Genomic DNA, 210,919 nt, shown 5'->3' with positions numbered 1-210,919 from the left:
TGAAATCGCCAAAATACTTGGTGATCGCCGCCGTCAGCGTTGTCTTGCCGTGGTCAACGTGACCAACAGTCCCGATGTTCACGTGCGGTTTGTTACGTTCAAACTTTGCCTTTGCCATGCCTGCGGCGCCCCTTGGTTGCGGCCACCGGGTCAAACACGACGGCCAAGTTTCACTCCGCGCGCCGTTTATTGGGTTGTGCGCAGGAAATCAAGGCCCCTATGCAGGACAACCAATCCGGGTCGGACAATGCACCGGAAAAGACGGTTCAGGACTTGAACCAGCCCTCCTTGTAATTCTGGCGTGTAAGATAATTCTGAACCTGCTTGGCTGCGTTGCGGGTAAGTCCCCGCATTTGTTCCTCGGGTGTTTGTGTATAACCCGACCCCACAAGTGAATCGCCGGAAAAGCTTTCAATAACAGTAATTTGCTCGACCTTTTCGTTCAGCTTCTTACCGGCCGCGTCATCCCAGACCGTCAGATTGATGATGAGGATCGATTTCGGGCTTGCAACCAGAGGTATGCCGGGTTGGGCCAGCACGTAGCCTTCCAGGCTGATGCCGAAGTGATAAAGCTTGTCGCCCTCATAGCGGCCGAACCTCTCGTCGATCGCTTCTTTCATGATCTTGATAAATTCGTCCTTGTCGGCCTCGCGAGAAGCGGGCCCCTTGGTCAGCTTGGGCGCGACGACAATGTTATGCCCTAGAGAGAAATTTCCCAATGGAACCGGTGGCTTATCCAGGTCATTCGAATTGGTGCAAGCGGTGATAAACGCCAATGCGACAAACAGAAAAACGATACGGAACATTAGCGACCCTCAAGCATGATTTATCGCAATGAGATAGCTCAGGCGGGTGCGGCGTGCAATCATTTGAATGCCGCAGCTATTTTCCTATATTGAAAAGGCAATAGCGAGAGGGTGATGATGACGTCTGCGCAACTCCCCGTTCATGTGCCGTTGGTGACACGACCGATGGGCATTCTGGCCTCGCTGAATGCGGCGCGGCGCAATCTGTTGGAGATCCTGCCAGAAATCGCCACCACGCAGCCGATGGTCTCGGGACGTACAGCCAAACGCTGGCATATGGTGATGGACCCCGGCGCAATCCGGCGCATCCTATTGGAAAATATTGATAATTACCCGAAATCTCTGGTTACAAAAAACCTGCTGAAACCCGCGATTGGTGACTCTCTTTTTATTGCCGAGGGCGCGCACTGGCGCTGGCAGCGACGGGCGGCGGCGCCGGCGTTCTCGCATCGCAACGTCGCTGGCCTTGCGCCGGTGATGTCGGTGGCGGCCGAACATAGCCTTGCGCGGATCGAAGCGGCAGGGTCGCGCGCCGTCGACATGTATGAGGAAATGATTCGGTCCACATTTGAAGTTATTGGAAACGTTACATTTTCCCGAGGGTCGCATTTCGATCCCGACGAGGTCCACAAGGCAATCGACGCCTATATCGACGCGGCCGGGCGGCTGTCGTTGTTTGATATTCTGGGCTTTCCCGATTGGGTGCCACGTCCGGGGCGGATGGTGACCGGCAAGCCTTTGCGGCAGATGAAGGCGCTGGCAGATGAGGCGGTCGAGGCGCGCAAAACCGGTGGCGGGCGTGGTGAAATACCTGATCTGCTCGACCTGTTGCTTGAGGGCGAAGACCCTGAAACCAAAAGGAAAATGAACACATCCGAACTGCGCGACAACCTGTTGACCTTTATCGTGGCAGGGCATGAAACGACGGCGTTGACGCTGAGCTGGGCGCTCTATCTTTGTGCCTTTGATCAGGAGGTGCAGGACCGCGCGCGGGCGGAGGCGCAGGGGGTGTTACGGGGTCGAACCGCGACGGTTAACGATTTGGAATCCCTGCCTTTTATTCGAATGATTGTGGATGAGACGCTGCGCCTTTATCCGCCTGCCGGAATCCTGTCGCGCACGGCGCAGGGGCGTGATGAGCTTTGCGGGCGTGAGGTGCTGCCTGGCGATACTGTGATGATCCCGATTTATGCGCTGCATCGCAACCGGCTCTTGTGGGATGATCCCAATGCGTTCAAACCAGAAAGATTCAATGATCGCAAAGATATAGAGCGCTATGCTTATCTTCCTTTCGGGGATGGCCCGAGGATTTGCATCGGGTCGAGTTTCGCGCTTCAGGAGGCGGTGATCATTCTGGCAACGTTGCTTGGCAGGCGCCGATTCCACCCGGTAGTGGGGCGCGACCCCAAGCCGGTGATGATCCTGACGTTGCGCCCGGAAGGCGGCGTCTGGCTGACCTCGGAGCCGGCATAGGTTAACGGCGGCGCACGGTGGATTTTCGTGAGGGTGACTCGCGGCTGCTGCCCGGCTGTCAGGCGTATGACATCGGATTCCTGAATGTATGAACGGCTGTTAAGGTCAATGCGGCGTTCGGCGTCGCGCAAAGGCGAGGAGTCGGCCCACCCGGCATCGTGATTTCGAACCGCGCGATCAGGGCGCTATGCTGCACCGGCCAAATGAACCGAAAAGGACAATATCATGACCCGTCTGACCGCCAAGGATTTTGCCCCCGAGCTTCTGGAGCTTTACGATTTTTATGCCCATGGGATAATCACCAAGCGTGAATTTCTGAACCGCGCCGGAAAGTTTGCCGTGGCCGGAATGGCCGCGCCCGCGATATTGGCGGCGATGAGCCCGGATTATGCGATGGCCGAGCAGGTGCAATTCACCGACCCGGACATCGTGCCGGAATATGTCACCTACCCTTCGCCTGACGGGCATGGCGAGGTGCGCGGATATCTGGTGCGGCCAGCCGCCGCGACCGGGCCGGTGCCGGGAGTTGTGGTGGTGCATGAGAACCGCGGGCTGAACCCATACATAGAGGATGTGGCGCGGCGCGTGGCCAAGGCAGGGTTTGTGGCGCTGGCGCCGGACGGGCTGAGTTCTGTCGGGGGATATCCCGGCAATGATGATGCCGGGCGCGATTTGCAGCGCACTGTGGATGGCGAAAAGCTGATGAATGATTTTTTTGCCGCGATTGACTGGCTCAAAGCGGCGGACTTCACCACTGACAAGGTGGGGATCACCGGGTTCTGTTATGGTGGCGGTGTTGCGAACGCGGCGGCGGTGGCGTTTGAGGATCTGGGCGCGGCGGTGCCGTTTTATGGCCGCCAACCCCGCCCCGAGGATGTTAAGCGGATCAAGGCGCCGGTGCTTTTGCATTATGGCGAGCTGGATACCCGCGTGAACGAAGGCTGGCCCGATTATCAAAAGGCACTGGATGCGGCGGGCGTGACCTATGAGGCGCATATCTATGAGGGGGCCAACCACGGGTTCCACAATGACAGCACCCCACGTTACGACGAAGCAGCGGCAGAGCTGGCCTGGGCGCGCACGATTGCTTGGTTTGAGAAATACCTAGGCTGAGGGGCGCGGCCCTGCTGGTTGATGTCTGATATGGGAAAAAAGCAGACATCGAGTTGAAACGCCGCGCCCGAACCATGGGGGCAGTTCGGGCGCGGCGCAAACCATGTTTGCGCATTCAGTGCGGCATTCGAGCGGCATTCGATATGTCAGTTCCGGGCTCGAAGTGGTCCCACGCCAGCAATCAACTGAATTTGTAGTCTTTCGGGAAACCATAGGGCGGGCGTTTGCCGACCCCTGCCCGTTTGCCTAGCCATTCGGTCATGTCGGGTTCGTGGCGGGTCTTGCCGCCGCCCATTTCCCAGCTGAGCCCCTGCTCCCAGACAAAGGTGACAAGATCGCTCAGGCCGCCATCGAGTTCGAGGGCACCCTGACGTCCACGTGCCAGATTGTATTTCTGCAAGCGCACGCCCTTGCCGCGCCCCATCTCGGGCAGTTCGGAAATCGGGAAGACCAGAAACTTGCCATTTTGCGAACAGATCGCGACGTGATCCCCCGCCACCGGTTTGCAGATGGCTGCAACCGTTCCCTTGACGTTGAGCACCTGTTTGCCCGAACGGGTCTGGGCGATGATCTCATCTTCGGGCACGATAAAGCCGTTGCCTTCGGCGGAGGCGACCAGAAGCTTTTCGCCGGGACGGTGGATGAACAGCGTGACGATTTCGGCCTCGTTGGGCAGATCAACCATCAGGCGCAAGGGTTCGCCCATGCCGCGCCCGCCGGGCAGGTTGGCGGCGCTGAGGGTGTAAAAACGCCCGTTGGAGCCCATCGCAACCAGACGATCGGTTGTTTCGGCATGGAACAGGAAGCGGCCCTCGTCGCCATCCTTGAATTTCAGCTCGCGGTCGAGGTCGATATGGCCCGACATGGCGCGAATCCAGCCCATTTTTGAGCAAACAACCGTGATCGGCTCTTTTTCGATCATCGCTTCGAGAGGCACTTCTTCGGCCTCGACGGCTTCGGCAAATTGGGTGCGGCGGGCGCCGATCACATGCGCCTTGCCAAATGTCTTGCGCACCTGTCTCAACTCGTCAGCGACGCGATCCCATTGCAGGGTTTCACCTTCGAGCAAGTCGTCAAGTTCGGCGCGCTCTTTCATCAGGGCATCGCGTTCCTTGACCAGCGCCTCCTCTTCAAGACGGCGCAAGCTGCGCAGACGCATGTTGAGGATGGCTTCGGCTTGAACGTCCGAGAGACCGTTTTCACGCCCCGCAAAGCTGTGTGGCAGCGCGCGGGTGCCGTCGTCGCTTTCGGCCAGAACGCCGCTGGCCAGAGCTTCGGCGTCGGCCACCAGGGCAAGTTTGGAAACGTCCACGCCATCAAGCGGGGAAACATAATCGGCTTCATCGAGCGCGCGGGCGATGGTTTCCTGATGCGGGCGGCTCCAATCCTCATACATCAGGGCCGCTTTGGGGTCGTCATCATAGCGGATGATGTCAATCACACGATCCAGATTGAGGAAGGCGGTGATCAGGCCTTGCAGCACTTCGAGCCGGTTGTCGATCTTCGCCATGCGATAGCGCGAGCGGCGGATCAGAACCTCGCGGCGGAAATCGAGGAAGGCGCGCAGCACTTCCTTCATCGAGCAGACCTTGGGCGTGACGCCGTCGATCAGCACGTTCATGTTGAGCGAAAAGCGCACCTCAAGATCAGAGTTGCGAAACATCATGTTCATCAGAACGTCCGGATCGACGTTCTTGGAGCGCGGCTCAAGGATCAGGCGGATGTCTTCGGCGGATTCGTCGCGCACATCCGCGAGAATCGGGATCTTCTTGAGTTGAATGAGTTCGGCGATCTTCTCGATCAGTTTGCTCTTTTGCACCTGATAGGGAATCTCGGTGATGACGATCAGCCATTGGCCGCGCCCCTGCTCCTCGATCTCCCATTTACAGCGCAGACGGAAGCTGCCCCGCCCGGTGCGATAGGCGTTGGCGATGTTTTCACGCGGCTCGACAATCACCCCGCCCGTGGGGAAATCGGGGCCGGGCACGAAATTCATCAACGTGTCATCGCGCGCGTCGGGGGTTTTGATCAGATGCAGGCAGGCGGCGATCAGCTCGTCGATGTTATGCGGCGGAATATTGGTCGCCATGCCCACGGCGATGCCGGTTGAACCATTGGCCAGAAGATTGGGGAATTGCGCCGGCAGAACGCTGGGTTCTTCCAGGCGACCATCATAGTTGGGCCGAAAATCAACCGCGTTTTCGCTCAGCCCTTCGAGCAGCGCCTCGGCAAAGACGGTCATGCGGGCTTCGGTATAGCGCGACGCCGCCGGGTTATCGCCGTCGATGTTGCCAAAGTTGCCCTGCCCGTCGACCAGCGGATAGCGCACCGCGAAATCCTGGGCCAGGCGGGCCATCGCGTCATAGATCGCAGCGTCGCCATGCGGGTGGAAATCGCCCATCGTATCGCCCGAGATCTTGGCCGATTTGAGGAACCCGCCGGTCGCGCTGAGGCGCAGGCGGCTCATCGCATAGAGGATGCGGCGGTGCACCGGCTTCAGACCATCGCGGGCATCGGGCAATGCGCGGTGCATGATGGTCGACAGCGCATAGGTCAGGTACCGCTCGCCAATCGCGCGGCGTAACGGTTCGGACACCTCGGTGCCTGCTTCGTCGTCTCTTTCGTTCGGATCATCAACCAAATCGCTCATGCCCGCTGTTTAGCGGGCGATGGATTCGCCAGCAAGCGCGATTGCCCGCGGCGTTGGTTTATTCGTGCAGGTCAGGAAATCCGGACTGGATTTTGACTGTAGGTGTGTGCAAAATACGTCTTATTGCCACTTGCGGGAAATTTTATGGGTTCTTCCCCCTGTGGAAGGAACGATTCTGCTGTAATTGAGTTCTAATTGGTAAGGTAATTGGGGGTTTTGCCATGTGGCGTTTTATTGTCGTAACTTTTGGATTTCTGGGATTTGCGTTCTATCAGCTGAGCGGCGGTGCAAATTATGTGCCCAAAGACGGCTCGCGCCAGCATGCAGCGCAACGCGCGCAAGCGATCAAGACCACCGCGCTCCCAGGCGCGCAGAAAGCGACCCACAATGCGCCACAAGTGACAACGAACCCCGTGATCATTCTGCGCAACCCGCAAACATCAGGACAAGATGCAAGTGGTGCTGGCGACGCGCGCCTTGTTCTGGCTTCGGCCAACCCGGAGCTTGCCACGACTAACGCGGGCAAGCGCGCTGAATTGACTTTGAGCGGTGCGACAGAGGCCATCACAGGGGCCAACGGGGCGGTGCCTGAAGTGGCCACCGTGGCGGCAGATCCAGACAAGATCGCCCGGCTTGTTGCCGCCGCCGCGACCAATGCCCGCGTACCCGCGCCCCCCGCCGAGGTGGACAGAAGCAATGTGGGTTTGTCGGCGGATCAGGAGTATCGCCTGGTCAAGGCGGCGCGCGTCAACATGCGTTCTGGGCCTGGTACGGATTATGAGGTTGTTGATCAACTGACCCAGGGGACCGAGGTGGCGATTCTGCATGACGATGGCTATGGTTGGGTTGAACTGCGCGTGCTTGAGAGCGGGCAAGAAGGCTGGATGGCCGACTACTTGCTGGTGTCCGCGAACTGACCCCTTGGCATCGGGCCGCAGGGCCGACCGCGTGAAACACATGTTGAAAGGCCCCGGCTTTGGTTCGGGGCGTTTTGCCGTTTGCCGCGCCACAAGGCCGAGCCGCCCGCGCCCAAGGCAGACAATGCGGCGTCGGAGGTCTTTTCTTGTTCAGAAAGACGCAGGAAGCTCCTAAATCGTTTCGCGATAAACTCGCAATTCAAGTTCATCACGAAACCCTTTAGGGAGACTGCGTGGACACGAAAGGCGCGGCATGACTGGCAAATCCATTCTCATCACCGGGTGTTCCTCGGGCATTGGCCATGACGCGGCACTTGGGCTGCAGGCGCGCGGTTGGCGGGTCTTTGCCAGCTGTCGCAGCGCCCAGGACTGTGCGCGGCTTCGCAACGAAGGACTGGAAAGCGTGGTGCTCGATCTTGCCGATCCCGAAAGCCTGCATGCCGGGCTGGCAGAGGTGTTGCGCGCCACCGGCGGCACGCTTGATGCACTCTACAACAATGGCGCCTTCGCGCTGCCGGGCGCGGTCGAGGATTTGCCGACCGAGGGCTTGCGTGCGGTGTTTGAGACCAACCTCTTTGGCACCCACGAGCTGACCCGCGCGGTGATCCCCGTGATGCGCGCCCAGGGGCATGGGCGGATCGTCAATTGCTCGTCTGTGCTGGGCATGGTGCCGATGGCCTGGCGCGGCGCCTATGTCGCGTCGAAATTCGCCCTTGAAGGTCTGAGCGATACGCTGAGGATCGAGATGCGCGACACGGCCATTCATATCATTACACTGGCGCCGGGGCCGATCACCTCGCGCATCCGCGAAAACTCGATCCCGCATTTCGAGCGCTGGATCGATTGGGAGAAAAGCCCGCGCGCCCAGCAGTATCGCGACGACCTGAGACCGCGGCTTTATGAGAAACGCGACCGCGATTTCTTTGAGCTGCCCGCAAGTGCAGTGACGAAAAAGCTGATCCATGCCCTTGAGGCGACGCGCCCGCGTCCGCGCTATCACATCACCAACGCGACCCGCCTGATGGGCGCGGCGCGCAGGATCCTGCCGACAAGACTTCTGGATTGGCTGATCGCCAAAGGATGAGCCGGGCGCAGGCTTAACAGCGCAGAAATCCGGCGCAATTGTGCACGCCCCGGCAATTCGCCCCTTCGCATTTGAGCGCCCAAGCCTTACAAGTCACCACAAGGTTTAAACGAAAGGATGTCCCCATGGCCAATGATCCGCTCTTCTGGGTGGTTGCGATTGCCTGTCTTGGCGTGCTGGTCATCCTGATGATCGGGGTGGGCGGGTTTGCCAAAGGTGGCGAATTCAACCGCAAACACGCCAACAAGATCATGCGCTGGCGCATTGCGGCGCAGGCCGTGGCAATTGCCCTCATCCTGCTGTTCGTCTGGTTCAGATACTGAAAGGAGCCTGCCTGATGGTGGTTTTGTCTAAAATCTATACCCGCACCGGCGACAAGGGCGACACCGCACTGGGCGATGGCACGCGTCGGGCCAAGCACGACCTGCGTGTCAGCGCCTATGGCACCACGGATGAGCTGAACTCGACGCTCGGACTGGCGCGGTTGCATGCCACGGGCGATACCGATGCCGCGCTGGCGCGTATTCAAAACGACCTGTTTGATTGCGGCGCCGATCTCTGCCGCCCGGATCGCGAAAACGACGCCACGGCAGAATACCCACCGCTCAGAATGGTCGATTCTCAGGTTTCGCGGCTGGAGCAAGAAATTGATGCGATGACCAAGGTGCTCGAACCCCTTCGCAGCTTCATTCTGCCCGGCGGTTCACCGCTGGCCGCACATCTGCACCTCTGCCGCACGGTGGCGCGCCGCGCCGAACGGCTATGCGTTGACCTCGCCTGCCACGAAGACGTGAACCCTGCCGCAACCAAATATCTCAATCGGCTGAGTGATTGGTTCTTTGTCGCGGCACGCATGGCCAATGACGACGGGCGCAACGATGTCTTGTGGGTTCCCGGCGCCAACAGATAAACGCGCCATTCCGCTTCATCTTGCCGAAAATATCCAAATCCGCCCCTTGCCCCATGCGCCCTGCCCGCCGACTGGCCACCCCGTCGGCGGCCTGCCCCCAGAGACGCGCGAAGGCGGCAGGGTGGGCAAGTGCCACGCTCCCGCGAACGCCCCGATCGAGCGGGTGGGCGCCGCCCGAGCGCGTCTCTTTGTCGCTTCCTTGTGAAACAATTCGTCGCGAATGCAGGCGCAAAAGCGGGGAACGCCGCGTCTGTTCGCGCTAACGAGGCGATTTTTCCCTGTCTCAGCGCGCCCCGAGACTGTAACAGAACCAAGAGAGCCTGAATCGCCCGCCAACGGGTGACAATGCAGATACGAAGGAGACCGCTGGAATGAAGGTGCTTGTGCCTGTCAAACGCGTGATCGACTATAACGTGAAAGTCCGTGTGAAGGCGGATGGTAGCGGAGTTGATCTTGCCAACGTGAAAATGTCGATGAACCCGTTCGACGAGATTGCCGTGGAAGAGGCGATCCGCCTGAAAGAAGCGGGCAAGGTCGAAGAAGTGATCGCCGTATCCATCGGCGTGAAACAGGCGCAGGAAACGCTGCGCACGGCGCTGGCCATGGGTGCGGACCGCGCCATTCTGGTAGTCGCTGCGGATGACGTGCATAACGACATTGAGCCGCTGGCCGTCGCCAAGATCCTGGCGAAAATCGTCGAAGAAGAACAGCCGGGCCTCGTGCTTGCTGGCAAACAGGCGATCGACAACGACATGAACGCCACCGGCCAGATGCTGTCGGCCCTGCTGGGCTGGAGCCAAGCGACCTTTGCATCCGAACTCGACGTGGACGGCGACAACGCCAAGGTCACGCGCGAAGTTGATGGTGGTTTGCAGACCATCAGCGTGAAGATGCCAACCATTGTGACGGTTGATCTGCGTCTCAACGAGCCGCGCTATGCAAGCCTCCCGAATATCATGAAAGCGAAGAAAAAGCCGCTGGATGAGAAAACCGCGGCGGATTACGGCGTTGACGTGACACCGCGCCTCGAAGTCGTGAAAACAAGCGAGCCGGAATCGCGCAAAGCTGGTGAAATTGTCGGCTCGGTTGACGAGCTGGTGGCGAAACTCAAGGAAGCGGGGGCAGTATAATGGCAGTTCTTCTTCTTGCAGAAGTCAACAATGGCGAACTGGCGATGGACGCCACCGCCAAGGCCGTAACAGCAGCAAAAGCTCTGGGCGACATCACGGTTCTGGCCGCTGGTGCCAGTGCTGCGGATGCGGGCAAAGCCGCTGCGACAATCGACGGTGTGTCGAAGGTTCTGGTGGCCGAGGATGCCTCACTTGGGCACCGTTTGGCAGAATCGACCGCAGCACTTATCGTCAGTCTTGCGGGGGATTATGAGCATATCGTGGCCCCTGCGACCACCGACGCAAAGAACGTGATGCCACGTGTGGCAGCGCTTCTTGATGTCATGGTGATCTCGGATGTGTCGGGCGTCGTTGACGCCAACACGTTTGAGCGCCCGATTTATGCCGGTAACGCCGTGCAAACAGTGAAGTCATCGGACGCCAAGAAGGTCATCACCTTCCGGACCTCGACCTTTGATGTTGCCGGAACCGGCGGGTCGGCTTCGGTTGAAACCGTGTCGGCGGCGGCTGATCCGGGGCTTTCGAGCTGGGTCGAAGACAAGGTCGCGGCGAGCGATCGCCCGGAACTGACCTCGGCGGGTGTGGTTGTGTCCGGGGGCCGTGGTGTCGGCTCGGAAGACGATTTCAAACTGATCGAGCAACTGGCTGACAAGCTGGGCGCTGCGGTGGGTGCGTCCCGCGCGGCCGTCGATTCGGGCTATGCACCGAACGATTGGCAAGTTGGTCAGACCGGTAAGGTGGTTGCACCTGATCTCTATATCGCCGTGGGTATTTCGGGCGCTATCCAGCACCTTGCGGGGATGAAGGACAGCAAGATCATCGTCGCCATCAACAAGGACGAGGAAGCGCCGATCTTCCAGGTGGCCGATTATGGTCTGGTGGCGGATCTTTTCACCGCTGTGCCGGAATTGATCGAGAAGCTCTGAACCACGCGAGGCGGGGAACACCCCGCCCTGCGACATTACGTGAGGCCCGCCCGGAAACGTGGCGGGCCTTATTGTTCGGGGGCACCCAGCAACGGCGCAAGCCTATCGATCAGCGCGCGCGCCGCCTCGGTATGGGCGGCGGGGCCAAGCATGCCGCGCGCCGCAGGGGCCTCAAGTTCGCTGAACACCATGCCCTCGACGCCACGTGTCAGCGCCGCCGGGCTGGCCACGACTTCGATCACTGCGGCGACACGCGGGCGCAATCGCTCAATCATCCAGCGCTCGATCGCGAAGGGATCGGCGCGCGCATCGGTCAAATCGGTGCTGTTCTCAGGCGCGTGATCGGCAAACCACAAGAGCACGGCATGCGGCCCGATGCGCGCCAACAACAACTCCATCCGCGCCAGCCACGCCTTTTGTACTTCGCCAATCACCATCGCAAAACGATCCGGCGCATTCGCCGCCAGGCTACCCAGCATGTGCCGGGTAAAATGGAACTCGGTGAAGTCGATTTCGCGAAACACCGATTGCATCATTGCCGATGCGCGCAGGAAGCGGTCATTGCGGCGCGGATGCACCGAATAGTAGCGGTTCGACAGGTTGTTTGCGCCGGTCACCTGCACCACGCAATGGTGCGCCTTGGCCGCCGCGGCCAGTATCGTGGTATCGTTGAGGAAGACATCGACCCCGGCGTTCGTCTGACCGAAATTGACGCAAGAGATGCCCGATGCCTGTTCCACCAGATCGGGAAACGGAGTCGCAATAAACTTGCCGTAGGTTTCAGTACCGCCGAGAAAAACGATGAAATCGCCCTCTGTCTTGCGGGCCGGGCCACGGAACACAAGACGGCTTTCGCCATAGTGACACGGGTCATAGTCAAGGGGCCCACCGCCCCCCATGTTTTCATAGGACATTTTACCCACCAAATTTATCTCACCCGAAGCCAGATTCGCAGAAAGCCGTTTCTGAAACGCTAATGCGCGGAATTGACGCGAGTTTTAACGAACCCTTTGGCGCTGGCAGCGGATTTCGCGGCGCGCGGCCTCTTGCGGAAAGCGGCGGCACCCGCCTATGGTTGGGGCGAATTTGGCAGATAGGGCAGCGGCATGGAAATCAAGAAGGTCGGCGTAATCGGGGCGGGGCAAATGGGCAACGGGATCGCGCATGTGATGGCGCTTGCCGGGTATGATGTGCTGCTCAACGATATCAGCGCCGAGGCGCTGGAAGCCGCCTTGGCGAAGATCGAAAAGAACATGGGTCGTCAGGTGGGTCGCGGGTTGATCACTGACGCGGAAATGGCCACCGGCATGGCGCGCATCAAGGCAACGCAGGATCTGCCCGAATTGGGCCAAAGCGATCTGGTGATCGAAAGCGCGACCGAGAATGAAGACATCAAGAACAAGATTCTTGCCTCGCTGGCGCCGCATCTGGCGGATCATACGATCCTGACCTCGAACACCTCGTCGATCTCGATCACACGGCTGGCCAGCCGCACCGACCGGCCGGAAAAGTTCATGGGCTTTCATTTCATGAACCCGGTGCCGCTGATGAAGCTGGTTGAGTTGATCCGGGGGATTGCGACCGATGCGGCAACCTATGACTCGTGTCTGGCGGTGGTTGAAAAGCTGGGCAAGACGGCGGCGAGCGCCGAGGATTATCCAGCGTTTATCGTCAATCGTATCCTGATCCCGATGATCAACGAGGCTTGCTATGCGCTCTATGAAGGGGTGGGCAATGTCGCCTCGATCGACAATGCAATGAAGCTGGGGGCGAACCATCCGATGGGGCCGCTGGAGCTGGGCGATTTCATCGGATTGGACACCTGTCTTGCGATCATGCATGTGCTGCACGACGGCTTGGCTGATACAAAATACCGCCCCTGCCCGCTCTTGACGAAATATGTCGAAGCGGGTTGGCTGGGCAAGAAGACCGGACGCGGGTTTTACGACTATCGCGGCGATATGCCGGTGCCAACGAGGTGAAGGGATGCGCACAAGACCTGATGAGCTGACCGAGGTTACGCTGCCGGATGGGCGGGTCACGGTGGACGAGCATGGCTATCTGACCGATCCGAACCTTTGGAGCAAAGGGTTTGCCGAATATGCCGCGAAGGCCGAGGGGATCACCCTGACGCCGCGACATTACGAGGTGATCAACTTCGTGCGCGCCAGTCAGGAGGAGCATCGCATCATCCCCGATCAACGCTTTGTTCTGAAGTTTTTGGGGCATGGCGAGACGCTGAGCAAATCCGAGGCCAAAGACGCGCTCTATGAGTTGTTTCCCCAAGGCTATGTCAAACAGGTCTGCAAGATCGCCGGGATGAAACAGCCGCGCGCCTGGTCGACTGGATAAGGCCACTTACGGCGCGCGCACGCAGCGCGCCATATGCCGCGACGTCAGGGTTTACCTGCGCGTCATCGGCGCGTTTTGCTGGCACCATGAGCGAGCAAATCACCATCGAAACACAAGGCGGCAGGATTGCCGGGCGATTATTTCGCGCCCCTGCCCCGCGCGCCGTTGCGGTCTTGAACCCGGCCACGGGGGTGCCACAAGCCTATTACCGACATTTCGCCGCGTGGCTGGCCTCAGAGCAGGGTGTGAGCTGTCTCACCTATGATTATCGCGGCTTTGGTGCGTCAGCGGACGGGCCGGTGGGCAAGGTGCGTCTCAGCATGGCCGATTGGGGCATTCACGATCAACAAGCGGCGCGCGATTGGCTGGTTGCGCAGGCGGAGTTTGAGGGTGTGCCGCTCTGGGTGGTCGGGCATTCGCTGGGCGGTTTCATGCTGGGCTATCAAACCGGGTTGGAGGGGATTGCACGTGTGATCGCGGTGAGTTCGGGGCCGATTCATGTGTCGGATCATCCCTGGCCGTATCAGGCATCGGCACGGTTTTTCTGGTTTGTGCTGGGGCCGGTGCTTTTGGCGAGTATGGGGTATCTGCCCGGCAAGCTTTCTGGGCTGGGGGCGGATGTGCCGGGGCCGGTGTTTACCCAGTGGAAACGCTGGTGCACGACGCGTGGGTTTCATCGGGTCGACAAAAGCCTGCCACCCTATGATGCGAGCGCTCTGAGCGCGCCGCTGCGCAGTGTGGCGCCGAGCGATGACGTGATGATCCCGCCCACCGTCGTTGCACGCCTGGGCGCGCTTTACCCGCAATCGGCGCAGACCCATGAGGTGCTTGACCCAGCGCAATTCGGGCTGAGCAAGGTCGGACATCTGGCGGCATTCGCACGACGCAACAGCGCGCTTTGGCCTGCGATACTGGGGACGCAAACGGCGGTTTGAAATAGGCGCGGCGCGCGGTAAGCTGGTGTCGGGAGATTGGCCATGTTCGCACGTTTGTGTCTTGCAGTAATGTTGTGCGGCGCTGGCGCGCTTTCCGCTCTGGCGCAGGAAGGACGCGAGGCGTCTGAGCTGATCCTCGAAAGTTATGGTGTGTATTGCGGTAGGGAAGGCCCGTCGAGCAAGGTGGCGGCCCCCGGAACCGTGCTGGGCTATATCCAGGTTACCGACGCCGACGCGCAAGCAACGGTGGTGACAACGCGGGTGCCGGCGGCGATGGGCATTGCCTTTGGCGTGGCGTTACGGGTGGCGCCGGATCAGTCGGGGTTTTCCGCCGAGTTTCGTGTCACCCACCCCACCGCAACGCCGGGCGCGCGGATTACTGAACGATGGATCAGCAGGTTTTCACCCGACGAGCCGACGCTCAACCGGTTTCGATTTGAATTTGCCGAAGAGTTGAATATCGGACTTTGGGTGATGGAGGTCTATCACGAAGAGGCGTTGCTGTTTCGTCAGGCCTTTGAGGTGGTGCCGCAAGACGCGGCCGCTGATATCCTGGCACAGTGCGCAGGGTTTGCGCCGGTGTCGTGATCTGCGATTGCAATGCCCCGGAAAATTGCCCATGAACGCCCGACCCGGAATGATTGCCCGAGGAGACCCGTCGATGAGTGCCGAAAAACCAACCGTTGTTCCCGCCGATCCCCGTCAGATTGCTGAGTGGCTGGAAGCGGACGAGATCGTTCTGGTCGATGTGCGCGAACCATCGGAATATGAGGTGGAACATATTGCGGGGGCGCTGTTGCTGCCTCTATCCAGCTTTGAGGCCGATCTGTTTCCGACCCTTCCGGGCAAGAAGCTGGTGTTGCATTGCGCGGTTGGCAAGCGTTCGGAAGCGGCCGGGAAGATGCTTTTGAACGAGGGCCATACCGGCGTGATCCATATGACGGGCGGGATGGATGCCTGGAAGGCGGCGGGGCTGGCGACCGAAGTGCAGCTGACTGCGCCGGGTGAACCCACCACGCCGGGGCCGGTGTTTTTATGCCCCGCGCCCGGTGAGGTGTTGCGCGATGAGTATCTGGAACCGCTGGGCATCACCCTGCCCGATCTGGCGCGTGCCATAGGGGTGTTTGAGGGGCGGTTGGCCAGCCTGCTGAAAGGCGAGGAGAAGATCACGGTGGAGCAGTCGCTGCGGCTGGCGCGGTATTTTTCGACTGCGGCGGATTTCTGGGTGCGTTTGCAGATCGAGCACGACATGGAACGCGCCCGCCATGCGGTGGGTGAGGATATTCGCCGCTCGATCACGCCGCGCACACAGGCGGGCTGATCGGCGCGGTTTGGCTTAGCCCATAAGGGCGCGGCGGATCAGATTGAGGCCCGCAATCAGCAGCACAACCAGCGTGGCGCGACGAAACAGCACCTGATCAATGCGGTCGTGCACCATGAAGCCGAGCGCCATGCCCAGCAGCGCAGGCACGCAGAGCGCGATGGAAAACGGCAATGTTTCCCAGCGCATCACGCCCGAGCCGATATGCGCGAAAAACAGAACCAGAGTGCCAACGCCATAGAGCACACCCTGAATGCGCACCGAATCATGCTTGGGCGTATCGAGCGCGGTGAGATAAAGCACCGTGGGTGGCCCCCAAGTGCCGGAAAAGCCGCCGATCAATCCAGAAAACGCGCCAACTCCGGCCTCGATCGCAGGTGAATTGCGCTTGAGGTGCGGTCGCCATCCCAAGAGTTGCAAGGCCGTGAACCCCACGACCGGCACGCCGATCATCAGCAGCATCGTCGCAACCGGAAGCACGCGCACCAGTTGCGCCGAGAACACCAACGTGACGGCAAGCGCGCCCACGAACACACGATATTCGACAACCGAACGCCAGGCCTCGCCGAGACCCTGGCGCAACCCCTGCCAGAGATTGGCCAGCACGGTGGGCAGGATCAGCCCCGCAAGCGCCAGATCCGGCGTGACCAGGCTTCCCAATAGCGCGATCATGATCATCGGCAGGGCAAACCCCACCATGCCTTTGACCACACCCGCCAAGAGGGCCACGCCAAAGCAGAGTGCAAAGGTGAGCGGGGTGACCAGGGTGAAGAGACTATCCATGATGCCCTCATAAAGGCTTGCAAGGGCGCGTCAAACCATACTGCGCCGCGAAGGGTTTCGTGCGGGGGATGAGAAAGCGGGCTAAAAGCCGCGTTTGATGCCTTGGCAATGGGTTTTCGGCAATGCCAAAAGGGCCGGGTTGCAACTATTGTTTCTATTTGGTTGCGCAAGAATTGAACGGAGTTACGCCGCTTTGCAGCAATGATGTTGCGCTGCACCTGCAAAATGTTTTAATCACCCAAGTGAAACACGAAATAACCCGCAACACGCCCAAGGATTTGGACACTCTCGCCATGACAGATATTCTCTTGCCTGATCTTCTGACTCTCACCCGCGCCGCTGTTGCCCCCGCCGAAGCGGTTCTGGATAAGGCGCTTGGCGCTCTGCGTGAAAAGGTGAGCGAAGCGGGGCGCGTCTCGAACAGCTTGATTGAAGAAAATCAGGTGGCGGCGCATGGGGTTGCGTGGCTGGCGACATATGTCGAGGCGCTGCGCCAGATGCAGAAATGGGCCGAAAAGATCACCGAGGTGGGCAAGTTTGGTGAGGTTGAACAGCTGATCCACCAGATCGCTTTTGGCGAATACCTGCACCAGATCGCCGGTGGCATTGCAATGAACCAGGGCGAGGTTTTCCGACTGCAAGAGCTGGGGCTTGGCTGGGACGCATTGGCGGGGTTCCAATGCGATGAAGTGCAAAGCCTGATGGCGCGCGGTAATACACAGGACGCGCGCACGCAGTTGGTTGCCTTGATGCAGGAACGCGCGGCCGAGATCACGGTGGGGGCCACCGGGCTTGATGAAGAGCTTGAGATGATCCGCGAGCAGTTCCGCCGCTATGCCGTTGAGAAGGTGGAACCCTTTGCCCATGACTGGCATCTGAAGGACGAGTTGATCCCGATGGAGGTGATCAACGAATTGGGCGAGATGGGCGTATTCGGGCTGACCATCCCCGAGGAATTTGGCGGGCTGGGTCTGTCCAAGGCGTCGATGGTTGTGGTCAGCGAAGAGCTGAGCCGGGGCTATATCGGGGTGGGATCGCTGGCGACCCGGAGCGAGATCGCAGCCGAGTTGATCGAGGGCGGCGGCACGGATGCGCAGAAAGAATATTGGCTGCCGAAAATCGCCAGCGCGGAAATTTTGCCGACTGCGGTGTTTACCGAACCCAATACCGGCTCGGACCTGGGGGCCTTGCGCACCCGCGCGGTGAAGGAGGGCGATGATTACCGGATCACCGGCAACAAAACCTGGATCACCCATGCGGCGCGCACCCATGTGATGACCCTGCTCGCGCGCACCGATCCCGAAACGACGGATCACAAAGGGCTGTCAATGTTTCTGGCCGAAAAGACGCCCGGCACCGACGAAGCCCCCTTCCCCACCGAGGGGATGACGGGCGGCGAGATCGAGGTTCTGGGCTATCGCGGGATGAAGGAATACGAGCTTGGCTTTGATAATTTTGCCGTGAAGGGCGACAACCTCTTGGGTGGCGTCGAGGGGCAAGGCTTCAAGCAGTTGATGAAGACCTTTGAGGCGGCACGCATTCAGACGGCAGCGCGCGCCATTGGTGTGGCGCAATCAGCGCTGGATCAGGGGATGCAATATGCCCAGGACCGCAAGCAGTTCGGCAAGGCGTTGATCGAATTTCCGCGGGTGTCGAGCAAGCTGGCCATGATGGCGGTGGAAATCATGGTGTCGCGGCAGCTGACCTATTTCAGCGCCTGGGAGAAGGACCACGGCCAGCGTTGTGATCTGGAAGCAGGGATGGCAAAGCTCCTGGGCGCGCGTGTGGCCTGGGCGGCGGCGGACAACGCCTTGCAAATTCATGGCGGCAATGGTTTTGCGCTGGAATACAAGATCTCGCGGATCCTGTGCGATGCGCGGATCCTCAACATCTTTGAGGGAGCGGCGGAAATTCAGGCGCAGGTGATCACGCGGCGTTTGCTGGGGTGAGCCTGCTCTTGTTGCGCGGTTGAATGCATAAGAGTTGGGGGTTTCACCCCCAAGCCCCCAGGATATTTCCGGCAAGATGAAGCAGGGGCGGCGCGGCTCAGGGCGCATGTCGGCGGGTTTCTCCGTCTCATGAATGCGCTTTGGGGGGCTAGGTCTTAGAGAGGGTGAGAAATCGTCGGGAGCGCTCTTGACCTTCCAGTTACAGGAATCCCTATGTAAGCGGAAACATCGAAGGATTTTTCCGCATGGGCGCGCTGCATGATTTGAAACTGTCGATTGACGGGATGAGCTGTGCGTCCTGCGTTGGTCGCGCGAAATCGGCGCTTGAAGGCGTTGATGGTGTGAACGAGGTGGAGGTCAACCTGGCGAGTGAGCGCGCGCATATACGCTTTGGCGCGCCCGCCGACCCCGGAATCATCGTCGCCACACTCGATAAGGCCGGTTATCCGGCACGACTGGCGCGCGCGGTGCTTGAAATTGAAGGCATGAGCTGCGCCTCCTGTGTTGGACGGGTCGACAAGGCGCTGGCGGCGCTTCCGGGAGTGGTGGAGGTGAACGTCAACCTCGCGTCCGAGACTGCGACGGTGCGCTACCTCGAAGGCATGCTGACGCCCGCCGAGTTGCGCAACGCGGCGCGCGAGGCGGGTTATCCGGCGCGGCTGCGCGAGGGCGGCGAGGCGCCGGATGCGGGCGCGCGCAAGGAAGCGGAGGCGGGCGAGCTGCGGCGTGATCTGATCATTGCCGCCGCGCTGACGCTGCCGGTGTTTGTCGTGGAAATGGGGGGGCATCTTTTCCCTGCGCTGCATCACTGGATCGCAGGCACGGTGGGCCAGCAGGCCAGTTGGGTGGTGCAGTTCCTGCTCACCACGCTGGTTCTGATCTTTCCGGGGCGGCGGTTCTATACCAAGGGCTTTCCGGCACTGTTGCGCGGCGCGCCCGACATGAATTCTCTGGTCGCCGTGGGCACGTCCGCCGCCTATCTCTTCTCGGTGGTGGCAACTTTCGCGCCCGCCCTGCTGCCCGCTGCCAGCCGCGCGGTCTATTACGAGGCAGCGGCGGTGATCGTGGTGCTGATCCTGCTCGGGCGCTTCCTTGAGGCGCGCGCCAAGGGGCGTACCGGGGCGGCGATTGCCAAGCTGATCAACCTCGCCCCCAAGACCGCGCTGGTGCGGCGCGATGGGCAGGAGAGCGAGATTGATGCCAGCGAGGTCGTTACCGGCGACACGGTGATCCTGCGACCCGGTGCGCGGGTGCCGGTGGACGGTGAGGTTTTGAGCGGCGAAAGCCATATTGACGAGAGCATGATCACCGGCGAGCCGATCCCGGTGGACAAGCATCCCGGCGATCCTGTTACCGGCGGCACGATCAATGGCACGGGCGCGCTCGAGCTCAGGGCCACGGCGGTGGGGCGCGATACCACGCTGGCACAGATCGTGCGCATGGTGGAAGAGGCGCAGGGCGCGCGGCTGCCGATCCAGGGGCTGGTCGACCGGATTACGCTCTGGTTCGTGCCTGCGGTGATGGTGTTGGCGGCTCTGACAGTGCTGATCTGGCTGATCTTTGGCCCCGCCCCGGCGCTTAGCCATGCGCTGGTGGCAGGTGTGGCGGTGCTGATCATCGCCTGCCCCTGTGCCATGGGGCTGGCCACGCCGACCTCGATCATGGTGGGCACCGGGCGCGCGGCGGAAATGGGGGTGCTGTTTCGCAAAGGGGATGCCTTGCAGGCTTTGCAGGGCGTCGAGATGGTGGCCTTCGACAAGACCGGAACATTGACAGAAGGGCGCCCGGTGCTGACCGACCTGATACTGGCCGAGGGGTTTGAGCGCGCCGAGGTGCTGCGCCTTGTCGGGGCGCTCGAAGGGCAATCCGAACATCCCATCGCACGCGCCATCGAGGCGGCAGCAAAGACCGAGGCGGGGGTCCTGCCCGCGGTGAAAGAGTTCGGCTCGCTGACCGGCTTTGGCGTGCGCGGCAACGTCGAGGGGCGCGATGTGCTGGTCGGTGCCGCCCGATTGATGGCGCGCGAAAACATTGACACCAATGCGCTGACGGACCAGGCCGAGGCGATGGCGAAGGCGGGCAAGACGCCGCTCTACGGCGCGATTGACGGTCAGATCGCAGCCCTTGTCGCGGTAGCCGATCCGCTCAAATCCACCACGCGCGCAGCGCTGGCGGCGCTGCACGCCATGGGCCTCAAGACCGCGATGATCACCGGCGATGCGCGCGCCACGGCCGAAGCCATCGCGCGCGAGGCCGGGATTGATCATATCGAGGCCGAATGCCTGCCGCGCGCCAAGGTCAAGGCGCTGGAGGGGCTTGGCGCAAAAGGCAAGGTGGCTTTTGTCGGCGACGGGATCAATGACGCCCCGGCCCTGGCCGCAGCGGATGTCGGCATTGCCATCGGCACGGGCACGGATGTGGCCGTTGAGGCCGCCGACGTGGTGCTGATGCGCGGCGATCTCGGCGGCGTGGTCAATGCCTTTGCCGTCAGCCAAGCGACGATGCGCAATATTCGTCAGAACCTCTTCTGGGCATTCGCCTATAATACCGCGCTGATCCCGGTTGCGGCAGGCGCACTCTATCCTGCTTTCGCAGTTCAGCTGTCGCCGATGCTGGGGGCGGGTGCGATGGCGCTGAGCTCGGTTTTCGTCGTCAGCAACGCGTTGCGCCTGCGCCGCTTGACGCCACAGATGAAGGAGACATGACATGAACATCGGAGAAGTCGCCGAAGCCAGCGGGCTGCCCGCCAAGACCATCCGCTATTACGAGGATATCGGGCTGATCACGCCCATGCGCGCAGGCAATGGCTATCGCTCGTTTCGTGAAAGCGATCTGCACAAGCTGAGCTTTCTGGGGCGCGCCCGCTCCTTGGGGTTTTCGATCGAAGACTGCCGCAACCTGCTGGCGCTTTATGAAGACCGCACCCGTGCCTCGGCGGATGTAAAGGCCATTGCGCGCGAACATCTCGCCCGGATCGAGGCCAAGCTGAGCGAGTTACGCCAGATGAAAGATACGCTTTCGCATCTGATCACGGCCTGCGCCGGGGATGATCGCCCCGATTGCCCGATCCTGAGCGATCTCTCCGCGCCACCCGCCACGAAACCCTGATCGCCTTCATCTTGCCAGAAATATCCCGGGGGGTATGGGGGGCTGGCCCCCCATGGGCGCGCGCGGCTTGCCAGCCGCCCCCGGCTTGAGTATCCCAAGGTCGGAGCAACCCCGAAAAAGGCAGGCAACATGAGCAGACACGTCGATCTTCTGATTATCGGCGGCGGCATCAATGGCTGCGGCATTGCGCGCGACGCAGCGGGGCGCGGGCTTTCGGTTGTGCTGGCCGAGATGGGCGATCTCGCGCAGGCCACCTCATCTGCCTCGACCAAGCTCTTTCATGGCGGGTTGCGCTATCTCGAATATTTCGAATTCCGCCTGGTGCGCGAGGCGCTCAGGGAACGCGAGGTGCTACTCGGCGCCATGCCTCACATCGCTTGGCCGATGCGCTTTGTGCTGCCCTTGGCGCCGGAAATGCGCTTTGAAGGGGAAACCCCGGCGTCGCGGCTGATTGGCCGATTTATGCCTTGGATGGGCGGGCGGCGGCCGGGCTGGATGATCCGGCTGGGGCTGTTTCTTTATGACCACATGGGCGGGCGCAAGATTCTGCCCGCAACCCGTGCTCTTTCGTTGGAAAACACCCCGGAAGGGGCGCCGCTCAAGGATCATCTGACGCGGGCCTATGAATATTCCGATGTCTGGGTGCAGGATGCGCGGCTGGTGGTGCTGAATGCGCGCGACGCGGCGGCGCGCGGTGCAGAGGTGATGACGCGCACCAAGGTGGTGGCGGCCCAGCCCGACAACGGTGCCTGGCGCGTCACGCTTGGCAATGGCGAAGTGATCCGTGCGCGCGCACTCGTCAATGCGGCGGGGCCTTGGGTGGGCGATGTGATCGGCGGGGTGCTCAAGCTGGACACGCAAGAGCGGGTGCGGCTGGTGCGCGGCTCGCATATCGTTACGAAGCGGCTATTTGACCACGATAAATGCTATTTCTTTCAAGGGCCTGACGGGCGCATCATCTTTGCCATTCCCTATGAGCAGGATTTCACCCTGATCGGCACCACCGATGTTGACCATGACAATGCCGAGACTGCGCCGATCTGCACCGAGGAAGAGGCCGATTATCTGCGCGCCTTTGCCGGACAGTATTTCAAGCGCCCGCTGGAGCGCGAGGATATCGTTTGGACCTATTCGGGAGTGCGCCCGCTTTATGACGACGGGGCCAGTTCGGCGACGGCGGCGACGCGCGAATATGTGCTGCGTCTTGATACCAGCACGGGCGCACCGGTTCTCAATGTGTTTGGCGGCAAGATCACCACCTATCGGCGGCTGGCCGAGGCGGCCATGGGCAAGCTTGGCGCGGTGTTCGAGGGGCTGCGCGGGGATTGGACCGCCGGCGTTGCGTTACCCGGCGGGGATTTCCCGGTGAACGGCGTAGCCGGGTTGATCGCGGCGTTTCGTGCGGCGCAGGATTGGGCCAATGAGAAGACGGCCCAGCGCATCATCCGGGCTTATGGCAGCGAGGCACAGGGCATTTTCGCGAATGGGCCGGGCGAGGATTTCGGCCATGGCTTGCGCGGGGCCGAGGTGGATTGGCTGATTGCGCGCGAATGGGTGCGCTGCGTCGAGGATCTGCTTTGGCGGCGCTCCAAGCTGGGGTTGCATTTCAGCGCAGAGGAGCGCGCGCATCTAGCCGCGTATATTGAGACGCAACTGTCCGCTTGAAACGCTTATCTGCGCCCTGCCCCGATAAGGTGCAGGACGCCAGTTTGGCTCAACTCTTGCCACCCTTGATGTCTTGCCACGGGCGCGCCTTCTGACCGCGATATTTTACCGTGAGATCAAGCGGCGTGTCGTTTTCGTCGTAAACCCCGAGAACAATTCCGCGCCGCGCGCTTGCGGTGCGCATTTCGATAAGCTGCGCCTCGGAGCGGGTGGTGCGCTGTGATGGGCGCCGGGTCCATGCGAAAAGCTTATCATAGAGCGCCTGGATCACCTCGGCGTGTTCATCACTGTCGCCCAGATCGGTGAGTTCGTCGGGATCGTTCTCCAGATCGAACAGAAGCGGGCGATAGCCGCCTTCGCAATGCACCATTTTCCAGCGCTTGTCGGCGATCATGAACATCACCGCGTCGCGCACCGATGCATTCATCAGCTTGGCGATGGGTGAGCCGGAGTAATCGTATTCGCAGATGACGTACTCGCGCTCGGTTTCGGCCCGTGTGCCATGCAGGATTGGCAGCAGGCTTTCGCCCTCAAGGATGTGGCCCACGGGTTCGCCCCCGGCGACATCGAGAAATGTGGGCGCAAGATCAATGCTTTCGACCAGCGCATCGCAAACCGTGCCGCGTGTCGCGTCGGCCTCGGGGGATGGGTCATAAATGATCAGCGGCACGCGGGTTGAGGCGTCGTGAAAGAAGGTTTTCTCGCCAAGCCAGTGATCGCCCAGAAAGTCGCCGTGATCCGAGGTGAGCACGATCATCGTGTCCTGCATCCGCCCGGTTTCTTCCAGCCATTCGAACAATCGGCCCATCTGATCATCGACCTGTTTGATAAGGCCCATATAGGCCGGGATCACCGCCTCGCGCACGTCCTGACGCGAGAAGGTTTGCCCCACTTTGGTGTCCATGAAGGCCTTCAAGACCGGGTGGGCGTTCTGACGTTCCGTGTCCGAGCGCACCACCGGGAGGACATGTTCGGGGCCATACATGCTGGCATAGGGTTCGGGCACGATATAGGGCCAATGTGGCTTGATATAGCTGAGATGACAGCACCATGGGCCATCATGGCTTTGCATGAAGTCGATGCCGCGGCCCGTCATATAAGGGGTTTCGCTGTCTTCTTCGTCGATATTGGCCGCCATCGGCGAGTTCTTCAGAAACCAGCCGGAGAGCACGTTGCCATCGGCATCGAGACCGGAATTGGCAAAGTCATGCCACGGGTTATCGGCGTCATAGCCCTTGGCCTTGAGCCATTTGTTGTATTCCTTGGCACCGTCGGGATCATAGGCGCCATCGGGGCCTTCGGGCAGCATGCCATCGTCACGCTCAAACACGTCAAAACCGCATTCGGCAACGCGCGCACCGATGAAGGAATCCGGCTCAAGCCCGAGGCGTTCCATACCTTCCTTGTCCGCGCGCATGTGGGTTTTACCGACCAGCCAGCAATCCATCCCCGCCTTGCGCAGATGGTCGCCCATGGTCATTTCACCGACCTTCAGGGGGATACCGTTCCAGCTTGCGCCGTGGGAGTGGACATAGCGCCCTGTGTAGGTGCTCATCCGGCTTGAGCCGCAGATCGGCGATTGAATGTAGGCGCGCGTAAAGCGCACGCCTTTTTGCGCCAATCGATCGATATTCGGCGTTTGAAGATGCGGGTGGCCGTATGAGCTGAGGTAATCCCAGCGCAATTGGTCAAACATGATGAACAGGATGTTTTTCGGTTTGGCCATGATGCTCGATCCTTGGGCTGGGGGACTGCGCCAGCATAGCCAGAGAACCTGCACATGTTAAAGGGTGTGATTTGCTCGGGCTTTCGCACCCCCGGGCTAAAGCCAATGGCAATGCCTGCTGTGCAGCGCCCACCTTTGGGCGGGCGCTGCCTTTCTTACTATAAGACCTTACGCTTCAGCGTGTTCCCACGGGCGAGTGAACGCGCCGAGGACTTTACTGATGTCATCATCGCTTGCGCCGCCTGCTGTAACTTGCGCCACCAAACCGCGCTTCTTGTCGTCGACCACGGACGTTACGCGCGCGGCCGATCCGGCCTCTTCCAGTGCGGCGTTATAGACGCGGGTAATCGCGCGTTTGCGCAGATCAGGCTTGAACACCTTGCCGACGGCGGTTTTGGGAAGTTCATCCAATATTTCCACATGCTTAGGATAGGCCGCACGTTCATGGATGTGCTTTTTGGCGTGTTCGTTCAGTTCTTCTGTTGTAACGCTCGCTCCGCCGATCAGTTCGACATAGACGCAAGGCACCTCACCTGCGTGCGCGTCAGGCTGACCGATGGCACCGGCGAACGCCACCGCCTGATGCGCCAGAAGTGCATCTTCGATCTCGGCGGGGTCGATGTTGTGGCCACCGCGAATGATCAGATCCTTGGCACGACCGGTGATCCAGAGATAGCCATCCGGGTCGATCCGGCCCAGATCGCCTGTGCGCAAATACATCCGGTTGCCCATCTCGTGATAAAGCTCACGATTCTTGGCGTCTTCCGTGTAAGTGGCGCCATCGTTCACGCCGGGATTGCTGACGCAAATCTCGCCCACTTCGTCAGCGGCGCATTCCACCGGCCCCGCATCGCCATCATGACAGATACGAATGTCGGTATAAGGGAAAGGAATGCCAACCGAGCCGACTTTCTTTTCGCCATCGATCGGGTTGCAGGACACCAGACAGGTTGCCTCGGTCAGCCCGTAGCCTTCGATGATCTGAATGCCGGTAGATTTGGTAAACCGGTTGAACAGCTCAAGCGGCATTGGCGCGGAGCCGGAGAACGCATTGACCACGGTGGAGACATCGGCATCAACCGGTCTCTGCATCAGCGCCGAAACAGCGGTGGGCACGGTGATGATAAAGGTGATCTTCCAACGCTCGCAGAGCTTCCAGAAGTTATCGAACACGCCATCGCCGCGATAGCCTGCGGGGGTCGGGAAAACTACATGTGCGCCCGATTTGATCATCGCCATCAGGATCACATGGCACGCAAAGACGTGAAACAGCGGCAGCGGGCACATGATGTTGTCGCGCTCGGTATAGAGCAGTTCGTCGCCGATCCAACCGTTGTAGATGATCCCGGAATTCTTGTGCTGGGCGACTTTGGGCATGCCGGTGGTGCCGCCGGTGTGGAAATAGGCCGCGACGCGGTCTTCCTTGATGTCCTCAAAGGTCAGCGTCTTGGGCTGTTTGGCGATCTCGGCATTGAAGCGCAGAACGGTGGCGTGATGGTTGCTCTCCACCTTGGGGCGCACAAACGGCACGATCCAGCTTTTGGGTGGCGTCAGATAACGGTTGAGATCAACTGTCAGTATGGTGTGGACATTGGGCGCATGGCGCACCGCTTCGGCGGTTTTCTGGGCAATGTCGGTTTTGGGGAAAGCATGCAGCGTGACAACCACCTTGGCCCCGGTCTCGCGCAGGATCGCGCCGATCTGTTCAGGCTCAAGCAGCGGGTTGATCGGGTTGGCAATGCCCGCCACCATCGCGCCGATCAGCGCAACTGCGGTCTCAGTCGAGTTCGGCATCACCAGCGCGATCACATCATCCTTTTCCAGCTTGAGCGAGCGAAAGAGGTTGGCAGCCTGTGCCACCTTGTCGTGAAACTCCTGCCAGGTCAGCGTTTCGGCTTTGTCATCGGGGCCGGAGAGAAGCTGATAGCTTATCGCCGGGCGCTGACCAAACTTGTCAGTGGTGCGGCGCAGCATGTCATAAACCGTGACCGGCATATCGCGCTCTTCCCACGGCATTTCATTGGTGACGTCCAGACTGTCCTGTAGTGTGGCAAATGTCATGTATTTCCTCCCCTTTGGCCCTGTTATAGGCATTGTCCCTAAGCCGCGACGGCTTTTCCCTTGGCCGTATTCTGGAAGGCTTTGACCATATGCGCAAGGGTACTGGCAGGATGGTTTTACAGGCTTGCGTTACGTCAACATCTTGGTTGATGCCGTAAGCAGTTTTGACAGTCTCTCCGCGCAAAGCCTTGCCCCTGCGAGAGCGAGACCATAGGGCTGAACCGCAGAGACGCGACAGGGAGTTTTGAGCGATGAAACTGGCCAGTGCCACCTATCCGCTAAGCTGGTTGGAAAGCTGGCAAGCTTATGAGGACAAGATCAGCGCTTGGGTGGCCAAGGCCGCCGGAGATGGCGCCGATCTGCTGGTCTTTCCCGAGTATGGCGCAATGGAGTTGGCCGCGCTGGATGGGCCTGAGGCGGCAGGCTCGCCGCAGGGGTCGATTGATGCGGTCGCAGAATGGCTTGGGCCAGCGGTCAGGCTTTTTTCAGCACTGGCGGCGGAACACGGCGTGCATATCCTGTCGCCCTCGGCGCCGGTGCGCGAGGATCAACGCGTGGTGAACCGGGCCGGGTTGTTCACACCCGGCGGCGCGATCGGTTGGCAGGACAAGCAGATCATGACGCGGTGGGAACGCGACGATTGGCGTATCGCACCCGGCGGGCCGCTGAAGGTGTTTGAAACCGAACTTGGCAAGATCGCCGTCCTGATCTGCTATGATGGGGAATTTCCTTTGCTGGGCAAGGCGTTGGCCGATGCAGGGGCGGAATTGATCCTGATCCCGTCCTGCACCGAAGCGCGCGAAGGCTATGCAAGGGTGCGCATCGGGGCGCGGGCGCGCGCGATGGAGTTGCAATGTGTGACGGCGATGGCATCTCTGATTGGGGCCGAGCCACGGCTTTATGCGGTTGAGGAAAATACCGGTGCCGGCGGCATCTTTGGCCCACCGGACAAGGGCTTTCCGGCCGATGGCATTCTGGCTCAGGGCAAGCTTGACGAGGCGGGCTGGACCATGGCCGATGTCGATCTGGGCGCCCTCGCCCGGGTACGCAGCGATGGCAATGTGCTGCACCTTTCGCATTGGGCCGAACAGGTTGCGCGTGTCGCACAGGTTGCACACGTGCCGCTCCGCTAACAATGGCCCTTGAAAACCTTTAGAAAAGAGCGCATCTAGGCCGCGCCCGCATCCGGGCCCGCTTTTGCAGCGGCCCGCGCGGTTGCGGGAAGTATATCAAAGGAGAAACCATGGCCAAGGAAGAACTGCTCGAATTTCCAGGCGTCGTGAAGGAACTCCTGCCGAACGCGACATTCCTGGTCGAGCTGGAAAACGGCCATACGATCATCGCACACACGGCAGGCAAGATGCGCAAGAACCGCATCCGCGTTCTCGCAGGCGACAAGGTGCAGGTCGAGATGACGCCCTATGATCTGACCAAGGGTCGGATCAACTATCGCTTTAAATAAGCACGCGACGTCCGCGTTGCGACAGGTAAGCTCCGGTTTGCGGACAAGATGCGGACGCGTGAAAACGACATGAAACTCATTCTCGGATCGGGCAGCCCACGTCGCAAGGAATTGCTGGCGCAGATCGGCGTCATACCCGATGACATTCGTCCGCCCGAAATCGACGAAACCCCCGCAAAGGCAGAACTGCCCCGGCCCTATTGCGCGCGCATGGCGCGTGAAAAGGTTCTGGCGGTCAAGACCGAGGACGGGGATATTGTTCTGTGCGCCGATACCACCGTGGCAATGGGCCGCCGGATTCTTGGCAAGCCCGAGGATGAAGCAGAGGCGCGCGCCTTTCTGAGCGCCCTGTCGGGGCGGCGACACCGGGTGATCACGGCAGTCGCCGTGCGTCTTGGGACACGGATATGGGAGCGTGACGTGGTGACACATGTGAAGATGAAACGCCTGTCTGCGGCCGAGCTGGACGGCTATCTTGCCAGCAACGATTGGCGCGGCAAGGCCGGGGGCTATGGCATTCAGGGTCCGGCCGGGGCGCTGATCCCGTGGATTTCGGGCTCGTTCACCGCCGTGGTCGGCCTGCCGCTGGCAGAAACCGCCGGGCTGTTGCAGGGCGCGGGCTATCCGGTCTGGAGCGCGACATGAAGGGGCGCCAGATCATCCTCGATCATATCGGAGAGCGTGAAGCAGCCGCGCTTATGGTTGACGGGCGGCTCGACGATCTGCTGATCGACACGGAAACACCGCGCCCCGGCACGATTTATCGCGCAGTGGCAGAACGCCCGCTCAAGGGGCAAGGCGGGCTGATCGTCGCTACCCCCGATGGGCCGGGGTTTTTGCGCCAGGTGAAGGGAATTTCACCCGGACAGTCGCTTTTGGTGCAGGTGACGGGCCACGCCGAGCCGGGCAAAGCCCTGCCGGTGACGCAGAAAATCCTGTTCAAGAGCCGGTTTGCCATCGTCACCCCCGGCGCACCGGGGCTCAATATTTCACGCGCCATTCGCGACGATGACCGGCGCGACACGCTCATGGTCATCGCCCGTGAGGAAATGGCGAACAGTGCGTTCGGGCTGATCCTGCGGTCGGCCTGTCTGACCGGCGAAGACGATGAGATCGGCGAAGACATCGCCACCATGGCCGCGCTGGCCGAGCGGGTTCTGGGCGATGCTGAGGGTGCGCCCGAAATGCTGCTTGAGGGCGACGGCCCGCACGGGCTGGCCTGGCGCGACTGGTCCGAGCCCGCCGACGTGGTGACCGAACCGGGCGGCTTTGAGGCCTGCGGCGTGCTAGACGCGCTGGAGGCGTTGAGAACACCTCAAGCCCCCCTGCCCGGCGGTGGCTCGCTTTTTATCGAACCAACACGCGCTCTGGTGGCTGTGGATGTGAACACCGGCGCAGATACCTCGCTGGCGGCAGGGCTGAAGGCCAATCTTGCCTGCGCGCGCGAGTTGCCGCGCCAGTTGCGCCTGCGCGGGCTTGGCGGGCAGATCGTGATCGACCTGGCACCTATGCCCAAGAAGGATCGCCGCGTGTTCGAGGCGGCTCTGCGCAAGGGCCTGCGCGACGATGGCATCGACACCGTTCTGGCCGGGTATACGCCGCTGGGACATTATGAATTGCAACGCAAACGCGCCCGTCAGCCGCTGGATGAGCTGTTGTCATGAGTTGTCCGATCTGCGCCTCTGCGAGCGACCCCAAGTATCGCCCCTTCTGCTCGCGCCGCTGCGCCGATGCCGATCTGGCCAAGTGGCTGAACGGCGCTTATGCCCTGCCCTCGCAGGATCAGGATGATGTTGCTGACGCTTTGGAGGCCGCCGCTTTGTCCGCCCCTAAGGATCCGCCGAAACCGCATTGATTTTTTTACGCAATCCCTCTGGACAGTGCCCCCGCCCTCTTCTAGAACGCCAGCACCCAAAGCGGCCAGTCGACAAGACCAACCGCAGACCCGTGCCCGGGTAGCTCAGGGGTAGAGCAGTGGATTGAAAATCCTCGTGTCGGTGGTTCGATTCCGCCCCCGGGCACCATCGCTTCCCAACCGAGCCGCTGACAACTGCCAGATAGTGGGGCAAAAAGACCTTCGATATCTCCTATCAGTTCTATATCCAGGCCTTCTGGGTCGTCAGTTGGCTAGGTTACGACTGAAGTGGTCCCAGAAAATCGGACAGTTGGCCGAGGTGTATTCCTAACCTTTCGTGACAGACATGCACGCGTTCACACCACGGAAAATCCCGGATTAATACAGTAAGACCGCTATCTTCTTGAGCCAGCCGACTCTAAAGTCTGGCTATTATCCGCAGTTTTTTCTTTTCAGGCCATCGCCTGCACATTTCAGGAGGAGCGACAATGAAGCACAGCATTCTTTCCGCAGTTGCAGCATGTGCCCTGGCCACCACCGCCATGGCCGACACCCCGCAACCCATGCAACAGAACAATTCCAACGCCGTCTGGTTCGAGAACTGGACCGGACTCAGCAATGCGATCTGGACCATCGCCCAACCGGATGGGCAGATCATCACGATCCGCGCGAAAACAGGTACCCCGGTCTTTCAGCTGGCGGGGGGCAATGTGATCGATGGCATCTACCGCTACGAGCTGACGGCGGCCACGGAGGAGGAAGTGGAGATCAAGAGCCAGTTTGACAGCGGCCGCGAAGCCGCGCGCACCACCAGCTTCAAGCCGCTTCAGTTGTCAGGCCGCTTTCACGTTCAGCGTGGCGCGATCATGATACCCGAAATCATGCGGGAAAACGACGAAGGATAGTCCACCCTCCGCCCTGTACCGTTTCCTACCCATAAGCCGCCGGAGGGTGGATTCTCCGGGCCGCAAGTCGTTCAGGATAACGCGCCTGAGTTCGTTTTCGGGCGGCAAGACTACGCTTGATAGTTAAGCGCACCAATCACATTGGTCGAATAGCCCTGAGACAGAATGTGGCGCGGACCGGGGTACCCTGAGCGGTCGGCGGTCCTGCGCCGGAACGATCTAACGCTCGGATACCAGCGCCGCTTCGACCTGCACTAGCCGCGCCATCAGAGCCGCATTCTGAGCACGCAATGTCGCGACCTCGTCCAGCCGGGCTTCTTGCGCGAGCGTATACAGCGTCAATTCCTCGACCTTTTTCAAAAGACGCATCTGCATATCAGTCATATTGAGCCCCTCTGCATTGATCTGCGACGCCGAGGGGACATCCGGGAGGTGCGAATGTATGTCAATAAAGGCCTGAACCTCGCTCAGCGGCTTGAGATCGTAGTCTTTGGAAAAAACGTAATCGGGCACGTTGAGCTGCGTACCAGAAGAGGCGAAGTAGTTCCCCTCGATCGTCATGTCGCCCTGGGGCGTCAGCCGCATCTCAATGTCCGAGCCGCCGCCCGGTGCGGTGGTGATACGAAACTCTCCGCCCAAGTTCTGGAAGTTCCACTGCCGCCCCGTGTCGGAACCTGCGGTGATGGTAGTGTCCTCCAATGCAAAGAACACCTGACCCTGGTTGCGCAAGGTAAGCAGACCGCGGGGCGCGGTGGTTCCGCTGGTTTCTACCAGCAGGCCCGCGGGAGCGGTTGGATCGACCGGGGTGCCCAGGCCCGTACGTAACACGTGCAAGGGGGCATCAGGCGTATCAGTGCCGACACCGAGATCGCCACTGACCAGTGCATCACCTCTGACATCGAGCGGCGCCCGCACATCGACGCTTCCAAGCCCGTCGTTGGTATTGATACCGACCCCTGTGGGATTCACCACCAGCATCCCGTTCTCGACACCCGGGAACATCCGGAAAGGCAGTCTATTGTTGGGCGCGTCACGGATGATAAAATTGGTGGAGTTGCCCACAAGGTCCCACTCATAGCCGCCGTTTGCGGTCGTCTCGAGCCGAATCCATGAATCGAAGGTCTCGCGGATATGCAATGGCCCCTCCGGCAGCGCCGTGCCCAGTCCGACGTTACTGTTGCTGTCCACCCAAAGCGCACTGGTCGCTGCGCCTGCGGCTATACGGAACGGGTTGCTGTTGTTTGTAATGTCGCGGATCTGGAAGTATTCGTCGCCGCTCGCCGTCGGATCATTGATTGTGATTTCCCAATCGTTGGTGGGAAAGGGCGAATCGGAATCGTCCTCGAAAATCAACTGGACGGAGTCTTCCTTGAGGACGAGTGTTCTACCCGAGGCACTAGTGTAGTCGTTGCATTCAACACCAACACAGAGGAAACCGTCAATCGACCCGGTGCCAGAGTGAAATACTTCGGCTTGCAAGACGTTGGGAGAAAGAAGCGCGCCGGCGATGGTTGTAATGGCCAAGGATTTACTAAGTGTTTCGTGCATAATGTGCTTCCAATTTATGAGTGTATCCAAAAAATATAGTAATCATGCTCACTATACGACCCTAGCTTAGGGCTTTCTGGCTTGTAAAACAAATTTCAGAGATCTGGCGTAAAGCGGGGATCAGTCAGGCGCCTGTTTCGATTGGAAGAAGTGGTCTGGCAGGCTGTTGGCGGACGAGACATGTCGGCTGAAAACGCTGGCGATTGAAGGATCAGGCTGATTTAGCCACCTTCTCAGACGCAAACGCGAAGTTGGCCCAACATCCGAGGAATGCGAGCGTTTTTTCCAACGGCCAGAGGCCACAATTGTGCGCGCAATGAAAACCCAGATCACGACGCGCTTCGAATAAAGCCTCGCCCGGCATGCGGGAAGCCGTGTGAAAAACCGCATCTCCCAGCAGGGGGTATCAGAGAATACTCGGCCCTTCTTCGGGGTTCTGCGAAAACAGGGCGCGACACCACACCGTCGTCAACACTTCGGCGACTTGCTGCACGTCCGTGGCATAGCTGCGCAAATAGGGATTGTCCTTTACATATATCTCCCTGAGCACCTCATCTGCCATCCCGATGATGAACCGCACCGCCAGAACATTTGCGGATGAAATCAATTCGGACGGCGAAACCCCTTTGTGGCGCGCAAGATCCTTGAGAAGGATCTGAGCATAACGATGGTTCAGGAAATCCCGTGAATGGGACAGTTCGGGGCGATCGTGCATCAGAGATTCCTGCCCCGAAAGAATTCTCGCGTTTGTCTGATAGCACAACAAATAGAACAGGTTCATTGTATAGATTTTCTGGTAGGAGGATGTCCCCTTTTTCGAGCGCGGTCGTCTCGCGCGCATCAGCGCGAGATAGGCCCGCCTGACAGCCCAGGCCGCGTCGGACCTGTTCTTGAAGTGAAGATAGAAGGTTCCTCTTGCCAGTCCGGCGGATTTCACGATTTCTTCGATCGTGAGCTGCTCATACCCCACCTTTTCCATCTGCTCGGCAGTCGCGGCCAAAAGGGCCAATCTCGTGCGGTGCCGCTTGGGCGCATCCTGCGAGTTATCGGCGCGCTGCTTGAGAACGCTGGAGAGATGAAAAACACCGCTTGGCGCCCCGGAATGTGCGGTCTGATCGGAGTCCGACAATGCAGATTCCATACTGGATTTGCTGAGCTGCTTCATCGAACTTCCAGTCTAACCGGTTTGCAAACCTATCCTCAGGTTATCGGCTTTGGCAGGCAAAAGACCCGCCAAAGCCGGATTGGGATCAACATTTAATGCCAAAGACCATCTTTTGCATCCCATGAATTTTCAGATGGATTATCCGGGTCGGATGGAATCCTGTTCTTTTGGATTTTCCGGCTCGGGGTGCGCGGGAAATCCGTTACATAGGCGACATATCGCGGGATCTTGAAGGCCGCCAAGCGCTCCTTGCAATGGGCGATGATCTTCTCGGGCGAGACATCCGTTTTGCTCAGACCTTGCTTGAGGAGGATGTAGGCCTTTACCTCTTCGCGGCGGGTGTCGTCAGGCACGGCCACAACGGCGGCCTCCTCGATCTCGGGCAAGGTACAAAGCGCCGCCTCGACCTCTCTTGCGGCGATGTTTTCGCCTGCCCGTTTGATCATGTCCTTGGTGCGCCCGACGATATAGTAATAGCCGTCCTCATCCTGACGGAAGACATCCCCTGTGCGAAACCACTTGCCGCGGAACGACGTGGCGTTTGCTTCGGGGCGCTTGTAATATCCCATCAGGATCGAGCGGCCGGAAACCCAGAGTTCGCCGCTCTCCCCTTGTTTGACATCGTTTTCCTGCTCATCGACGATGCGCAATTCGCGAAACGGGCCGGGAAGTCCGCAGGTCGTTTCCAGAGATTTCGCTTCGGCACTCAGCGGGACAATCGTCGCAGATCCGATCTCTGTCATGCCATAGCCTTCGCGCGCGATCACATTGAAACGCTCTGCGATTTCTTTGCGGGCTTCCTTTCTCCAGCCATAGATGCTGACATATTTGAGATTGACCTTGTCATCCTGCGGCGACGGCGCGCGCGCCTTGAGCGCCGGTTCAGGGAAGATGCAGTAGTTGATGTCATATTCTTCAAGCCAGCCGTAAAATGACGACAGGCTGATCTTGCGTGCGACATAGGCTGTCGCCCCGATTTTCATGGTCATCAGGAACTGCCACATCGGGTCCATGTAAAAGAACGGCGCCCAGATGAGGGTGTTACGGATATTCCCGCCGGCGTTTCTGAATTGCGCCGCAAAATGACCGATCAGCACCCAATAGTCATGGGTCAGCATACAACCCTTGGGAAAACCCGTGGTGCCGGAGGTGTACTGAATGTTCAGCAGATCGCTGCGATAGACCGGCGTGGGGGGCAAAAACGGCAACGCGCCGCGCTCGCGCAGATCCGACCAGCTTGAGCGCCCTTCAACCGGGTCGCCGTGAATGATCACCTGCGCGCCCGAGATCAGCGGCAGCTTGTCCTCGATCGCCTCGAAATTCGCCAGCAGATCATGGTCGATGACAAGAAACTGCGAGTCGGAATCCGACAGGACGAAGTGAAGCTCCTCGCTGGTATACCCGGTGTTGACCGGGATCATGACGGCACCGATGCGCCCCAACGCGACCCAGGTAATCGGGAAGGCAGGCACGTTCGGCAGCATCATCGCCACATGGGTGCCTTTTCTGACCCCAAGCGCGGACAGGCTGGAAGCCATCCTGTCCGCCGCTTCATCCAGTTCGCGATAGGTGAGTGTCTGACCCTCGTCAAACCACACACCAAGTACCGCGTCCCCTTGGGCCTCGGCGCGCTCACGCACGAACGCCCCAAGGGTTTCGGGATAGTCGGCGCCCTCCAGAGTCTTGCGCAGGTCGCGCATTTCCTTAGAACCGGCATCCATTTCCATATCACTTCTCCTGTGATCGCTTTTCGAATTCACCGCGTGCCATTCAGTCTTGCCCACCCTTGTCGCCAAGCGGCGTTGCAGTCGTTCCCGGCTTGCTGAGGTACGCGGCTCTTTGAAGGCGGTAGAGATGCGCGGTCAGGGCCTGTGACTCGGCTTTCGGCAGATCGAGAGAGCGCTTGAAGACTTCCATCTCAACGCGCACGGCAATCGGGGGATGCGACGCAATCTTGGCGGCAACCTCCATTGCGCGGTCCATCAGGGCCTCGGGCTCCACGATCTCGTTGATCAGATCATGCTTGAGCGCATCCTCGGCGCTCAGCGGCTCGCCCGTCAGCAACATCCACATCGCCACAGCCGTCGGAAGATGGCGGCCAAGCTGGGTCGAGCCGGATGCGCCGCCCATGCCATAGGCGATCTCGGGAAGCCCCAGGCGACCGTTGGGAACAGAGATACGAATATCGGTGTGACACATCAGGTAAATCATCCCCATACCCATGGCCGGGCCATTGATGGCGCCAACGATGGGCTTGAAGCGGTCAATCATCTTGACTTCCCGTTCCCAACCCGGACGTTCGTCATAGTCATCGGTGCTGGACGGCCAGAAATGCGCATCGAGATTCTTTTCGAGCGAGCCATATCCCCATGGGTTCTTGATATCGTCCCCGCCACAGAATGCGCGCTCCCCTGCCCCGGTCAGGATGCCGACATTCACCGACGTATCCGAGAGGAAGCTTTTCAGGTGATCGTGGAATTCGCGATGCATCCGGGGCGTGAGGGCGTTGACCGGCGGGTTGTCGATGGTGAAAACCGCAATGTTCCCGTGCTTTTCATATTTCATGGTCATGATCCGATTATCCTTCGTTCTGGGTGTTGTGTTATTCTTGGTTAAGCTGGGCCGCTCGACGCCGCAGCTTCTCTGCCAGTGTCATTGCGATGGTCGTCACCACGATCAGAATGCTTGCGACCGCAGCTACGGTTGGGCTGAATTCCAGATGCAGATCTGCCCAGATTCGCATCGGTAGGGTTTGTTTGGCGCTCAACAGAAACTCGGCAATGATGAGTTCATCGAACGAGACAAAGAAGGCAAAGACAGCCGCCGCGACGATCGAGGGAAGCAGACTGGGGAAGGTCGCGGTAAAAAACGCCTTGACCGGCCCGGCGCCCAAGGTCCGCGCGGCGCGCTCCAGATTCTCGTCAATCTGGCGGATGGCCGACCCGACAATCAGATAGACAAACGGCATCGCAATCATCGAATGGGCGCCAACCAGCGCGACTTCACTATCCGTGAACCCCATCCTGACCGCGAGAATGAATATCCCCAGCGCGATGAAGATATGGGGAATGATGATCGGCGCAGTTATGAAATAGCTGACCACCACCTTGCCCCTCTGAACGCTCCGCGTCAGGGCAAGCACCGCCATGGTTCCGACAACCACCGACACCAGGCTTGAGAATATCGCAATCTTGAACGACAGCAGGGTCGCGGCGACCCAGGCCGAGTCATTCATATATGCGCGATACCAGCGCAGGCCGATGTTCTCGGGCGGGAAATTCAGGAAGTCGTTGTTGCTGAGCGACATTGGCACGATCAGGAAGATCGGAAAGATCAGGAACAGGACCACCAGACAGAAAATGACCAAAAGGACGACTCTTGAGGTTTTTGAAGCTACATTATCCATGATCGATCACACCATCCGCTTGATAAGTTGGCGCCCGAGAAGGCGAATGACGACAACCAGCACCAACGTTCCCACCAGCAAGAGCAGCCCCAGAGCCGACGCAAACCCCCAGTTCAGCCTTTCGACCTGAAATTCGATCAGGTTGCCGATCAGCTTGTCGCGCGGCCCGCCAACCAGGGCCGGAGTGATGAAGAATCCCATTGAGAGCATGAACACGATCAGCGCGCCGGTGATGGTGCCTTCGAAACTGAGCGGAAAGAACACCCGAAGCATGGCCTGGCGCGGCTTGGCGCCGAGAATTCTTGCGGCCCTGATAAGCCCCATGTCGATCTCGGTCATGCTGCTGTAGCAGGTGATGATCTGTATCGGCAGCAGGATTTGCACCATGGCAACAAAGACGGCCGTGGAGGTATAGAGCATCTGTGCCGGCGTCTCGATGAAACCCAGCCCCAGCAAGGCGGTATTTATCACGCCGTCACGGCCAAGCATGACCATCCAGGCGTAAGAGCGAATGAGAATGCTCATCCACATCGGCACGAAGATCAGGAATATCAAAAGCACCTGCGTCTTCTTGGGTTGCAGGTTTATGAAATAAGCAACCGGGTAGCCAATGATCGCAGTTGCCAAGGCCACCAACAGAGACAGCTTCACGGTTTTCCAGAAAACTGTCAGGTAAACGGATCTCTCATAAATCCGTTCGAAATGTTTCATGGTAAATTCCGGGTCCATCACGCTGGAACGGATGATGTCGAGGGACGGAACCAGAAAGAAGAATACGAGCAGCGCCATGGCAGGCCACAAGAACCAGGTGCGTCTGACAAATTTGTACATTTGGGCTACCCCGCTCGGCTAATGAACTCGGCTGAAGAAGATGACTGGCGCATTCGCCGCCAGAGATTGGGAAAAGGTGCCCGCATTATTCCAACGCGGGCACCTCGGGATGTTATTCGAGCATCCACTCGTCCCAGCGCTCGCGCAGCTCGTCGATGTTGTCCTTCCAGAACTCCTCGTTCGCTACGAACTGAACATTGGCGTTCGCCTCAAAGGTCGGCATCTGTTCGGCAAGCTCGGGAGGCAGCTTGTCGAACAGGCCCGGCGCAAAGTTCGGATAGGGCAGTTTCTGAAGATATTGCAGCTCCAGCTCGGGGCGCATCGTCCGCAGACGCACATAATCATAAGAGGCATCAAGATTTTTCGTGCCCTTGATTATCCCGACATAGGATGTGTGCAGCGCACCGCCATTCCAAACGATCTCGACTGGAATGCCACTGTCGCGAAGTGCTCCGACACGCCCGTTATAGGTGGTCGTGTAGTAGACTTCGTTATCCGAAAGAAGCTGGACAGATTGCGCGCCGGAATTCCACCAGACCTGGATACTTGGACGGATTTCATCCAGTTTTGCAAACGCCCGGTCGATGCCTTCTTCTGTCGCCAGAACGTCATAGATTTCACCCGATGGCACGCCATCGGCCAGCAACGCGAATTCAAGGTTGTATTCGGGGCGCGCGCGAAGCGACCGTGGGCCGGGGAACTTCTCAGTGTCCCAGAAATCCGCCCAGGAGGTCATTTTTGTCCCCTCCGGGGTCTTGTCGGTGCGCTGAACCAGAACGGTCGAATAGCTCGCCGCGACGACACCGTATTGACCGCGCGCAATCTCGGGCAGGGTGTTGTCCGGGTCCAGTTTGGAATAGTCGATTTCTTCCAGCAGGCCCTTGCTGACGGCGATGGGATAGTCGGAGGCAGAAATCTCGGACACGTCCCAGATCGGGTCGCCTGCGCGCACCATCGCTTCGATTTCCGCCATTCGTGTGGCTTCCGCTGCCACGTGGCTCATCTTGATGCCGCTCTCCTTCTCGAAGATCGGCATGAAAATTTCCTTGACGGCATCTCCGACAACGCCGCCCGATCCGCTCATTACGAACGTGTCATCGGCGGCCGAAACGGCATGAGCCGTAAATCCCAAAGCCAGCGCAGTGGTCAACGCAGAGGCTGTAGACAAGAATCCTTGAGGTCGCATAGTGGTCTCCCATTGGTTGATGAATTTTTTGCTTTTGGTTGCCTGCATTTAGGGGGCACTGCCCGCATCCTGCTCCAGCGGCAGAGCGTCGCTGATCAGGAATCCGAAGGTGTGTTGTTCGTGGAGGCGCAATTGACTGGATCCGGGTCCACGATGCTCCTGGAACTGCATGGTTTTGCCACCAGGAAGCGCAATCGTGTAGTGAACCAGATCACCCTGAAAAAGAACTTCTTCAATCGTGCCGGTGAATGAGACAGTGTTTTCGCTGTCTTCTGTTGGTCTGAATACCTTTTCGGGACGTATGCTCAGCAATCCGGACTGGCCGAGGTTGAGCTTGCTCGAACTGACCGACAGCCCGATTTCCGGGATCGAGATCGAGCTGGTATCGTCCCGTTGAAATGACAGGATGTTGGTTTTGCCGATGAATTCCGCGACAAAGCGGCTGTTGGGCGCATCATAGATCCGGTCGGCTGTATCCAGCTGGATAATGCGCCCCTTGTCCACCACGGCGATCCGGTCGGAAAGTGCAAGCGCTTCGCTTTGATCATGCGTGACGAAGATGATCGTGCATCCCAACTGGGCCTGATACTCCTTGATCTCGACCTGCATCGCCTGACGCAGCTTCAGATCCAGAGCGCCCAGAGGCTCGTCCATCAACAAAATCGGCGGCTCAAAAACAATGGCCCGCGCAAAGGCGACGCGTTGCTTCTGCCCGCCCGAAAGCTCATTGGGCATCCGGTCGGCAAGATTTGACAGCTGAACCATCTTCAAGGCGGCGTCTACCCGCCGTTTCTGTTCGCTCTTGTCGACCTTGCGCAGACCGAGCGGGAAAGCAACGTTTTGAAAAACGCTCATATGGGGAAACAGCGAATAGCTCTGAAACACCATCCCGACGTTTCGTTGCTCGGGCGGCAAGCCGACAACGGAATGTCCGCCGATCTCGATATCGCCGCGACTGACCTCGGTAAAGCCTGCCAGAACGTTCAAAGCTGTCGTTTTCCCCGACCCGCTGGCCCCGAGAAAGGTCATTATCTCACCGGGTTCAACAGTAAGGTTGAAATCCAGCAAGGCATCAACCGAACCGTATGTCTTGCTTACTCCGTGATAACTCACCGACGCTCCGGGCATTGCTGAGATCCTTTTATTAAACTTGGCAGTCGCGGATTGACGACACTGTCATTACTGACACCAACGTCATTACTGACAGCCTTGTCACTTTTGAGATTTGAGTCAATACAGTTTTTTGTATCTGCCCTTTATCGCGCCCCCGGTGCCAATACTCACCAACTGCCCGGCGGGGATATCGGGCAGAATATGCAGGCCCAGCGCGCTTGTGCTTGGACAGGCACCTGCCCCGACAAGATCAACAGGCATAGGGCATCGCAGCCCCCCCCGGGTCGCCCGAATCCCTCGCATGCCCTACCGTTCCGTCTTGGCGGAAAAACTCCTGCACTGGCGCGATTTCCCCCGGCTCTGAGCCACAAGCCGCTTTTTGCGCGACTGCCCCTTTCGCTTTCCTGCGAATCCATTATTGTGACTGCCATCATACCTTCACCGGGAAACCTCTACTGGGGGGGCGGATGTCTCGCACGATCGATTATGGCAGCCTGATGCACCGTGCGATGCGCGGTCTTATTCAGGAAGTACTTCAGGATGTGGCCGAAAACGGCCTTCCCGGTGCGCATCATTTCTTCATCACCTTCGACACCACCCATCCGGGTGCCAAGCTGGCGGATTGGCTGCGCGAACGTTACCCGTCCGAGATGACCGTGGTGATGCAGCACTGGTTCGACGGGCTTGAAGTGAGCGACGAAGGCTTTGCCATCACGCTCAATTTCGGTGACGCGCCCGAGCCTCTCTATATCCCCTATGATGCGATCAAGACTTTCGTCGATCCTTCGGTCGAATTCGGCCTGCGCTTTGAAACCCATGATGACGAAGAAGAAGACGATACCGACGATCACGAACCGATCGAGGTGGACGACGAGGGAAAAGAAAGCCATGACGCCGAAGTCGTCAGCCTCGACAGCTTCCGCAAGTAGCGCCGCGTTCCATTGATCTTCGCCCTGACCGCCGCCATTGTACGCATCAACCAGCGGCAAAGGGCAGAACCATGAACAAGACACGAATCGAAAGCGACAGTTTCGGGGAAATCGCCGTTCCGGCCGACCGCTATTGGGGCGCCCAAACCCAACGCTCCATCGCCAATTTCCCTATCGGCTGGGAGCGCCAACCGACCGCAATCGTGCATGCGCTCGGCGTCATCAAACAGGCCTGCGCACGCATCAACCTCGCGCATGGGCGTCTCGATCCCCAAACCGGCGAAGCAATTATCAATGCCGCCACCGAAGTGGCCACGGGCGCGCTAGACGATCATTTTCCGCTGGTCGTGTGGCAAACCGGCTCGGGCACCCAATCGAACATGAATGCGAACGAGGTGATCGCCAATCGCGCCATCGAGACGCTTGGCGGCAAACTCGGCAGCAAATCGCCAGTCCACCCCAACGATCACGTCAACATGGGCCAAAGCTCCAACGACACCTTTCCAACTGCCATGCATATCGCCGCCGCCACCACCGCGCGCGAGGTGCTCTTGCCGGGCCTGGAAAAGCTGCATGACGCGCTCAAGATCAAACAGGACGCCTTTGCCGATATCATCAAGATCGGGCGCACCCATACACAGGACGCGACACCGCTGACACTGGGTCAGGAATTCTCGGGCTATGTGCATCAGGTCGCCATGGCGATTGCACGGATCAAATCCGCCCTGCCCCATATCTATGAACTCGCCCAAGGCGGCACCGCCGTCGGCACCGGGCTCAACACGACCGAAGGTTGGGATACACAGGTAGCGGGCGAAATCGCCACCATCACCGGCCTGCCCTTTGTCACCGCGCCCAACAAGTTCGAAGCTTTGGCTGCCCATGACGCGATGGTCGAACTCTCGGGCGCGCTGCGTACGGTGGCAAGCTCGCTGTTCAAGATCGCCAACGATATCCGCTTTCTCGGCTCCGGCCCGCGCGCCGGGCTGGGCGAATTGATCCTGCCCGCCAATGAGCCCGGCTCATCGATCATGCCCGGCAAGGTCAACCCGACCCAATGCGAGGCCCTGACCCAGGTTTGCGCGCATGTCATGGGCAACGACGCCGCCGTCGGTTTTGCCGGAAGTCAGGGCCACTTCGAACTTAATGTGTTCAAACCAATGATCGCCTATAACGTGTTGCAATCCATGCAGCTTTTGGGTGACGCGGCCTCGGCGTTTACCGACAATCTGGTGGACGGGCTCAAAGCCGATGAAACCCGCATCGACACTCTGATGAAATCAAGCCTGATGCTTGTCACCGCGCTGGCTCCTGAAATTGGCTATGACAACGCCACCAAGGTCGCCAAGACCGCGCATGAAAACGGCACCACCCTGCGCCAGGAGGCGGTGCGCCTCGGCTTTGTCGATGAAGCGACCTTTGATCGCATCGTGCGCCCCGAAAAAATGGTGGGACCAACTTCATGAGCAAGGTCATCAATCTCAACAAGGCGCGCAAAGCCAGTGCTCGGTTGAATAAATCGGCGCAAGCCGATGAAAACGCGGTGAAATTTGGCCGAACCAAGGCTCAGAAATCGCTTGAAAAGGCGCGCGCAGAGAAAGCGGCGCGCGCTCTCGACGGCAAACAGCGCGACGAATGAGCCGACCCGTCAAACATTCCCTCAGCCTGCGCGGGCATCGCACTTCGGTCTCGCTGGAAGAGGAATTCTGGCAGGCTTTTCGTGACATCGCAGCCGAACGCAGTCAGCCCCTGAACGCGCTTGCCGCCGAGATCGATGAAGCCCGCGGCCTCGATGGCGGTCTCGCTTCTGCGATCCGGCTATTTGTTCTGCGCCACTATCGCAATCGGGCTTAGAGAGGGCAGTCTGCCCAGCTCACGCCGCAGTTCAACCCGCCTTCTCTTCCACTTCCGCCGCCAGCGATTCCGCGCGCGCGGCCAGTTCGGCCAGACTCTCGGTAAGGCTTTCAGGCACCACCGCCACCTCGACACGCTCAGGCTCGGGCGCAGGTGTTTGATGCAGACGTTGCAACTCGCTTTCCAGATCGGCGACCTGATTTTGCATGTCGCGCAGCTTGTCTTCCACACCGGCGGTCTTGTCGGCCAGCATCAACCCGGCCATGAGCAGCATACGTGCCTCGGGAAGGCGCCCCGTATGCTCGGTCAGGGTGGTGGCTTCGTCGTTCAGCATCCGAGCGGCTGATTGCAGGTAATGCTCCTCGCCCTCCTGACAGGAAACCTCGAAACTGCGCCCGCCAATGATGATTTCCACTTCCGGCATTATGCGCTCTCCTCTGCTTGCAAGAGCGGTTCAAGCGCGCTCAGGATCGCGGCGCTCTCGGCCGTGTCGGCGGCCCGCGCCGCGCGCAAACCTTCAAGTTCGGCCAGCATCGCCTTGTTGATCAGATGCGGCTCGCCCACACCCTGTTCATTGGCCTCGCGCAGCGCCCCGTTCGAGGCGCGCAGTTGTTCATTGGAGGCGCGCAGCCGTTGTAGTTCGGCGTCAAGTTTGGTCAGCGTCGCGCTCTGTTCGGCGGTGCGCGCTTCGAGGACGGCAATCTTGTTGTCCTGGCGCTCGTGTAATGCCTTGATCCGCTCCTCAAGCTGCGCCGCTGCAAGCCGTTCCTCTTCCAACTCGGCGCGCGCGCGGGCCAATTCTTCTTCGGCCACGCTGCTGTCGGGCGCTGTGCCCAACGGCTCGATTCCCTTGGCAATCCGATCAAGCGCGGCCGTTATCCTGCGCTCAAACTCCTCTACCTGGTTCATGCCCCACTCCTTCTTGTGTCGTGCATCTGACATGCACTCACCGCGACCGCCGCGTCCCGGCAGTCTCAAGCCACCGGGCTTTTCGGGCATACGGCTGCCTCACCGCGAATCAAGCCCCTTGCCGGATTGCTTCAACTTTAATGCCTTTCGCCTTGTTTCCAAACAAGGAAACCGGTTTCCTGCCCGCAAACTGGCAAGCCCTTGCCGCTTCATGGGTCTTTTGCCCCTGTTGCGCCCCTGTCCGAGCCTGCTAAGGAATGCCCCAAACCCCATCAATCGAAGGATTCCCGCCTTGGATATTTCTGCTCTTCGCGCTGCCAACCCCGATCACTGGATGCGCGCCGCTGCCATCCGCACGCTCACGCTCGATGCCGTCGCCGCCGCCAACTCCGGTCACTCCGGCATGCCGATGGGCATGGCAGACGTTGCTACGGTGCTGTTTGGTCAGCATCTGAAATTCGATGCCGCCAACCCCGAATGGCCCGATCGTGACCGCTTCATCCTTTCGGCCGGGCACGGCTCGATGCTGCTCTATTCGCTGCTCTATCTCACCGGTTATCCGGAAATGACCCTTGAGCAGATCAAGGACTTCCGCCAATGGGGCGCGATCACCGCAGGCCATCCCGAATATGGCCACGCGCCGGGGATCGAAACCACCACCGGCCCGCTCGGTCAGGGCCTCGCCAATTCGGTCGGCTTTGCCATGGCCGAAGAGATTCAGCGCGCCCGCTATGGTGCCAAGCTGGTCGATCATCACACCTATGTCATGGTCGGTGACGGCTGCCTGATGGAAGGCATCAGCCAAGAGGCCATCGGCCTCGCAGGGCGCCATCAGCTCTCCAAGCTGATCGTGTTCTGGGACAACAACGACATCACCATCGACGGCAAGGTATCGCTGTCTGATTGCACCGATCAACCCGCGCGTTTTGCCGCCTCGGGCTGGCATGTGCAGCAGATCGACGGTCACGATCCGGCCGCCATCGACGCCGCCATCACGGCGGCCAAGAAATCCGATCAACCCTCGATGATCGCCTGCAAGACCCACATTGCCCTCGGTCACGCGGCCCAGGACACGTCCAAAGGCCACGGCGCGCTTACCGATCCCGATGAAATGGCCGCCGCCAAACAGGCCTACGGCTGGACCACCGGCCCGTTCGAGATTCCAAGCGAGATCAAAGCGTGGTGGGAAGCCGCAGGCCAGCGCGGCGCAAGTGAAAACGCCGCATGGCAAACCCGCCTCGCCGCACTTTCTGAAAGACGCCGGGGTGAATTCACCCGCGCCTATGCCCGCGACGTGCCAAATTCGCTAGCGGCCCGCGTGCGCGCCTTGAAAAAGCAGATCTCGGATGAACGGCCCAAGGTCGCCACCCGCAAATCCAGCGAAATGGCGCTGGAAGTGATCAACCCGATCATGTCCGAAACCGTCGGCGGCTCGGCGGATCTGACCGGGTCCAACAACACCAAGACCGGCGATCTCGGCATGTTCGACATCGACAATCGCAAGGGCCGCTACATCTATTGGGGCATCCGCGAACATGCCATGGCCGCCGCGATGAACGGCATGGCGCTGCATGGCGGCGTCCGCCCCTATGGCGGCACCTTCTTCTGCTTCACCGATTATGCCCGCCCGGCGATGCGGCTGGCCTCGCTGATGAAAATTCCCACCGTGTTCGTGATGACCCATGACAGCATCGGCGTGGGCGAAGACGGCCCCACCCACCAGCCGGTCGAACATCTGGCGATCTGCCGCGCGACGCCCAATTCCTACACCTTCCGCCCCTGTGACACGGTCGAGACCGCCGAGGCGTGGGAACTGGCGCTGACCACCAAGGAAACGCCGTCGGTTCTGGCGCTCACCCGTCAGGGCCTGCCGACTCTGCGCACCATGCACAAAGCAAAGAACCTTACCGCCCAAGGGGCCTATGTGCTTGCTGATTCGACGGGCAAACGTCAGGCGATCCTTCTGGCCACCGGTTCCGAGGTCTCGGTGGCGATGGAGGCGCGCGACTTGCTCGAGGCCGAAGGCATCGGCACCCGCGTGGTCTCGATGCCGTGCTGGGAGTTGTTCGAGGAACAAGACGAGAGCTATCGGCGCAAGGTTCTGCCCGGCGGCGCCGCCGTGCGCGTGGCTGTCGAGGCCGGCGCGCGCCTCGGCTGGGATCGCTGGCTTGCGGGCGAACGCGGCAAGGCGGCCAAATCCGGCTTTGTCGGCATGGAAGGCTTCGGCGCCTCCGCCCCGGCCGAAACCCTGTTCGAGAAATTCGGCATTACGGCGCAAGCCGTCGCCGAAAAGGTCAAATCGCTCCTCTGAACCGGTTGGTAAACATCGCTCAGGCGGCCCCGCATATCTTGCCCGGGGCCGCTTGGCACCTCAGAATCGAGCAACGGGATTTGCCCCATGTTTGCACCTCTTATCCTTCTCTTCGTGTCGCTTCTCGGTTCTGTTTTCGCCCTGCTGAACCCCCAATGGTTCGATTTTCTTCTTCTGGGCATCCCCTGCACATTGGCCAGCCTCTTTCTGCTGATCCGCGCGATCGTTCGCCAGGCCAGCGACCGGCGCGAGCGTGCAAAGAACTGGGTCATCCTCGATGGCTCGAACGTAATGTATTGGCGCGACAACATCCCCAAAATCGAAACCGTCCGGGAAGTCGTGTTACATTGTCAGGCTCTGGGTAAGGCCGTCAGCGTCGTTTTCGATGCCAACGTGGGCTATCTGATCGCTGACAAATATCTCGACGATCCCGTTTTGGCCCGGATGCTGGGGCTGCCCGAAAAACAGGTTCTCGTGGTTCCCAAGGGAACGCCCGCCGATCCCATCATCCTGCAAGCCGCACGCGAGTTCAGCGCCCGCATCGTGACCAACGACCAATTCCGCGACTGGGTTGATGATCATCCCGAACTGCGCGCCCCCGGCCTGCTGATCACGGGCGGCTATCGCTCGGGCACACTCAGCCTCGACATGCCGCCGCAAACCTGAGTGCGTCGCCGCCTCAGGCTTTCCCTTTGAAAACCGCCTGCCACGCCGGCCCAATCACCCGCGTTCCCAGCGGCAACAGCACAATCCCGACAGCAAGCCCCAACACCGCATCCATCGCCGCCGTCAAACCCCATTTAAGCGCCCCGAGGTAAGACCCGCTCATCCCGCTCACCACGCTCTCAACCGTTTGCCTGATAAACTCATAGGGCAGATGCCAGCCCAACTCATGCGCGCCGTGAACGATGATCGAGCCACCAACCCAAAGCATCGCCGCCGTGCCAATCACCATCAGCGTCGCCAGAAACCCCGGCATTCCCGCGACAATCGCGCGCCCCAGCCGCCGTGTAATCCGCATCCGCCCGCCAGTGCTCATCAACAGGCCCAGATCGTCCATCTTCACGATCAGCGCGACACTGCCATAAACCGCCACCGTGATGCCGATTGCAACAACTGCCAGCGTCGCCGCCTCAAACCAGATCGTGCTTTGCGGAATCGTCGACAGCGCGATCGTCATGATCTCTGCGGACAAGATGAAGTCGGTCTTGATCGCCCCCGCAACCTTTTCCTCTTCCAGATGCAGCGGATCACCCTTGCCCGGCGCCCCGAGATCTCCGACCTCCTCATGCGCAAAAAGCTTGTGCCAAATCTTTTCGGCCCCCTCAAAACACAGGTAAGACCCACCCAGCATCAGCAAGATAGGGATCAGCCAAGGTGCAAAATTCGACAGCAAAAGTCCGGCAGGCAAGAGGATCAACAACTTGTTGCGAATTGATCCAAGCGCGATACGCCCAACAATTGGCAACTCGCGGCTCGGCGCGAACCCCTGAACATAGGCCGGCGAGACAGCAGCGTCATCAATCACCGCCCCCGCCGTCTTGGCCCCTGCTTTCATGGCCTGCGCCGCCACATCATCGACCGAGGCCGCCGCCACCTTGGCAATCGCCGCTACATCATCCAGCAGCGCCAGAAGTCCACTCATACTCTCACCTCACAAGATTTGCAGACAGACTAACTGATCCCGTCAGGGATGAGTAGACCGACATTCCCCCACTTATACCCTCAGATCATCTCCATCGCCCCGCTCGTCGCTTCCAGCACGAAACGCTCCCCGGCCTTGACCACCTCGGCAATCTCTCGCCGCTGATCTACGCTCAAATACCCCTCCTCTGGTGCCGCCGCGATCAGCCCCAGCGCGCGCTCGCGCGCGGCCTCGAATGCGGTGCGCCGCCCCGTCTTTTCATAGTCATCGCGCCCCTGTCGTAAAAACACCCCCGGCACATGCTGCTCACGACACAGCGCCAGCGTTTGCGCACTGTCCAGGAAATGCCCGCCGACGCGAATGCCCATCACCTCGCCCCAGTTCATCGCCGCCTCGCTCACCTCCGGCGGCGTCAACAGCTTGCGCAGCATCGCGCCGGTCTCATCATCCAGAACCGCCTGAACCGGTGAAAACACCGTGGCACATTCCAGTTGCCCGACGCCGCCCAGAATATCCGCCCCCGCCATGGCCACGGCCTGCCCCAACATGGCGCGTTCGGCGGCGCCTTGCACATCCACATCCGGCGTGTCCGATCCCGCGCCATAGGTATGGGCAAGCAAGCCAAACCCTTCCTTCATCACCTGAATGGCCATGCCCGCCATCTGCACGCTCTCGGGGCAAGACTGCAGAGCCGATCCCGTCCCCATGTCGAGCGTGAACATCAAAGGCGTCGCAATCACCGGCGTACCGGGGGCCAGCACATGCGCCAGCGTCACCATCGCCACGATCTCGGCGCTCGCCATCAACACCATCCCGGCAGAGGTCAGCGGCGCCGAGCCCCCGGCCGAAGGCAGCGAACAGGCATGAATCGGCATTCCCAATCGCCCCGCCTGGATGATGCATTCGGTGTCCATGAACTTGAACTCAAGCGGCGTAAAACTACAGGTGATGCAGCTTGCGATCGGGCGCGCACGAAACGCCTCCTCCCCGCCTGCCGCGATCACGGCAATCTTCATGTCAAACTCGACGTTCTCCTTGCCATATGGCTGAAGCCAGCAATGTTTGGTGGTCCTCTGGATCATCTCGCCAAAGCTGTGAATATCCGCCGTCATCTCCGGCACGCCATGCACGAAGGGATGCGCCACAAAGCCCACCTGATCCAGCCCCTCGGCCACCGCCCCCATCTCGCGCACCGCCTTGAAATCGGTGTTGCGATAGCTGGCATCGCGCGGATCGACATAGCCATGCGCTCCGGTGCCCGTGCGCATGATGAATTGTCCGTCACCACGTGGCAGCGCCAAGTCGCGCGCCTCAACCTTGCCACATAGCCGCGCCTTCTTTGGCGTCTCGCGCAGCGCTTCCTCGATCAGAGCGCGCGGCAGCCGCAACCGATCGGCCCCACCGCCCTCAGTCGCACCCGCTTTCAACAATGCTGCCCGCGCACCGGGATGAATCACCACCACGCCATAGTCTTGCAACAACGCCAAACTTTGCGCGCGAAACTGCTCGATATCGCCTTGCGACAAGAACCGCCCGTGGGCCCGCCCGGGCCTTTCCCCCACATGAAATGCATCCGGCACAACCGGTCCTGTCCGCTGCACCTTGCGGCCACGTCTCTTGGGTTTTTGGTCAAATGTTTCCACTGTCATGATCGTCTCCATCGCTGAATCATCAATCGATGGCACACACCGTTTCGGCTCACTGCGGGCCCACTTGAGCTGCCAAAACGCTACGCTCCCTTCCCCGCCCCGGTCAAGCTTCACGCATCTTTGTACCTTCATCTTGCCCGAAATATCCCGGGGGGTGTGGGGGGCTGGCCCCCCACTTCTTTCTGCGGTGTGGGGGGCTGGCCCCCCGCTTCTTTCTGCGGTGCGGGGGGCCAGTGCCGCACCGCTCACGCCACGTGCCACACCCGCCGAAATGTTAGCGCAACCCCTCGAAGTTACCGCTAACACGCTGAATTACGCCGAAAAACCACGGCTCGCCCCCTTTCCGCGCGCGCTCAAACACTTTATGGCAAGCACAAATTCCAGCCACCCAGAGGAGCATTCCATGTCCATCAAAGTCGGCATCAACGGGTTTGGCCGCATTGGCCGTTGCACATTGTCCCACATCGCAGGCAGCCGCGATGATATCGAGGTGATCAAGCTCAACGCCACCGGCCCGCTGGAAACTGCCGCTCACCTGCTCAAATATGACAGCGTGCATGGCCGCTTCCCCGGCACGGTCACCCTGGGCGATGGCACCATGGATCTCGGCCGCGGCCCGATCGAGATGTTTTCGACCTATGACCTGAACGAGCTCGACTGGTCGGGCTGTGACGTGGTCCTCGAATGCACCGGCAAATTCAACGACGGCACCAAGGCCGACGTGCATATAAAGAACGGCGCGCGCAAGGTGCTGCTTTCGGCACCGGGAAAGAATGTCGACAAGACAATCGTTTACGGCGTGAACCACGACCAACTCACCGCCTCCGATACGATGATCTCCAACGGTTCCTGCACCACCAATTGCCTCGCGCCCGTGGCCAAGGTGCTCAATGACGCGGTCGGCATCGAATCCGGCATCATGACAACGATCCATGCCTATACCGGGGATCAGCCGACACTTGATCGGCGTCACAAAGATCTCTACCGCGCCCGCGCTGCCGCGATGTCGATGATTCCCACCTCCACGGGCGCCGCCAAGGCCCTAGGCGAAGTACTCCCGGCGCTGGCGGGCAAACTTGACGGCTCGGCGATCCGCGTGCCCACCCCCAATGTCTCGGCGGTCGATCTCACCTTCACAGCGGGCCGCGATGTGAGCGAAGACGAAATCAACGCCATCGTGGCCGAGGCCGCCGCAGGCCCGATGAAGGGTGTGCTGGGCTATGAAGACGCCCCACTTGTCTCGATTGATTTCAATCATTCCCCTGAAAGCGCAATCTTCGCCCCCGCCCAGACCAAGGTGGTCGGCAAGCGCCTGGTGCGCGTTCTGAGCTGGTATGACAACGAATGGGGCTTCTCGTGCCGCATGGCCGATGTCGCCGTGGCCATGGGCCGTCTCTGAACCCTCCCCGATGCGGGGCGCGCCCGCGCGCGCAAACTTGCACCAACCGGCCTGCTGGGGCATACCCTCGGCAGGCCGTTTTCATTTCGAGGCAGGAAACCATGAACAACCAGATCGCCATCGGGCTCGGCCTTCTGATCCTGGGCTTGCTGGGGCTTGATTATTACTTCTACGATTCCGAAGGCATCCTGTTCTTGTTGCGCAAACAAGACGACCTTATCGAATGGATGGCGTTCTGGCGCTGAACCGAAACCTCGCGCAAGATCTTTCGGCCAAGACGTTGAATTTGCGATAAAAAGCGCACCCTCACAGGCCGCTTCGCAGCTCAGGGCGTTTTGAATTCAAGTTGCGCTGCACCGAAAGGTAAAGCCGCCTCAGCCTGCAAACTTGGCCAGCAACCGTTCGTTCACCGCAGGCGGAACGAACTTGCTCACATCGCCATCCAGCCGGGCAATCTCTTTCACCAGCCTTGAGGCAATCGCCTGACGGCGCGCATCGGCCATCAGGAACACGGTCTCGATGGTGTTGTTGAGCGCCCGGTTCATGCCGACCATCTGGAATTCATATTCGAAATCCGCCACGGCGCGCAGCCCACGAATGATGATCTGCGCGCCAACATCCTGGGCGCAATCAATCAGCAGGTTCTCGAACGGGTGCGCCACGATCTCAGTGTTGGTCTCTTCTGAAAGCCCCGCACATTCCGCTTCGATCATTTCGACGCGTTCCTCAAGGCTGAACAAAGGCCCCTTGTCGCGGTTGATCGCCACTCCGATCACCAACCGATCCACCAACCGCGCCGAGCGGCGGATGATGTCGGTATGGCCTAATGTGATAGGATCAAAAGTCCCCGGATACAGGCCCACACGCATGCGCTCCCCCCCATCTGGCTGCGGTCACGTAATATTGTTACGCCGCAATGCAGCAATGCGCAACGATTCTCAAGTCGAAATTACCAACGGCCGCTGTTTAAAGCCGCCTATCGGAGCTTCAATGGCCCATGATCATGCCTTCCAGCGCATTTTTCTCCATCGCCAATTCATCCATCCGTGCCTTGACGACATCGCCAATGGTCACGATCCCGACCAATACGCCCTTCTCAACCACGGGCATGTGGCGAAAGCGCCCGTTGGTCATCATTTCCAGAACCTGATCGGCGCTTTCCGCCTTGGTACAGCTCACCGGATTGCGCGTCATCAACTCGTTCACCTTCTCGTCAAGGCAAACTGCGCCGCGTACCGCCAGCGAGCGCACGATATCGCGCTCAGACAAGATGCCCAGAACATCCTTGCCGTCCTCCGAGACGATCAGCCCCCCGATACGCCGTTCGGCCAGGGTTCCTGCCGCTTGCGCCACCGTGGCGTCGGGTTTCACGGTGATCACCTCATGATCCCCTTTCGACTTCAGAATCTGCTGAACGAGCATTGGCTATCCCTCCGGTGTCGCGTCGCTTTCCACCAGCGTTGCCGGGATGTGTGGAACTGTCAAGCCAGAGCGCGATCCCGCCGCGACCGCGCGCCACCCCGCGCATGGCCACCCCGCCAACACACCATCGGCAACCCTGCTATCCCGCTGACAACCGCCCAGAAATCAGACGAGCCGTTCCAGCCGTTCAACCTCGCGCGCCACCCCTTCACTCAGAAGGGCCGCAAACCGGTTGAGCCGCTCGACCCGTGCATCATCCTCGTGCCGGATCAGATAGAAACTCCGCGTCAGGCTGATTTCATGTTCCAACACACGCCTCACACCGCTTGCCGACGGCAGCGCAAAATCATGCACCACCCCCAGACCGCCGCCTTGCCTGATCCAGTTGAACTGCACCGAAACGGAATTGCTGGCCAAATGCACCCGCTCAATCCCGAGCGAGCCGAGATAATCCAGTTCGGCATCGAAAATCATGTCGGGAATATAGCCGATCATCCGGTGGCCCTTGAGGTCGCTGACGTGGTTCACAGCCCCATGCGCACGCAGGTATTGCTTAGAGGCCGCCAGATGCAGCTTGTAATCGGCCAGCTTGGTCACCGTCAGCCGTCCGGCGGTCGGATGGCTCACCCCGATCGCCATATCCGCCTCGCGACGGCTGAGGTTGAACACCCGCGGCAACGCCACGATCTGCACATCGAGATCCGGGTTGGCCTCGGCAATCCCGGCACAGACCTGCGGCAACAGATAATTCGCAGCCCCGTCCGGCGCCCCCAGCCGGATCTGCCCCGAGAGCTGCGCACCCTGCCCGGCCAGCGCCTCGGCGCCCTCTAGCATCGCCATTTCGGCCCGTGCCACATGCGCCTGCAATCGTTGCCCCTCGGCGGTCAACACATAGCCCTGCGGCGAGCGGGTGAACAACAACGCCCCCAGATCACGCTCCAGCCGCGCAATCCTGCGACCCAATGTCGCCGGATCCAATCGCAGTTCCTTACCCGCCCCGGACAGGCTCTCGGCGCGCGCCACTGCCAAAAAGCATTTCAGATCATCCCATTGCGGGTCCATCAGTACCTCACCGTCATCCCATTTTGCATTTTTGCAAGATGTCCTTTGGTAACTTGCCTCTTTTCCCGGCAATTATGCAAGGCTATCTTGCCGGCAGAATATCAGAGGAGAGACCCATGCAAGAGATGACTCACTATATCGACGGCGCGCACGTCAAAGGCACGTCCGGCCGCTTTGCCGACGTCATGAACCCCGCCACAGGCGAAGTGCAGGGCAAATGCCCGCTCGCCTCGACTGCCGAAGTCGAACAAGCGGTCGAAATCGCCGCCGCCGCCCAGCCCGCATGGGGCGCCACCAACCCCCAGCGCCGCGCCCGTGTGCTTATGAAATTCGTCGATCTCTTGAACCGTGACATGGACAAGTTGGCCGAAGCGCTCAGCCGTGAACATGGCAAAACCCTGCCCGACGCCGCTGGCGACGTGCAGCGTGGCCTCGAAGTGGTGGAATACTGCATCGGCGCGCCGCAGCTTCTCAAAGGTGAATTCACCGACTCCGCCGGCCCCGGCATTGATATGTATTCGATGCGCCAGCCGCTCGGCGTCACCGCTGGCATCACGCCCTTCAACTTCCCGGCGATGATCCCGCTCTGGATGTTCGCCCCGGCCATCGCCTGCGGCAACGCCTTCATCCTCAAACCGTCCGAGCGTGACCCCTCGGTGCCCCTGATGCTGGTCGAGCTGTTCGAAGAAGCCGGCCTGCCCAAAGGCATCCTGCAAGTGGTCAATGGTGACAAGGAAGCCGTCGACGCTCTGCTGCACAACCCCACAGTGCAATCCATCGGCTTTGTCGGCTCCACGCCGATTGCTGAATACATCTATGCCACCGGCTGTGCCAACGGCAAACGGGTGCAGTGTTTTGGTGGTGCCAAGAACCACATGATCATCATGCCAGATGCCGATATGGATCAGGCCGCTGACGCTCTGATCGGTGCCGGTTATGGTGCTGCGGGCGAACGCTGCATGGCGATTTCGGTGGCTGTTCCCGTGGGCGACGAAACTGCGGATCGTCTGATCGAAAAGCTGGTCCCGCGTATCGAAAAGCTGAAAGTCGGCCCCTATACCGGCGGCAATGATGTCGATTACGGCCCGGTTGTCACCGCAGCCGCCAAGGCCAATATCGAACGCCTTGTGCAAACCGGTGTCGATCAGGGCGCCACTCTGGTCGTCGATGGCCGTGGTTTCTCGCTTCAGGGCTATGAAAACGGCTATTTCGTCGGCCCGCACCTTTTCGACAACGTGACCGCCGATATGGACATCTACAAAACCGAAATCTTCGGCCCTGTCCTATCCACCGTGCGCGCCCAATCGTATGAAGACGCGCTCAAACTGGCGATGGATCACGAATACGGCAACGGCACTGCGATCTTCACCCGCGATGGCGACACCGCGCGCGATTTCGCTGCGCGCGTCAATGTCGGCATGATCGGTATCAATGTACCGATCCCCGTGCCGCTGGCCTATCACACCTTTGGCGGCTGGAAGAAATCGGTATTCGGTGACCTCAACCAACACGGCCCTGATGCGTTCAAATTCTACACGCGCACCAAAACCGTGACCTCGCGTTGGCCGTCGGGTTTGAAAGAAGGCGGAGAATTCCACTTCAAAGCAATGGACTAACTGCAATCTCCATTCGACGCCCGATATTAAACCGGGTATGAAGAACCCGCCGGAGTTTTCCGGCGGGTTTTTTTTGCATCTGCGGGCCTATCTCAGACCGCATTCAAACGACGGGTCCATGCCGGTAAGCTATTCAATTCAATCCGATCAAGGCTATGTCCTCTCAATCTACGAGGGCGAAGTTACCCTTTCTCAAGTGCTTGAAATGTTTCAGTCTTACAAAGCAGAGCCCGGTTTCGATCTGCGCCTTGCCCATTTGTCGGATCTGTCGCGCCTCAAAGGCTCGGATGTGGGGTTTTCCGAAATTTTTTCGCTGTTTTCTCATTATGCCCGCATCTATTCCGAGGCCGGGCAAACAATGCACACCGCGATATACGCCCCGGATGAAACCGTATTCGGTCTCAGCCGGATTTTTGAGAATTTGGCAGAAACATCTCATGCCATCGAGGCGCGATTGTTTGATGATCTCGAAAGCGCCCGCACCTGGGCCAGCAACATCCTAACGGCCCCTGCCAAACCTGGCGCGGCCGTCTGATCACTTGCGCCGCGCGCCCCAACCTGCTCAAATCGACGGGCGCGCGCTGGCATGAGGGACCATATGACCGACCCCACCCCAGATTTCACCATCGGCATCGAAGAGGAATACCTGCTGGTCGATCGCGACAGCCTGGCGCTGGCGCCCGCCCCGCCCGAATTGATGGAGAAATGCGCCGCCGCGCTCAAAGGTCAGTTCTCCCCCGAATTCCTCGAATGTCAGGTCGAGATCGGCTCAAAGGTTTGTGCCAATGTGGGCGAAGCGCGCGACGACCTGCGCCACCTGCGCCGCACCGTTGCCAAATGCGCTGCCGAGCATAATCTCGCGCCCATTGCCGCCTCCTGCCACCCGTTTTCCGATTGGCGCGATCAACACCACACCAAGAAGGACCGCTACAACGAATTGCGCGACGATCTCGCCGGGGTGGTGCGCCGGCTGCTGATCTGCGGCATGCATGTACACGTCGGCCTACCCGACAACGACATGCGCATCGACGTCATGAACCAGCTCTCCTATTTCCTGCCCCACCTTCTGGCGCTCAGCTGTTCCTCCCCCTTCTGGCAAGGCGAAGACACCGGCTTAAGCTGTTATCGCCTCACGGTTTTCGACAATCTTCCACGCACTGGCCTGCCGCCCAAATTGGACGGTTGGGGCGAATACGAACGCTCGGTCAAGGCGCTCGTCAATCTCGGAGTGATTGAGGACAGCTCAAAAATCTGGTGGGATTTGCGCCCATCGTCGCGCTTTCCCACGATCGAGGCGCGGATTTGCGATGTCTCGCCCCGGCTGGAAACCACGCTGACGCTGGCGGCAATGATCCAATCGCTCACCCGCATGCTCTGGCGCTTGCAACTCAAGAACCAACGCTGGCGGCTTTACGACAACTTCCTGATCTCGGAAAACCGCTGGCGTGCACAACGCTACGGCATCCGCGAAGGGCTGATCGATTTCGGCGCGCGCGAAATCATCCCCTTTTCTCAAGTGCTTGACGACCTGATCGCGCTCGCAGGTGAAGACGCCGAGGCGCTCGGCTGCCGCGCCGAACTGGATCATGCCCGCAACATGCTGATGGATGGCACATCCTCAGACCAACAACGCGCCGTGTTCAACGATGCGCTCGCAGCAGGCAAACCCCGCGAAGACGCGCTCAAAGACGTGGTGCGCCACCTGATCGAAGAATTCCACTCGGATTTGTGACCGTCTACATCGAAAGAATTCGCCTTCAAGCCTCTGCAATAGTCTTGTAAGATTCCTGAATTAAACACCCGTTCAATTCCACATAAGGGAGCCGCGACATGGATTTTGCACTTTCCGAAGAACAAACCCTGATCTTCGACATGGCCAAAAGCTTTGGCGAAGAACATATCGCGCCCTTTGCGCGCGATTGGGAAGTGGCCGGTACCATCCCCAAGGATCTCTGGCCAAAACTGGCCGAGTTGGGCTTTGGCGGGCTTTATGTCTCGGAAGAATACGGCGGCTCCGGCCTCTCGCGGCTTGACGCCACGCTGGTGTTTGAAGCGCTCGCCATGTCCTGCCCCGCTGTTGGGTCGTTCCTGTCGATCCACAACATGTGCGGCGGCATGATCGACAAATTCGGCTCTGAGGAAACCAAGGCCAAATGGCTCCCCGATCTCTGCTCGATGTCCAAGATCTTCTCCTATTGCCTGACCGAACCGGGTTCCGGCTCTGACGCCTCGGCCCTGCGCACCCGCGCCAACCGCACCAATGAAGGCTACAGCCTCAACGGCACCAAGGCATTCATCTCGGGCGGCGGCTACTCCGACGCCTATGTCACCATGGTGCGCACCGGCGACGATGGCCCCAAAGGGATTTCCACCGTGGTGGTTGAAGACGGCACCACCGGCCTCTCCTTCGGCGCGTTGGAACGCAAGATGGGCTGGCTCGCCCAGCCGACCTCGCAGGTCCAGTTCGATGATTGCTTGGTGCCCGCCGACAACCTGATCGGCGAAGAGGGCAAGGGCTTTACCTATGCCATGGCCGGGCTTGATGGTGGCCGTCTCAACATCGCCGCCTCCGCCCTTGGCGGCGCGCAAAACGCGCTAGACCTCACCCTCGCCTACATGGCCGAGCGCAAGGCGTTCGGCAAATCCATCAATCAGTTCCAGGCCCTGCAATTTCGCCTGGCCGAATATGAGACCCGCCTGCAAGCCTCGCGCACCTTCCTGCGCCAGGCCGCGTGGAAGCTTGATAACAAGGCCCATGACGCCACCAAGTTCTGCGCCATGGCCAAGCTGATGGTCACCGACGCGGCCTTTGATGTCGCCAATGGCTGTCTGCAACTGCATGGCGGTTACGGCTATCTGGCCGATTACGGCATCGAGAAAATCGTGCGCGACCTGCGCGTGCATCAGATCCTCGAAGGCACCAACGAAATCATGCGGCTGATCATATCGCGCCAGATGCTATCGGATGCGGCCTGATCGCCATGTCTGATATTTCTATCCGCATCACAGGTCACACCGGCCGCATCACGCTTCAGCGCCCCAAGGCGCTGAACGCCGTCACCTACGACATGTGCACCGCGATTGAGGCGGCGCTTGATGACTGGCGCGACGATGATACCGTGAAACTCATCGTCCTCGACGCCGAAGGGGAGAAAGCCTTCTCGGCGGGCGGCGACATTGCCGACCTCTACAAAACCGGCAAAGCGGGCGATTTCGCCTATGGTCAGCGGTTCTGGCGCGATGAATACCGCATGAACGCCAAGCTGCACGGCTACCCCAAACCCATCGTCTCCTTCCTGCAAGGCTTCACCATGGGCGGCGGCATGGGCGTGGGCTGTCACGGCTCGCACCGCATCGTTGGTGAAACCAGCCAAATCGCCATGCCCGAATGTGGCATCGGTCTTGTCCCCGATGTGGGCGGCTCGATGATTCTGGCCAATGCGCCAGGATGGCTCGGCGCTTACGCGGGCACCACCGGCGCGCGGATGAACGCGGGCGACGCGATCCTGCTCGGCTTTGCCGACATGTTCATCCCCGAGGCACAATGGCCCGCGCGCATCGCCAAGCTGGAACAAACCGGCGATCCTGCCTGCCTCACCGCCGCCAGTGACGCTCCGCCGCAAGGCCAGATGAGCCAACAGCGCGCCGAGATCGACCACCATTTCGCCGCTCGCACCCTGCCCGACCTGCTTGCCAGCCTGCGCGCCGATAACAGCGAGTTTGTCACCAACACGCTCAAATCCGTGCTGCGCGCCTCGCCGCTTTCCATCGCATATACCCTTGAAATGATGCACCGGTTGCGCGGCAATGCCGATATCCGCGCCGCACTTGATATGGAATACCGCTTCACCTCGCGCGCAATGGAGCATGGTGACTTCATTGAGGGCATCCGCGCCGCGATCATCGACAAGGACCGCACGCCGCACTGGAAACACGACCACGACGCCTTGCCAGAGGCGGCCTTGCAAACCATGCTGGCGCCGCTCGGCGACAACGCACTCGATTTCTGAGGGAGAGAGACATGAAAATCGGATTTATCGGCCTTGGCAACATGGGTGGCCCGATGGCGGCCAACCTCGCATCCGCAGGCCACGACGTCACCGGCTTTGACATGGCCGATGTCAGCATCAAAGGCGTGAGCATGGCCGCCTCGGGGGCCGAAGCCGCCAAGGATCAGGACGTGGTCATCACCATGCTGCCCAATGGCGCTATCCTGCGCAGCGTCGCGAATGAAATCATCCCGGCCATGAGCAAAGGCGCAACACTGGTTGATTGCTCCACAGTCGATGTGGAATCCGCCCGCGCCGTCGCAGATCAAGCCGCCGCCGCCGGGCTTCTCTTTGTCGATGCCCCCGTTTCGGGCGGTGTTGGCGGTGCCGTGGGCGGCACGCTCACCTTCATGGCGGGCGGCACCGATCAAGCATTCGCCAAAGCTGCACCGCTGTTCGACATCATGGGCCAAAAGGCCGTGCATTGTGGCGACGCAGGCGCCGGTCAGGCCGCGAAGATCTGCAACAACATGATCCTCGGCGCCACCATGATCGTCACCTGCGAGGCCTTCGCGCTGGCCGACAAGCTCGGCCTCGACCGCCAGAAGATGTTCGATGTGGTCTCCACCTCCTCGGGCTATAGCTGGACAATGAACGCCTATTGCCCCGCCCCCGGCGTTGGCCCGGCGTCACCTGCCGACAACGATTACAAACCCGGCTTCGCCGCCGAGTTGATGCTCAAGGATCTGCGCCTGTCACAACAGGCCGCAGAAGCCGTCGATGCCGACACCCCGATGGGCAAGGCCGCCGCCGCACTCTATGCGCAATTCGTCGAGAACGAAGACGGCAAGGGCATGGATTTCTCGGCCATGCTGCCGCGCTTTGAAAAACGCGGCCGCGACTAAGCCCTGCCAATAAAAGACCGCACGTTCCGGCCCAATGCCGGAGCGTGCCGGAGCGTCTCACGCTTTCGTGATGCCGCGAACCGACTGATTTCTCTCCCCGTGCCGTTTCACCTTCGAAGCAACACAGGGAAGACCCAAAATGAAATCGATCACCCTCACAACTCTCGCCACGCTCATCGCTCTTTCACCCGCCCTCGCACCCGCCGCTATTGCTGGCAGCCGCGACAGCGTGAAGACGACCTGCAACCACAATGGGCGCTGTGTTCAGGTGCAAAAAACCACCAAGACGCGCGTTACAAAAACCAAGGTTTCCAGGGTTCAGACCACCAAACCTCGCGCCACACACACCCAGGTCGAGCGCAGCAAGACAACCTATGTTGCGCCGCGCGCCAACACACGCCGCGCCCTGCCCGGAAGAGATGTTTCCCAAGCACATCTGCGCCATCTGCCGCGCGCGCCCAAGGGCCAGGTTTACCGCGTTGTCGACAACCGGGTGCTGCGCGTCGATCAGGATACCGCCGTCATCATCGCCTCTCTCGGCCTGCTCACGGCGCTGGTATCGCGCTAAAACGTGCAGGTTAATTAACACTGAGGCTTTCATTTCGGCAGGAATTACATATTATAAAAGCCGCATGTAACCTTGAGTGAGATTTGCACCATGTCCAAGAATGTCGGCGGCATCGACCGCATCCTCCGCATTGTCATCGGCGCCGCGCTGATCGTCGGCTACTTTGTCTATCGTGACTCATCCTATAGCTGGCTCATGTTGCTAGGCGTCATCCCGCTGCTCACCGGGCTGCTTGGTACCTGCGGGCTTTATTCCCTGCTGGGCATGAGCACTTGCCCGATGAAAAAGGGCTGAACTCAAAATGCTGGCTCACCGGGGGTACGCCCCCGGTGAACCCTGTTTCAGGCTGTAAAGTCGTGCGGATCATCCGCCTCCACCAGCGCACAAATTTCGCTGGCGCGTTCGCGCACCATCCGGTGCCCCTCCGCGATGGCCTCCTTGGCGCGGTAAAGTTCCAACACCAAAACCGACTCCATCAAATCCGCCTCCAGAATGACATGCGGCGGGTCGCTTGCCTGCCGGTGCTTGAGCACGAAATCGGTCATGATATCAATCGCGGCCGACATCACATCCAGATAAGCGGGCGCGGTCGGTGCCACCGGCTTCACCGTTCTGCCAGGCATCAGCCCCCTCAAGGATTCGGGCAATTGCTGCATCAATTCGGGCGATCCCAGCTTGCTCCACAGACTCTCTGCCGGACTGGGCGGATGCCAGATATGCCCGTCAGGTCGCCCGTTGGGATTGACAGCAATTGTCACATCCGCCCCAAGGGCGCGGCTGGCCGATGTCGGAACCGGGTTAATCAGCCCCCCATCAAGAAGCCACCTCCCGTTCAGGAAATACGGCTCCAAAACCCCCGGTATCGAAATCGAAGCCCGCACGGCATCCGCCAACGACCCCTCCTTCAGCCAGATTTCGCGCCCCGTTGCCATATCCGTCGCCACCGCGACAAACGGCGTATTCAGATCTTCAATCTGCTCGGGTAACCCGATGCTGGCCAAAATCTCGCCAATGGCCCGCCCCCTGATCACGCCGCCGCTGCCAAAGCCCACATCGACATAGGTCAGATACCGCTGCCGGGTCAGCGACAACGCCCAATCTTCCAGCCTGTCCAGCACCCCACCTGCCCAGGCCGCCCCGACAATCGCGCCCATCGAACACCCGGCCACCACGGACGGGCGCACGCCCAGCGTTTCCAATTCGGACAGCACGCCAATATGACACCATCCGCGCGCACCACCCGACCCAAGTGCCACGCCGATCTTCCTGTCGCGTTTCATGTTGCATTCGCCCCGATTACGCGCCTCTGGCTTTGCGTGCGCGGCTTAACCTTTTCTTAAACCGTGCGCAGGGGCAAGACTTTCGGCGCCCCGAAAAACCCCATGCACATGTCATACGCAAAACAGCCGGGGAGCAGCCGAAAGTCACCCCCCGGTTTGGGGGCCATTAACGCTGTCGCGCGGTGCTGTAAGGTTTCATCAGGTTAACGCTTTATTCCGCCGCCGCGCTCTTGGCTGTTTCGCGGTGCTCGTGGCCCTTCTTGTCCAGCATCGGCTTGAGGTATTGTCCGGTATAGCTCCCCGCCACCTCGGCCACCTTTTCGGGTGTTCCCGTGGCGACAATTTCACCGCCACCATCGCCCCCCTCGGGGCCGATATCTATGATCCAGTCGGCGGTTTTCACCACGTCGAGATTGTGCTCGATCACCACCACCGAATTGCCCTGTTCAACCAGCTCATGCAGCACTTCCAAGAGCTTGCGCACGTCCTCGAAATGCAGCCCTGTCGTCGGCTCATCCAAGATGTAAAGCGTGCGCCCGGTCGAGCGTTTCGCCAGTTCCTTAGAAAGCTTCACGCGCTGCGCTTCGCCCCCTGAAAGCGTGGTCGCCGATTGCCCAACCTTGATATAACCAAGCCCCACACGCGCCAGCGCATCCATCTTGTCCCGGATGCTCGGAACGGCCTTGAAAAAGCCCTGCGCTTCTTCGACCGTCATATCAAGAACGTCCGCTATACTCTTGCCCTTAAAGCGAATTTCCAGAGTTTCCCGATTGTATCGCGCGCCCTTGCAGGTCTCGCATTCCACGTAAACATCCGGCAGGAAATGCATCTCGATCTTGATCAAGCCATCGCCCTGACAGGCCTCACAGCGCCCGCCCTTGACGTTAAAGCTAAAGCGCCCCGGTTTATATCCGCGCGCCTTGGATTCGGGCAGTCCGGCAAACCAGTCGCGGATCGGCGTAAAGGCCCCCGTATAGGTCGCCGGGTTCGAGCGCGGCGTGCGCCCGATGGGGCGCTGGTCGATGTCGATCACCTTGTCGAGATGCTCCAGCCCCTTGATGGTTTCACAAGGTGCCGGTGTCTGGCGCGCCCCGTTCAGACGCATGCTCGCGGTCTTGAACAATGTCTCAATCGTCAGCGTCGATTTCCCCCCGCCCGACACGCCTGTGATACAGACAAACCGGCCCAGCGGAAACTTGGCCGTAACCTCCTTGAGGTTGTTCCCCGTGGCCTTCACCACGGTCACGAACTTACCATTCCCTTTGCGGCGCGCGCTGTCATAAGGAATTGTTCGCGCCCCCGAGAGATACTGCCCCGTGATCGAAGCCGGATCTCGCTCAACTTCTTCCGGCGTCCCCTTTGAAACAACCTGCCCGCCATGCACCCCGGCGCCCGGCCCGATGTCGAAAACATAATCCGCCTCGCGGATCGCTTCCTCGTCATGCTCCACCACGATCACGGTATTACCCTGATCGCGCAGGTTCTTCAGCGTCAGCAAAAGCCGGTCATTGTCACGCTGGTGCAGCCCGATCGACGGCTCGTCCAGCACATAAAGAACGCCGGTCAACCCACTGCCGATCTGGCTCGCCAACCGAATGCGCTGGCTCTCTCCACCACTCAACGTTCCACTTGAACGACTAAGCGTAAGATACTCTAATCCCACGTTATTCAAGAACCCAAGGCGCTCGCGAATTTCCTTCAGAATGACCGCCGCGATCTCGTTATTCTGCTTGCTCAACACCTTGGGCGCATCCGCGACCCAATCCAAAGCCTCGCGTATGCTCATCTGCACGATCTGGCCTGCATGCAGCCCGCCAATCTTCACCGCCAACGCCTCTTCCCGAAGGCGGAACCCACCACATGCCCCACATGGGCGGTTGTTCTGATAGCGTTCAAATTCTTCGCGAATCCAGTTTGAATCCGTCTCGCGGTACCGCCGTTCCATATTGGGGATCACCCCCTCGAACACCCGTGTTACTTGGTAAACCCGCCCGCCTTCGTCATAGCGAAACGGGATTTCCTCTTCGCCCGAGCCATAGAGAAATACCTGCTGCACATGCGGCGGCAGATCCTTCCAGGCGGCGTTCTTGTCGAACTCGTAATGGTTGGCTATTGCCTCAATTGTCTGAAGGAAATACGGGCTTTTGCCCTTCCGCCAAGGCGCCAGCGCCCCATCATAAACCTTCAACGCGGCATCCGGCACCACAAGCCGTTCATCAAAGAACAACTCAACGCCCAACCCGTCACATTCCGGGCAAGCCCCGAAGGGTGCGTTGAACGAAAACAGACGCGGCTCGATCTCGGGGATGGTGAAGCCGCTGACCGGACAGGCAAATTTCTCCGAAAACGTCATCCGCTCGGGTTCGCCGTCGGCTGGTGCGGTCTCCAAAACCGCAATCCCATCCGCCAGATCAAGCGCCGTGCGCAGGCTGTCGGCCAGCCGCGTTTCCAGCCCCTCGCGCACCACGATCCGGTCAACCACCACGTCGATATCGTGGCGGTATTTCTTGTCGAGCGTGGGCGGCTCATCCAGCTCATGAAACGCGCCGTCAACCTTGACACGCTGAAACCCCTGCTTGCGTAGCTCTATGAATTCCTTGCGGTATTCGCCTTTGCGGTCGCGCACGATCGGCGCGAGAAGATAGGCTCGCGTGCCCTCCTCCAGCGCCATGATCCGGTCCACCATATCCTGCACCTGCTGCGCCTCGATCGGCAGGCCGGTGGCAGGGGAATAGGGCGTGCCTGCGCGGGCAAACAGCAGACGCAGGTAATCGTAAATCTCGGTCACGGTGCCAACGGTCGAACGCGGGTTCTTGCTGGTCGTCTTCTGTTCGATGGAAATCGCCGGAGAAAGCCCCGAAATGTGGTCCACATCGGGCTTTTCCATCATGTCGAGGAACTGGCGTGCATAAGCGCTGAGCGACTCGACATAGCGTCGTTGCCCTTCGGCATAAATCGTATCAAAGGCCAGCGACGATTTACCCGACCCTGACAGCCCGGTGATTACCACCAGCTGATCGCGCGGAATATCCACATCGATGCTCTTGAGGTTATGCTCCCGCGCGCCGCGGACCTCGATAAATTTCTGCTCGCCCATTTAACACCCTCGCAATCTTTTTCAGAGATAATGTAGCCACGGCAATCTTCCAACCCTCAAATGCGAACGAAAAACGAACATCGCCGTCCTCTCGCCGAATTGACTGCCATTAACCCCTTCACATTCATCAATCGGAATGTTACATGCCGGGGCAACAGCAATCCTGCCTGTCAGATGCATAAGAAGGTGAGCAATGTTTGGATTTCTCATGGGCGGCGGCCTGCCCAAAATCGCTGCGGACGAAGCCGTGAAGGGTGCGCGTGATGGCTCGATTACAGTGATCGACGTGCGCGATCATCGCGAGATTGCGGCGACCGGCAAGGCCAAGGGTGCCAAGCATATTCCGATGATGCTGCTGCGCACGAAATGCGACCCCCGCCACCCCGAATTCGATGCCAGCCTTGATACCGGCAAGACAATTGCTCTTTATTGCGCCACTGGCGCACGCTCGGCCTCGGCCGGGCGCATGCTGTTGCAACTCGGGTTCAAGGATGTGCGCAACATTGGCGGCCTCAACACCTGGGTGCGTGGCGGCGGACAGATCGAGCGCGCCTGATCGCTTCGAGGCGTCAAACAAAACGGCCCCGGAACACCTCCTGGGCCGCTTCTCCCTATACCCTATTGTTTTCGAACGGGTAATTCTCAGAAATGGATCGCCCTGCCATAGGCATCCAATACACTTTCATGCATCATTTCCGACAATGTCGGATGCGGAAAGACGGTCTGCATCAGCTCTTCCTCGGTGGTTTCAAGCGTCCGGCCCACCACATAGCCCTGGATAAGTTCGGTTACCTCGGCGCCAATCATATGCGCGCCCAGCAACTCGCCCGTCTTGGCGTCAAACACGGTCTTCACCATGCCTTCCGGCTCGCCCAAGGCAATTGCCTTGCCATTACCGATGAACGGAAACCGCCCGACCTTGATCTCATAGCCAAGCTCCTTCGCCTTGGCCTCGGTATAGCCCACGCTGGCCACTTGCGGATGGCAATAGGTGCAACCTGCGATGCTTTCCGGGCGAACGGCATGCGGTTTCTGCCCTGCGATAAGCTCGGCCACCATCACACCCTCGTGGCTTGCCTTATGCGCCAGCCAGGGTGCCCCGGCAATATCGCCGATGGCAAACACACCGTCCACACCGGTGCGGCAATACTCGTCCACCACCACATGCGTCCGATCAACCTTCACACCGGCCTCTTCAAGGCCCAGACCTTCGACGTTACCGACAATCCCGACCGCCGAAATCACCGTATCGAAGTCTTGCTTTTCGACCTTGCCACCGGATTCGATATGCGCGGTCACCTTGCCCTTGGCACGGTCGAGCTGTTTGACCATGGCTTTTTCCATGATCTTCATGCCCTGTTTGACAAACTGCTTCTTGGCAAAGGCCGAAATCTCGGCGTCTTCCACCGGCAAAACCCGATCCATCACTTCGACAACCGTCGTCTCGGCGCCTAGCGTATTGTAAAAGCTGGCAAATTCGATGCCGATCGCGCCCGATCCGATCACTAGAAGCTTTTTCGGCATATGCGGCGGGTTGAGCGCGTGTTTATAGGTCCAAACCCGCTCACCATCAGCCTCAAGCCCCGGCAATTCCCGCGCCCGTGCGCCCGTGGCCAGAACGATGTTTTTCGCCTTCAGGGTTTCTTCGCCCTTCTCGGTCTTCACCAAAACGCTGCCTGTGCCCGCAAGGCGCGCTTCGCCCATCACAGTGGTGATCTTGTTCTTCTTCATCAGATGGCCGATGCCGCCCGAAAGCTGCGCCGCCACACCGCGAGAGCGTTTGACAACGGCGTCCAGATCATAGCCGATCTTTTCAACAGACAGGCCGAATTCCTTGGCCCGATGCATCAGATGGAACACTTCGGAAGAGCGCAGCAGCGCCTTTGTCGGGATACACCCCCAATTGAGACAGATCCCGCCCAGATGTTCGCGCTCGACAATGGCAACCTTCAGACCAAGCTGCGCGCCGCGGATCGCAGCCACATAGCCACCCGGCCCCGCCCCGACCACGATCATGTCAAAAGAAGTGTCAGCCATTGCGCGTCTCCGATTCCAAAACTAGTTTGATATTAAACTAGTTTTATTACTGCCGCAATGCAGCGCAGGCTCTGACGCTCAGGAACGCCCCAACGCATTGACTGGTATGGCTTTTCGCCTAGCCAGTAGCCTGCAGCTTTTCAAAGGTCACACCATACCCGCCGGCCGATACGTAGTTTCGTTCCGTATCTGTCGGCTTGCGATGCAACGCGGCATTGCGATAGGGGAAGCGTCCGAATTGGCGGATAACCTCGCGATGCGCTTTCGCGTGCAAGAGATTGGAGCTGCTTTGCGGCATCCGCTCTTTCATCAGACGCACGCACCGCTCTTGGTCGCACAGGTTCTCGGAATGCATCAGCGGCAGATAGAAGAATTGTCGTGCCGGTTCATCGATCTTCAGGTCGCATCCCTTGTGGATCGCCATCTTGGCCACCGCAAGCGCCAGCTTGTCGCTGGCAAATGCCTCTCCCTTGCCCCGGAACATGTTACGCGGGAACTGATCGAGCAGAATGATATACGCCAAAGCGCCGCTGGGATAAGTCAGCCACAATGAGAATGCGCCGTCACAAGCCCTTTTCCAGGTGTCGAGGAATTTGGAACGGATTTGTTCATCCAATTCCTCTGAGACCTCATACCAACCGGCCGGCCCCACATCATCTAGCCAGAACTCTAAAATATCGTTCGGACCTACCATCGGGTTGCCTCCCTTAAAAAATGTGCCCCCGGCATACAAGTTTGAGACTAAACATCATTCTCATGTGATGAATAGTAAAATATTATGTCCAATTGCGACATTTCAAGGGGCTTAGGTCACCCCATCGTCCTCGGCACTTTCTTCCGCGGCCCATTCAACGGCCACTGGCGAAGTTGACATGGTTACCGGCGCATAACCGCTGGTTTGCTCGACTGACGGTGCAGCGCGCTGTGTCATGCGCCACGCGGCATATCCTGCCATCGCCAAAAGCATGATGCCCAAAAACAAGAAGTAACCATTCGGCCCAAAAACCGACATGCTCCACCCGGTGATGACCGGGCCGGCAATCGCGCCCAACCCGTTGGTAAAGACCAGCCCACCCGAAACCGCCGCCATATCGTCGGTTTCGACAAAATCGTTGGTATAGGCAAGCAGCAGGGAATAAAGTGGATTGGACGTGCCGCCAATAACGAAGGCCGCAATCAGCATCGCGGTAAAACCGCCGCTGAACACCGCCCCCAGAATTGCACCTGCCGCCCCAGTCGCCGCCACGATGAAAATCAGCACACGTCGATCCATACGGTCCGAGAACCAACCCAGCGGATATTGAAACAGCGTCGCGCCGATATAGAATGTAGAAACAAAGAGCGATATCTGCCCCAGGCTCAAACCCGCCTGCCCGCCATAGACTGCGCTCATCCCGAATTGCGCCGAAAAGACCGACCCAAGCAGGAACATGCCGACCACGCCAAGCGGCGAAATATGATAAAGCTGTCGAATGCTGATCGGTTTCGAGGTTTCAAAAGCCGGCGTTGGCGAAATCGAAAGCAGGATCGGCGCGAAGGAAATCGAAACCAGAACCGATGGGATCACGAAGAGGAGGAACCCCTCGGGGTCGGGCACCAACAGCAACCCTTGCGCAGCAACGATCCCGATCATCTGCACCATCATGTAGAGCGACAACGCCTTGCCGCGCGTGTCGTTGGTGGCCGCGTTATTGAGCCAGCTTTCGGCGGTCACGTATACGCCCGAAAAACAAAAGCCGATCAACACCCGCAAAACCACCCAGAACCAGGGGTTAGCCCAGGTGGCATAGAGCACCAGAACAGCCGAGATGAACGACGCCAACGCCGCAAACACCCGCACATGCCCGACTCGCCGGATCATTGCCGGAGCGAGATAGGAGCCGCCCAGAAATCCAACGAAATAGGCCGACATGACCATTGACATCTGATAGGTCGAAAACCCGGCATCAACGCCACGCACACCCAAAAGCGTGCCCTGAAGGCCGTTACCGACCATCAATAGCATCATCCCAAGCAGCAATGCCCAAGAGACCGACAGAACCTTAAACATGGCATTACTCCTTCTAAAGCGTATCGAGACAAACCAGACTCACAGGTTTGTCTCGATACGCCCACATCATCTATATGTACACCGCGTTTCTTCTTAACCCTGTCTCAGAACTAAGAAGAAACGCCTTTGTGGCGACGCTTACGCGTTGCGTCCTTGCATCGGCACGTCCTTAAACGACGCTTGGATGCCTGTTTCAGTCTTCCGGGATCAGCAGCGAGGCATCGCCATAAGAAAAGAAGCGATAGCCGGTCTCAACTGCGTGGGCATAGATCTGTCGAATCCGTTCTTGCCCCATCAACGCAGAGACCAGCATCAATAGCGTTGATTTCGGCAAATGAAAATTGGTCATCAACGCATCCGTCACACGAAATTCAAATCCGGGATAGATGAAGATATCCGTCTCGCCCTGCCACGGTTCAATCTTTGCGCTGGCGCGTGCCGCCGTCTCGATCAGCCGTAGCGCCGTTGTCCCCACCGGGATCACCCGACCGCCCGCAGCCTTGGTTGCCGCAATCTCTGCCGCCGCTGTTTCGCTGACCTCGCCCCATTCCGCATGCATCTTGTGTGATGTCACGTCATCTACCTTGACCGGCAGAAAGGTGCCCGCACCGACATGCAGCGTTACGTGGCTGAACATGACGCCCTTGTCCTTAAGCCGCTCCAGAAGCGGCGCGTCAAAATGCAGGCTGGCCGTCGGCGCAGCCACAGCACCCGCGCGGCGCGCCCAGACGGTCTGATAGTCTTCGCGGTCGCGCTCATCGGCCTTGCGCAGCGCCTCGATATAGGGCGGCAAGGGCATCGCACCAGCCGCGTCAAGCGCGGCATCGAAATCCGCGCCCTCCAGATTGAATGCCAAAACCGCCTGCCCATCCGCCTTTTCGGTGCATATCGCACAAAGCCCCGCGCCGAATTCAATCCGCTCGCCTTCGCGGATCTTGCGCAACGGCTTCAAGAGCGCGGCCCAATCGCCGTTCGCGCGCGGCTCGATCAGCGTCGCCTCGATCTTCGAACGGGTTTCCCCGGCCTCGCCAATCCGCACCCGCACCCCACTCAGACGTGCCGGAATCACCTTGGTGTCGTTCAAAACCAACCGATCACCCGGGCGCAGGATGTCGGCCAGATCATGCACATGGGCATCACGCATACCATCGCCGCTCGCCACCAGAAGCCGCGCCGCGCTGCGCGGGCTGGCAGGGCGTGTCGCGATCAACCCCTCAGGGAGATCGAAATCAAAATCACTCAATTGCATGGAGGGCAGTTGTCCTATTGGCTCAGCTTCGGCGGCGACCGACGGAAAATCTCTCGAAACATGCCCGGCGTCAACAGCGACAACGGATTGACCTGCACCCGCGGCTTCTTGGGGGTGCCTTTCAGTCGGTAGGTAAAGCCGACCAGCCCCTCGCCCTTGCGTGTCAGGATCGCACCAATCCCGTTAATCATGTAGAATGGCGAAACCGTGCCTTGCATGTTCATCGCACCTGATTCCAGATCGTAGTAGCCATCCATCGAAATCCCCATCGACGCCCCCACCGCGCTTGATTTGGTGATGATCGCCTGTTTCGGGGTAAGGCGGAATTGCGCCTCGACCTCACTGAAAAGAATGCCGTTGCCGGTCAGTTGCTCCAGCAATCCGATGACGCTGACCGCGTTCAGAATCGCCGCCATCGCCGGGGCATTGCGCAGCCAGACACTCTTGACTGTCATTCGCCCGTCATAGCTGCCCAAACCCCCACCTGGCACCATCGTCAGGTCCAACTCGCCGCCTCGGGCACTGGGAAACAGCCCGGCGGATTGAAACACCCCCCCGGCATTGTTCGATTGAATGCGAAACGCGCTGCGCCCTTTTTGCGGCAGCACCCGCCCCGTCACAGGTGCACCACCATTGACCTTGCCGGAAAACTTCCCGTCAATACCGCCCGCGGTATTGAAATCACCACGGAATTCGGTCAGCGCAATTCCCTCGCTGATCCTCAGCCGATCAAGCGATACCCGCAGCGGCCCACCACCCGAACTGCCGCTCGCCCCCGTGCCACTGCCGATTTCGGTCTGACTCAGATCCACGGTGCCACCCGTCACTCGCACTTCCGGCGCGCGCCCTGCCCCGCGCCCAACCAACGTGACAGGCGCGTCCAACCAACTGCCCGCGCGTACGCGCCCAAACTTGGCTTCGCGAAAACTGCCATCCGCGCCAAGGCTGAGACTACCCGTCGTATCAAGCCCCGGCGCATTCAGCACGATCCGATCCACCTCAACGGGTTGTCCCAGCCGCCCGGAAACCTCCAGCTGGCCCTTGGTCGGCGCACCAATGGCCCAACTGATCTGCGGCACCCGAAGCGCCAGCCCGTCAAGTTGCGAGTTCAGCGTGAAACTTGGCTTCTCACCGCGTTGCATATCGATCTGAACGGTTCCGCGCCCGGCCCCCGAAACACTGCCCGGCGGCAGGCCAACGCGAAACTCATCGACAAAGCGCTGCGACAGTTCAATCGTGCCGCGCACCTGGCTCTTGCCCCCGCCTTTGCCCAAGGGCGCCGTAAACGTCCCTTCAACGGGTACTTGGCCAATCCGTGCCTCGCCAGCGATGTTCAGAACGTCGCCATCCGCAGTGGCCGAAAGCTCCGACGCCGAGAGAACCCGCCCGGGGATCAGCGTTTCGCTGCGGATGTTGTGCAACTTGGCGGCGATATCATAGGAAACATCTTCAATCGGCACCTTCTTCTTGAGCGAAAAGCCGATGCGCCCCTCTGCCAGAGCCAAACCATCCGCCATGGTCACTTTCTGACCTGCCTTTGAAATGAAATGGAACGGCTCACGATCAAGCAGCGACAGCGCAGCAGTAACCGAGCTGCGCGTCTTCAATAATACCTCGGCCGGCCCCTCCTTTACTCTCACATCGTCGATCCGAAAGACGGTGCCGGTGATGTCAACGGTTCCGCCCTGGTCGGCCTTCACTGTTCCGGCTTCGGCCACCACCGTGAATGTATTGCGAGACAACGTGGCGTGGCCGCGCGCATTCTCGATTGGCGGCATTGTCTTCATGAAGAGCGTGCCAAATTTGTCGAACTCGAACCCGAGATGAACAACCGGCTTCTTTTCCGGCTCGGCGCGCAGCCCGATCTGTATGTTGCTCAACGCGCCATCCAGCACACTCCGTTCAATCCATTCGCGCGTATTGGTGGCCAAACTAACGGGCCAAAGTTCCAAAAGCCGCTCTGGTCCCAAACGGTTCATCCTGCCTGCAAGACTCAGATCCCAGCCCTTTGGCCGGGCGCGCAACTCTCCTCCCAGAACCAGATTGCGCGCACCATCGCGCAGGCTGAGTTGCCCGATTGAAAACTGAAACGGATCAAGCCGCAAACGTACATCCATCGTCGCATCGCTCAGCGCGACAGGTTCGTCATAAAGGTCCATGGGATTGGCGCGAAGCTCGCTCACCCGCAATTGCCCGGTGAATTCCCGGGGCAATCCGTTCTCGATCAGCCCCAGCACCACCTTGCCTTCGGCACGTGCCGATCCCCAGGCACTGTCGACCGACATTTCATCGACCTGCATGGTCTGGCTATCAGGCGCATAAGTGAAATAGCTGCGTGCCGAGCGGAACGGGATCGGTTGCGTTTCATCGGTGGGTTGCAACACCCCTTCGTTGATCTGAAGCGTGGCGGAAAGCGGGCCGAGGTTTCCCCGCTCATCGGTCGAACCCCGGATCGCACCCGAGATCGGCGCCCGAAGCACATTGAGCCACAAGAGCGCACCCGACTGGGCCGCAATGTCGTTGGCCCTGAGGTTGGCGAAGTTCATGCCGAAGGCCGCCGTCGGCGAGCCAATCTTGCTTTGGTAACTCATCTCGACCGTTGCCGCCGAAGCCCCGCCGCTCAGCACGACGAAATCGCCCCGCAAGGTCAAAACGTCAGCGGCACGCTCAAGTTTGATCCGCCCGCCATCCACCGTCCACGCCCGCCCCGCGCGCGCATCCTCATAGCGGATTGTCAGACCGTCGGCGCTTACGTTTCTCAGATCGGACAACGCCGGGGTCATAAGCGCACGATCAACCTGATCAACCAGTTCCACAAATCCGGCAGCTTCGCCGGCCGAACGCGCTGTTTCCCCCAGGCTCAGCTCGACCTTTCCCGAAACATCCCGCCTGAGCACAAGCTGCGCCCCGCTCAGCCAGATCCGCGCCGGTTGCACCTGTCCCCTGATCAGCGGGGTCAGCGCCAGCGTTCCTTCAATATCCGAGAGCCTTACAAGCTGGCGCCCCTCTGCATCGGCGATATCGATGTCGCTCAGCTGCACACGGGGCAGCCACATATCCTCAACGACAAAGCGCACTTCACCAAGACGCACCTGTGCGCCGCGCAGTTGCTCGTTCACCTGTGTCTCGATTCGCAAGCGCACCCAATCCGGCGCAGTAATCGGGCGACCGACAATAACATACGCCGCTACGCTCACCACAAGCGCCAGCACGCCCACCAGCAACAGTGTGGCCAGCCCCACCTTGTGGTGAAGCGGTCGCTTCTTGCGGCTGCCCTTCTCCGCTTCTGGTTCCCCAACGGATTCGGACGGTTTCTCGGCTAGCGTATCGCTCATCCAGACCCGTTTTAGCGCGCCGGAGGTTCCGGCGCGAATTACCTGCACTTCATTGGTTCTATTCTGGCCTCTTACGCCTTATTGTGAAACCAGAATTTCCATGAACAGGATAGGATCCGCTCATGACAGACCTTCCGCGCGCCGCGCCCGATTTCACCCTGCCCGCCGATGACGGCAACAAGGTAACGCTCAGCGCCCTTTCCCCCGCGCCCGTGGTGCTCTTTTTCTATCCGCGCGACAACACCTCGGGCTGCACCAAGGAGGCCGTCGCCTTCTCCCTGCTCAAACCCGAATTCGACGCCATCGGGGCGCATGTCTTTGGCATCTCGAAAGACAGCCTCGCCAGCCATGAGAAATTTCGCGCCAAACAGAATCTTGCGGTCACGCTCCTGTCGGACCAGGACGAACAAGTCTGCGAGGCCTATGGCGTCTGGCAGGAAAAGAAAATGTACGGCAAGACCTTCCTTGGCATTGTGCGATCGACCTTCCTGATCGATGGCGCCGGGCAGATCGTGCGCGAATGGCGCAAGGTCAAGGTCGATGGCCACGCCGAAGAGGTTCTCGCCGCCGTGCGGGCACTCTGACAATGACGCTATCGCTCGCCGAAATGGCCGTTGAGGTGCTAACTTGTGCCGATGGTCGCGCCAAGACGGCGCTATCGCATGCCCATGCCGCCACATGGAGGGCCGCACGTGCCGCCGACACGCCGCTTGCGATTGGCACGGCCCAACCGCCGCTGCGCCCGGCCCGCCCCAATAAGCCCGACTTGCTTGATCCGCGCGACGTGCCCCGTCGCCGCCCCGGAAGCGCGCAAGGTCGCATCGCGCTGCTGCATGCCGTCGCCCATATCGAACTCAACGCAGTCGATTTGCACTGGGACATCATCGCACGGTTTTGCGATATCGAAATGCCATTGGGTTTCTATGACGACTGGGTCAAGGCAGCCGATGAAGAATCCAAGCATTTCAACCTGATATGCGACTGTCTTGAAGAAAATGACAGCCACTATGGTGCCCTTCCCGCACATGCCGGTATGTGGCGTGCAGCCGAGGACACACGCGATGACCTGCTGGGCCGACTGGCGGTTGTGCCGATGGTACTCGAAGCCCGAGGGCTCGATGTCACTCCCGGCATGATCGAGATTTTCCGCAAGGCCAACGAAAGCCGAACCATCGCGGCACTTGAAACGATCTACGCCGAAGAGGTCGGTCATGTCGCCTATGGATCCAAGTGGTTTCATTTTCTCTGCGGGCGTCACAACATTGATCCAAAAGACGAATTTCACCGTCTTGTGCGGCACTATTTTCACGGCGCGCTAAAGCCGCCGTTTAACGAGGAAAAACGCGCCGAGGCCGGAATACCCCCCGATTTCTACTGGCCATTGGCCGAGTCACCGCCAAAGGCCCCGTAAGAACCGCGCGCCACGTCCCCGAAGCGTTTCAAGACAAACCAGACTGACGGGTTTGCGTTGAAACGCCCATGACATTGTTCTGTTGCGCGGCGCTTCCACATATCCCCGTCTCAGGTTTAGGAGGAAACGCATTGATATCGGCGAATTTTCGCCTGAACCGGCCCGATACCTGCGACACAGCGAATCAGGCGGCCATAACGTCTTGCCCTAAGGCGACCCACTGTTTAATCACTCTCTGGGCGCCTTGTCTCAGGACGAGGGCCAGCTTGGGGATGGGACAATAAGGACAGCTTTCAGTGCGATCACGTTTGGCCATTCGCTTTCACTCGGCGCTCGAGCGCTATTTCCCCGAACGCCGCGTCTTCCTGCGGTCCGACACTGATACCCGATTCATCCGTCTGAAATCCGGTGTGCAACTTGTGGGATTTCTCGGCAGCGCCTCGATTGTCGCCTGGGCCATCATTGCTACCGCAATCCTGTTGATGGACTCTATCGGCTCAGGCAATTTCCGTGAACAGGCCAAACGCGATCAACGAACCTATGAAGCCCGGCTGAACTATCTGGCCAACGCCCGCGACAGCCGCGCCGAAGAAGCCCTTGCCGCGCAAGGTCGGTTCAACTCGGCGCTGACCCAGATTTCCGCCATGCAGTCTGAACTTCTGTCTTCGGAGACCCGCCGTCGCGAGTTGGAGACCGGGATCGAGGTTATTCAAACCACCCTGCGCCGCACCATGAAAGAACGCGACGAAGCCCGTGTGGCTCTCGGCGATCTCAAGGTGGCGCTGGCTGAAAACGGCGGCGCGGGCAACACGTTGCCGGGCGCGAATTCCGCACTCGATGGCGCCATTGCAGCCCTTCATAGCGCGCTCTCGGAAACTGCCGCCGAGCGCGATCAGGTTATCACTGATGCACAGGATGCGTTGCATCAGGCCGATGAAATGGCTCTCAAGATCAAGCTGATGCAGGATCAGAACGATCAGATCTTCCGCCAACTCGAAGAAGCGATGACCATATCGGTCAAGCCGCTGGACAAGATGTTCCGGCAGGCTGGCATGAACACTGACACGATCCTCAAGCAGGTGCGCAGCGGTTATTCAGGTCAGGGCGGGCCACTAATGCCGCTCAGTTTTTCGACCAAGGGTGAAGAGCCCTCTCCCGATGCATCCCGCGCCAATCGTATCCTCAATCAGATGGACCGGTTGAACCTCTATCGTATTGCCGCCACCAAAGCGCCCTTTGCGATTCCGGTCAAATCAAGCTTCCGCTTCACCTCCAGTTTCGGCTATCGCCGCGATCCCAAGACCGGCGGGCGTCGTCTGCACAAGGGTGTCGATTTCGCCGGCCCAATTGGCACACCGCTCTATTCTACCGCCGATGGCGTGGTCACACATGCCGGGTGGGGCTCAGGCTATGGTCGGCTGGTCAAGATCCAACACGAGTTTGGAATCGAAACACGCTACGCCCATATGAACAAAATTCGCGTGAAAGTTGGACAAAGAGTCTCGCGCGGTGACCGTATTGGTGATATGGGAGCCTCTGGACGTGTCACTGGCCCCCACTTGCATTACGAAGTGCGCATCGGCGGGAAGGCCGTCAATCCCATGACCTACATCAAGGCTGCGAACAATGTTTTCTAAAAGCAAAATCAACGAGCCCGCTCCCAAACCGGACGCCCCCAAACCTGCAGATTCAGGAGCCCGACCCTCCGCGCCGCCGCAATCGGGCAGCGAATTCAAGTCATCCTCGGCCCCTTCCGCTCCCAAGGCGAAACCGCCCGCGTCGGTCCTCTCGTCCGATCTGCACATCACCGGTAACCTCAAGACAACCGGCGATATTCAGGTCGAAGGCACTGTCGAAGGCGATATCCGCGCCCACCTGCTTACCGTCGGCGATGGCGCCACCGTCAAGGGCGAGGTTGTAGCCGATGATGTCGTCGTGAATGGCCGTATCGTGGGTCGAGTCCGTGGTCTGAAGGTGCGCCTGACCTCCACCGCCCGGGTGGAAGGCGATATCATTCACAAGACAATCGCGATCGAATCCGGCGCCCATTTCGAAGGCTCGGTGCAGCGTCAGGACGACCCGTTGACCAAGGGCGGTCCTGCCAAACCGGCACCGGCCCCCAAACCCGCCGACTGATCACCTTTCGCATTCCTATGAAAAACGGGCGCCGAGCATTCCTGTCGGCGCCCGTTTTTTGTTGTGCAAAAAGCGACTTTAGCACTCCACTCCAAGCGAACGTTTTCATTCAATTTTGCTTCGCGAGACAGGCACCCTGCTCCGCGCGATTGTGTGGTAACAGGGCGCACACGCCGACCCTCAAGCGGCAAGAGCCCCGGCGAAATATGGAAGATTTCTGACGCGACCATACAGAAACCACCATTGAGTTTGGTGTATGCCCGGCCTCTTGCATATTGCCGAAAAACGGTTGCCCCTACACCCCGAAACCACCTTTTAGATTAAGGTGTTACGGCTCTTGGAGGCCTCTCATTGTAAAATGGTGCGGGTGAAGGGACTCGAACCCCCACGCCAAAGGCGCCAGAACCTAAATCTGGTGCGTCTACCAATTCCGCCACACCCGCACGCGAGACGCCCGGCGCAATACCGGGCGAAACCCGCGACCTTTTAACAAACCCCCGATGCGGAAGCGAGAGGAAAAACGGTGCCAACGCGCCGCACGACACATCGACCGGCGAAAGACCGGGGCGGCACGCCCAGACGCCCCGCATCACACCACTCAACACGGCGCGAAAAAACGCGCGCGCAAGGCCTCAGCTATCGCACGTGCATCAACTCAATACGCCTCAAACCCTGCCCAAGCCGCTTCGCTCAATGCTCCAATCCAATGCGCGCAATTGCCCCAACCGGGGCGCGGGCGCATTTTGTCGCGCGGCGGCTGGGAAAAAAATGCACGACATTTACCGAATATTCGCCTAATGTGTGAAAAAAACAAAAGGCAGACAGAGCAGGTTTTGCCCATGACAGAATTACCTTCGGGCCAGGCACGCGGTGTTTCCGCGCGCACGCGTCCTGATGTGCCCTCCGCAGGTTTCGCGGCCGGTAGCATCATACTGACCCTCGACGGCGCGTTGCCGGTTGAGTTTCTTTCGCCCGGTGACCGGGTGATCACCCGCGATCAAGGCATGGCGATCCTGCGCGGGGTGCGCCGGACAGAGGTAACCTGCGATATGGTTTCGATCATGGCCGGCACCTTGGGGCACACGCGCCCAGAGCATGACACGCTCCTTCCGGCTGAGCAAAAGGTGCTGCTGCGCGATTGGCGTGCGCAAGCGCTCTTTGGCGCGTCACAGGCATTGGCGCCAGCGCGCAAGCTGATTGATGGCGAATTCATCCGCCGCGCCGGACGTCGGACAATCACCCTCTTTCAGCTCGAATTCGACGCGCCGCATATCCTCTATGTCGACGGGATGGAACTGGCCTGTGAGCCGACAGAACCGCTCAAGCACGCCGCTTGATAACGGTTGAGCAACGATGCACCCTACATCCCCAGCGCCCTGAACACCTTGGGCAATTCCTCGCTCAAATCCTCGGCGATCAGCCCCGGCCCAAAGCTGCGCGCACATTCCACATGCAGCCACGCCCCCGCTTGCGCCGCCGTCATCGCCGAAAACCCGCGCGCCAATAGCCCGGTGATGAACCCGGCCAGCACATCCCCCGAACCGGCCGTCGCCAGCCAAGGCACCGCGCGCTCATAACCCGCAGAATTGAGCGAACACTGCCCATCGGGGCTGGCGATTACCGTATCCGCCCCCTTTAAGAGCACCACGCAACCCGCCCGCTTCGCCGCCTCTCGTGTCGCATCAACACGTGAATAGGCCGGGCCACGGGTCGCAGGCGCAGCCAGTTTCGCGGCAATATCGGGGAACAACCGGGCAAATTCACCACCATGCGGGGTCATCACGCATCGCTTATGCAGCATGGCAAACAAAACCTCCGGCGCACCTTCAAATGCGCTCAACGCATCGGCATCCAAAACACAAGACCGCTGCTGATGCTGCGTCGCCACCTCGACCAACTCCCGCGCCCGCTCCACCCCCAAACCCGGCCCAAGGCAAACCGCATTAATCCGCTCATCCTCCAATACCCCAGCCAACTCGTCTGGCGTGCCAGCCCGCCGCAGCATGACCGCCGTGACCGCCGAAGCCACCTCCAACTGCGCACTGCCCGGCACCCCCAGCGTTACCAATCCCGCCCCGATCCTCAAAGCACCGCGCGCCGCCAACCGCGCCGCGCCGGTTTTGCCCGCAGCGCCGGTCAGGACCACGGCATGACCATGTGAAAATTTGTGCCCCCCACGCTTTTGCAATGACCGCTCAGGCGGCAAAAGCGCGCCTCGATCCGCGACAAACGAGTCACGCTCCACAAGCGAAAGCGACGCCTTGCGCGACATCCCAGCGCCATCAACCGGCCCACCCGTGGTCTCGCGCCATTTTGCCAAACCGATATCAACGATCTTCAATTTGCCACAGCATGCCGGACCATCGGCAAGGAAATGCCCCGCCTTAGGGCTATCAAACGCGACCGTCAGTCGGCAAAGCGGCACCGAACTCTCAGACGGGAAAGGCGCGCCCCCGCCCAGCATGCGCCCGCTATCCAGACACAGGCCCGAAGGTGCGTCTATGGCGACAAGCCGCGATTGATAATGCGCCCCGTCGCCCCCGGCACCGCCAAGATAGTGCAGGAAATCACGCAACTCCCCCTCTGGCGCACGCGAAAGGCCCGTTCCAAAAACCGCATCAATATAGAGCGCCGCACCGAGATCACGGCGAAACGCCACCGCATCCAGCCGCCGCACCTCTCCCAAAGCTGCCCAGGCATCGTGGTTTGCGCGCGCATCCGGCGGAAGGTTTTCAACCTCGCCAAACAGCCAGACCCGAACGGTCCAGCCCATGTTGTGCAACAGTCTGGCCACAACAAACCCGTCACCACCGTTGTTGCCGGGGCCGCAAAAGATGACGACGCTTTGAGGTGCCGATCTAAACTGCGGCCACTCCTCGAATATGGCTTCAACCACACCGCACCCGGCCCGCTCCATCAGCTCCAATCCCGTCACTTCACCCGACGCGATGGCCGCCATTTCAATCGCGCGCATCTGCTTTGCCGTCAGCAGTTCGGTCATGACCTCACACCCCTCGATTCAATATCGCGCATTTTATGGGCGTCATGCCCAAAAAATAGGCAAAGACCAGAATCCCATGACGCCCATCCTACCCCCGACACCCTATCCAATTGCCCCCGGCAAAAGGAAGTGGTCTCACCCCCATGAACACATGTGCCGTGGGAGGTTTGCCGTGAAGAAAATCGAAGCCATTATCAAACCCTTCAAACTCGACGAGGTGAAGGAAGCGTTGCAGGACGTTGGTATTCAGGGCCTCAGCGTGATCGAGGTCAAGGGGTTCGGCCGTCAAAAGGGTCACACAGAGCTCTATCGCGGCGCCGAATACGTGGTTGATTTTCTTCCCAAGGTAAAACTCGAAGTGGTGCTCGACGACGATCAGGTCGAAGCCGCCATCGAGGCCATCATCGACGCCGCCAAAACCGACAAGATCGGCGACGGCAAGATCTTCGTCAGCCCCGTGGAACAGGCACTCCGCATCCGCACCGGCGAAACAGATTCCGACGCGCTCTGAAAAGAGCCCCAAATCAGACCATTCCAATACGAAAAGGAACAAGGGAATGAGCATCAAAGACGTTCTCAAGCAGATCAAGGACGAAGAAATCGACTATGTTGATATCCGTTTCACCGATCCGCGTGGCAGGCTCCAGCACGTAACCGTATCGACCGAGATGGTCGATGAAGACTTTCTCGAAGAAGGCTTCATGTTCGACGGTTCCTCGATTGCTGGTTGGAAATCCATCGAAGCTTCCGACATGAAGCTGATGCCCGACACCGACAGCACCTATCTCGACCCGTTCTATGCCGAGAAAACCCTCTGCATCCATTGTTCGATCGTCGAACCCGACACCAACGAACCTTATGAGCGCGACCCACGCGGCACCGCCCAAAAAGCCGAAGCCTACCTCAAGTCCTCGGGTATCGGTGACGACTCCTTCTGGGGTCCGGAAGCCGAGTTCTTCCTGTTTGACGATGTAAAATTCTCTAACTCGATCAACAAGGTATCTTACGAGGTTGATGCGATTGACGGGTCATGGAACACCGACACCGACTATGAGATGGGCAACTCTGGCCACCGTCCGGGCATCAAGGGCGGCTACTTCCCGGTAAACCCGACCGACGACGCTCAGGATATCCGCAGCGAAATGCTCTCGACCATGAAACGCATGGGCATGAAGATCGACAAGCATCACCACGAGGTTGCTTCGTGTCAGCATGAGCTGGGTCTGATCTTCGGTACGTTGGTCAAACAGGCCGACGAGATGCAGAAATACAAATACGTGATCCACAACGTCGCTGCCGCCTATGGCAAGACAGCCACCTTCATGCCCAAGCCGATCTATGGTGACAACGGCACCGGCATGCATGTGAACATGTCGATCTGGAAAGATGGCAAGCCGCTGTTCTCGGGCGACAAATACGCCGATCTCAGCCAGGAAGCGCTCTATTTCATTGGTGGCATTCTCAAGCACGCCAAGACGCTCAACGCCTTCACCAACCCGGCGACCAACAGCTACAAGCGCCTGATCCCGGGTTTTGAAGCGCCTGTCCTGCGCGCCTATTCGGCCCGCAACCGCTCGGGCTGTGTGCGTATCCCATGGACCGAGTCGCCCAAAGCCAAGCGCGTTGAGGCTCGTTTCCCCGATCCCGCGGCCAACCCGTACCTCTGCTTTGCCGCTCTGCTGATGGCCGGTCTCGACGGCATCAAGAACAAGATCGACCCGGGCGAGGCGATGGACAAGAACCTCTATGACCTGCCTGCTGAAGAGCTCGCTGGCATCCCCACCGTCTGCGGCAGCTTGCGCGAAGCGCTCGATGCGCTGGCGGCTGATCACGACTTCCTGCTCGCAGGCGACGTGTTTACCAAGGATCAGATCGACGCCTACATCTCGCTGAAAATGGGCGAGGTCGAGCTTTATGAGCACACCCCGCATCCAGTCGAATTCGGCATGTATTACAGCTGCTGATCTCGGTTGGTTAGTACGAGTAACGGGCGCCTCGAAAGAGGCGCCCATTTTTTATGGATCCGCCTAAAAAACCGCTCCAATCTGAAACACCATGTCTTACAGATAGATGCGCCCAGCGCTTCATGGGTTGACGCAATAGGCATTACCAATAATCGCGGGGCGAAGCCAAGCTGACGCCGCCCGTCAAGCGCTGCCAAACAAATCCGCCAGTTCTGCCTGTTGTTCCACACTCAGACGGTCACGCCCCTCGGCATAGTTACGCGCATTCATCTCGTAAAAAACGGCATTCCGCCGGTTCATCTTACCATTATCGCGCGTCGCCACCAATTTGGCGGGCACTCCGGCAATCACCGAATTTGGCGGAAACTCGGCGTTTTCGGTGATGATCGAATGCCCTGCGACGATCGAATTCTCGCCGATCTTGGCCCCGTCCATGATCGTGGCGTTGATCCCGATCAGGCAACGATCACCGATCTCGCAACCATGCAACGTCACATGATGGGTGATCGAACAATCCTCGCCCACGATGGTCGGCGTGAAATGCCCGACATGGATCATCACGAAATCCTGGATATTGCTGCGTGCCCCGATACGGATCTCATACATCTCGGCGCGAGTCACCACATTGGGCCAGATCGACGCCCCTGGCCCGACATGAACCTTGCCGTAAAGCAACGCGCTTTCATGTATCAATGCTGGTTCGTCCAGTATTACATCTTCGCCCACATGCCCCATCCCGACATCCTCCTGCTGCGTGCTTCTTATGTGCAAAAACCTAACGCGCCGCCCCCGCCCCGCGTCAACCTCTCCTCAACAGAATGCCGCAACGACACTCTCGCCCGCCTCGCGGTGCTTTCGGGCTTGGCCTGCCTTGCCCTTCGCGGTTAACCTCTTTCACGGATTCTAGTTTTTTGGAGTTTTTATTGATGCGTCTGATTACCACACTCGCGGCCGGCTTACTGGCTCTCGGCGTCGCCACCCCAACGTTTGCAGCCAATTGCGGCAACAACGCCAATGGCTTCAACGCCTGGAAAGCCGCCTTCGCGAAAGAGGCCGCCCAGGCCGGGGTCGGCCAACGTGGGCTTCAGGCACTCGCAGGCACCACCTATGCCTCGCGCACCATCGCCGCCGACCGCAATCAGAAAAGCTTCAGATACAGCCTCGAAAAATTCATGAAGGTGCGCGGTGTCAACACCATCATCGCGCAAGGGCGCAAACGCAAAGCGCGCAACCCCGCCTTTTTTAACAGTCTTGAGCGGATCTATGGCGTTCCCTCCGGCATCCTCATCGCCATTCACGGCATGGAGACTGCTTTTGGCGGATTCATGGGCGACAGCAACGTCGTCTCGGCCATTGTCACGCTGACTTATGATTGCCGCCGCTCCGATTTCTTCCGCCCGCATGCAATCGGCGCGCTCAAACTGGTCGATCGCGGCTCGATCTCGCCAAACACCAAAGGCGCCAAACATGGCGAACTGGGCCATACCCAGTTCCTGCCCGGAAATGCGATGACATATGGCGTTGATGGCAACGGCGACGGGCGGGTCGACTTCTATAACCAAGCCGACGCGCTGGCATCGACCGCCAATTACCTGCGCGCCAAGGGCTGGAAACCCGGCCAGGGCTATCAGGAAGGCAGCCACAACTACCGCGTCCTCAAGGAATGGAACGCCGCCACGGTGTATCAACAATCGCTCGCCATCATGGGCGCCAAGATCGACCGCTGAGCTATCGCGTCTCGCGCATCTTGACAGACTGCGTCGGCCTCCCTATCTGACCTTTTCGTGGTGCAGGCCCCTGCCGTCCGCGGCCTTTGGCCTTGGTGAAGTCCTGCTTTGAACCCCTCCTCTCTGACCCCGTGGTCATGAGTGGCGGTAATGCGGACCCCGCCTTTCCCGATGACCTTTGGGAGCAATGAGATGACGTTCGATATCCCCTCAACCGATGGGCTGAAAGCGCAGGCCAAACGGCTGCGCGAAGCCATGGCCGAAACCGGAACGCCGCTAAGCCACGCCGCTGCCCTCGAAGCGGTTGCCAAACAGCACGGCTTTCGCGACTGGAACACCGCGCTGGCCGCCGCCAAACGGCAAAAGCCAACGCCGCGCTGGCAAATTGGCCAACCCGTGCATGGCCGCTATCTTGGTCATGCCTTCACCGGGCGTATCAAGGCCGCACGCGAAAATGTCGCCGGATACTGGCAACTGACGCTGGTGTTCGACACGCCTGTCGATGTTGTTGAATCTGAGCGATTTTCCAACTTCAGACGGCAAATCAACTGTCTGGTGAACGCTCAGGGGGTCACCCATGAGCGCACCTCCGACGGCACACCGCATGTCGTGATGTTCGCCGCCTGAGCTAGCAAAACCGGGGCAGCAGATTCTATCTCTGCCCCGGCACATCCTTTGCGGCAAGCACATAGGTGTGAATACCAAACACCACGGCACCGGTTTCGGGCAACCGCCGCAACGTCTGCAATTCCGAACGCAGAAACTTCGCCTGCGTTGATTGCGGCTCGCCCCGCCGATCGTTTTCGCGCCGTGGCTGATGCAACTCGGGCGAAGCGTACCAAAGCGCATTGAACCGCCACAAGCCCCGCCCGGCCTGTACCCCGTCAAAAAGCCGCTGCACCCGCTTGGCAATATCTGCATCATATTCAGCCACCGGAGCATGCACCCCAATCAGCCCGCGCATGAATTTCTCCTCAAGGCTCCAACTTGCCGGAAAGCACAGAACCGCGCCCGTCAACACATGCTCGCCACCGCCACCGCGTTTTTCCAACAGGCAGAAATCCTCTTGCGCCAACCGCCCAACCGTGCCCATCGGATCGTCTCGATCCAGCACCACCAGTTCCCCATCGGGACGCCGTATTGCGTCATCGCACTCTCGCGAAAAACCCGGTTTTTCCAACTGCGTCGCAACCACCAGGTCGAGCAGCTCTTGCGCCGCAGGCCGCGCCGCCGCGTCCAACGCGATCACCTTGTCAGGTGCCTCCCCGATCAACGCCGCGCGCCGCGCCATCTGCCCGCCAAAGGCCTCATCCACGCGCAACCAGTCGCCCAGATCAAGCGGCGCAATCCCCGGCAAGGGACGTGGGTTGAATGGGTCATACGGCAGGCAGGTCTGCAAAATCGGTTCCATGCCGTTTTCTACCCGCTCATGGCGCTGCAATCATCCCGAAAACGCCCTCCCAGGTCGCAATCGGCAAAGCCGCGCGCCAATAGCGCCGCTCAACTCGGGCGTAAGGGGGAGGCACATTATGAACCATTACCGCGATACCCGCAAAATCGACCCGACCCGGGGCGCTAACCTCGGCGATGGCACTCCCAACGATGCCGACCGCATCGAAATCGGCCCGACCCAGCTCGCCTTTGGCGAGTGGCAGGCCGCCGGGCTGACCTTGCCCAACCTTGACGCAATGCGCTCATACCGCTGGAAACGGCTCACCCAACATATCGTTGATCGCGGCTATGGTGGCCTTCTGCTGTTTGACCCGCTCAACATCCGCTACGCCACCGACAGTACCAACATGCAGCTCTGGAACACCCACAACCCGTTCCGCGCCGTGCTCTTGTGTGCCGATGGCTACATGGTGATCTGGGACTACAAGAATTCGCCTTTCCTGAGCACGTTCAACCCCTTGGTGCGCGAACAACGCTCTGGCGCCGATCTGTTCTATTTTGATCGCGGCGACAAGGCATCGCTTCAGGCCGATGTCTTCTCGAACGAGGTCCGCATCCTGATCGAAACCCACTCTGGCGCCAACATGCGTCTCGCCGTCGACAAGATCATGCTGCACGGTCTGCGCGCGCTCGAAGCGCAGGGTTTTGAGATCATGGAAGGCGAAGAAGTCACCGAAAAAGCCCGCTCAATCAAAGGCCCGGATGAAATCCTCGCCATGCGCTGCGCCAATCATGCCTGCGAAACCACTGTGCAGCTGATGGAAGATTTCGCACGTCAACGCGTCCCACAGGGCAATACCAGCGAAGACGACATCTGGGCGGTGCTGCACGCCGAAAACATCCGGCGCGGCGGCGAATGGATCGAAACCCGCCTGCTCTCGTCTGGCCCACGCACCAATCCGTGGTTTCAGGAATGCGGCCCCCGGATCGTGCAGAATAACGAGATCGTCGCCTTTGATACTGATCTGATCGGCTCTTATGGCATCTGCATCGACATTTCGCGCACCTGGTGGATCGGCGATGCAAAACCCACCGATGCGATGATCTACGCCATGCGCCACGCCCACGAACACATCATGACCAACATGGAAATGATCAGACCCGGTGTCACTATTCCCGAACTCACGGCCAATGCCCACAAGCTTGACGACAAATTTCAGGCCCAGAAATACGGCTGCCTGATGCATGGCGTCGGGCTCTGCGATGAATGGCCGCTGGTCGCCTACCCGGACAAGGCGGTGCCCGGCGCTTTTGACTACGCGCTCGAACCCGGCATGGTGCTCTGCGTCGAGGCCGCTGTCGGCGAAGTTGGCGGCAATTTCTCGATCAAGCTGGAAGATCAGGTGCTGGTGACAGAGGATGGCTTTGAAAACCTCACCACCTATCCCTTTGATCCGGCACTGATGGGCGACGCATAGGCGGGGCAATCTGCCCCCCTGACTCTGCTCTCCCTTCTCTCACACCCACGTGACACTCCCGTCACATACCTTGCCAATCCGTTCCCTTGCCCCCACCCTTGGAGCAATCGAAAGGATGCCCGATGACCACCCAGAAAATCAATTTCCCCGGCCATGATGGCGGCGAGTTGGCCGCCCGGCTCGATATGCCCGATGGCCCACATCTGGCCACCGCGCTTTTTGCCCATTGCTTTACCTGTTCCAAGGATATCCCCGCCGCGCGACGCATCGCCGGGCGCTTGGCGGCCGCAGGTATCGCCGTGCTGCGCTTTGATTTCACCGGTCTTGGCCATTCCGAAGGTGAATTCGCCAACACCTCTTTTGCCACCAACCTCGACGACCTGCGCGCCGCCGCCAAATGGCTTGCCGAGAACGACATGCCCCCCGATATGCTGATCGGCCACTCGCTCGGCGGGGCCGCCGTGTTGCGCGTGGCCGCCGATATCCCTTCGGTCCGCGCCGTCGTCACCATCGGCGCACCGTTTGATCCGGCCCATGTGACCCAGAATTTCTCCGACGATATCGACAAGATCTGCACCGAGGGCGAAGCCGTTGTCGATCTTGGCGGGCGTCCCTTCACCATTCAGCGCCAGTTCATCGAAGACATCAATGCACATGATATGAAGGCCGCCGTCTCTGGCCTGAAAAAGGCGCTTCTGGTATTGCACGCCCCGCGCGATAGCATCGTCGGTATCGACAATGCCGCCGATATATTCATGGCCGCCAAGCACCCCAAAAGCTTCGTTACGCTGGATGACGCCGATCACCTGATCACCCGCGCCGAAGATGCCGAATATACCGCCGAGGTGATCGCGGCATGGGCGCGCCGCTATCTCAAGCTTACGCCACCTGGCCCACCCCCCGGCGCGCCCGAAGGCATCACACGGGTAAGCGAGGCCGACGCGCAAGGTTTCCTGCAAGACGTTATGTCAGGCCCCAAACACCATGCGCTCGCAGACGAACCCGAAGCCTATGGCGGCACCAATCGCGGCATGTCTCCCTATGGCTTTCTCGCCGCCGCCCTCGGGGCCTGCACCTCGATGACGATCCGCATGTATGCGCGGCGCAAGAAGTGGCCTCTTGATCACATCAGCGTCGATGTCAGCCATTCCAAGGTCCATGCCCAGGACGCCGGTGCGCGCAATAACGACAAGATCGACGAGTTCCGCCGCGAAATCCGCCTCACCGGCGATCTCGACGACGAACAGCGCGCGCGCCTGTTGGAAATTGCCGATAAATGCCCGGTCCACCGCACGCTTGAGCGCGCGTCGCATGTGGTAACAACACTCAAGACCGAACCGGCAACGTGACAAAACCCGGCCTGTGATTCGCCCCGGGCCGCACCATCAGACACGCAAACACCCTGTATGAAAAACGCAGGCCGAGGTTTCCCCCGGCCTGCGTCTTGTGTCAAACCTAGAGCGAAGGGTCAGCCGCGCGCGCGCCCGACCAACTTCCACGCCATCGGCATCAGCATCGCCGCCAGCGCCAGTTTCAGCAGGTCACCGGGCAGGAAGTTCACCATGCCGTATTGCAGCACCCAGGCCATGCCCTTGTCAGCAGCAAAGAGCCAGCTCATCCAAGTAAGGCCAAGACCATAGATCACGGCATTGCCCAGCAACATGGCGCCCGCCATACCGGCAACAGAACGATCCCAACCGCGCTGCGCCAACACACCCATCAGACCTGCTGCCACAGCAAACCCGACCAGATAACCGCCCGTCGGACCCGCCAGATAGGCCAACCCGGTACCCTCACCGGTGAAAACGCTCATGCCCAGCACACCAAGCGCCAGATATCCCAGCACCGTCACAAGACCCAGGCGCATGCCAAAGCCCGCGCCAATCATCAGAACTGCGAATGTCTGCATCGTCACCGGCACCGGCCACATCGGCACGCGAATTTTTGCGGTGATCACCAGCGCCGCGATTCCTGCCACGACCAGAATTGCCTGCCGGACCCGCCGCGCGGTGCCGACCTCTGCGCCGAATGTTTCGGCCAACACCCGGTTTGTCATACTTGCTGCCACGTCAGTTCCTCCACGATGGACTTTCATTTAGCGGATTTTCTGCATCAGCATTGGTCCGAACGCAAGCTAAAACAAGCCATGAGCCATGTCGCAGCATCATCGCGCTCTTGATATAGATCAATGCCCCGGCACCGTTCTGCGGTAAATACTCGCCCCACTCTGCCGGGTTTTCTCCTCTGAGACGCCAAGGCAAAACTCTGGAGGATTACATGGGCATCTTTTCCAAACTGGCCGCGAGCGCCGATCTTGTTGGAGGACTCTCTGCACGCCTCGGCGTCGATATGAACGCTCCGATGATGCGCAACCCCGAACAGGCCGCAATAGAATACCGCGGCATGGTCCTGCGCTGTGCCGGCTGCACCGATCAGGCCGATTGCGCCGAGCGTCAGGCCAATTCTGATCGCTTCGATGCGGCGCCCGATTACTGCCTGAACAAGGACATCTTAGATCAGGCCCGCTGATCGGTTTTGAACCTCTCCTCGCGCGCTCTGACAGCGGCGAGGCGCAGGATCTGTATTTTACAACATCTGTATTTTCCAATGTCGGCGGCGGCGTCCTCGTATTCATCGCCATTATCTGCCCCGCCTGGTGTCTTGGCTGTCTCGACAGACGATGCCCGCATCCTCCTTATGCACCCCGTGGTCATTCCCCGTCCCCAGCGCGCCCTCCCTTGTCGTTTGTCTTGTCGTTCCGACGCCAGCGCACTAAACCGCCCCTGACACTTCCGCCACACATCCAAAACCACATGAAGGCCCTGACATGATCCCTCGCTATTCCCGTCCCGAAATGGTCGCCATCTGGTCGCCCGAAACCAAATTCCGCATCTGGTATGAAATCGAAGCCCACGCCTGCGATGCCCAGGCCGACCTCGGGGTGATCCCACGCGAAAATGCCGCCGCTGTCTGGAAAGCCAAGGATGTCGCTTTCGACGTCGCCCGCATCGACGAGATCGAGGCCGTCACCAAACATGACGTCATCGCCTTCCTGACCCATCTGGCGGAAATCATCGGCAATGACGAAGCCCGCTTCGTGCATCAGGGCATGACCTCGTCGGATGTGCTCGACACCACGTTCAACGTGCAACTGGTGCGCGCCACCGACATCCTGATCGACGATATGAAGGCCTTGCTCGCTGCGCTCAAAAAGCGCGCTTACGAACATAAAGACACCATCCGCATCGGACGCTCCCACGGCATCCACGCCGAACCCACCACCATGGGCCTCACCTTTGCGCGCTTTTACGCCGAAATGGACCGCAACCTCGCCCGCCTGCAACAGGCCCGCGCCGAAATCGCCACCGGTGCCATCTCCGGCGCGGTCGGCACCTTCGCCAATATCGACCCGGCTGTTGAGGAACATGTCTGCAAGGAACTGGGTCTCGAACCCGAACCGGTCAGCACACAAGTCATCCCGCGCGACCGTCACGCCGCCTTTTTCGCCGCCCTCGGCGTGGTCGGTTCCTCAATCGAAAACGTGGCGATCGAAATCCGCCACATGCAGCGCACCGAAGTGCTTGAGGCCGAAGAATTCTTCTCTGCGGGCCAAAAAGGCTCCTCGGCGATGCCGCACAAACGCAATCCTGTGTTGACCGAAAACCTCACAGGCCTTGCCCGCCTCGTACGCATGGCGGTGGTTCCGGCAATGGAAAACGTGGCCCTCTGGCATGAGCGCGACATCTCGCACAGCTCGGTCGAGCGCAATATCGGCCCCGACACCACGATCACCCTCGATTTCGCCCTGTCGCGCCTCACCAACGTGATTGAAAAGCTGGTGATCTACCCCGACAACATGCTCGCTAACATGAACAAATTCAAAGGCTTGGTCATGTCCCAGCGGGTTCTCCTCGCCCTCACACAAGCCGGCGTCAGCCGCGAAGACTCCTACAAACTGGTGCAACGCAACGCCATGAAGGTCTGGGAACAGGGCAAAGATTTCCGCGAAGAGCTTCTCGCCGACGCGGACGTTCTCGCCGCGCTCTCAGCCGAAGAAATCAACGAAAAATTCGACCTTGGCTATCACACCAAACATGTCGATACGATCTTCAAACGGGTGTTCAAGGACTGAGACACAGCTGCGCATAAGGGGCTCGTAAACGGGCGCGCAGCAGATATGCCAGGCGCGCCCGGGTACCCTTCATCATTCGTCCCCGGCATGCCGCCCCGTCGCCTCACATCTTTCCAAAAATACTCAAATCCTTCCCTCGCCCGGTGCGCTACGCCTTGGCCGGGGATGTCGCACAAGTTCACAGGTGATTTTTAACCAAATTCATGCTATTCTCGACGCACCCAATTGCGAAAGGACGGCCCATGAAACTCAAACTTACCGTGCTTGCACTTCTCTTCGCACCGACACTGGCTCTTGCTTGCCCGGCGCATGAGCAACAGGCCATGTCTTGTGCCGAAGGTTCGGCCTATGACGCCGCAACCGGCACTTGCCAGCCACAAGCCAACAGCTAGAACGTTTTCCATTCCAATCGTGCGGCGCAGGCTCGGAAAATCTTTCCCGGGCCTGCCTCATTTTCAGCAATCCTTTACCGTTCCTCGTCTAACCTGCCTCTCAGTCATCCCGAGATGAGGATTCACCCTTGCGCCAGCTTGCCCATCGCGGCCCGCCCGTTGCCGCACCCGCACCCAAACGCGGCCCGCTCGATACCCGTCAGAAGGCCGCAATCATCGTGCGTTTCCTGTTGCAGGAAGGGGCTGACGTGCCGCTGGCCCAACTGCCCGATGATCTGCAAACCGCGCTGACCCAGCAGATGGGCGCGATGCGTTATATCGACCGCGCCACGCTGCAAAAGGTGGTGGGCGAATTCGCGGATGAGCTTGAAGCCATGGGCCTGACCTTCCCGCGCGGCCTTGCGGGCGCGCTCACCGCCCTTGATGGCAAGATCTCGCCGCAGACCGCCGCACGCCTGCGCAAGGAGGCCGGGGTGCGCCAGATCGGTGACCCTTGGGCCTTCATCCGTAATCTGCCCATGGAAAAGCTGCTCCCTATCGTCGAACGTGAAAGCACCGAAGTCTCGGCGGTGCTGCTCTCCAAACTGCCGGTGCCCAAAGCGGCCGAGCTCTTGGGCAAACTGCCCGGCCCCCGCGCCCGCCGCATCACCTATGCCGTCTCCCTCACCAGCAAGGTTACCCCCGACGCCGTTGATCGCATTGGTCTGTCGCTGGCCGCACAGTTCGAAATGCAACCCCTGCGCGCTTTTGACGAGGACCCCGAGGAACGCCTCGGCGCCATCCTCAATATCAGCCAGTCAGGCACGCGTGACGAAGTGCTGAGCGCGCTGGACGAAGACGATGCCGATTTCTCCCGACGCGTGCGCAAGGCAATTTTCACCTTCGCCAACATTCCCGCGCGCATCCATGCCATCGACATGCCCAAGGTTGTGCGCGACGCCGATGCCGCATCTCTGATCACCGCCCTCGCCTACGCATTTGCCAGCGCAGATGAGGACCTCAAATTTGCGGGCGAATTCATCCTCACGAACATCTCCAAGCGGTTGGCGGAAAACCTGCGCGAAGAGGTCGATGAGAAAGGCCGCATTAAACAGAAAGAAGGCGAAGCCGCGTTCAATGATGTCGTTGGCGTCATCCGCGATCTGCTCGCTGCGGGCGAGATCACACTGGTCGACCCTGACGAGATTGACGAAGCCGAAGAGCAATAGCTGCGTCGCGCCCTCTGGACACTGTCATAGCCGCCCCCTACCCTCGCGCAATGCGCAACACTACCCGAGATTTCAATGGCCGGCCCTGGCACCCCCAAGACGGCAAGCCCGCGTTGCCCGGCACCGGGATTGTGAAACCTTCCTGATGCGCGCCCTTTCCCCCAAGGCCGGAGCGATCCTGCTGATGATCGCGGCTATTTTTATGTTTTCCTCGATGGACGCATTGGCCAAGCTGCTGGCCCAGCGGATCGGAACCATGCCGACCCTCTGGGTGCGTTATCTCGGGCAAACGTTGCTGGTTTTTGTGCTGGTCGCGCCACGGCTGCGCTCGGTCCTGCGCACCCGCTATCCACGGCTGCAACTGGCGCGCTCCGTCTATCTCATGGGCGCCACCGTCTTCTTTTTCTTTGGCATTTCCAATATTGGCCTCGCCGAAGCCGCGGCAATCATGTCGACCAACCCGTTGTTCATCACGCTCGGTGCCGCCGTCTTCCTCGGTGAAAAATTCGGGTTGCGCCGGGCCATGGCTATCGCCGCTGCCTGTATCGGCGCTTTCCTGGTGATCCGCCCCGGCGCGGATGTTTTCACCCCCTATTCGCTGCTGCCGCTCGGCGCGGCGGTCTGCTATTCCGCCTATGCGCTCACCACCCGCTTTGTCGGGCGCGACGAAGATGCCTGGACGTCGCTGTTTTACACCGCCCTTTTCGGCGCCGTTGTCCTCACGGCTGCGGTGCCGTTCTTCTGGCAGCCGCTTTCACCGGGCGATCTGCCCATCATGCTGGGCATTGCGCTCTGTGGCACGCTCGGCCAACTGGCGCTGATCCGCGCGCTGATGGCGGGCGAAGCCGCTATGCTTGCGCCTTTCGCCTATTTCGGTCTGCTCTTTTCGACCTTCTATGGGGCCAGCATCTTTGGCGATTTCCCCGACAGCCTCACCATAGCGGGCGGGCTCGTCATCGCAGGCGCCGGGATTTACGTGTGGTATCGCGAAACCATGGTCAAAACCGGTTAAGCCGGATGCGCCGCCCTATCGTGCGAAAAAAATCACACGAAGCACCTCTTCCAAGCCGCTGAATAAACACGACTTTTACCGCCCCCAATTGCCAGCCGTCCCGCCCTGGGCGCGTCGCCACGCTTTTGCCTTATTTGCTCCTTAGAGACGACAGGAAGGCAGGCAAAAGTCCTCCCAACGAAAAAAGAATAGGCAGGAACAAGACCCGTGGAAGCCAGATATCTGGTGTCCGATCTATTTTTGCGCGTTTTTGGCGCAGATCGGCCCAACGCGCCCAAAACCCCGCCCCGTCCTGCCCCCCCGCAGGGAAAATTGCTGATGGTTGCTCTCGCCCAACCGGGTAAGCGCACATCGCTGATCGTTCGCTTGGGGAGACCATAAATATGCGCAATCATCTGCTGCCATTCTGCCTGTTGCTCGTCGGATGTATGCCCGGCGCGGTACCCGATCAGGCGACACGCGCCGCCCAGCCCACCTCGATGAGCGCCCTGCCCCCGATCAAGACCTTCTCGACCCCCGCACCGATACGCCCGTTGCGCTCCAATGCAGACATCGCGCGCGACTTCCTCGAATTGTCGTTCCGGCTTGAATCCGGGCGCGAATTGCCGGTGTTCACCCGGTTTGAACAACCCATCACGATCCGCGTCACCGGCGCGGCTCCGCCCACGATGATGTCGGACCTCACACGCCTGATCTATCGCCTCAACACCGAGGCCGGGCTCAAGGTCTCGTTCACCCAGAACAAACAGGCCAACATCACGGTACAGGCCGTGACCCGCGCCCAGATCCGGCGCAACCTGCCGCATGCCGCCTGTTTCGTGGTGCCAAACATCACCGATATTTCCGAATACCGCGCCGCGCGCCGCTCGACCAAGGCCAATTGGGGCCTGTTGCGCAAACGCGAAAAGATGGCCGTGTTCCTGCCCTCGGATGCCTCACCGCAAGAGGTGCGCGATTGCCTGCACGAAGAACTGGCCCAGGCTATCGGTCCGCTCAACGACCTCTACCGTCTGCCCGATTCCGTGTTCAACGATGACAACGTCCACACCGTTCTCACCGGTTTCGACATGTTGATCCTGCGCGCCTATTATTCTCCCGAACTGAGCAACGGCATGACCCATCGTCAGGTCGCCGCGCGCCTGCCCGCCATTCTGGCCCGCCTCAACCCCGGTGGTGAGCGCGCCGCAAGCACCCGCCCGGCCCCCACCCCGCGCAGCTGGATCAAGGCTATCCAGACCGCCCTCGGCCCCGGAGCCAATCACGCGCAACGCCGCACTGCCGCGCGCCAAGCCCTTCAAATCGCGCAATCTTTGGGCTGGCAAGATCATCGCCGCGCCTTTGCGCACTATGCGATGGGGCGCCTTTCCGCCGCCTCCGATCCCGAAGCCGCGCTTGGCCATTTCAAGACGGCGGAACGCTTCTATCAGTTATCGCCGCACACCACACTGCACCGCGCCTATGTCGCGTCCCAATTGGCCGCCCACGCCCTGACCCAAGGTGACGGGCGCGGCGCGCTGGCCTATGTTGATGGTGCCATCCCGGTCGCCGCACGGCACGAAAACGCCGCCCTGCTCTCGACCCTCATGCTCCTGCGCGCCGAAGCCCTTGATCTGACCGGGCGTTCCTCGGAAGCCGCCGCCGTTCGGCTGGACAGTCTGGGCTGGGCGCGTTACGGGTTTGGCGCGGATTGGGCCGTGCGTGCAAAGATGCGCGAGATCGGCGCCCTCAATCCGCTGAGAGGCAATCGCGGGTAATCACATGATCTGGATGGCGGCCGCTTTGGGAGTGCTCATCGGCGTCCTGCAAGCGAAAAAGCGCAAGGGCAAAGCGCTCGACTTGGTGCAATACGGGGCTGTTTTCGGTATCCTCTTTGCTATTATCGCATTGATCATCAACGTGGTGATCCTGCGACAAGCTGGAGGGTAACCACGGTGTTCGTCCCCTTTTTCGACGCCCTGCGCTCGGCCGGTATCCCGGTCAGCCTGCGTGAATACCTTACGTTCCTAGAAGGTATGAGCAGCGGGCTGGTGACCTACGATATCGATGGCTTCTACTATCTCGCACGCACCGCAATGGTGAAGGACGAGCGTAACCTCGACAAATTCGACCGCGCCTTTGCCGCCGCATTCAAGGGGATCGAGCAGATTTCGCTCTCCGACGTTCTCGAAGCGGTGGACATTCCCGGCGACTGGCTGGAAAAAATGGCCGAGAAGCATCTCAGCAAGGAAGAGATGGACGAAATCAAATCGCTCGGCGGGTTTGACGCGTTGATGGACGCGCTGAAAAAGCGGCTCGAAGAACAGGACAGCCGCCATCAGGGTGGCTCAAAATGGATCGGCACGGCCGGCACCTCGCCCTTCGGCGCCTATGGCTTCAATCCCGAAGGCGTGCGGATCGGCCAAAAGGAAAGCCGCCATCAGCGCGCCGTCAAGGTCTGGGACAAGCGCGACTTCAAGAACCTCGACGGCGATGTCGAACTGGGCACCCGCAACATCAAGGTCGCCCTGAAACGCCTGCGCCGCTGGGCCCGCGACGGCGCCCATGAAGAACTTGACCTCGACGGCACAATCCGCGCCACCGCCGAACACGGCTATCTCGACGTGAAAACCCGCCCCGAGCGGCGCAACGCCGTCAAGGTGCTGCTGTTCCTTGATGTTGGCGGCTCGATGGACCCGCATATCAAGGTTGTGGAAGAACTGTTTTCCGCCGCGCGCACCGAGTTCAAGCATCTCGAATACTTCTACTTTCACAATTGCCTTTACGAAGGCGTGTGGCGCGACAACCGCCGCCGCTGGGACGCCCAGACCCCCACTTGGGAGATTCTGCGCACCTATGGGTCTGACTATAAATGCATTTTCGTCGGCGATGCCTCGATGTCACCTTACGAAATCGCCTATCCCGGCGGCGCCAACGAACACTGGAACGCCGAATCCGGGCAAGTCTGGCTGAACCGCGCGCGCGAACAATGGCCCAGCCACATGTGGATCAACCCGGTGCCCGAGAAGCACTGGGGTTACACCCATTCCATCGCCATGATCCGCGAGATATTCGAAGACCGCATGGTACCGATGACCCTCAAGGGCATCGAACACGGCATGCGCGAGCTCACCCGATAAGCCTGCGCGCCCCCTCTTCGTTTCAATTGAGTGCGATGCGCGCACAGCCTGGGCGCTGCTCGTGAAAAGAGCAAACTAAACGGCCACACCGGTCATCGGTTCAAAGAATCAACCTAGCATTGCGAAAGCTACGGTGAGGAGATGCAGGGCAAAAGTGAGTGACCATGGTCGAAGGGGACCGCTGCAGGGACACTCCCACGCACCGTCTGGACTTCTAAGTCCGACCTTCTGATGGTGCCCCAGTATGCGGACCACATCAGGGTCAAAGGCCAGACATACCGTTCAGCAGACAGGACACATGTCCGCAACCTGCTACGATCAGAATCAGCTTAATCCAACCCGTGCACAAGCGGTGTCGTCCACCCATGACAATGCCCGTGTGTGAACGATAGCTTTTCCCGGAAGACTTCATGGGGCGCCTTTCCATGTGCGTGCCGTGGAGCCGTTTGAACCTAAGAAATTGCTCCCATTCGCCCAGCTTGGCCTCCTTTCGATTCCGACAGAAGTATCAGAATTCGCTCAGTTCCGCTGTGATCTGACTAGTTTTTCTAACGCCGAGAAAGCCCATTTGTTCTGCTCCAACGCTCTTGCGTCTACGTTCCTCTCCCCCTCCCATTATTTCAATGTGCGGAACGCTATTCTAAATTGATTGACCGATTATTGTCCGCGTGGTAACTCTCAGCGCACGATAATTTCAGAAAAACTTTGGGAGGAGTAAGATGAGAAAGTTATTGCCGAAGGCAAAAGCCACCGTTGCGTTCTGTATTTTGGCGACGTTTGCTACCCATGCCACAGCCGCTGAAGAGGTCATCAGGCTTAAAGTGGCTGGGTTCATGCCTGTAGGGCATTTCCTCGTTCAAAATGGAAGTAAGACTTGGCGCGATGAAGTGACCAAGCTTACAGACGGGCGTGTCCAATTCGACTATTTCCCAGCTCAGCAATTGGGGAAAGCATCTCAGATGTTGGATCTGGTTCAGAGCGGCGTTGCCGATATCGGAGAGGTTGCGCCCGCCTATTCAACATCTAAGCTCCCGCTTTATGGCGCTCTCGAGGTGCCTGGGTTGGTCAAGAGTTCTTGCAGCGGCACAAGAGCGCTCAGCAAGCTATCCAAGCCAGGCGGAGTTATCTATGAGAGCGATCTGAGGCCGAGCAACGTTAGGGCAATGGCAAGTTTTGTTTACCCCGCGTATCATCTCTTTTCCGCAGACAAGCAGGTGTCCCAACTGTCAGACTTCGCGGGTATGAAGATTCGCACGTCAGGCGGTGCGATGGAACATTCGGTTTCGGCCCTGGCAGGGGTGCCAGTCAAGATGTCTGCGCCCGACATCTACCAATCCCTCTCAAGGGGTACCATCGACGGAGTGCTATTCACCTATTTCAGCACGCGCGCGTATGACCTCCACAGCATTTCAAACTATGCAACTGTTGGTGAAGGCTTTGGTTCGGCTTCGGTCATTATCATGATGGGCGACAAAAAGTGGAACAGCCTGCCTGCCGATGTACAAGATGCCATGATGAAAGCTGGCGTGGTGGCGGAAAGCAATTTCTGCGGGTTCGCAGATGATCGCGAAGTCGAGAACAAGCAGAGCTTCAAGGACAACGGCATGACGATCGTTGAGCTTTCTGGCGACGCGAAGGCTGAAGTTGCAGATGCTTTGAAAAACGTAGCTCCCGATTGGGCGGCAGAAATGAAAAAGCGCGGCAAACCCGGCGCACAAGCCATTTCTGACCTGGAAGCAGCGCTCAAAGCCGAAGAGTAAGATCCTGAACAAGCTTCTGGTGCGCATTCCGTTCTAGGAACCTGTGAGATCACAGATCTAGGGTTCCTATAGGGTTAGCAAACCTGCTGGGAGTGACTTGGCTTCGGCGGCGTCTGTGTTGGCGTCGCCGGTCCGATCATAGCCATTTCAGGACAAAAGTGGCGCGCAGCTGTGAAATCACGAAATAACAAATCGTATTTCCAGGATTGAGGTCTATCAAAGTTTCACTCTACCTTTTGCGGGGCTCTTCAATGGCAATATTGTTGAAAATCAACAAACTACAGTCGGCGCTGGACAATTTTCTTGCGTATATTTCGGCAGCAATAATTTTCCTGATGATGGTGAATATATCTGCAGATGCTGCCGGTAGGTATATCTTCAACTATCCCATACTATTCACCTACGAACTTGTTGAAAAATACCTTCTTCCAGCTTCCATTTTACTGATTTTGTCGAATGCCTACCAAAGAGGTAGCCATGTGAATGTTTCTGTGTTTGTCGACATGATGCCCCGCAAATTGAAGATGTGGTTTTCGACTGTTATGGCAGCAGCATCAGCTGCTCTTGTTTCCTACATCTTTTGGATAGGATTACTCAAAACGATGAGCGCATTCAGAGAAAATGAATACTCCGTGGGATACTATTATTGGCCGATATGGGTAAGCGAAATTATTGTTCCTATCGGATTTGGTATGCTTGCAACGCGTCTGATTTTAACAAGCCTCGGGCAAACTGTTGAAATTGTGCTGAATAGAGATGACGCACAATTCAGCGGGGAGGGAAATTAAATGGAAATTACGCTCGGGGTTAGTTTTCTAATCGTACTCTTACTGGGAGGCCTTTCGGTAGCACTCTCACTCAGTCTCGCCGGTGTCATTGGTCTCTATCTCGTGGGGGGAATGGATTTGGTTTCGGGAATCCTCTCCGCAACCACATTACCAGCAGTGTCAAGTTATGAGCTATCAACGATCCCTATGTTCATTTTGATGGCGAACCTGATAATCGTGAGTGGGGTCGGGGATGAATTGTTTGATACCGCAAGCAAATGGGTTGGTCGCGTGCCAGGCGGGCTTGCATATGCAACCTCTATCACTGGGGCGGCGTTCGGAGCGATTTCTGGTTCGAGTACAGCATCTGCCGCTACACTCGCCTCGACGACGATTCCCGGTATGATCAAAGAGGGGTATGAGCCAAAATTGGCCGCTGGTGTCGTTGCGATATCGGGCACTCTGAGTATGCTGATCCCACCAAGTGTAGCGATTGTTCTCTACGCTATCATGGTGGATGAAAGTGTCGCAAAGCTCCTCGTTGCCGGCATCATTCCGGGTTTGCTCGTCACGTTCACGATCTCTGCAACAGTATTTGTCCTGATTGTACTCGATCCAAAGCGCGCGCCTTCGGGAACGTCATACTCGTTCAAGGAAAAGATACTGGCTTTGCGGAACACCGGATCGTTCGTACTGCTGTTTTTGCTTGTTACCGGGGCAATATATACCGGAGTTGCCACCCCTACCGAGGCCTCGGCTTTTGGAGCGACAGGCGCACTTTTCCTCGCCTTGTTGCGTGGACGTTGGGCACAGGTTGGAGAGGCATTCATCAGCGCGGCCCGGACGAGTTGCATGATCGGGTTCATCATTATTGGCGCTCACATTTTTGTCTACTTCCTTACCATGACGCAGGCGACGCAAGGTCTCATCACTTACATCGCCGACACGGGTGCTCCGCGAGAGCTGGTACTGTTGGCTGTTATTATCATTCTGCTCGTATTGGGTTGCTTCATGGAACTCATATCCATGTTGATACTTACAGTGCCAATTCTGTTCCCGCTGATGACATCGCTCGGATATGATCCGATCTGGTTCGGGATTCTGTTCATTGTTGTTGCAGAAGTCGGGATGGTAACACCGCCGCTTGGTTTGAATGTCTTTGTAGTTGCTAGCTATTCAAAAATTCCGGCGCACCAGGTGTTCAGAGGGACGTTTCCACACGTTATAGCTCACCTGATCATCATACTACTCCTCGTTCTGTTTCCAGAGATTGTACTTTGGCTCCCATCAAGTATGTAACTTAGATTGTCACAATAAATTAGGAGAACTATGAATGAATCCAGCTAGACGAATTCTTATCACAGGTGGTGCAAGCGGCGTTGGTGAACATATTGCAAAACAGTTTCTCGAAAATGGAGATCGAGTTACAGTTATTGATAATAATGCTAAAGCCGTGAAACTTGCAGTTGAGTCCAAAAGAGCAGATTACGGCTTTACCTGCGACGTAAGCAATACCGAACTTGTCGAAGAAATACTCAACAAGGATATGGAAGAAAATGGCGCGTATGAGGTCATTGTAAATAACGTAGGTATTTCGGGTCCGAGAGAGAACATTGAGAATATTGATCCGGTCGTTTGGCGAAATATATTCGATGTTAATGTTACTGGGATGTTCAATGTATTGCGTATCGTCCTCCCTGAGATGAAACGGGCGAAGAAAGGTTCTATCGTCAACATATCTTCGGCTGCTGGACGCCTCGGATTTGCACTGCGTTCTGGTTACAGTGCCTCAAAGTGGGCCGTTATCGGACTCACCGAAAGCTTGGCGCTCGAATTGGGGGCCTACGGAATTAGGGCCAATGCAATTCTACCAGGCCTGATCGAGGGTGAGAGAAATATCCGCCGTACGCAGATACGTGCCGATGCTCTCGGACAAACTTTTGAGGAAGCACACAACATCGGTATGGAAAATGTTCCACTTCGACGGTTGGTGCCCCCCGAAGAAATTGCTGCGATGGTCGCCTATCTGGCCTCCAATAAAGCAGAACTTATCACCGGACAATCCATCGGTATTGATGGCGGTCTAGAACGGTTTCATGTTTAGAGGAAATAAAAATGCACGATCTGTATAAAGGAAAGTACAACAAGAAGGGCGAAGAAACGCGCCGGGTCATCGTTGGAGATGAGTATGTTGATACATACAAAGACAATATTGATCGGTTTGATGCAGAATGGCAGCTAAGCCTGAATAACCAGCTCTGGTCAACAACATGGACAAGAGGAATTCTGCCGCATCATGAATTGAGCCTGATAAATATGGCCATGCTTGCCAGCTCGGGGCATATGGAGGAATTTGAGCTGCATCTGCGAATTGCGCTGACAAGAACGAACATACCTCTTGAGAAAATACGAGAGTTGCTCCTGCATATCGGCCACTACTTTGGCGTTCCGGTGGGAAGAGAACTCTTCAATATTGCTAAGCGCGTGTTTAGGGAGCTTGATATTGATGTTAGCAATATGGAATTAAACGATGTCTAGATGCCGATTGATATGAGATTTTCTGTATTTGTGTGATTTAATGAACTCTAATGGTATTAACTAATTCCAGAAGATTTCACTAGATCAGCATAACGCAGAGTTCAGCTATGTTCGGCATTCCATATGGCTCTTGGCTATCGTTAAAGCTCTCGAACACTTTGGACCTACCTGAATCATAATGTAGCTATATACATAGCAATCCAGAACAGGCGAAAATTGGATATGGTTGAATACAAATGCTCCGAGTTTAGCAACATTGGGTTTATTGGGTTGGGCGCAATGGGTGGTGGTATCTGCGCCAATATTATCAAGAAATTCAAAGGAGATGTCTTTGTATTTGATAAAGATGAGGAAGCTCTCGATTTAGCCATAAAGGTCGGCGGGAAGCGCGCTGAGAGCATAGCCGACTTCTCAGCTTTGGACGTAGTGTTCTTATCTTTGCCAAAGCAGGAAATTGTTGAGGAGGTCTTCACATCGCAGAACGGTTTTGGAAGAAATAGTGTTAAAAGTCAGATTGTTGTTGACTTGGGAACAGGCACACCAGACCTCGCGAAACATCTGATTTCATTTTCAAAAGATCGGGATCTACACTTTGTCGATGCACCCGTGGCAAGGGGGACCAAAGCGGCGAGTGAAGGTACATTGCTTACCATGGTTGGCGCGGATCCTGAGACATTTGAAAAAATTCAACCGCTGTTAAATTTTCTCGCGAGCAAAATTATTTATTGCGGCCCTACCGGATCTGGATATTCCGTCAAATTGATCAACAATATGATCATGTTTTCAAACGTATTGGCACTAGCAGAAGGTGTTTCGTTAGGTGATGCGCTCGGCTTGGACAGGGAAATACTATTACGTTGCCTTTCCGAAGGGTCCGGAAATAGCTACTCAGTTCATAAGCATGGGGTATTATCCATGCTTAGAGATGATTTCCCCAAGGGGCAATTTTCTGTTTCTTCCGCAATGAAGGATATTGGCTATGCTCTGCAAGCGGGCGAAGAAAGAGATGTGACATTGTCGACCGCGGAGCTCACCATGCAAGTCATGGCTTTGGCTCAAGACCAAGGGCTTGGTGACGCGTATTTTCCCGCCATTTTCAAGACGGTTTCAGGACGGCGCTAGCGCTCATGCCTCTTACCCAAAAAATGAATGTTACAGCAAAAAGGCTCGTGCTGAACCATCGATACCAGACCCACTTTTTGCACCTCACCGAGCACGGTAATTCTCACCACAAAGCCCAAACTTGGCGTGCCTCCCACTGCCCGAGCGTCAACTAACATGATCTTCTTACCACCAGAAATGAAACGATTGAATGTGCCTAAGAGGCTTGCCTTGAACTTCACATCTCTGGGCGTTGTGTTTGGCGAAGCTCGGTTAAAGGTCCGCCGTCTTCGGGCTATTCCATTGTTTTTGGAGCTTTTAGTCAAAACCACGCTTGAAAACCAAAGGAATGATGTGACAGATAGTCACAATTTCACGAGAGCGACAGAGACAGAGCGCAAATGGGGCTGGGCCTGGTGCAGCATGGCAAGATTTGTGGTGCCCATCCGGCATAAACCAGGGGCAACAGGGATCCTGGCGGTATCTGTTCTTGCGGAGCTTAGAATCCGTCTCGCTGGAAAATGTGCCATGCAAAACGGGGGAAGGGCTGCGTGACAAGTATCGAGCAAACGGAATGGGACGTTATCATCGTCGGAGGAGGCAATGCCGCGCTTTGTGCTGCGATCGAAGCGGCCGAGGCAAACGCACGGGTGCTCGTATTAGAGAGCGCTCCGAAACCCTATCGTGGTGGTAATTCCCGACACACACGCAATTTTCGTTGTATGCATCGCGGGCCGTTGTCCGTGCTGACCGACAGCTATGCAGAAGACGAGTATTTCAACGATCTTCTGCGGGTGACGAATGGCAAAACCGAGAAAGATATGGCGCGACAGACCATCCGGGAGTCAGAAGCCTGTCTGCCTTGGATGGAGCGTCACGGGGTCCGTTTTCAGCCGTCTTTGTCTGGTACGCTATCGCTGAGCCGAACCAATGCTTTTTTCCTTGGCGGTGGCAAAGCGTTGGTGAATGCCTATTACAATGTGCTGGAGGATTTGGGCGTTACCGTGCTTTATGAGGCCGAAGTGACCCATATCCAAGTGACCGAGCAACGGTTCGAGGCGGTCGATGTTGCAGTGGCTGGCACCGTGTTGAAGGTGCGCGGGCGTGCGGCTGTTCTGGCTTCTGGTGGCTTTCAATCTGATATTGACTGGCTCGCCCGGGCCTGGGGACCAGCAGCGAGAAATTTTCTGATCCGTGGCACGCGCTTCAACAGGGGTGTCGTGCTGAACGACATGCTTGAACAAGGCGCGGAAAGTGTCGGCGACCCCACACAGTGCCATGCCGTCGCCATCGACGGGCGCGCGCCGAAATTTGACGGCGGCATTGTAACACGGTTGGATTGCGTGCCGTTTTCGGTCGTGGTGAATCGTGACGCGGAACGTTTCTATGACGAAGGTGAGGATGTGTGGCCCAAGCGTTATGCAATCTGGGGGCGTCTGGTCGCGGCACAGCCTGATCAGGTGGCCTTTTCAATTATTGATTCACGCTCTGCCGAGTTGTTCATGCCATCAGTCTTCCCGCCAGAAAGAGCAAATACAATTGCGGAACTGGCGCAGAAAATGGGCCTGCCACCCGAAAAACTGACCCACACAATTGATACGTTCAATGCTGCCTGCAGCGAGGGGCATTTTACGCCGCAGGATCTGGATGGGCTGTCGACGCAAGGGCTGGAACCCCCCAAGACCAACTGGGCGCGACCCATAGTTGAGCCGCCGTTTTTTGGCTATGTCTTGCGCCCCGGCGTGACGTTTACCTATCTGGGTTTGAAGGTTGATCCGACAGCACGAGTCAGCGGCCCTGACGGCCCATATGAAAACATCTGGGCTGCGGGTGAGATCATGGCGGGCTCAATTCTGGGCCAAGGCTATCTCGCTGGGTTCGGCATGACTATCGGAACCGTTTTTGGACGAATTGCCGGACAGGAGGCTGCCGCATATGTCGCTTGATACCCCCGCCCCATCGACACCCGCCATCACTGAGGCACGTCGTCAGGCCGAAATCTGCAACGCCTGTCGGTATTGCGAAGGCTTTTGTGCCGTATTTCCGGCGATGTTTGATAAACGACTTTTCGCCAACGGCGACATCACACAGCTCGCCAATCTGTGCCACAACTGCCGGGGTTGTTACTATTCATGCCAATATACCAGCCCACATGAATTCGAGTTGAACCTACCAAAGGCGCTGGCCGAGGTGCAGGTGGAAAGCTGGGATCGTTTTGCCTGGCCGCGTGGAATATCGGCAGCGGTGCAGAGCAATGGCTTGGCGATAGCAGCAGTATTGGTGTTGGGCATCGCGGCGTTGTTTTTCGCTCAATCCACACTATCACCTGATGGCGGTGAAGGGTTCTATGCGGTCTTGGCGCATTCTGTCATGACGGCGATCTTCATGCCGGCTTTTCTTTTTCCGCTGGCCGTTCTGGCGATCGGTCTGAGGCGTTATTGGCACGAAACCGATGGGCGCCCGGTGAAATTTCGACATCTGCGTGAAGCTGCGATGAACGCCGCAAAAATGCGTAATCTTTCGGGCGGACAAGAGCAGGGCTGTAATTATGAGAAGGGCGACCGATATTCACAGGCGCGCCGATATGCGCATCAGGCGACCATGTGGGGCTTTCTTCTGTGTTTTGCAGCGACCGTTTCGGGGACAGTGATGCACTACGGGTTTGCGCTTCATGCACCTTACAGCCTCATCAGTTTGCCCAAGATACTAGGAGTGCCCGGTGGCGTCCTGCTCACGCTGGGGACGGTAAAACTTGCCTGGCTCAAGACACGCGCTGACTCGAATTTGGGCGCGGGCACAACACGTGGCGGCGAAATGGCGTTTGTTTTCTTGCTAGGTTTGACCGGTGCATCGGGACTGGCGCTCTACGCGTCCACGGGTACGACATTGGTGCCGAGCCTCATGGGCCTGCATCTCGGCGCCGTGCTGGCACTGTTCCTGCTGACGCCCTACTCTAAAATGGCGCATGGGTTTTACCGTCTTGCCGCGCTGGTCCGAGACGCGCAGCGACGGTCGGCAAAAACAGACTGAGCACGCAGCGCAGTGTTCTATGATGTGTCGCGGTCAGAATTTTGGTGCCGACGGGATGCTCGGATAGGCACCCTTTCAATTCTGACCATGCGTTAGTTCGCCCAGTAGAGGCTTTTTGTCTGTTGATAGGCTCGCATGCCCTGCTGGCCCTTTTCGCGCCCGAACCCCGAAAGTTTGAACCCGCCAAATGGGGCGGCAATAGAGAGTTGTTTATAGGTGTTGATCCACACGGTCCCGGCTTCAAGCTGTCGTGCAACACGCCACGCGCGGCGATAGTCTGCTGTCCAAAGCCCTGCAGCAAGCCCGTAAACACTGTCATTGGCGGCTTCGATTAGGTTTTCTTCGCCTTCGAAGGTCATGAAGCAAAGAACCGGACCGAAGATTTCCTCTTGCGCGATTTCGGCGGTGTTGTCGATATTGCCGATGATCGTGGGCAGGTAATAGGCGCCCTTCTCAAATTCCGTGCCCTCGGGGCGGGCCCCACCGAGCAAGATTTCGCCACCAGCATCCAATCCGCGCTGCACAAAACCTTCTACCCGTTCACGATGTGAGAACGAGGCGAGCGGCCCCAATACGGTGTTGGGATCACTGGGCGGACCAAGACGCATAGCGCGCGCTTCTTTGATCAGCAATGTGCGAAACTCGTCAGCGACGGACTTATCAACAAAAAGCCGGGATCCTGCCACGCAGGATTGACCGGTACCGCCGAAGATGCCGGATGCGACAGATTTTGCGGCCTGTGCAAGGTCAGCATCGGCAAAGACGACATGCGGAGATTTCCCACCGAGTTCAAGGATCAACGGCAAAAGCCGCTTCGTGGCCCCGCGCGCGATATGCTGGCCTGTCGACGTTCCACCTGTGAAGCTGATAAGGCCAATTTCGGGGTCTTCAACCAAAGCAACGGCGGTTTCAACACCGCCCGCCACGACGCTCAGCAGACCTTCGGGCAGGCCAGCTTCGATAACGCACTGGCCGAGAGCAAGGGTAACGAAGGACGTTGTTTCGGCGGCTTTCAAAACAACGGCATTGCCAGCAGCAAGTGCAGGGGCGAGCTTTTGTGCCCCCATGGTTAGAGGAGAGTTCCACGGAGTCAGCGCGGCGACCACGCCCACTGGTTCATGCACCGTCATTGAGAAGTAGTCACCGCGAGCGGGCGGCATCGCGTCTTCGCTGCATTCACAGACAGCGGCGTAATAGCGGAAAATCCCCGCCGCAGCCATGGCCTGCCCCCGGCTTTCCGACCGGGTCTTGCCATTTTCCTGCATTTGCAACTCAGCCAGAAAATCCGCCTGCCGCTCGATTACGTCAGCTGCACGTCCGAGAATTCGTGCCCGAACATGGGGCGGTTCGCTCCCCCAGTCTGTCTTACGCAGAGCTTGCGCGGCTATTGAAACGGCTTCGCGAACTTGCGCAGGCGAGGAACTCGCCACCTGCCCTATCAAACTTCCGTCTGCCGGATTTATGACGTCGAGTGCCGGCCCGTCGCCCGGCGTGGGCTTGCCGCCAATCAACAAGTCTTCGGTCTTGTCCGGACTTGGCATCGTGGGTGGGTTTGTAAAGAGCGTCATGGATTACTTTCTTTTTTGCATGGCTGACCGAGCCAAAATCCGTGTAGCGGCGTCCAAGCCGCAGTTTTGGACGAATACGGCAACCTGTCCTGTATGGTGGCCCTCAAGACTTAGCGCGGCTTGACGGCTGGCTCTGGACGGGCACGGCGCCGGGTTCCGTTAAATTCTGGGCAGCAATACTATCCAACACCGGGTGCAGGTAACGCGCAAACTGCGCATAATTCTCGCTCATCGGGAAATGGCCGAGTTGCTCCATGACGACGGCCTCGCAGCCCGGAATCGCATTGGCGGTGGCCAGCATATCCTCGGGGCGGCAGGAGAAATCGTATTCACCCCCCATCAACCAGAGCGGGCAGCGGTTGGTGTCGATCCGGCCAAGCGTTTCACGCAGATCGCCATCAACACGATAGAACCACAAGTCACCTTTGAAAATACCCGGCCCACCCTGCATGTAATGCCAAAGTGTTTCATGCCGTTCCTGCGCAGGCCCACCCGGAGCCACCAGCCCCGAGATCAGCGCAGCACACACTTCACCGCCATGCACATCCGGACGATGCAGCCAGTCGGTATCATACCAAGGTGCCTGCCACGCGGCCCCTTGCGCGCCGATAAGCGCACGGAACCTTTCAGGGTGATCGGCCGCCAATTGCAAAACGATACGCCCGCCGATGGAACACCCCAAGACAGCAGGCCTATCGAGCGCAAGCGCGTCGCAAACGGCAAGGATCTGCCCCACATAATCGGTAGTGCTCAGTTTGTATTCACGGTCTTGCCAGCCTTCGGGCGGACTGGATTTCCCATGCCAGGGCATGTCGAAGGCAATAACTCGGAACCGACTCGTCACCTCTGGGTCAAGCATCAGGCCGCGGTATTGTCGTCCGTCCGCCCCTGCGGTGTGAAGACAAAGCAGCGGAATTCCTTGTCCCGCTTCTTCAAAATAAAGCCGATGCGGTGTTCCGCCTATATCAAGCCGTAAGTAACGCCCGGTTATGGGATCGAATTGCGGTGTCATCGTTCGGCCCTCGGCAATGCAAGAATATCTTTCACCAATTGCAGATGACGCATGAGCGGCGCGAAATTGCCCTCGATACGCATGCGCCCGTGGCGTGTCATTCCAAGAATGTCGGCTGCATCGGGTCGGGGAAGAGCCGCCCAATGATCTGCCCAGGCCTCAGGGGTGGCGCGCAATGCAACATCCCAACTGTCCATCGGGCCATCCGCGCCTTCCAGGAATAGCGCCCCTGGTTCCAGTCGCAGACGCCTTCGCGTGTCCCCTGCTTCGAGGAGCAGGACGAGCTGCGCTCGGGCTGAGCGACGTCGCAGCGTTTCAGAGCCTGCAAAAAGCCCGGGCAGACGCGCAAAGGTTTCAACAATTTCTTCCGGCATAGCCCCTCCCACTGGTTCACTTGTCGGAACGCATTTTCAATTTTATAAGGTTCAAACTACGCGCGACGCAACATGGATTTTGCTCCTGGTCGGCATCTAGCCGTCAATGACCGCCAGGGATTGGAGTAGCCACACGTTGCGCAGCACAGAATTCAGGAATTATTTCACGGATGAGGAGGAGCCAGCTTTGAACACACAGACCCATGTTTCCCGTCTTTCCTTTGAGGACGTTTCGCATCACGGCACGAAACTACAACGTCCAGAATCGGTCCACGTATGTCCCGATGGAGCGCTGATTGTCTCGCACCGCGGCCGGGGCATTAGCCGGATTGCGCCGGATGGAACGGTATCGACACTCGGTCCCGACCCGGCATTGGCTGGCGGGCACGAATTGATTCCCAACGGTATCGCCCCGCAGGCCGACGGCAGCACGCTGATCGCCAATATTGGCGAGGGTGGCGGCATCTGGCGCCTGTCGCCTGAAGGGGTGCTGACCCCGCATTTGGAAGAGGTAGAGGGAGTGGCTCTCTCGGCCGCGAATTTTGTGATGACCGATGAAAAGGGGCGCAACTGGATCACCGTCAGCACCACGCGCCTGCCCCGCTTCGCAGCCTATAGCGACAAAGTCGCAGATGGTCTGATCGTGTTGCAGGACGAGGCGGGTGCGCGCATCCTTGCCGATGACATCTGTTTTTCCAACGAATGCCGCCTGACGCCGGACGGCACCGGTTTAGTGATCAGCGAAACCTTCTCTCGTAGCATCACGCGGTTTGATCTCGGGCCTGATGGATTGAGCAACCGTCGCACCCTCGTACAACTCGGGCGCGGCGACTTCCCCGATGGAATCCGCCATGACAGCAAAGGCAATCTGTGGATCACCTGTATCGTGTCGAATCGACTGTGGCGATTTTCGCCTGACGGTGAATTGACTTTGATCCTTGAGGATCTTGACGTCGCCCTTGTCGACCGTGTCGAGACGGCGCTGGCCGAAGGGCGCATGGGGCGCGAGCATTTCTACGATTGCGGCGAGAGCCGTCTTGGCAACATCGCCAGCATCGCGTTTTCTGAGGATGAACGCCGGGCCTATCTTGGATCGCTTTGTGGCACATCTATTCTCTCAATTTCGCTTGAAGGAGACTTGGCATGACTGAACAAGCGGTCGGTTTTGCAGGCCTTGGCGTGATGGGAGAGCCAATCTGCCGCAACATCCTGACGAAGTCCGGAGCGCAGATGCATGTCTTTGATCTGAACCCGGAACCAATGGCGCGTCTGGCAGAACTGGGGGCGAACACCGCTGCCAGCGTCGGTGATCTGGCCGAAACAATGGACATTCTGTTTTTGTCGCTGCCCGGTGGACCACAGGTTGAGGCGGTCATCCGTGGACCCGGTGGGGTGCTGGAGCGGGGGCGTCCGGGTTTGTTGCTTGTCGATACATCGACTGCGCCAGTGGGGCTAACACGTGAATTGGCCAAAGAACTTGCCGCGCGTGATATCAGCTATGCCGATGCTCCGGTGGCGCGCACGCGCCAAGCAGCGCAAGAGGGAACTTTGTCGATCATGGTCGGTAGCAGCGACGATGTGTTCGAACGTCTGCGCCCCTTGCTGGCTCACGCTGCCAGCGAGATTACCCATTGCGGTCCCGTCGGGAGCGGTCAAGTGGTTAAGATCCTCAACAACATGGTACTTTTCGAAACGGTGGTGGCGCTCTCGGAGGCGTTAACCCTTGGTGAGGTGGCAGGGGTCGATCCGACCCTGTTGTTTGATACCCTATCCAAGGGGTCGGCGGATAGCTTTGCATTGCGCAACCATGGAATGAAAGCGATGCTACCAGGGAATTTCCCAACCGGCGCGTTTCCCACGAATTATGCGCTAAAGGATGTCAGCTACGCGCTCGAACTTGCCGAATTGACAGGTTTCAGCGCGCCCGGTGCGGAACTTGCCCGGTCACGAATGGAGAAGGCACGTGCCGCGGGATTTGGCGACAATTACTTTCCCGCGCTGGTGCAGGTTAGGGACAAGAAATGATCAGCATGTGGGCCATTGGGCGAACCGGTTGGTTTCATTGCCCAAGACGCTGACACCTGTTTCTAAGGCGCCCTGTATAAAGATCTAACGCCGCACGCCCATCCCCCGTGATTTGGGGTTGGGCGCAACACTTTAGAGGCCATGAAACAGGGGATCTCGCTTTTCCAGAAACGCCGTAACTGCTTCGTGGTGATCGGCGCTGTGGTGAAGGATCGCTTGCCTACTGGCGGCATCGTCAAGTGACTCGTCCAGCGTGGTTTGCAACGCATTGCGCAACAGTTGCTTGGCTCCCTGCACGGCCAAAGGCGCAGCGCTAGCAATCCGTTCTGCAAGGCGTTGCGCTTCGGGCAAAAGCTCGTCTGGAGTGGTCAGACGCGAAACCAACCCCCAGTCATAGGCGGTCTGTGCATCGACCGGATCGCCCGTCAGAGCCATCTCAGCGGCGCGCGCAAGACCGGCCACGCGCGGCAAAAACCAACTCCCCCCATCACCGGAAATCAACCCGAGGCGGACAAAACTTTGAGACAACACCATCTTTTCGGAGCCGATACGGATATCGCACATCATCGCGAGATCACAACCAGCCCCGTAGGCCGGTCCATTTATCGCAGCGATTATGGGGATATCCAGTGCAACCACAGCGCGGCACATCCGATGAATACCCGCCTTATATCCTGCGCGAATCTCGGCTGGGCTACCACTAAAGAGCCCCTCTTTGTCCCGCATCGCCCGGATGTCGCCACCTGCAGAGAAGATCCGGCCCGCTCCGGTCACGATAATGACGCGAAGTTCAGAATCATCACCGATTTCTTCCATGATCTCCGTCAGATTAGCGATCAGCGCAGTGTCTGAAAGCTTGTTATATGTTGTGCCATCGTCCAGCGTCACAAGGCCGATGTGGGGCGTCAGTTTCTTAAACATTCGGTGTTCCTATCTCTCAGCGTCCTATCCAACGTGGCTTGCGCCCTTCTCTAAATGCGCGAGGGCCTTCTTGCGCATCTTCGCTGGAGTAGACCGGCTCATAGATCCGTTTGGCCTCGGCAAGTCCGGCTTCCAAGCCCAGCGACATCGTGGCGTGTATGCTGGCCTTGGCCGCAAGAACGGAAAGCGGCGCATTGTCCCGAATACGTTGCGCCAATTTCATGGCTCGGTCGCGCACAGCATCTGGAGTTTGTTCGACAAAGTTGACAAAACCCAGCGCATGCAGGCGTTCGACCTCAATCATCTCGCCACAAAGGGTCAGCTCCTTAAGCACAGCTTCGGGAAGTTTCCATACCAGCGGCATCGCCCACGGCGAACCGCGTCCGATCTTGCTTTCCGTGATGCCGCCTTTTGTGCCTGACATACCTACCCTCAAGTCGCAGTTCAGTGACAGCATCATACCGCCCGCCGCAAAATGGCCCGTCATTGCGGCAATCAAAGGTTTGCGTAGCTTCAACATGTTGCTGTGATGCGGGTCGCGAATAAGAGTGAGCACGTCAACACCTTCACGTTCCTGGATTTCTGCCGCTTCCTTCAAATCCATACCCGCACAAAACGTGCCACAGTCGGCTGACGTCAGAATGGTGACGCGAATCCGTTCGTCTTTCTCGATTTCTTCCCATAGGTCGGTCAGGGCATTGGACATAGCAACCGACAAAGCGTTTCGACGTTCGGGCCGGTCAATGGTGACGGTCAGGATACCTTCTTGGAGATCAGTATTAAGCATGTGATATTTGCCTTCTGGTCGCGAATGTGAGGGAAAAGCTGGGGTGACACCCCAAAAAAGTTTAGGTTTGAGAATAATCTATGTTAGCCCGACGAGACGATCGATATGGGGTCATAACAATGCGATCGGACGAGCAGGCGTGCCGGTGGCTCCCTTGATTCGGATGGCCAGCATCACGAAACAAATCTCGTTGTATCCGGAGGCGGCGAGCGCCTCCAAATCGAGATTTTCAATAAGGTAAACGCCGCACTCGACAAGCGTATGCTGATGGACCGGCATCGAGATTTTCGGGTCGGTACCCGGCATCACTTCGACCGCCATGTTATCCGCTCCGATCGCAATTACGCCGGCCTCTGTCAGATACCGGGCAGCGTCAAGATCCAGGCCAGGTTCGGATTTGACGTATTTGACTGGATCCGAGCGATAAAACTGGCCCCAGCCAGTACGAATCAAGGCAACATCACCGGCACCCAGACGCGTGCCCGCCGCGGTTTCGGCGGCTTGCAGCAATTGGCGGGTTACCACCTGCCCGCCCGCCAGAGACTCTGCGTTCTCAGCTTTGGCCACATCCAGTAAAACCGCGCGCGCAATTATTACAGGAATCATCTCGGCACCCAGATCATAAAGGCCGAGATCACCAATCACCTTATCTGCCGATCGCCCACCATACATGTGCTGCCCGGCAGTAAAATGTCCGAGCGAATCGACATGGGTGCCAGCATGAAATGTCATCGATGCGTGTTCGAGATTAACGCCGGGCGCATTGGTTATACCTTTCCGAGCCAGCGCTCGAATTACGCCCTGCGCTGTTGTCCAGAGGTTCATCAGAAACGGCGGTTGAACACCTGAATAATGCGGCGCGTGAGGTCGAAGAACCTGGCCTAATTCCATGATTGCGCCGCTCCTGACCAGCTTCAGCGCGGCAAGCCGATCTTCATCTGTGGCCAATGCCGCCCGGCCTATAAACCCGTTAGCCTCGCAATTCTCAGGTTCGTGCGTCATCAGGATTCAGATTCCTTTTCATGCGAATTTATTGCGAAAGACCGCATTGCCAAAAAATACCGCACGAGGCGGAGGAACTTGAAATGTCTCAAGCTCACTGGGCCCGGCAAAAAATTTGTCCTCGCACACCATCTTTTAGCAAAGTTTGGGTTGATAATACCAGAATTTTGTTCATTCTGCGGAACATCGTTTCGATTTCGCTCGTCACCGAAGATTGGCCGGGCTATCGAAGACTAATGGTATCCAAGGGAGGATAGATGATGAAACGCAACAGTTTTGGGCGTCTCGCCACAATTATCGGCGGTGTCGCGGCACTTCTCGGCACGGCTATGACGCCGGCGATTGCCCAGGAAACGTTAACTATTGGGACGATTAGTGCGCTGAACGGTCCGGGCTCGGAATGGGGCCGTGGCGTTGATGCGGGGGCACGAATCGCGGTCGCTGAAATCAACGCCAATGGTGGTCTGGTTGTTGGTGACAAGACCTACATGATCGAAGTACGGTCCTATGACGACGGCTACAAGCCAGCAGAAGGTGTGGCCGCGGCTACGCGCCTGATCGAGCAAGATGGTGTAAAGTTCATACTTGGCCCGCTGGGATCGGCTTCTGCACTTGCCGTGAAGCCAATCTTTGAGGATGAGGGCGTTCTCGCACTGATGAACAGCTATTCGCCTCAAACGTTGGCCAACAACCCGCAATATGTCTATCGGGTGTTGCCGACGACCACCGAGTATATCGACCAGATTGTTCACTGGGTTAAAGAAAACAATCCTGACAAGTCCAAGGTCGCGGTCATCTCGCCCAACGATCAGACCGGCTGGGACAGCCAGAAGATGCAGGTTAAAGCCTACGGTGAGGCGGGTTTTGAAATTGTCGGAAACGAATTGTTTGAACGCTCTTCGGTTGATTTCCAGTCGATCATCACGCGTCTGATGGCGACCTCGCCTGACATCATCGAGCTTGACACAACTCCACCCAGCACAGCTGGCTTGATCATCCGTCAGGCGCGCGAGCTTGGCTTTGAGGGGCTGTTCGTCAAGATTGGCGGCCCGGGTGTTCCGGCCATCGTCGAAGCGGCGGGCAAGGAATTCGCAGAAGGCACGATCGTCTATGCGGCAGCTGACACCACTTCCGACAAATACAAGTGGATGGAAGAAGAATACGCGAAAATCTACAACCCACCCATGAATGCTTTCAACGTATTCTTCTATGACGCGGCCCATCTCCTGTTCGCTTCCATGCAGAAGGCCGGAACCGTCACTGATGTAGACGCTGTTCGCGATACACTTGTCACCATGACTCCCTATGAAGGCGCGCAAGGCGCGTTGGTATGGGGCGGTATGGAAACCTATGGCAATAACAACCAGTTGATCGGACCGACGTTCATCGGAATGATCTCCGATGGTGAAGAAAAGATCATCGGTCGCGTCGACGTTAACTGATACCGGAAATTGCGGTGCGTACCGGGCCCTTCGGGGTCCGGTGCCACACTACGCGATTTGCCCCCTACGGAATTTTCTAATGCTTCAGCTTCTGATTCAAATTGGTGTGAACGGTCTCATGATGGGGCTGGTATACATCATGATGGCGTTGGGCTTTACCCTGATCTTCGGGATCATGCGCATCGTAAACTTCGCACATGGCGAGTTTTACATGCTTGGGGCAATAGCCGTCATGCTTCTTTTTTCCACGCTTGGAATCAACTACTTCCTCGCGGTGATCATCGCGGCAATCATAGTTGCCGTGATCGGTATGGTGATCGAGCGCTTACTATTACGCCAATTCGTTGGACGTGAACTGAACGGCATGATCATGACTCTCGCCATTGCCATCACCCTCCAGGCCGGTGCCACCATTCTTTTTGGACCGCAGGAAATGTCCATTCCGCGTCCTGTAAGTGGTGTTACGAACATCGCCGGTATCCTCATACCGAACGACCGGATGCTGGTTGGCTTCATTGCCATTGCAATCCTCGTTCTGTTCTATTTCTTTTTGCGCTTTGCGCGCGCTGGGCTTGCCATGCGTGCCGTGGCTCAGGATTGGGAGGCCGCCGCATTGCAGGGCATCCGGCCGCAGCGGATCTATCTACTCTCGTTCGGGATTGGCTGTGCACTGGCTGGACTCGCAGGCGCGTTGATGGCCCCCATCTATACGGTTAGCCCCTTCATCGGCGAAGTGCCGATGCTGAAAGCCTTTATCGTCGTCATCCTGGGCGGCCTTGGTAGCTTGCCGGGTGCCGTTGTCGGGGGCTTGCTGCTCGGAGTGGTCGAGGCAGGCGTTGCGACATTCATCAACACAACAGTGGCTACAATGATCTCATTTGCGCTTGTCGTTGTGATATTGTTGTTCCGTCCCGCTGGTCTATTGGGGCAATCACGATGAAAACTACAAAAGTTCTATTCGGGCTCGCGCTCGCCGTGGTTCTGATTGCATGGCCTTTCGTTGTCGGGAACCGTTTCCTGACCCATATCGGGACGATGGTTTGCATGTATGCGTTGTTGGCGCTCAGCATGAACCTGATGTTGCGGATCGGGCAATTGTCGCTGGCGCATGGCGCACTGATGGGCATCGGGGCCTACACCTCTGCGCTTGCGATGATGTCGCTCGGATTTCCATTTGTAATCAGCTTTCTTCTCTCTGGGGTAGTCGGCGGGCTGGTGTCTCTGATCATCGGCCCCATTCTGCTTCGCATTCGCGGCGTCTATTTCGTTTTGCTGACTTTTGCATTCGGCGAGATCGTTCTGCTGACCTTTATCGAATGGGTAGATGTTTTTGGCGGTGTGAACGGCATCTTCGGAGTGCCGCGCGCGCAAATCTTCGGCTATGTGATCCGTGATAAGTCGGTCTACTATCTTATCGCCTTGGCGATGGCGGCGGGCGGTTTCTTTCTGCTGCGCGCACTCTATCGCAGTGAATTCGGCGCAATCATGGAAACTCTTGACGAAGATGAAGAGCTAGCACGTTCCCTGGGCGTAAATGCCATGGCGTATCGGTTGGCTGTGTTTGTTATCAGCGGGGCGATGGCCGGTTTCGCAGGCGGCTTTTTTGCCAGCTATTATACCTTCGTATCACCAGAGGCATTCGATTTCTGGACGGCGGTCAATCTGATTGTGATCAACGTGCTGGGTGGAATTGCATCGCCTGTCGGCGTGATATTGGGGGCCGCTATCCTTGTGCCACTACCTGAACTGTTCCGGGATGCGGTTCAGTATCAGGTTCTGTTCTATGGTTTGGTGCTAATCTTTTTTCTCAAGTTCATGCCGGACGGCCTCTATGGATTGATCGGAAAATTGTGGGGGAAACGAGATGACAGATGAACCAATCATGCTGGAACTCACCGGAGTGACAAAGCAGTTCGGGGGGCTGACGGCGATTGATGACGTTAGCTTCGCGACCCGTAGTGGTGAGATTTTTGGGATTATCGGGCCTAACGGTGCAGGCAAGAGCACACTCTTCAACCTCATTACCGGAACCTATCCGGCGACCAAGGGACAGATCACTTACAACGGAGAAGACATCACGAAGTTTGGTCCTGAAGGCGTCGCCGCAAAGGGGATCATCCGCACGTTCCAATCAGCCACCGTGTTTCGCAACAAGAGCGTTCGCGAGAATATCCGGCTCGGGTATTTGTTCGGTCAATTGGCTGTCCCAAGACGTTTTGCAGACCGTAAGCTTCTGCGCAACTCGCGGAAACTGGCCGAAACGATTACCGAGGATGTCATGGACTTCTGTGGGATCACCGAAGACCGTGATCGGACCGCGGGAGAGCTTGCGTATGGGGTGCAGAAGACGCTCGGCGTGGCCATGGCGATTGCCGCCAGTCCAACGCAGCTGCTGATGGACGAACCAGCAGCGGGGCTTAACCCGGTTGAGACGCGCGCGATGGGAGAACTTATTCGTCGCATCCGTGCCGAACGCGGCATTGACGTGGTCCTGGTCGAACATGATGTCGGCATGGTCACGCGTATATGTGACCGCATCCTTGTTTTGGATCGCGGCCGAGTGCTTGCCATCGATGTGCCTGAAGTTATCCAAAGGCATCCCGATGTCATTGAGGCTTATCTAGGAGCTGACATTGACCTTCATCAAGTTTGAAAACCTGTCCGTCCGTTACGGTCCTATCACGGCCGTGGACAATCTGAACATCGAGGCCGAGAAAGGCTCAGTTGTATGTATTCTGGGAGCGAATGGCGCCGGCAAATCAACGTCGTTGCGTGCCTTCTCCGGTCTGATAAAGCCCTCGTCCGGCCGTATCCTTCTCGAGGGAAACGACGTGACAGGCCTGTCATCCGACCAGATGGTCGAGCGCGGAGTCAGCATGTCGCCCGAAGGAAGGCGGCTTTTTCCGGATATGACGGTGGGCGACAACCTGCGTCTGGGAGCCTATCTCAATGGCAGTCGGCATTCCTGGAAATCCGACATGGAACGGGTATTCTCCTATTTTCCGCGCCTGCGCGAACGGATCAGCCAACGCGCCGGCAGTATGTCGGGCGGAGAACAGCAAATGTGTGCGATTGGGCGCGCCTTGATGAGCAACCCGAAGGTATTACTCCTCGACGAACCGTCGCTTGGCCTTGCACCGATCATGATCGCAGAAGTGGCCCGCATTGTACGGACCGTCAACGCCGAAGGGATTAGCGTTGTGATTGTTGAGCAGAATGCGCGTCTTGCGTTGCAACTGTCGGACTACGGCTATCTGTTGGAAACGGGGCGCCTCGTACTCGAAGGTCCGGCCAAGGAGCTTCAACATGACGATCACGTCAAAACCGCCTATCTTGGGGGAACACTGGCTGCGGACTCCTGATTCATCTTGTGTTCAAGTAAGTTATGGGTCTTGGGTATGATAGTGTACAAATGTGAATAGATTTGCCGATGAAAGAACATCCCCCAAACGACTCTCCACGAGATTCGGGAGACAAGGTTAAGGCATCGCCAGATCGTGCATTTGTAATCGCCTTGGCAAAGGGGCTGCGCATTCTCGAAGCCTTCACGCCCGAGGCCGTCTGGCTGGGAAATGCCGAAATCGCGGATATTACTGGAATTCCAAAACCAACCGTATCGCGCTTCAGTAAGGCTTTGGTCGCTTCGGGGCATCTACATTATTCGCCGGCCCGACGCCAATACAGGCTTGGCACAGGCGTCCTGACGTTGGGGTTTGCTGGGCGGGCAGGTAACAGCGTTACCGACGTTGTACGCGGCTATCTTCAACGGCTTGCGGATGACTTCAACCTGCACGCGGCGCTGGTCGGGCGTGACAAGACCAACGTCATCCATCTTGAGGTCTGTCACAGTTCCAACACGCTGATGACGCTGCAACTCGAAATCGGGTCGCGTATTCCCCTTGCCGGGACGGCCAGCGGCCACGCATTGTTGTCACGCATTCCGGAACAGGAGCGCAAGTTTCTGTTTGGCTACCTGGCGCGTCGCCATGAAAAGCAGTGGGCGGAATTGGAGACGCGCGTCTTGAGCGGCATAAAAGAAGTTGAAACGGTCGGCTTCGCCTCCTCAACTCACGGCTGGCAAAGCGATATCAACGGCGTCGCCGTGCCGATCGTTGCAGAGGGGGAATCTCCGGTTCTGGCAATTTCCTGCGGCGGGCCAAGTCGGCACCTTACGCGGGAAAAGATGGCGATTATCGGTAAACGTCTCGTTGCCGATGCCGCAAAGATCATGGATGCCCTCGCCAAAAAGACGGCTGATTGAAGCTAATTTTTGGTCTGTCTTGCAAATTTCTATTCGTTCCAGAAATTGTATCTCAAGTCCGACATTGTGTTGGTAATTTCACGCGAGGCTTCCTTCAGGGCCGGGCCAATTTCCTGGCGGAAAACCGAAGCGCTAAGCCCGTGACGGGAAGCCCCGCAATTTATTGCAAGTACAGTCTCGCCATTGTCGATGACAAGGGGCACAGCAGCAGCATAGATATCTCGACGCCAGTCTCCCAGAGAGGTGCAGACCCCTGTTTCCTCGAGTTCCACGGCTGATTTTTCAAATCGTTCGTTTACAATCGCCATGTCGGCTCCGCTTTCTTCGATGCATTTCCGGTGAAAGGCTCGTTGCTCAGAATCAACCGCCCAGAGAAACGTTCTGCCCATGGCAGTTTCATGCATCGGAATCAGTGCGCCAGTACGCATCCGCAATGTGACGGTATTCTTGCCTCGGCAATAGGCCAGATAGACCATATCTGAACGGTTGCCGACCCCCAGGGCAGTAGACATGTTGAACCGGTCGGCGATGTCTTGCAGCACCGGAACCGCAACACGACAAACCGGCATGCTGGACAGGAAGGATGTACCGAGATCAAAGACTCGGTCAGCAAGGTGATAGCGGCCCTGGAAATGCGTTTGCCCCAGATAACCGAGCGTCACCAAAGTATGCGCCAGTCGCGCCACGGTGGCCTTGGGTAGCCCGGTTATTCGGGTCAGGTCATTGATTCCAAGCGCCTTTTCTTCGCACCTAAAGGCGCGCAGCAGATCCATCCCCCTGTCTAGTGAGATGATCGAGTTTTGTTTCTCTGCTGTCTGCATGTCCGCTCCGTTCCGCGAAAACCTGTCAGGGACAATAGTAGCGCCAAATAAGTTGTTCAAACAAGCACAAGCCCTGATCCACCAAGCTTGCACTATCACGGCAAAAAGATACATCAATTTCACCTTGCAGAACATCATTTTAGTTTTTATGGATTGGTCATCATGGCGATACAGGGGAGGATGGCAAATGGGTGAGTTTCGAGATTTCGGCCTCGATATGGAGCACGAACAATTTCGCGCACAGTTCAGACGCTTCGTACAGGACCGTCTTGTCCCTCTCGCAGAGGCCGCAGAGGCAGAACATCGCTTTCCACGAGAAATCTACGGCATGTTGGGCGAGCAGGGTTATCTTGCTGTCAACCTGCCCGAACCACTGGGCGGTGGTGGGGATTTGCTGATAGGGTGCATTTTCTATGAGGAACTGACGCGCGCATCAGCCGGTATCTCGGCCGGCGTGTTTGCCCATCAACACCTGGCTCTGACCCCTCTGATGCGGTTTGGAACCGAGGAACAGAAGGCGCTCTATCTTGAGCCTGGCCTGACCGGCGACATGATCGGGGCCTTTGGCCTGACCGAACCTGATGCAGGCAGCGACATTCGCGGCATTCGCACCACCGCTCGTCGCGATGGTGACGACTACCTGCTAAACGGGTCGAAGCTTTACATCACCAACGGAACGATTGCCGATTTCATTCTGGTTGCTGCGCGCACTGGCGAAGATCGTGCGCAAGACTCCCTTACACTGTTTCTTGTTCCAACCGATGATCCGGGCATAACGCGGACTCTGCTCGATAAAGTGGGGAATCATTCATCCTCGACCGCGCTGATTTCGTTTGACGACGTGCGCGTACCCGCTTCTGCCATTTTGGGTGCGCACGGCGAGGGAATACGACAACTCAAGGATACGCTGGTTGAGGGGCGAATTCTGGTTGCTAACCGTGGCCTTGGTATTGGCGAAGAAGCATGTGAACTCATTGAGCAATACGCCAAGGAAAGAAAGGCTTTTGGTCAACCCATCGCCAAGTTTCAGGGCGTTGCCTTCAAGGTCGCCGAGATGAAAGTGCGCGCGGATTCTGCGCGTTTGATGATTTACCGCGCGGCTCGCCTATTCATGAGTGGGACAAAATGCGACCGAGAGGCTTCCATGGGTAAGTTTCTGGCAAGCGAATTGGCGGTAAACGCCTCCACCACCGGGATGTTGTTGCACGGTGGTGCCGGTTACATGGAAGGCATGAAAATCGCACGGCTTTTCCGCGATGCACCCGAAGCCTGGATTGGTGAAGGCACCAATGAAATTCAATTGCACGTCATCGCCAAGACGATGGGGCTGCTTTGACATTCAGAATGGCGAAACCCTATTCTTCATGCTGCGATCCGGAACTTTTCAATGACACAAAACGAATGCAACCCGCATTTTCCTAAACTCTTCTCGCCCATGCGGATTGGCAAACTGGAGGTCAAAAACCGGTTCGTGGTTCCCGCGGTTACGACAAATTTTGCTGAACCCAATGGAGACGTCGGTGACCGTCTCATCAATTATCTTGCCGCTCGTGCACAAGGCGGATTTGGTCTGATCGTAACGGAAAACCTTGGCGTTCACGAATCCGGAAGGGTAATGCCTCGCATGGGCATGGCCGATACGGATGAACGCATTCCACATTTGGCGCGTCTAGCCCAAGCGGTGAAAAGCCACGGTGCGGTTCTCCTGGGACAGATCAGTCACGCTGGCCGTCAGACGCGCAGCAAAATCACGGGCCAACCGCTGCTCGCGCCGTCGCCACTCCCCTGCCCGTTAAATCGGGAAATGCCGCTGGAATTGACGGTGTCGCAGATTGAAATGCTGGTGGATGCTTTTGCCGCCGCCGCGTTCAGGTTGAAGCAAGCAGGGTTTGACGGGGTCGAGATTCACGGCGCTCATGGCTACTTGGTGGCGGCGTTCCTGTCGAACTATGCCAACAAGCGAAGCGATGACTTCGGGGGCAGTCTGGAAAACCGGATGCGGTTTCTGTTGAACATTATTGCTCAGATCCGCGAACGATGCGGGTCCGATTTTCCCATATGCGTCCGTCTCAGCGTGGAAGAATTTGTGACCGATGGGTTGACCTCTAACGAGACCTGCAAGATTGCCCGCGCCCTGGAAGCTGCGGGGGTGCATGCCATTTCAGCGTCGGTCGGAACCTATGAATCCTTCAACCGGCTATCGATGATAACCGGTGAAAAGGAAGGGCGTTGGCTCCCGCTTGCACGTCTGGTCAAACAATCGGTGTCGATCCCCGTTATGGGAGTCGGGCGTCTTAAACGCCCTCATATCGCAGAAGAAGCGCTGGTTCGTGGCGATATGGATCTTGCCGCGTTCGGGCGGGCCTCCATCGCCGATCCGGCTCTCCCCCAAAAAGCCCGCACCCATCAGGAAGACACAACGATTTTCTGTATCGGTTGCAACATCTGTCTAGGTCGATCTTCGCGCCCGCAAACCATTTGCCCGCTAAATCCGGCCGTTGGCGACGAGGCGCGCTGGCGTTTCAGGCCGGCCGAGAAATCGAAGAAACTTCGAATTGAGGGAAGTTCTCTGGCCAGCTTGACTGCGGCATGGGTCGCGGCCGAGCGCGGCCATAGCGTAGAGCTTGCCGTTAACGGCACCGGCTTGGGCGGGATGCAAGGATGGCGTGCCAGGGTGCCGGGAATGGAAGAATACGACGAGGCAATAGAAGCCGCGTGGCTTCGTGCCAAACTTGCCGGTGTGCAGATCGTCGAACCAGACACCGCACCTGTTGGTCTGGTATGGCGTGAAATTGGGCAGCTTCCCATCACCTCGGCCATCCTCGAATCCCGGCCAAATGCTCTTCCGACAAGTGACATCCTTGTTCAGAACACACTTCCCCAAGGAAATGAATTCTGTGAGGTTTTTGGCAGCGATGTTGCAACCACAGAAGCCGCCATTCGCCTTGCAACGGCTGGACGCAGGGTACGCATTGTCACAGCGATGCGCGATATCGCGCATGACGCCCATCCTGGTTATCGCGAAGTATCGCGCAATCGGCTTGCTGCACTCGGAGTAGAGGTTTTGACCGGTTGCGAAGACTGGCGCGACAAGCTTGCAGCTGTGGCGCCGGGGGTTGCGGTCATTGCTGGCGAAGTCGAACCGGGAGAACCACTACCAAAAGCAACGGCAGGCGATGGCGACACCATTGAGATCGTTGATGCCTACGAGGCCGGCGCCATGACTTCTGGTATCTATGCAGCTGCTGATCAGGCGCTGCATTTGTAAGGCTGTTTTGTGGCTGCGGTATTAATATTCGAAAGCTGGATCTGTATCTAATTTCAATGTGCGGAACACTATTTTATTTTTATTGACAGTCGTTCGCCATGATGCATATCAAGGCACTATGTGAGGAAAGAATAAGGTGACGGCGCATGCGTGCGTTACGAACCAGACAGGAGGAAGAATGAAAGGTTTTGATTCATTCAAGGGAAAGGTTGCCGTGGTCACCGGAGCCGGCACAGGCTTGGGTCGGGCTTTCGCGCTTCGACTGGCCGAACTGGGCGCTACCGTCGGTTTGGTAGGGCGTCGAGCTGAACTTCTGGAAGAGACGGCAGAACTGATCAGCGGCCTTGATGGAAACTCCGTGGTCATGCCACTTGATATCCGGGATTACGATGCGGTTGAAAAAGCGTTCGATGACCTTGTGGCGCAAACCGGTCGGATCGACATATTGATCAATAACGCCGCAGGAAATTTCATCGCCCGCGCAGAAGATATCACTGCCAACGGTTGGAGCGCTGTGGTCGGTATCGTTCTGAATGGCTCGTTTTTTTGCGCCCGCGCTGCATCACGCCACATGCTGCCACAACGGTCAGGCAAGATCCTGAACGTCACGGCCAGCTATGCGTGGGTTGGCGGCCCCGGAACGGTCCATTCCGCTTCGGCCAAAGCCGGATTGATCGCCATGGCCAAGACGCTGGCCGTTGAATGGGGTGGACGAAATGTTCAGGTCAATTGCCTGTGTCCCGGCTTTGTCGATACCGAACAATCGCGTGATAAGCTTTGGCCCGGAGACGAAGCACGTCAGCACCTTATGGATCGAATTCCCGCGGGCCGCTTTGGCACGTTGGAAGAAACCGTCGAAGCGGGGATGTATTTGTGCTCGGACGCAGCGAACTACATGAGCGGCGAGGTTCTGACGATCGACGGAGCCGAGTGGCTTAACAAGGGCGCACTTCTTCTGCCGGAAGCCAAGCTATGACCGCGCCCGTTGCTCTTGTCACCGGTGCGAGCCGAAACATTGGTCGTGCCATTGCCCTGACCTTGTCCGAGGCGGGTTACAAGGTTGCTTGTCTCGCTCGCGACAAAGAAGCCTTGGCTGAAACTATTGCGCTGATCGAAGCAGAAGGCGGCACCGCCTCGGCACATTTTGGAGATGTGTCCGACGATGCCGCGCTTGAGCAGTTCGTCAGTGATGCCGCGGAGCTGCATGGGCGCATCGATGTGGTGGTTAACAATGCTGGTGTCATGCGCGAGGCGCGTGCGGAAGACACAGATGCTGCTTCGTTTCGGTCGGTGATGGATGTTAATCTGGTCTCCCATTTCCTGCTTGCGCGTGCGGCCTTCCCGTATCTGAGGCAAAGCAAGGGATGCGTCATCAACATTGGTTCAATGTTTGGCGCTTTGGGTGTCGCATCCGCTGCTTCTTATTGCGCCTCAAAGGCGGCGGTTGAGGGGTTGACCCGTGCCCTGGCTGCGGAATGGGCGCCATCAGAAGTTCGGGTCGTCTGCGTGGCTCCGGGTTATGTGCGTAGTGATATCTCGGCACGCGTGCTTGATGATCCGAAATTATCGCAACATATTTTGAAACGCATCCCGCAACGTCGGGTGGGAGAGCCCTCTGAGGTGGCCGATCTCGTCGCTTTCCTGGCCTCACCCAAGGCGCGTTTTATTACCGGCGAAACCTATGTTGTCGACGGCGGACAACGCATGAGCGTTTGAGATTGAACCGATAAGTCGCACATTTGACAAAGTTTGGCGACGTTCGGTGGGAGGAAATGGAAATGACTATGCCCCAAAACAGGATAGACCGCATCTTTCAAGCCGCAGCCAGCGACAGCAGCGACGCGCCGTTCTTGCTGTTCGAGGACGGAACTTCGGCCAGTTACAGCGATGTGTTTGACCGGGCTTCGCGCCTGGCGTCGGTAATATCCAAAGCGGGCATTGAACCGGGTGAGCGCGTACTCAGCTTGGTCGAAAACAGCCGTGAGGCAATCGAGTTTTTTGTCGGTTGCGCCGTCGCTGGGGTTATCGGTGTTGCCGTCAACTACCACAGTACCGCGCTTGAAATTGTCGCATTGATGGACGACTGCACACCTTCCGGTATTGTCACCCAAGGTATGTTTCTTGAGAGGTTGGCGGAAGTTCCCGGCATCGCCAAACTCAAGTTGCGTCTATTGTCCGAGGCCGAAGCACCCAACTGGCAGAATTATCAGCAGGCTGTTTCAGACGCCGAGCCCCTACCCGTTGATCAGGCTCTTGGAGAGCACGAGCCGGCAATCATGATTTACAGCTCTGGCACAACCGGGCGGCCAAAGGGCATTTTGCTATCCCACCACGGTATTGTGCACAATGCCAAGGCAATCATCGAAGCTCTTGGTTATCAGCCCGGAGACCGGTCTCTGACGCTCTTGCCGCTTTTCTCAAGTTTCGGATTTGCCTTTGACTTCTTGCATATGGCGATGACACGAAACAGCACGGTCATTCTCAGAAAATTTGCAGAAGATGCGGCGCTGAATTGCATTGAACGCTTCGGTGTCACCTTTCTTGCCGGAGTGCCAACAATGTTTGCGCGGCTCTTCACCGATGAGGCAATTGCCGGGCGCGACATTTCCAGCTTGCGACTGATTGATGTGGGCGGCGGGCCGGTCTCGGTACGTCTCAAGAAGATGCTGACGCAGGATTTCGGAATCAGCGTGGTAGAAAGCTATGGGCTGACCGAAATCTCACCAGTGGCCAGCGTTCAGAGAACTGCCGACAATTTTGATTCTGCATCCTGTGGTCTTCCGTTGCCAGGGTTTGAGGTACGCGCGGTCGGTCCGGATGGGCAGGACACGCCGACAAATGAGCCGGGTGAGCTCTATTTCCGTTCTGACACTTTCATGTTGGGCTATTGGAACCAGCCGGAATTGACAGCGAAAACAATCGTAGATGGATGGCTGCACACCGGCGACGTCGGAATCGTCGATGAAAAGGGCGAAATCCAAATTCTCGACCGGACCAAGGACATGATCGTTTCCAACGGGTTCAACGTGTTTCCCAAAGAAATCGAAAACGTCATCCATGAAATAGAAGGCGTCAGGGAATGTGCTGTTGTTGGCGTTCCAGATGACATTCGCGGTGAAGTAATCAACGCCTTCATCGTGCCCAAACCGGACGTATCCCCCGACCCCGAAGCCATAATCGCTTACTGCCGCGAGAAGCTGTCGCGCTACAAGGTGCCACGCGCCATCCATGTGATCGACGAAATGCCACTAACGGCATCGGGCAAAATCAGGCGGCACATCCTGCGCAGCCCCGAACAGCAAATCGCAGAGGATTAAGATGAATACCCAGCGCTATTTTTTGACCGAAGACCAAATCGTGTTTCATGAAACCGTGAAGCGCTTTTGCGATGAACGTATTGCACCGCAAGCCGCCGAGATTGACCGGACTGCCGAGTTCCCCAGAGAGTTGTTTGCGGAAATGGCCGAACTGGGATTTCTTGGTGCGCCCTATGATCCGGATTATGGCGGGGCCGGTTGTGACGCCGTGATGGTCTGCTTGCTACTGGAGGAGGTATCACGAGCGAGTGGTGCAGTGGGCAGCTCACTAAATGCTCATATCAGCCTGGCGTCTTCGGTCATCGCCGATCACGGGAGCGAAGCCCAAAAGCGCAAATATCTCACCGCTCTGACAAGCGGCACAAGCATCGGCGCTTTCGGTCTGACTGAACCGTCAGGCGGCTCGAACGCTGCCGGATGCAAGAGCACCGCACGACGAGACGGCGACGAATTCGTCTTAAATGGCACCAAGGCATTCATTACCAATAGCACTGTCGCCGACATTTTCGTCGTTACAGCAAGAACTGCCGAAGGCACCGGATCAAAAGGCGTGTCAGCGTTCATTCTGGAGAAGGGAATGCCCGGCTTTTCCGTCGGTCCGCAGGACAAAAAGATGGGGATGAACGGCTCCCCCACGGCGATGTTGTTCTTTGACGATGTGCGCGTTCCGGCACACAACATGATTGGCTCCGAAGGCGAAGGCTTTCGCCAATTCGCGCAAACTCTTGACCGAGGTCGCGTCAACGTTGCCTCGCTTTCCGTCGGCTTGGCGCAGGCGGCATTCGACGAAGCGGTCGCCTATGCGCAGGAACGCGAACAGTTTGGTCAAAAAATCGCAAGCTTTCAGGGCATCCAATGGCCGATCGCAGAAATGGCGGCCGACATTGAGGCTTCTCGGCAATTGACGCTGAACGCAGCGCGTATGTACGACGCTGGCCTTCCGATCAAGACGGAAGGCGCGATGGCCAAATACCTCGCTGCCGAAGCTTCACTCAAAGCCGCGAATGCGTCCGTCGAGATCCATGGCGGATACGGCTACATGCGCGACTTCCCGATCGAGCGCATTCTGCGCGATGCCAAGATGTATCAGATCGGCGAAGGCACCAGCCAGATCCAGCGCCTGGTCATTGCCCGGGAAATTCTTGGCCGCCACGCGCTCTGACCCTGACATTTTAGGATAATAACATGACCACACCGGATGTCCTTGTTTCAAAAGACGATAGTATCGCAACAATCACGTTGAACCGCCCGGATAAGCGCAATGCGCAAGGCACGGAGTTTACACCCAACCTGATGGCGGCCCTTGATGAAGTCGAGGCCGACCCGGAAGTCCGGGTTGCTATCCTGACCGGAAATGGGCCGGTCTTTGGCGGTGGTGGAGATCTCAATGAAATCATGAGCACGCAGGAGACCGATCCCGAATGGGAATTCGAACTCGTGCTCGGCTATAACCGGCTGATCTCGCGTATCTATCATTTTGACCGACCGATCATCGCGGCGGTGAATGGCCCTGCAGTGGGGGGCGGCGCCTGCCTTGCTCTTGCATGTGATTTTTCAATCGCCAGCGAGACAGCAGCCTATCATTTTGCCTTTTCGCGGATCGGGCTTTCCGCGGCAGATATGGGTGCGCCGACATTACTGTTGCGTGCGCTTGGGGCGGCGCGGGCGCACTATTACCTGCTGACAGGCGGTGTGATTGACGCCGAACTCGGGCGCGAGTTGGGCCTGTTCGTCGATGTGGTGCCGCCCAACGAACTGATGAATGCCGCCAATCGGGCTGCTGGATCAATCGCGCGTCAATCTCGCCGGGGCAGTACCATCACCAAAACGGCACTGCGGCGTGGTGCCGAAACGCCTTTCGATGCGAGCCTGGAGTATGAGGCCTATCTACAGAGTTTTGCCTTCCGCAGTCAGGAGCACAAAACGCGACTAGGGCAGTTTCTTGAAAAATCACACGCCAGCCGTGGATAGCCTGTAAGACTGAGAGGTAAAGATGAAAGACGTAATACGCTTAGGTTCCGGGTCAGGTTTCTGGGGAGATGCCATTGATCCGGCAGAGGAAAGCCTGCGCAAGGGCAAGCTGGACTATCTCTGCATGGACTATCTTGCGGAACTGACCATGGCGCTCTTGCAGCGCATGAAGCTGAAAAACCCCGAGGCCGGCTATATTCCCGATCTGATTGACCACATGCGCACGCTTTTGCCGCTGGCGCGTAAATCCGGCACGCGCATCATCTGCAATGGTGGTGGTGTAAATCCACGCGCGGCGGGAGAACAGCTACGGGTACTTGCCAACGAACTCGGCCTCTCCGGCCTGCGCATCGCTGTGGTCGAGGGCGACGACATGGTCGACAGGATGGATCAGCTCGTCGAGGCCGGAGAGACATTGGAGAACATGGAAACTGGCGAGAACGGCTTTAACGAGCTGCGCGAGCGGGTTGTGGCTGCCAATGTCTATACTGACAGCTCGGGTATTCGCCAGGCACTTGCCGAAGGTGCGGATGTTGTCGTGACCGGACGTGTTTCCGACAACGCGCTCTACGTCGGGCCGATTATGCACGAATTCGGCTGGAGCCATGATGCAGACCATGCCGATCTGATCGGGTCGGCAATCACAGCAGGCCATATCGTTGAATGCGCTTCGGCGTGCAGCGGCGGGATGTCTTCATGCTTTGACGAGATGCCGCAGATGGGCATGGTAGGGTTTCCCATCGTCGAGTTTTCGCGCGACGGGTCATTCGTGGTGACCAAGCCTGAAGCGACGGGTGGAAAGGTGAACAGTTTCACCGTCAAGGAACACCTTGTCTATGAAATCGCGGATCCTGCGAATTATATCATGCCCGACGGCATCGCCGATTTCACCTCCCTGACACTAGAGGATTTGGGAAACGACCGAGTACGCGTCAGTGGCGTGCGCGGCAAGGGTGTTCCCGACCGGCTGAAGCTGGTGGTTGGCTATCAGGATGGCTGGATCGGAGAGGGAACGGTGATGTTTCCCTGGCCGCGTGCCTATGAGCGTGCCGTGAAGGCCCGCCAAACTCTGACCGAGCGGTTTGAGCGTCTCGGACTTGTGGCCGACGACATATTGTTCAGTTTTGTAGGGCTTGACACCCTGCATGGCCCGGCGGCCAAGAATACCGAAATTCCTGATCTGAACGAAATCGGTCTGCGCGTCGCGGCCAAAACCCGTTCGCGAAGCGAAGCCGACAAGATCCGCCGCGCTTGTACCCAGCTTTGGATCATGGGGCCGGGCGGATCGGCGTTTGGAACACCATCCAAGCCGCGCCCGGTGGTGGCCGTCTGGCCGACATTGATCGACCCTGCCGCTGTCACTCAAACCGTTACCCATTTGGAGGTCTGATACTCATGAGCAGAATTTTGGCCGACATTGCCTATGTCCGTTCTGGCGACAAAGGCGACACCGTAACCATCGGAGTTATCGCGCGTAGCCCCGATGATTACCCGCGCATCAAACGCAGTGTAACCGTAGATAAGGTACGTGATCTCTTTGGCGACTGGGTGAAGGGGCCCGTTACCATCTATGAGATGGACAATATCGAATCCGTTGTCGTCTACATGGAAGCCGCGCTGGGCGGCGGTGCGACGCGTACCTTGCGGTTGGATCAGACCGGCAAGGCCCTCGGTAACGCTATCCTGCGCTTGCCCGTGGACAAAGACAACGCATGAGCGTGCTTCGATCAGACATAAACCCCGGCTCTGAGGCATTTCGCAACAACCAGGCAGCCTTTGAATTGCAACTTGAGGCCGTTGAGACCGCGCGTCAGGCAATCCTGTCTGGCTCGGGCAAGACGAAGCCCGACAAGCTGCCTGTGCGTGTTCGGATAAACCGGCTACTCGACCCCGGTTCGCCGTTTGTAGAGGTGGGTCAGTTTGGCGCCCATGACATGTATGGTGGTGCGGTCTACTCTGGTGGGATTGTGACCGGCATCGGCATGGTAAGCGGACGGCTGGCAATGGTCGTTGCCAATGATGGCAGCGTTAAGGGCGGAACCTATTATCCAATCACCATTCGCAAGCATATCCGCGCCCAACAGATCGCCCGTGAGAACGGACTGCCTTGCATCTATCTGGTCGATTCCGGCGGCGCGTTCCTGCCGCTTCAAGACGAAATCTTTCCTGACGAGAACCAGTTTGGCACGATTTTTCGGAACATCGCGGAAATGTCTGCGCTCGGCCTGCCGCAAATCGCCGCCGTGATGGGGTCGTGCACTGCTGGCGGGGCCTATATTCCGGCAATGTGCGATGAAACCGTGATTGTGCGCGGCACCGGAACGATCTTTCTTGGTGGACCGCAACTCGTGCAGGCAGCCACAGGCGTTAAAATTGACGCCGAGTCGTTGGGCGGTGCCGATCTGCACACAACACAAAGTGCTGTGGCAGACCATCTGGCGCGCGACGATGAACATGCTTTGCGTCTGGTGCGTGATATCATGGCACGCAGCCCGGGGGCGTCTCCCGTCGCTCCTCCTCTCCCTCCTGAGGAGCCGCTCTATGACCCGGCGGAACTGCCAGGCTTGATCAGCGCCAACCCGCGTGAACCGATCCGTCCACGCGAAATTCTAGCGCGGCTGCTCGATGGCAGTCGGTTTGACGAATATCGTGCCCGTTGGGGAACGACGATCCTCTGTGGCACCGGCGCAATTGGTGGCTTTCCTGTGGGCGTGCTCATCAATGATGGCGTGTTGTTTTCCGAAAGTGCACAGAAAGCCGCGAATTTCATAGAAATATGCTGTCAGCGCAATATCCCGCTCGTCTTTCTCCACAATATCAGCGGCTTTATGGTTGGGCAGGAATATGAAGCGGACGGCATTGCGCGTCACGGGGCCAAGATGGTGAATGCCGTCTCTTGCGCTGCGGTGCCAAAATTCAGCGTTCTGATCGGCGGCAGCTACGGTGCCGGCAATTTTGCCATGTGCGGGCGTGCCTTCGGACCGCGCATGATGGCGATGTGGCCGAATGCTCGCACCTCGGTCATGGGGGGTGAACAGGCGGCCACCGTATTGGCGTTGGTGCGCGAGGCGCAGCTCAACAAACAAGGCGAAGAGTTCGATTCCGAGGCGCAGACAGCCTTCAAGGAACCGATCCTCAAGCGCTATGAGGAAGTTAGCCAACCGCTCCATGCTGCTGCTCGGATGTGGGTGGACGCCATTATCACGCCACAGCAAACCCGTGACTGGCTTGGCCTGGGGTTGTCTATGGCGGCTGGCGGCCCAAGCAAGGAAACGCGCTTTGGGGTGTTCAGAATATGAAGATGTTTTCACGTATCCTTATCGCCAACCGCGGCGAAATCGCCTGTCGGATCGCACGCACCTGTCGGCGGCTCGGAATCGAATATGTCGCTGTCTATTCTGAGGCAGATGCTGGCGCGCTGCATCTTGAAGGTGCCGCCGAGACGGTCTGTATCGGTGCCGGACCGTCAAGCGAAAGCTATCTTGATATGGCCCGACTGATAGTCGTCGCCACGGCGACCGGCTGTCAGGCGGTGCATCCTGGCTATGGGTTCCTGTCCGAAAATGCCAGCTTTGCCAGCGCCGTTGAGCAAGCGGGATTGGTTTTCATCGGCCCTCGGCCCGAAACAATCGAGGCGATGGGTGATAAGGCCCGTTCAAAAGCGATGATGCGCGCCGCCGGTGTGCCGGTAGTGCCCGGTAGCGACGTGGCCAGCGACGATCCCGCCCGCCTTGTCGAGCTTGCCAGTGAGGCCGGGTTTCCGGTGTTACTCAAACCAACCGGCGGCGGCGGCGGAAAAGGGATGGTTGTTGTAGACGACCCAACCGACCTGAAAACAGCCGCAGAAGCAACCATCCGGCAGGCCAAGGCAAGTTTCGGCGATGGCCGGCTTTTGGTTGAACGGTTTATTACCGCTCCGCGTCACATTGAGGTTCAGGTCTTCGGAGACAGCAGCGGCAATGTTGTTCACCTGTTTGAGCGCGAATGTTCACTGCAACGACGTCATCAAAAAGTGATTGAGGAAGCGCCTGCAACCAATTTGCCCCACGCTACCCGTATCGCAATGCGCGAGGCGGCAGTGAAGGGCGCAGCGGCGCTCGGGTATCGCAATGCGGGAACGTTTGAATTCATATTCAGCCCCGATAGCAGCGAGTTCTTCTTTCTTGAAGTGAATACGCGGCTTCAGGTTGAGCATCCAGTGACCGAGGCAATCACCGGTCTCGATCTGGTTGAATGGCAATTGCGCGTGGCGGCTGGTGATAATCTCCCGTTGCCTCAGGATGCGATTGTCGCGCGTGGTCATGCAATGGAAGCGCGTATCTGCGCAGAAGACCCCTTGCTTGATTTCCGCCCCGCCCCTGGACGTATCACGCACGCGGGCTGGCCCGCTAGCGCACGGGTGGACACCGGTGTGCAATCAGGCGGTAACGTCCCGGTATTCTACGATCCTATGATTGCCAAAATCATCGTCCACGAACCAGATCGTGAAACGGCACGCAGATCGCTACACAAGACACTCCTTGAAACGCAAGTCGCTGGTGTCACCACAAACATTGGTTTTTTGGCTACGCTTTTGACCAATCCGGCAGTAATCGCAGGTACCGCTGATACGGGTTTGATCGCCAATAATCTCGACGCGCTTGTCGCAGACGCTCCCGATGAAGAAGCCGCAGCAGTTGCTGGCGCCATGCAACTTGTGCGCCCGCAATTTTCTGATGCATGCGCCTCTCCCTGGTTCGGACAGCATGGCCGTGGCGGGTTTGATCGCCAGGCGCTTGCTGCCGATGCGCCAATGGGCAGTGTTGTTATCTTGCAAAACGAAGCCCCTCTTACCGTCCATGTGATCGCGCGCAGCGGTGATCTGGCACACCTAGCCATCGGCGACAGGACTTTTCACGTCGAGATTGCAAAGGCCGGGTCTCCCAATAGGCCCTGGACAGGCACAATCGACAACCGAAGCTGGACGGCAATCGCCACTTCCGACGGTTTTGAAACCCAGATCGACGGTTGGCGTAACTTACTTGCACGGCCCAATATCGAAGACGACCTGCTTGATGGTGGGGCCGGAAAGGCGGTGGCTCCTTTGCCCGGTGTGGTCTCAGCGGTGTTGGTTGAAGCCGGCGCACGGGTCACACGCGGGCAGGTGTTGACCATCGTTGAGGCGATGAAAATGGAAAACCCCGTTCTTGCCCTCACTGACGGTGTGGTTGACGAGGTGCTTTGCGCGCCAGGTGATACGGTATCATCAGGACAGGCTCTGGTCCGGGTCACCCCCGATCCTTCGGAATGAAAGGGCGCGTTTCATGACATCCGCTTCCCCTCCCCTTCTTTTTACCCCGCTGCGATTGCGTGAGGTCGAATTTCCCAACCGCATCGCGATTTCTCCAATGTGCCAGTACTGCGCCACAGATGGGATGGCCGATGACTGGCACCTTGTGCATCTGGGTCGTTTTGCCATCGGTGGCGCAGGTCTCGTGATGGTCGAGGCCACGGCAGTTGAAGAACGCGGACGGATCTGCCACGGCGATCTCGGGCTTTACCGTGATGAGCAAATAGCACCATTGCGACGAATCTCCGATTTTCTGCGTAGCAATGGATCCGTTCCCGGCATTCAGATTGCGCACGCCGGACGCAAGGCGAGCATGCAGCGCGCCTGGCGTGGAAATGGCCCGCTTGGGCCAGAAGACCATGCGCGAGGTGAATTGCCATGGCGGGTGATTGCGCCCAGCCCCATTCCCGGTAACGAAGGTTGGCTATTGCCGGACGAGATGACACAGCAGGATATTGCTGCGCAGATTGAAGCTTGGTGCGCGGCGGCCGAGCGCGCCGAACGTGCAGGTTTCGACGTGCTCGAATTACATCTTGCACATGGCTATTTGCTACATTCCTTTCTCTCGCCACTTTCCAATACTCGCGAGGATGAATGGGGGGGCAGTTTCGAAAACCGCTGTCGCCTGCCTCTGGAAATCGTGCGCGCCGTTCGCGCCGTGTGGCCCGCCAACAAGCCCCTGTTTGTGCGCATTTCCGCGGTAGACGGGATGGAAGGCGGTTGGGAGTTGGACGATTCATTGCGACTTGCCGATATGCTTCGCGAAGCCGGAACCGATCTCGTAGATTGCTCGTCCGGCGGGTTGGCAGCTTCGGCCACCGCGCCAGGCGCAAAGAATTTGCCACGAAGTGCCGGGTTTCAGGTTCCTTATGCCGCAGCCATTCGGCGTCATACTGGTTTGCCAGTCATGGCGGTCGGGCTAATCTTGACACCGGAACAAGCCGAAGCAGTGCTTGCTGCAGGCGACGCCGACATGATTGCGATTGGTCGGGGTGCGCTGAACGATCCGAATTGGCCTGAACATGCCCGCCAGATTCTCGACCCTGATCAAGCCGGGCACAACATACCGCCACAGGTCGGCTGGTGGCTCATTCGTTGGCTGAAACAACTTCGCTCGCTCGGCCTGTCGTGACCACTGCGCATTATGAAATCTGAAAGAAAGCCCTGCAACATGGAACCCAATACGACCACTGAAACCATCGACGCGTCGATGCTCACCAAGGCCACGGCCGAACTGACGGATCTGCTCAAATTGCGCACGCTTCCAATTGGCCTGAAGCTGTTTGAGGATGTGGACGAGATGATGCGCATCAAGGGCATCCGGACCCCACGCGACGGAAAGCGTTTCTCAACCTGCCAGCTCGTTACCCAGTCGCGCTACAACGGCACTACACTTGGTATTGTGCACGATAATCTTCTCCCCAACTCCAACTGTGGCGGGGTCGTCGGACTTAACGTTCCAGGTGAGAACTATCTCAGTGGTGAAAAGATGGACGGAGTCTGGTTCGATAACAGAGAAGCTTCTCGCGCGCATCAGGCGCAGATGCCGCGTGTTCCGGCCGGTCGGTATAGTGGTCTGGCGGCGTCACCGCTGCGCAATGCTCGGCTTGATCCTCCTGACATCTGCATGTTCTACGCCACTCCCGGCCAGATGATCCTGTTCGTCAACGGCTTGCAGCGGAAAACCTACAAGCGGTACGATTTCTCGATCACGGGTGAAAGTGCCTGCGCCGATAGTTGGGGACGTGCGCTCGCGACAAGGGAAACCAGCATCTCGATTCCCTGTTATGCCGAAAGACGCTTCGGCGGCGTCGCTGATGACGAGCTGTTGATTGCAATGCCACCAGACGAATTCCTGAGCGGTATAGACGGTTTGAAAGGGCTTCATAAAGCGGGTTTGCGCTATCCGATCATCCCATACAGCGTTGCGGTCGACCCGGCTGAAGGTCTTTCTGCCAGTTACGGAGCACAAAAGCGCTGAGCGGAAAACGAACGTGGTTTTTTTGGGCTGCGGCCTGCTAATTCTGTTCCCGCTCTAAAGGTGGTGGCTTGTCATGCACGAAACCTGTCGCCCAAATGGGGGTGGAATGCGTGGGGCGTAGCCCGATAACAGAGGTGCCTTTGTGATACGGCCGCCTTCGCGTCTCGTGCCGACGGTTAGCCAACTGCAACCCTTGCAACAGCGCCGTCACCTTTCGGTCGCCATAGCGGCCGTATTGTTTGGCCAATCGCATCATCGCCAGACGCAAGGCACAATCATTCATGGACTTCGCTTGAGACCGCAGGCTTGAACGCTCCTGTCTGCGCAACCTGCGCAAACGTCCGATTTTTTCAGAACCGTTCAAACAGCCGTGTCCGTGTCCACCCCTGCGCATCTACCTCCACCAGCCGTAGCAGATGCCAGACCAGCGCGAGATTGGACGAAACCACAGGAATCCCGAGGTCCGCCTCCGCCGTTTGCAGAATGCCCAGCGTTCGCAGGTTCGTGCAACTTACGAAAACCGCTTCACAGCCCTCTGTGCGTCCCAATGTCTTGATGGCGTTCAATGTGTCCGCTTCGCAGATCCGTGCCACCGTCCAGTCATCACTCTGCTGAAAGCTCGCCTGAGCAAGCACGTCTATCCCGCCCTGCGCGAGCGCATTGATCAGTGGCGCGTTCACGCTTTCCACATAGGGTGTCAGCAATGCAATCCTGCGCACCTCCAACGCCGCGAGCGCTGCCAAAACCGCGCTAAGCGGATCGCTGACCGCCGCCGTGTCCTGTGTTTGAGCGATCAGCGCCGCGACCCGCTCGGGTCCGATCACCGTGGCCCCCGAGGTACAGCCATAGCCAACCGCGTCCAGCCCTTTGGGCAACAGCGCCGCAGTCGCGCTCATATGGGCCTCCATGGTTCTCAGCGCCTCGGGCGTCACATCCGCCTCAGCCGGGATGCGCGCATGCAACAGGCTCACAGGCCTGCGCGCCAGTATCTTGCGCGCTTCATCCTCCAGCGTTTCATCCGTCGACAAGACAATCAGACCCAACCGCCCCAGCACGCCGGACCCTTCGTCCAGTTGAAAACTCAACCCCATGTCGCCCCCCTTCCCCTTCAATCTGGCATGAAACACCCGCATCGCAAAGCCAGCCCTTGCAGCCGCCGCGTTTTCGCGCAGACTTCCACCAGACCACCAAGGGAAAGGAAGCCCAATGTCCGACGCCCCCGTCACCAACATCGACCCGGTCGCCTTTGCCGCCGATCCCTACCCGTTTCTGGCAACCATGCGCGCCACAGCGCCGGTCACCTTCGTGCCTGAACTCGGTGCCACGCTCTTTACCCGTCGCGATGACATTTTTGAGCAGGAAAAACGCGTCGAGGTCTTTTCCTCGCATCAGCCCGACGGCCTGATGACAATCCTGATGGGCGAAAACATGATGCGCAAGGATGGCCCGGCCCACGCCGTTGAACGCAAAGCCCTGTTTCCCAGCCTCTCGCCCAGAACCGCGCGCGACCATTGGGCGCCGCAGTTTCGCGACAAAGCCGAAGACATTCTCGCAGAACTCGCTCCCAAGGGCGCCTGCGATCTGGTGCGCGACTATGCCATGCCGGTCTCGGCCGAAGCGCTCAAGCTGGTCACCGGCCTCACCAACATGCCTGCAAGTGAACTTGACCGTGTCAGCCAGGGCATGATCGACGGCTGCTCAAATTACACCGGCAACGCCCAGATCGAGGCCAATTGCCACGATTGCACCGCCTCGATCGACGCCCATATCACCGAAATGATGCCGCTCCTCGCCCAATCGCCCAACCAATCGGCCCTCTCGGTGCAAATGCAGGCCGGGCTTGATGACGCCGCTATCCGTGCCAACATCAAACTGATCATATCGGGTGGTCAAAACGAGCCGCGCGATGCCATCGCCGGGGCAGCTTGGGCGCTGCTCACCCATCCCACCCAACTCGCTCTGATCCATCAGGGCCAAGCCACATATGCCCAAGCGTTTGAAGAATATACCCGCTGGATTTCTCCCATCGGCATGTCACCGCGCCGGATCGCACGCCCCGACACCAATTGTGGCGTCACCTTCGCACCAGACGACCGGGTCTTTTTCATGTTCTCCTCCGCCGGGCGCGACGAAACCTATTTCGATGCCCCCGACCAATTTGACATCACCCGCAACACCGCCGCCGCGATTCCCTTTGGCGCGGGTCCGCATTTTTGCGGTGGGGCCGCCATTGCGCGCACCCTCATTGCCGATATCGCCTTGCCGCTGCTGTTTGCGCATCTGCCAAACCTACGCCTCACCGACAGTGCCCGCTTTCACGGCTGGGCCTTTCGCGGCCCGCTTTCAATGCCTGTTGCCTGGACGGTCTAGCCTTGCCCCCGCGCACGCCCTGCCCCATATCTCTGATATGTTGCGTTTCACACCCATCCTTCTGGCGATTATCTATGGAATCGTCCTCTATCGGTTCTCCGCCTGGCGCACCGCGCGCGAACTTGACGAGAAATCGAGCGAGCTTGCCGATCCCTCGCTAAAACCGCTGTTTGATCGCATGGCCGCCGCGCTCGACCTGCCGCGCATACGTGTGCATCTCTACGAGGTCGCCCCGGTCAACGGCCTCGCCGCCCCCGATGGGCGCATCTTCCTGACCCGTGGTTTTTACGAAAAATACCGCGCGGGCGAAGTCACTGGCGAAGAGCTCGCCTCGGTCATCGCGCATGAACTCGGCCATGTCGCCTTGGGCCATTCGCGCCGCCGGATGATCGACTTCTCAGGCCAGAACGCCATTCGCACGGCGCTGATGATGGTGCTGGGCCGCTTCATTCCGGGCGTCGGCCCCTATCTTGCCGGTCTGATCACCTCGCTCGTCGCCGCGCGCCTGTCGCGCTCGGACGAATACGAGGCCGATGAATACGCCTCTGCCCTCCTTACCAAGGCCGGCATCGGCACTGCCCCGCAAAAGTCCCTCTTTACCAAACTCGAAGCGCTCACCCAGTCCAACAGCGGCAGCGCCCCCGCCTGGCTCCTGTCACACCCCAAAACGCGCGAACGCATCAAGGCCATAGAAACCCACGAGAAAAAGTGGTCCTGATCCGCTTCATCTTGCCAAAAATATTCCGGGGTGAGGGCGCAAAATCTATGATTTTGAGACCGAGGGGCAGCGCCCCTGCAATCCCCTAGCTCAATCCAGACGCGCGCTTACAGCCTTGCCCAAACGGGGCAGCCGCGCCTTTTTCATCAACCCGCGCGCGCTCCACGCCTCCTGCGAAAGCCGCCGGGCCTCCTGCAAGACACGACGTACCACATCCTCGACCGCCGCCCGATCCGCCTGCCAAAACCCGAGCAGGAACGCATCCGGATCGGCCCGGCTCAGTCCCTCTTCGGCCAACACCCCACGGGGAAAATCCTTGGCATTCAGCGTCACGATCACATCCGCTGACCCCGCCACAGCCGCCGCCAGAACATGAACATCCGCAGGATCAGGCAGCCACAACCGCGCCTCCAGCGATGGCGCCCAGGCGACCCGCGCCGCAGGCCATGCGACCGACAACACCGCCGCCTCGCCGCGCGCCAGCGCCTCGCCCTCGGGGCCAAGCTTGGCCGCCGCGCGCGCCCATTCCTCCAGAATACGCTCTGACCACAAGGGCGCAAACGCCCCCGTTTCCGCCACGCCCAGAAGAACTTCGCGCATCACCGTCGGGTAAAGAACGCAGGTATCCAGAACCGCTCTCACAGCCGGAAAAACAACGCCTTGAGATAGCCGCTCTCGGCCAATTGTGAATGCATCGGATGATCCGGCCCGGCAAAACCGGTGTGAATCAGCGCGCTGCTGCGCCCCGCCCGGCCAATCCCCCGGATCGACGCCGCCCTGAACCGCTCAAGATCAGCGGCATGCGAGCACGAACACAGCACCAATATGCCGCCCTCCGCGACCAACGTCGCCGCCATCCGCGCCGCTTTCTCATAGGCACGCAACCCCGGCTCCAACGCCTGTTTGCTTGGCGCAAACGCGGGCGGATCCGAAATCACCATGTCAAACTTTGCGCCCTCATCGGCCAGCGCCGTCATCACCTCGAAGGCATCGCCCTTGCGGGTGGCAAACCGCTCGGCGCATCCCATTCGCGCCGCGCCCTCCTGCGCCAGCGTCAGTGCCGGAGCCGAGCCATCTACCGCCAGCGCGCTCTCGGCCCCTCCCGCCAGACAGGCCAACCCGAAGCCGCCCACATGGCTGAACACGTCCAATACCTTCGCGCCCTTTGCCATGCGCGCCGCGAATGCATGGTTTTCACGCTGATCGAAATAGAGCCCGGTTTTCTGCCCGCCCATCAGATCGGCCAGATAACTCGCACCGTTCATCTCCACGGCCACAGGCGCCTCGGGTGCGTCGCCCAGCAAAACTGCCTGCCCCTCGTCAAGCCCCTCAAGCCCCCGCGCGCGCCCACTGGCGTTCTTCAAAATGCAGGTGACCCCCGTCACCTCGCCCAGCGCCGCACAGAGATCGTCCAACATCATCTCGGCCCACGCCGCATTCGGTTGAACCACCGCAACATCGCCGAACCGGTCAATCACCACACCGGGCAGGCCATCGCCCTCGGCATGGATCAGGCGGTAATAGGGCGTCGCGTAAATCTTCTCGCGCAGGTCCAGCGCCCGGCGCAGCTTGGCTGCGATCCAGGCGCGATCAATCACCGCGGCGGGGTCGGCGTCCAGCACCCGGCAGAAAATCTTGGAACTCGGGTTGACCGCCACAACCCCCAGATCGCGCCGCTCGGCGTCCTGCAACAGGGCAATCGCGCCGGGAGACAGCGCCTTGGTGCGCCGGTCGCTCACCATATCATTGGCAAAGACCCAGGGCGCCCCATGGCGCAGCCTGCGCGCATCGGCTTTCGGTTTCAGACGGACAACGGGATAAGGGGACAGCTGCATGGCCGTCCCCTTACATGTTTCATGAAGCCTGTGGAAGAGGGCTTAGAACAGCCCGGTCGTCCGGTCGCCCGACTTGAGCGGCGCCGCCGTGGCATTCCTTGTCACCGTATCTGTCGCCATGCTGCGAACCGGCGCCCCGGTGATCCCCAACTCTTGCTGGAAAACCGCCGTCAACTGGTTGTTGATCCGAACCCGCTGGGTGATCCCGTTGCGTTCCGCCGCAATCGCGCGCGCCCCGCCAAAGGCCTTGAACGTCGCGTCGATCTCGCGCGGCGCGGCCACCGGGCGGCGTGTTTCAGGGTCAAGGAAGTTCATCACGAACATGATTTCATGGCGTCCGCCCACTGTATAACGGGCCTTCTCGGTCAGCGCATGAAAGCGCTTCACTTCCACATCGACAATCACAGGCATCGCGCCATTGGCACCCTTCGTGCCCTGGACCAGGCTGTCTTCAAAGATCCGCTTGACCTGCGCCCGGCGGTCGCCCAATGCCTCGCCGCGCCACACAATATCTCCCGAGGGGTAATAGCTGTTGGCTTCCGACGGTTTCAGCGCTTGCGGCACGCGGACCTCGAACCCTTCGACCTTCATCGACGGTGCTGCGATAGTCGTCGCCGCCGCCTCTGTGCTCGCTTCAAACGGTGCGTTGCGCGATGCAACATCCATGCTGGCACAGCCCGAAACGGCCGTTCCCAATGCGATCAGTGCTACCATACGAACATATTTCATGCTCAATCTCCTCGGGCCTACTGCCCATTTTTCGCTCGCTTTCGAGGATCGGTTCCAATTGAGACCAATTTTGGGCAGACCTGCGGAAATGGCGGGGTAATGCCATGGCAGCACAGTCATTCGCATCTACTTTGAGTCTTTCGTGCAACAGATCAGGCAGTTGTTAGCGCTAAATCTCTCTGGTAAGTCTCGCCAGACAAGGCAAACTGGCTCTCATCGACAGGAACGAGGCGTTAACCATGGCTCTCCACCCAACGGTTCAAAAAGTCACTGATCGCATCATCGCGCGTTCGCACGACGGGCGTGCGCGCTATCTCGACACAATTCGCGCCGCCGTCGAACAAGGCCCGGCACGCGGCCATCTCAGTTGCTCGAACCAGGCCCACGCCTATGCCGGTATGGCTGGCGATCAGGACCGGCTTGCTACCACTCAGGCGCCCAATCTCGGCATCGTCACCGCCTATAATGACATGCTCTCGGCGCATCAGCCCTTCGGCGCCTTCCCCGACCGCATCAAGGAAACCGCCCGCCGCCTCGGCGCCACGGCGCAGGTCGCGGGCGGCGTGCCTGCAATGTGCGATGGTGTCACCCAGGGTCAGGCCGGCATGGAACTGTCGCTGTTTTCGCGCGACGTAATCGCGCTGGCCGCCTCGGTGGCGCTTTCGCACAACACGTTTGACGCCGCCATCTTGCTGGGCACCTGTGACAAGATCGTGCCGGGCCTCGTCATGGCGGCGGGTGCCTTTGGTCATCTGCCGATCATCTTCCTTCCCGGCGGCCCGATGACCTCGGGCCTCTCGAATGATGACAAAGCCGAGGTGCGCCGCGAATTCGCCGCGGGCAAGATCGATCGTGCCGCCTTGATGGCCGCCGAAATGGCCGCCTATCATGGTCCCGGCACCTGTACCTTCTATGGCACCGCCAATTCCAACCAAATGCTGATGGAGATCATGGGCCTGCACTTGCCCGGCGCCGCCTTCGTCAACCCGAATACCGATCTGCGCCACGCGCTGACCGATGCGGGGGTTGAGACGATCCTGCGCCAAACCGCACTTGGCGATGATTTCCGCCCCGTCTCGGCCATTCTGGATGAACGCGCCTTCGTCAACGGCATCGTCGGGCTGATGGCCACGGGTGGCTCAACCAACCTCATGCTGCACTTGCCCGCCATGGCGCGCGCCTTCGGCATCCACCTCACGCTCGAAGATTTTGCCGAGCTGAGCGAAATCACACCCCTCTTGGCGCGCGTCTATCCCAACGGCCTCGCAGACGTGAACCATTTTCACGCCGCCGGCGGCCTTGGCTATGTCATTGCCCAGCTGATCGACGCGCGGCTGGTGCATGAAGACGTGCAAACCATCACCGGCACCGGCCTCGGCGCCTATACCAAGGAACCCCACTTCCCCGAAGGCGGCCCGCTCTCTTGGTCCCCCGGTGCCACGCACCCGGAAAACGACAGGATCCTGCGCCCCGCCTCCAACCCCTTCCAACCCACAGGCGGCCTCAAGCGTCTGCTTGGCAACCTTGGCGAAGGCATCATCAAGCTCTCCGCCGTCAAGCCCGAACATCATTTGATCGAGGCCCCCGCCCGCGTCTTTGAAACCCAACAAGCGGTGATCGACGCCTTCAAGGCGGGCACGCTCGATGGCGATGTCGTCGTGGTGCTGCGCTTTCATGGCCCGCGCGCCAATGGCATGCCCGAAGTCCACGGCCTCACCCCGACCCTCTCGGTGATGCAGGATCGCGGCCAAAAGGTCGCTCTGGTGACGGATGGGCGCATGTCCGGCGCGTCGGGCAAGGTTCCCGCCGCAATCCACCTTGCGCCGGAATCCGCGATGGGTGGCCCGCTTGCGCGGGTTGTGGATGGCGACATCATCCGCCTTGATGGGGCCGCTGGCAGCCTCGAAAACCTCTCGCAGGATTTTGCCAACCGCGCGCCAGCAATCCCCGATCTCACCGCGCTCCATTCCGGCACCGGCCGCGAATTGTTCGAACTGTTCCGCCGCAACGCCACCTCATCCACAACCGGCGCAAGCCCGCTTTTCTCGGACGAGGACGCGCCATGACCCCCGCCGCCACAAGCGCCGAAACCCTGCGTCTATGCCGCATCGCCCCGGTGATCCCGGTCATTGTGATCAACGATCCGGCCCATGCCGCCCCCCTCGCGCGCGCGTTGATCAAAGGCGGGTTGCCGGTGCTCGAAGTGACCCTTCGCACCGATGCCGCACTTGAGGCAATCGCGGCGATGGCCGAGGTGCGCGGCGGCATCGTCGGCGCGGGCACGGTGCTCAGCCCCCAAGACGTAAACGCCGCCAAAGCCGCAGGCGCGCGCTTCGCGGTCTCACCCGGCGCAACCGACACGCTGCTCGATACTTGCGAGGCCGAGAACTTGCCACTTCTTCCCGGCGCCACCACCGCAACCGAAGCAATGCGCCTGCTTGAACGCGGCTACAGCACCCAGAAATTCTTCCCCGCCGAAGCAATCGGCGGCGCGCCCGCGCTCAAGGCGATCGGCGCGCCCCTGCCCCAGATCACCTTCTGCCCGACAGGCGGCATCTCACCCGGCAATGTGGCTGACTACCTCGCTCTGAGCAATGTCGCCTGCGTTGGTGGAAGCTGGGTCTGCCGCAATGATCTGATCCTCGCCGGGGATTGGGACGCTATCGAGGCTATCGCGAAACAGGCCGCCGCCCTGCCGCGCACCTGACATCTCACCTTGGCCGTGGCTTGCACCGCGCGCGTCAGCCCAGCCGCCCGCGCCGCCCGCCGCGTCGCCCGGTCTTTGCCGCCTTTTCCAACCCTTCGCGCAACACCTGGCTCATTGGATGCGGGCCTTCGCCCTCGTGGCGCTCCAGAAGCGTCGCAATCGCCGCGCGCGCATCTGCCCCGTCGGGCAGGCTCAGCGCCCAATCGAGAAAAACCGAGCGGCATTCCTCAAGCCCCAGATCCATGCGATACGCCTCGCGGATCAGAGCCTTGGGATCAAGTGTATCGCCCTTCATCCCTTGCCCCCGGTCTTTCGCGCGGGCGGCACCCGACCCAGAGCCGCCTCAATCACCGTCACAGCCGCCGCGCTGCGCGCCTGCATTTCCTCGGCCAACGCCGCAAACCCATCAATCCCGGTTTCACGTTTCAGCATCGCGGCCCCTCCGGCGCCCACCCCCTCAGGCGTCAATGGCTTGCCACTCAAAAGCCGCGCCACCGCCTGCACCTGCCAGCAAAGCCGGTAAGACGCCTCCAGCGCTTTCAAGTCCGCGTCACTCAACCAACCAATTGCGACACCCCCTTCAAGCCCTTGAGATACCGAGCATCCCACCGCCCCCGCCATCAAGGCACCGGCCTGCGCGATCATCTCCACATCCTGCAACCGTCCCGGCCCGATCTTGGCATCCCAGACATTGCTGGGCGCTTTCGCCGCCGCAATACGCGCCCGCATCTCGCCAGTTTGCTTGAGAACTTCGGCCCGATCCAACCCCTTTTGCGCCAAAATCTCGGCGCGAAACGTCTCGATATCTTCGCCAAGCCCATCATCACCCGCCACCACCCGCGCGCGCGTCAGCGCCAGATGCTCCCAAACCCAGGCCTTCTCGGTCTGGTAGGTCTGAAAGCTGCCCCAACTGGTCGCCACAGGCCCCTGCGTGCCTGACGGGCGCAGCCGCATATCAACCTCGTAAAGCCGCCCCTCCGACATCTGCGCCGTCACGGCGGTAATCATCGCCTGGGTCAGGCGCGCATAATAAGGGCGCACCGCAAGCGGGCGTCGCCCCTCCGACATTTCGGCGCCATCCGGGTCATAAATCACGATCAGATCCAAATCCGAGGTCGCAGTGAGGCGTTGCGACCCCAAACTCCCCATCCCCAAAAGGCACGCCCCACGACCCGGCAAGACCCCGTGCTTGGTGGCAAATTGCGCCACAACCTCGGGCCAAAGCGCGCGCAGGAATGCCGAGGCCAGATCAGCATATTCGCGCCCCGCCTCTTTCGCACCAATCAATCCGCGCAGATGATGCACCCCCACCCGGAAATGCCATTCTTTGGCCCATCTACGCGACAGATCCAGCTTGCGCTCATAATCCGGTTCTTGGCGCAACTCCGCCTTCAACTCGGCGGTCAGCGCATCCTCGCCCGGCCAATCGGCAAAGAAATCACCGCCGATCACCGCATCAAACACGCCTGAATTGCGCGACAGATACCCCGCCAATGCCGGTGACGTGGCCACGATATCAATCAACAGATCAACCAGCGGCGGATTGGCCTCAAACAATGAGAAAAGCTGCACCCCCGCAGGCAGACCCGCAAGAAACCCGTCAAACGCCAGCAATGCCTCGCTTGGGTTGGCGCTTTCCTTCAAACGGCACAGGATTTCCGGGCGCAACCGCTTGAAAATCTCCACCGCCCGCCCCGAGCGCAACGCCGGATAGCTCGGCCAGCGCGCCAGAACCTCCTCATCAAATTCGCTCACCGGAGCGGACGAGACGGACTCATCAGGCGCGAAAAACCCTTCGGTCAGCGCGTGAACTTCCTCCAGCCGCGCGCGCACATCCGCCTCGAATGCGGCCTGCTCCACCCCCATGAAGGCGGCAATCCTCGCCATACCCTCTGGCGAGTTTGGCAACTCATGGGTCTGGGCATCATTCACCATCTGAATACGGTGCTCGACCTCACGATGCGCGCGGTAATGCGCGCTCAACGTCTCGGCAGTCGCCTTTGGCAGCCAGTCTTTCGCGGCCAGAACCTTCAAGCCCTCCACCGTGCCACGCACCCGCAAATCACGATCACGCCCCCCGGCGATGATCTGGCGCGTCTGGGTGAAAAACTCGATCTCTCGAATACCGCCCCGGCCCAACTTCATGTCATGTCCGGCCAACACGATCGGCCCGCCCAACCCCTTGTGCTCGCGAATTCTCAGCCGCATGTTATGGGCATCCTCGATCGCCGCAAAATCCAGATGCTTGCGCCAGATGAACGGCGTCAACGTGGTCAGAAACCGCTCACCCGCTTCGATATCCCCGGCACAGGGCCGCGCCTTGATATAGGCCGCGCGCTCCCATGTCCGCCCAAGGCTCTCGTAATAGCGCTCCGCCGCCTCCATCGCGATGCAGACAGGTGTAACCGCCGGATCAGGCCGTAGCCTGAGATCGGTGCGAAACACATAGCCCTCACCGGTCTGATCGTTCAAAGTCGCCTTCATCTTGCGCGTGGCACGCACGAAACTGGCGCGCGCTTCGTGAAACTCACCACGCTCAAACCGGGTTTCATCAAACAGACAGATCAGGTCGATATCCGAACTGTAATTCAGCTCCCCCGCTCCCATCTTGCCCATCGCCAGCGCCACCCAACCGCCAGCGGTCTCAAGATCGTCCTCACTCGCACCGGGCAGCTTGCCGCGGCTGATCTCAGGCACCAGTGCCGCGCGCATCGCCAGCGTCACACTCAGATCGGCAAACCGGGTCAGCCACCCCGTCACCTCCTCCAAGGCCCAAACTCCCGCCAGATCGGCCAACCCGACAATCAATGCCACCCGCCGCTTGCCACGGCGCAGCGCACTTCCCAGATCACCCGGCGCCACCTCTTTCAGCGCCTTGAACTCGGCCTCCAGCGCGCCTTCCGGGTTATCAAACGCCCCCTCCAGCCAATCGGCCTCCTTGGCCAGAAGGCCGCCCAGATAGGGGCTGCACCCCCCGGTTCCTTCCAACAGCTTCGCGATATCGCCCTCAACACCGGGCAAAAGCGCGCGCGCCTCGGCGCCACGGTCGGGATCAAAAGCATGTGGAAGGCGGGTGATACGGGATGCAAAATTCATGGACCGCAACTTGCGGCCCCCCTTGCGCATCGTCAATGACCTAACGCACTCTGCACCCGTCACAGAACCGAATAAAGGCCCACCCATGTCCAAATCCCTCGCCCGCGTCCGCGCCGCCCTCAGCGACGCCTCCGCCCTCATCAAGGAAACCGGCGAGGCCCGCACCGCCCAGATGGCCGCCGATGAACTCGGCGTCGAGATTGACCAGATCGCCAAGTCGATCATTTTTCGTGGCGAAGACAGCGGCGAAGCGATCCTCTTTATCACCGCAGGCGGCAATCAGGTCGATCCCGCCAAGGCGACGGCACTCGCCGGGGAGCCTCTGGGCAAGGCCGATGCCGCCCTGATCCGCGCCCAGACGGGCTTTGCCATCGGCGGCGTCGCCCCCGTCGGGCATCTCACGCCCATTCGCGCCTTCCTTGACCCAAGGCTTCAGGAATTCTCGCTGATCTGGGCTGCGGCGGGCACACCGCGCCACGTTTTCTCGCTCTCCCCCGAGGAACTCACCCGGATTTCGGGCGCTCAAACGGCTGATTTCATCCTCTGAACACCAGGCATCGGCACAAAATTTTTTACCTAACAAACTAATTTATAACAATAATTTCAATTAATGTAAAAAACATTCACATAATCCCTTGTCAAACCCCCGAGGAATGCCAATCTATTCAATGTGAAAAGCATTCACATACGGCATCACAGCCTCAAATTGGAGAGAGAGAGACATGACAACCGCCACGCACACAGCCTACGGATCTGGCCCTATGGCATGGTTCCGCCGCGCCGAGGCCTGGCTGGACGACAAGGGCAAAGGCGCCTGGATCGCCGCCATGGTTCTGGGTTTCGTCTTCTTTTGGCCCGTTGGCCTCGCCCTCGTTTTCTACATGACTTACACCAACCGTTGGAGCAAACAGATGTTCAAGGGAAGCTGCGGCCATCGCCGCCACCGCCACGCACACCGTCATTCCGCAATGCGCAGCTCGGGCAACACCGCCTTTGACAGCTACAAGGAAGAGACCCTGCGTCGGCTTGAAGAAGAACAAGAGCAGTTCGAATCCTTCCTGCAACGTCTGCGCGAAGCCAAGGACAAGACCGAGTTCGACGAGTTCATGGAAGAACGCGCCTTCAACGCCGCCGCCGATGCCGATAACGACAAAGGCGAAAACGACGACAGAGCGCCCGCCTGATACCCACAGGCTTACCATAAGCGCATCTGCTGCGCCCGGCCCTTTCCCCCGGTCGGGCGCAAACCTGCAACAAAGGTCTCACAAATGAGCTACCAAGACGATCCCGACTGGCACCTTCCCGACCCTTACTCGCAGGGCGAATTCTATGCCGATGTCCCGCTCAAGCGGCTCTTGGCCTTTCTGGTCGATACCGTTCTGTTGCTGGTGATCACCGTTCTGATCGTGATCTTCACGCTCGGTTTGGCGGCGATCTTCATCGTGCCGGTCTGGTGGCTCCTCAACCTTGCTTACCGCACAGTGAGTTTGGCCAATTCATCGGCCACGCCGGGCATGCGCCTGTTCGCCATCGAATTTCGCAACGCCCGCGGGCAGCGTTTCGATACGTCCGAGGCCTTCCTGCACTCGCTGGGCTTCATGCTGTCCTTTGCCTTCTTCCCGGTTCAACTCGTCTCGATGGTTCTGATGGCCACCTCCGCGCGCGGCCAGGGTCTCAGCGATCTCGCGCTGGGCTCCGTCGCGCTCAACCACCGCGCCGGCGCCTGAAGCGTCATTCGCTGACACCTGTCTACTAGCCGTAGGCGCGAGCGACCCGAGTGATGCCCTGCGCGGGCGCCACCGCGCGATCACCATTAACTCCAATTTTCATCAATGCTTTGACATCCAGTCGCTGATTGGTATCGTTGAGGCTGCCAATCAATTTACAGACACCATGCGCCACACCCTACCTCTTGCACCGCAATTCTATGTTACTGCGCCCCAAACCTGCCCCTATCTCGAGGGTCGGATGGAGCGTAAACTGTTCACCGCGTTGCAGGGCGAAGGCGCGGTCAAGCTCAACAATGCGCTCTCCAAACAGGGCTTTCGCCGTTCGCAAAACGTGCTCTACCGCCCCTCCTGTGCCGATTGCGCCGCCTGCCTTTCGGCGCGCATTCGGGTGGCCGACTTCACCATATCCAAAAGCCAGAAGCGCGTGCTCAAACGCAATGCGTTTCTTGAACGCCGCGCCACCTCGCCCTGGGCGACCGAAGATCAATACGACCTGTTTCGCCGCTATCTCGACAGCCGTCACGCGACGGGCGGCATGGCCGATATGGACGTGTTCGAATTCGCCGCGATGATCGAGGAAACCCCGATCCGAAGCCGCGTCATCGAATATTGCGACCGCAAGACCGGTGCGCTGATCGCTGTCTGCCTGACCGATGTGCTCGATGATGGCCTGTCGATGGTCTATTCCTTCTTCGAACCCGATTTGATGCGCAATTCACTGGGCACCCATATCATCCTTGATCATATTGCAATCGCCCGCGAGGCCGGGTTGCCCTATGTCTATCTTGGCTATTGGGTGCCCGGTTCACCCAAGATGGGCTACAAGGCCAAATTCTCCGGGCTTGAGATCTACAAGAACGGCAGTTGGATGCCGGTCGCAGACCCGGCCGTTCACGAGGCCGAGTCCCACCCGCTCTCAACCGATCCCATCGCCGAGCAGGTCGCCAACATCTCGCTGCCCGATCTGAGCCGTTAAGACACGACCGAGACGTTACCAAAACACGACCACCACCTTGCCCCGGTGCGCGGCGTGTTAACTTAATTCAGCTTAAAGAACTTCTCGTTTCACCGGCAGCCGGAAAGCAGACGCCCGGCAGCCGGGAGTCACCCCCCTCCTTGCAACCGCGCCAAGGCATTAACTTTTGGCCGGATTCCGGTTTTCAAACCCGGCCCGACGCGCCTGAAAAACGCACTTGATTTGCGTTTCATGCGCGACACTGGCGGCCTGGCGCAACAAAATGTCGCAGAAAATCCGGTTTGCGACATGTTTTTCTGATCTCTTTGCGGTTGACGCCCCGTTTTCACCAACCTAAGGTCCGGCCACGTAAAAGAGGTATTTCTCGATGAACGCAGTCGTCGTAATTCTAGAAAAGTCGCGCATGGGCCGGTAACGGAACCTTACTTCCCCCCCATGCGCCCCCGAAATTCCGGGGGCTTTTTTATGTGTATAAACAAGGCGTTGAACGGAGCAAACAAGATGACACGTCAGATGACCGGAGCGAAGATGTTGGTTCAGGCCCTCAGGGATCAGGGCGTGGAAGTCGTATTCGGATACCCCGGCGGCGCTGTTCTTCCGATCTACGATGAGATTTTCCTTCAAAACGATATCCGCCACATCCTCGTGCGCCACGAACAAGGCGCCGTCCACGCCGCCGAAGGCTATGCGCGCAGCACCGGAAAACCCGGCGTCGTCCTCGTAACCTCTGGTCCTGGCGCAACAAATGCCGTCACTGGCATTACGGATGCGTTGTTGGATTCAATACCTCTGGTGGTTCTTTCCGGCCAGGTTCCGACCTTCATGATCGGCACCGATGCCTTTCAGGAGGCCGACACCGTGGGCATCACCCGCGCCTGCACCAAGCACAACTGGCTCGTCAAGGAAACTTCCGCCCTTTCAGCCACCATTCACGAGGCTTTCCACGTCGCCACCACCGGCCGCCCCGGCCCGGTTCTGGTGGATATTCCCAAGGACGTTCAATTCGCTTCGGCCACCTACACACCAATTCAAAAGGTCAAGCTTTCGCACTACCAGCCGCAAGTCAAAGGCGACATGGACGAGATCACCGAACTGGTCGAAGCCATTGAAAAAGCCAAGAAACCCGTGTTTTACACCGGCGGCGGCGTGATCAATTCCGGCCCCGCCGCAAGCCAGCTCCTGCGCGAGTTGGTCGAAGGCACAAATTTCCCGATCACCTCGACCCTGATGGGTCTGGGTGCCTATCCGGGCAACGGCAAGAACTGGCTGGGCATGCTTGGCATGCACGGGCTTTACGAGGCCAACATGGCGATGCACGATTGCGATCTGATGATCAATATCGGTGCGCGTTTCGATGACCGGATCACCGGCTTGATCAGCGCATTCAGCCCGGATTCCGCCAAGGCCCATATCGACATCGACCCATCGTCCATCAACAAGGTGATCCGTGTCGATATCCCGATTGTCGGCGATGTGGGCCATGTGCTTGAAGACATTCTGAAAGTCTGGAAATCCCGCGGCCGCAAGACCGAGAAGGAAGCGGTGAAATCCTGGTGGTCCAAGATCAATGAATGGCGCGGTGTGGATTGCCTGAAGTTCAAAACTTCAGAAAAAACGATCAGGCCACAGCATGCGCTGGCGCGACTCGAAGCGCTGACGCGCGACATGGATCGTTATGTTTGCACTGAAGTGGGCCAGCACCAGATGTGGGCCGCCCAGTTCCTCACCTTCAACGATCCCAACCGCTGGATGACGTCGGGCGGCCTTGGCACTATGGGCTATGGCCTGCCCTCATCCGTCGGCGTGCAGGTGGCCCATCCCGAGTCATTGGTGATCAATGTCGCGGGCGAAGCAAGTTGGCTGATGAACATGCAGGAAATGGGCACCGCAGTGCAGTACCGCCTGCCCGTCAAGCAATTTATCCTGAACAATGAACGGCTTGGAATGGTGCGCCAATGGCAGGAACTGTTGCATGGCGAGCGCTACTCTCATAGCTGGTCCGAAGCTCTGCCCGATTTCGTAAAGCTGGCTGAAGCCTTCGGTTGCAAGGGTATCCGGGTCGATCATCCCGATGATCTGGACGCTGCCATCAAGGAAATGATTGCCTATGATGGGCCAGTGATTGTTGATTGCCGCGTCGAGAAGCATGAAAACTGCTTCCCGATGATCCCGAGCGGACAGCCGCACAACAAGATGTTGCTGGGCGAAGCCTCCACCAAAGATGCGATCGGCTCAAGCGGGGCCGTTCTGGTGTGATGCCGGAACGCGTGCGAAAGGAATTGTTCACATGTCTCCTCTAAAAATCAAAAAAGGCGCGAACAAGCATTCGGCCTACAATCTACGCCCGACGTTCAGCGACGTTACGGAAAGACACACTCTAGCCGTGGTCGTCGACAACGAACCCGGCGTATTGGCCCGCGTTATCGGACTTTTCTCCGGGCGCGGCTATAACATCGAAAGCCTCACTGTGGCCGAGGTGGACCATACCGGCCATACCAGCCGAATCACCGTCGTAACCAGCGGCACGCCGCAGGTGATCGAGCAGATCAAGGCCCAGTTGGGGCGCATCATCCCGGTGCACGAAGTGCATGATCTGACGGTTGAGGGTGCTGCGGTTGAACGGGAACTGGCTCTTCTGAAGGTCATCGGCGATGGCGACAAAAGGGTAGAAGCCCTTCGGTTGGCTGACATCTTTCGCGCCAACGTTGTCGACAGCACGTTGGAGAGCTTCGTATTCGAGATCACAGGCACGCCTGAGAAAATCGACGCATTCGCCGATCTAATGCGCCCTCTCGGCCTTTTGGAGGTTGCCCGTACCGGCGTTGCTGCGCTTTCACGCGGCCACTGAGCCGCCCTCGGGCCAAAGCGTTTGGATCAGGATGCCAGCCTCGCCTTCTCCTGGCGCGGCGCGAATGCGATGATATTGTCGTCGCTATCATTGCGTTGCGCCATGTCACGGCCCGTTGGGCGCGGCACATTCTTGCTGCCACCCTTCAGACTTTCAGCCAGGCCATGGTATTGTTTTTCCGCAACCAATTGCGGTTCCAGAGCGACCCGCACATCCTGACTTTCGCTGAGCTGAAATTGCACAAAATCCCCAGCGTCCAATTGCGGTCCATCAAAAACACTCTGTTCTTGACCACTGTAGAACGCAAGATCACCATGATCTTCACACCAGATCACGGCTTTCCGGTCCACCTGGTCGCTCCAAAGCACAACTCCATACATTTTGATCCCCAATACTCTATCCCCAAGCGAGAGTTCCCCTTGCCCCACAAATTTGACGAAAAACAAAGCCTAAGGGACATTCCCAATTACGTGTCGCGAGCGCTCATGATTGTGACAATGATTAAGCTGACTGACGCCTATTGGCGTCACTTGTGGCGCATAATTGCGTCACATCCGCGACAAAGCACTGATAATACAGAGGAAGGAATCGCCCAATAGACCGGGAATAGGTAAAATTCGGGCCAAAGAGGGAAATTACGTGTGCAGAACTCCTTGGAAACAGCGGCAACAAAAATTGACCCCGCCGAATTAAGAGGCATTTTTGGCGCCAATTTGCGTCAACTCGCGCTCAAATACACTTCTATCGCGGGATTATGCCGCCAGTTGGGAATCAATCGAACACAGTTCAACCGCTACTTGTCTGGGGAAAGCTTCCCCAGACCGGATGTTCTGCATCGTATCTGCCAATTCTTTGGTGTCGACGCACGAATCCTACTGGAACCGGTCAACAGCATTCAGCCTGTGAGAGACGATCTTTTCAATCACCCGGAAATTGCAGAATTTCTGGGAAATGGGTCAATCACGATCAAGGAAGATGAATTTCCATCAGGGTTTTACCGGTTCAGCCGCCCCAGCTTCGTTGACAACGCGCTCTTTGTCGTCGGGTTGGTCTATGTTTTCCGCAAGGACGGGCATTCGTTCATTCGCGGCTACGAACCGCGCGAGGCGATGCATCAACAAGGGCTGACCAGTGAGGCCGCCAGCCGCGAATTTCGCGGTGTAATCCTGCGACAGGAACAAGGTATCGCCGCATTGATAGCCCGCCACCAGGCACTCACATGTTCATTCAATTTTCTGTCGCGTGTTTCTTCGTATGAAAACAACTTCTGGGAAGGCTATGCCACCCGTACGGTTCGCGAAAGTCACAGTGGGCGGCGCGCCGCGCGCATGGTGTACGAGCATATCCAGTCAAACAGAGCTGCGATTTATCACACCGCGCGTCATGGCGGGATGAAGCGGCGCGAAGACCTGCACCCATTTCACGCCAAACTGTTAAATCTGGATGTCCCCTTCAAGTGAGGGGGCCTGACACCTCTTCCCGGATCGCAATCTGATCGTAAAGATGCCAACTGGCATGCCCCAGCAGTGGCAATACGAGATAGAGTCCCAGAAAAGCCGGAACAAGCGCTACAAAGGTCAACACCGCAATAAGCAATGCCCATGCCAGCATCGGCCCAGGATTGCCTGATACCGTCTGAAAGCTGATTATCATTGCAGTTACGAAATCAACCTCGCGATCGAGCAGCAAAGGCATGGATATCACCGTAATCGTGTATAGCAAAAGTGCAAACGCCGCGCCCACGACAGATCCCACCGCCAACATCGTCAGCCCACTGCTCGACTGATAGACTTCAAACGAACTGGACACATTCGTCATGGTGGATAGCCCCAGAAACAAGGCGAAAATCATATGTGCCAGAAAAAACCAGAACAGGAATATCATGATGACGATGGCACAGATCGAAGGGAGCTGACGTCGACTTTGCTGTAGCACGACCCCGAAAACCTTGTCTGAGTCCAATGGCTGGCCCTGCTCGATCCGGCGCGACACCTCGTAGAGACCCACCGCCGCAAACGGACCAACCAGAGGGAAACCGACAGCCGCAAACACCAGCCAATAGGTTTGACCGGTGACCCAGGTCACAACCAGAAGCAACAAACCGATGACAACGTAGGCGCTGGTGAAAATGAAACCATAACCAGGCGCGCGTTTCATGTCGGACCAGCCTCGCCGCAACGCGTCTCTCAGCATCTTCATTTCGACTGCGCGAAACTCTGGCACGCCAAGTTCTAAGGGTTCGTGCATGTCTTCTCCCCGATCACACATGTATCGCGAAAAAGAGACTGTTTTTTCCTTAACAAATCAAGCGTTCGGCAAGATTGCGGGGCGGCGCTCGGGAAACTTCGTTGCGTCATGCCACACCTGGCCGATTTGAAGTAGTTTGGCATCGCATCCGCGCGCGCCAAAAAGCTGCAAACCGGCGGGTAGCCCGTTTGCGCCAAAGCCCATGGGAATGTTCAGACATGGCAACCCGATCAGCCCAACCGGGATCACCACTTCCATCCAGCGGTGATAGGTATCCATCGCTTGCCCCGAAATCTCTTCGGGATAGCGCCATTCGGCGGGAAATGGCCAAACCTGCGTGCTCGGCAAAAGCAACGCATCATAGCTCTCGAAAAGCTCTGCTGCTCGTTTGAACCATTGCGACCGCACAACGCTGGCGCGGTGAACATCCATCGCGGTTAAACCGAGTCCACGTTCGATTTCCCAGATCGCCTCTGTTTTCAAAAGTGCACGGGTTGTCGGGTTCTCATACAGAGCCTCAGACCCCCCCGCCACGGCCCAAGACCGCAAGGTGGTCCATGATTGCCATATCTGATCTGCCTCGAATGGGGGGGCTACAGGCTCAACCTCAAAGCCAATATCGCGCAGCTTGGGCAAAGCCGCTTCGCAATGTTCCAACACGCCCGCTTCCATAGGGTATGCGCCGCCCCAATTGCCAAGCCACCCAATTCGTATCTTACCTACAGGTCTATCGATTTCGGGAAGCGTAGGCGTCACGGTAAACCCGTGTGGTTGGCGCGGGTCAGGGCCAGATTGCACATCAAGCAATGCCGCCACGTCGCGTGGGCTTCGCCCCATCGGGCCATTCGTCGCGAGTTGATGCAGAAAGCTATCGCCAATCGGCTCTGAAGGCACCCGCCCCCAGCTTGGCCTGAACCCATAGATGTTGTTCCAGGCGGCAGGGTTGCGCAGTGACCCCATCATGTCAGACCCATCTGCCACGGGCAGCATTCGACACGCCAGAGCCGCAGCCGCGCCGCCTGACGAACCACCGGCAGAGCGCGTAGTATCATAGGGGTTGCGCGTCGTGCCATACACCGGATTGAAGGTGTGTGACCCAAGGCCAAATTCTGGTGTGTTGGTCTTGCCGATGATAATTGCTCCGGCCGCGCGCATACGCGCGACCATCAAATCATCATCAGCGGCAATCTGATCCTTAAAGATCGGCGACCCCATAGTCGTGGGCAAACCCTTGGCGTTGGCCAGGTCTTTCACAGCCAGAGGCAGCCCATGCATCCAGCCCTTGCGAGGAGAAGTGTCGGCGGCGCGCGCCTCGGCGAACAATTCGGCTTCGTCACGCAGTGCGACAATGGCGTTCACCTTGCCGTTCACAGCCGCAATTCGTTTCAACGTCAAACGCATCAACTCTTCGGCGCTGATATCGCGCTTTTCAAGTAGGGCCGCCTGCTCCAACGCATCAAGCTCAAGGATATCGGTCACGCGATCTGTCCCCCAGTTTTCAGTCAGGTTAATACGTTCGAGCGGTGATGCAATCAGAGAAAGACAACCTAGCGAGTACGCGAAGGCACGAAAGACGCGTGACGCTCCTTTTCCAGAGGGCGTTGGTACGACGCAAGTTGAAGCTCGCCTTGGGGTTCAAGCCTTGGAGACCGGTTCGCTCTAGAGGTCTGCTTGTGCCTCGCCGCGGCTCTTGCCGCTCAAATCCATGGCGAGCGTTGCGGCCATGAATTTGTCCAGATCACCGTCCAGAACACCCTGCGTATCCGATGTCTCAACGCTGGTCCTCAGGTCTTTGACCATCTGATAGGGCTGAAGCACATACGAGCGGATCTGATTGCCCCAGCCTGCATCACCCTTGGCCTCATGGGCGGCGTTGATATCGGCGCTGCGGCGGTCAAGCTCAAGCTGATAGAGACGCGATTTCAGAGCTTTCATGGCAATATCGCGGTTCTGGTGCTGGGACTTTTCCGAACTGGTCACGACAATGCCTGTCGGCGCATGCGTGATGCGCACCGCCGAGTCGGTGGTGTTAACGTGCTGACCACCGGCACCCGAGGAGCGGTATGTATCAATCCGGATATCAGCCGGGTTGACCTCAATTTCGATATTGTCGTCAACCACCGGATAGACCCAGACCGAACTGAACGACGTATGACGCTTGGCCGCGCTGTCAAATGGCGAAATACGCACCAATCGGTGCACACCGCTTTCGGATTTCAACCAGCCATAGGCATTATGCCCGGAAATCTTGTAGGCGACCGATTTGATTCCGGCCTCTTCACCGGGCGTTTGCGATTGCAACTCAACTTTGTAGCCCTTCTTTTCCGCCCAGCGCACATACATCCGCGCCAGCATGGAAGCCCAATCACAGCTTTCCGTACCGCCTGCCCCGGAGTTGATTTCCAGGAAGGTGTCGTTGGCATCTGCCTCGCCGTTCAAAAGCGCTTCAAGCTCCTTGGCAGCAGCTTTGGCTTCGAGCTTTTTCAGCGCCGCTTCCGCCTCGGTAACGATCTCGGCGTCGTCCTCCATTTCGCCCATCTCGATCAATTCGACATTGTCATCGAGATCACGGCGGATGGTGGTATAGACTTCCATCGCATCGACCAAAGCCTGCCGGTCACGCATGAGCTTTTGCGCCTTTTGCGGATCGTCCCAAAGGTTTGGATCTTCCACCCGCGCGTTAAATTCCTCAAGCCGGTGCTCGGCGGTATCCCAATCCATGCGCTGCTGCAACAAATGCAGCGATTTCTCGATATTGGCCACGATGGTCTGGGTTTCGGCGCGCATTGTATATCCCGCAAGATTGGCTTGAAATCGGGTGATAAACCAGCCGCAAGTCCACGGCAAGGCGGCTGATCAATAGAGCCCGCCTGAACTGAGTGTGCCAAAGCTCGCCTTGGGTCCGACAACCGCCTTCTTGCCGGTCGATGTCGTGACCTGCCGTCCCGCAGATTCGGCTTCTTCGAACAACGGCAGGTTCGATCCCATGGCAAAGCCACCATCGAAAGTGATGCCGAAAATAGGCTCTTCGCCTTCGCGGAAGCATTCAGAGACAACGCTCGGTCCGCTGGCATCTGGCGTCAGCCGCGCACCTGTAAATCGATCGATCTTGATAAATTCACACTCGGCGGGCGCACGGAACTTGCCGCCACCGTATTTCTTGATTGCCTTGCTCATGAACTGTTGGAACACCGGGCCGCACATGCCGCCCCCGGATGCACCGCGCCCCATGCTGCGTGGCGTATCATAGCCAATGTAACAACCTGCCACGATGTTCGAAGTGAAGCCAATGAACCACACATCCTTGGCATCGTTGGTTGTGCCGGTCTTGCCAGCGACAGGCACCGGCAAGTTGACATGTCGCGAAGCTGTGCCACGTTCAACCACGCCTTGCATCATGGATGTAAGCTGATAAGCAGTCACCGCATTCATGACACGTTCGCGATTTGACGTAATCGTCGGGGATTTGCTGCGCGGAATGGTCGGGTCTGCGCAATTTTGGCATTCGCGATTGTCATGCCGGAACACGGTCTTGCCATAGCGGTCCTGAACGCGGTCGACCAGCGTCGGCTCGACCCGCTCACCGCCGTTAGCGAACATGGCATAGGCCGACACCATCTTGAACAAGGTGGTCTCTTCCGAGCCCAGTGCGTTGGCCAAGAACGGACTCATCCGTTCGTAGACGCCAAAACGCTCGGCATAATCGGCAACAACGTCCATACCCACTTCCTGAGCAAGACGAATGGTCATCAGGTTACGTGACCGCTCGATACCGGTGCGCAACGGAGTAGGGCCATAATACTGATGCGACGCGTTCTTCGGGCGCCATACTCCCTGCGGCGTATTGATCTCGATCGGCGCGTCAACAATGATCGTTGCCGGCGTATAACCACTATCGAGCGCCGAGGCGTAGACGAAGGGCTTGAAAGACGATCCTGGCTGGCGACGTGCCTGAGTGGCGCGGTTGAACACCGAATACTGATAGGAAAAGCCGCCCTGCATCGCGATCACGCGGCCCGAATTGACGTCCATCACCATAAAACCGCCCTGAACGCGCGGCACCTGCCGGAGCGTCCATCGGATAAAACTGCCATCGTTGTCGGCGGTCATACGGCGCACATGCACCACATCGCCCACCTCCAACAGATCGCCAGCCACGCGCGCCTTCTTGCCGCGCTTGCCGTTTTCAAGAAGCTTGCGCGCCCACTGTACATCTTTCGCAGGGATCCAGTGGCCTTCGGCATCTTCCTCAACCCCTTCAATCCCGATGCGCGCATCCTGTTTGCCAACTTCGAGCACAACAGCCGGATACCAGCGGTTTTCCAATTTGACGTCGCGCGCGATATTTACTTCGGCAAGAGCGGCACGCCAGCTTGCCTCACTACCGAGTTGTTCTGGCGGAATCTTCTTGCCGCTACCGCGCCACAGGCCAAGCCCGCGGTCATAGAGCTCAAGCTGGCGTTGCAGTGCTTGTGCGGCCTCCTCCTGCATCTCTGGGTCGATAGTCGCGCGCACGCTCATCCCGCCCGAAAAGAATTCCTCCTCGCCAAAATCGCGGCTCAGTTGGCGGCGAATTTCGTCGGTAAAAAAGTCTCTCGGCGGAAGCGCGACACGGTAGTTTTCAAAATCGCCGTTCTGGACCGAACGAAGCGGCTGCGCGACTTCTTGCTGATAGTCGGCTTCGCTCAGATATCCATTCTCCTTCATCTCCTTGAGAACGAAATTGCGTCGCGACAGAAGTCGATCCTTTCGGCGAACCGGATGGAAATCCGACGGAGCCTTGGGCAGGGAGGCGAGGAACGCGGCCTCGTGCGGGGCCAACTCCGACAGGGTCTTGTTGAAATAGGTCTGTGCAGCAGCGGCCACGCCATAGGAGTTCTGGCCAAGAAAAATCTCGTTGAGGTAAAGCTCGAGGATCTTTTCTTTGCTCAGAGATTCCTCAAGCCGCGTGGCAAGAATAATCTCTTTAATCTTGCGCTCGATTCGCCGATCTCCCGAGAGCAGGAAGTTCTTCATCACCTGTTGGGTAATCGTTGAAGCGCCGCGCACGTTGCGTCCGCGCGATTTCACCGCTTCAAAAGCAGCCGACAGGATGCCGCGCGTGTCATAGCCCTTGTGGGTATAGAAGTTCTTGTCTTCTGCGCTGATAAAGGCCTGCTTGATCAGATCAGGGATATCTGACGCTGGTACAAAGAGACGACGTTCGCGCGCAAATTCGTCAATGATCTTTCCTTCGGCCGAATAGATGCGGCTGATTGTCGGCGGCGTATACTGCGCCAAACTGGCATGGCTGGGAAGGCCCCGGCCATACACCCAGAACACAGCCCCCAACACCACGGCGATCATCATCAAACCCAGTGTCACCAAACTGAAAAGACCGCCAAGTGCGGAAAGGAAAAATCTCAGCACAAAGGCCCCCTGCTGCTTACGTCAACTATATAGGCATCATGGCCGGTGGCGTCAAAACACATCCTCATGAAGTGACGGCTGGTTTTCGCCACCTCTGCGCTCTTATCGCCAGTGATCATTCATATCATTGCCGCACCAGGCTGCGTGCGGCGTCATCTGTAATCATCCATGCTTGCAAACCATCGCGGATTCCTGCCGCCGCTTTGCGCCGCCAGATCGGGTCAGACAGATTGGCCAGATCGCGATCACTCGACAAGAATCCGATCTCCAGAAGAACCGAAGGAATGTCGGCTGCTTTCAAAACCGAGAATGCTGCGGCGCGATACGGGCGACGATTAAGTGGAACGCCCGCTTTATCAAGCGCTTCGACCAGAGAACGCGCCATTGCCTCAGTCCGTGGCTGGGTCTCCATTCGAGCAAGATCCAAAAGTACATCGGCAATCACATCATCGCTGCCCGTCAAATCGACACCGGCCAGAAGATCGGCACGGTTATGCCGCTCGGCCAAGAGCGCGCTGGCTTCGTCGCTGGCTTCATCGGACAGCGTATAGAGCACCGCACCATGCGCGTGCCCTTCCGAGAGGGCATCTGCGTGCAACGACAAAAAGACATCGGCGCCCTCCTGATGGGCAATGGCAACACGACGCTCAAGAGACACGAAGCGATCATCTTCGCGCGTCAAGACAACATCCACCCCATCAACCCGCAAAAGCGCATCGCGCAAATCGAAAGCGAACAACAACATCAGGTTTTTCTCGTTCGCTCCGTCGCGTTCAGCACCCGGATCGATTCCCCCATGGCCCGGATCAATCAACACGGTCAGTCGGCCATTGCGCACGGGTTTGACGGGTTTATCAGACGATGCCCCCGGCATTCCCCAAGAGGCCAAGTCGGCAGGAATCGGGGCAACATCAAAAGCCTCCCGCGTGGCGTTTTTCAATGTAACTGAAAGTTGCGCGGCACCGGTTTCGACATCTGTGCGCAGCTCGGCAAGGTTCACAAGCATTGGTTTGCCCAGGTCGATCACCATCCGCGACCACCCGGGCCGCAAGCCGCCAAACCGAACCTCTGACACCGCTTGGGCCTGATCAAACACCGCAGGATCAAGGCCAGTCCAATCAACTTCGCGAAAATCCATGACCAAGCGATCTGGATCGGGCAAAGTATAAACCCGATACGGCACCCCCTGAGACAAGCCAATATCAATCCGAATACCGCCACGCGTATCAGTGACCCTGCTGACACCGGCTTCAACCCGCGCAAGGCCCGAGAACTCCTGAGCCGCAACAGATGTCCCCATAACAGAGACAGCGAGAAAAATAAGGATTGCGGCCAGTCTGCTCATATCCTGCCCTAAAGTTTGTTTTCGCAACCCTAACGCAAAGCCAATGGCTTGGAAATCACCCACGCGTCGCCATGAATGTCTGAAGGCGTGAAAGCCCCTCTTCAATATCTTTGGTCGCGCGCGCATAGGAAAACCGAAGCGTGCCGCTTCCGCGCTCGGGATCAAAATCAAGCCCGGGTGTAACGGCCACTCCCGCTTTTTCAAGGATTTCTGCGGCAAAGGCACGGCTGTCCTGCGTCAGGTGGGATACATCGGCATAGACGAAAAAAGCACCGTCAGGTGGCGCGATCCGATCAAACCCGGCTTTGGGCAACCCTTCCAGCATCAAGGCGCGGTTTTTTCGATACACGGCCAGATTGCCCTGCAATTCATCGTCGCAATCCATCGCCGCCAGCGCCACCACCTGCGACGCATGCGGTGCGCATATGAACATGTTCTGCGCCAGCCGCTCAATTACGCGCACATGGTCCTCGGGCACTACCATCCATCCGACGCGCCAGCCAGTCATCGAGAAATACTTGGAAAAGGAATTGATCACATAGGTGTCATCGGTAATTTCCAACGCACTGACAGCCTTGGCCTCATATTCGATCCCGTGATAAATCTCGTCACTGATAAACGCCATGTCGCTTGCGCGGCTCGCGGAAATCAGAGCTTCCAGTGCAGGTCGATCCAGCATTGTGCCTGAGGGATTGGCCGGAGAAGCGACCATCAATCCCTGCAAATCAAGACTTTTCAGCTCGTCGGCGACAGGTTGTAGCCGGTTTTCCGGACGGGTCGAAATATCAATCGGGACAAGATCGAGCGCCTTGAGTATCTGCCGATAAGACGGATAGCCCGGAGCGCCAATACCGACACGGTCACCGGTGTCAAATAACGCCGTGAAAGCCAAAAGAAAGGCCCCCGACGACCCCGAGGTGACGATCACTCTCTCGGGCGTCAGATCGACGTCGTAGCGTTCCTGATAATGTCGCGCAATCCGGGCGCGCAGCGCGGGCAGCCCCAAAGCCACCGAATACCCCAGAGAATCGTGCTCCATCGCCCGCGCCAGAGCCGCGCGCGCCCCGGCTGGTGCGGGTGTACCGGGTTGCCCCACCTCCATATGAATGATGTGGCGCCCCTCCGCCTCGGCCCGGCGCGCGGCTTCCATGACATCCATCACAATAAAGGGATCGACCGCACCGCGTCTTGAGTTTCGCATGGTTTTCTCCCTATCAATGTTACACCGGCTTTACACTAGGAACCCGCCGCCAATGCAACGGCTTATCAGTTTCTTTGCTCTTCTGACGTTCGTTTCGGTGATTGCCAATCCCGCGCGCGCTGTCAGCTTGCTGCGCGATCCGGACATCGAACATGCACTCGGCGAACTGGCAAAGCCGGTTTTGACAGCAGCAGGGCTTTCACCCTCCCGGGTCAAGATACTTGTGGTGAAGGATTCCAATCTCAACGCCTTCGTGATTGATTCAAATCATATCTTCATCCACTCGGGCATGATCCTGCGCCTTGGCACCGCACAAGAGCTACAAGCCGTGATCGCCCACGAGGCGGCGCATATTGCCAATGGGCATATCGCGCGCAGAACCTTGAATGCGCGTTCTGCCAAAAACATTGTCGGGATCGGTTTGGCCCTGGCCGTAGCCGCCGCGGCAAGCGGCAGCAGCGACGCCGCAGCGGCGTTAGGTATCGGCATCACCAGCTCAGCCAATCGCGTCTTCATGTCTCATACCCGGGCCGAAGAAGCTTCAGCCGATCAATCGGCGGTACGCTATCTGGTGCGCAGCGGTGTCGATCCGCAAGGCGCGGTTCGGGTGATGGAACTTTTCAACGGGCAGGAACTTGTCTCGGCGGCACGGCAAGACCCCTATGCCCGCAGCCACCCGATGTCACGCGACCGGTTGCGCCACGTAAAGGCGCTGGCCGAAAGTTATGGCCACCAACCCAAAGACGATACCGCAGCTCACTACTGGTTCTCGCGCGCCAAGGGCAAGCTTTCCAGCTTCCTGCGCGCCCCGAAATGGACCCAAAAACGCGCCGCTGACAGCGCCTCGGAGGATATCCGCCTGATGCGTCTCGCTGTCGCCTATCACCGTAACAGCAATACCGCAAAAGCTGTATCGACGATGCAGGCGCTCTTGAAGCAAAAGCCTCGCGATCCTTTCTACCATGAACTTTATGGTCAGATCCTTCTGGAAAGCCGCCACAACAGCGCGGCCATTACAGCCTATCGTAATGCGGTCAACCTGGCGCCGCGCAATGCGCAGATACTGGGTGGCTATGGCCACGCCCTGCTGGTTACGGGCAATGCCAAGGCCGCGCTGCCGGTGTTGGAAAAAGCGCGCGCTCGCGACGGGCAGGATGCCCGGGTGCTGCGCGATCTGGGGCAGACCTACGCGACATTGAAACAACCGGGCATGGCCTCTGTCGTTACGGCAGAACGCTATGCCTTCCAAGGTCGGCTGAAAGACGCCGGCATTCATGCCAAACGCGCGGTAGGTCTTTTGCCGCGCGGGTCGGCCGGTTGGCAAAGGGCGCAGGATGTGCTTTCTGCGACCGAAGTCGCTTTGGCCAAATAAATGGAGCCTAAAATATGAAACACCACCTGACCTCTGCCCTTGCCCTTTGCATGGCGCTTGCAAGCCCGGCTCTGAGCCTCGATTTGAACTCCATGACAGACAGTGAGCGCGCGGCGTTACGTACAGAAATCCGGGCCTATCTTCTGGAAAACCCCGAAGTGATCATGGAGGCCGTCGCGGTTCTCGAACAGCGCGAAACGGCGCAACAGGTCGGTGAAGATAGCGCGCTGGTGCAGGCCAATGCCGACGCTCTGTTCAACGACCCCAACTCCTGGGTCGGCGGCAATCCGCAAGGTGACATCACGTTGGTCGAGTTCGTCGATTATCGCTGCGGCTATTGCCGCAAGGCCCATGATGAAGTCGCAGCTCTATTGAAAGAAGACGGCAATATCCGCTTGATCATCAAGGATTTTCCGATCCTCGGCGAAGCGTCGACGGCATCCGCGCGCTTTGCCATTGCCGTGCGGCAAATGGCCGGAGATGAGGCCTATCACGCCGCCAGCGAAGCCCTGATAAGGCTCAATGGTCAACCTACCGATGCTGCGCTGGAACGACTGGCAGAGACGCTCGGGCTCAAGGGCGATGAAATACTCAAACAAATGATGTCTCCCGAGGTTGAAGAGATCATTGCGGCAAACCACGCGCTTGGCCGCCGGATGAAGATCAACGGCACGCCTACATTTGTCCTCGAGGATCAAATGCTGCGCGGCTACCTGCCGCTCGACGGAATGCAGGCAATTGTTGCAGAGCTTCGCCAGAAGTGATCCGCGTGAAATGAACGGTGTGAAAGTCTTGGCGATTACCGCTTTCTGGGCGGTTTTCGCTGGGCCATTGCGGGCTGAAACCGATATTTTCAATTTACGTCCTGACGAACGGCAAATTCTCGGTCGGGTCATTCGTGATGTCTTGATTGCGACGCCCGAACTCCTGCATACGGATGGGCCGACAGTTGCAGCAGGCTATGAGGCAGAAGTAGCCTCTGACCAAGCGTTGATACGCCGACATCACGCCACGATCTTCGCGGAGGCCTTATCGGGGGTCGGCCTTGAAACGGCGCAGTTGAAAGTGGCCTTCCTCACCTCACCAGCATGCGAAGGCTGTCTGAAAGCCGAGCAAGAGTTGTTGGAGTTGTCCAAGCTCCATGATCTGCGGGTCTACGTGATAGATATGACGCAACACCCTGAGCTTGAAGAGAACTTGGGTGTCGACACCCTGCCGTTCTATATCATGCCGCGCATGATGTTACGTGGAGCGATGCCCGCCACCGTGCTCGATCAATATTTCACCCGCGCAACCGGCCAATAGAAAAAGTCTATTCCGCGGCGTCAGCTTCTACAGCATTCGCCGCCTCAATCTCAGCCGCCCGCTTTTCCACCAAGCTTACAATGTGATCAATCATCTTTTCATTGTCGAGCTTATGGTCCTGCTTGCCAGCGAGATAAACCATCCCCGCACCTGCGCCACCACCAGTAAAGCCAACGTCTGTCATCAGCGCCTCACCCGGTCCATTGACCACACAGCCGATGATCGAAAGGCTCATCGGGGTGTGGATATGGGCCAGCCGGGTTTCCAACTCTTCCACCGTTTTGATCACATCAAACCCCTGACGTGCGCAGGACGGGCAGGAAATGATGTTGATACCGCGATGCCGCAGACCCATTGATTTCAGGATTTCAAAGCCGACACGCACTTCCTCGACCACATCTGCCGATAGCGACACCCTGAGCGTATCACCAATCCCCATCCACAACAGATTGCCCAGACCAATCGCGCTCTTGATCGTGCCCGATACCAGACCGCCCGCTTCGGTAATCCCAAGATGGATCGGTGCATCGGTCGCCTCGGCCAGTTGCTGATACGCTGCGGCGGACATGAACACATCCGAGGCTTTCACGCTGATCTTATACTCGTGAAAGTCGTGATCCTCCAAAATTCGGATATGCTCCAAGGCGGATTCAACCATAGCTTCCGGGCAAGGCTCGCCATATTTTTCCAGCAGATGTTTCTCAAGGCTTCCGGCATTAACTCCGATCCGCATCGAGCAGCCATGATCGCGCGCCGCCGCGATGACTTCGCGCACACGCTGTTCATCGCCGATATTGCCGGGGTTGATCCGCAGGCAGGCAGCTCCGGCCTCGGCGGCCTCAATCCCGCGGCGATAATGAAAATGGATATCGGCGATGATCGGCACCGGGCTTTCCGCTACAATCTCGCGCAATGCCTTTGAAGAGGCCTCATCAGGAACCGAGATCCGTACCAGATCTGCACCGGCTTCTGCAGCAGCCTGAACCTGCGCAACCGTCGCGGCCACATCCGTCGTCAGAGTATTCGTCATGGTTTGCACCGCGATGGGCGCATCGCCCCCAATCGGAACCGACCCGACATGGATCTGGCGGCTTTTGCGCCGTTCGATTGTCCGCCAGGGGCGCAGGTGGTTGATCGACATGGCCGATTGTCCCGAATTTGTGAAAGGGTGCTTTGCTTCGCCTTGCTAGATAGCCACCCGGCGACATGCCTGCAATGCATGAAGTGAGAGGCTATTCCTGCGGCTGGGTAAGCGATTGCGCGTCGGCCATCGAGATAACCTTGCTCAACTCCGGATCCTGAGAAAAATCAGCAGGTTCAAAGGCGGCCAGCAAATCGTTGCGCGCCATCGACAGGTTGCGCACCGTCGAGGTGCCCTGCCCCATCGGGCCAAAAAGTTCCCCATCGACCTCAACATAAAGCGAACCAGACATACCAGCTTGCAAAGTTGGCGCTTCAACATCCGGCGCGATGGCATATTCAGCGCCGGCATCAAGCGTGCCTTCGAAAATCACCGTGCCATCAACCGCGCGAATACGCACCCAAGCCGGACGCACAGCGAACAGTACGACACCCTCGGGCCTATCCGCAATAACCTGGGGCGTGGTGGTCACCGGACTTTCGATAGTGGGTGTAGCAGGACGGCTCGCCTCGTTTTCGGCAAAAGTTCCCATCGACGCCGGATCAAGCGCAGAGATCGGCGCATCGCGTGCAACCATTACCGGCACATCAAGCGCTTGCGGACGATAGAGCCGGTCCATCGTGTCAGTCGGCGGTGCGAAGACGCCAGCGGCCTCTGTGGTATTGCCAAGCGTGACATCACGAGTCGGCGCTGCTGCTTGCAATGGGTCAAGTTCGGCCAGCACACTGGGTGTGTGATCGACCGGCGAAACCTGCACGCGCTGCACTTCGTTCAGAACGGTCCAGCCACCAAAACCAAGCGCAGCCACAAGCGCACCCAGAACAATGAGCGAGCCAACGGCCCGTGGTTCAACCCGCGACAGGAAACTGTCACCCACAGGCGCAAAACCGGTATTCGAGCGGCTGAATGGATCCGTCTGGACCCGCCCCAGCCCACTGCCCTTCAACTCTTTTAGCGGCTTGCGGATGGTCGAGGCCTCGGCAGACATGCCATGCGCCGTAGAAAATCCGCTCTCCTTACAGAATGCGGCAAACGCGCGATCAGGATCCATATTCAGATAGCGGGCGTAAGAGCGCACGTATCCAGCGATAAACCCAGGGGTATCAAAGGCGCTTGGATCGGCATTTTCGATGGCTGCGATATAGGCTGCCTTGATCCTCAACTCGCGCTGCACATCGAGCAGGGACTTACCCATCGTGGCCCGTTCGCCCCGCATCAGATCGCCAAGACGCAGATCAAAATCGTCGAACCACCGGGGTTCGACGTCTTCCGTCTCGGGTTTGCGCTTGGTTTTGCGCCCGATCATATCTCTGCCCCAGTCACGTAGCCGAATCGCGCGCGTCCCCTGCGCGACTCGTTTTTTGTCATGACATAGTCATAGCATATTACAAGTTCGATTGAATATGCGGCAAAGGATCAGGCGCTCAGTTCGGCGCGATTCAGCGCACATTGCGCCCAAAGATTATCCATTGCCCGAACCAACTTGTCGATCTCGTCTGGTCCATGCACCGGCGACGGCGTAAAGCGCAAACGTTCAGTGCCGCGCGGAACGGTCGGATAGTTGATCGGTTGCACATAAATCCCGAACTGTTCCAGCATCATGTCCGAAAGCTTTTTGGTGTGAACCGGATCACCCACGATCACCGGAATGATGTGCGTCCCGTGGTCAATAATTGGCAATCCAAGCCCCTTGAGCCGCATTTTCAGGATTTTGGCCTGTTCCTGATGCTTGTCGCGCAACGCTTGATCGGTTTTCAGGTGGCGGACGCTGGCGGTAGCCCCCGCCGCGATGGCCGGCGCAAGCGAAGTCGAAAAGATGAAGCCCGGTGCATATGACCTTACCGCATCACACATTTTTGCCGACGACGCGATATATCCGCCCATCACGCCATAGGCTTTGGCCAATGTGCCATTGATGATGTCGAGCCGATGCATCAGCCGATCACGCTCGGCTACACCACCACCGCGCGGACCATACATACCCACGGCATGCACTTCGTCGATATAGGTCAGTGCGCCAAATTCATCAGCCAAATCGCAAATCGCCTCGATCGGTCCAAAATCGCCATCCATCGAATAAACCGATTCAAATGCAATCAACTTGGGCGCGTCCGGATCATCCGCTGCCAGCAACTCACGCAGGTGTTCCACATCATTGTGACGGAAGACACGCTTCGCACCGCCATTGCGGCGCACTCCTTCGATCATCGAAGCGTGGTTCAGAGCATCCGAATAGATAATCAGTCCCGGAAACAGCTTGGGCAAAGTCGAAAGCGTGGCGTCATTGGCAATATAAGCCGAGGTGAAGACCAGCGCCGCTTCCTTGCCATGCAGATCGGCAAGCTCAGCTTCCAGCGCCTTATGATAGACCGTGGTGCCAGAAATATTGCGTGTCCCACCCGAGCCAGCACCGGTTGCATCAATTGCTTCATGCATCGCGGCCAGAACGACAGGGTGTTGCCCCATCCCGAGATAGTCGTTGCCGCACCAAACCGTGATCGGCTGTTCGGTACCATCAGGGCGGCACCATGTAGCGTGCGGAAAATTCCCCTGCTTGCGTTCGATATCGATAAAGGTGCGGTACCGCCCTTCTTCGTGCAGACGATTCAGTGCCTTGTCCAGCTGCGCCATATAATCCACGCGACATCCCCTTTTCGTAATTTCACCGGTCAGCAGGATGTATCCAAGTCTTGGATGCTGCCGGATCGGGCCGCGGCCCTGTTCGCATTGTCGACCAGTATACCCAGCCGAATTTCTTGATGTAAGGTTACAATTTGTCGCCTTGGATATGCTTTGACTTCGATCAATACAACGAAAGCGTTTCCTCTTTGCTGACAAATCTGTCGCCATCCCCCCTGCGGGTTGCTCTGGACACGCTCGGGCGGGCTGTTACTCTTGGCGCGACAAATCTCACCTCACCCCATAAACGGAGAGCACCTTCATGTCGCTCACAGATGTTCTGAACAGAATTGATCGCGATCTGCCCGCCGCGACAGACCGCCTGATCGAGTTCCTGCGCATCCCGTCGATCTCAACCGACCCTGCGTATAAAGCCGAATGCGAACGCGCCGCCGACTGGCTGGTTGCTGATCTGCAAAGCCTTGGAGCCAATGCTGAAAAACGTGCCACTCCGGGGCATCCGATGGTCGTAGGTCATATCGACGGACCCGGCCCCCACCTTTTGTTTTATGGACATTACGACGTTCAGCCAGTCGATCCGCTCGAACTGTGGGACCGTGACCCATTCGACCCCGCAGTCGAAGAAACCGACGCTGGCAAGGTGATCCGTGGTCGCGGCACATCTGATGACAAAGGCCAGTTGATGACCTTTGTTGAGGCCTGTCGCGCCTGGAAGGCCGAACACGGCACTTTGCCTTGCAAGATCACCTTCTTTTTTGAGGGCGAAGAGGAATCCGGCTCCCCCTCTCTCGTTCCTTACATGAAAGAAAACGCCAAGGAGTTGACCGCCGACATCGCGCTGATCTGTGACACAGGATTGTTTGAAAGCTCGGTTCCGGCGATCACAACTATGTTACGTGGCCTTCTCGGCGAAGATTTTACTATCACCGGCCCTGACCGCGATCTGCATTCCGGCATGTATGGCGGTCTGGCGATGAACCCGATTCGCGTGTTAACGAAAATCCTCGCCGGTCTGCACGACGAAACCGGCGCTGTGACACTTGATGGTTTTTATGACGGCGTTCCCGAACTGCCCGACGAAATCCGCGCCCAATGGCAGGGGCTGAATTTCGATCACGCCGCCTTTCTCGGTGATGTCGGGCTTGAACAACCTGCTGGCGAACAAGACCGCACCCCGCTTGAGCAGATCTGGTCGCGCCCGACCTGTGACGTAAACGGTATATGGGGCGGCTACACTGGCGACGGCTTCAAGACCGTGTTGCCAAGCAAAGCCAGCGCCAAGGTGAGCTTCCGCCTCGTCGGCACACAAGACCCTGATGCGATCCGCAATACCTTCCGCAGCTATCTAGAGAGCAACCTGCCTTCAGGGTTCAGCGTAGAATACCGCACCGAAAAAGGTTCGCCCGCGTCGCAGATGTCGGTGGATGATCCGGCATTTGAGAAAGCACGCGCGGCTCTCAGCGATGAATGGCCAAGTCCCGCAGCCTATGTCGGCTGCGGCGGATCAATTCCCATCGCTGGCTATTTCAAAGACTTGCTTGGGATGGATGCGATGCTGATCGGCTTTGGCAAAGATGATGATCAGATCCATTCGCCAAACGAAAAATACGATATGGAAAGCTTCCACAAGGGCACACGCAGCTGGGCGCGCATCCTTGAAGCCCTCACCAAATAGACAAGAAAAGGGCGGCGCCGGAATTCCCAGGCGCCGCCTTCATAAACGATTCTAATAACCTACGCGCCGCTCTTGAGAATCTGATCCATCGTCACTGACGGCTGCGAACACCCGGCTTCCCCGACAATACGTGCAGGCACGCCCGCTACAGTCTTGCACGGCGGCACCTCGGTCAGAACCACAGAACCAGCAGCGATGCGCGAGCAATTGCCCACCTTGATGTTGCCCAGAACCTTGGCCCCGGCACCGATCAGAACGCCATTCCCGATCTTTGGATGACGGTCTTCATCTTCCTTGCCGGTCCCGCCTAACGTGACCGAATGCAGCAGCGAAACGTTATTGCCTACAACTGCGGTCTCACCGATCACGATAGCATGGGCATGGTCGATCATGATCCCTCTGCCCACTTTCGCGGCCGGGTGGATATCAATGCTGAAAATCTCTGAAACCCGCATTTGAAAGAAATAGGCCAAGTCCCTATGCCCAGTGGTCCATAGCCAATGCGCCACGCGGTAAGCCTGCACGGCCTGAAAGCCCTTGAAGAACAACAGCGGCTGCAAGAAACGGTGGCATGCCGGGTCGCGATCATATACCGCAGCAATATCAGCGCGCGCATCCACTCCCAGCGACGGTTCTGCGGCATAGGCATCATCACATATCTCGCGAATCAACTGCCCCGGCATCTCGTCCGAGGCCAACTTCATCGAAATCCGATATGACAGCGCCCGCTCCAGTGTCCCGTGATAGAGCACGCTGGAATGCACCAGCCCACCCAACAGGGGTTCATCCTTCACGGCCTGCTCGGCCTCTATGACAAGTTGCGCCCAAACCGGGTCAAGCTCAGCAAGTCTCTCATGTGGTTCCGCCATTTGCATCCGTCCTTTTCTGCGGTCAGTTTACGCCAGATGCAGCAGGATTTCCAAACGCAAACCTGTGAAGCCGGAGATGAGCAACGTGAATGATACAATCGTCGAGGAATTTCGCCGCCTGATCCAGACGCTTTTGGACGGGATCGAAGCGGAAAACCAAAGGGGTCAGGAGGGCCAGCAGACGGTCACGCTAGACCAGCAATCGGTCGGGCGGCTGTCGCGGATGGATGCCCTGCAAAATCAGGCCATGGCCAAGGCCACCCAGGGACGACGTGATATAGAAGCAAGCCGCCTGCGCGCTGCTCTCTCCCGGATTGACGAAGGCGAATTCGGCTATTGCGAGGATTGCGGCGACGAGATCGTCTTAGGGCGACTCCGCCTCGATCCCGCCGCTACGCGCTGTGTGTCCTGCATCAGGGGTTAGTCACGCGCAAAGCTAGATCGCCAATTCAAGACGTGCAAAAGCCCCCGCCCCGGCCATGGCCGAAATCTGCGCCACCTGAACCTCGAAACTACCGCTGATCCCATCTATTGCCTGTGCACTGGCCGGATAAACCCAACTCGGCGTAGTGATTTCGATCTCGCGCAGTATCTCATCATTCTGAACCACCCGCAGAAGATAGGCCTCGCGCTCTTCACCAAGGGGCACATCCAATCCATCCCAGTTATCGCCGCCAATCCGCGTGCGCCGGATCCAGCCCAGAGCGACGCCGCCATCGCCTTGTGTTCTCGCGCGCAGATGAACCGGACTTAACGGTTTCAACCCAACCCCTTCAAAGGCACGCACCTCATGGCGATACGACGGATCATCATACCCGCGCCGCGCCGGTCCAATGCGGTAATGCCGCGCAATATTGCGTTGCGCTTCATTCATCTCAATCTGCTCAGGCGCCCCATCGAGCAAAACGAAATACGACCCCGTCGGCCAATTCTGCGGCATCCACGCATCGCTGCCCAACTGCCCGCGCAGACGGTGGCTCAACACATATGTATTCTCTCCCACAAGCATTGCATCACGAAACTGGAAAAGCTCCCAACCCTCCGGCGTGCCATCACCGATGGCGGCAAGGTTTGCCCCTGACAGAAGCGCCTCCTCCTCCACGCTTTCCAAAGCGCCCGAAGTCAGCTCCACAATCAACCCGTCACCCCGATCAATAAGCCCCGGTCGCGCAGCGCGCAGGTTGGACTTGGTCACCCCCACGGTCGCGCGCGCTGCGATCAGACGATTGAGACCGTAATTGCTATCGCTGCCCGAACTATAGACCGCGACCGAACCAGGCCAAGGTTGGGCCGTGATTGCGACATGCGGCGCATGCGGCACCTCTCCACCCGTCATCAGCGGCAGATCGAGGAACAGCGCGAACACCGGTACCGGCGGGACAAACTCGCTGAGTGAAACTGCATCTTCTTCAATCTGGACCGGGCGATAGGTCTCAGGTTCGATACGCACGGCTTCGACCATCTGCGATGCCCCCATCTCAATCCGGTCGATCCGGTAGAGATCGCTGCGCACATCGTCGTCAAGCCGCACAACATCCCCCGCCGCAAGATCAAGCCGCGAAGGCGGCAACGCAAACCGCGCTGAGTCGCGCCCCACCCGGGCTTCGGAAAGCCAACGCTCAACCACTTGCCGCCCTTCGCCGCGCGTCAACGCTATGGGCATCTCGCTTGTTGCCACCGCATGGGTGGCCTCATCCGGCAAGACAGCCTCCTCCGAGAGCACCTCGAAATTACCGTCAGCCTGAACAAAGCGTAGCCGCACGCGCCCCACAAGTTCAGCCTCCGAGGCGCGCAGTCGCTCGACCTGTCCTTCAATCTCATCGTGAATCGCCAGACTACCGGCCTCTTGCACCCCATCCTGCAACCCATCGCGCATGCGAAAGCTCAAAACCCCGTCCCGCTCGATCGCATCAAAGCCATAGCGCAGCATCAGCGGCTGAAGCGCTGCGCGCGCCTCGCTCACATCGCCCACGGTATATCCCCGCACGACACCGTAAAGCCCCGAGACATCGAAATGGACCTGCCCGGCGCGGGTGCAAATCTCGGCCACGACCGAAGCCAGCGAACGCGACGAGACGCGCCCGGTGATCCAATGGCCCCGCGCATAGTTCTCCGCATCGCTCCAAAGCGCGCTATTGCCGGGAAAAAACGGAAACGGGCGCGCATCCCAGGCCCAGACATGCGCCCGCCCCATATCCACCATCGCGCCCTCATAGACGCTTGATTGCGGGTTGTTTTCTGCCTTTGCCCAAAACCGAAACATCGCCCGCAGATACTGCATCTGGATGTATTCGTCGCGAAACCCGTTCGAGTGATGCGGCAGCGACGATTCCGACGATTTCGGATCGAGAAACTTGTTGGGCTGATTTGTGCCCTTATCGATCGCAGCACAGCCCATCTCGGTGAACCAGATCGGCTTTGATTCCGGCTCCCAAACCGTCGACTCGCTCTGGCGCATGCCGCCAATCCGCTCATGGTGGCTGTTCTTCCACCAATTCAGAATGTCCTTATAGCGCCATACCCAAGGCTCACCGTATTCGCCATCAGTGATCGGCGTTCGGATCTGCGCCGCGCGCGCCTCAGGCGAATGATAATACCAGTCATAGCCTTCCCCACCCGCAACATTGGCTTGCAGATAATCAAGGTTATGGATCGCGCCCCAATCGGCATCCTCATGGTCCTGGCCATCGCGCCAATCGGAAAGCGGCATGTAGTTGTCGATACCGATGAAATCGATATTGTCATCCGCCCAAAGCGGATCGAGATGGAAATAGCGATCCCCCCCCGGCGCGTTATAGCCGAAATATTCTGACCAATCGGCGGCATAACCGATCTTCGTTTCCGACCCCAAAATCGTTCGGCACTCCGCCGCCAAAGCGATCAGCGCCTGCACCGCCGGAAATCCACTGGCGCCCCGGATCTGGGTCAGCCCGCGCATTTCCGAGCCGATGCAAAAGGCCTCAACGCCCCCTGCCGCCGCGCAAAGTGCCGCCTGATGCAGGATGAAACGCCGATAGCTCCATTCCACCGGCCCGCCATAGCTCACACCACCTGCCGCAACGATAAAATCCGACGCGCTCGCTGTGCCAAAAAACGCGGCCACTTCCGCCTCGGCCCCTGCGTTGCCATCGGGGCTACCATCGCGCCCCGGCGCTACTGATAGCGTCACTCGCCCACGCCAAGGCAGCTTGGGCTGCGTGTCGGCATCGCTATAGGGGTCGGGCAGCGTATTGCCCGCCACCTGATCCATCAGGATGAACGGATAATACATCACCGATTGCCCGGCATCCTTCAGCGCACCAATCGCCTCGATCACCGATGCATCCGCCGGCGTGCCGCCATAGATCGGGCGGTCCTCGCCATCGCGCGCCACCACATCCGCGCTGGCACGTGTCTCGCCCGCCACGGCCCAGGGCATTTCTTGCCCGTCATACGCGCCCTGTTCCACCTTTGGGCGGATCGTGCATTCGCCACAACGCAGGTCGTCACCAAACCAGCTCACGATAAGCGAGGTTGACGCGCAATTGGGCAATTCGTCCACCATCCGTTCAAGCGAGGTCGTGAAATCGGCCTTGCCCGAGGGTGTGTTGATATTGGCCATCTGCGACTGCCCCACACCATGGTTGTAGCTCACAGGTGTCGTGGCCAGCGCATATTCCCCGCTCCCCGGCATCATCGCAACACCGCGAATGCCATGCGCGAGATCGTCCACCGCATCAAACAACCCCGGTTGCGACGGCCGTGTTACCTCAAAGGCAAATTGCGGCACCCGGTTGCCAAAAGCCTCAAGCTGCAAATCTTCCAGCACGATATAGGCCGTGCCACGATAGGCCGGCACCTTCCCCGCCCCTTCAACAGCTTCCATCTTCGGGTCGGGCAACTGATCTCGCGTGCCGAAATAGACCTGCATGTTGAGATCATCTTTCGCGATCTCCACCCCATCGGCCCAGATCCGGCCGACGCCCGTAATTTCGCCTTCACACAACGCAATCGCCAAACTGACGGAATAGCTGAAGCTGCGCGACTTGGGCTTGGGCGGCCCGCCCTTGCCGCCGCCACTCACGGTCACACTCTCGGCGAATTGCGTCGCCCAGATCACATGGCCCGCCACCTGCATCCGACCATAAACCTGCGCCACGGGGTCGCCTTCGCCCGCGCTCGTCAGGCGGAAGCGTTCCACCCGCCCGGTTTCCACCGCTTCCGCACCCGCACCCATGATCCGCTGGTCGATCACCCGGCCCAGCGAGGCGCCCGCGAACCGGCCCAGCGCCACCGACGACAGGCCCAGAACCGTGCCGCCGATCGAGCCCCCGATCGCAGCCCCTGCCGCAGAAAGTAATATCGTAGCCATCAGCCGATCTCCTCAGGAAATTTGAACCGCGCCACGATCCTGCGACGCCAGGGGGCTGCAAGCGGGCTTTCCACCACACCATGCCCCGAATAGGAGTGAATGAATGTCAGGGCGGCTCCGGCCTCGCCCACAATACCCAGATGCTTGGCCACCGACCCCGCCCGCATCCGAAACAACAGCACGTCACCCGGCAACATCTCGCCTTCCACGCAGCGCTGCAAATGCCGCCGCGCCGCCGCCCAAAGCCGCTCGTCACCCTGCGGCTCGGACCAGTCCATCGAATAGGCCGGCACAGCCTCGGGCTCTTGCCCGTGGATCTCGCGCCAGACACCGCGAATGAGGCCCAGGCAATCACAGCCCGCCCCCTTTACCGCGCCTTGATGGCGATAGGGCGTGCCGATCCAGTCGCGCGCGGCGCGCACGATGCGGGTTTGTGGGCTGTCCATCTTACCGCCTGCTCCCGCCGCTCATCTCGCCCGATTGCGACGGCTGCACCATCAGCCAGCTTTCACCCGGTAAATCTGGAAAGCCCTGATAATTCACGAAATTATTGAACTTCAAACGGCAGGTCTGCATGCGCTTGTCACAGCCTGCCACCAGCCGAACCCGCGCACCGCGAAGGATCTCGGCCCGCATCGGATGCCACAACTCGATCACCCGCCGCCCCTTCTCAAAAACATCCCGCTTGATGATCCCCTTCAGCCCCTCGCACGGGCCATCCAGCCCCAAAAGCACGCCGCGCTCGAACCAACCGGGCTCAAATCCGTTCACATTCTCAAAAACAAAACGGCTGCGCTCTTCGACCTGCTCCACCGCCAGTTCGACAAAATACCCCGGTGTCGCAGTATCAAAACCGCAATCACGATCTCCCAGCACCGCCGTGCAAGGCTTTTGATAGACCCGTCCCAGGGGCCGGTTCAGCGCCTCGGTCAGCCCGCGCAGCTCGGCCTGAAACGCCCCGCCCGCACGGCGCAGCTCGCCGATCGTGCCGCGAAACATCAACTGGCGCTGCGCAATATCCGCCCAGTTGACCAGCCACGAACGCACCTCGGCCCCGTCAAACCGGCCCGCCTCGATATCTGCCTCGGTCACCGCCGCATCACTCAGCGCGCCCAGCGCCTCTGTGTTATCCACCGACAGCCCGGTGCTTTGCTGCAAGCTCATTGCGCTCAGCCCGGTATCGGCCCGAAAGGTGATACCGTCGAACTCAAGCCCCATATCATGATCGGTAAACCCATAGACCTGCCCATCGGTGCGCATAATCGCCCACGCCCGACAAACCGTGGTAACCCCGCTTTGCAGGTGGCTCAGAAATTCGCCTGTCACCCCCATCAGACCCGAACCTCCACCACCGGCACGTTCGGCACGTCCCCAGCCCGGAAGCTGGCAACATTGGCAAGGATCCGGTCGGTATCAAAACGCACCGGCACGTCGAACTCGAATCCAGCAGTCACCCGTGCGCCAATGTCCGGCGGATGGGTGAAATGCACGTATCCCGTGGCGGTATCGACCCTGTAATGCACGCCCTCGTGCTGCTCTACTCCATCAATTCCCACACGCACCGTGCCCGCAACCGGCTTGGTCACAGGCCGCACATAGACATGCTCGCCCGAACGATAGGTTTTCTTCAGTTGAAACGCCGATATTGCCTCATCGCCGACCGCGATATCCTGATCGTCAAACGCTAACTCACCGCTGGCCAGACAAGACCTGAAATCAGACCAATCCTTCCAGCGAAAACCAAACATTTGCCCACGGCGCGCTTCAAAAAACGCGATCAACGTCTCGATATCGTCAAGCGAACGCATCGAAACACCCGCGTCATAACGCCTGCGCGAATGCGCCCAGGGCGTGTTGCGCTCCTCAAACCCGTTGGCCAGCGTCACCACATCAGTACGCCGCTCTGGTCCCCCAACCGAACCAAAGCTCAGGTTGGCGGGAAAACGAACCTCGTGAAAATTCATGTCGCTTGTCCTTTCTCAACGGTTACGTTGCCCGCGGGCCAACATCCGGCCTGCCTGCGCGGCGATCTGCCCCTGACTGCGCTGGAAACTCGCCGCATCCGGGGTCGAGATGTTCATCACCACATTAATCGGCGCCGACCCGCCACCGCGCACGCCCAGTTTGCCATCAGGGCCGCGTGACAGCGGCATGATCGCCTCTGGCCCCGCCTCGCCCATCAAACCTGTGCCGCCGCGCATCGGAAAATAGGTCGGGCTGCTCACCACGCCACCATTGGCAAACGGCATCACCCGCCCCTGGCTGAACGAAGCACCATCCTTGAACGGAAGTATTCCCCCCATCAGGCTGCCGATCCCCTGCGCCAACAACCCGCCGAAATGATCCGTCACGGGCTTGACGGCGGCGTTATAGGTCGCGTTGATCATGGATTGCGCCATGGTTTCCAACGCATCCGAAAGCTTCATGCCGTCCAGCAAAACGCCATCAAACGCCCGTCGCAGACCGCGACCCATCCCGCGTTCAAGCGTGGCCACGTCATAGCCGGTTTCCACCAGTGTGCCGCGCATCCGCTGCATTTCCGCGTCAAACCCGGCGGCCACTTGCGCCGCATCACCCAGCGTCTGTTCCAACGCATCGATCTGGTCCTCCAGATCCTGAAGGCTTTCCAAATCAGCCATTTTGTCTCTCTCCTTCATTGTCCGGATAGGTCGCCAGCATCTCTTCCAGCCTCATGCGTCCCATCGGTGCGCACGCAGCTTCCGGCCCCAGCAGCAATTGCAACTCCGCAGGCGTCAGCGCCCAGAATTCATCCGGCCTCAGACCCAGCCCACGCATCCCGGCGCGCATCAATGCGGGCCAATCAAACCCCTGCATCGCTCTCGCCTTCGGGCAACATGAATGCCCGCACCAAGAGCTCTGCGGCGGCCCGCGCTGCGCCCATTGGCCCGCCCGCGATTTCAGCGCTGAGCAAATCTTTGGCCCGTCCCTGCCAACCCCCCCCGCGCAACCCCGCCACGATCAAGGCCAGCACATCGCGGCTGGAAAACCCGCCGCTCTCAAACCGCTCCACCAGCTCGGTCAGCGTCCCGCTGCCCAACCCGGCTTCCAACTCGGCCAGCGCCCCAAGCGTCAGCTTCAGTCGGTGACGCTCGCCATCAATGACCAGCGCCACCTCCCCCGCCCACGGATTGCCCATCTGCGTTACACCGCCGCCGTGAAGGCCAGCGCACCTGCCGAAGCCAGTGAAAGCTCATAGGTCGCCTCGCCGTTGTGCGATCCGGCATAATCAATGCCCGTCACCTGGAACGCGCCTTCGACAGTTCCGAAATCCGGAATGATCACCTGAAAATCCGGGGTTTCGCCGTCAAAGAATATCTGGCGCGCGCGTTCGTCACTGGCATCGTCCTTGAACACGCCCGAGCCGGAAATCGACGCCGATTTCACGCCCGCGCCCGCCAGCAATTCGCGCCACCCGCCCTGCGATTCCAGGCTGGTTACGTCCACACTTTCAGCGTTGAAGCTGATCCGCGTCGCACGCAGCCCCGCCACCGTTCCAAACTGACCGTCACCGGTCAGGTCCACTTTGATCAGAAGATCCTTGCCATTCTGAGCCGCCATTTTTTCTCTCCGTTCTGATGAATTCAATGATGGGTCAATTGTCTTCGACACGGGCGCGAAAGCGCAGGTCGATCCGTCGTTGCGTGCCGGTACCTTCAAGCTTGGCCAGTGCGCGATCAAAAGCGAGATAGACCAGCCGACCGCGCGCCAACGTAAGGTCCGCATCAACCAGCGCATCGCTCACCGCGCCCGCCACCTCTTTCGCCGTCTGAAACCCCGCCCGGTCGGTCACAACCGAAACCGTGATCGTATGCAGCGCGCCGTGCCCGGTTTTATCGGACTTCTCGCGCACCGTTTCCGGCCCCAGCGTCACATAAAGACTGGGCAGCGCCCCCGCCGGAAGCGCGTCATAAATCGCATTCCCCACCAAAACGCTAAGCGCCGTATCCGCCGCCAAATGCTGGTAAATGGCCATCTGCAAAGCCGATGAAACGCCATAACTCATGCCGCCACCTCCTCTTCTGCAAAACAAGTGAGATAGCGCCTGTCATGGCCCTGTTCGGCCACCGCCAGAATGCGAAACACCCGCGCGCCCTCACGAAACCTCTGGTCAGGCTGCGGGCGATTGCTCGCGCCCACGGGTGCGCCACGCACCGTTATGCGATAGCCCACGTTCGAAACCGACACACCCTCGCCCTGTTTCTCGCGCCCGGTGCGCGCCGTTACTTGCGCCCAAACCTCGCCAAGCACGATCCACCCATCGACATAGCCCCCGGCTCCGTCCGCCACCCGTTCGGGCGCCTCCAGAACCAGCTTGCGGTTGAGATGCACGCGCTTCATTGGCCCGCATCCGTCTGAGCTGCACCCGCGAAAATCCGCACGGTGCGATAGCGTTCGATCAGGCTGGTCACACCAAAAGGCATGCAGCCATTCCCGAGGCTCGTCTCGCTGCGATACTCATAATAATGCGCCGCCAGCAGCAGCACCGCCTGCCCCAGATCCGAGGGCAATTCGCCCCAGGTCGCGGCAAAACCCGCCTCGAACCCGATCCGCACCGCGCCTCCGCTCGGCACCGAGGGCAGCATCGTACCCACCGGACGCAACCGTGGGCGCTGAAGATCGCGATCCAGCCTGTAGCGGCCAGGATCGACGATGCTTTCATCGTCAAGCCGGTCGATCAGAACCAACTCGCTCACCAAATTCACCGGCGCCACCGGCAGAGCCTGACCCATCGCATCGCGCCACACCGTCAGCGTCCACGAGAACGCCCGCGAAATCAGGATCTTGCCGGTGCGCGCCTCGATCGCAGCAATCGCCGCGCGCAGGAAGCTCTCCAATACCGGGTCTTGCAGGCTGTCTTCGGCAAAGCTCGATCCCAGCCGCAAATGTGCCTTGAACTCAGTCACCGGGAGAGCGGCGAGCGGTACCGGCGTTTCTTCGATCAACATCATGGAATTACTCCGAAATTTCCCACGCCCCGCCCGACTGGACCAAGCGGTTTGGCGCGCGCCGCCCGCGTTGCTCGGACGGAGGGGAGCAGCTGGACAACACGAACAGGAATGGCGCGCGCCGAGGGCGGGCGAACCCGCCCCCAACCGTCTAAGCCTTAAGAAACGTCAAAGCGCAGAAGCTTGATCGCCGCGAAATCGCTCACATCACCGCCCACGCGTTTGGTCGCATAGAACAGAACATGCGGCTTGGCCGAGAACGGATCGCGCAGCACCCGCAGATCGGGGCGTTCGGCCACGGTGTAACCGGCACCAAAATCGCCAAAGGCCACAGCATCGGCACCGCTTGCGACATCGGGCATGTCCTCGGCGATCAGCACAGGGTAGCCAAGCAAGCGCGCAGGCTCACCAGCAGCCAGACCATCCGACCACAAGAAACGGCCATCAAGGTCTTTCAGCTTGCGCACCGCTCCCGCCGTCTTTGAATTCATCACGAATGTTGCGTTGGCCCGATATTGTGCGCCCAACGCATAAACGAGATCGATGATCGCCTCGCCGCCGTTGAAATCGCCGGCCACACCGGTCGGCACATAGCCAATATTGCCCCGGGTCCAGACATCATTGTCCACGGTCGAATGCGCCATGATCCCCTTGGGCTTGTCCACGCCGTCGCCATTGATGAACGCCGCCGCTTCGGCGCGCGAGAACTTGTCGGCGATCCGCCCGGCCAGCCAGCTTTCAATGTCAAACGCGCTGTCATCCAACAGACGCTGCGAGGCTTTGGGCAGCGCCGAAAGCTCGTGCAGCGGGATGGTGATACGGTCAATCACCGGCGTGCCGGTTTCGGTCGTTGCGGCGGTTTCCGTGGCCCAGCCCGCACCAACGTCGGTGTGGTCAACTAGCACGTCAAACGACGTCGCCTCGACGTTCACCACATTGGCAATGGCACGGATCGAGGCGGTTGATTCCAGCACGCTGCGGATCTGCGCCGCCGTTTGCGGATCAACCAGATAGCCACCATCCGACGCCACCGCAGTGCTCATCGCCTTGCCTTCCAGTTCCAGCCCACGCAGGCCGTCATCATCGCCCGAGCGCAGATAGGCGTTGAACGCCTTTTGATGCGGGGCTTCGGTTTGCATCGCCGCCGAAAGCACCGGTCGGGAAATATGAGATTTACGATCAAGCATGGTCAGTCGCTCTTCCTGCTGTTGAAGTTTGGTATGAATGTCGGTCTTGAAGCTGCTGATTTCTTTGATGAAACCAGACAGGGCAGTTTTCACCTCGGCAATCGGAGACACATCTTCCCCGATCCGAGAATCGATCTCGGTCTTGCTCATTCTTCGGTCCTTGTCTGTTCGGGTTAATCCCGGCGCGTCAGTCGCGCGCCAACTCAGAGCGCGCGGACTCTATGGCCGCCGCCAATTCACGCCAGGCATCGGCGTGCGGGGTCTCCCCCTTCGCCCCCACCCGCGCACTGGGAAGCATCGGGAAGGTCACCAGAGACACCTCCCAAAGCTCCAGTTCGGTCAAGAGCCGACGGCCCTTGTCATTCTTGCTCGCCCTGACTGTGCGATAACCGATCGACAACCCGTCAATCGCCCCGGCCTCGATCAATGCCGCCGCCTCACGCCCGCGCCCGACGCTGTCGAGCAGGTGGCCTTTCACATAAAGCCCCTTCTCGTCCTCGCGCACCTCGCTCCAGATGCCGATGGGTTGCGCCGGGTCATGCTGCCAGAGCATCTTGACGTTGCGCCCCTCGGCCCTCAGCCGCTTCAGGCTGGCGGCATAAGCCCCTTTCTTGACGATATCACCGCCCTGATCACAGGCATCGAACAGGCTGGCATAGCCCTCGATCCGCGTGCCCTCGGTCACGGTCAACACCTCATCGAAGCGGCAGAATTTCTGCTCCAAACCGGTCTCAGAAGTCATCATAATCTCCAGTTTCCCAAATTCGCACATCTCACGGCGCCGCCACGAGGATCGACTGAAACGCCTGCGCCAATATCACCGCGACCACGCCGTAAACCGCCAACCACAAACGCTTTTCCAGCCGCTCAATCATCATCTCGATCCGCTCAAGCCGCTGATTCAACCCGTCGACGTGCAGCTTGGACAGCCGCTCGTGGGCCTCCAGACGCAGCGCGGGCGCACAGTCGAACGCCTCAAAGCCATAGCGCCGCCCATCCTCAGGCATCCGTATCGTCCCCGGCCAATGCCGGCAGGCCAAGCAATCGCCGTTTTTCGCCATCCGTCAGGAAACTCGCACCGCTCACGCGCGCCCATTGGCCGTCGCGTTCCGCCGCCAGCGCTGGCACCTGGTCGAGATCGGGTTTCAACTCCAGCCGCTCACCCGCAAACCCCGACAGCCAATTTGCCACGCTCGCCGCCACCCGCGTGGCCAGCGGCAGCACCGTCAGGCGATAAAACGCCCGGTTGGCCTCCTGATAATTGGTATAGGTCGCATCGCCCGGTATCCCCAGCAGCATCGGCGGCACCCCAAAGGCCAAGGCGATCTCACGCGCCGCCGACTCCTTGGTTTTCTGGAATTCCATGTCACTCGGGCTGAACCCCATCGGCTTCCAGTCCAATCCACCTTCCAGAAGCATCGGCCGCCCCGCATTGCGCGCGCCCTGATGATGGCTCTCCATCTCACTGACCAGTCGGTCATATTGATCCGGGCTCAAGCTTCCCTGCCCTTCGGCCCCCTTATAGACAATCGCCCCTGAGGGGCGCGCCGCATTATCAAGCAACGCCTTGCTCCAGCGTGACGCGGAATTATGCACATCCACCGCCTGCGCCGCCGCCTGCATCGGCGAAAACCCGTAATGATCGTCCTGCGGATGAAAGCTCTTGATATGGCAGATGCCGGGTTGGCCCTGGGTCACGTCAAAACGATGCTTGCGCCCGCCCACGGCATATTCATACGCCACAGGCCAGCCATCCGCGCCAGGGATCAGGCTCATCCGGTCTGAGCGCAGCACATGCAGCTCCAACGGCACGCCATCCTCGCCCGCCACCGCCTCAAGATAGCCATTCCCGGTCAGCAAGAGCTGACCAAACAGCGCCTCGAATAACTCGGCGCGTCCCTGCGCCATATTGGGCCGCTGCACCAGCCCCAGAACCGGATGCTCGCTAAAGCGTTGCTGTGTGTCCTGCAATACCAGAGGCAGCGCCGCAGCAGCCTCCGCAATCATCTTGACCGCGCGAAACCCCACCGGATTACCCGCAAACCCGGTGCGCGTCAGCGATACGGTATCGCGCGGGCTCCACGCCACACGCCCGGCCCCGTGATAGGCCAGAACCGGCCCCGTCGCGCTGGCTTTCTGCTCGGGGATCTCCTGCCCCTTGCCCTTGAAGAAATCAAAAACCGCCATTCGGCTCTCCTCAGTTTTCATGTTTTTCCCCAAAGGCCTGGCCCGGGAAGTTCATTTCATTCCCGGTGTCATTTCCGGCTTGTCGTGCATCATTGTCCCAAATGGTTAAGGAGCTTTAACTAGAGCGCGCGCACCTGCGGGCGGCGCCATTTCGCCCCCGCTTCGACCATCAATTCGTGCAACGCCCAAACCAACGCATCGACCCGGTCGGGGCTGCCCTTGCCCTCAAACCCTTGTGTGGTCATGGCGCACATCTGGTCCTCCAATTCACCCAAACCGCGCACATGATGCACCCGCCCCTGCTCATAGAGCGCCGCCACCGGCTCGGCCCTTGCCGCCTTGCCCTTGGCCGCATGGACCTTCTTCAAAGGCACCATCGGGTCGACCTGTCGGATCACGGCCTCAACCAGATCGCCGCCCTGATTGACCTCGGCCACCAGCTTCTCGGCGCCATATTGCTCCATCGCCCGTATAGCGGCCTTGGCCCATGTCGCCGGGCTCGCCGCCGAAACGCTGGCATCGGCCAGAACATAAGCCCGCCAATCCTGCACCGGCCCCCGCGTCATCGCCCCGACCACGACAATCCCGCACTCATCGCTGCCTGCATGCCCTGTCACCGGCGGATCCACCGCCACAACAATGCGGTCCAGTTCTGGCGGGGCGTCCACCCTTGCGGCCTCCAACCCGCCGGCGGTCCAGAGCGCCCCTTCCACATCCTCCATCAAGATGCCCTCCAATTCCTGACGCCCCAAACGCGTCCCGGCATAACGCGCCTTGACCTCATCAAGAAAACCGCTGGCAAGGTTGGCTGCATTGGCCTCGGTCGGCGCGCTCGTCACAACCGACGACGCGCTGGCAAGGATCTCTTTCAATATCCCCACATTGCGCGGCGTCGTAGTGACGCAAACCCGCGGATTCTCGCCCAACCGCATGCCAAATTGCAGCATGTCCCAAGTGTCACGCGCCCGCTTCCACTTGGCCAACTCATCGACCCACGCTGCGTCAAACTGCGGCCCACGCAGCCCCTCGGGGTCATGCGCCGAAAACACCTGCGCCACCGCACCATTGGGCCAGATCAGCCGCTTGCGCCCCGCCTGCCATTCCGGCCTCCGGTCCGGCGGAGAGCAGGCCAAAAGCCCGCTCTCCCCGAACACCATCACTTCGCGCACCTGATCCACGGTTTCGCCCACCAAGGCGATACGTCGACACGCTCCGGGGTCCAGCGCCCCGGACCCTTCGATTTGCGCGCGCACCCATTCCGCGCCCGCGCGGGTCTTGCCCGCGCCGCGCCCGCCCATGATCACCCATATGCGCCAATCTCCCGCGGGCGGCAATTGATGCTCCATCGCCCAAAACTCGAACAGGAACGGCAACGCCAAAAGCTCGCCCTCACTCAGATCGTTGAGAAAAGCGTCCTGGGCATCGCGTGGCTCTGAGGCGATCCAGGCGGCAGCCGATCTGATGTCGCGCACTGTCGAGGTCGATGGATTTGGGCGCATTGTGTTCGCGCCTGTCGTGGCCAGATTTTTCAAGTCGTTTCTCCAATTCATATGCGATGCCAAGCCATTGCCGAATGTCCTCGGCCACACGTTTCGCATCCTTGAGTTCGCACGCGTTACCCGCGCGGATTTGGCCGTGCATCACCGCCATTTCCCGCGCCAGCATTTTTAACTGCCGCTCAACCGTCACGATCGCTTTGCCAAGACGCTCTGCACCGGCCGTTATTTGGTCTTTTTCCATGTGTGTTATGCCTGCCTCATGGGGTCTCTCCTCCGCCCTCATGAGAGAAATGAAAAACGGCCCCGGGTTTCCCCAGAGCCGTTCGCCCACTTCTTCCAGTATGCCAAATTTATAGCAAAGACCGTTCGCTCGGTCAAATCAGAGCCGCACCCAACCGTGCGGTGGCATTAACAAATTCTTAATTCTGCTGCCGCAGAACCCGCACCTACAGCCCCAGCTTGTCACGCATGAAGGCCAGGGCCACCGAAAGCCCATCAGGCGCGATTCCGTGGCCCGTGCCCTTCATCACATGGGCGTAAACCTCCTTGAAACCGGCCTCCTGCAACGCTTCCGCCGCCTCGGGCAACGACTGCGGCGGCACCATGTCGTCACTGTCCCCATGCACCAGCAAAACCGGCGGCTTGGACACGGCCTCATCCTTCAAAAGCTCCGGCGACAAGATACGACCCGAAAACGCCACGATCCCGGCAATCTCATCCTCGCGGCGCGGTGCCACATGCAAGCTCATCATCGTGCCCTGGCTAAAGCCGAACAACACCATCTGCTCGGGCAGCAAATCTTCGTCGACCAAAAGCGCATCAAGAAACGCATTGAGATCATCAATGGCCGCGTTCATCCCGCGCTCGGCTTCTTCCTCGCTTGATCCATCAATCCACGGAATCGGGAACCATTGAAAGCCCATCGGCGCGCCGGGGCAGGCTTCCGGCGCATCCGGCGCCACAAATAACGTATCGGGCAGATGTTCACCCAACACATCGGCCAACCCCAAAAGATCGGCCCCATTGGCACCATAGCCATGCAGAAACACCACCACCGAGCGCGTCTCACCCGAGCGCGGCTCCACCCGCTCTGCCTTCAAAACCCGTGTCATCTGATCCCTTCCCTCGATTTCACCACCCGGTAATAGGCCCAGAGCACGCGCGCCGCAACCGATCGCCACGGCGCCCAATCCTCGGCCATCTGGCGAAATGCCCGCTCCTTGGGCCGCTCCTCCAGCCCGTAAAGCACCCGCGCCGATTCCTGTAGCGCCAGATCGCCGGGCGCAAACACGTCCGCCCGCCCCAGGCTGAACATCGCATAAATCTCCGCCGTCCAAAGCCCGATGCCCGGCACCGCCACCAATGTGGCAATCACCTCATCATTTTCGGCCTCACGCAATGCGACATAATCAATCCCCGCCCGCGCCAGTGCCAGGGCATAGCGCTGCTTTGGCCGACTGAACCCAACGCTGCGCAACCCTTCCTCGCCCGCCGCAATCACCGCCGCTTCACTGGTCAGCCCCGCCTCAACCGTACGCGCCCAGATCGCACCTGCCGACGCCACGCTCACCTGCTGGCTTACGATCGCACTCAGCAGCTCCCGAAACCCATCAGGTTTAAGTCGCAGCGGCACCTCCTCCACCGCCGCCAGCGCCCGCGCCATCCCCGCATCACGCGCCGCCAGCCACGCGGCCCCCTCGGCCACACACTCTGTTCCGCGAATAATCCGACCCACGCTCACGCCTGCCTGCCCTTCATCTTGCTACCAATATCCCGGGGTGCGGGGCAGCGCCCCGCTCCGACGCACGCCCGAAACATGCACGCAAAACCCTAGCGCTTGAGCGGAAACACAAAGCAGCGATCACGCCTTATGGTCAGCCACAACGGCTTGCCCGGCGAGGGCAGGAAAACATTCGGCACCGTCGCCTTCATCATCGAGCCATCAAAATCCAGCCGGAATTCCACCAGGCTTTCCGACCCCATAAAGCGCGCCCGCTCAACCACACCGCGCGCCGGCACGCCATCCTGGGGCGTCGGATCGGGTCCGCGTCCATTGCGGTCAAAGTCGATCTTGATGTGCTGCGGGCGGATCACGATCTCCACCTCCTGCCCATCCGGCACCCCCGGAGCAAGAAATTGCCCAAAGGCCGTATCCGTCAAAGCCCCTTGAACCTTGCCGCGTATCACATTGATATCGCTAAAAAATGCGACCGCCGCTTTATCCAGAGGCGCGTTGTAAATATTATAAGGTGCGCCTTGCTGCACAATCCGACCGTCGCGCATCAGGGCGATTTCATCGGCCATGCGCATCGCCTCTTCCGGCTCATGCGTGACCAGCAGAACCGCGGCGTCCTCCTGTTTGAGCACTTCCAGTGTCAGATCGCGGATGTCGTCACGCAGCCGGTTGTCCAGCCCGGAAAACGGCTCATCCATCAGCATGATACCGGGGCGCGGCGCCAGCGCGCGCGCAAGTGCAACCCGCTGCTGCTCACCGCCCGACAATTCATGCGGATAGGCTTCGATAAAGCGCGCGAGCTCTACCGTGCCAAGCAGTTCTTCAACCCGCGCACGCTTCTCGTCCTTGCTGCCCTTGAGGCCAAAGGCTACGTTTTCCGACACGCTCAGATGCGGAAACAGCGCGAAATCCTGAAACATCAGCCCGATGTGGCGGCGCTCCGGCGGCACCCGAAACACCGTGTCGCAGATCAGGTTGCCATCGACATAGATTTCGCCTGAATCCTGCATCTCCACGCCTGCAATCATCCGCAGCGTCGTCGATTTGCCGCACCCCGAAGGCCCCAGAAGACAAGTGACCTTGCCGGGCATTACTCCGAGCGACACATCATCCACCACCGCACGGCCGTCAAAGCTGCGCCGCAGCCTGCGAATCTCCAGTCTCGGAACCGGCGCAGGTTCCACCAAGCTATTCTGGGCAGCGGCATTCAAACGTCGGCCCTCGCCTTGATCTGATAAAAACCATATGGTTTCACAGTGACTTACCAACCCTCCGCGCCGCTCGCAAGACCGCCCGCGAGTCTGGCCGCGTATCTGGGAACGCGTTATTCATCGCTTTGTCCCGGCGCGTCCGGGTCCGGCTGACCTATACCACGAAACAGCCCCTTGAACGGCACGATCCAGATCACCCCAAGCCCGATATACAGCGGCAGCTCGATCCATCCCGGCAGCGGGCCGATCCGGTTCAAGACAGTGACACAGATCACAATATAAGCGGGCATCCCCACCACCAGCAGCAACAGCGCCCAGCGCCGCCGCGCCTTGTAGGACAGATTTTCAAACATCTCTGTTCCCCTTCATCGCGCCCGTCATCACCGCACTTGTCGTGATCATATCAGACTCAATCCGCGAACGGGTCGGTCACTAGAATCGTATCCTCACGCTCCGGGCTGGTGCTCAAGAGCGCTACCGGACATTCGATCAACTCTTCCACCCGGCGCACATATTTGATCGCCTCCGCCGGAAGATCGGCCCAGCTGCGCGCGCCTTCGGTCGACTCGCTCCACCCCGGCATTTCTTCATAGATGGGTTTGCAGCGCGCCTGTTGATCCGCCGCCGTCGGCAGATAATCCAGCCGCGCGCCATCTAGTTCATAACCAACACAGATTTTCAGCGTCTCAAACCCGTCCAGCACATCGAGCTTGGTCAGCGAAATTCCGTTCACACCGCTGGTTGCACAGGTCTGACGCACAAGGCAGGCATCAAACCAGCCACAACGCCGCTTGCGCCCCGTCACCGTGCCAAACTCACGACCTCTCTCGCCAAGCCGCTGGCCATCCGCATCGTCAAGCTCGGTTGGAAACGGCCCCTCGCCCACCCGCGTGGTATAGGCCTTCACGATCCCCAACACGAAATCAATCGCCCCCGGCCCGACGCCAACACCCGTCGCCGCCTGACCGGCGATCACATTTGAAGAGGTGACAAACGGATAGGTGCCAAAATCAATGTCCAGCAAAGCCCCCTGCGCCCCCTCGAACAAGATTCGCTTACCCGCTTTGCGCTTTTCGTTCAGCACCTTCCAGACCGGCGCCGCATAAGGCAGAATCTCCGCCGCAATCTCTCTAAGCTGCGCAACCAGCGCATCGCGATCAATCGGCTCGATTCCCAAACCCTTACGAAGCGGATCGTGATGCTGCAACGCCCGGTCCACCCGCGCTTCCAGCGTCGCCACATCCGCCAGATCCGCCACACGAATGGCGCGCCGTCCCACCTTGTCCTCATAACAAGGACCAATACCGCGCCCTGTGGTGCCAATTTTGGTGCCTTTGCTGGCGGCCTCTTCACGTGCCCGATCAAGCTCGCCATGGATCGGCAGGATCAACGGCGTGTTTTCCGCGATCATCAATGTTTCGGGCGTGATCTCGACACCCTGCTGCCTGATCTTGGCGATTTCCTCGATCAGATGCCAGGGATCAAGAACCACCCCATTGCCGATCACGCTTAGCTTGCCGCCGCGCACAACCCCCGAAGGCAGCGCGTTCAGCTTGAAGACCTCGCCATCGATCACCAGCGTATGACCGGCATTATGCCCGCCCTGAAAGCGACAGATCACATCCGCCCGCTCGCTTAGCCAGTCAACGATCTTGCCTTTTCCCTCGTCGCCCCATTGGGCACCGACTACAACGACATTGGCCATTCTGATCTCCGAAACGCATGCAAAACCGCGCGAGGTATAGCGGGCCGCGCGGTGGGGCGAAACCCCAAAACCATCGCTGCACCCCCTCGTTGAGTTTCTGGTTTTCGCCAGCTTTCCAAAGCGATTGCTGCCGCCCACAAGAAGGGTGAATGACACGCTCGCAAAATCGCCCCACCGTCCGCCACGGCCCCGACGTATAGGGAATTCATTCTCTGTAATGGCCGCGCCACCCTCTGGCGCGCAGCTGGCCGCTCCACATCAAAGATAGGCCTCGCCGCTGGACAGACCCGCCTCTGCGGGCTAGCCAATAGAAAAACGGAGATGCGTGATGGGGTTGATTCTACGCTGGGCTTTCGCCTTCCTGCTTCTGGCGGCGACCTTCAACCCGACTGAATGGAACTATGTGAAATGGTCGCAAGCGAATTATTCCGCCCAGATGTCGCTCACCGTTCTGTTCGGCCTCTTGCTGCTGGTTGGCTACATCATCTACCTGCGCGCCACGCTGCGCTCGATCGGCGCGTTTGGCATGGGGCTGGTGATGGCGCTCGTCGCCGCCCTGCTCTGGGTGCTCTACGACTGGGGCTGGCTTCAGCTTGAAAACAGCACCCAAAACACCTGGATCGGGCTTCTGGCGCTTTCCGTGGTTCTCGGCGTCGGCCTCAGTTGGAGCCATGTGCGCCGCAAACTCTCGGGTCAGGCCGACATGGACGACGTGGATGAATGACAACACCGAATACCCCCCAACCACCGGCCTTCAGCGCAGTGAACGCCAGAAAATGGCGGCGGGTGAGTGGTATTCCTGCCTCGATCCCGCTCTCGAAGCGCTCCGCGTGCCGGTTCGCGCCGCCCTTCATGCCCACAATACCCTGCATCCCGATCAACGCGGCCTCATCGCGCCGTCGCTGAGCGCACTGTTTGGCTCGGTCTCTCCTGATGCCATGATCGAGCCGCCCTTTCATTGCGCTTACGGCTTCAACATCCACTTGGGCGCTGGGGTGTTCTTCAATGCAGGCTGCACAATCCTTGATACGGCCCCCGTGCGGGTCGGCGCAGGCACCATGTTTGGCCCGGCGGTGCAAATCTATTGTGCCGAGCATCACAAGGACCCGGCAAAGCGTGCAGCAGGTCTGGAAATCGCCCGCCCGGTGCGCATTGGTGATAATGTCTGGATCGGCGGCGGAGCCATCGTGCTTGCAGGCGTCACCATCGGCGACCGCGCCATCATCGGCGCGGGCAGCGTCGTGACCCGCGATGTCGCTGCGGACTGCACGGTCGTAGGCAACCCGGCCCGCCCGCTCGACTAACACTTGCGCCACCTCATCCGCACCGCAGATCAGAGGAAAATCACCCGAAACGTCCAAAGGACACAGGTCATTTCCACTTTTGCCAGGTCAACAAACCTGCAAAAGGCGTCAACCGCCCGCAACGCCTTGCACCCCGCCCGCCTTTCCCCTACATACCCGCGAGATACACCGTTTCGCAGGGCCATCCGCACATGGAAAATGTCGTTCTCATCATCCACCTCCTTCTGGCCCTCGCCCTGATCGGCGTGGTTCTGATTCAACGCTCCGAAGGTGGCGGGCTCGGCATGGGCGGCGGCGGTGGTGGTGCGATTTCCTCGCGCTCGGCTGCCACGGCCCTGGGTAAGGTCACCTGGATTCTGGCAATCGCCTTCATCTGCACCTCGATCGCGCTCACCATCATCGCGGCCCAGAAATCGGCCGGCACCTCGGTGCTTGACCGGGTCGGCGGCAGTGCACCCGCAACGCAGGAAACTGCGCCGGATACGCCCGCACTCGATAGCGATTTGCTTCTGCCTCCGTCTGCAGACGACAGCGCACCACTGGTGCCCAAGGCCGACTGATCAGCACAGAGCGTCCCACCCGCGGGCGCTCTATACTGGCATAGTCAACGACCAATCGTTTTGGGCCTCCGCAAGGGCCTTTTCCAGCAACCGACACCGCCTTCCACAACCTGTTGAGGTGGTGAAAAAAACGACAACATCATCTTGCGGTCAACTTGCCAAACGCGGGCGAATCCTCTATATCTCAAATCCCGTGATACAGGCGGCTTTCCGGGGCCGTTTGGCTATTGTCTTTCGGCGTTCACGCCGCACTCACGGGAGTTACCAACCACATGGCGCGCTATATTTTCATCACCGGTGGGGTTGTGTCCTCTCTTGGCAAAGGTCTGGCCTCTGCGGCGCTCGGCGCCCTTTTGCAGGCGCGCGGCTTCTCGGTTCGCCTGCGCAAGCTTGACCCCTACCTCAACGTCGATCCCGGCACGATGAGCCCGTTTGAACATGGCGAAGTCTTCGTCACCGACGATGGCGCCGAAACCGATCTCGATCTCGGCCATTACGAACGCTTCACCGGCGTGCCCGCCCGCAAGACCGATAGCGTCTCCTCGGGGCGCATCTATACCAACGTGCTGGAAAAAGAACGCCGTGGCGACTACCTCGGCAAAACCATCCAAGTCATCCCCCACGTTACCAATGAAATCAAAGAGTTCATTGAGATTGGCGATGACGAAGTCGATTTCATGCTCTGCGAAATTGGCGGCACCGTCGGCGATATCGAAGGTCTGCCGTTCTTCGAGGCGATCCGCCAGTTTTCCCAGGAACGCCCGCGCGGCCAATGTATCTTCATGCACCTCACGCTGCTGCCCTATCTCGCCGCCTCGGGCGAGTTGAAAACCAAACCGACCCAGCACAGCGTCAAGGAATTGCGCTCGATCGGCCTTCAGCCCGATGTGCTGGTTTGTCGCTCCGAACACACGATCCCCGAGAAAGAACGCGCCAAGATTGCCCAGTTCTGCAACGTGCGCCCCGATTCCGTGATCCCCGCCTATGACCTCAAATCCATCTACGAGGCGCCGCTGGCCTATCACCGCGTCGGCCTCGACCAAGCTGTGCTCGATGCGTTTCAGATCTCGCCCGCCCCGCGCCCCGATCTCAGTGTCTGGGAAGACGTCTATGACCGGATTCACAACACCGACGGCGATGTAAACGTCGCCATCGTCGGCAAATACACCCAGCTCGAAGACGCCTACAAGTCGATCAAGGAGGCGCTGACCCATGGTGGCATGGCCAACCGTGTAAAGGTCAATGTCGATTGGGTCGATGCCGAGGTGTTCGACAAGAAAGATGCCGCCCCCTACCTGGAGGGCTATCACGCCATCCTCGTGCCCGGCGGCTTTGGCGAACGCGGCACCGAGGGCAAGATCAAGGCGGCGCAATTCGCTCGTGAACGCAAACTGCCCTATCTCGGCATTTGCCTTGGCATGCAGATGGCGGTGATCGAAGCCGCCCGCAACGTCGCGGGGATCAAGGACGCTGGCTCAGAAGAGTTTGACCACGAGACCGGTGGCAAACGCTTCACACCAGTGGTCTATCATCTCAAGGAATGGGTGCAGGGCAATTACACAGTCACCCGCAAAACCTCCGACGACAAAGGCGGCACCATGCGGCTTGGGGCCTATGACGCGACACTAAAAGATGATTCTCGTGTCGCGGAAATTTACGGCGGCACCACCATCGAAGAACGCCACCGCCACCGTTACGAAGTCGATATCCAATACCGTGACAAGCTGGAAAAATGCGGCCTCACCTTCTCGGGCATGTCCCCCGATGGCAGCCTGCCCGAGATCGTGGAATGGGAAGATCACCCGTGGTTCATCGGCGTGCAATTTCACCCCGAGCTAAAGTCGAAACCCTTCCTGCCACACCCTCTGTTCGCTGATTTCGTGCGCGCAGCGATCGAAAATTCGCGGCTGGTCTGATCCTCCGCCCTCCAAAACACCCGGGCAGACGGTTTTTCACGAAAAATCTGCCCGGCGCGCGCCACTGAGCAGGCAAACCACCACCGGCCCGCCGCGTCCTCACCCCACCAGAGGTTTCAGCAAGCCCTTGATCGAAAAGGCGTTCTGCTCGTTCTCTTGTGTGCGTGTTTCCATATCAAAGCCAATTACCTGCGGCCCCAGAATCGGCTCAAGCACATCTTGATCAAACACCCAGCGTCCGCGCTGTCGCAGCCTTGCATCCTCACGCTGATATTTCATCCAGGTTTCCAGCTTGATCAGCTTTTCGTCGCAAAACAACGGGTGCGGAAGATAGAACCCGGCATTGATCCGCTGAAAAACCGTATCGAGCAACCGCACGGTCGGCCCATACTCCTCTGAGACATCGCGCTTGGGCACATAGTTGAACCGCATCGGATCGCCGTTGAAAAACGCAGCCAGAGCCGCCCCCAGCTCAATTCCCTGCTGCGCCGCGGCCCAACCAATCACGGTCTGGGGAAAGTGTGACCAGTCATAAAACCGCATCACCATGTTCAACTCATCAAGATCCGCACTGCGAATCCTGTGGTGTTGCTCGGTTTCATCGGCGCTAGCCCAATCAGCTGCGTCAAATATCGTCATACTTCACCGTCCTTATGGTCTCTTTTGGTTGGCGGCAAAAGCCGCGTGGCAGATCAACAACTCAACAGTCTTAACCATACGTATCAGCACACTAGGCTTCTATAAGGCCCAAACTGCGGAGCAAATGTGACGGGAAAACGGAAAGCCGTTTCCACATTGGCACCAAACCGTTTCCAACCACTTGAAAACCCGGCAACCCTGCGCGCCCCTTGACCAAAAATCGCCCACAGCGCAGCATTGCGCGAAACATCAGAAGGGATACTCATCTATGGCCAAGGGATATTGGATCGGTCGCGTCGATGTCGACGATCTGGAAATCTACAAGACATATGTCGCCGCCAACGCCGCGCCCTTTGCCGAATACGGCGCACGTTTTCTGGTGCGCGGCGGACAATTCGAAAACCCCGAAGGCAGCGCGCGCAGCCGCAATGTGGTGATCGAATTCCCCTCCTACGAGGCGGCGCTTGCCTGTTATCAATCAGACGGTTATCAGGCAGCAAAGGCACTTCGCGATCCCGTCTCGACCGGCGATATCGTGATTGTCGAAGGCTATGACGGATAGAAAAACCAACATGCCCATCATTCAACGCATCCTCACCGCTTTTTCCGCGAAAAAGCCCGCCGCCCTGCCCGAACCCGACGCACGCCTTGCGCTCGGCGCATTGATGGTGCGGGTGGCCAAATCCGATGACAGCTATCGCGTCGAGGAAATTCAGCGCATCGACCGCACGCTTGCGCGTGCCAATGCCATCGGCCCGGTAGAGGCCGCCAAGATGCGCGCCACCTGCGAAAAACTCGAAGCCCTCGCGCCCGATACCGAAAACTTTGCCGCTCTCATCCGCGACACCGTCTCGCACGAAGGGCGCCTCGATACCATGCGCGCGCTTTGGCAGGTGGTTTTGGCGGATGGATTGGAACGCCCCGAGGAACTGACTGTGATTTCCGGCACCTACGCGGCGCTCGGCCTTTCCGAAGCCGACAACGCCAGCGCCCGCCAGGCCGCACAAGAGGGACAAAACTGATGTTCGCCGGTTTCCTGCGCCGCCTCACCGCACCCGATCCCGCGCCGCTTGATGGTGTCGAGGCCCGACTTGCTCTGGCCGCTCTGATGGTCCGGTTGGCCCGCGCCGATGGCGACTATGCCACCGTCGAGATCAGCCAGATCGACCGTATCCTGACCGAACGTTTCGCACTTTCTCCCTTTGAAAGCGCGGCCTTGCGCCGCGAAGCGGAAGCCCTTGAGGCAGAGGCGCCCGACACCGTGCGCTTCACCCGCGCAATCAAGGACGCCGTGCCGCATATCGACCGCCTCTCGGTGGTCGAGGCGATGTGGCGCGTGGTTCTGGCCGATGGCGCGCGCGACGATCTTGAAGATTCCAACATGCGGATGATCGCCAACCTTCTGGGCATCAACGATCGTGAAAGCGCCCAGGCACGCCAGAAAGCAAACCAAAAGTCAGACCGGTGATCGCCACCCTGCCGATGTATGACCGCGCCGAAACCGCTGCGGCCAACGATGCATTCTGGGCCGCGATCCGCGCTAAACTGGGCCACGGCCCCGCCACTCTCACGCGCGCCAATGATCTCTGGCCGCTCTGGCAATCGCCCGATCTGCTTCTCGCTCAGACCTGCGGATTGCCGTACCGCGCCTGTCTGCACGAAACGGTAAAACTCGTCGGCACGCCTGATTATGGCCTCGAAGGGTGCCCGCCGGGGTATTACCGCTCGGTCTTTATCGCCCGCAGCGCAAACACCGATCTCGCCGCCCTCGCAGGCCAGCGTTTCGCCTATAACGAGCCGCTGTCGCAATCGGGTTGGGCCGCGCCCGCCCTGCATATGGCCGGGCTGGGCCTCACCTTCGGCCCTCTGCTCGAAACCGGCGCGCACCGCGCCTCGGCGCTTGCCGTGCTTGAAGGTCGCGCCGATTTCGCCGCCCTTGATGCGCTTACCTGGGCGCTGATCCAGACCCATGACGCCTTCGCCGCCGACCTGCATGTCATCGCCATGACCCGGCCCACCCCCGGCCTGCCGCTGATCACCGCGCCGCAAAACGATCCCTCCGCACTGCGCGATGCCATTACCGCCGCAATCGGCGCACTCGAGCCTCAAACCCGCCGCCAATTGCATCTCACCGGGTTGGTCAATATTCCCAGCGAGGCCTACCTCGCCATGCCCACGCCCGCGCCACCGTCGCGCAACGCCTGAAAATATAGGCAAAACCTTGGTTTCCCCTGCGGAACCAAAGGATAAGACATTGCAATATGCCCGATTATCCGCCCTACTCCTCGTAACCACTCGCAACCTGCATTGAAGAACCGTGACAGCTCAAAATCCCAGCCCGGACGACGTGCCGGTCATCGAAATTCATAACCTGCACAAGGCCTACGGCGCGCTTGAAGTGATCAAGGGCGTCAACATCACCGCGCACAAGGGCGATGTGGTCTCTCTGATCGGCTCGTCCGGCTCTGGCAAATCCACGATCCTGCGCTGTGCCAACCTTCTGGAAGACAGCCAGCAGGGCGAGATCCTGTTTCAGGGCGAGCCGGTAAAATGGAAAAGCGAAGGCCACAACCGCCGCCCCGCCGATTCCAAGCAGGTTCTGCGCATCCGCACCAACCTCAGCATGGTGTTTCAACAATTCAATCTCTGGGCGCATCTCACCATCCTGCAAAACGTGATGGAAGCGCCGGTCACGGTGCTTGGCCGTGAGCGGGCCGAAGTCGAAGCCGCCGCGCGCAAATATCTCGACAAGGTCGGCATCGGCGACAAATGCGATGCCTGGCCCGCCCAGCTTTCGGGCGGTCAGCAACAACGCGCCGCAATTGCGCGCGCGCTGGCGATGGAGCCTCAGGCATTGCTGTTTGACGAACCGACCTCGGCGCTCGACCCCGAGCTTGAACAAGAAGTTGTCAAGGTTATCAAAGACCTGGCCGCCGAAGGCCGCACCATGATGATTGTCACCCACGACATGAAGATGGCGCATGACGTTTCCAATCATGTGATCTTCCTGCACGAAGGCCTGATCGAAGAACAAGGCACCCCCGAGGCACTGTTTGGCAATCCAAACTCCGAGCGGCTTCGCGGCTTCCTCTCCTCCACGGTGCATGCATGATGCGTTTCACCCTGCCCATGCTCCTGCTTGCCGCCGCTCTCGCTCTGCCGGGCGTCGCCCAGGCGGGCGACGGTCAGCGCGTGCGCATCGCCACAGAAGGCGCCTTCCCGCCGTATAATTCGCTCGACGCCAACGGCCAGCCGCAAGGCTTCGAAATCGATCTTGGCAATGCCATCTGTGCCCATACCGGCTGGAACTGTTCGTGGCTGGTCCACGATTGGACAACGCTGCTGAGCGACCTCGCTGAAGGCGAGTTCGACGCGGCCATGGCCGGAATATCAATCACCCCGTCGCGCCGGGCCGTGACCAGTTTCAGCCGCGAATACTTCCGCTCTGCCGACAAACCCCAGGGCCTGTTCGTTGGCACCCACACATTTCAGGATCCCGCCCACGCGATGATCGCGGTGCAAGAAGGGACGATCCACGAAGATCATCTGAAGAGCATGGGCTACAACTTCATCGCCTTTCCCACCGCGGGCGGCGCACTCAAAGCGGTGCTTGACGGGACGTGTGATCTGACCTTCGGCAACCCGGATTTCCTTGAATCACGGGTCTACAGCACCAGCCGCATGCTGGCGATCATCCGCCTCGAAAACATCGACGCAGGCGGCGCGGCCGTGGCCATCGCGCCCGGGCGCTCCGAAATCAAACAAGGGTTCGATGCCGCACTCGATGCGCTCGAAGCTGATGGAACCATTGAAAAGCTTCGCAAGAAATGGTTCACCAAATCCACCGAAACCTAAATGCGATCCTACTAAGATCGCACAAACCAAAAACAGTGAAATCAACCTAGGGAGAAAACCATGAAAAAACTCATTCTGACCACCGCCGCTCTGGCCCTCACCGCTGGCATGGCCTTTGCCGAAAGCCACGGCAAAACCGTACGTCTTGGCACCGAAGGCGCCTATCCTCCGTATAACTTCCTCAACGACGCTGGCGAAGTCGCCGGGTTTGAGCGCGAGTTGGGCGACGAGCTTTGCAAACGCGCCGAGCTGACCTGTGAATGGGTCACAAACGACTGGGATTCGATCATCCCGAATCTTCTGTCGGGCAACTATGATGCGATCATCGCGGGCATGTCCATCACGCCTGAGCGCAAGGAAGTCGTGAACTTCACCACCGGTTACACCCTGCCTTCGCCCTCGGCTTATGCGGCCCTGACGGCAGACGTCGACGTGAAAACCGCCGTCGTGTCGGCGCAATCGGCAACCATCCAATCCGCGCATGTGGCCACGACCGACGCAACCCTGGTCGAATTCCCCACCCCGGATGAAACGGTCGCCGCCGTGAAATCGGGCGAAGTTGACGCGGTTATGGCCGACAAGGACTTCCTCGTCCCGATCGTGGCCGAAGGCGAGCTTCAGTTTGTTGGCGAAGACACCTTCCTGGGTGACGGCATCGGCATGGCCTTCCGCAAGTCCGATGACGAAATGCGCTCTAAATTCGATGCCGCCATCGAGTCGATGAAAGCAGATGGCTCGCTGAACGCCCTGCTCGACAAATGGGAAATCGAAGGCAAGTTCTGAGCCTCCGACCGATCTTCAAAATGATGAAGGGGGGCACCCTGCCCCCCTTTGCCCAAGGCCGGTTCCCTCTACCTGCCAAACGCACCGATCCAAACCGAAACGAGGCCCGCTATATTTTCCTTTTGCTCTGATCCAGCCAGCCTGGAAGGCCTCACGTGGCTGAGCTGCTATCTGACCACCGGAAAGCACTTGGCTTTCTATGCGTCCTTTGGGACGGTTCTGCTGCTCTTGGCCGTAACCGCGCCCGCCGCCCTGCTCTTTGGGTTTTTCGGTGCCACCGCCGCGCGCTCTCACTTCGCGCCCCTGTCATGGGTCGGCAAAGCCTATATCGCGCTGGTGCGCGGCGTGCCCGACATCGCTTTCTTTCTCTTCTTCGTCATTGCGCTCGATCAGTTGTTCGAATGGGTGCGCCACAAGATCAAATGCCCCGATTGGGATCAACCCATTCGCCAGGGCGATGATTTCGTAGTCTGCGCCGCTGCCAAACTGCCCTTGGGCAATTCCCCACAGTGGGTCCATGAAGTCTACGGGTTCAGTATCGCCGTGCTGACCTTTGCCATCGTGTTCGGCGCCTTTGCGGCCAACGTGCTTTATGGCGCCATGCGCACCGTGCCCCGCGCCCAGATCGAAACCGCCGAAGCCTATGGCCTGAGCCCGCGCCAAAGTTTCTGGCGCATCCTCGTGCCGCAAATGTGGATCTATGCCCTGCCCGGCCTCTCCAATCTCTGGATGGTGCTGATCAAGGCCACCCCGCTCTTGTTCCTCTTGGGCGTCGAAGACATCGTCTATTGGGCGCGCGAACTGGGCGGTTCCAAAACCGCACGCTTCACCGATTATCCGCATGGCAACTGGCTGATGTGGTATTTTCTGGCGCTGCTGATCTTCTATCTCATCTTCACCCGCGTCTCCGAGGTCGTGCTCGAACGCCTCACCCGTCGTCTCAGCCACGGTCAGGCCACCACCGGCGGCGAATCCCAGCGTAAGGCGGAGGCGACATGAGCTGCTGGCAAACCATTCAGGACTACGGCCTGCGCAGCATTGGCATCGGCGAACGCGCCCTGCCGCGCGAAAACTTCACCCTCTGCGAACAATTCACCCTGATTGGCTCGGGCATGCTGTGGAACATCTATTTCGGCGTGTTCGCGCTTTTGGCCGGGTTTTTTCTGGCCAACGCGCTGGCGCTTGGCAAAGGCGCAAAATCACCATGGCTGCGCAAACCCGCCGAATGGTTCATCTTCGTCTTTCGCGGCTCACCGCTCTTTATTCAATTCTTCTTTGGCTATTTCCTGTTTCTCAGCCTCAAGGGCATCTTCCCGGTTTTTACCCCCTTCTCGTCGGCATGGCTTGGCGCGCTGGTCGTGCTCTTTTTCAACACCGCCGCCTATTCCGGCGAGATTTTCTATGGCGCGCTGCGCTCGATCCCCAAGGGCGATGTCGAGGCGGCAGACGCCTATGGCTTTTCCGGCTGGGCACGCTTTCGCAAGATCATATGGCCCACATCCATGCGCCTTGCATGGCCGGCCTACACAAACGAGGCGATCTTCCTTTTTCACGCCACAACGCTGGTCTTCTTTTCCGGCTTCCCAACGTGGCAACAACGCGGCGACGCGCTCTACTATGCCAGCTATTTTGCCGACAAGACGTTCAATCCCTTCATCCCATACCCCATTCTCGCGGGCTATTTCATCATGCTAACACTGGTCATCATTGCCTTTTTCGGCCTGATCAACCGCTACCTGAATCGCCATTTACCACAAGAACACCGCCGCAAACTGCGCCTGCGCGCCAATATCATTCGCTGAACACCTGTTGATCTTCAATAGGGCGCGTCCCTTCGTGAGGTTCGCCTATGTCGGGCCGCTATGGGACTGGGGGTTTCACCCCCAGACCCCCAGGATATTTTTGGCAAGATGAAACCCGGAGGCCACCGAGGGTTACGCCGTCGATATCGTCAATAGATTGCGGCGGCGCGTGGCTCAGCCCTGCGGCACGCCCGCCTTGGCCTTTTCGATCGCAGGCAGGATGTTTTCCTGTAACACCCGCTGCGTAATCGGTCCAGCCCAGCGCAAGACAACCTTGCCCTCCGCATCGATGATGAAGGTCTCGGGCGCGCCATAGACGCCCCAGTCGATCTTGGTGCGCGCCGTCTTGGCCTCGCCCAGCGTGGCGAACGGGTTGCCGTCCTTCTCAAGATAAGCCAATGCGCGCGCCGTGGTGTCGTCAAAATTGACCCCATGCAACGGCACATCGAGATTGTCTCGCATCCACAGGAGAGTGGGATGCTCGGCCCGACACGCCACACACCACGTGCCCCAGAAATTCACCAGCTTGACGGTGTTTTCGGCCAGCACTTCATCGGTCAGAAGCGGCGTTTCCCCCAGCTTTTCCAGCGACACCCCCGGTGCCGCTTTGCCAATCAACTGTGAGGGCAGCACATTGGCATCTTCCCGGGCCATGCCCCAGAAGAACAGCCCCACCAAGGCGACAAAGACCAGCGGTGGTGCAAGCATCATTGGACTAACCTTAGCCATTCCGTTTCCTTCGCATTTCAACTTCCGCCAGTTCCGCCTTGACCCGCCGCGAGCGCAACATCGACACCCCCACCAACAGCAGGAGCAAGCCGATGGACAGCCCATAAGATGACAGGACGGCACCTGCATATTTGCCCAGTTCAGGAATCATCCCAACCGCTCCCGTGCCAGAAGTGCACGCATTCGGCGTGCACGAATTTCAGTATTGGTGCGAATGATCACCAACGTGATGAACAACAAAATAAACCCCGCGATACAGACCAGCGCAGGATACCAGAAAATATCGGCCACATTCTCTTCTTTATCGAGCGACAGCGACGCCCCCTGATGCAACCCCTGATTCCAGAAGTTCACCGCATAGCGGCTCAGGATCGCAAAAACCGAACCAACCAGGCAAAGCACCGATGTCAGATCAGCGGCGGTATCGTCGTTCTCGATCGCCGACCACAGCGCCATATACCCAAGATAGAACAGGAACAGGATCAGAAACGACGTTAGCCGCGGATCCCAGGCCCACCATGTCCCCCACATCGGCTCGCCCCAGATCGCCCCGGTGATCAGCGCGATCAGCGTCATCGTCGCGCCGATCGGCGCCGCCGCACGGGCCGCAAGCGCGCTCACATGGTGGCGCCGAACAATCCAGACCAGCGAGGTGATCAGCATCATTGCCCACACATTGATCGCCATCATCGCGCTCGGCACATGCAGATAGAATATCTTCACGGTCGATCCCTGACGATAGTCATCGGGCGTAAAGAAAAAGCCCCAGCTCAGCCCGATCACGAGGCACAGCGCAGCCGAGGTCGCAAACCACGGCAGCGCCTTTTCGGTTGTGCGCATAAATTTCAGCGGGTTGGCGTATTCCCAAAGTGCATTCAAGTTCATGTCGCGCATCTTCCTCGTCAGGCTGTCGCGTTGGTTTACGCATAGGCCGCCCGGCCCGCTTTGATCTGCCTTAAATCGCCGCGCATTTCCAGCCCCCGGCGTTCACATTTCGATGTGCTCGCCGCTCAGCGCAGGTTCACCCGCAATACTGCCGCGCTGGCAAAGGGTAAGAGCGCAATCACGCCAAAGCTGATCCCCGCCAGCATCAGCATCGGCGTCGTGGTTTCCAGCCCCTCGGCGCCTCGTCGCGCCATCTCTGCCCCAAAGATCAGCGTCGGCACATAAAGCGGCAACACCAACAGGCTCAAAAGCAAGCCGCCCCGCTTCAACCCCACAGTCAGCGCCGCACCAAACGTGCCCGTAACTGACAATGCCGGCGTGCCAATCAAAAGCGACAGGATCATCGGCGCATAGCCTTGCGCTGGCAGGCTCAAAAGCAACCCGAACAACGGCGAGGCAAGCACCAGAGGCAATCCAGTGGTCAACCAATGCGCCAAGGCCTTGATTGAAACGATGCCTTCCATCGGCAAAGGCGACGTGGCCAACAGATCAAGCGAGCCATCCTCCCAGTCGAGCGCAAATATACGATCAAGCGACAACAAACAGGCCAGCAACGCGCCCAGCCACAGGATGCCCGGCGCGATGCGCGACAGCAGCCCCGTTTCGGGGCCAACACTAAACGGCACCAACACCACAACAATCAGGAAGAACGACAGCCCAAGGCCAAACCCGCCCCCGGCCCGCACCGCCAGTCGCAAATCTCGAATTAGAAGCGCAATCACAAGAACACCTCGTCGAAATCATCCGCCCCGGACGGCTTTGCCTTGAACGGCCCGACATCGAAGATCTCGGCCTCCTCCAACCCAAGATCGATGTGCGTCGCGATCAACGCCATGCCGCCCTCCGCCAGATGCGCCCGGATCGCCGCGCCAAACATCGCCACCGCTTCAACATCCAGCGACACCGTCGGCTCGTCCAGCACCCAAACGGGTCGCCCTGTCACGATCAACCGCGCCAGTCCCAGCCGCCGTTTCTGCCCCGCCGAAAGCGCCCCTGCAGGACGGTTGCGCATTGGCTCAAGCGCGAAACCCGCCAGCGCCTTGGCCACATGATCGGTGCCAAAGACGCTTGCCCAGAAGGTCAGGTTTTCCTCTACGCTCAGCGTCGCCTTGATCCCGTCAGCATGCGCCGCATAGGCCATCGCTTCGCGATCCAGCCCAATCTCTCCCGCCAACGCAGGCTGAAGCCCTGCAATGGTGCGCAACAGCGTGGTCTTACCGATGCCATTTGGCCCGCGCAAAATAAGCGCCCGCCCAGAGGTCAGCGTAAAACTCAAGCCCTCCAGCACAGGAACACCCCCGCGCGCCACCGCCAGATCGGAAATCTTCAACTCCATGCCACCGCCTTACCCCAAGGTTGCTGCCGACAAAACCCCGCATTTTTCCGGCCCGGATACGCATCCGCACGCCTCCCCCATGACCGCGCCAACATCTGGCGACCCATGGCCGCCCGCGGGCGTGGGGTGGGTGGGCGGGAGCGCGTGCGGGCGGCCATCGCACACGCCGGATTCAAACGGGCAAAGCCGCCAACGCGACACGCCGACCTTCCGCCGCCAGGATATTCCAGGTCCGACAAGCCGAAGGCGTATTCATCACCTCTGCGCCCATACCGGCCGCCTCAATCGCGGCGCGCAAATCGGCGGGGATTTGGGCAATCTCTGCGCCCATGCCAAACAGGATCACGTCAATCTCATCGGCCAGCCCCAGCAAGACCGCAGGCGCGTCAAACCCGCTCCAGCTTTGAACCTCCGCCAAGGTCAGCAGAATCCCACCCTCATGGCGCTCGCCACCAATGCGGAAAAAACCGGGCCCATAACCGTCGATCGGCTGCACCCCGCCCATGTCCATCTCGTTCATCTGCATCTGCTCACCCTCCTGTTAGAAACCCGCCGAGCCCCGACGCCGCAGAAACCGCAATAACGCCATAAGCGACTCCGCGATAGGCCCGCTCATACCCCGGTCGAAACAGCCACGCCCCGCCCAGATTTCCCGCAAGATAAGGCAGCGCCGCAAGCAGGCCAATGACCAGCGGAACACCCCCCATCCGCCCCAGAACCACAAACCCGAACAGCATCATCATGTCATAAAAGAACAGATATGCGGTCGTGTTGGCGCGGATCACATGCACCGGATGCGGGCTCGCCATATAGAGCATGATCACCGGCGGGCCGGGAATCGCCACCGCCCCACCCAGAAACCCCGCCAGCATGCCGGTGCCAAAGATCAGCGGCGGATGCATCTCACCGCGATAGCGCAGACCCGAGACGACCAGTGCCAGCAACACCAGCGTGACCACAGAAACAGCGATCCTGAATCCGGCAGGATCGCTCGCAAACAAGACCATCAGCCCCAGCGGTATCGCCACCAGGGTGCCCAGAAGCAATCGCAGTAAATCCTTGGGATGCCCGTCTTTCAATGCGCGCGGTATCGCCGGCAGCGGCCCGATCACATCCATCAGGATCAAGACGATCACCGCCCATACCGGCTCCAGCACCTGTGCTGCGACCGGCAGAAAGATCATCGCCGTACCAAAACCCACAAACCCACGCACCAACCCCGACAGAAACGCCGCGGCGAACAGCCAGCCTATGCCCGGAACAGCCAGCGCCTGGGCAACAACTTCGGGCATTCAGCTAGGCGTCGATATTGGCGTATTGCGTCCCGGCATTGGCGTCGGTCTTGCTCCAGTCGCGCTTCACACCCAGCCAGAGCAGGATGGCCGACGCCACAAAGATCGACGAATAGGTGCCCACGATCACGCCCCAGATCATCGCAAAGACAAACCCACGGATCACGTCACCGCCCAACACATAGAGCGATATCAGCGCCAGAAGCGTCGTGACGCTCGTCATCACCGTGCGGCTCAACGTTTCGTTGATCGACAGGTTCAAAACCTCTTTCAGTTCCATCTTCTTATACTTGCGCAGGTTCTCACGCACCCGGTCGAACACAACAACGGTATCGTTAAGTGAATAGCCCACGATGGTCAGCAACGCCGCAATGATCGCCAGATCGAACCGGATCTGCAATTCCGAGAATATCCCGATGGTCAACAAAACGTCGTGCACAAGCGCTGCCACAGCGCCCACCGCAAACTGCCATTCAAACCGCATCCAGATATAGGCCAGCACCGCCGCCATCGCCAGAACCACGGCAATCACCGCTGTCTGGATCAACTCGCCCGAGACCTTCGGCCCAACGCTTTCCACACTGATAAAGCGGATATCGGGCACGGCCTCGGCCAACGCCGCCTCGACATCTTCGATCATTTGCGCACTCACGCTTTCTTCGTCGTCCTGCGCCTGAATGCGGATCATCGCCACGTTCTTTTCCGGCCCGAAAGTCGGGTCGAACACTTCCGTGATGGTCACATCCCCAAGGCCCAGCGCGGCAATCGCATCGCGATACACACCGATATCGACCGACTCGGAGCTTTCCGAACGGATCGTCGTGCCACCGCGAAAGTCGATGCCATAGTTCAGCCCCTGCATCAGGAACGACCCAAAAGCCACCACCATCATGACCGCCGAAATTCCAAGCCACAGCTTTGAGCGGCTGAAGAAATTCCAATTGGTTTCTTGTGGAACTAATCTCAGGCGCATCTCACACCTCCAAGGTTTTCGGGCGGCGGCGTTCAAACCACATCACCAGGATAAGGCGTGTCACGAAGATCGCAGTAAACACCGAGGTCAAGATTCCGATGCCCAGCGTGATTGCAAATCCACGCACCGGCCCCGAGCCAACGGCATAAAGGATGACGGCCGTGATGAAAGTTGTGATATTGGCGTCCACAATCGCGCTCAAAGCCTTCTCATAGCCCAGCTCAATCGCCCTTGCCGGTCCCCGTGCGGTCTTCAACTCTTCGCGAATACGCTCAAAGATCAGCACGTTGGCATCCACCGCCATCCCGATGGTCAACACGATCCCGGCAATCCCCGGAAGGGTCAGAGTCGCCCCGATCATGCTCAGCAAGCCAAAAATCAGCGCCACGTTGATGATCAGCGCAATATTGGCGAACAGACCAAACAGCCCATAGCTCAGGACCATAAAGACCAGAACCCCGCAGAATGCCACAATACTGGCAAGCTTGCCCGCCTCGATGCTGTCCGCGCCAAGCTCCGGCCCGATGGTGCGTTCTTCCAGAAAATCCAAACCCGCCGGAAGCGCGCCCGCGCGCAGCAAAACCGCCAGTTCGGTGCTTTCCTCAAGCGAGAACCGCCCGGTAATGATACCCGACCCGCCCGAAATATGCGCCTGGATCGTCGGTGCGCTGATCACTTCACCGTCCAACACGATGGCAAACGGGTTGCCGATGTTGTTTGCGGTATAATCACCAAACCGCCGCCCGCCGCTGGCATCAAACCGGAAAGTCACCGCCGGTTGACCGTTCTGATCAAAACTCGGCTGCGCATCCACAAGGTCTTCACCCGTCACCACCGGTGCGGATTCCAGAATGTAGAATAGATCCTCACCCGCATTGGGGCGCGTGCGGTTTTCCTTGGCCGGGAGAAGCTCCTCACCTGCACCCGTCGAAGCATGTTCTTCCGTGGTCCGGCTCACCACCGGCTGAAAGGTCAACTGCGCCGTGGTGCCGATGATCCGCTTGAGTTCGGCAGCACTGCCAATCCCCGGCACCTGGATAAGAATACGATCCGAACCTTGGCGCTGAATCGTCGGCTCGCGCGTGCCCACTTCGTCAATCCGGTTGCGGATGATTTCCAGCGCCTGACGCACCGTGCGATCATCCGTGGCCAGCTTCTCGGCGTCGCTCAACTCGACAATCACCATGTCGCCTTGGGTACTCACCGCAATATCATTGGCCCCCGCCCCGGTCAGGCTTGCCACCGGACGGCTCAACCCGCGCACAAGGCTCGCTGCGCGCTCCACCTCATCGGCGTTCGAAATCTTGATGCGCAACTGTTCTTCCGGCCCCGGTTGCAGGCGGATCGTGCCGATCGTGCCGCGCTCCTCGCGCAACATGTCACGAATCTCGGGCCACATCCCCTTGATCCGGGTCTTGTAGACGTCCTGCGTCTTGACCTCGGCCAACAGATGCGCGCCACCGCGCAGATCAAGCCCCAGATTGACCAAACTGCTTGGAAGCCATCCCGGCCAAAGCCCGGCTTGCTCTTCCAGTCCGTTCCCGGAAGCACCCGTTTCCATCGCCTTTACGGCGTCGTTGCGGGTCTCAACACGGGTGTAAAACCCGTTGGGCAGCGCCAACAAAAGGCCCACCACCACGGTGGACCAAATGAGAACGCGTTTCCACATATCAATCTGAAGCATGAATACCGCTCCCGGCCGGGGTTTGTCGCAAAGTTTAAATCAGGAGTTGGCGGCGGGTTCGGTTTTGCTCAGAACCTGTCCCAGCGTCGCTTTGATGACCCGCACTTTCACGCCGTCAGCAATCTCGACTTCGACTTCACCGTCATCCTTGACCTTGGTAACCTTGCCGACAATGCCGCCTTGAGTGATCACCTGATCGCCCCGACGCACGGCTTCAATCATCGCCTGATGTTCCTTTGCCTTTTTCTGCTGAGGCCGGATCAGCAAAAAATACATGATCGCGAAGATCAGAATAAGCGGGAGAAACTGGGCAATTGCGCCACCTTCCATGGGGAATCCTTTCCGAATTTGTTCCGCGTAGCACCCTCTGCGCGGATTGGGCGGAACCTATGCGCGCCGACCGGGGTTTGCAATCCCCGCGGGCGCGCTTTTCCTGCCCCGGACCGTGTGATTTCACACAGCATCCTCGCCTCGGGCATTCCCCCGTTTACCCCGCCCCCCAATATCGGCCATAACCCCGCCACGCATAACCGATTCACTGAGGAAAAAGACCGATGCATGACATCCGCGCCATCCGCGAAAACCCTGCCGCTTTTGACGCCGCCATTGCGCGCCGTGGAGATGCGCCGGTCTCGTCCTCAATCCTCGCGCTGGATGAGGCCCGTCGCGCCCGCATCCTCGCCGCCGAAACCGCGCAGGCCGATCAGAACAAGGCCGCCAAGGCCATTGGCGCCGCCAAAGCCGCTGGCAACACCGAAGAGTTCGAACGCCTGCGCGTTGAAGTGGCCGCCAAAAAGGCCGAAGTGGCCGAGCTTCAGACCGACGCCAAAGCGCTTGACCAACAACTCACCGATATGCTCGCCGCTCTGCCCAACCTGCCACTCGATGACGTCCCCCAGGGCGCGGACGAGGCGGACAATGTCGAAATCCACCGCTGGGGCACGCCCCCGGCGCTGCCCTTTGAACCCAAAGAGCATTTTGAGCTCGCCTCCGTTCAACCCGGCATGGATTTTGAAACCGCCGCCAAACTCTCCGGCTCCCGCTTCGTTGTCCTCTCCGGCGCCGTCGCGCGCATCCATCGCGCGCTGGCGCAGTTCATGCTCGACACCCACACCGAAGAAAACGGCCTGACCGAGACGTGGGCGCCCGTGCTGGTGCGCGAAGAAATGATGTATGGCACAGGTCAGTTGCCCAAATTCGGCGAAGACAGCTATCAGACCACCAATGGCTGGTGGCTGGTGCCCACCTCCGAGGTGCCGCTGACCAATATGGTCAACGGCGACACCGTGGATGAAGCCACCCTGCCCCACCGCCTTGTCGCCCATTCCCAATGTTTCCGCTCCGAAGCGGGAAGTGCGGGGCGCGACACCTCCGGCATGCTGCGCCAGCACCAGTTCGAAAAGGTCGAGATGGTCTCGATCACCCACCCCGACCATTCCCGTGCCGAGCTTGATCGCATGACCGCCTGTGCGCAGGGCATCCTTGAAAAACTGGGACTGGCCTATCGCACCGTCGTGCTCTGCACTGGCGACATGGGCTTTGGCGCGCGCCGCACCCACGACATCGAGGTCTGGTTGCCCGGCCAGAACACCTATCGCGAGATCAGCTCGGTTTCCGTCTGCGGTGACTTTCAGGCACGGCGCATGAACGCCCGCTTCAAACCCGCCGATGGTGGCAAACCGCAGTTCGTCCACACGCTCAACGGCTCCGGCCTTGCTGTGGGGCGCTGCCTGATCGCCGTGCTGGAAAATGGTCAGCTTGAGGATGGCTCGGTCGACCTGCCCGAGGCATTGCACCCCTACCTGCGCGGCAAGACCCGCCTTGCCGCCGACGGCACGCTGGTTTAACGCGCAAAAACAACCCCCTACAACGAAAACAGCCCCTGGATCGCTCCGGGGGCTGTTGCATGACTGATGAAATCTAAGGCCGAGGGATCAGCCTTCGATCACACCACCTTCAATCGCTTCGACCAGTTCAACCTCATCGATTTCGCCATTCTCATCGGCGTCAATCTCGGCGAACTGCTCTTCGGTCAGCCCGGGGTAAGCTGCCGCCATCTCTTCCATCGAATAGCTGCCATTCCCATCGGTATCGACCAACTCGGTCGCAGCCACAG

Annotated in this window: 209 protein-coding genes and 2 tRNA genes (1 of these 211 running past the window's edge); 119 read left to right on the top strand and 92 right to left on the bottom strand. The window is 58.9% G+C overall.

Annotated features, from left to right (window positions below; translation table 11 throughout):
* On the bottom strand, positions 1–118 hold a 118-nt coding region (locus tag LZG00_20090; protein ID MCF3596291.1), incomplete at its 3' end, for a GTP-binding protein.
* A gap of 148 nt (positions 119–266) precedes the next feature.
* Positions 267–806: a hypothetical protein gene (locus LZG00_20085; GenBank protein MCF3596290.1), complete on the bottom strand. Its 540-nt coding sequence runs from the start codon at positions 804–806 to the stop codon at positions 267–269.
* A gap of 114 nt (positions 807–920) precedes the next feature.
* On the opposite strand from LZG00_20085, the gene LZG00_20080 reads away from it, so the two are divergent.
* Both LZG00_20080 and LZG00_20075 read left to right on the top strand, forming a co-directional pair.
* Entirely contained in the window at positions 921–2,279 is a 1,359-nt protein-coding gene (locus LZG00_20080) for a cytochrome P450 (GenBank protein MCF3596289.1), read from the top strand.
* A 225-nt stretch (positions 2,280–2,504) separates the two neighbouring features.
* Positions 2,505–3,392, top strand: coding sequence for a dienelactone hydrolase family protein (locus tag LZG00_20075; GenBank protein ID MCF3596288.1), 888 nt, complete (start codon positions 2,505–2,507; stop codon positions 3,390–3,392).
* 181 nt (positions 3,393–3,573) lie between these two features.
* Here LZG00_20075 and LZG00_20070 read toward each other — a convergent pair whose 3' ends face one another.
* Positions 3,574–6,042: a DNA topoisomerase IV subunit A gene (locus tag LZG00_20070; GenBank protein ID MCF3596287.1), complete on the bottom strand. Its 2,469-nt coding sequence runs from the start codon at positions 6,040–6,042 to the stop codon at positions 3,574–3,576.
* Between the two features lie 221 nt (positions 6,043–6,263).
* Between LZG00_20070 and LZG00_20065 the strand changes: the two genes are divergently transcribed.
* The 6 genes from LZG00_20065 to LZG00_20040 all read left to right on the top strand — a co-directional run bounded on the left by LZG00_20065 (position 6,264) and on the right by LZG00_20040 (position 11,009).
* On the top strand, positions 6,264–6,959 hold the full coding sequence (locus LZG00_20065) for an SH3 domain-containing protein (protein ID MCF3596286.1): 696 nt from the start codon (positions 6,264–6,266) through the stop codon (positions 6,957–6,959).
* A gap of 253 nt (positions 6,960–7,212) precedes the next feature.
* Positions 7,213–8,043, top strand: a complete 831-nt coding sequence (locus LZG00_20060; protein MCF3596285.1) for an SDR family NAD(P)-dependent oxidoreductase — start codon at positions 7,213–7,215, stop codon at positions 8,041–8,043.
* Between the two features lie 125 nt (positions 8,044–8,168).
* A complete protein-coding gene (locus LZG00_20055) occupies positions 8,169–8,366 on the top strand; it encodes a twin transmembrane helix small protein (protein ID MCF3596284.1) in 198 nt (65 codons plus the stop codon).
* 14 nt (positions 8,367–8,380) lie between these two features.
* A complete protein-coding gene (locus tag LZG00_20050; protein MCF3596283.1) occupies positions 8,381–8,953 on the top strand; it encodes a cob(I)yrinic acid a,c-diamide adenosyltransferase in 573 nt (190 codons plus the stop codon).
* A gap of 371 nt (positions 8,954–9,324) precedes the next feature.
* Positions 9,325–10,083 (top strand): electron transfer flavoprotein subunit beta/FixA family protein, encoded by a 759-nt coding sequence (locus LZG00_20045; protein ID MCF3596282.1) that lies wholly within the window; start codon positions 9,325–9,327, stop codon positions 10,081–10,083.
* Positions 10,083–11,009 carry an FAD-binding protein gene (locus tag LZG00_20040; GenBank protein MCF3596281.1) on the top strand — a complete coding sequence of 309 codons (927 nt, stop codon included), beginning with the start codon at positions 10,083–10,085 and terminating at the stop codon, positions 11,007–11,009. The genes LZG00_20045 and LZG00_20040 overlap by 1 nt, the downstream gene beginning before the upstream one ends.
* 68 nt (positions 11,010–11,077) lie before the next feature.
* On the opposite strand, the gene LZG00_20035 is transcribed toward LZG00_20040, so the two are convergent.
* The gene (locus LZG00_20035; GenBank protein MCF3596280.1) at positions 11,078–11,923 is read right to left on the bottom strand and encodes a DUF6473 family protein; all 846 of its coding nucleotides are present in this window, start codon (positions 11,921–11,923) and stop codon (positions 11,078–11,080) included.
* Positions 11,924–12,115: 192 nt separating this feature from the next.
* On the opposite strand from LZG00_20035, the gene LZG00_20030 reads away from it, so the two are divergent.
* The 5 genes from LZG00_20030 (at position 12,116) to LZG00_20010 (ending at position 15,617) form a co-directional block, all read left to right on the top strand.
* Positions 12,116–12,991 (top strand): 3-hydroxybutyryl-CoA dehydrogenase, encoded by an 876-nt coding sequence (locus LZG00_20030; GenBank protein ID MCF3596279.1) that lies wholly within the window; start codon positions 12,116–12,118, stop codon positions 12,989–12,991.
* A gap of 4 nt (positions 12,992–12,995) precedes the next feature.
* Positions 12,996–13,361 carry a TusE/DsrC/DsvC family sulfur relay protein gene (locus LZG00_20025; GenBank protein ID MCF3596278.1) on the top strand — a complete coding sequence of 122 codons (366 nt, stop codon included), beginning with the start codon at positions 12,996–12,998 and terminating at the stop codon, positions 13,359–13,361.
* An 86-nt stretch (positions 13,362–13,447) separates the two neighbouring features.
* Complete coding sequence (locus LZG00_20020; GenBank protein MCF3596277.1) at positions 13,448–14,296, top strand: alpha/beta fold hydrolase; 849 nt, start codon at positions 13,448–13,450, stop codon at positions 14,294–14,296.
* 42 nt (positions 14,297–14,338) lie between these two features.
* A complete protein-coding gene (locus tag LZG00_20015) occupies positions 14,339–14,884 on the top strand; it encodes a DUF3859 domain-containing protein (protein ID MCF3596276.1) in 546 nt (181 codons plus the stop codon).
* A gap of 73 nt (positions 14,885–14,957) precedes the next feature.
* Positions 14,958–15,617, top strand: coding sequence for a HigA family addiction module antitoxin (locus LZG00_20010; GenBank protein MCF3596275.1), 660 nt, complete (start codon positions 14,958–14,960; stop codon positions 15,615–15,617).
* A gap of 15 nt (positions 15,618–15,632) precedes the next feature.
* Here the strand turns inward: LZG00_20010 and LZG00_20005 are convergent, their stop codons facing one another.
* Complete coding sequence (locus LZG00_20005) at positions 15,633–16,400, bottom strand: sulfite exporter TauE/SafE family protein (protein MCF3596274.1); 768 nt, start codon at positions 16,398–16,400, stop codon at positions 15,633–15,635.
* A 293-nt stretch (positions 16,401–16,693) separates the two neighbouring features.
* Between LZG00_20005 and LZG00_20000 the strand changes: the two genes are divergently transcribed.
* From LZG00_20000 to glpD, 4 genes are all read left to right on the top strand, one after another.
* A complete protein-coding gene (locus LZG00_20000; GenBank protein ID MCF3596273.1) occupies positions 16,694–18,349 on the top strand; it encodes an acyl-CoA/acyl-ACP dehydrogenase in 1,656 nt (551 codons plus the stop codon).
* Positions 18,350–18,594: 245 nt separating this feature from the next.
* Positions 18,595–21,054: a heavy metal translocating P-type ATPase gene (locus LZG00_19995; protein ID MCF3596272.1), complete on the top strand. Its 2,460-nt coding sequence runs from the start codon at positions 18,595–18,597 to the stop codon at positions 21,052–21,054.
* A 1-nt stretch (position 21,055) separates the two neighbouring features.
* Positions 21,056–21,457 carry a Cu(I)-responsive transcriptional regulator gene (cueR, locus tag LZG00_19990; protein ID MCF3596271.1) on the top strand — a complete coding sequence of 134 codons (402 nt, stop codon included), beginning with the start codon at positions 21,056–21,058 and terminating at the stop codon, positions 21,455–21,457.
* Positions 21,458–21,586: 129 nt separating this feature from the next.
* The gene (gene glpD / locus LZG00_19985; protein MCF3596270.1) at positions 21,587–23,122 is read left to right on the top strand and encodes a glycerol-3-phosphate dehydrogenase; all 1,536 of its coding nucleotides are present in this window, start codon (positions 21,587–21,589) and stop codon (positions 23,120–23,122) included.
* A 49-nt stretch (positions 23,123–23,171) separates the two neighbouring features.
* Here the strand turns inward: glpD and LZG00_19980 are convergent, their stop codons facing one another.
* Both LZG00_19980 and LZG00_19975 read right to left on the bottom strand, forming a co-directional pair.
* Positions 23,172–24,848 carry a sulfatase-like hydrolase/transferase gene (locus LZG00_19980; GenBank protein ID MCF3596269.1) on the bottom strand — a complete coding sequence of 559 codons (1,677 nt, stop codon included), beginning with the start codon at positions 24,846–24,848 and terminating at the stop codon, positions 23,172–23,174.
* Between the two features lie 168 nt (positions 24,849–25,016).
* Positions 25,017–26,909: an acyl-CoA synthetase gene (locus tag LZG00_19975; protein ID MCF3596268.1), complete on the bottom strand. Its 1,893-nt coding sequence runs from the start codon at positions 26,907–26,909 to the stop codon at positions 25,017–25,019.
* Positions 26,910–27,160: 251 nt separating this feature from the next.
* Between LZG00_19975 and LZG00_19970 the strand changes: the two genes are divergently transcribed.
* From LZG00_19970 to LZG00_19940, 7 genes are all read left to right on the top strand, one after another.
* A complete protein-coding gene (locus tag LZG00_19970) occupies positions 27,161–28,042 on the top strand; it encodes a carbon-nitrogen hydrolase family protein (GenBank protein ID MCF3596267.1) in 882 nt (293 codons plus the stop codon).
* 110 nt (positions 28,043–28,152) lie between these two features.
* Positions 28,153–28,371, top strand: a complete 219-nt coding sequence (gene infA, locus LZG00_19965) for a translation initiation factor IF-1 (GenBank protein MCF3596266.1) — start codon at positions 28,153–28,155, stop codon at positions 28,369–28,371.
* Positions 28,372–28,440: 69 nt separating this feature from the next.
* Complete coding sequence (locus LZG00_19960) at positions 28,441–29,016, top strand: Maf family protein (GenBank protein MCF3596265.1); 576 nt, start codon at positions 28,441–28,443, stop codon at positions 29,014–29,016.
* Positions 29,013–30,035 (top strand): ribonuclease E/G, encoded by a 1,023-nt coding sequence (locus LZG00_19955; protein MCF3596264.1) that lies wholly within the window; start codon positions 29,013–29,015, stop codon positions 30,033–30,035. Before LZG00_19960 ends, LZG00_19955 begins: the two co-directional genes overlap by 4 nt.
* On the top strand, positions 30,032–30,226 hold the full coding sequence (yacG, locus tag LZG00_19950) for a DNA gyrase inhibitor YacG (protein MCF3596263.1): 195 nt from the start codon (positions 30,032–30,034) through the stop codon (positions 30,224–30,226). Before LZG00_19955 ends, yacG begins: the two co-directional genes overlap by 4 nt.
* A gap of 94 nt (positions 30,227–30,320) precedes the next feature.
* Positions 30,321–30,395: transfer RNA gene (locus LZG00_19945), tRNA-Phe, on the top strand.
* A 319-nt stretch (positions 30,396–30,714) separates the two neighbouring features.
* The gene (locus tag LZG00_19940) at positions 30,715–31,131 is read left to right on the top strand and encodes a hypothetical protein (protein ID MCF3596262.1); all 417 of its coding nucleotides are present in this window, start codon (positions 30,715–30,717) and stop codon (positions 31,129–31,131) included.
* Between the two features lie 219 nt (positions 31,132–31,350).
* Here LZG00_19940 and LZG00_19935 read toward each other — a convergent pair whose 3' ends face one another.
* The 8 genes from LZG00_19935 to LZG00_19900 form a co-directional block, all read right to left on the bottom strand.
* Positions 31,351–32,679 carry a hypothetical protein gene (locus LZG00_19935; protein MCF3596261.1) on the bottom strand — a complete coding sequence of 443 codons (1,329 nt, stop codon included), beginning with the start codon at positions 32,677–32,679 and terminating at the stop codon, positions 31,351–31,353.
* Between the two features lie 406 nt (positions 32,680–33,085).
* The gene (locus LZG00_19930) at positions 33,086–33,844 is read right to left on the bottom strand and encodes a TetR/AcrR family transcriptional regulator (GenBank protein ID MCF3596260.1); all 759 of its coding nucleotides are present in this window, start codon (positions 33,842–33,844) and stop codon (positions 33,086–33,088) included.
* Positions 33,845–33,936: 92 nt separating this feature from the next.
* A complete protein-coding gene (locus tag LZG00_19925) occupies positions 33,937–35,571 on the bottom strand; it encodes an acyl--CoA ligase (GenBank protein ID MCF3596259.1) in 1,635 nt (544 codons plus the stop codon).
* A 43-nt stretch (positions 35,572–35,614) separates the two neighbouring features.
* The gene (locus tag LZG00_19920) at positions 35,615–36,415 is read right to left on the bottom strand and encodes an enoyl-CoA hydratase/isomerase family protein (GenBank protein ID MCF3596258.1); all 801 of its coding nucleotides are present in this window, start codon (positions 36,413–36,415) and stop codon (positions 35,615–35,617) included.
* Positions 36,416–36,446: 31 nt separating this feature from the next.
* Positions 36,447–37,211 carry an ABC transporter permease gene (locus tag LZG00_19915; GenBank protein MCF3596257.1) on the bottom strand — a complete coding sequence of 255 codons (765 nt, stop codon included), beginning with the start codon at positions 37,209–37,211 and terminating at the stop codon, positions 36,447–36,449.
* 45 nt (positions 37,212–37,256) lie between these two features.
* Positions 37,257–38,039: an ABC transporter permease gene (locus LZG00_19910; protein MCF3596256.1), complete on the bottom strand. Its 783-nt coding sequence runs from the start codon at positions 38,037–38,039 to the stop codon at positions 37,257–37,259.
* A 154-nt stretch (positions 38,040–38,193) separates the two neighbouring features.
* Positions 38,194–39,267, bottom strand: coding sequence for an ABC transporter substrate-binding protein (locus tag LZG00_19905; protein ID MCF3596255.1), 1,074 nt, complete (start codon positions 39,265–39,267; stop codon positions 38,194–38,196).
* A gap of 48 nt (positions 39,268–39,315) precedes the next feature.
* A complete protein-coding gene (locus LZG00_19900; protein MCF3596254.1) occupies positions 39,316–40,395 on the bottom strand; it encodes an ABC transporter ATP-binding protein in 1,080 nt (359 codons plus the stop codon).
* A gap of 452 nt (positions 40,396–40,847) precedes the next feature.
* On the opposite strand from LZG00_19900, the gene LZG00_19895 reads away from it, so the two are divergent.
* The 4 genes from LZG00_19895 (at position 40,848) to LZG00_19880 (ending at position 43,163) form a co-directional block, all read left to right on the top strand.
* Positions 40,848–41,309 (top strand): ClpXP protease specificity-enhancing factor SspB, encoded by a 462-nt coding sequence (locus LZG00_19895; protein ID MCF3596253.1) that lies wholly within the window; start codon positions 40,848–40,850, stop codon positions 41,307–41,309.
* A gap of 71 nt (positions 41,310–41,380) precedes the next feature.
* Positions 41,381–42,775 (top strand): class II fumarate hydratase, encoded by a 1,395-nt coding sequence (gene fumC / locus LZG00_19890; protein ID MCF3596252.1) that lies wholly within the window; start codon positions 41,381–41,383, stop codon positions 42,773–42,775.
* Positions 42,772–42,948 (top strand): DUF4169 family protein, encoded by a 177-nt coding sequence (locus LZG00_19885; protein ID MCF3596251.1) that lies wholly within the window; start codon positions 42,772–42,774, stop codon positions 42,946–42,948. The genes fumC and LZG00_19885 overlap by 4 nt, the downstream gene beginning before the upstream one ends.
* Complete coding sequence (locus LZG00_19880) at positions 42,945–43,163, top strand: ribbon-helix-helix domain-containing protein (GenBank protein ID MCF3596250.1); 219 nt, start codon at positions 42,945–42,947, stop codon at positions 43,161–43,163. The genes LZG00_19885 and LZG00_19880 overlap by 4 nt, the downstream gene beginning before the upstream one ends.
* Before the next feature lie 31 nt (positions 43,164–43,194).
* Here the strand turns inward: LZG00_19880 and LZG00_19875 are convergent, their stop codons facing one another.
* Together LZG00_19875 and LZG00_19870 are read right to left on the bottom strand one after the other, a co-directional pair.
* Positions 43,195–43,587, bottom strand: coding sequence for a cell division protein ZapA (locus LZG00_19875; protein MCF3596249.1), 393 nt, complete (start codon positions 43,585–43,587; stop codon positions 43,195–43,197).
* On the bottom strand, positions 43,587–44,072 hold the full coding sequence (locus tag LZG00_19870) for a hypothetical protein (GenBank protein ID MCF3596248.1): 486 nt from the start codon (positions 44,070–44,072) through the stop codon (positions 43,587–43,589). The genes LZG00_19875 and LZG00_19870 overlap by 1 nt, the downstream gene beginning before the upstream one ends.
* Positions 44,073–44,364: 292 nt before the next feature.
* Between LZG00_19870 and tkt the strand changes: the two genes are divergently transcribed.
* The gene (gene tkt, locus LZG00_19865) at positions 44,365–46,383 is read left to right on the top strand and encodes a transketolase (GenBank protein ID MCF3596247.1); all 2,019 of its coding nucleotides are present in this window, start codon (positions 44,365–44,367) and stop codon (positions 46,381–46,383) included.
* An 87-nt stretch (positions 46,384–46,470) separates the two neighbouring features.
* Entirely contained in the window at positions 46,471–47,049 is a 579-nt protein-coding gene (locus tag LZG00_19860; GenBank protein ID MCF3596246.1) for a hypothetical protein, read from the top strand.
* A 13-nt stretch (positions 47,050–47,062) separates the two neighbouring features.
* Here LZG00_19860 and LZG00_19855 read toward each other — a convergent pair whose 3' ends face one another.
* On the bottom strand, positions 47,063–48,028 hold the full coding sequence (locus tag LZG00_19855) for a DUF808 domain-containing protein (GenBank protein MCF3596245.1): 966 nt from the start codon (positions 48,026–48,028) through the stop codon (positions 47,063–47,065).
* 80 nt (positions 48,029–48,108) lie between these two features.
* A complete protein-coding gene (locus LZG00_19850; GenBank protein ID MCF3596244.1) occupies positions 48,109–49,677 on the bottom strand; it encodes a trimethylamine methyltransferase family protein in 1,569 nt (522 codons plus the stop codon).
* 403 nt (positions 49,678–50,080) lie between these two features.
* Between LZG00_19850 and gap the strand changes: the two genes are divergently transcribed.
* Together gap and LZG00_19840 are read left to right on the top strand one after the other, a co-directional pair.
* Positions 50,081–51,076, top strand: coding sequence for a type I glyceraldehyde-3-phosphate dehydrogenase (gene gap, locus LZG00_19845; protein ID MCF3596243.1), 996 nt, complete (start codon positions 50,081–50,083; stop codon positions 51,074–51,076).
* A gap of 101 nt (positions 51,077–51,177) precedes the next feature.
* Positions 51,178–51,321 carry a hypothetical protein gene (locus LZG00_19840; protein MCF3596242.1) on the top strand — a complete coding sequence of 48 codons (144 nt, stop codon included), beginning with the start codon at positions 51,178–51,180 and terminating at the stop codon, positions 51,319–51,321.
* A 129-nt stretch (positions 51,322–51,450) separates the two neighbouring features.
* On the opposite strand, the gene coaD is transcribed toward LZG00_19840, so the two are convergent.
* The 3 genes from coaD to LZG00_19825 all read right to left on the bottom strand — a co-directional run bounded on the left by coaD (position 51,451) and on the right by LZG00_19825 (position 53,560).
* Positions 51,451–51,945, bottom strand: coding sequence for a pantetheine-phosphate adenylyltransferase (gene coaD, locus LZG00_19835; protein MCF3596241.1), 495 nt, complete (start codon positions 51,943–51,945; stop codon positions 51,451–51,453).
* A gap of 118 nt (positions 51,946–52,063) precedes the next feature.
* Complete coding sequence (locus LZG00_19830) at positions 52,064–52,498, bottom strand: CBS domain-containing protein (GenBank protein MCF3596240.1); 435 nt, start codon at positions 52,496–52,498, stop codon at positions 52,064–52,066.
* Between the two features lie 165 nt (positions 52,499–52,663).
* Positions 52,664–53,560, bottom strand: a complete 897-nt coding sequence (locus tag LZG00_19825; GenBank protein ID MCF3596239.1) for a LysR family transcriptional regulator — start codon at positions 53,558–53,560, stop codon at positions 52,664–52,666.
* Between the two features lie 116 nt (positions 53,561–53,676).
* Here LZG00_19825 and LZG00_19820 point away from each other — a divergent pair, with 116 nt between their 5' ends.
* From LZG00_19820 to LZG00_19785, 8 genes are all read left to right on the top strand, one after another.
* The gene (locus LZG00_19820) at positions 53,677–55,176 is read left to right on the top strand and encodes a CoA-acylating methylmalonate-semialdehyde dehydrogenase (GenBank protein MCF3596238.1); all 1,500 of its coding nucleotides are present in this window, start codon (positions 53,677–53,679) and stop codon (positions 55,174–55,176) included.
* A 37-nt stretch (positions 55,177–55,213) separates the two neighbouring features.
* Positions 55,214–55,711 carry a hypothetical protein gene (locus LZG00_19815; protein MCF3596237.1) on the top strand — a complete coding sequence of 166 codons (498 nt, stop codon included), beginning with the start codon at positions 55,214–55,216 and terminating at the stop codon, positions 55,709–55,711.
* A gap of 63 nt (positions 55,712–55,774) precedes the next feature.
* Complete coding sequence (locus LZG00_19810; GenBank protein MCF3596236.1) at positions 55,775–56,908, top strand: carboxylate-amine ligase; 1,134 nt, start codon at positions 55,775–55,777, stop codon at positions 56,906–56,908.
* A gap of 98 nt (positions 56,909–57,006) precedes the next feature.
* Positions 57,007–58,152 (top strand): acyl-CoA dehydrogenase family protein, encoded by a 1,146-nt coding sequence (locus LZG00_19805; GenBank protein MCF3596235.1) that lies wholly within the window; start codon positions 57,007–57,009, stop codon positions 58,150–58,152.
* Between the two features lie 5 nt (positions 58,153–58,157).
* Complete coding sequence (locus tag LZG00_19800) at positions 58,158–59,186, top strand: enoyl-CoA hydratase/isomerase family protein (protein ID MCF3596234.1); 1,029 nt, start codon at positions 58,158–58,160, stop codon at positions 59,184–59,186.
* Between the two features lie 11 nt (positions 59,187–59,197).
* Positions 59,198–60,070 (top strand): 3-hydroxyisobutyrate dehydrogenase, encoded by an 873-nt coding sequence (mmsB, locus tag LZG00_19795; GenBank protein ID MCF3596233.1) that lies wholly within the window; start codon positions 59,198–59,200, stop codon positions 60,068–60,070.
* 139 nt (positions 60,071–60,209) lie between these two features.
* Positions 60,210–60,638, top strand: coding sequence for a hypothetical protein (locus tag LZG00_19790; GenBank protein MCF3596232.1), 429 nt, complete (start codon positions 60,210–60,212; stop codon positions 60,636–60,638).
* A gap of 90 nt (positions 60,639–60,728) precedes the next feature.
* Entirely contained in the window at positions 60,729–60,932 is a 204-nt protein-coding gene (locus LZG00_19785) for a DUF2892 domain-containing protein (GenBank protein MCF3596231.1), read from the top strand.
* 47 nt (positions 60,933–60,979) lie between these two features.
* On the opposite strand, the gene LZG00_19780 is transcribed toward LZG00_19785, so the two are convergent.
* Both LZG00_19780 and uvrA read right to left on the bottom strand, forming a co-directional pair.
* Positions 60,980–61,918 carry a patatin-like phospholipase family protein gene (locus tag LZG00_19780; GenBank protein MCF3596230.1) on the bottom strand — a complete coding sequence of 313 codons (939 nt, stop codon included), beginning with the start codon at positions 61,916–61,918 and terminating at the stop codon, positions 60,980–60,982.
* Between the two features lie 211 nt (positions 61,919–62,129).
* Positions 62,130–65,015, bottom strand: coding sequence for an excinuclease ABC subunit UvrA (gene uvrA, locus LZG00_19775; GenBank protein MCF3596229.1), 2,886 nt, complete (start codon positions 65,013–65,015; stop codon positions 62,130–62,132).
* A gap of 193 nt (positions 65,016–65,208) precedes the next feature.
* Here uvrA and LZG00_19770 point away from each other — a divergent pair, with 193 nt between their 5' ends.
* Positions 65,209–65,571, top strand: a complete 363-nt coding sequence (locus LZG00_19770) for a sulfurtransferase (GenBank protein MCF3596228.1) — start codon at positions 65,209–65,211, stop codon at positions 65,569–65,571.
* 86 nt (positions 65,572–65,657) lie between these two features.
* On the opposite strand, the gene lpdA is transcribed toward LZG00_19770, so the two are convergent.
* The 5 genes from lpdA to LZG00_19745 form a co-directional block, all read right to left on the bottom strand.
* The gene (gene lpdA, locus LZG00_19765; protein ID MCF3596227.1) at positions 65,658–67,052 is read right to left on the bottom strand and encodes a dihydrolipoyl dehydrogenase; all 1,395 of its coding nucleotides are present in this window, start codon (positions 67,050–67,052) and stop codon (positions 65,658–65,660) included.
* Positions 67,053–67,170: 118 nt separating this feature from the next.
* Complete coding sequence (locus tag LZG00_19760; GenBank protein MCF3596226.1) at positions 67,171–67,746, bottom strand: DUF924 domain-containing protein; 576 nt, start codon at positions 67,744–67,746, stop codon at positions 67,171–67,173.
* A 111-nt stretch (positions 67,747–67,857) separates the two neighbouring features.
* Positions 67,858–69,102 carry an MFS transporter gene (locus LZG00_19755; protein MCF3596225.1) on the bottom strand — a complete coding sequence of 415 codons (1,245 nt, stop codon included), beginning with the start codon at positions 69,100–69,102 and terminating at the stop codon, positions 67,858–67,860.
* A 193-nt stretch (positions 69,103–69,295) separates the two neighbouring features.
* On the bottom strand, positions 69,296–70,351 hold the full coding sequence (gene queA / locus LZG00_19750) for a tRNA preQ1(34) S-adenosylmethionine ribosyltransferase-isomerase QueA (GenBank protein MCF3596224.1): 1,056 nt from the start codon (positions 70,349–70,351) through the stop codon (positions 69,296–69,298).
* 14 nt (positions 70,352–70,365) lie between these two features.
* The gene (locus LZG00_19745) at positions 70,366–73,686 is read right to left on the bottom strand and encodes an AsmA family protein (GenBank protein ID MCF3596223.1); all 3,321 of its coding nucleotides are present in this window, start codon (positions 73,684–73,686) and stop codon (positions 70,366–70,368) included.
* A 122-nt stretch (positions 73,687–73,808) separates the two neighbouring features.
* On the opposite strand from LZG00_19745, the gene LZG00_19740 reads away from it, so the two are divergent.
* The 4 genes from LZG00_19740 (at position 73,809) to LZG00_19725 (ending at position 77,233) form a co-directional block, all read left to right on the top strand.
* The gene (locus tag LZG00_19740) at positions 73,809–74,270 is read left to right on the top strand and encodes a peroxiredoxin (GenBank protein MCF3596222.1); all 462 of its coding nucleotides are present in this window, start codon (positions 73,809–73,811) and stop codon (positions 74,268–74,270) included.
* Positions 74,271–74,272: 2 nt separating this feature from the next.
* Positions 74,273–75,097 (top strand): ferritin-like domain-containing protein, encoded by an 825-nt coding sequence (locus LZG00_19735; protein MCF3596221.1) that lies wholly within the window; start codon positions 74,273–74,275, stop codon positions 75,095–75,097.
* A 296-nt stretch (positions 75,098–75,393) separates the two neighbouring features.
* Positions 75,394–76,734: a DUF5930 domain-containing protein gene (locus LZG00_19730; GenBank protein MCF3596220.1), complete on the top strand. Its 1,341-nt coding sequence runs from the start codon at positions 75,394–75,396 to the stop codon at positions 76,732–76,734.
* The gene (locus LZG00_19725) at positions 76,724–77,233 is read left to right on the top strand and encodes a polymer-forming cytoskeletal protein (GenBank protein ID MCF3596219.1); all 510 of its coding nucleotides are present in this window, start codon (positions 76,724–76,726) and stop codon (positions 77,231–77,233) included. Before LZG00_19730 ends, LZG00_19725 begins: the two co-directional genes overlap by 11 nt.
* Positions 77,234–77,592: 359 nt before the next feature.
* Here the strand turns inward: LZG00_19725 and LZG00_19720 are convergent.
* A tRNA-Leu gene (locus tag LZG00_19720) sits at positions 77,593–77,676 on the bottom strand.
* Positions 77,677–78,072: 396 nt separating this feature from the next.
* Here LZG00_19720 and LZG00_19715 point away from each other — a divergent pair.
* On the top strand, positions 78,073–78,570 hold the full coding sequence (locus LZG00_19715) for a Hint domain-containing protein (GenBank protein ID MCF3596218.1): 498 nt from the start codon (positions 78,073–78,075) through the stop codon (positions 78,568–78,570).
* 23 nt (positions 78,571–78,593) lie between these two features.
* Here the strand turns inward: LZG00_19715 and LZG00_19710 are convergent, their stop codons facing one another.
* A complete protein-coding gene (locus LZG00_19710) occupies positions 78,594–80,234 on the bottom strand; it encodes an NAD(P)H-hydrate dehydratase (protein ID MCF3596217.1) in 1,641 nt (546 codons plus the stop codon).
* Positions 80,235–80,406: 172 nt separating this feature from the next.
* On the opposite strand from LZG00_19710, the gene LZG00_19705 reads away from it, so the two are divergent.
* Both LZG00_19705 and glnA read left to right on the top strand, forming a co-directional pair.
* Complete coding sequence (locus tag LZG00_19705) at positions 80,407–80,745, top strand: P-II family nitrogen regulator (protein MCF3596216.1); 339 nt, start codon at positions 80,407–80,409, stop codon at positions 80,743–80,745.
* 46 nt (positions 80,746–80,791) lie between these two features.
* Positions 80,792–82,198: a type I glutamate--ammonia ligase gene (gene glnA, locus LZG00_19700; GenBank protein ID MCF3596215.1), complete on the top strand. Its 1,407-nt coding sequence runs from the start codon at positions 80,792–80,794 to the stop codon at positions 82,196–82,198.
* 183 nt (positions 82,199–82,381) lie between these two features.
* Here glnA and LZG00_19695 read toward each other — a convergent pair whose 3' ends face one another.
* Entirely contained in the window at positions 82,382–82,933 is a 552-nt protein-coding gene (locus LZG00_19695; protein MCF3596214.1) for a gamma carbonic anhydrase family protein, read from the bottom strand.
* Positions 82,934–83,124: 191 nt separating this feature from the next.
* Between LZG00_19695 and LZG00_19690 the strand changes: the two genes are divergently transcribed.
* Together LZG00_19690 and LZG00_19685 are read left to right on the top strand one after the other, a co-directional pair.
* A complete protein-coding gene (locus LZG00_19690) occupies positions 83,125–83,925 on the top strand; it encodes a lytic murein transglycosylase (GenBank protein MCF3596213.1) in 801 nt (266 codons plus the stop codon).
* A gap of 192 nt (positions 83,926–84,117) precedes the next feature.
* The gene (locus LZG00_19685) at positions 84,118–84,552 is read left to right on the top strand and encodes a hypothetical protein (protein ID MCF3596212.1); all 435 of its coding nucleotides are present in this window, start codon (positions 84,118–84,120) and stop codon (positions 84,550–84,552) included.
* A gap of 25 nt (positions 84,553–84,577) precedes the next feature.
* Here LZG00_19685 and LZG00_19680 read toward each other — a convergent pair whose 3' ends face one another.
* Positions 84,578–85,336, bottom strand: coding sequence for a DUF3445 domain-containing protein (locus LZG00_19680; protein ID MCF3596211.1), 759 nt, complete (start codon positions 85,334–85,336; stop codon positions 84,578–84,580).
* 118 nt (positions 85,337–85,454) lie between these two features.
* On the opposite strand from LZG00_19680, the gene LZG00_19675 reads away from it, so the two are divergent.
* On the top strand, positions 85,455–86,795 hold the full coding sequence (locus LZG00_19675) for a Xaa-Pro peptidase family protein (protein MCF3596210.1): 1,341 nt from the start codon (positions 85,455–85,457) through the stop codon (positions 86,793–86,795).
* A 122-nt stretch (positions 86,796–86,917) separates the two neighbouring features.
* Entirely contained in the window at positions 86,918–88,144 is a 1,227-nt protein-coding gene (locus tag LZG00_19670; GenBank protein MCF3596209.1) for a bifunctional alpha/beta hydrolase/OsmC family protein, read from the top strand.
* 119 nt (positions 88,145–88,263) lie between these two features.
* Here LZG00_19670 and LZG00_19665 read toward each other — a convergent pair whose 3' ends face one another.
* Entirely contained in the window at positions 88,264–88,851 is a 588-nt protein-coding gene (locus LZG00_19665; GenBank protein MCF3596208.1) for a biotin transporter BioY, read from the bottom strand.
* 221 nt (positions 88,852–89,072) lie between these two features.
* Here LZG00_19665 and LZG00_19660 point away from each other — a divergent pair, with 221 nt between their 5' ends.
* The 16 genes from LZG00_19660 (at position 89,073) to tcuB (ending at position 105,851) form a co-directional block, all read left to right on the top strand.
* Positions 89,073–89,324 (top strand): DUF6455 family protein, encoded by a 252-nt coding sequence (locus LZG00_19660; protein MCF3596207.1) that lies wholly within the window; start codon positions 89,073–89,075, stop codon positions 89,322–89,324.
* Between the two features lie 298 nt (positions 89,325–89,622).
* A complete protein-coding gene (gene purB, locus LZG00_19655) occupies positions 89,623–90,927 on the top strand; it encodes an adenylosuccinate lyase (GenBank protein MCF3596206.1) in 1,305 nt (434 codons plus the stop codon).
* 242 nt (positions 90,928–91,169) lie between these two features.
* Positions 91,170–91,319 carry a hypothetical protein gene (locus LZG00_19650; GenBank protein ID MCF3596205.1) on the top strand — a complete coding sequence of 50 codons (150 nt, stop codon included), beginning with the start codon at positions 91,170–91,172 and terminating at the stop codon, positions 91,317–91,319.
* A gap of 128 nt (positions 91,320–91,447) precedes the next feature.
* Positions 91,448–92,527 carry a flagellar motor switch protein FliG gene (locus LZG00_19645; GenBank protein ID MCF3596204.1) on the top strand — a complete coding sequence of 360 codons (1,080 nt, stop codon included), beginning with the start codon at positions 91,448–91,450 and terminating at the stop codon, positions 92,525–92,527.
* 145 nt (positions 92,528–92,672) lie between these two features.
* Positions 92,673–93,539: a DMT family transporter gene (locus LZG00_19640; GenBank protein ID MCF3596203.1), complete on the top strand. Its 867-nt coding sequence runs from the start codon at positions 92,673–92,675 to the stop codon at positions 93,537–93,539.
* Between the two features lie 383 nt (positions 93,540–93,922).
* Complete coding sequence (locus LZG00_19635) at positions 93,923–95,293, top strand: DUF2927 domain-containing protein (protein ID MCF3596202.1); 1,371 nt, start codon at positions 93,923–93,925, stop codon at positions 95,291–95,293.
* Between the two features lie 4 nt (positions 95,294–95,297).
* Positions 95,298–95,465 carry a hypothetical protein gene (locus tag LZG00_19630; GenBank protein ID MCF3596201.1) on the top strand — a complete coding sequence of 56 codons (168 nt, stop codon included), beginning with the start codon at positions 95,298–95,300 and terminating at the stop codon, positions 95,463–95,465.
* Between the two features lie 5 nt (positions 95,466–95,470).
* Complete coding sequence (locus LZG00_19625) at positions 95,471–96,655, top strand: VWA domain-containing protein (protein MCF3596200.1); 1,185 nt, start codon at positions 95,471–95,473, stop codon at positions 96,653–96,655.
* Between the two features lie 719 nt (positions 96,656–97,374).
* Positions 97,375–98,415: a TRAP transporter substrate-binding protein DctP gene (gene dctP / locus LZG00_19620; GenBank protein MCF3596199.1), complete on the top strand. Its 1,041-nt coding sequence runs from the start codon at positions 97,375–97,377 to the stop codon at positions 98,413–98,415.
* Between the two features lie 251 nt (positions 98,416–98,666).
* Positions 98,667–99,203, top strand: a complete 537-nt coding sequence (locus LZG00_19615) for a TRAP transporter small permease (protein MCF3596198.1) — start codon at positions 98,667–98,669, stop codon at positions 99,201–99,203.
* Positions 99,204–100,481, top strand: coding sequence for a TRAP transporter large permease (locus LZG00_19610; GenBank protein MCF3596197.1), 1,278 nt, complete (start codon positions 99,204–99,206; stop codon positions 100,479–100,481). It abuts the gene before it with no gap.
* Between the two features lie 34 nt (positions 100,482–100,515).
* Positions 100,516–101,286 carry an SDR family oxidoreductase gene (locus tag LZG00_19605; GenBank protein MCF3596196.1) on the top strand — a complete coding sequence of 257 codons (771 nt, stop codon included), beginning with the start codon at positions 100,516–100,518 and terminating at the stop codon, positions 101,284–101,286.
* An 11-nt stretch (positions 101,287–101,297) separates the two neighbouring features.
* The gene (locus LZG00_19600) at positions 101,298–101,720 is read left to right on the top strand and encodes a carboxymuconolactone decarboxylase family protein (protein ID MCF3596195.1); all 423 of its coding nucleotides are present in this window, start codon (positions 101,298–101,300) and stop codon (positions 101,718–101,720) included.
* 222 nt (positions 101,721–101,942) lie between these two features.
* The gene (locus tag LZG00_19595) at positions 101,943–102,842 is read left to right on the top strand and encodes an NAD(P)-dependent oxidoreductase (protein ID MCF3596194.1); all 900 of its coding nucleotides are present in this window, start codon (positions 101,943–101,945) and stop codon (positions 102,840–102,842) included.
* 539 nt (positions 102,843–103,381) lie between these two features.
* Entirely contained in the window at positions 103,382–104,767 is a 1,386-nt protein-coding gene (tcuA, locus tag LZG00_19590; protein MCF3596193.1) for an FAD-dependent tricarballylate dehydrogenase TcuA, read from the top strand.
* On the top strand, positions 104,757–105,851 hold the full coding sequence (tcuB, locus tag LZG00_19585; GenBank protein ID MCF3596192.1) for a tricarballylate utilization 4Fe-4S protein TcuB: 1,095 nt from the start codon (positions 104,757–104,759) through the stop codon (positions 105,849–105,851). Before tcuA ends, tcuB begins: the two co-directional genes overlap by 11 nt.
* Before the next feature lie 92 nt (positions 105,852–105,943).
* On the opposite strand, the gene LZG00_19580 is transcribed toward tcuB, so the two are convergent.
* The 3 genes from LZG00_19580 to LZG00_19570 all read right to left on the bottom strand — a co-directional run bounded on the left by LZG00_19580 (position 105,944) and on the right by LZG00_19570 (position 108,805).
* Positions 105,944–107,419, bottom strand: a complete 1,476-nt coding sequence (locus LZG00_19580; GenBank protein MCF3596191.1) for an aldehyde dehydrogenase — start codon at positions 107,417–107,419, stop codon at positions 105,944–105,946.
* A 103-nt stretch (positions 107,420–107,522) separates the two neighbouring features.
* Positions 107,523–108,431 carry an alpha/beta hydrolase gene (locus tag LZG00_19575; GenBank protein ID MCF3596190.1) on the bottom strand — a complete coding sequence of 303 codons (909 nt, stop codon included), beginning with the start codon at positions 108,429–108,431 and terminating at the stop codon, positions 107,523–107,525.
* Complete coding sequence (locus LZG00_19570; GenBank protein MCF3596189.1) at positions 108,428–108,805, bottom strand: hypothetical protein; 378 nt, start codon at positions 108,803–108,805, stop codon at positions 108,428–108,430. Before LZG00_19570 ends, LZG00_19575 begins: the two co-directional genes overlap by 4 nt.
* Before the next feature lie 187 nt (positions 108,806–108,992).
* Between LZG00_19570 and LZG00_19565 the strand changes: the two genes are divergently transcribed.
* Positions 108,993–109,952 carry an SMP-30/gluconolactonase/LRE family protein gene (locus LZG00_19565; GenBank protein MCF3596188.1) on the top strand — a complete coding sequence of 320 codons (960 nt, stop codon included), beginning with the start codon at positions 108,993–108,995 and terminating at the stop codon, positions 109,950–109,952.
* Positions 109,949–110,830 carry an NAD(P)-dependent oxidoreductase gene (locus tag LZG00_19560; GenBank protein MCF3596187.1) on the top strand — a complete coding sequence of 294 codons (882 nt, stop codon included), beginning with the start codon at positions 109,949–109,951 and terminating at the stop codon, positions 110,828–110,830. The genes LZG00_19565 and LZG00_19560 overlap by 4 nt, the downstream gene beginning before the upstream one ends.
* 132 nt (positions 110,831–110,962) lie before the next feature.
* On the opposite strand, the gene LZG00_19555 is transcribed toward LZG00_19560, so the two are convergent.
* The 3 genes from LZG00_19555 to LZG00_19545 all read right to left on the bottom strand — a co-directional run bounded on the left by LZG00_19555 (position 110,963) and on the right by LZG00_19545 (position 113,540).
* Positions 110,963–111,751: an enoyl-CoA hydratase-related protein gene (locus tag LZG00_19555; GenBank protein MCF3596186.1), complete on the bottom strand. Its 789-nt coding sequence runs from the start codon at positions 111,749–111,751 to the stop codon at positions 110,963–110,965.
* Between the two features lie 16 nt (positions 111,752–111,767).
* Positions 111,768–112,538 (bottom strand): enoyl-CoA hydratase-related protein, encoded by a 771-nt coding sequence (locus LZG00_19550; protein MCF3596185.1) that lies wholly within the window; start codon positions 112,536–112,538, stop codon positions 111,768–111,770.
* A 111-nt stretch (positions 112,539–112,649) separates the two neighbouring features.
* On the bottom strand, positions 112,650–113,540 hold the full coding sequence (locus LZG00_19545; GenBank protein ID MCF3596184.1) for a cyclase family protein: 891 nt from the start codon (positions 113,538–113,540) through the stop codon (positions 112,650–112,652).
* A gap of 257 nt (positions 113,541–113,797) precedes the next feature.
* Between LZG00_19545 and LZG00_19540 the strand changes: the two genes are divergently transcribed.
* The 6 genes from LZG00_19540 to LZG00_19515 all read left to right on the top strand — a co-directional run bounded on the left by LZG00_19540 (position 113,798) and on the right by LZG00_19515 (position 119,243).
* Positions 113,798–114,982 (top strand): ABC transporter substrate-binding protein, encoded by a 1,185-nt coding sequence (locus LZG00_19540; protein ID MCF3596183.1) that lies wholly within the window; start codon positions 113,798–113,800, stop codon positions 114,980–114,982.
* 79 nt (positions 114,983–115,061) lie between these two features.
* Positions 115,062–115,922: a branched-chain amino acid ABC transporter permease gene (locus LZG00_19535; GenBank protein ID MCF3596182.1), complete on the top strand. Its 861-nt coding sequence runs from the start codon at positions 115,062–115,064 to the stop codon at positions 115,920–115,922.
* Positions 115,919–116,857, top strand: a complete 939-nt coding sequence (locus LZG00_19530; GenBank protein ID MCF3596181.1) for a branched-chain amino acid ABC transporter permease — start codon at positions 115,919–115,921, stop codon at positions 116,855–116,857. The genes LZG00_19535 and LZG00_19530 overlap by 4 nt, the downstream gene beginning before the upstream one ends.
* A complete protein-coding gene (locus tag LZG00_19525; protein ID MCF3596180.1) occupies positions 116,847–117,635 on the top strand; it encodes an ABC transporter ATP-binding protein in 789 nt (262 codons plus the stop codon). Before LZG00_19530 ends, LZG00_19525 begins: the two co-directional genes overlap by 11 nt.
* Complete coding sequence (locus LZG00_19520) at positions 117,616–118,344, top strand: ABC transporter ATP-binding protein (protein MCF3596179.1); 729 nt, start codon at positions 117,616–117,618, stop codon at positions 118,342–118,344. The genes LZG00_19525 and LZG00_19520 overlap by 20 nt, the downstream gene beginning before the upstream one ends.
* A 68-nt stretch (positions 118,345–118,412) precedes the next feature.
* Complete coding sequence (locus tag LZG00_19515; GenBank protein MCF3596178.1) at positions 118,413–119,243, top strand: IclR family transcriptional regulator; 831 nt, start codon at positions 118,413–118,415, stop codon at positions 119,241–119,243.
* Positions 119,244–119,272: 29 nt separating this feature from the next.
* Here LZG00_19515 and LZG00_19510 read toward each other — a convergent pair whose 3' ends face one another.
* Positions 119,273–120,064, bottom strand: coding sequence for an IclR family transcriptional regulator (locus tag LZG00_19510; protein ID MCF3596177.1), 792 nt, complete (start codon positions 120,062–120,064; stop codon positions 119,273–119,275).
* Between LZG00_19510 and LZG00_19505 the strand changes: the two genes are divergently transcribed.
* The 13 genes from LZG00_19505 to LZG00_19445 all read left to right on the top strand — a co-directional run bounded on the left by LZG00_19505 (position 120,033) and on the right by LZG00_19445 (position 135,930).
* Complete coding sequence (locus LZG00_19505) at positions 120,033–121,400, top strand: acyl-CoA dehydrogenase family protein (GenBank protein ID MCF3596176.1); 1,368 nt, start codon at positions 120,033–120,035, stop codon at positions 121,398–121,400. The genes LZG00_19510 and LZG00_19505 overlap by 32 nt on opposite strands.
* 51 nt (positions 121,401–121,451) lie before the next feature.
* Positions 121,452–123,332, top strand: a complete 1,881-nt coding sequence (locus LZG00_19500) for an NADH:flavin oxidoreductase (protein MCF3596175.1) — start codon at positions 121,452–121,454, stop codon at positions 123,330–123,332.
* A gap of 178 nt (positions 123,333–123,510) precedes the next feature.
* A complete protein-coding gene (locus LZG00_19495; protein ID MCF3596174.1) occupies positions 123,511–124,308 on the top strand; it encodes an SDR family oxidoreductase in 798 nt (265 codons plus the stop codon).
* A complete protein-coding gene (locus LZG00_19490) occupies positions 124,305–125,048 on the top strand; it encodes an SDR family oxidoreductase (GenBank protein ID MCF3596173.1) in 744 nt (247 codons plus the stop codon). The genes LZG00_19495 and LZG00_19490 overlap by 4 nt, the downstream gene beginning before the upstream one ends.
* Before the next feature lie 62 nt (positions 125,049–125,110).
* Positions 125,111–126,649 carry an acyl--CoA ligase gene (locus LZG00_19485; protein ID MCF3596172.1) on the top strand — a complete coding sequence of 513 codons (1,539 nt, stop codon included), beginning with the start codon at positions 125,111–125,113 and terminating at the stop codon, positions 126,647–126,649.
* Between the two features lies 1 nt (position 126,650).
* Complete coding sequence (locus tag LZG00_19480; GenBank protein MCF3596171.1) at positions 126,651–127,811, top strand: acyl-CoA dehydrogenase family protein; 1,161 nt, start codon at positions 126,651–126,653, stop codon at positions 127,809–127,811.
* 23 nt (positions 127,812–127,834) lie between these two features.
* The gene (locus tag LZG00_19475; GenBank protein ID MCF3596170.1) at positions 127,835–128,620 is read left to right on the top strand and encodes an enoyl-CoA hydratase-related protein; all 786 of its coding nucleotides are present in this window, start codon (positions 127,835–127,837) and stop codon (positions 128,618–128,620) included.
* 22 nt (positions 128,621–128,642) lie between these two features.
* Entirely contained in the window at positions 128,643–130,010 is a 1,368-nt protein-coding gene (locus LZG00_19470; GenBank protein MCF3596169.1) for a DUF1446 domain-containing protein, read from the top strand.
* Positions 130,011–130,015: 5 nt separating this feature from the next.
* Positions 130,016–130,336, top strand: coding sequence for a hypothetical protein (locus tag LZG00_19465; protein MCF3596168.1), 321 nt, complete (start codon positions 130,016–130,018; stop codon positions 130,334–130,336).
* Positions 130,333–131,919, top strand: a complete 1,587-nt coding sequence (locus tag LZG00_19460) for a methylcrotonoyl-CoA carboxylase (GenBank protein ID MCF3596167.1) — start codon at positions 130,333–130,335, stop codon at positions 131,917–131,919. Before LZG00_19465 ends, LZG00_19460 begins: the two co-directional genes overlap by 4 nt.
* Before the next feature lie 2 nt (positions 131,920–131,921).
* Entirely contained in the window at positions 131,922–133,910 is a 1,989-nt protein-coding gene (locus tag LZG00_19455) for an ATP-grasp domain-containing protein (protein MCF3596166.1), read from the top strand.
* 13 nt (positions 133,911–133,923) lie between these two features.
* A complete protein-coding gene (locus tag LZG00_19450) occupies positions 133,924–135,081 on the top strand; it encodes an NADH:flavin oxidoreductase/NADH oxidase (GenBank protein MCF3596165.1) in 1,158 nt (385 codons plus the stop codon).
* Positions 135,082–135,120: 39 nt separating this feature from the next.
* On the top strand, positions 135,121–135,930 hold the full coding sequence (locus LZG00_19445; GenBank protein MCF3596164.1) for a DUF169 domain-containing protein: 810 nt from the start codon (positions 135,121–135,123) through the stop codon (positions 135,928–135,930).
* Between the two features lie 350 nt (positions 135,931–136,280).
* Here LZG00_19445 and LZG00_19440 read toward each other — a convergent pair whose 3' ends face one another.
* Positions 136,281–137,021, bottom strand: a complete 741-nt coding sequence (locus tag LZG00_19440; protein ID MCF3596163.1) for an Asp/Glu racemase — start codon at positions 137,019–137,021, stop codon at positions 136,281–136,283.
* Positions 137,022–137,136: 115 nt separating this feature from the next.
* On the opposite strand from LZG00_19440, the gene LZG00_19435 reads away from it, so the two are divergent.
* Both LZG00_19435 and LZG00_19430 read left to right on the top strand, forming a co-directional pair.
* Positions 137,137–138,300, top strand: a complete 1,164-nt coding sequence (locus LZG00_19435) for a cytochrome P450 (protein ID MCF3596162.1) — start codon at positions 137,137–137,139, stop codon at positions 138,298–138,300.
* Positions 138,301–138,337: 37 nt separating this feature from the next.
* Positions 138,338–139,018: a M48 family metallopeptidase gene (locus LZG00_19430; protein MCF3596161.1), complete on the top strand. Its 681-nt coding sequence runs from the start codon at positions 138,338–138,340 to the stop codon at positions 139,016–139,018.
* A gap of 90 nt (positions 139,019–139,108) precedes the next feature.
* Here LZG00_19430 and LZG00_19425 read toward each other — a convergent pair whose 3' ends face one another.
* The 3 genes from LZG00_19425 to LZG00_19415 are packed head-to-tail and all read right to left on the bottom strand — an operon-like array spanning position 139,109 to position 141,582.
* Positions 139,109–139,660 carry a PIN domain-containing protein gene (locus LZG00_19425; protein MCF3596160.1) on the bottom strand — a complete coding sequence of 184 codons (552 nt, stop codon included), beginning with the start codon at positions 139,658–139,660 and terminating at the stop codon, positions 139,109–139,111.
* Positions 139,657–140,853 carry a class I SAM-dependent rRNA methyltransferase gene (locus LZG00_19420; GenBank protein ID MCF3596159.1) on the bottom strand — a complete coding sequence of 399 codons (1,197 nt, stop codon included), beginning with the start codon at positions 140,851–140,853 and terminating at the stop codon, positions 139,657–139,659. The genes LZG00_19425 and LZG00_19420 overlap by 4 nt, the downstream gene beginning before the upstream one ends.
* Before the next feature lie 42 nt (positions 140,854–140,895).
* Entirely contained in the window at positions 140,896–141,582 is a 687-nt protein-coding gene (locus tag LZG00_19415; protein MCF3596158.1) for a hypothetical protein, read from the bottom strand.
* A gap of 239 nt (positions 141,583–141,821) precedes the next feature.
* On the opposite strand from LZG00_19415, the gene edd reads away from it, so the two are divergent.
* On the top strand, positions 141,822–143,648 hold the full coding sequence (gene edd, locus LZG00_19410) for a phosphogluconate dehydratase (protein MCF3596157.1): 1,827 nt from the start codon (positions 141,822–141,824) through the stop codon (positions 143,646–143,648).
* Positions 143,645–144,289 carry a bifunctional 4-hydroxy-2-oxoglutarate aldolase/2-dehydro-3-deoxy-phosphogluconate aldolase gene (gene eda, locus LZG00_19405; protein MCF3596156.1) on the top strand — a complete coding sequence of 215 codons (645 nt, stop codon included), beginning with the start codon at positions 143,645–143,647 and terminating at the stop codon, positions 144,287–144,289. The genes edd and eda overlap by 4 nt, the downstream gene beginning before the upstream one ends.
* 34 nt (positions 144,290–144,323) lie before the next feature.
* Here eda and LZG00_19400 read toward each other — a convergent pair whose 3' ends face one another.
* Both LZG00_19400 and LZG00_19395 read right to left on the bottom strand, forming a co-directional pair.
* Positions 144,324–144,584, bottom strand: a complete 261-nt coding sequence (locus tag LZG00_19400) for a hypothetical protein (protein ID MCF3596155.1) — start codon at positions 144,582–144,584, stop codon at positions 144,324–144,326.
* Entirely contained in the window at positions 144,581–147,385 is a 2,805-nt protein-coding gene (locus tag LZG00_19395; protein MCF3596154.1) for a glutamine-synthetase adenylyltransferase, read from the bottom strand. Before LZG00_19395 ends, LZG00_19400 begins: the two co-directional genes overlap by 4 nt.
* Positions 147,386–147,470: 85 nt before the next feature.
* Between LZG00_19395 and LZG00_19390 the strand changes: the two genes are divergently transcribed.
* From LZG00_19390 to ilvN, 6 genes are all read left to right on the top strand, one after another.
* The gene (locus LZG00_19390; GenBank protein MCF3596153.1) at positions 147,471–147,932 is read left to right on the top strand and encodes a YbaK/EbsC family protein; all 462 of its coding nucleotides are present in this window, start codon (positions 147,471–147,473) and stop codon (positions 147,930–147,932) included.
* Between the two features lie 175 nt (positions 147,933–148,107).
* Positions 148,108–148,569: a DUF2852 domain-containing protein gene (locus tag LZG00_19385; GenBank protein MCF3596152.1), complete on the top strand. Its 462-nt coding sequence runs from the start codon at positions 148,108–148,110 to the stop codon at positions 148,567–148,569.
* Positions 148,570–148,653: 84 nt separating this feature from the next.
* Entirely contained in the window at positions 148,654–149,112 is a 459-nt protein-coding gene (locus LZG00_19380) for an RDD family protein (GenBank protein ID MCF3596151.1), read from the top strand.
* 166 nt (positions 149,113–149,278) lie between these two features.
* Positions 149,279–150,091, top strand: coding sequence for an arginyltransferase (locus LZG00_19375; GenBank protein MCF3596150.1), 813 nt, complete (start codon positions 149,279–149,281; stop codon positions 150,089–150,091).
* 501 nt (positions 150,092–150,592) lie between these two features.
* Positions 150,593–152,347, top strand: a complete 1,755-nt coding sequence (locus LZG00_19370; protein ID MCF3596149.1) for an acetolactate synthase 3 large subunit — start codon at positions 150,593–150,595, stop codon at positions 152,345–152,347.
* Positions 152,348–152,378: 31 nt separating this feature from the next.
* Positions 152,379–152,939, top strand: a complete 561-nt coding sequence (gene ilvN / locus LZG00_19365) for an acetolactate synthase small subunit (protein ID MCF3596148.1) — start codon at positions 152,379–152,381, stop codon at positions 152,937–152,939.
* 26 nt (positions 152,940–152,965) lie between these two features.
* Here ilvN and LZG00_19360 read toward each other — a convergent pair whose 3' ends face one another.
* Positions 152,966–153,385 carry a hypothetical protein gene (locus LZG00_19360; GenBank protein MCF3596147.1) on the bottom strand — a complete coding sequence of 140 codons (420 nt, stop codon included), beginning with the start codon at positions 153,383–153,385 and terminating at the stop codon, positions 152,966–152,968.
* A gap of 207 nt (positions 153,386–153,592) precedes the next feature.
* On the opposite strand from LZG00_19360, the gene LZG00_19355 reads away from it, so the two are divergent.
* Positions 153,593–154,399: a helix-turn-helix domain-containing protein gene (locus tag LZG00_19355; GenBank protein MCF3596146.1), complete on the top strand. Its 807-nt coding sequence runs from the start codon at positions 153,593–153,595 to the stop codon at positions 154,397–154,399.
* Here LZG00_19355 and LZG00_19350 read toward each other — a convergent pair.
* From LZG00_19350 to LZG00_19325, 6 genes are all read right to left on the bottom strand, one after another.
* Positions 154,392–155,186 (bottom strand): DUF2189 domain-containing protein, encoded by a 795-nt coding sequence (locus tag LZG00_19350; protein ID MCF3596145.1) that lies wholly within the window; start codon positions 155,184–155,186, stop codon positions 154,392–154,394. The two genes, LZG00_19355 and LZG00_19350, sit on opposite strands and share 8 nt — an antisense overlap.
* A gap of 57 nt (positions 155,187–155,243) precedes the next feature.
* A complete protein-coding gene (locus tag LZG00_19345) occupies positions 155,244–156,665 on the bottom strand; it encodes an amidase (GenBank protein ID MCF3596144.1) in 1,422 nt (473 codons plus the stop codon).
* 180 nt (positions 156,666–156,845) lie between these two features.
* Positions 156,846–157,973, bottom strand: a complete 1,128-nt coding sequence (gene prfB / locus LZG00_19340) for a peptide chain release factor 2 (GenBank protein ID MCF3596143.1) — start codon at positions 157,971–157,973, stop codon at positions 156,846–156,848.
* Positions 157,974–158,042: 69 nt separating this feature from the next.
* Positions 158,043–160,595, bottom strand: a complete 2,553-nt coding sequence (locus LZG00_19335; protein ID MCF3596142.1) for a PBP1A family penicillin-binding protein — start codon at positions 160,593–160,595, stop codon at positions 158,043–158,045.
* Positions 160,596–160,719: 124 nt separating this feature from the next.
* Positions 160,720–161,940, bottom strand: coding sequence for an N-acetylmuramoyl-L-alanine amidase (locus LZG00_19330; GenBank protein ID MCF3596141.1), 1,221 nt, complete (start codon positions 161,938–161,940; stop codon positions 160,720–160,722).
* A gap of 55 nt (positions 161,941–161,995) precedes the next feature.
* Entirely contained in the window at positions 161,996–163,141 is a 1,146-nt protein-coding gene (locus LZG00_19325; protein ID MCF3596140.1) for an aminotransferase class I/II-fold pyridoxal phosphate-dependent enzyme, read from the bottom strand.
* Positions 163,142–163,193: 52 nt separating this feature from the next.
* On the opposite strand from LZG00_19325, the gene LZG00_19320 reads away from it, so the two are divergent.
* The 3 genes from LZG00_19320 to LZG00_19310 are packed head-to-tail and all read left to right on the top strand — an operon-like array spanning position 163,194 to position 165,818.
* Complete coding sequence (locus tag LZG00_19320; protein MCF3596139.1) at positions 163,194–164,513, top strand: M48 family metalloprotease; 1,320 nt, start codon at positions 163,194–163,196, stop codon at positions 164,511–164,513.
* A 14-nt stretch (positions 164,514–164,527) separates the two neighbouring features.
* Entirely contained in the window at positions 164,528–165,277 is a 750-nt protein-coding gene (locus LZG00_19315) for a DsbA family protein (GenBank protein ID MCF3596138.1), read from the top strand.
* 10 nt (positions 165,278–165,287) lie between these two features.
* Positions 165,288–165,818, top strand: coding sequence for a hypothetical protein (locus tag LZG00_19310; protein MCF3596137.1), 531 nt, complete (start codon positions 165,288–165,290; stop codon positions 165,816–165,818).
* Positions 165,819–165,825: 7 nt separating this feature from the next.
* On the opposite strand, the gene ispG is transcribed toward LZG00_19310, so the two are convergent.
* The 3 genes from ispG to hemA all read right to left on the bottom strand — a co-directional run bounded on the left by ispG (position 165,826) and on the right by hemA (position 169,599).
* Complete coding sequence (gene ispG / locus LZG00_19305; protein MCF3596136.1) at positions 165,826–166,959, bottom strand: flavodoxin-dependent (E)-4-hydroxy-3-methylbut-2-enyl-diphosphate synthase; 1,134 nt, start codon at positions 166,957–166,959, stop codon at positions 165,826–165,828.
* A 91-nt stretch (positions 166,960–167,050) separates the two neighbouring features.
* Complete coding sequence (locus tag LZG00_19300; protein ID MCF3596135.1) at positions 167,051–168,265, bottom strand: DUF4115 domain-containing protein; 1,215 nt, start codon at positions 168,263–168,265, stop codon at positions 167,051–167,053.
* A 110-nt stretch (positions 168,266–168,375) separates the two neighbouring features.
* Positions 168,376–169,599: a 5-aminolevulinate synthase gene (hemA, locus tag LZG00_19295; GenBank protein MCF3596134.1), complete on the bottom strand. Its 1,224-nt coding sequence runs from the start codon at positions 169,597–169,599 to the stop codon at positions 168,376–168,378.
* Between the two features lie 301 nt (positions 169,600–169,900).
* Here hemA and LZG00_19290 point away from each other — a divergent pair, with 301 nt between their 5' ends.
* The gene (locus LZG00_19290; GenBank protein ID MCF3596133.1) at positions 169,901–171,274 is read left to right on the top strand and encodes a M20/M25/M40 family metallo-hydrolase; all 1,374 of its coding nucleotides are present in this window, start codon (positions 169,901–169,903) and stop codon (positions 171,272–171,274) included.
* Positions 171,275–171,333: 59 nt separating this feature from the next.
* Here the strand turns inward: LZG00_19290 and cysE are convergent, their stop codons facing one another.
* Complete coding sequence (gene cysE / locus LZG00_19285) at positions 171,334–172,143, bottom strand: serine O-acetyltransferase (GenBank protein ID MCF3596132.1); 810 nt, start codon at positions 172,141–172,143, stop codon at positions 171,334–171,336.
* A gap of 85 nt (positions 172,144–172,228) precedes the next feature.
* Here cysE and LZG00_19280 point away from each other — a divergent pair, with 85 nt between their 5' ends.
* Positions 172,229–172,567, top strand: a complete 339-nt coding sequence (locus tag LZG00_19280; GenBank protein MCF3596131.1) for a TraR/DksA C4-type zinc finger protein — start codon at positions 172,229–172,231, stop codon at positions 172,565–172,567.
* A 12-nt stretch (positions 172,568–172,579) separates the two neighbouring features.
* On the opposite strand, the gene LZG00_19275 is transcribed toward LZG00_19280, so the two are convergent.
* The 22 genes from LZG00_19275 to LZG00_19170 form a co-directional block, all read right to left on the bottom strand.
* Positions 172,580–176,494, bottom strand: coding sequence for a glycoside hydrolase/phage tail family protein (locus LZG00_19275; GenBank protein ID MCF3596130.1), 3,915 nt, complete (start codon positions 176,492–176,494; stop codon positions 172,580–172,582).
* A complete protein-coding gene (locus LZG00_19270) occupies positions 176,494–176,940 on the bottom strand; it encodes an NlpC/P60 family protein (GenBank protein MCF3596129.1) in 447 nt (148 codons plus the stop codon). Before LZG00_19270 ends, LZG00_19275 begins: the two co-directional genes overlap by 1 nt.
* Position 176,941: 1 nt before the next feature.
* Positions 176,942–177,826, bottom strand: a complete 885-nt coding sequence (locus LZG00_19265; protein MCF3596128.1) for a DUF2163 domain-containing protein — start codon at positions 177,824–177,826, stop codon at positions 176,942–176,944.
* A complete protein-coding gene (locus tag LZG00_19260; GenBank protein MCF3596127.1) occupies positions 177,826–178,458 on the bottom strand; it encodes a DUF2460 domain-containing protein in 633 nt (210 codons plus the stop codon). The genes LZG00_19265 and LZG00_19260 overlap by 1 nt, the downstream gene beginning before the upstream one ends.
* 15 nt (positions 178,459–178,473) lie before the next feature.
* Positions 178,474–179,133 carry a phage tail tape measure protein gene (locus tag LZG00_19255; GenBank protein MCF3596126.1) on the bottom strand — a complete coding sequence of 220 codons (660 nt, stop codon included), beginning with the start codon at positions 179,131–179,133 and terminating at the stop codon, positions 178,474–178,476.
* Entirely contained in the window at positions 179,126–179,329 is a 204-nt protein-coding gene (locus LZG00_19250) for a phage tail assembly chaperone (GenBank protein MCF3596125.1), read from the bottom strand. The genes LZG00_19255 and LZG00_19250 overlap by 8 nt, the downstream gene beginning before the upstream one ends.
* The gene (locus LZG00_19245) at positions 179,316–179,651 is read right to left on the bottom strand and encodes a gene transfer agent family protein (GenBank protein MCF3596124.1); all 336 of its coding nucleotides are present in this window, start codon (positions 179,649–179,651) and stop codon (positions 179,316–179,318) included. The genes LZG00_19250 and LZG00_19245 overlap by 14 nt, the downstream gene beginning before the upstream one ends.
* Positions 179,652–179,656: 5 nt before the next feature.
* Complete coding sequence (locus LZG00_19240) at positions 179,657–180,073, bottom strand: phage major tail protein, TP901-1 family (GenBank protein MCF3596123.1); 417 nt, start codon at positions 180,071–180,073, stop codon at positions 179,657–179,659.
* 34 nt (positions 180,074–180,107) lie between these two features.
* Positions 180,108–180,518, bottom strand: a complete 411-nt coding sequence (locus LZG00_19235; GenBank protein ID MCF3596122.1) for a DUF3168 domain-containing protein — start codon at positions 180,516–180,518, stop codon at positions 180,108–180,110.
* A complete protein-coding gene (locus LZG00_19230; GenBank protein MCF3596121.1) occupies positions 180,515–180,853 on the bottom strand; it encodes a head-tail adaptor protein in 339 nt (112 codons plus the stop codon). The genes LZG00_19235 and LZG00_19230 overlap by 4 nt, the downstream gene beginning before the upstream one ends.
* Positions 180,850–181,464 (bottom strand): head-tail connector protein, encoded by a 615-nt coding sequence (locus tag LZG00_19225; GenBank protein ID MCF3596120.1) that lies wholly within the window; start codon positions 181,462–181,464, stop codon positions 180,850–180,852. Before LZG00_19225 ends, LZG00_19230 begins: the two co-directional genes overlap by 4 nt.
* A gap of 155 nt (positions 181,465–181,619) precedes the next feature.
* Positions 181,620–182,798, bottom strand: coding sequence for a phage major capsid protein (locus LZG00_19220; protein MCF3596119.1), 1,179 nt, complete (start codon positions 182,796–182,798; stop codon positions 181,620–181,622).
* Positions 182,799–182,835: 37 nt separating this feature from the next.
* Positions 182,836–183,390: an HK97 family phage prohead protease gene (locus LZG00_19215; GenBank protein ID MCF3596118.1), complete on the bottom strand. Its 555-nt coding sequence runs from the start codon at positions 183,388–183,390 to the stop codon at positions 182,836–182,838.
* A gap of 31 nt (positions 183,391–183,421) precedes the next feature.
* Complete coding sequence (locus tag LZG00_19210; GenBank protein ID MCF3596117.1) at positions 183,422–183,655, bottom strand: hypothetical protein; 234 nt, start codon at positions 183,653–183,655, stop codon at positions 183,422–183,424.
* Positions 183,648–184,835, bottom strand: a complete 1,188-nt coding sequence (locus LZG00_19205; protein MCF3596116.1) for a phage portal protein — start codon at positions 184,833–184,835, stop codon at positions 183,648–183,650. The genes LZG00_19210 and LZG00_19205 overlap by 8 nt, the downstream gene beginning before the upstream one ends.
* A 119-nt stretch (positions 184,836–184,954) precedes the next feature.
* The gene (locus LZG00_19200; GenBank protein MCF3596115.1) at positions 184,955–186,334 is read right to left on the bottom strand and encodes a terminase family protein; all 1,380 of its coding nucleotides are present in this window, start codon (positions 186,332–186,334) and stop codon (positions 184,955–184,957) included.
* A complete protein-coding gene (locus tag LZG00_19195) occupies positions 186,225–186,575 on the bottom strand; it encodes a hypothetical protein (protein ID MCF3596114.1) in 351 nt (116 codons plus the stop codon). Before LZG00_19195 ends, LZG00_19200 begins: the two co-directional genes overlap by 110 nt.
* A gap of 205 nt (positions 186,576–186,780) precedes the next feature.
* Positions 186,781–187,446, bottom strand: coding sequence for a prolyl oligopeptidase family serine peptidase (locus LZG00_19190; GenBank protein ID MCF3596113.1), 666 nt, complete (start codon positions 187,444–187,446; stop codon positions 186,781–186,783).
* On the bottom strand, positions 187,443–188,075 hold the full coding sequence (locus tag LZG00_19185; GenBank protein MCF3596112.1) for a DNA-3-methyladenine glycosylase 2 family protein: 633 nt from the start codon (positions 188,073–188,075) through the stop codon (positions 187,443–187,445). The genes LZG00_19190 and LZG00_19185 overlap by 4 nt, the downstream gene beginning before the upstream one ends.
* Positions 188,076–188,164: 89 nt before the next feature.
* Positions 188,165–189,253 (bottom strand): ABC transporter ATP-binding protein, encoded by a 1,089-nt coding sequence (locus tag LZG00_19180; GenBank protein ID MCF3596111.1) that lies wholly within the window; start codon positions 189,251–189,253, stop codon positions 188,165–188,167.
* Positions 189,254–189,393: 140 nt separating this feature from the next.
* Positions 189,394–189,633 carry a DUF2842 domain-containing protein gene (locus LZG00_19175; GenBank protein ID MCF3596110.1) on the bottom strand — a complete coding sequence of 80 codons (240 nt, stop codon included), beginning with the start codon at positions 189,631–189,633 and terminating at the stop codon, positions 189,394–189,396.
* 56 nt (positions 189,634–189,689) lie between these two features.
* Positions 189,690–190,985, bottom strand: coding sequence for an adenylosuccinate synthase (locus tag LZG00_19170; GenBank protein MCF3596109.1), 1,296 nt, complete (start codon positions 190,983–190,985; stop codon positions 189,690–189,692).
* A gap of 328 nt (positions 190,986–191,313) precedes the next feature.
* Here LZG00_19170 and LZG00_19165 point away from each other — a divergent pair, with 328 nt between their 5' ends.
* From LZG00_19165 to LZG00_19150, 4 genes are all read left to right on the top strand, one after another.
* On the top strand, positions 191,314–191,709 hold the full coding sequence (locus LZG00_19165; protein MCF3596108.1) for a DUF6524 family protein: 396 nt from the start codon (positions 191,314–191,316) through the stop codon (positions 191,707–191,709).
* Positions 191,702–192,289 (top strand): sugar O-acetyltransferase, encoded by a 588-nt coding sequence (locus tag LZG00_19160; GenBank protein MCF3596107.1) that lies wholly within the window; start codon positions 191,702–191,704, stop codon positions 192,287–192,289. Before LZG00_19165 ends, LZG00_19160 begins: the two co-directional genes overlap by 8 nt.
* A gap of 191 nt (positions 192,290–192,480) precedes the next feature.
* Positions 192,481–192,849, top strand: coding sequence for a preprotein translocase subunit SecG (gene secG / locus LZG00_19155; GenBank protein MCF3596106.1), 369 nt, complete (start codon positions 192,481–192,483; stop codon positions 192,847–192,849).
* Between the two features lie 272 nt (positions 192,850–193,121).
* Positions 193,122–194,765, top strand: coding sequence for a CTP synthase (locus LZG00_19150; GenBank protein ID MCF3596105.1), 1,644 nt, complete (start codon positions 193,122–193,124; stop codon positions 194,763–194,765).
* A 99-nt stretch (positions 194,766–194,864) separates the two neighbouring features.
* Here the strand turns inward: LZG00_19150 and LZG00_19145 are convergent, their stop codons facing one another.
* On the bottom strand, positions 194,865–195,404 hold the full coding sequence (locus LZG00_19145; protein MCF3596104.1) for a hypothetical protein: 540 nt from the start codon (positions 195,402–195,404) through the stop codon (positions 194,865–194,867).
* A 268-nt stretch (positions 195,405–195,672) separates the two neighbouring features.
* Between LZG00_19145 and LZG00_19140 the strand changes: the two genes are divergently transcribed.
* From LZG00_19140 to LZG00_19100, 9 genes are all read left to right on the top strand, one after another.
* Positions 195,673–195,966 (top strand): DUF1330 domain-containing protein, encoded by a 294-nt coding sequence (locus LZG00_19140; protein ID MCF3596103.1) that lies wholly within the window; start codon positions 195,673–195,675, stop codon positions 195,964–195,966.
* Positions 195,967–195,976: 10 nt separating this feature from the next.
* Complete coding sequence (locus tag LZG00_19135) at positions 195,977–196,426, top strand: TerB family tellurite resistance protein (GenBank protein MCF3596102.1); 450 nt, start codon at positions 195,977–195,979, stop codon at positions 196,424–196,426.
* Positions 196,426–196,872, top strand: a complete 447-nt coding sequence (locus LZG00_19130) for a TerB family tellurite resistance protein (GenBank protein MCF3596101.1) — start codon at positions 196,426–196,428, stop codon at positions 196,870–196,872. The genes LZG00_19135 and LZG00_19130 overlap by 1 nt, the downstream gene beginning before the upstream one ends.
* Entirely contained in the window at positions 196,869–197,609 is a 741-nt protein-coding gene (locus LZG00_19125; GenBank protein MCF3596100.1) for a PhnD/SsuA/transferrin family substrate-binding protein, read from the top strand. The genes LZG00_19130 and LZG00_19125 overlap by 4 nt, the downstream gene beginning before the upstream one ends.
* Before the next feature lie 142 nt (positions 197,610–197,751).
* Complete coding sequence (locus LZG00_19120) at positions 197,752–198,516, top strand: ATP-binding cassette domain-containing protein (protein ID MCF3596099.1); 765 nt, start codon at positions 197,752–197,754, stop codon at positions 198,514–198,516.
* Positions 198,513–199,259 carry a transporter substrate-binding domain-containing protein gene (locus LZG00_19115; GenBank protein ID MCF3596098.1) on the top strand — a complete coding sequence of 249 codons (747 nt, stop codon included), beginning with the start codon at positions 198,513–198,515 and terminating at the stop codon, positions 199,257–199,259. Before LZG00_19120 ends, LZG00_19115 begins: the two co-directional genes overlap by 4 nt.
* 60 nt (positions 199,260–199,319) lie before the next feature.
* Positions 199,320–200,042 (top strand): transporter substrate-binding domain-containing protein, encoded by a 723-nt coding sequence (locus tag LZG00_19110; GenBank protein MCF3596097.1) that lies wholly within the window; start codon positions 199,320–199,322, stop codon positions 200,040–200,042.
* 111 nt (positions 200,043–200,153) lie between these two features.
* The gene (locus LZG00_19105) at positions 200,154–201,041 is read left to right on the top strand and encodes an ABC transporter permease subunit (protein ID MCF3596096.1); all 888 of its coding nucleotides are present in this window, start codon (positions 200,154–200,156) and stop codon (positions 201,039–201,041) included.
* A complete protein-coding gene (locus LZG00_19100) occupies positions 201,038–201,844 on the top strand; it encodes an ABC transporter permease subunit (protein ID MCF3596095.1) in 807 nt (268 codons plus the stop codon). The genes LZG00_19105 and LZG00_19100 overlap by 4 nt, the downstream gene beginning before the upstream one ends.
* A gap of 174 nt (positions 201,845–202,018) precedes the next feature.
* Here LZG00_19100 and LZG00_19095 read toward each other — a convergent pair whose 3' ends face one another.
* From LZG00_19095 to yajC, 10 genes are all read right to left on the bottom strand, one after another.
* The gene (locus tag LZG00_19095) at positions 202,019–202,573 is read right to left on the bottom strand and encodes a DsbE family thiol:disulfide interchange protein (protein ID MCF3596094.1); all 555 of its coding nucleotides are present in this window, start codon (positions 202,571–202,573) and stop codon (positions 202,019–202,021) included.
* Positions 202,566–202,724 carry a heme exporter protein CcmD gene (gene ccmD, locus LZG00_19090; GenBank protein ID MCF3596093.1) on the bottom strand — a complete coding sequence of 53 codons (159 nt, stop codon included), beginning with the start codon at positions 202,722–202,724 and terminating at the stop codon, positions 202,566–202,568. The genes LZG00_19095 and ccmD overlap by 8 nt, the downstream gene beginning before the upstream one ends.
* Positions 202,721–203,458: a heme ABC transporter permease gene (locus tag LZG00_19085; protein ID MCF3596092.1), complete on the bottom strand. Its 738-nt coding sequence runs from the start codon at positions 203,456–203,458 to the stop codon at positions 202,721–202,723. The genes ccmD and LZG00_19085 overlap by 4 nt, the downstream gene beginning before the upstream one ends.
* Positions 203,459–203,583: 125 nt before the next feature.
* On the bottom strand, positions 203,584–204,240 hold the full coding sequence (gene ccmB, locus LZG00_19080) for a heme exporter protein CcmB (GenBank protein ID MCF3596091.1): 657 nt from the start codon (positions 204,238–204,240) through the stop codon (positions 203,584–203,586).
* The gene (gene ccmA, locus LZG00_19075) at positions 204,237–204,854 is read right to left on the bottom strand and encodes a heme ABC exporter ATP-binding protein CcmA (GenBank protein ID MCF3596090.1); all 618 of its coding nucleotides are present in this window, start codon (positions 204,852–204,854) and stop codon (positions 204,237–204,239) included. The genes ccmB and ccmA overlap by 4 nt, the downstream gene beginning before the upstream one ends.
* Before the next feature lie 172 nt (positions 204,855–205,026).
* A complete protein-coding gene (locus tag LZG00_19070) occupies positions 205,027–205,380 on the bottom strand; it encodes an Mth938-like domain-containing protein (protein ID MCF3596089.1) in 354 nt (117 codons plus the stop codon).
* 4 nt (positions 205,381–205,384) lie between these two features.
* On the bottom strand, positions 205,385–206,146 hold the full coding sequence (locus LZG00_19065) for a sulfite exporter TauE/SafE family protein (protein MCF3596088.1): 762 nt from the start codon (positions 206,144–206,146) through the stop codon (positions 205,385–205,387).
* Positions 206,147–206,150: 4 nt separating this feature from the next.
* Positions 206,151–207,119: a protein translocase subunit SecF gene (gene secF, locus LZG00_19060; protein MCF3596087.1), complete on the bottom strand. Its 969-nt coding sequence runs from the start codon at positions 207,117–207,119 to the stop codon at positions 206,151–206,153.
* 1 nt (position 207,120) lies between these two features.
* Positions 207,121–208,803, bottom strand: a complete 1,683-nt coding sequence (gene secD, locus LZG00_19055) for a protein translocase subunit SecD (GenBank protein ID MCF3596086.1) — start codon at positions 208,801–208,803, stop codon at positions 207,121–207,123.
* Positions 208,804–208,842: 39 nt separating this feature from the next.
* Complete coding sequence (gene yajC, locus LZG00_19050; protein ID MCF3596085.1) at positions 208,843–209,133, bottom strand: preprotein translocase subunit YajC; 291 nt, start codon at positions 209,131–209,133, stop codon at positions 208,843–208,845.
* A gap of 224 nt (positions 209,134–209,357) precedes the next feature.
* On the opposite strand from yajC, the gene serS reads away from it, so the two are divergent.
* Positions 209,358–210,650, top strand: a complete 1,293-nt coding sequence (gene serS, locus LZG00_19045; GenBank protein ID MCF3596084.1) for a serine--tRNA ligase — start codon at positions 209,358–209,360, stop codon at positions 210,648–210,650.
* Between the two features lie 87 nt (positions 210,651–210,737).
* Here serS and LZG00_19040 read toward each other — a convergent pair whose 3' ends face one another.
* Positions 210,738–210,919 carry the 3' portion of an EF-hand domain-containing protein gene (locus LZG00_19040; GenBank protein ID MCF3596083.1) on the bottom strand. The gene runs 52 nt beyond the window's last position, so the window shows 182 of its 234 coding nt (coding positions 53–234); the start codon falls outside the window, past its right edge — the gene reads right to left on this strand; the stop codon is at positions 210,738–210,740.

The organism is Rhodobacteraceae bacterium LMO-JJ12, assembly GCA_021555075.1.
GTDB lineage: Bacteria > Pseudomonadota > Alphaproteobacteria > Rhodobacterales > Rhodobacteraceae > JAKGBX01.
The sequence above is the reverse complement of the archived record's forward strand: the minus strand, read 5'-3'. Positions and strand labels throughout refer to the sequence as shown.

What these genes read in the sequence shown, in the direction of transcription:
- LZG00_19420 (MCF3596159.1), bottom strand. Translation starts at nt 140,853, where the DNA reads ATGCAGCTGTCCCCTTATCCCGTTGTCCGTCTGAAACCGAAAGCCGAT.
- LZG00_19190 (MCF3596113.1), bottom strand. Translation starts at nt 187,446, where the DNA reads ATGACACGGGTTTTGAAGGCAGAGCGGGTGGAGCCGCGCTCGGGTGAG.
- LZG00_19270 (MCF3596129.1), bottom strand. Translation starts at nt 176,940, where the DNA reads ATGGACAGCCCACAAACCCGCATCGTGCGCGCCGCGCGCGACTGGATC.
- LZG00_19545 (MCF3596184.1), bottom strand. Translation starts at nt 113,540, where the DNA reads ATGACGCACGAACCTGAGAATTGCGAGGCTAACGGGTTTATAGGCCGG.
- LZG00_19540 (MCF3596183.1), top strand. Translation starts at nt 113,798, where the DNA reads ATGATGAAACGCAACAGTTTTGGGCGTCTCGCCACAATTATCGGCGGT.
- LZG00_19710 (MCF3596217.1), bottom strand. Translation starts at nt 80,234, where the DNA reads ATGACCGAACTGCTGACGGCAAAGCAGATGCGCGCGATTGAAATGGCG.
- LZG00_19205 (MCF3596116.1), bottom strand. Translation starts at nt 184,835, where the DNA reads ATGGCGGTTTTTGATTTCTTCAAGGGCAAGGGGCAGGAGATCCCCGAG.
- LZG00_19290 (MCF3596133.1), top strand. Translation starts at nt 169,901, where the DNA reads ATGTCGCTCACAGATGTTCTGAACAGAATTGATCGCGATCTGCCCGCC.
- LZG00_20015 (MCF3596276.1), top strand. Translation starts at nt 14,339, where the DNA reads ATGTTCGCACGTTTGTGTCTTGCAGTAATGTTGTGCGGCGCTGGCGCG.
- LZG00_19960 (MCF3596265.1), top strand. Translation starts at nt 28,441, where the DNA reads ATGAAACTCATTCTCGGATCGGGCAGCCCACGTCGCAAGGAATTGCTG.
- yajC (MCF3596085.1), bottom strand. Translation starts at nt 209,133, where the DNA reads ATGGAAGGTGGCGCAATTGCCCAGTTTCTCCCGCTTATTCTGATCTTC.
- LZG00_20060 (MCF3596285.1), top strand. Translation starts at nt 7,213, where the DNA reads ATGACTGGCAAATCCATTCTCATCACCGGGTGTTCCTCGGGCATTGGC.
- secG (MCF3596106.1), top strand. Translation starts at nt 192,481, where the DNA reads ATGGAAAATGTCGTTCTCATCATCCACCTCCTTCTGGCCCTCGCCCTG.
- LZG00_20025 (MCF3596278.1), top strand. Translation starts at nt 12,996, where the DNA reads ATGCGCACAAGACCTGATGAGCTGACCGAGGTTACGCTGCCGGATGGG.
- LZG00_19135 (MCF3596102.1), top strand. Translation starts at nt 195,977, where the DNA reads ATGCCCATCATTCAACGCATCCTCACCGCTTTTTCCGCGAAAAAGCCC.
- cysE (MCF3596132.1), bottom strand. Translation starts at nt 172,143, where the DNA reads ATGGCGGAACCACATGAGAGACTTGCTGAGCTTGACCCGGTTTGGGCG.
- LZG00_19760 (MCF3596226.1), bottom strand. Translation starts at nt 67,746, where the DNA reads ATGGTAGGTCCGAACGATATTTTAGAGTTCTGGCTAGATGATGTGGGG.
- LZG00_20005 (MCF3596274.1), bottom strand. Translation starts at nt 16,400, where the DNA reads ATGGATAGTCTCTTCACCCTGGTCACCCCGCTCACCTTTGCACTCTGC.
- LZG00_19475 (MCF3596170.1), top strand. Translation starts at nt 127,835, where the DNA reads ATGACCACACCGGATGTCCTTGTTTCAAAAGACGATAGTATCGCAACA.
- LZG00_19785 (MCF3596231.1), top strand. Translation starts at nt 60,729, where the DNA reads ATGTCCAAGAATGTCGGCGGCATCGACCGCATCCTCCGCATTGTCATC.
- LZG00_19605 (MCF3596196.1), top strand. Translation starts at nt 100,516, where the DNA reads ATGAATCCAGCTAGACGAATTCTTATCACAGGTGGTGCAAGCGGCGTT.
- LZG00_19215 (MCF3596118.1), bottom strand. Translation starts at nt 183,390, where the DNA reads ATGACTTCTGAGACCGGTTTGGAGCAGAAATTCTGCCGCTTCGATGAG.
- LZG00_19920 (MCF3596258.1), bottom strand. Translation starts at nt 36,415, where the DNA reads ATGACCATGAAATATGAAAAGCACGGGAACATTGCGGTTTTCACCATC.
- LZG00_19470 (MCF3596169.1), top strand. Translation starts at nt 128,643, where the DNA reads ATGAAAGACGTAATACGCTTAGGTTCCGGGTCAGGTTTCTGGGGAGAT.
- glpD (MCF3596270.1), top strand. Translation starts at nt 21,587, where the DNA reads ATGAGCAGACACGTCGATCTTCTGATTATCGGCGGCGGCATCAATGGC.
- LZG00_19895 (MCF3596253.1), top strand. Translation starts at nt 40,848, where the DNA reads ATGTCTCGCACGATCGATTATGGCAGCCTGATGCACCGTGCGATGCGC.
- LZG00_19480 (MCF3596171.1), top strand. Translation starts at nt 126,651, where the DNA reads ATGAATACCCAGCGCTATTTTTTGACCGAAGACCAAATCGTGTTTCAT.
- LZG00_20070 (MCF3596287.1), bottom strand. Translation starts at nt 6,042, where the DNA reads ATGAGCGATTTGGTTGATGATCCGAACGAAAGAGACGACGAAGCAGGC.
- LZG00_19810 (MCF3596236.1), top strand. Translation starts at nt 55,775, where the DNA reads ATGACCGACCCCACCCCAGATTTCACCATCGGCATCGAAGAGGAATAC.
- LZG00_19440 (MCF3596163.1), bottom strand. Translation starts at nt 137,021, where the DNA reads ATGGGGTTGAGTTTTCAACTGGACGAAGGGTCCGGCGTGCTGGGGCGG.
- LZG00_19495 (MCF3596174.1), top strand. Translation starts at nt 123,511, where the DNA reads ATGAAAGGTTTTGATTCATTCAAGGGAAAGGTTGCCGTGGTCACCGGA.
- LZG00_19245 (MCF3596124.1), bottom strand. Translation starts at nt 179,651, where the DNA reads ATGGGCAATCCGTGGGCGGGGGAGGTGGCGCTGGTCATTGATGGCGAG.
- LZG00_19770 (MCF3596228.1), top strand. Translation starts at nt 65,209, where the DNA reads ATGTTTGGATTTCTCATGGGCGGCGGCCTGCCCAAAATCGCTGCGGAC.
- ilvN (MCF3596148.1), top strand. Translation starts at nt 152,379, where the DNA reads ATGTCTCCTCTAAAAATCAAAAAAGGCGCGAACAAGCATTCGGCCTAC.
- LZG00_19500 (MCF3596175.1), top strand. Translation starts at nt 121,452, where the DNA reads ATGACACAAAACGAATGCAACCCGCATTTTCCTAAACTCTTCTCGCCC.
- LZG00_19860 (MCF3596246.1), top strand. Translation starts at nt 46,471, where the DNA reads ATGTTTGCACCTCTTATCCTTCTCTTCGTGTCGCTTCTCGGTTCTGTT.
- LZG00_19820 (MCF3596238.1), top strand. Translation starts at nt 53,677, where the DNA reads ATGCAAGAGATGACTCACTATATCGACGGCGCGCACGTCAAAGGCACG.
- LZG00_19110 (MCF3596097.1), top strand. Translation starts at nt 199,320, where the DNA reads ATGAAAAAACTCATTCTGACCACCGCCGCTCTGGCCCTCACCGCTGGC.
- LZG00_20045 (MCF3596282.1), top strand. Translation starts at nt 9,325, where the DNA reads ATGAAGGTGCTTGTGCCTGTCAAACGCGTGATCGACTATAACGTGAAA.
- LZG00_19980 (MCF3596269.1), bottom strand. Translation starts at nt 24,848, where the DNA reads ATGGCCAAACCGAAAAACATCCTGTTCATCATGTTTGACCAATTGCGC.
- LZG00_19195 (MCF3596114.1), bottom strand. Translation starts at nt 186,575, where the DNA reads ATGGAAAAAGACCAAATAACGGCCGGTGCAGAGCGTCTTGGCAAAGCG.
- LZG00_19630 (MCF3596201.1), top strand. Translation starts at nt 95,298, where the DNA reads ATGATCTGGATGGCGGCCGCTTTGGGAGTGCTCATCGGCGTCCTGCAA.
- edd (MCF3596157.1), top strand. Translation starts at nt 141,822, where the DNA reads ATGGCTCTCCACCCAACGGTTCAAAAAGTCACTGATCGCATCATCGCG.
- LZG00_19995 (MCF3596272.1), top strand. Translation starts at nt 18,595, where the DNA reads ATGGGCGCGCTGCATGATTTGAAACTGTCGATTGACGGGATGAGCTGT.
- LZG00_19690 (MCF3596213.1), top strand. Translation starts at nt 83,125, where the DNA reads ATGCGTCTGATTACCACACTCGCGGCCGGCTTACTGGCTCTCGGCGTC.
- coaD (MCF3596241.1), bottom strand. Translation starts at nt 51,945, where the DNA reads ATGCGTGTGGGCCTGTATCCGGGGACTTTTGATCCTATCACATTAGGC.
- LZG00_19485 (MCF3596172.1), top strand. Translation starts at nt 125,111, where the DNA reads ATGACTATGCCCCAAAACAGGATAGACCGCATCTTTCAAGCCGCAGCC.
- LZG00_19310 (MCF3596137.1), top strand. Translation starts at nt 165,288, where the DNA reads ATGAACGGTGTGAAAGTCTTGGCGATTACCGCTTTCTGGGCGGTTTTC.
- LZG00_19435 (MCF3596162.1), top strand. Translation starts at nt 137,137, where the DNA reads ATGTCCGACGCCCCCGTCACCAACATCGACCCGGTCGCCTTTGCCGCC.
- LZG00_19735 (MCF3596221.1), top strand. Translation starts at nt 74,273, where the DNA reads ATGACGCTATCGCTCGCCGAAATGGCCGTTGAGGTGCTAACTTGTGCC.
- tcuB (MCF3596192.1), top strand. Translation starts at nt 104,757, where the DNA reads ATGTCGCTTGATACCCCCGCCCCATCGACACCCGCCATCACTGAGGCA.
- LZG00_19875 (MCF3596249.1), bottom strand. Translation starts at nt 43,587, where the DNA reads ATGCCGGAAGTGGAAATCATCATTGGCGGGCGCAGTTTCGAGGTTTCC.
- LZG00_19650 (MCF3596205.1), top strand. Translation starts at nt 91,170, where the DNA reads ATGAAACTCAAACTTACCGTGCTTGCACTTCTCTTCGCACCGACACTG.
- LZG00_19800 (MCF3596234.1), top strand. Translation starts at nt 58,158, where the DNA reads ATGTCTGATATTTCTATCCGCATCACAGGTCACACCGGCCGCATCACG.
- ccmD (MCF3596093.1), bottom strand. Translation starts at nt 202,724, where the DNA reads ATGATTCCTGAACTGGGCAAATATGCAGGTGCCGTCCTGTCATCTTAT.
- LZG00_19840 (MCF3596242.1), top strand. Translation starts at nt 51,178, where the DNA reads ATGAACAACCAGATCGCCATCGGGCTCGGCCTTCTGATCCTGGGCTTG.
- LZG00_19975 (MCF3596268.1), bottom strand. Translation starts at nt 26,909, where the DNA reads ATGACATTTGCCACACTACAGGACAGTCTGGACGTCACCAATGAAATG.
- LZG00_20010 (MCF3596275.1), top strand. Translation starts at nt 14,958, where the DNA reads ATGAGTGCCGAAAAACCAACCGTTGTTCCCGCCGATCCCCGTCAGATT.
- LZG00_19925 (MCF3596259.1), bottom strand. Translation starts at nt 35,571, where the DNA reads ATGGAAATGGATGCCGGTTCTAAGGAAATGCGCGACCTGCGCAAGACT.
- LZG00_19900 (MCF3596254.1), bottom strand. Translation starts at nt 40,395, where the DNA reads ATGCCCGGAGCGTCGGTGAGTTATCACGGAGTAAGCAAGACATACGGT.
- LZG00_19250 (MCF3596125.1), bottom strand. Translation starts at nt 179,329, where the DNA reads ATGCAGGGGTTTGATTGGCCCGCATTGATGCGCGCCGGGATGCGTGGG.
- LZG00_19160 (MCF3596107.1), top strand. Translation starts at nt 191,702, where the DNA reads ATGAATGACAACACCGAATACCCCCCAACCACCGGCCTTCAGCGCAGT.
- lpdA (MCF3596227.1), bottom strand. Translation starts at nt 67,052, where the DNA reads ATGGCTGACACTTCTTTTGACATGATCGTGGTCGGGGCGGGGCCGGGT.
- LZG00_19445 (MCF3596164.1), top strand. Translation starts at nt 135,121, where the DNA reads ATGGAACCCAATACGACCACTGAAACCATCGACGCGTCGATGCTCACC.
- LZG00_20050 (MCF3596283.1), top strand. Translation starts at nt 8,381, where the DNA reads ATGGTGGTTTTGTCTAAAATCTATACCCGCACCGGCGACAAGGGCGAC.
- ccmA (MCF3596090.1), bottom strand. Translation starts at nt 204,854, where the DNA reads ATGGAGTTGAAGATTTCCGATCTGGCGGTGGCGCGCGGGGGTGTTCCT.
- LZG00_19380 (MCF3596151.1), top strand. Translation starts at nt 148,654, where the DNA reads ATGAGCTACCAAGACGATCCCGACTGGCACCTTCCCGACCCTTACTCG.
- LZG00_19415 (MCF3596158.1), bottom strand. Translation starts at nt 141,582, where the DNA reads ATGAAATATGTTCGTATGGTAGCACTGATCGCATTGGGAACGGCCGTT.
- LZG00_20065 (MCF3596286.1), top strand. Translation starts at nt 6,264, where the DNA reads ATGTGGCGTTTTATTGTCGTAACTTTTGGATTTCTGGGATTTGCGTTC.
- LZG00_19330 (MCF3596141.1), bottom strand. Translation starts at nt 161,940, where the DNA reads ATGAGCAGACTGGCCGCAATCCTTATTTTTCTCGCTGTCTCTGTTATG.
- LZG00_19230 (MCF3596121.1), bottom strand. Translation starts at nt 180,853, where the DNA reads ATGAAGCGCGTGCATCTCAACCGCAAGCTGGTTCTGGAGGCGCCCGAA.
- LZG00_19755 (MCF3596225.1), bottom strand. Translation starts at nt 69,102, where the DNA reads ATGTTTAAGGTTCTGTCGGTCTCTTGGGCATTGCTGCTTGGGATGATG.
- LZG00_19375 (MCF3596150.1), top strand. Translation starts at nt 149,279, where the DNA reads ATGCGCCACACCCTACCTCTTGCACCGCAATTCTATGTTACTGCGCCC.
- LZG00_19665 (MCF3596208.1), bottom strand. Translation starts at nt 88,851, where the DNA reads ATGACAAACCGGGTGTTGGCCGAAACATTCGGCGCAGAGGTCGGCACC.
- LZG00_19395 (MCF3596154.1), bottom strand. Translation starts at nt 147,385, where the DNA reads ATGAATTTTGCATCCCGTATCACCCGCCTTCCACATGCTTTTGATCCC.
- LZG00_19680 (MCF3596211.1), bottom strand. Translation starts at nt 85,336, where the DNA reads ATGGAACCGATTTTGCAGACCTGCCTGCCGTATGACCCATTCAACCCA.
- LZG00_19515 (MCF3596178.1), top strand. Translation starts at nt 118,413, where the DNA reads ATGAAAGAACATCCCCCAAACGACTCTCCACGAGATTCGGGAGACAAG.
- LZG00_19070 (MCF3596089.1), bottom strand. Translation starts at nt 205,380, where the DNA reads ATGCAGATGAACGAGATGGACATGGGCGGGGTGCAGCCGATCGACGGT.
- LZG00_19600 (MCF3596195.1), top strand. Translation starts at nt 101,298, where the DNA reads ATGCACGATCTGTATAAAGGAAAGTACAACAAGAAGGGCGAAGAAACG.
- dctP (MCF3596199.1), top strand. Translation starts at nt 97,375, where the DNA reads ATGAGAAAGTTATTGCCGAAGGCAAAAGCCACCGTTGCGTTCTGTATT.
- LZG00_19505 (MCF3596176.1), top strand. Translation starts at nt 120,033, where the DNA reads ATGATCGAGTTTTGTTTCTCTGCTGTCTGCATGTCCGCTCCGTTCCGC.
- LZG00_19225 (MCF3596120.1), bottom strand. Translation starts at nt 181,464, where the DNA reads ATGATGTTGATCGAAGAAACGCCGGTACCGCTCGCCGCTCTCCCGGTG.
- LZG00_19830 (MCF3596240.1), bottom strand. Translation starts at nt 52,498, where the DNA reads ATGCTCGTTCAGCAGATTCTGAAGTCGAAAGGGGATCATGAGGTGATC.
- LZG00_19530 (MCF3596181.1), top strand. Translation starts at nt 115,919, where the DNA reads ATGAAAACTACAAAAGTTCTATTCGGGCTCGCGCTCGCCGTGGTTCTG.
- LZG00_19095 (MCF3596094.1), bottom strand. Translation starts at nt 202,573, where the DNA reads ATGGCTAAGGTTAGTCCAATGATGCTTGCACCACCGCTGGTCTTTGTC.
- LZG00_19260 (MCF3596127.1), bottom strand. Translation starts at nt 178,458, where the DNA reads ATGAATTTTCACGAGGTTCGTTTTCCCGCCAACCTGAGCTTTGGTTCG.
- LZG00_19880 (MCF3596250.1), top strand. Translation starts at nt 42,945, where the DNA reads ATGAGCCGACCCGTCAAACATTCCCTCAGCCTGCGCGGGCATCGCACT.
- LZG00_19240 (MCF3596123.1), bottom strand. Translation starts at nt 180,073, where the DNA reads ATGGCGGCTCAGAATGGCAAGGATCTTCTGATCAAAGTGGACCTGACC.
- LZG00_19715 (MCF3596218.1), top strand. Translation starts at nt 78,073, where the DNA reads ATGACAGAATTACCTTCGGGCCAGGCACGCGGTGTTTCCGCGCGCACG.
- LZG00_19170 (MCF3596109.1), bottom strand. Translation starts at nt 190,985, where the DNA reads ATGGCCAATGTCGTTGTAGTCGGTGCCCAATGGGGCGACGAGGGAAAA.
- LZG00_19325 (MCF3596140.1), bottom strand. Translation starts at nt 163,141, where the DNA reads ATGCGAAACTCAAGACGCGGTGCGGTCGATCCCTTTATTGTGATGGAT.
- uvrA (MCF3596229.1), bottom strand. Translation starts at nt 65,015, where the DNA reads ATGGGCGAGCAGAAATTTATCGAGGTCCGCGGCGCGCGGGAGCATAAC.
- LZG00_19535 (MCF3596182.1), top strand. Translation starts at nt 115,062, where the DNA reads ATGCTTCAGCTTCTGATTCAAATTGGTGTGAACGGTCTCATGATGGGG.
- LZG00_20020 (MCF3596277.1), top strand. Translation starts at nt 13,448, where the DNA reads ATGAGCGAGCAAATCACCATCGAAACACAAGGCGGCAGGATTGCCGGG.
- LZG00_19695 (MCF3596214.1), bottom strand. Translation starts at nt 82,933, where the DNA reads ATGGGGCATGTGGGCGAAGATGTAATACTGGACGAACCAGCATTGATA.
- LZG00_19130 (MCF3596101.1), top strand. Translation starts at nt 196,426, where the DNA reads ATGTTCGCCGGTTTCCTGCGCCGCCTCACCGCACCCGATCCCGCGCCG.
- LZG00_19165 (MCF3596108.1), top strand. Translation starts at nt 191,314, where the DNA reads ATGGGGTTGATTCTACGCTGGGCTTTCGCCTTCCTGCTTCTGGCGGCG.
- LZG00_19570 (MCF3596189.1), bottom strand. Translation starts at nt 108,805, where the DNA reads ATGCCGGAAGAAATTGTTGAAACCTTTGCGCGTCTGCCCGGGCTTTTT.
- LZG00_19525 (MCF3596180.1), top strand. Translation starts at nt 116,847, where the DNA reads ATGACAGATGAACCAATCATGCTGGAACTCACCGGAGTGACAAAGCAG.
- LZG00_19575 (MCF3596190.1), bottom strand. Translation starts at nt 108,431, where the DNA reads ATGACACCGCAATTCGATCCCATAACCGGGCGTTACTTACGGCTTGAT.
- LZG00_19085 (MCF3596092.1), bottom strand. Translation starts at nt 203,458, where the DNA reads ATGAACTTGAATGCACTTTGGGAATACGCCAACCCGCTGAAATTTATG.
- prfB (MCF3596143.1), bottom strand. Translation starts at nt 157,973, where the DNA reads ATGCGCGCCGAAACCCAGACCATCGTGGCCAATATCGAGAAATCGCTG.
- LZG00_19465 (MCF3596168.1), top strand. Translation starts at nt 130,016, where the DNA reads ATGAGCAGAATTTTGGCCGACATTGCCTATGTCCGTTCTGGCGACAAA.
- LZG00_19150 (MCF3596105.1), top strand. Translation starts at nt 193,122, where the DNA reads ATGGCGCGCTATATTTTCATCACCGGTGGGGTTGTGTCCTCTCTTGGC.
- LZG00_19870 (MCF3596248.1), bottom strand. Translation starts at nt 44,072, where the DNA reads ATGAACCAGGTAGAGGAGTTTGAGCGCAGGATAACGGCCGCGCTTGAT.
- LZG00_19970 (MCF3596267.1), top strand. Translation starts at nt 27,161, where the DNA reads ATGAAACTGGCCAGTGCCACCTATCCGCTAAGCTGGTTGGAAAGCTGG.
- LZG00_19550 (MCF3596185.1), bottom strand. Translation starts at nt 112,538, where the DNA reads ATGCTTAATACTGATCTCCAAGAAGGTATCCTGACCGTCACCATTGAC.
- LZG00_19460 (MCF3596167.1), top strand. Translation starts at nt 130,333, where the DNA reads ATGAGCGTGCTTCGATCAGACATAAACCCCGGCTCTGAGGCATTTCGC.
- infA (MCF3596266.1), top strand. Translation starts at nt 28,153, where the DNA reads ATGGCCAAGGAAGAACTGCTCGAATTTCCAGGCGTCGTGAAGGAACTC.
- LZG00_19490 (MCF3596173.1), top strand. Translation starts at nt 124,305, where the DNA reads ATGACCGCGCCCGTTGCTCTTGTCACCGGTGCGAGCCGAAACATTGGT.
- LZG00_20040 (MCF3596281.1), top strand. Translation starts at nt 10,083, where the DNA reads ATGGCAGTTCTTCTTCTTGCAGAAGTCAACAATGGCGAACTGGCGATG.
- LZG00_19955 (MCF3596264.1), top strand. Translation starts at nt 29,013, where the DNA reads ATGAAGGGGCGCCAGATCATCCTCGATCATATCGGAGAGCGTGAAGCA.
- ispG (MCF3596136.1), bottom strand. Translation starts at nt 166,959, where the DNA reads ATGTCGATCAACCACCTGCGCCCCTGGCGGACAATCGAACGGCGCAAA.
- LZG00_19635 (MCF3596202.1), top strand. Translation starts at nt 93,923, where the DNA reads ATGCGCAATCATCTGCTGCCATTCTGCCTGTTGCTCGTCGGATGTATG.
- LZG00_19885 (MCF3596251.1), top strand. Translation starts at nt 42,772, where the DNA reads ATGAGCAAGGTCATCAATCTCAACAAGGCGCGCAAAGCCAGTGCTCGG.
- LZG00_20085 (MCF3596290.1), bottom strand. Translation starts at nt 806, where the DNA reads ATGTTCCGTATCGTTTTTCTGTTTGTCGCATTGGCGTTTATCACCGCT.
- LZG00_19400 (MCF3596155.1), bottom strand. Translation starts at nt 144,584, where the DNA reads ATGAAGGGCGATACACTTGATCCCAAGGCTCTGATCCGCGAGGCGTAT.
- LZG00_20075 (MCF3596288.1), top strand. Translation starts at nt 2,505, where the DNA reads ATGACCCGTCTGACCGCCAAGGATTTTGCCCCCGAGCTTCTGGAGCTT.
- LZG00_19235 (MCF3596122.1), bottom strand. Translation starts at nt 180,518, where the DNA reads ATGAGTTATGGCGTTTCATCGGCTTTGCAGATGGCCATTTACCAGCAT.
- LZG00_19855 (MCF3596245.1), bottom strand. Translation starts at nt 48,028, where the DNA reads ATGAGTGGACTTCTGGCGCTGCTGGATGATGTAGCGGCGATTGCCAAG.
- LZG00_19210 (MCF3596117.1), bottom strand. Translation starts at nt 183,655, where the DNA reads ATGCCTGAGGATGGGCGGCGCTATGGCTTTGAGGCGTTCGACTGTGCG.
- LZG00_19805 (MCF3596235.1), top strand. Translation starts at nt 57,007, where the DNA reads ATGGATTTTGCACTTTCCGAAGAACAAACCCTGATCTTCGACATGGCC.
- glnA (MCF3596215.1), top strand. Translation starts at nt 80,792, where the DNA reads ATGAGCATCAAAGACGTTCTCAAGCAGATCAAGGACGAAGAAATCGAC.
- LZG00_20080 (MCF3596289.1), top strand. Translation starts at nt 921, where the DNA reads ATGATGACGTCTGCGCAACTCCCCGTTCATGTGCCGTTGGTGACACGA.
- LZG00_19200 (MCF3596115.1), bottom strand. Translation starts at nt 186,334, where the DNA reads ATGCGCCCAAATCCATCGACCTCGACAGTGCGCGACATCAGATCGGCT.
- LZG00_19175 (MCF3596110.1), bottom strand. Translation starts at nt 189,633, where the DNA reads ATGTTTGAAAATCTGTCCTACAAGGCGCGGCGGCGCTGGGCGCTGTTG.
- LZG00_20035 (MCF3596280.1), bottom strand. Translation starts at nt 11,923, where the DNA reads ATGTCCTATGAAAACATGGGGGGCGGTGGGCCCCTTGACTATGACCCG.
- LZG00_19385 (MCF3596152.1), top strand. Translation starts at nt 148,108, where the DNA reads ATGACAACCGCCACGCACACAGCCTACGGATCTGGCCCTATGGCATGG.
- LZG00_19670 (MCF3596209.1), top strand. Translation starts at nt 86,918, where the DNA reads ATGACCACCCAGAAAATCAATTTCCCCGGCCATGATGGCGGCGAGTTG.
- secF (MCF3596087.1), bottom strand. Translation starts at nt 207,119, where the DNA reads ATGCGCCTGAGATTAGTTCCACAAGAAACCAATTGGAATTTCTTCAGC.
- fumC (MCF3596252.1), top strand. Translation starts at nt 41,381, where the DNA reads ATGAACAAGACACGAATCGAAAGCGACAGTTTCGGGGAAATCGCCGTT.
- LZG00_19275 (MCF3596130.1), bottom strand. Translation starts at nt 176,494, where the DNA reads ATGGCTACGATATTACTTTCTGCGGCAGGGGCTGCGATCGGGGGCTCG.
- LZG00_19430 (MCF3596161.1), top strand. Translation starts at nt 138,338, where the DNA reads ATGTTGCGTTTCACACCCATCCTTCTGGCGATTATCTATGGAATCGTC.
- LZG00_19825 (MCF3596239.1), bottom strand. Translation starts at nt 53,560, where the DNA reads ATGGACCCGCAATGGGATGATCTGAAATGCTTTTTGGCAGTGGCGCGC.
- LZG00_19610 (MCF3596197.1), top strand. Translation starts at nt 99,204, where the DNA reads ATGGAAATTACGCTCGGGGTTAGTTTTCTAATCGTACTCTTACTGGGA.
- LZG00_19255 (MCF3596126.1), bottom strand. Translation starts at nt 179,133, where the DNA reads ATGGCTGATTTGGAAAGCCTTCAGGATCTGGAGGACCAGATCGATGCG.
- LZG00_20000 (MCF3596273.1), top strand. Translation starts at nt 16,694, where the DNA reads ATGACAGATATTCTCTTGCCTGATCTTCTGACTCTCACCCGCGCCGCT.
- LZG00_19265 (MCF3596128.1), bottom strand. Translation starts at nt 177,826, where the DNA reads ATGGGGGTGACAGGCGAATTTCTGAGCCACCTGCAAAGCGGGGTTACC.
- LZG00_19935 (MCF3596261.1), bottom strand. Translation starts at nt 32,679, where the DNA reads ATGCACGAAACACTTAGTAAATCCTTGGCCATTACAACCATCGCCGGC.
- LZG00_19220 (MCF3596119.1), bottom strand. Translation starts at nt 182,798, where the DNA reads ATGAGCAAGACCGAGATCGATTCTCGGATCGGGGAAGATGTGTCTCCG.
- LZG00_19740 (MCF3596222.1), top strand. Translation starts at nt 73,809, where the DNA reads ATGACAGACCTTCCGCGCGCCGCGCCCGATTTCACCCTGCCCGCCGAT.
- LZG00_19450 (MCF3596165.1), top strand. Translation starts at nt 133,924, where the DNA reads ATGACATCCGCTTCCCCTCCCCTTCTTTTTACCCCGCTGCGATTGCGT.
- LZG00_19940 (MCF3596262.1), top strand. Translation starts at nt 30,715, where the DNA reads ATGAAGCACAGCATTCTTTCCGCAGTTGCAGCATGTGCCCTGGCCACC.
- LZG00_19660 (MCF3596207.1), top strand. Translation starts at nt 89,073, where the DNA reads ATGGGCATCTTTTCCAAACTGGCCGCGAGCGCCGATCTTGTTGGAGGA.
- LZG00_19745 (MCF3596223.1), bottom strand. Translation starts at nt 73,686, where the DNA reads ATGAGCGATACGCTAGCCGAGAAACCGTCCGAATCCGTTGGGGAACCA.
- LZG00_19905 (MCF3596255.1), bottom strand. Translation starts at nt 39,267, where the DNA reads ATGCGACCTCAAGGATTCTTGTCTACAGCCTCTGCGTTGACCACTGCG.
- LZG00_19555 (MCF3596186.1), bottom strand. Translation starts at nt 111,751, where the DNA reads ATGTTTAAGAAACTGACGCCCCACATCGGCCTTGTGACGCTGGACGAT.
- LZG00_19930 (MCF3596260.1), bottom strand. Translation starts at nt 33,844, where the DNA reads ATGAAGCAGCTCAGCAAATCCAGTATGGAATCTGCATTGTCGGACTCC.
- secD (MCF3596086.1), bottom strand. Translation starts at nt 208,803, where the DNA reads ATGCTTCAGATTGATATGTGGAAACGCGTTCTCATTTGGTCCACCGTG.
- LZG00_19640 (MCF3596203.1), top strand. Translation starts at nt 92,673, where the DNA reads ATGCGCGCCCTTTCCCCCAAGGCCGGAGCGATCCTGCTGATGATCGCG.
- LZG00_19560 (MCF3596187.1), top strand. Translation starts at nt 109,949, where the DNA reads ATGACTGAACAAGCGGTCGGTTTTGCAGGCCTTGGCGTGATGGGAGAG.
- LZG00_19580 (MCF3596191.1), bottom strand. Translation starts at nt 107,419, where the DNA reads ATGACGCTCTTTACAAACCCACCCACGATGCCAAGTCCGGACAAGACC.
- serS (MCF3596084.1), top strand. Translation starts at nt 209,358, where the DNA reads ATGCATGACATCCGCGCCATCCGCGAAAACCCTGCCGCTTTTGACGCC.
- LZG00_19145 (MCF3596104.1), bottom strand. Translation starts at nt 195,404, where the DNA reads ATGACGATATTTGACGCAGCTGATTGGGCTAGCGCCGATGAAACCGAG.
- LZG00_19595 (MCF3596194.1), top strand. Translation starts at nt 101,943, where the DNA reads ATGGTTGAATACAAATGCTCCGAGTTTAGCAACATTGGGTTTATTGGG.
- mmsB (MCF3596233.1), top strand. Translation starts at nt 59,198, where the DNA reads ATGAAAATCGGATTTATCGGCCTTGGCAACATGGGTGGCCCGATGGCG.
- LZG00_19685 (MCF3596212.1), top strand. Translation starts at nt 84,118, where the DNA reads ATGACGTTCGATATCCCCTCAACCGATGGGCTGAAAGCGCAGGCCAAA.
- LZG00_19910 (MCF3596256.1), bottom strand. Translation starts at nt 38,039, where the DNA reads ATGGCGCTGCTCGTATTCTTCTTTCTGGTTCCGTCCCTCGACATCATC.
- LZG00_19315 (MCF3596138.1), top strand. Translation starts at nt 164,528, where the DNA reads ATGAAACACCACCTGACCTCTGCCCTTGCCCTTTGCATGGCGCTTGCA.
- LZG00_19370 (MCF3596149.1), top strand. Translation starts at nt 150,593, where the DNA reads ATGACACGTCAGATGACCGGAGCGAAGATGTTGGTTCAGGCCCTCAGG.
- LZG00_19675 (MCF3596210.1), top strand. Translation starts at nt 85,455, where the DNA reads ATGAACCATTACCGCGATACCCGCAAAATCGACCCGACCCGGGGCGCT.
- LZG00_19320 (MCF3596139.1), top strand. Translation starts at nt 163,194, where the DNA reads ATGCAACGGCTTATCAGTTTCTTTGCTCTTCTGACGTTCGTTTCGGTG.
- purB (MCF3596206.1), top strand. Translation starts at nt 89,623, where the DNA reads ATGATCCCTCGCTATTCCCGTCCCGAAATGGTCGCCATCTGGTCGCCC.
- LZG00_19390 (MCF3596153.1), top strand. Translation starts at nt 147,471, where the DNA reads ATGTCCAAATCCCTCGCCCGCGTCCGCGCCGCCCTCAGCGACGCCTCC.
- LZG00_19615 (MCF3596198.1), top strand. Translation starts at nt 98,667, where the DNA reads ATGGCAATATTGTTGAAAATCAACAAACTACAGTCGGCGCTGGACAAT.
- LZG00_19115 (MCF3596098.1), top strand. Translation starts at nt 198,513, where the DNA reads ATGATGCGTTTCACCCTGCCCATGCTCCTGCTTGCCGCCGCTCTCGCT.
- LZG00_19780 (MCF3596230.1), bottom strand. Translation starts at nt 61,918, where the DNA reads ATGAAACGCGACAGGAAGATCGGCGTGGCACTTGGGTCGGGTGGTGCG.
- LZG00_19815 (MCF3596237.1), top strand. Translation starts at nt 55,214, where the DNA reads ATGAAGAACCCGCCGGAGTTTTCCGGCGGGTTTTTTTTGCATCTGCGG.
- LZG00_19510 (MCF3596177.1), bottom strand. Translation starts at nt 120,064, where the DNA reads ATGCAGACAGCAGAGAAACAAAACTCGATCATCTCACTAGACAGGGGG.
- LZG00_19300 (MCF3596135.1), bottom strand. Translation starts at nt 168,265, where the DNA reads ATGATCGGGCGCAAAACCAAGCGCAAACCCGAGACGGAAGACGTCGAA.
- LZG00_19725 (MCF3596219.1), top strand. Translation starts at nt 76,724, where the DNA reads ATGTTTTCTAAAAGCAAAATCAACGAGCCCGCTCCCAAACCGGACGCC.
- LZG00_20030 (MCF3596279.1), top strand. Translation starts at nt 12,116, where the DNA reads ATGGAAATCAAGAAGGTCGGCGTAATCGGGGCGGGGCAAATGGGCAAC.
- LZG00_19065 (MCF3596088.1), bottom strand. Translation starts at nt 206,146, where the DNA reads ATGCCCGAAGTTGTTGCCCAGGCGCTGGCTGTTCCGGGCATAGGCTGG.
- LZG00_20055 (MCF3596284.1), top strand. Translation starts at nt 8,169, where the DNA reads ATGGCCAATGATCCGCTCTTCTGGGTGGTTGCGATTGCCTGTCTTGGC.
- LZG00_19850 (MCF3596244.1), bottom strand. Translation starts at nt 49,677, where the DNA reads ATGACAGTGGAAACATTTGACCAAAAACCCAAGAGACGTGGCCGCAAG.
- yacG (MCF3596263.1), top strand. Translation starts at nt 30,032, where the DNA reads ATGAGTTGTCCGATCTGCGCCTCTGCGAGCGACCCCAAGTATCGCCCC.
- eda (MCF3596156.1), top strand. Translation starts at nt 143,645, where the DNA reads ATGACCCCCGCCGCCACAAGCGCCGAAACCCTGCGTCTATGCCGCATC.
- gap (MCF3596243.1), top strand. Translation starts at nt 50,081, where the DNA reads ATGTCCATCAAAGTCGGCATCAACGGGTTTGGCCGCATTGGCCGTTGC.
- queA (MCF3596224.1), bottom strand. Translation starts at nt 70,351, where the DNA reads ATGCAATTGAGTGATTTTGATTTCGATCTCCCTGAGGGGTTGATCGCG.
- LZG00_19790 (MCF3596232.1), top strand. Translation starts at nt 60,210, where the DNA reads ATGAAATCGATCACCCTCACAACTCTCGCCACGCTCATCGCTCTTTCA.
- LZG00_19100 (MCF3596095.1), top strand. Translation starts at nt 201,038, where the DNA reads ATGAGCTGCTGGCAAACCATTCAGGACTACGGCCTGCGCAGCATTGGC.
- LZG00_19350 (MCF3596145.1), bottom strand. Translation starts at nt 155,186, where the DNA reads ATGCACGAACCCTTAGAACTTGGCGTGCCAGAGTTTCGCGCAGTCGAA.
- LZG00_19140 (MCF3596103.1), top strand. Translation starts at nt 195,673, where the DNA reads ATGGCCAAGGGATATTGGATCGGTCGCGTCGATGTCGACGATCTGGAA.
- LZG00_19455 (MCF3596166.1), top strand. Translation starts at nt 131,922, where the DNA reads ATGTTTTCACGTATCCTTATCGCCAACCGCGGCGAAATCGCCTGTCGG.
- cueR (MCF3596271.1), top strand. Translation starts at nt 21,056, where the DNA reads ATGAACATCGGAGAAGTCGCCGAAGCCAGCGGGCTGCCCGCCAAGACC.